Origin of the sequence: Polynucleobacter sp. es-EL-1, from assembly GCF_018687975.1 — a bacterium.
GTDB lineage: Bacteria > Pseudomonadota > Gammaproteobacteria > Burkholderiales > Burkholderiaceae > Polynucleobacter.
This window is the reverse complement of sequence record NZ_CP061310.1, coordinates 1607102-1837787: the sequence shown is the minus strand read 5'-3', so window position 1 is coordinate 1837787 and position 230686 is coordinate 1607102. Positions and strand designations below refer to the sequence as shown.

Below are 230686 nucleotides of genomic sequence, written 5' to 3'. Positions count from 1 at the left end.
AATTATCTGCCTGCTGTTAAAGCATATCGCGCAAAGTACGGGGTTTGATCTAAGGGGGTTGTATTGCTCTGAAGACAACAGAAAAATTCTTTAGATACTAGTTTCGCCTTCAAACACTGTTACTGCAGGGCCAGTCATGATGACTGGTTGGGCAACTTCATTAATCATCCCGCCCCAAGCAATTTGCAAATCGCCACCGCGGGTATGGACCTTCACTGGTGAATCTAGTAAGCCACGGCGAATTCCCGAAACTACCGCAGCACAGGCGCCCGTGCCACAGGCAAGCGTTTCGCCGGCGCCACGCTCGTAGACGCGCAGTTTGACTTCATTGCGATTGATGATTTGCATATAGCCTGCGTTGACCCTTTTGGGGAAAGCAGAATGATTTTCGACAGAAGGGCCTTCTTCTAAGACGGGAGCGCTATCTACATCACCGACTACTTGAACGGCATGGGGATTGCCCATCGATAAGACGCCAATCCAGCTATCGTGTGGAGCAGGCGTTGCAATCGGTAATGCGTAGAGCATTTCATGAAACTCTTGCTTAGTCGCCAAACCTTCAGCGTCAAAAGGAATCTGCTTGTGCTCAAAAATAGGGGCACCCATATCGACCTCAACTTGCCCATCTTCATGAGATTTGAGTGTAAGCACTGTATGTGCAACCTCAACCCGCAAAGGATTTTGATTGGATAAACCTTGGTCAAGCACAAAGCGCACAAAGCAGCGTGAGCCATTGCCACACTGTTCAACTTCTCCACCGTCGGCATTAAAAATGCGATAACGAAAATCTGCATCAGGACGAGTAGCTTTTTCCACTAAGAGAATTTGGTCTGCGCCAATACCAAATTGACGATGAGCTAGTTTTTGCCATTGCTCACGAGTAATCTCACTAAGGTCTTGATTAATTCCATTGAGCACAATGAAATCATTGCCCGCACCATGCATTTTGGTGAAGCGTAAAGTGCGCGCAGACTTGTTTAAATTCGTGCTCAAAAGATTTCCAATTAGTTATAAAGACTAGGCTCGCCAGCTGGCCGATGCTTAAAGCGTTTATGTACCCAATAGTACTCTGCGGGCCTTTCACGAACAAGGTCTTCGATATATTTATTCAGGCGTGCAGTATCTTCCTCAACGTCATCTGTTGGAAAATTGGGTAATGGTGGGCTGATATTGCACGTATATCCCATGCGATCGGGATTTAATGTGGTGGTCATGAGGCAAACTTCTGCGCCACTGAGCCTAGCAAGGCGTGAGACTGAAGTGATCGTATTAGTTTGGATTCCAAAAAAGGGAACAAAAATAGAGTCACGGGGGCCGAGATCAATATCTGGTGCAATAAAAATAAAGTTACCTGTTTGAATTTCGCGAATCAAATCACGTAAGCGACTTTGCCTCTCAATCGATTTACCCCCAAAACGATTGCGCCATTCAATCATCTTTTGATTGAAGAAGGGATTCTTCATATTTTGATAGAGCCCTGCACCACGTGGCCAGTCATGCTGACTTGCTAAAACAGACAGCGCCATGAAGCCGCCTTCAAGCCCTACAAAATGAGGATTAATTAAGAGTCGTGGCTTGCTATCGCCTAAAGTGATTGCAGAGTTGATGGTGACAATGTCAGTAATCTGTTTTCCGCTTCCAAGCCAGATTCGGCTTCTTTCAATCACGCTACGCCCAAATAGTTTCCAGTGCTCTAGTGCAAGTGAATCAATTTCATCTGCACTCAGATTAGGGAAGCACAAACGCAAGTTCGTTTTCACAACCTTGGCTCGTTCATTGGGAATATGGGCGGCTAGCCAGCCCAGCCCGTAGCCAATGTAAATGGTGAGGGTGTATGGCAAAAATGCAAAAAGGCGAAGTAAGTTCAGCGCCAGAAAATTAAAAACGTTTTGTAACCAGGTCATGTTGAATAAATTATAAATTTATTAACTAATTACTTGGTGGCAGTTCTGCTCCGCTAGGATGTTTGTAGCGGTTATATGCCCAGATAAATTGATTGGGTGCGACTAGGATCGCATTCTCAATAGCAGTGTTCAGTTCAGCAGCTGCAAGTGTCGAGTCTTCAGAAAGCCGCTCTAGTCTCTTAGCCTGCATGAGCCAGCCTTTGCCAAGATCTTTGCGTTTGGCAGTAAACATGACTACTGGTGTGTTGTTGCGATTAGCTAGTCTTGCGGGTAGCGGAGTTGTGTAGGCAGGGCGCCCAAAAAAGGGTACCCAAACGCCTTCACCGCCGCTAGGTACCTGATCTGGAAGAATGCCGATAGCTTCGCCACGAGTGAGTGCTCGCGTCATTTGACGTACGCCATTTAGATTGGTGGGTACGAAATGCATATTGGGGTACGCGCGACCTTCTTCAACTACTTCATTTAGCCACTCTTGGCGGGATGGGCGATAGAGGATGGTTGCTGGAAAATGCTGTGCTAATACCCTGGGAATGATTTCAAAACCACCGAGGTGCGGAGTCAGCATGACTAAGCCATGACCCTCATTGATTGCAGCCTCAACGACATCCCAGTCTTGCACTTCAACAAGGGAAAGGGCTTTTTTGGGATTTCGCCAAATCCACAGGCTGTCTGAGAAGAGTTGCCCTGATGCCGCCGCCGCATGCCAGATTTGCAGAGGTAAATGATGGCTTTTCACAACGGCCTCGTATTGAGGACGAAAAAGCGAGCGATATTGCTTGGACCCCACATAGGCCAGAATTCCCAAAATGCCGCCAATGACCTGAACTAGGAATAAGGGCAACACTGCAATTGCAGCGAGGGTTAGCTTGAGAAGGAGTTTGCGCACCCTCTAATGATATTCAATGCCAGCGCTAGGGCCAAATTTCCTATGCTGCTTGATGAATAAGTCGATTTTCGGATAGAATTCACCCATCGCTGAGTTAAGACAACTTGCAGGGCGATTCAAAAATTCTGCTAAAGCGTCGCCGTTGTGGTTCCTGGCACGTCGAGTTGTCCCATAGATCGTGTTAATTTTTAAAGGAATATGCAATGGCAAATGATTACTTCTTTACCTCAGAATCGGTTTCTGAAGGTCACCCCGATAAAGTAGCAGACCAAATCTCTGATGCCATCCTGGATTCAATCCTGGCTCAGGATCCAACTGCACGCGTTGCTGCGGAGACTTTGTGCAATACCGGCTTGGTAGTTTTGGCTGGAGAGATCACAACGAACGCCAATGTGGATTACATCCAAGTGGCTCGCAACACTTTGCGTGAAATTGGTTACGACAACACTGACTACGGTATTGATTACAAAGGTTGTGCCGTGTTAGTTGCTTATGACAAGCAAAGCCCCGATATCGCTCAGGGCGTAGATAAGGCGCATGACGACGGTTTAGATCAAGGCGCTGGTGACCAAGGCTTGATGTTTGGTTACGCTTGTGACGAAACTGCAGAGCTGATGCCTTTGCCAATTCATTTGTCACACCGCTTGGTAGAGCGTCAGTCTCAACTACGCCGTGATGGCCGTTTGAACTGGTTGCGTCCTGATGCAAAGTCTCAAGTGACCTTGCGCTATGTGGATGGCAAGCCTGACTCTATCGATACCGTGGTTCTTTCCACTCAACATGATGAAGAAATCTCTCTCGAGAAATTGCGTGAAGCAGTGATCGAAGAAATCATCAAACCAGTGTTGCCGAAGCATTTGATTAAAGGCGCAATTAATTTCTTGGTAAACCCAACAGGTCGATTTGTTATTGGCGGCCCGCAAGGCGATTGTGGTCTGACTGGTCGCAAAATCATTGTGGATACTTACGGCGGTGCAGCTCCTCACGGTGGTGGCGCGTTCTCTGGGAAGGATCCATCTAAGGTGGACCGTTCTGCAGCGTATGCTGGTCGTTATGTAGCAAAAAATATCGTTGCTGCTGGTTTAGCAAGTAAGTGCTTGATCCAAATCTCTTATGCAATTGGTGTGGCTAAACCAACCTCAGTGATGGTGAGCACCTTTGGTACTGGCAAGATTGCTGATGAAAAGATCGCTCAATTGGTATCTGAACACTTTGACTTGCGCCCAAAAGGTATCGTCAAGATGTTGAACCTCTTACGCCCGATCTATCGCAAGACCGCTGCTTATGGCCACTTTGGTCGTGAGGAGCCAGAATTTGCTTGGGAGCAGTGCGACAAGGCGCCTGCATTGCGTGCAGCAGCAGGTCTATAAGCTGCTTTCTAGGTAGTAAATTTGCAGTATGTAGCTGTATTGAGGCGAAATATGGCGAAATTGATTACAATTTCGCCATACCTTCAAGGAGCGTTGCAAGGATTGCTGAGACCCAGCACTTCCCCAGGCTTGAAGGGAGTGAGTTCTTAAACGGAATTTGCTAATTGCAACCGCGCTCGCTAACCCATGATTCAATGGCTAGCGAGTTCTTACTCCAGCATTGGATCGTATTTAGCTGGAGCATTCATGAGTACCGTTTCCGATTTAAACAACTTTGTAGCAACCCGTTGCGCGATTGCTGATATTTCTTTAGCTGACTTTGGCCGTAAAGAAATCGCTATTGCTGAAACTGAGATGCCTGGCTTGATCGCTATCCGCGATGAGTTTGCAGCACAACAACCTTTGCGTGGTGCCCGTATCACTGGCTCCTTGCACATGACTATTCAAACTGCAGTTTTGATCGAGACTTTAGAAGCTCTCGGCGCTGAAGTGCAGTGGGCATCTTGCAATATTTTCTCTACACAAGACCATGCTGCTGCTGCAATCGCTGCAAATGGCACGCCTGTTTTTGCGATCAAAGGTGAAACGCTTGAGCAATATTGGGACTTCACTCATCGTATTTTTGAGTGGGCAGATGGTGGCTATACCAATATGATCTTGGATGACGGTGGTGATGCTACTTTGCTATTACATCTTGGTGCACGCGCTGAAAAAGATCAGGCTTGCTTAAATCATCCAACTAGCGAAGAAGAAACTATTTTATTTGCTGCCATTAAAAATAAATTAGCTCAAGATCCAACTTGGTATTCCACACGCCTAGAAAAAGTAAAAGGCGTAACTGAAGAAACGACAACAGGCGTACACCGTTTGTATCAGATGTTTGCCAAAGGTGACTTAAAGTTCCCTGCAATTAACGTGAACGATTCTGTTACTAAGAGTAAGTTCGATAACCTCTATGGTTGCCGCGAATCCTTGGTTGATGCGATCAAGCGTGCTACTGACGTCATGGTTGCCGGTAAGGTTGCCGTGGTTTGTGGTTACGGCGATGTGGGTAAAGGTTCAGCTCAAGCTCTACGTGCTTTGTCTGCTCAAGTTTGGGTGACTGAAGTCGATCCAATCTGTGCATTGCAGGCGGCCATGGAAGGCTACCGTGTAGTAACAATGGATTACGCTGCTGATAAAGCAGATATCTTTGTTTCCGCAACTGGTAACTACCATGTGATTACACATGACCACATGGTGAAGATGAAGAATCAAGCCATCGTTTGTAACATCGGTCACTTTGATAATGAGATTGATGTTGCTGGTATTGAAAAATACAAGTGGGAAGAAATCAAGCCACAAGTAGATCATGTGATTTTCCCAGCAGCCAATGGCAATCCTGAGAAGCGCATCATCATCTTGGCTAAAGGCCGTTTGGTTAACCTTGGTTGCGGTACAGGTCACCCATCATATGTTATGAGCTCTTCATTTGCGAACCAAGTAATTGCACAGATCGAATTGTGGAATGCTGTTGGCACAGATAAATATCCGGTCGGTGTTTACACCTTGCCAAAGCATTTGGATGAGAAGGTTGCGCGTTTGCAGCTCAAGACACTCAATGCAGAGTTGACAGTGCTTTCTGATCAGCAAGCGTCTTACATTGGCGTAACGAAGGAAGGTCCATACAAGGCTGACCACTACCGTTATTAATCTGCACATTGCTAGATATTGTTCAATAGAGAAATAGAGATACAGGCCCAAAACCATGGAATTAAGCGTTGAATTCTTCCCTCCAAAAACACCTGAGGGTGAGAGTAAGCTGCATGTAGTGCGCGAGCGTTTTAGTGAAACGCTCAAGCCTGCTTTTTATTCCGTGACTTTTGGTGCCGGTGGTTCTACTCAATCTGGCACATTGAAAGTGGTGAGCGATATTCATGCTGCAGGTGCAGCGGTTGCTCCCCATTTATCTTGTGTTGGTAGCTCACGTGAAAGCGTGCGCGAAATGTTGAAGCAATATCAAGCTTTAGGTGTTAAACGGATTGTGGCTTTACGTGGTGACTTACCCTCTGGTATGGGCCAGTATGGTGAGTTTCATCACGCTAATGAATTGGTTGAATTTATCCGCACCGAAACAGGCGACTGGTTTCATATTGATGTAGCTGCCTATCCAGAAACGCATCCTCAGGCTAAATCACCCGCCACTGATGTGGATTTCTTTGTGCAGAAGATGAAAGCTGGAGCCAATTCGGCAGTCACTCAGTATTTTTACAACAGCGATGCTTACTTCCGCTTTGTTGATGAGGCCTATGACTTGGGTGTTACTCAGCCGGTGATTGCTGGGATTATGCCAATTACCAATAGCACTCAGCTACTACGTTTTTCCGATGCTTGTGGCGCAGAGATCCCACGTTGGATTCGTTTGCGTTTGCAGTCTTATGGCGATGACACTGCTTCGATTCGTGCATTTGGTGAAGAGGTAGTGACCGATCTTTGCGATCAGCTCTTAACTGCTGGTGCTCCAGGATTACATTTCTATTCGCTCAATCAAGCAGATGCTGTTTTAGCGATAGCAGACAATCTCAGTCTCAATAAGTAATCAATAAGCCTGACTCAGTCAGCATGGCATCCAGGGGCTCATCATGAGTTTGAGCCTGCCATTGAGCATCATCTAATTTTTGCCAATCAAAGCCAATACCTACGCACAGTAGGTTTGGTTTAGCCTTACGCAACTGAGCCAAGGTGCGGTCAAAGTAGCCTCCCCCATACCCCAGTCGCCAATAATGCGTTTTATTACCCACGCTGGATTCTGACCAGCCTACGCAGGGAATCAAAATACAGTCCGGAGTGATTTGAGGTCTACGGGGGTTGTTGGGCTCTGGTTCAGGTACCCCATGCTTGCTGGGGATCAAAAGGTCGCCCTGTTCCCAAAGATAAAAATCCAGATGCTTGTCTTGCCGAGCAAAGGGCAGGGAAAGAACTCTGATGGATTCTTCTTTAGACCACCTTAGGAGCGTGGGCCGCAAGTCAATTTCATCCTGAATGGGGCAATATAAGGCTATAGAGCTCACCCGGTCTCGATGCTCCGCAAGAAAATGCTCTAACCCAGTCAAGACAGCGTTTTTGCTGGCCGAATATGTCGAGCTAGCCGCAAATTGTTTTCTTTGGGCTAGCAAGTCTTGCCGTAGAGTTTTTGGAGAATTGCCGTGCATATCAGCCATTATCAGGCGAAAATTGGAGGATATAGTAAATCCATAGGATAAAACGGTGAAAAAGAAGGTTGATGCATTGTGCGGGCGGCAAAAAACTGTAGCGGGAATATTGTTTCTCGCACTGTGCATTGCTGCGCCAAGTTTTGCTGCAGAAAAATCTAAAAAAACTGGTCAACCTACGCAAGGCAGGATGTCTGCTTTTGAAATTACTGAGGGCGATCGAACTTTTATTGAATTGCGAGAAGCTGCCAAAAGAAATGATGTGGCTCGCGCACAAACCCTGGCCGCTAATTTAACCAACTATCCCTATGATGACTACGTAGCGTATTTTCGTATTAAGCCGCAACTATTTGATAGCGCTGGAATAGCTCGTGCTGATACAAATGCAGATTCTCAGGTAATCAAATTTCTAAATCAGTATCAAGGCACTGCTTTGGCTGATCGTATGCGTAACGATTGGTTACTGGTATTAGGTAAGCGCAAAGACTGGGCAAGATTTGATGCAGAGTACCCTAAATTTGTTTTGGATGATGACACTCAGGTGAAGTGTTATGCGCTTCAATCTCAGTTAGAGCAAGGGGTAAATCCCACGAAACTAGCTATAGATGCGCGTGCAGTGATGTTAGACCCTCGATATTTTGGTCAGGCTTGTCAGGAATTGGTTCCCGCATTGGTGGCTGCTGGCGGTATGACGCCAAATGAAGCTAAAGCGCTCGGTCGCGCTGCCGGTGAGATGGGCTTTGAAACTGTGTCACGTCGTATTGGCGGCGAAGATCCCATTGCCGATATTGTGAAGTCCGCCAGGTCAGATCCAGCAAAAGCCTATAGAGATTTTTCTCAAAACGCTTCACGTTATAGCAAGGAAAATCAAGCAGTAGCTTGGGGTGTCATCGGACAGTTTTTGGCCAAGAAACTAGATCCTAATGCTGATGAAGCTTATCGGTTACAGCAGGAGCTTGGATATAACGAGCTTTTATCTACTGAAGGCCAGGAGTGGAAGGTACGCGCAGGTTTGCGCGCTAAGGACTGGAGCTTAGTCAAGAATGCTATTGAAGGAATGCATCCAGTAGTGCGTAGAAAAGATCCTGCTTGGACGTATTGGTATGCGCGTGCACTAAAAGCTGAGGGTGATGATGACAAAGCCAGGGAGCATCTTGAATTTATTGCTGATCAATACAACTTTTATGGGCAGCTTGCTCGTGAAGATTTGGGAAGACCGAATCATGCGCCTCCAAAAACTAAAGTAAGCGATGAGGAGATTGAACTGATGGCTAGTCGCCAAGGCTTTATTCGTGGTGAGCGGTTTTATGCCATGAATTTACGTTTTGAGGGCAATCGTGATTGGAATTGGGAATTGCGCGGCATGAGTGATAAGCAGTTGTTGGCCGCTGCTGAGTATGCGAAGCGTATTGGTCTATATGACCGCGTGGTAAATACTGCCGATCGAACAAAACAAGAGCATGACTTTAGTTTGCGTTATCCAACGCCTTTTCGGGATGAACTTTCTCCGATCGCAAAACAAATTGATTTGAATCTAGCTTGGGCATATGGATTAATACGCCAAGAGTCGCGATTTATTATGAACGCCTCTTCTTCGGTAGGTGCCTCGGGTTTGATGCAGGTGATGCCAAAGACTGCTAAGTATGTAGCCAAGAAAATTGGCATGAATTCATATACCAATGATCAATTGAGTGATACCAATACCAATTTAACTTTGGGTAGCAATTACTTGAATATGGTGTTGATGGATCTTGATGGTTCTTGGGTGCTCGCTTCAGCAGCTTATAACGCTGGACCATCTCGCTCGAAGTCTTGGCGTGCAAAGCTGAGTAGCCCAACGGAGGGCGCTATTTTTGCCGAGACCATCCCATTTAATGAGACGCGCACTTATGTAAAAAATGTATTGGCTAATGCTACTTATTATTCATCGGTGATGCATGGCCAAACGCAGTCATTAAAGCAACGCCTAGGAGTAATTGCACCTAAAGCGGCAAATTCATCTGAATTGCCATAGTATTTCTAAATATTGGAGTCTTATGAAATATGACATTTTGCTCATTGGTGGTAACGGTTTTGTAGGCCGTGTTTTGGCCGCTCAGCTCCAAGCAGAGGGTTATTCTGTGTTGTTGCCAACTCGGCATCTAGCAGCTGCTCGTGAGTTACGTATGTTGCCAAAAGTGCATTTAGAAGATGCTGATATTCATGAATTTGATGCGTTGCAAGAGTTATGCTCACGAATTAAATCTAATGGCGCAGTGATCAATTTGGTAGGAGTGTTGCACGATAAGCCAGCCTCTCCATATGGTAAGGCTTTCAAAGCGGCGCACGTCGATCTTCCAAAGAATATTATTACTGCTATGCAAATGCATGGCCTTAAAAGATACTTACACATGAGCGCCTTGGGCGCTGATGCTCATGGTCCTTCTATGTATCAACGCAGTAAAGGGGATGGTGAGCAGGCCGTGAAAGCCAGTAATTTAGCTTGGACCATTTTTAGACCTTCAGTGATTTTTGGTGAGCAAGACCAATTCATTAATTTATTTGCTAAGTTAACAAAGTTATTTTCAGCAATGCCCTTGACAAACTCCAATGCTCGGTTTCAGCCAGTGAGCGTCGATGATGTAGCGACTGCTTTTACCAAGGCATTAAAGATGCCAAGCACTATTTATGAATCTTATGATTTAGTGGGTCCTACGGTTTACACCATGAGAGAAATTGTCGAGTTTGCTGCTCGCAAGGCAAATACTCAGTGCGCCATTATTCCTGTGCCTGATTTTGTGGGTTACTTGCAAGCGCTAGCATTTGAATTTTTGCCTGTACCAACACTCATGTCTCGCGACAATATTGCCTCAATGAGGTTACCTAATATCTTGCCATCTAATAGGGTGGATGCTTTGACCCAGGTTTTTGGCATTAGTCGTCGTACTTTAGAGGGCATGAAGTAAGTCAATGAAGATCTATGCAGTAGGAGGGGCTGTTCGGGACACTCTCATGGGTTTGCCGGTGCACGATATTGATTATGTCGTGGTGGGCTCTAGTGTGGATGAAATGATTGCACAAGGTTTTCGGCCAGTCGGAAAAGATTTTCCGGTGTTCTTGCATCCAGAGACTCAAGCTGAATACGCCTTGGCGCGCACAGAGCGTAAAACAGGCACGGGCTACAAAGGCTTTATGTTTTATGCTGACCCGACCGTTACGTTGGAGCAAGATTTAGAGCGACGGGATCTAACCATCAATGCCATGGCACAAGAGGTCGGCGCTGACGGTAAATGGGTGGGCCCTATTTTGGATCCCTACAACGGCCGGCAAGATTTAGCTGCTAAGGTATTTCGTCACGTGTCTGATGCTTTTGCGGAAGACCCTCTGCGCTTGTTACGCATTGCGCGTTTTGCAGCACGTTTTCCCGATTTCATAGTGGCACCAGAGACGATGCAAGCTTTGCAAGCGATTGTTCACTCTAATGAATTATCAGCACTCTCTCCCGAAAGAATCTGGCAAGAGCTAGCTAGGGGTTTAACAGCTGCTAAGCCAATGCATATGTTTCAAGTGCTCCTAGACTGCGGAGCAGCAAAACCATTACTCCCAAGCGCATTGGTCCTCAGCTTAGCGCAAGATGATTTCCGCAAGGATTTGATTGCCCATTTGCAAACCGCTGACGATCACTTAGAAAATCGCTGCGCCGTTGTCCTTATGCATTTGCCTAGTGCTGACATTCGTTCTTGGGCTGAATGCATACGCATGCCAAATGAGGTACGTGATTTCTGTGAAATATTTAGCGAGCTCAATCGATTAATTGAACAGTCCCAAGGACGTCCTGATTTTACTTTCCAGGCTGCTGATGTCTTAGCTTGGTTTAATCGAGCAGATGTTTGGCGAAAACCTGATCGTGGAAATGCTTTGTTGGATTTGGCAAAGCGTATTGGCTTGAATGTCGATACTTTAATTTCGGCAATGCAAAATACCCAATCGCTCAACACGGCTCAAATTATTGAAGGCGTTCCGCTAGAAGAGCGCTCCAATGGTGAAAATATTCGTAGTGCAGTGGATGCCGCTAGACTCTCCGCCATTAGTGCAGCCATAAACAACTAAAAGCTTACAGCCGGTTTCTGCCTCGAAGGCCGGGTAAGTCTTCTAAGACATGGTCTGGCAATACGTCAGATAGTTTCTTTGAGAACGCAAAGACTTTGAAGAGCTCACCCATTTCTGCCTCTGACAATAGCTTCTGCAGGGAATTAGAGATTGGTAAGAATATTTCTGGATTTCCTGGGTCACCAATCTCTAGCGCAATATCGCCGATACCAGCATCCAGCAAGTAACTTGCTTGATTGCTGAGATAGACATCATCAACTTTTTCTTCTAGCGCGCTACGTGCAATCTGTGACCACTCCACATGCGTTGTTAAATCACATAGTCCTGGAAGGTGAAATGGATCTTGAATAGCATGATGGCGATGATGCGCCATGAGTGTGCCTTCTAGGCGCTGAGCATGGTAATACTCGCCCTCCGGAAACCCGTAATCGAAGGTAAGGAAGAGTCCTGTATCGAGATGCTTGGCTACTTGGTGCATCCAATCATTTGCGGGCGCATGTAATTCGGTAACGTAGCCTTCAGAAAAGTTTCCGGTGAGTAAAGTCTCTGGAAGCAATGACTGCTCAACGGGTTGTCCTGCTGACCAAGCAAGCTTGCCATCAATTACAGCGACGCCTTGTTGATACCAAAACCCATTTTGAAAAATGATGGCATCACACGGAATAGCATCTATGACCTCATTTGCCAGAATGATGCCTTTGAAATTGCTGGGTAAAGAATTTAACCAATGGCATTGAGTAGAAAGGGCTAGTTTTTCTACAACTTGCTTGAGGCGCTCTTCTTGCCTTTGGGCTAGGTCGGGTGAGATCTCAATAATGTCGTAGTGATCCAGGTCAAAATCCAGATCGTGCAATCGGGTGAGAATAGATTCGGCTAACTTTCCGGTGCCAGCGCCAAACTCCAGAATTTGGGCGGGAAGCCCTTGGGCCTTCAGCCCTTCTAGAATGGGTAAAAGGGTTTCTACAATGGCGGCACCAAATAAGGGGGAGAGCTCTGGGGCTGTCGTGAAATCACCGCCAGCACCCAATTTATGGGCTCCAGCGCTGTAATAACCCATGCCGGGCTCATATAAAGCCATTTCCATATACCTTGAAAAGGGCATCCAGCCACCTTTGGAGGCGATTTCAGCCATTATTTTTTGGCTAAGAAGCTCTGTATGAGCCGTTTCTAGGCTGGTCAAGGTAATATCCATAGCTCGCTAGTCTAAGAGAATTTCCGTGAGCTTGAGTTCAAACCTTTCACCTTTGCAAAATAAAGCGGTTTTAGTGACCGGCGCAGCTAAGCGTCTCGGTCGTGAAATCGCCTTGGAATTTGCTCGTCAAGGCTGGGATGTGGCAATTCATTACGGACAATCTGAGTCTGAAGCTCTAGCCACTATTGCTGAAATTGAGAATCTAGGGCGCAGAGCAAAAGCCTTTCAAGCTGATCTTGCTCTTGAGGATGAATTAAAAGACTTATTCTCTGCCGTTACGGGTGAGTTTGAGAATCTGCAATGCTTGGTCAATAGCGCGTCTATCTTTGAATTTGACCGGGCTAATTCTGATAGCCCACTGACTGCTAAAACATTGCAAGATCATATGCAAGTCAATTTAGCGGCACCTATTTTGCTATCCCAGTTGATGTTTGAATATCATAAGCGTCAGACAAAGAAAGCAAGTGATAGCGATTTATCAATTCCATCGGTGGTTCAGTTGCTCGATCAAAAGCTGATCAATCTCAATCCAGATTTCTTGTCATACACCTTATCCAAGTCTGCACTTCTCACTTCCGTAGAGTTATTGGCAGTAGATTTTGCACCCTATATCAGGGTGGTAGGTTTAGCACCAGGAATTACTTTACTATCTGGCGATCAAACAAGCGAAGGTTTTTCAAGGGCGCATCAAATGACGCCATTAGGAAAATCTTCAACCCCAAGTGATATTTCAAAAGCCGCTGTATTTTTGGCCAGTTCGAATGCGATCACAGGCACTACCCTATATGTAGATGGTGGACAACATCTATCGCCATCTTCACGCGATGTGATGTTTAAAACGAATTAAGAATTTAATACAGAATAAAAATTAAAAAGAGTTGATAAAAATTATGCATGCCATTCTTTCTCATCCAGCACTTGCTGATTGCCGCCGCTTGTTTCTACGTGACTATGAAATCTATATCAATATTGGTGTGCATGATTTTGAGAAGAAGGCTGAGCAGCGTGTCATTCTGAATGTAGATCTCTATATTCCATTAAATATGAACACACCTTCTAAAGATTTATTAGAAGAGGTTGTGGATTATGACTTCATGCGTGAAACCATTAAGGCGCGGTCATCTCAGGGTCATATCCATTTGCAGGAAACGTTTTGTGATGACATCGTCAATGCGATGTTGCGACACCCTAAAGTCATTGCTGCGCGTGTGAGTACTGCCAAGCCAGATGTATATCCAGATTGCCATTCCGTTGGTGTCGAAGTATTTCGAATGAAGCAAGCTTAAAGAAATATATTGCGAAAAGAATTGAATTTTATGGGCGATATTCGTAAAGTTGTCTTTGAAGAGAATAAGCTAGAGAAGAAGCTCTGTCGTCTCGTTGGCCAAGCTATTGGTGACTTTGGCATGATCGAAGATGGCGACAAAGTGATGGTATGTTTATCGGGTGGTAAAGATAGTTATGCCATGCTTGACATTCTATTGAAGCTGCGTGAACGTGCTCCTATTGATTTTGAGATTGTGGCTGTAAATCTAGATCAAAAGCAACCAGGCTTTCCAGCTGACATACTGCCAAATTATTTAACTGCACTGGGCGTGCAATTTCATATTGAGAATCAAGATACCTACAGCATTGTTAAGCGCGTAGTGCCAGAAGGGAAAACCACCTGTGGCTTATGTTCCCGTTTGCGCCGTGGCATTTTGTATCGTGTTGCAGATGAGTTGGGTGCCACCAAGATTGCTTTAGGCCATCACCGTGATGACATCTTAGAAACATTGATGTTGAATATGTTCTTTGCTGGCAAGCTGAAAGGTATGCCGCCAAAGTTACGCTCGGACGATGGTAAGCACGTTGTGATTCGTCCGCTAGCTTACGTCCCAGAAAAATTACTAGAGCGCTATGCTGTAGACATGAACTTTCCGATCATTCCCTGTAATTTATGCGGAAGTCAGCCAAACTTACAACGGGGCGCCATGAAGGATATGCTGCGTGATTGGGAAAAGAAATTCCCTGGTCGTGTCGAGAATCTATTTCGATCAATGCACCATATCGTCCCCTCCCATTTAATGGATGGTGAAGCATTTGATTTTAAAAATCTGGAAATTGCATCTGAGTTATCCGGGATTGCCGCGAGATCTGCTGGAGATAAGGCCATTGATGAGACAGAAATTGATGAATTAGCCTGCGGAACCCTGATTCAGGGGACTTATAATTCCTCTTTATGAACATCGTTATTTTGGCTGCTGGGCAGGGAAAGCGGATGAAGTCCGCATTACCCAAGGTTCTTCAAACCTTGGCAGGAAAGCCGCTTTTGCAGCATGTTCTCTCTACAGCGCTGGATTTGCAGGGTAAAAATGTAAAAACAGGCCCAATCGTGGTCGTTGGCCATGGCGCTGCAGATGTAAAGGAATTTCTCATCTCTGCGATTGCGCAGGATTCCAGATTTAACAAGGTCACTACAGCGCTTCAAGCGGAACAAAAGGGAACAGGTCATGCATTGTTGCAAGCCCTCCCCAAATTGGATGTGAATGAGCCAACTTTAGTGCTCTACGGTGATGTGCCGCTTACAAGCAAGAAGACGCTCTTAAAGTTAGCAAAATTGGCGGATGGTATGCGTGGCCAAGATTCCGCTTTGGCGCTCCTGACTCAAAATCTCAGCAATCCAACAGGCTATGGCCGTATTGTGCGTGATATTGATGGGTCGGTTAAATCCATTGTTGAAGAAAAAGATACAAGCTCTGAGCAAAAACGTATTACTGAAATTAATACCGGCATGATGGTGTTGCCAACGAATTCGCTCAAGAAATGGTTAAAGGCTTTACGTGCTAGCAATGCTCAGGGTGAATATTATTTGACCGATGTGATTGCAATGGCAGTAAAAGATGGCGTGCCCATTCGTACCGCTCAGGCTGATGCTGAATATGAAACTGTTGGCGTCAATAGTCGTGATCAGCTGGCTGCTTTAGAGCGTGTTCATCAAATGAATCAAGCAGGCCTATTGATGGATGCTGGCGTGTCTTTAGCTGATCCTGCGCGCATTGATATACGCGGAACATTAGAGTGCGGTACCGACGTCTTTATAGACGTGGGATGTATCTTCGAAGGCTGCGTTACTCTAGCTGCTGGTACTAAAGTGGGCCCGTATTGCATTGTTCGAAACAGCATCATTGGTAAGAATGTCATCATTCATCCCTATAGCCACCTCGATGGCGCTAAGGTAGGTGCTGGTTCATTGATTGGACCTTACGCCCGTTTACGCCCAGGCGCAGACTTAGCAAACGATGTACATATTGGTAACTTTGTCGAAGTCAAAAATAGCAAGATTGCCGCCAACAGCAAAGCCAATCATTTGGCTTATGTAGGCGACTCCATTGTGGGTTCTAGAGTCAATATTGGTGCGGGTACGATTACTTGTAACTATGATGGTGTTAATAAGCATCAAACCATTATTGAAGACGACGTTTTCATTGGGTCGGATACGCAATTGGTTGCGCCGGTGCGTGTTGGTCGCGGAGCTACTTTAGGTGCAGGTACTACTTTGACTAAAGATGCCCCGCCTAATCAACTTACTGTGTCACGAGCCAAACAGATCTCTTTACAGTGGCAGCGCCCAGTTAAGCAAGAGAAAAAGCCGGCAATCAAGAAAGCTGCTGTAAAAAAAGTAGCTACTAAACAATCTAGTAAGGCAAAAAAATAATGTGCGGCATAGTGGGTGCAGCATCGCGCAATAATATTGTTGATGTACTCATCGAAGGTCTGCGTCGTCTTGAATACCGCGGTTATGATTCTTGTGGTTTTGCGGTCATTAATGGCGATGATGCAAAGCATCCAATCGAGCGCGCTCGTACTACAGCACGTGTCTCCGAATTGGCTGAGCAGGGTAAAGATTTTTATGGAACTCTAGGAATTGCCCATACTCGTTGGGCAACACATGGTAAGCCAGATACTCAAAATGCTCACCCCCATATCTCTGGTGGATTGATTGCAGTAGTACATAACGGCATTATTGAAAACTATGAATCTCTGCGTGCGGAGCTTCAGACTGCGGGATATGAATTTAGCTCTGAAACAGATACTGAGGTTATTGCCCACTTAATTCATCAGTCATATACGGCAAGTAAGCAGGCCGATTTAGTCGCTTCTGTTAGATCTGTGTTGCCGCGTTTGCATGGTGCCTATGCAATTGGCGTCATTGCACAAGATCGCCCTGATATCTTGGTAGGCGCCCGCGTGGGTTCACCTTTGGTTGTTGCCTTGGGTTCTGATGAAAACTTTCTTGCCTCTGATGCGCTAGCGCTCGCTGGCCGTGCGCACTCGATGATGTATTTGGAGGAAGGTGATGTTGCCGTCCTCAAGGCGGAGAGCGTTGAGATCATTGATCAAGAGGGCAAATCTGTCCAAAGAGAGCATAAGGCTATGCCTGCTCAGGCAGACTCAGTTGATCTTGGGCCTTATCAGCATTACATGCAAAAAGAGATCTTCGAGCAACCTAGAGCAATTGGGGATACCTTGGCCAATATTGCTAGCTTTGGGCCAGAGCTATTTAATGCTGATGCTGAAGGATGGAAGAAATTTGATCAGATTTTGATCTTGGCATGTGGCACGAGTTATTACTCAGCCTGTGTTGCTAAGTATTGGCTAGAAGACATTGCAGGCATTCCGACGCAAGTTGAGATTGCTAGTGAATATCGTTATCGCACTACAGTGCCCAATCCAAATGCATTAGTTGTTGTGGTATCTCAGTCTGGCGAGACGGCTGACACCTTGGCTGCTTTGCGTCATGCGCAAGCCCTGGGCCATCAATACACTTTGGCTATTTGCAATGTTGCTAGTAGTGCGATGGTTCGTGAAACCAAGTGGAATTTTTTAACTAAGGCAGGTACAGAGATTGGCGTTGCCTCCACCAAGGCTTTCACTACACAATTAGTGGCACTCTATCTGTTAGCAGTTTCCTTGGCTAAGCGTGCAGGCAGGATTGACGCTGAACGTGAAAAAGTTTTATTACGAGAGCTGCGCCATCTACCGAAAGCGTTGCAAGCAGTATTGGCGCTAGAGCCTCAAATTATTGCTTGGAGTGAAGCATTCTCTAAGTGTGAGAATGCCTTGTTCTTGGGTCGCGGTATGCATTATCCAATTGCACTTGAGGGCGCACTCAAGCTTAAAGAGATTTCGTATATTCATGCTGAAGCATATCCTGCTGGTGAGCTCAAACATGGTCCATTAGCGCTAGTGACTGAGAGGATGCCGGTGGTTACGATTGCTCCAAACGATGATTTATTGGAAAAGCTGAAGTCCAATATGCAAGAGGTTAAAGCCCGTGGTGGCAAGCTTTATGTCTTTGCTGATCAAGATGGCAACATCACTAGCAGCGAAGGGATTAATGTCATCCGTTTACCTGAGCATTATGGAAATCTTTCCCCTATATTGCATGTAGTTCCTCTGCAGCTGCTTTCTTATCACACGGCCTGTGCTCTTGGAACGGATGTAGACAAGCCACGCAATTTAGCCAAGAGCGTCACAGTAGAGTAATTTCGAGAATTTATCTGCCATGTACATCCCAAGTGCATTTTCAGAGACAGATGTTCAAACGCTTTTGGCGTTCATTAAGCGTTATCCACTGGGCCTGCTAATCTCGTTTGGCCAATCGGGGCTATTGGCTTCCCCAATTCCATTTCTATATCGAGAAAATAACGGCAGACCCATGCTTGTATCTCACTTAGCGAGAGCAAACCCGCACTGGAAAGATCTTTTGGATCTTAAGGAGTGTTTAGTAGTTTTTCAGGGTATTGATGGTTATGTCACTCCAAGTTGGTATCCATCAAAACAGACTACTCATAAAGTAGTTCCAACTTGGAACTATGAAATGGTTCAGATTAAGGGCGTTCCCAAAGTGGTTGAGTCAACAGACTGGCTAAGATGCCTGGTTGGTGATTTAACAGATTCAATGGAAGCCACGCGCAAGAGCCCGTGGAGGGTAGATGATGCCCCTCCCGACTTTATAGATAGTCAACTTAGGGCAATTGTTGGTCTTGAAATTGACATTACCGTAATTCAAGGTAAGTGGAAAATGAGTCAAAATCGGCCCACTGATGATGCAAAGGGTGTTGTGAGGGGATTGTCTGATCCTCATGATCCGCATGCCAATTTAGCGCTTGCACAAATTGTTTCTAAGAAAAATAAGCTATAAATTAACCTTAGATTTCGTCTGATATATAAAAGAATGCGTTACTTAATCCTTCGTTTGACGAGGGGTTTTTCATTTGGTACTAACTAGTACTAAAATAGTACGCATACAGACTAAATTAGGTAGTTAAATGGGTCATTTGTCATTGGTTAAGGAGTTAGTTCAAGGATATCAAGCCTTTGAGGCTTACTCTGCAGATCACATTAGGGGTATGGGTCTCACCATGACCCAGTTTGATATTGTTGCGACCCTTGGAAATCAACCGCCAATGACTTGTAAGGAGCTAGGTGAAAAGACGCTGGTTTCTAAGGGAACTATGACTGGAGTATTAGAGAGACTTATCGCTAAAGGTTTAATAAAAAAGTACGTCAATGTAGATGATGGAAGAAGCTACAAAATTGGATTGACTAAAGCAGGTGAGAAATTATTTAAAAAGATATTTCCCGATCATGTGAAGTATCTCGCCAAAGCAATGGATGGGCTCAGTAAAAAAGAATTGGAGCAAATAGTGCTTGTATTGAGAAATGTCAAAGCATTATTTAGTAAGTAAATTTGACAATAAAGGAGATGTGATGACTAAAGTAGCCGTGGTATTTCATAGTGGTTATGGGCATACGGTAAAGCAGGCAGAAGCAGTGGCTAAGGGCGCCAACGGCACATTGATCTCTATAGATGCTGAGGGCAATATCTCCGATGCGCATTGGGATCTACTAAACGCTGCTGATGCCATTGTGTTTGGTTCCCCAACCTATATGGGAACAGTCAGCTGGCAATTTAAGAAGTTTGCTGATGCAAGCTCGAAGATTTGGTATGGTCAGAAATGGAAAGACAAGATCTTTGGTGGATTCACAAACTCTGCCACGATGAATGGTGATAAGCACTCTACATTGCACTACTTTTTCACCTTGGCAATGCAGCATTCGGGTATTTGGGTTGGCACTGGTTTAATGCCTTCCAATGCTAAATCTGCCAAACGTGATGATGTGAATTATGTAGGCTCTTCCGCGGGGGCAATGATGCAGACGCCTTCAGATGCAAGTGCTGAAGAAGTGAATTTAGGTGATTTAGAAACGGCCCGCTTGTATGGTGAACGTATTGCAAAAATCACAAGTCAGTTTAAGGGGTCTTAATTTAGGATTGATGGGCCATTGGGTAAATGATGAAGAAATGTATTGGCATACAGGGAAATGATCAGGGGCATTGGGTAGGCGATGGCTTCCCAGTGCGAACCTTGTTTTTCTATCAGCATTTAGGAAAACAAATGAGTCCATTCCTGATGCTTGATTACGCCGGTCCAGCCCACTTTCCTGCCACCAGCGAGCGTAAGGGTATTGGATCGCATCCCCATCGTGGTTTTGAAACCGTCACTATTGTTTATGAAGGTGAAGTTGCACACAAGGACTCAACTGGCCAGGGCGGCACTATTGGTCCCGGGGATGTGCAATGGATGACTGCTGGTTCTGGCATCTTGCATGAAGAGTTTCATTCTGAAAGTTTTGCTAGTCGTGGAGGCACGCTAGAGATGGTGCAACTTTGGGTTAATCTGCCAGCAAAACAGAAGATGACAGCTCCAAGCTACCAAGCTATTTTGGACAAAGAAATTCCAGCCATTCATTTGAAGGGTGGTGCGGGAGTCGCCCGAATTATTGCTGGAAAGCTAGATGTCCATACAGGGCCCGCTCATACATTTACGCCCATGAATGTCATTGATCTGAAATTAAAGAAGGGTACTGTCTGTATTCCTGCGCCTAATGGTTGGAATACTTCTCTCGTAGTTCTCAAGGGCACTATTCAAGCGGGTGATGGTGGGGTAGCTAAGGATGCGCAGATGTTGATGTTTAGCAATCAAGGGCAAGATATTCAAGTGAATGTACTGGAGGATTCGATTGCCTTGCTGCTCAGTGGAGAGCCTATTCCTGAACCTATCGTCGGTTATGGACCTTTTGTGATGAACACCCAAGAGGAAATTGCTCAAGCGGTGCAGGACTTCAATGCTGGAGTGTTTGGCAGTATTGCCCATTAATAATGTGTGCTACAGAAAAAATTTGATTTGACTTCCTAGTTAAGCTGTGTACAAAAATTCACTATTGAAATCAAGGTGTTACACAGAGTAGTTTATAAAAGTGTGGTCAAATACTGTTGTAGAAAAGGATATTTGCTTCCCTTCATGTTTGACCCTAAAAAATTCTTCACTGCCCGACTGCATTTGCTCCTGCTTATTTTTGCGGGAATCCTGTCTGCATGTGCAGTGGGCCCCGATTTCAAACAACCTGAAGCGCCAAATACCTCTTCATATACTGAGACTAAGCTTAGTAAAGAGTTGGCTACTGCACCTGGAGTTCCCGGTGGTTCGGCTCAGGAGTTTGTAGAAGGAAAAGATATTGAGGCGCAGTGGTGGGAATTATTTAAATCCCCCGAGCTCGATGTGTTGATCAAAAAAGCTCTGCAACAAAATCCGAATTTAGGTGCTGCTGATGCTGCGCTTCGCGCCAGCCAAGAAAATGTCAATGCGCAAATTGGTGGACAGTATTTCCCAGCGATTGGTCTGAATGGTGGCGCTACTCGACAACTCCAACCCTCCGCCATATATGGCCTACCTTACGGCTCTGACACTTACAACTTATATAACGCTACCGTGAATGTGACTTATAAGTTAGATGTTTTTGGTGGGGCTCGTCGTGCAGTTGAGGGAGCTAGAGCGCAAGCAGAGATTGCACAGTTTCAACTGGAGGGTGCTTATCTTTCTTTGACAGCCAATATCGTTACTGGCGCAGTCCGTGAGGCAGCGCTACGGGCACAAATGCAAGCTACCGAAGAAATTCTGAAAGCGCAAACGAATTTAGCTGAAGTCACAGAAAGCCAGCTAGCGATTGGTACCGTTTCAAAAGTCGATGTGACCTCACAGCGAACTTTAGTCTCGAATTCTCAAGTCGATTTATTTAACTACGAACGCAATCTTTCATTTGCTCGCAATCAGTTAGCGGTGCTCGTAGGAGAGCTTCCAAGTAATGCCGCCATTACTCAATTTGATTTGAAGGCTTTACATTTGCCTGAGAAGTTGCCGATTTCTGTTCCTTCGAGCTTAGTGCGCCAGCGTCCTGATGTACGCGCTGCTGAAGCACAGCTCAAGGCAACGAATGCATTGGTTGGGGTGGCTACAGCAAATTTATTGCCCCAATTTAATATTACCGGCGCTATTGGTTCTGCTGCGCTCACTAGCAACGCTTTGTTTGGCCCCAATGCAGCTTTATGGTCGGTGGCTGGTGGTATTTTCCAGCCCCTCTTTCAAGGCGGTCAATTATTGGCGCAGCGCCGTGGTGCTATTGCTACTTATGAGCAGGCGGTTTTCCAGTACCAAGGAACAGTTCTAAAGGCCTTCCAAGAAGTTGCTGACGCATTACGTGCCTTAGAAACTGGAGCGCAAGCATTGAAGTCTGCATCAGATGCAGAACGTTATGCATATGAGACATTAGATTTAGTTCAGCAACAATATAAATTGGGAACCGCAAGTTACTTAGCAGTTCTCTACTATCAGAATCAATATCAAATTGCTAAAGTCAAGTCTGTCTCAGCCCAAGCAACTCGATTTGCTGATACCGCAGCATTATTTGCAGCATTAGGTGGTGGTTGGTGGAATCGCACCGGCCCTGCTTTTCAACCAAAAGCCATAGCGAACAAAGATCAAAATGAAACTTCTGCAAACAATTAAAGCAAAAGTAACTGCTATTGCAGTTGCAGTGTGGGCTTGGTCACTAGCCACTGCAGAAAAGTGGAAGCTGCGTGACAGGCTTACTGCTCTCTGGCAAAAGATTAAGTCTTTAGGGACTCGCTTGCGCGAGCGTTTCACTAAAACCAAGACCTATGCCAAATTAGAGGCCATGACGCCACTGCGTCGTCGCATGATCATCATGTTATGTGGCGTATTTCTTTTGTTGGGATTGATCTTTGGCTTTAATCAGCTCAAAACTTTCATGATCAAGCACTTTATTTCAGGCATGGGTCTGCCTCCTGCTACTGTCTCAACGATGGTGGTGGCCAATACCGAATGGCAGCCGAAATTATCAAGTGTAGGTAATGTGCGTGCCTTTAGAGGGGTGGAGCTAAGTACTGAACTGGGTGGACTGGTGCAGACAGTGCCCATCAAGTCAGGCATGGATGTCAAAGAAGGGGACTTGCTGATTAAGCTGAATGATTCCTCAGATGTGGCTCAGTTGAAATCGCTAAAAGCGCTGGCTGACTTAGCCAAAGTGATCAATGAACGAGACAGACAGCAATTAGCAATTCAGGCGATTAGCAAGAATGTCTTTGACACCAGTCTTGCAGATGCAGCATCTAAACAAGCTCAAGTAGAGCAACAAACCGCTTTAGTGGCTAAGAAGAATTTGAAGGCTCCATTTAGCGGGCGCGTGGGCATTGTGATGATCAACCCTGGCCAATACGTGAATCCAGGGGATAAGCTTCTAACCCTCCAAACGCTTGACCCTATTTTTGTAGACTTTAATTTGCCGCAAAGTAATGCATCACAAATTCAAGTTGGCCAAGAAATTGTGGTGACAACAGATGCTTTTAAGGATGCCAGTTTTACAGGCAAGATCACTGCAGTCAGCCCTAAGGTAGATACCAACACTCGTAATATTCAAATTGAGGCGCAATTAGCAAATCCAGATAAGAAGATCCTGCCCGGGATGTTTGCCAATGTGAACATCAAGTTGGGTGACGAAGTGAAATTATTGACCTTGCCCCAAACCGCTGTTACTTACAACCCTTATGGCTCAACCGTATTTATTGCCAAACCAACGGGTAAAAAAGATAAAAAAGGCAATCCTGGGCTAGAGGCTCAACAAGTCTTTGTCACTACAGGACCTACTCGTGGCGATCAAGTGGCTATTTTGAAAGGCATCGAGGAAGGTGCTACGGTTGTTACGAGCGGTCAATTGAAGCTAAAGAATGGTACGCCTCTGATTGTGAATAACAAGGTATTGCCTGCTAATTCACCAAACCCGCAGCCTCAGGAATAAGTCCTAGATGAATTGGACCGACCTATTTATTAGAAGACCAGTGCTCTCACTGGTGGTGAGTGCGCTTGTGCTGGTATTTGGTTTGAAGGCGGTAGGATCTTTGCCTGTAAATCAATATCCACAAACACAAAATGCGATTGTTACCATCACCACGGCCTACTATGGCGCTGATCCTGAAACGATTGCTGGATTTATTACACAACCTTTAGAGACAGCCATTGCCCAATCTCAGGGTATTGATTACCTGTCATCCATGAGTGTCAGTGGTTTATCTACGATTACTGCCACTTTAAAGTTGAACTACGACTCCAATGCTGCTTTGACGCAGATTCAGACGCAGATTAGCTCAGTGAAGAATCAATTGCCACCGCAAGCCCAGCAGCCAGTATTAACAGTGCAAATTGGTCAATCCACAGCCGCAATGTATATGGGCTTTTACAGTGATGACATTCCCAATAATGCCATCACTGATTATTTATTACGCGTCGTTAAGCCAAAGCTAGATGCAGTAGACGGTGTGCAAAATGCCGAGATTACGGGTGGTAGAAAATTTGCGCTGCGCGCTTGGCTTGATCGCGAGAAGATGGCTGGCCTAGGTATTGGGGCAGACGATGTCTATAGTGCGCTAGCTGCTAATAACTATCTCTCAGCCGTTGGAAGCACTAAGGGCGATATGGTCGCCGTCGACTTGGTGGCCGGCACTGATTTGCATACTTTGGATGAGTTCCGTCGCTTGGTGGTTAAAAAGGATGGCATCAATATCGTCTATTTAGATCAAGTGGCCACGGTCAGCATGGGCTCTGAGGACTACAACACCAATGTAGCCTTTAGTGGCAAAAGATCCGTATTTATTGCGATTAAGGTAGCCCCCCAGGCCAATCTTTTGGATGTAGCCGCTAGGGTAAGAGCGGTAGTACCTGATATTCAGAAGCAGCTTCCAACAGGTATGTCGGGCAAGATTGTTTATGACTCTACGAAGTTCATTACCACTTCAATTGATGAGGTTGTTGCCACACTCCTAGAGGCGCTCCTCATTGTGACGGCGGTGATTTACTTATTCCTTGGAAGTGCACGTGCGGTTGCAGTACCTGTCATTGCCATGCCTCTCTCATTAATTGGCACTTTCTTTCTCATGCAGGTTTTGGGATATTCAATTAACTTGTTAACCCTTCTCGCATTGGTGCTCGCCATCGGTTTGGTCGTTGATGATGCCATTATTGTGGTGGAGAACGTTGACCGTCATATGAAGGAAGGCAAGTCTCCCCTAGAGGCTTCCTTGATTGCTGCCCGAGAATTGGGCGGCCCAATTTTAGCGATGACCATCGTGCTGATTGCGGTATATATCCCCATTGGTTTTCAAGGTGGATTGACGGGGGCGCTCTTTACAGAGTTTGCCTTTACCTTGGCAAGTGCCGTCGCGGTATCAGGCTTGATTGCGCTGACGCTCTCGCCGATGATGTGTTCGCGCATCTTTACCGAAGAGCAAGAAGCGTCATCATTTGTCCAAAAAATTGATCGTATTTTTGAGAAAGTCCATCACAGCTATCAAAATACTTTGCGTGAGTTACTAAGCACTTGGCAGGTCATTATTGTGATGGGTGTAATTTTGCTCGGGGGCGTAGCTTATCTATACGCTACGGCGCGTGCTGAGCTGGCACCAACAGAAGATCAAGGGATTGTTTTGATGCAAGCTTCTGGTCCTCCCAATAGCACTGTCAATCAGATGCAGACCTATGCGGATCAGATTTTTCAGATTGCCAGTGCTGAGCCTGAATATGAGCAGATGTTCCAGATTACTAGCCCCACCAGTAGTTTTGGTGGCGTGTTGTTAAAAGACTGGGACCAACGTAGTCGAAATGCCACTAAGTTCCAAGAGGATATGCAGAGTAAGTGGAATTCGATTGCAGGAGCTCGGGTAGCTGCATTCCAGTTTCCCGCATTACCAGGCGCACAGGGCTTACCAGTCCAGGTGGTGATCAATACTACCGAGTCATACGAGCTTCTCAATGAAGTATCTCAGGCTGTTTTGGATAAGGCGCGCCGTAGTGGTAATTTCTTCTTTGTCGATTCTGATTTAAAGATTGATAAGCCACAGGATGTTCTCGAGATTGATCGTGAGAAAGTTGCGGCATTAGGAATGACGCAGCAGCAAGTCGGTAGTGCTCTATCTGCTGCATTAGGTGGTGGGTATGTCAATTACTTCTCTGTAGCTGGACGCTCTTACCGAGTGATTCCTCAGGTTAAGCAAGTGGATCGCCTTAACCCAGATCAGATTTTGGATTACTACATCAGAACCCCCAGTGGGCAAATGATTCAGGCTCGCACTATTGCCACAATTAAGCAAAGAGTAGTTCCTCAATCGATTAATCATTTTCAGCAGCTAAACTCCGCAACGATTTCTGGTGTGAGCACGCCCTTTATCTCGCAAGCCGATCTCTTGGAGTTTATGCGGCAGACCTTGAAAGAGGTTGCGCCAAACGGTTACACAATGGATTACGCAGGGCCATCACGTCAGTTTATGGCGGAGTCTGGCGGCTTCCTGGTGACGATGTTCTTCGCGATCTTGATTGTGTTTTTGGTGTTGGCAGCCCAGTTTGAAAGCTTCCGTGATCCGATTGTGATTTTGGTTTCAGTGCCCTTGGCTCTATTTGGCGCCTTGATCTTTATTAATCTAGGGTTCACTACACTCAATGTCTACACCCAGGTGGGATTAGTTACGCTCATGGGATTAATTAGTAAACACGGTATTTTGATTGTGGAGTTTGCTAATGAATTGCAAGAAGCGGGTCGTAGTAAGTTAGATGCCATCGTTGAGGCTAGTAGCGTGCGCTTACGCCCGATTTTGATGACAACTGCGGCGATGGTGCTCGGGGTTGTGCCGCTGGTCATAGCTTCTGGCGCAGGCGCTGCTGGTCGTCAGTCGATGGGTATAGTGATCTTCACTGGTTTATCGATTGGAACGCTATTTACTTTATTTGTTGTGCCGGCTATGTATCTATTTATTGGCGCAGACCACCAACAGAAGAAATTTAAGCAACAGTAGTTAAGCAGTGATGCTTTAAAAGTACAAAGGGTGAACAGTGTTCACCCTTTTTCATGAAGTGCGTTAAATGAACCAGTGCTTATTTAACAATATTGAGTGCTTTCTCTTCCACTAGCTTATATTGCGTACTTTCTTCTAAACGCTTCATCCAGGCGTCAATATTACTTAAGTGGGTGCGAGGCCCAGTTTGCTCTGGAAAAGTTTGGTTTAGCAATATCCACCGATTAACGCACAGTGCTAGTGGGATATCGCCGATTTGAAAGTGATCGCCTGCACAATATTGTTGAGTCGATAGCTGTTGATCAAATAATTTCAGTAATGAATCTGCCTCTTGATACGATTTTTGAATTAATGGGTAGTTGCGATCTGCTTCAGGCGTGCGTGTGAGTCCGAGTAGCGCTACGCGCAAAGGTGGCCACATTGTTCCCAGCTGCCAATCCATCCATTTTTCCGATTGATATTGGGTATTAATATCTACGGAGAATCGATTAGAGCGATCATATTTTCTTGCAAGGTAGCGCAAGATCGTATTAGATTCCCAGAGCACGACATCGCCATCTTCAAGAGTAGGGACGAGGCCATTTGGATTGAGTTTTAGAAATTCGGGCGTTCGATTTTGTCCAAAATGTAGACCAGCATCAATGCGTTCAAAATCTTTGCCTTCTACCAACCCTAGCTCGGCAAGGCACCACAATATTTTTTGTACGTTAATGGAAGATTTTCTTCCCCATAGTTTCATCATGGTGTTCTTTCTTTAAGTGAATCAATCATAGGGCTAGGAAAAATCTAGTCCACCAAATTTACTATGCGCGAATATAAGCGGCTGCTTATTTGGCTCATGTTTGAGATTGAGTACTTTGGCAACAATAATATTGTGATCTCCACCTGTGTGAACAGAGATAGTTTCGCATTCAAAGTAAGCGGCGCAGCCCTCAATCTGAGTAAGGCCACTGACTGCAATTTTGTGAGCAATATTCGTGAACTGATTTTCTTTAACGGTGGCGAAATGCATAGCCATAGACTCTTGGGAGCGTTCTAAGACATGAATCAACTGCTTATGACCGACTTCGAAATGAGGCATTAAGCGAGAATGTTTTTTCAGGCTCCACAGAATAAGCGGTGGCTCTAAAGAAACAGTATTAAAAGAGCTAATGGTGATGCCATGAGAATTTTGAGAGGCATCAAGGCAGGTAATGATAGTGACCCCGGTGGCAAAGGACGAAAATCCTTTACGCAGCTCTTGGGAGGTAAATGGGGTCATAATTTGAGAATTATTTAGTTGTGGTCGGGGTTTGAGGATTGATAGTGGTTCCCGGAATTGGAATCAGAATTTCATTTTCTTCGGCTTTTACGCATTTAAAGCGATATTCTTTGCCTGCCTTAGATAGAAAGCTAGCGCCCTGGTAAAAATCGTTCTTACAAGTTGTAGTGGCAAAGTCCATGACTTCTTGTGGCGACGCGCTAGAGTCAATTAAGCGCATATTACCCATAGACATATGAATTTGAGTTGAAGAGCAACCCACAAGAGTTAAGCTGGAAAGTGCAGTTAAGAGTAGAATTTTTTTCATGGAAACCTCCATAATCACCAATGCTCGTTAGGATAAACCTATTACGCATTTGCCGTGGAGAAGAAGCTGCTTTTAAAAGGAAGAGACATGTTTAAAGCGATTTTGGTAAATAAAGATGATCAGGGCTATCGCGCTGAAGTTTCCCATATAGAGGAGGCAAGCCTTCCGGCGGGGGATGTGACAGTTAAGGTCCTGTACTCAACGCTCAATTACAAGGATGGCTTGGCTATTACTGGCAAGGGCCCGGTTGTGCGCAGCTTCCCAATGGTCCCTGGAATCGATTTTGCTGGCGAGGTATTGAAGAGCAGCAGCCCTGACTTCAAGGTAGGCGATATGGTTTTGCTGAATGGTTGGGGAGTGGGTGAAGGTCACTGGGGAGGTTTATCTCAAATGGCCCGTGTAAAAGCAGATTGGCTGATTCCCTTGCCTAAAGGGTTTACTGCTAAACAGGCATTGGCCATTGGTACTGCTGGTTATACGGCAATGCTGTGTGTGATGGCCTTGCAAAAACACGGCCTAAAGCCTAGTGATGGTGAGGTTTTGGTAACGGGCGCAGCAGGCGGGGTCGGTAGTTTTGCTATTACGCTATTGAGTAAATTGGGATTTTCTGTGGTGGCCAGCACAGGTCGTATATCTGAGGCAGATTATCTGAAAAAATTAGGAGCAGCGGAGATCATTGATCGCGCTGGTTTATCAGCTCCAGGTAAGCCATTAGCTAAAGAGCGTTGGGCTGCCGTAGTTGATAGCGTTGGAAGTTACACGCTCGCTAATGCTTGTGCTCAAACTAAGAGTGATGGTGCTGTCGCAGCTTGTGGTCTTGCGCAGGGCATGGATTTCCCGGCAACAGTCGCACCCTTTATTTTGCGTGGAATTACCTTATATGGCATTAATAGTGTGACTGTGCCACGTGCAAAAAGAATTGCTGCTTATGAGCAATTAAGTAAGCTGGTTGATCTCAATACTTTGGATGCAATCTCGCATGAGATTAATTTAAAGGAGTCGATTCAGTATGCTGCAGAATTAATGGCAGGAAATGTTCGTGGTCGTTTAATTGTGAACGTCAATCAATAAGTCAGTATTTATTGAGAAGTTTGGGGTTTACGCATCTCTAGTTCGGACCAAACTGCAAGCTTCTCTTGATCAGATAATTCAGACCAGCTGGCAATTTCATTGAGCGTACGAAAACAACCGCGACAGTAGGTATTTTCAGGATTGATATCACACCAATTAATGCAAGGCGATGGAACGGTTGTCAAAGTAAACCTAAAAAATAAATGAACACGAAAAGCCAAGTGACTATTGAGAACTCCATCCATTATCCCCTAGCAGACCAGATGCCAGAAGTCGGTAGCTCTATTGAGGTTGCGCCAGGTGTGCGTTGGCTGCGGATGCGCCTACCCTTTGCCTTAGATCACATTAATTTGTGGCTCTTGCGTGATCAATTAAATGGGGTTGAAGGCTGGACGATAGTGGATTGTGGCATTGCCAATGATGAAACCAAGGCTACATGGGAGCAAATCTTTGCCACTCAATTAGAAGGTTTGCCTGTTCTGAGGGTAATTGTGACCCATATGCATCCTGATCATGTGGGACTCTCACAGTGGCTCTGTGAGAAATGGAAAGCCCCCTTATGGATTTCAATGACAGATTATTTAACGGCCCAATGGCTCAGTCATAAAGAGGGTGGTGCAGCAATCGGTGCGCGAGCTGGCGGTGGAGGATCTGCAGATCATTTTCAGCGCCACGGTTTAGTTGCACCAGAAGATTTAGAAAAAATAAGAGCGCGCTCAAATTACTATAGCAATATGGTGCCAGGTGTGCCACGCCAATATCGTCGCATCATGGATGGCGAAATGATTCTGATTGGTGGGCACGAGTGGAAAGTGATTATGGGTTTTGGGCACGCACCCGAGCATGCGTCTTTGTACTGCCAAGCACTGGGTGTATTGATTTCAGGCGATATGTTGTTGCCACGCATTTCAACGAATGTCAGCGTCTATGATGCTGATCCAGACGCTGATCCTTTGGGTTTGTATCTAAGCTCATTGGAGCGATATTTACCCTTGCCTGATGACACCTTGGTGTTGCCCTCTCATGGCAAGCCATTCACCGGTATGAAACCACGCATTGCTCAACTTAAGGCACACCATGATGCGCGTTTGGCAGAGACGCTGGGGGCATGTAAAAAACCGGCAACTGCTCGTGAGGTAGTGCCGGTTCTATTTAAACGTGAGTTAGATATTCACCAATTAACCTTTGCCATGGGCGAGGCTATTGCGCATCTGAATTACCTACTTCGTCGAGGAAAGTTGCATCGCCAGCTTTGCGACGACGGCGTGTTGCGGTTTTCCGTGGTTTAGCTGCTTTGGTGCTCGACTCCTCTGAGCCCGTTCCGCTAGCTGCGGCAGCTGTAGCAGACACGGCATCCCCAAAGGACTTGAGTGCCATCATGGTGGCGTGCTGCACCTCTAGACCTTGAATAGTAGATTTAAGGATATTGAGGTTCAGATTGAGCCAATTCTCAACACTTTTCAGGTCCTTAATACGCTTCTCAAGCTCATCGGTATCTAGGCCTGGGAACGCATTTGCAAATCCCCCTGCAGCCTTGTTGGCGTCGGCTGTGAAGGGGAATTGACCGGGCGCCTGGCCAGCAGCTGCTTGACCCCACATTGTTTTCATCATTTCAAGGCTTTGATTGAATTCTGGGATAGTTCCAAACATAAGAGCTCCGAGTGAGATAAAAGTGGCGTTTACCAATAGAATAAGGGATTCTAGAGATTATTCCCGGTAAAGCAATGCAATCTAATGGTTTATCCCAGCCTTACACTCGCGGTCAGGCATTACCTGAGCTACTGAAACAGCGTATTCTGATTTTGGATGGCGCCATGGGCACCATGATTCAGCAGTACAAGCTATCGGAAGCTGATTACCGAGGATTGCCAGGCAACACCCGTTTTGCAGATCATCCGGGTGATATCAAGGGCAATAACGAATTATTAGTCCTAACCCAGCCTCAAATTATTAGCAAAATTCATGAGCAGTACCTTGATGCTGGCGCTGACATTATCGAGACCAATACATTTGGCGCCACCTCGGTAGCTCAGGAAGACTACAAGATGGCTGAGCTTGCTTATGAGATGAATGAAGTCTCAGCAAAATTAGCACGCGCGGCATGCGACAAATACAGCACCCCAGATAAACCCCGTTTCGCTGCAGGCGCAATTGGACCTACCCCCAAAACGGCGAGTATTTCTCCGGATGTAAATGATCCCGGTGCGCGCAATGTCACATTTGATGCCTTACGCGCAGCTTACCGCGAACAGATTGAAGGACTGTTTGCTGGTGGTGTGGATTTATTTTTAGTGGAAACCATTTTCGATACTCTCAATGCCAAAGCAGCACTCTTTGCTTTGGATGAATTCTTTGAAGAAACGGGTGAGCGTTTACCAGTCATGATTTCAGGAACGGTGACTGATGCATCTGGCCGAATCCTATCTGGCCAAACCGTCGAAGCATTTTGGAATAGCTTACGTCATATCAAGCCGCTCACTTTTGGTTTGAACTGCGCTCTCGGTGCGGCGCTGATGCGTCCATATATTGCCGAGCTAGCCCGTATTTGTGATGCTGCAGTGTCGTGTTATCCAAACGCTGGTTTGCCAAACCCCATGAGTGATACCGGATTTGATGAGACCCCAGAAATTACCTCAAGCTTGGTAGATGGATTTGCAAAAGATGGTCTTGTAAACCTCGTTGGTGGTTGCTGTGGCACTACACCTGATCATATTCGTGCGATTGCCAAGGCTGTTTCCAAACGCAAACCACGCGCCTTCTATCGCGACAGTGCGGAGGTATCAGCATGAGTCAAGTGAAGAACGCCAGTGTGATGCCAGCAATGAAGCTTTCTGGTTTAGAGCCTTTTAACGTTACTGGTGCGGTTGGCTTTGTGAACATTGGTGAGCGTACTAACGTCACGGGTTCAAAAGCATTTGCTCGCATGATTCTGAACAACCAATTTGATGAAGCGCTTGCAGTAGCAAGACAGCAAGTTGAGAATGGTGCTCAGGTGATCGATATCAATATGGATGAGGCGATGTTAGATTCTGAGGCGGCAATGACACGCTTCTTAAATCTCATTGCTTCCGAGCCAGATATTGCTCGTGTGCCCATCATGATTGACTCCTCTAAATGGAGTGTGATTGAGGCTGGACTTAAGTGTATTCAAGGTAAGCCGATTGTTAATTCAATTTCCTTGAAGGAGGGTGAAGAGCCCTTCAGAAAACAGGCACGCTTAATTCGACGTTATGGCGCTGCTTCTGTAGTGATGGCGTTTGATGAAGTGGGTCAGGCAGACACTTTTAAGCGCAAAACAGAAATTTGCCAACGTTGTTATGACATTCTTGTAAATGAAATTGGTTTTCCTGCAGAAGACATCATTTTCGATCCTAATATTTTCGCAATTGCCACTGGTATTGAGGAGCATGACAACTACGCAGTAGATTTTATTAATGCTACCCGTTGGATTAAAGAGAATCTTCCAGGCGCAAAAGTTAGTGGCGGTGTATCCAATGTCAGCTTCTCATTTCGCGGTAACGATCGCGTGCGTGAGGCCATTCACACGGTATTTTTGTATCACGCTATTCAGGCTGGCATGGATATGGGCATTGTTAATGCCGGTCAACTTGGCGTTTACGCAGATCTTGATCCTGAACTGCGTGAACGCGTAGAAGATGTTGTTCTCAATCGCTTCAAAGAAAAAGATGGCAAAACACCTACTGAGCGTTTACTTGATATTGCCGACCAATTTAAAGGTGGTGGTGCAAAGCAAGTAGAAAACTTAGTATGGCGTGAAGGCCCTGTCCGCGAGCGTTTAACGCATGCTTTAGTGCATGGCATTACGACATTTATTGAGGAAGATACTGAAGAGTTGCGCGCCCAGATTATGGGTGATGGTGGCAGACCGATTGAGGTGATTGAAGGTCCCCTCATGGATGGCATGAATGTTGTTGGCGATTTGTTTGGTGCTGGAAAAATGTTCTTGCCACAAGTAGTAAAGAGTGCACGAGTAATGAAGCAGGCTGTGGCCATCTTGATTCCGTATATTGAGGAGGAGAAGCGTCTTCATATTGCTTCGGGCGGTGAGGCTAAGGCCAAGGGCAAGATCGTCATGGCTACCGTTAAGGGCGATGTTCACGATATCGGTAAAAATATTGTGACCGTCGTCTTGCAATGTAATAACTTTGAAGTAGCCAATATGGGTGTCATGGTTCCTTGCGCGGAAATTCTGAAACGCGCTAAAGAGGAAAAAGCAGACATTGTGGGCTTGTCAGGCTTGATTACTCCCTCGCTTGAAGAGATGACCTATGTTGCGCAAGAAATGCAGCGTGACGACTATTTCCGTGAACGTCAGATTCCGCTAATGATTGGTGGAGCTACAACTTCGCGTGTTCATACGGCAGTAAAGATTGCACCTCATTACGATGGTCCTGTCGTCTATGTACCAGATGCCTCTCGTTCTGTATCTGTAGCATCGAGCCTGCTGTCAGATGAAAGTGCCAAGAAATTCATTCAGGACTTGCGTGATGATTATGTACGTATTCGTGAACAGCACGCAAATAAGAAAGCGGCACCAACGATCTCATTGGTAGCTGCACGTAAGAATCGTGAGCTCATTGATTGGTCAACTTATGTTCCTGAAAAGCCAAAGTTTATTGGCCGTCGCGTGTTTAAGAATTTTGCTCTGAGTGATATTGCTAAGTACATCGATTGGACCCCGTTCTTTCAAACTTGGGATTTAGCAGGTAAGTTTCCGGCAATCTTAGATGATGAGATCGTGGGAGTGGAGGCTCGCAAAGTCTATGCTGATGCACAGGCACTACTAGATAAATTGATTAAAGGCCAATGGCTCCAAGCCGATGCTGTAGTCGCTTTCTATCCCGCCAATACGGTGGATGACGATATTGTTTTATATAGCGATGAAGCAAGACAACACCCGCTTTTTGTTTGGCATAACTTACGCCAACAATCTGAGCGGCCAGTAGTCGATGGTGTCCGTCGGCCAAATCGCTGCCTTGCCGATTACGTCGCTCCTAAAGACTCTGCGGTAGCAGATTACTTGGGTTGCTTTGCTGTTACTACAGGCCATGGCGTTGATAAAAAAGTAGCAGAGTTTCAAGCTAAGCATGATGACTACAGTGCCATTATGTTAAAAGCCTTAGCTGATCGTCTAGCCGAAGCATTTGCAGAGCTTATGCACCATCGCGTACGTACTGATTTATGGGGCTACGCTACTGATGAGATTCTGACTAATGAGCAGATGATTAATGAGGAGTATCGAGGAATACGCCCGGCACCTGGCTATCCAGCCTGTCCTGCGCATGAGGTGAAAAAGGATCTATTGCGCGTTATTGGCTCAGAAGATATTGGCATGACGTTAACGGAGTCAATGGCTATGAACCCAGCATCTAGCGTTAGTGGATTTTATTTAGCCCATCCAGACGCGCGTTACTTTAATGTGGGCAAAATCTCAGCTGATCAGGCAGAGGATCTTGCTAAGCGCCGAGGTGAGACTGTTGAGGATGTACGTCGACAACTATCTAGTTCAATCGATTAATTTCATGCCCCAGTGATTAGGGGCTGGGCTTCAGTTATTCAGACGCCCCACAGAACGGGTTCTTCCTTGGATTTGGCCTGCTTCATGAGCTCTAAAAATGGATAGGCGCGCTGCCCAAGCCTATCAGCTAATTTCGGTTTTTCTTGATCATCGGCATTGCTCTTAGCGCGCTCCTCTAAGTCTTTAAGAATGGCATTCTCAAGGTTTGTAATGAGGGTTGGTAATTGTTCGACCGTTAAAATGCCCCTAGGCTCGAGAGGGCGGCCCAAAATATCAAATATCCGTTGGGTGAGGTCTGCCAACATAATGACATCCGGACCCGCTTTAGAGCGAAATTGATAGATCATTTCCGTAGCTTACCACCTGATAAACTCACTTATCTATGTTGTTAACTAATAAAAATCGATTAATTCACATGCTGAGTTCTGCTTTGCAGGCTCTGGCTCAAGAGCGTGATCTTGGGGAGGCTCCCGTACCGCGCTTGGAGCGCCCTAAAGCTGTAGATCATGGAGATGTCGCATGCAATATCGCCCTCCAGCTCTCAAAGGCTTGGAAGCTGAATCCAAGAGAATTGGCTCAGTCATTGGTAGAGCGTTTACAGCAAGAAGCAGGGTATAGCGAGTTAATCTCTTCATGTGAAATCGCTGGCCCAGGTTTTATTAATTTTCGCTTAAGCAATGCAGCTAAAACCGCAGTAGTTCAAGAAGTTCTTGCTACGGGAGCTGATTTTGGTAAAGCTGGCAAAGACAGTGCTTCGGTAGCTAACGCCATGATTGAGTTTGTTTCAGCCAATCCAACCGGGCCTCTACATGTTGGTCATGGGCGTCAAGCTGCGCTTGGTGATGCGTTGGCCAATTTATTGGCCACACAAGGTATACAAGTACATCGTGAGTTCTATTACAACGATGCTGGGGTGCAGATCGCCAACTTGGCGCTCTCAGTACAGGCGCGCTTAAATGGCCTAAAGCCTGGTGATGCTTCCTGGCCAGAAAGTGCTTATAACGGTGAATACATTGCAGAGATTGCGACAGCTTTTAAGGCTTCACCCCAATACAAAGATGATCTTGAAGCAATTCGGCAATTTGCAGTTGCCTATTTACGTAATGAGCAAGATATTGACTTAAAAACTTTTGGTGTGAAATTCGATTGCTATTACTTAGAATCCTCTTTGTATACCGATGGTAGCGTTGCCCAAATTGTTCAAGATTTGCAGAGCATTGGAAAGACTTATGAAGCAGAGGGCGCGCTGTGGTTAAAGACTACGGATGATGGTGACGATAAAGATCGAGTCATGCGTAAGTCCGATGGTAGCTTTACCTATTTTGTTCCAGATGTTGCGTATCACACTAGTAAATGGAACCGTGGCTTTGAGAAGGTCATTAATGTGCAAGGCAGTGACCACCACGGTACGATCGCGCGAGTGCGCTCTGGGCTACAAGGGGTGGCACAAAAGCGGGGCTGGGATATCCCTAAAACCTATCCTGAATATGTTCTACACAAGATGGTGACAGTGATGCGCCATGGTGAAGAAGTCAAGATTTCTAAACGTGCGGGCTCTTATGTGACTGTGCGCGATTTGGTTGAATGGTCTGGCGGCGTAACTCCAGAGATGACTGCTGATGAGCGAGAGTTGGCCTTACAGCGTGGACGTGATGCCGTGCGATTCTTTTTGATCTCTCGTAAAGCGGATACCGAATTTGTATTTGATATTGATTTGGCTTTGCAGCAAAACGATGAAAATCCTGTTTTCTATGTACAGTATGCGCATGCCCGAATTTGCTCTATATTGAGTCAGTGGAACGGTGAATCGAGCGCACTAAAAGACGCCGACCTTTCCTTATTACAAAGCAAGGCTTCTGATCATTTATTACGTCGCTTGGCAGAGTATCCTGAGGTCTTGAGTGATGCAGCAGCAGATTTAGCGCCACATGCTCTAGCCTTCTATTTGCGTGATTTAGCAGGGGATTTCCATACCTTCTATAACGCAGATCGTGTTTTGGTAGATGACCCTGCGCTGAAGTTAGCACGTCTTGCCTTGTTATCTGCAACGCGCCAAGTGTTGGAAAATGGCTTAAAAGTATTGGGCGTTTCAGCACCCGCTAAGATGTAGTGTGGTTTTGGAAATGCTGCAGTAGTACAAAAAAGTGGGGATAGGATGAATCAAAGAAATCAACAGACTGACTTAGTCTTACAAGACAGATCGTCTAATGCAGAATATGGCGGTACTATTCTGGGCTTTATTTTGGGTCTCGGGGTCGGGCTGGGAATCGCATTCATCATTGCGTTCTATCTCTCTAAAAATACCCCCCAAGAGCGCCCAGGTGTTCGGGCCCCCAATCTACCATTGACCATTAAGCCTAGCCCTGCTCCAGCAGAGGGAGAGGCAGCCCAAGCGGTTGAACCGCTAGATTTAAATAAGCCTTTGCAGAGTAAGGTTGCTACCCCAACAATAAGCTCGGCAGATCCCATTGCGGATTTGGCGGCCGGCAAGAAGCCTGCTGAAGCACCTTCAAGCCCAGTGATGCCAGTGGCTAAGTCAGATGCCATTTATTATTTGCAGGTAGGCGCATTTAATAAGCGTGCAGATGCAGATGCGCAAAAAGCGAGTTTAGCTATTCAAGGAATTCAGTCACAATTAAGCGAGCTCTCAAGCGAAGGCAGTACTTTGTGGCGTGTTCGGGTTGGTCCATACAATAGTGTTGAAGAAAGTAACCCTGTGCGGGAAAAATTAACCGGCATGGGCATTAAATCAACTGTTATTAAATCAAGCAAATCATGATTTCATTCTCTAAACGATTATTTTTATCTTGCGCCAGCATTGCTTTAGCGATTTCACTCTCTGGCATTGCGAAGGCTCAAGGCCCGAAAATTGAAGAGGGATTTGACTATCGAGTCATGCCCGTCCCGCAGCCAGTTGAGACTAAGGGTAAGGTCGAGGTCATAGAGTTTTTCTGGTACGGGTGTCCCCATTGTTATGACTTTGAGCCTGAGTTAAAAGCTTGGCTCAAGCGTCAGCCTAAAGATGTGAGCTTCCGTAAGGTGCCCGTTGCTTTCCGTGATGACTTTATGCCCCATAGCCAGTTGTTTTATGCGCTTGAGGCCATCGGTAAAGGCGATGCTCTGAATGACAAGGTGATGTACGCCATGCATAAAGAAAATAAACGCCTGATGACTGAGAATGAGATTGCAGATTGGGTCGCCTCACAAGGGGTTGATCGCAATACTTTCTTGGCAGCCTATCGTTCATTTGCTGTGATTTCAAAAGCCCGTGCAGCACGACAAATGGCCGATGCTTATCGCATTGATGGTGTTCCAACGATTGTGATGCAAGGTCGCTATGTCACTTCACCATCAATTGCTGGTACTAAAGCAAAATCGATTGTGGCGATGGATTTCTTGGAAGAAAAAATCCGCAAAAACAACTACAAGCAATAATTAAATTTTGACGAAGCGACGCACAATCCAAAAGTAAAGAGGATAGGGCAGGATTCGTAAGAATTTCAGAAAACCGGAGAAACGTTTAGGAAAGTGAATATCAAATTCACCAGCCTGTATTCCTTTGAGAATTTCTGAGGCTGCCTCTTCTGCAGTAATTAAGGCAGGCATCTCAAAATCATTTTGGGCGGTAGCTTCGGTCGCTACAAATCCCGGTGAAATCATATGGACGCTTACCCCTTGCGGGAGCAGGTCGTAATATAAAGTTTCACAGAAATTAATAATTCCTGCTTTGCTAGGCCCATATGCCAAAGCCTTTGGGAGTCCACTGTAGCCGGCGACGCTACCAACAATAGCGATATGCCCAGTATGTTGCTTTAGCATCTCTGGCAAGACGGTGGCCACAGCCCGCATTGGTCCTAGCAAATTGGCATCAATGGTTTTTTGGGCAACTTCAAAGTCAAAGTTATCCGCTCGCAGTGGGGTATACACACCAGAGACAAAGAGCATCAGGTCTAAGCCGCCCCAGTTTTGCAAAAGCGTTTGATATGCACTAGCTAACTGTTCTTGATGCGTGACATCTAGGGGAAGAACTAAAGCATCTTGCTTATCAGCTAAGGCTGTAAGGCGCTCAGCACGGCGACTTGATAATGCCACTTTTGCCCCAGCTTGGAAGAGTGCCTTTGCACAGGCTTCACCAATTCCGCTCGATGCACCAATAATCCAAATCCGTTGGCCAGAAAAGTTACTAATCCCTTTTTGTTTCATGAGCTCAATCTATCGACCGACAATGCAGGGGCTTGATGTTTTAGGGTAAATTGCACGACATCAATACTCTTTTGAGTAAAGCCAGCCGCGCAATACATGAGGTAGAAATTCCAGAGACGAACAAAGGCTTCATCAAAGCCAAGGCGATATACCTCTTCAATTTTTTGATTAAAACTATCGCGCCAAATACATAGAGTTTTTGCATAGTCCAAACCAAAGGCGAACTCAGATTCAACTTCAAGGCCAGCCTTTGCTGCTGCTGCTTTAAATTTAGCGGGAGATGGCAGCATGCCACCTGGAAAGACATATTGCTGAATGAAGTCCGTACTGTGACGATAGCGCTCAAACAATTCCTCGGCGATCACAATAGTTTGAATGCAAGCCCTGCCACCAGCTTTTAAGCGAGCAGCAATCATCTGGAAATATTCACCCCAGTGTTTTTCGCCCACCGCCTCAAACATCTCAATAGAAGCAATGCCATCAAACTGCTCTTGGCAATCTCGATAGTCCTGTAGACGAACCTCATAGGTTTGATTCTGTTCCAAGGACGCATTTACTTTCTCAAGACGTAAGCTAGCAAATGCTTTCTGTTCGGTAGATAGGGTGAGACCAGTTATATGGTTCCCATTTTTTAAGGCTTCTTCCATAAATCCACCCCAACCACAACCTACCTCTAGGAGCTGATCTCCTGGTTTAGCTTGAATGGATTGCAGGATGCGGGAAATCTTGGCACGCTGAGCATCTGCTAGAGCTTGTTGATCGTTATTGGCAAACCAGGCGCTTGAATAGCTCATCGTGGGGTCAAGCCAAAGAGTATAAAAAGCATTACCTAAGTCATAGTGCGCATGAATATTTTTGCGACTTCCAGACTTACTATTGTCTCTTAGCCAATGTCTGAGCCGGTAGGCAATAGAGCCAAGCCAACTGCCATAGATTGCTTTCTCAAGGATTGCACGATTGTGTATGGCAAGTTCAAGTAAAGATTTCAAATCCGGCGTATTCCATTGGCCACGAATATAACTTTCAGCAAAACCAATATCTCCATGGGAGAGCACTTGTTTAAAGACGGACCAATCATGAATATGGAGCTCTGCATGTAATGATTCAGCACTATTACCAAATGACCGAAGCTCATTATTGGGCAAGGTCATCGTTAAATATCCGCCACGCAATTGTTCGAGCATGGCTAGGATCGTATTGGTGCTGAGCCGATACTGATCAGATTTCGTTTCTCTTTTTTGTGGACGAGAAAAACTTAAGCGGGAAAGTAGGGAGTGACCAGGGCGATTCATCGAGTGACCTCAAGTGCAGGAGGTTTAGGCTTTGAATGAAAGGGTACACCTTTTATCCATAATTTCAATGCCTGCCAATGAATTCTGCCAATCACTCCAAGACTCATGAGCGGGTATCGCAGAAATGCTAGGTAAAGCGCCCTTCTACTTAAAGGCTGAGATAGACCGCTAATACTGGTATTGATTAAAGGTTTGTCACCTTCGTGTAATTCAATACGGCAGACAGAATTTCTCTTCGATTTGCTATCTTGAGGAAATAAGAAGCGAAAGTGATATTCACCGCTGACATCACAAAACGGAGAAACATGAAATACTTTTTGACTGACGAATGTTTTCCCAGATTGCAGGGGGCTTCCGTCGTTCTCATGTAGGAGATAGCAATGGCGCTCACCAAATGTATTGTTGACTTCAGCTAAGACAGCCTGCACTTGACCATTAGCGCGAGTGCAGATCCAAAAACTAACGGGGTTAAATACATAGCCCAGGACGCGTGGAAATGTTTGTAGCCAAATTTCTCCATCAACATGGTCAATGTGATTTTCAGTAAGTATGCGCTCAATCCACTGAAGGCTGTCTGCATCGCCATGACCATGATCTTTATCAAAAAAAGAAAATAATTTGAATTGGTTGTCGCCCAAACCGTGCTGTGTCAGGAGCGTCTTCTGCTTAGCTCTAGAGCGCATCGGAATAGACACTGTAAAAACGCCGTATCCAAAAGCATTTTTTGCTGGACGAAAGCGTTTGTGTTTGACCGTTCCAAAATTGATAGTTGCTACATTCATCTACTGAGTATCTTTAATGGAGTTGACTTGTAGTGGTTGACGAATACTTTCTATTAAATCTTTGGCAACCAGCTCTCCGGAACGCAAGCCATCCTCATGAAAGCCAAAACCAGTCCATGCGCCGCAATACCAAATGGAAGAATTTCCCTGAATCAGGGGTAAGGCTTTTTGTGCTGCAATAGCCTTCATATCAAAGACAGGATGGGCGTAATGAATTTCATTATGTACAAGCAGGGGATCAGGTTCTGTCAGCGGATTCAAGCTCACAATAATTGGTGTATCCCTCAGGCCTTCGGGCAGGGGTTGTAAGCGATTAATTAAATAGTTCACGCTCACGTGCTGTTGAGCAGTGGGCGTTGCACCAGACTTGGCGGTGTAATTCCAGGCTGCCCAGCACCTTTTGCTGCTTGGCAGAAAGCGTTGATCTGTATGCAAAATAGCCCGATTTTTTTGATAAGGAATGGCAGCCAAAATATTTCGGGAATCTTGATTAATGCCGTGCACTAATTCAAGGGTTTGATCGCTATGACATGCCATAACAACCTCATCAAACCATTGAGATCCTGATGCGCTGATGAGCTCCACTAAGCCATTCTCTTCCTTGCTGGCATTCACCCTCAAAACAGGCTCACGCATGACTTTGACATGAGATTGCTCTAGAGCTGCAAGCAAGAGTTTGACGTACTCGCGAGATCCGCCTTTGATGGTGAGCCACTGCGGGCGATTCTGAATTTGCAATAGACCATGGTTATGGCAAAAGCGAACCATCGTTTGAATGGGAAACTCCAGCATTTGCTCGACTGAGCATGACCAAATAGCGCCAATCATCGGCAAGAAATAATTTTCTCTAAAGCTAGGGCTAAAACGATTGCGATCTAAAAAATCCTTGATACGTTCATCCGGCTCGGAATACTCGAGTTTGTCTGAGATTTGCTCTTCTGCTAATTTTGTCGCTAAACGATTAAAGCGGAGAATGTCATACGCCATCCGCCAAAATGAGGGCGATAGCAGATTAGAGCGCTGTCCAAAAAAGGAATTGAGATCATTGCCAGCCCATTCAATTTTTTGATTTCTGCCTGATTTTTGGGAGGCATCAATCGATACTGAAAAAGACATTTCAGAGGGTGCAATGGGCACACCAATTTCTTCAAAAAGCCTCACTAAGCGAGGATAGGTCTTGCGATTAAATACCAGAAAACCAGTATCTACACCATAAGTCATTTGACCATTGCTAGTATTTAGCGTGATATCAACTGTATTGCTATGACCACCAATATGTTTGCCAGCCTCAAAGATAGTGATCTCTAAATCTGGGTTTTGTCGTAATGCATATGCACAACCTAGGCCAGAAATACCGGCGCCAACAATGGCAACTTTTTTCTTAGCCACTAATTTTTTCTCCAAGCAGTTTTTCAATTTCACCAGTAATACTATTGCTATTTGGTTGCGTTAGGCTGCCAAATGAGTCAACAACCTTACCATTTCTATCAATTAGATACTTATAAAAGTTCCATTTTGGAGTGGTACCAGTCTTCGCAATGAGCATCTTAAATAAAGGATTTGGATTGGGTCCGCTGACAGAACTTTTAGCGAACATCGGAAACTTCACGTCATAGGTATTTTTGCAGAAATCTGCAATTTCTTTATTGCTACCAGGTTCTTGTTGCCCAAAGTCATTCGATGGAAAGCCTAAGACGACTAGGCCACGATCTTTATATTTTGCATACAGTTTTTCTAAGCCATCATATTGGCTGGTAAAACCGCAATAGCTGGCAGTATTAACAACCAAGACGACTTTTCCTTGGTACTGGCATAGATTTTGGGGTGCCTCATCCTGCAGCCTTAGAAAGGTGTGTGATAGCAGGGGGCTGCAACTTGCTGGGGCTGCATTAACCAGTGTTATGGGGGGCACCAGCAATAAAAGTGCTAGAGACCATCGTGCCAAGTGGCAAATCATGTTGAACCTTTAAAGATTGGGGTATGTCTAAGTCTAAGACATTCTGACAAATATCGTTGGCACTGGCTCATTACTATTAATATGACGTTATGAGCTCACTTCCCTTACCTTCATTCGAGTCCAAAGTATGCCCCTTGGGGGACTTAGAGACTCGGATTGCTTCACTTCCTAGGCCGTTGGTATTTACTAACGGGGTATTTGATATTTTGCATCGTGGACACGCTAGCTATTTGGCGCAGGCCAGAGAGTTGGGCGCGAGTCTGGTGGTTGGCGTGAATTCCGATGCTTCCGTAAAAATGCTTGGTAAAGGAGATGATAGGCCGATTAATACTGAGGCTGATCGCCAAGCCCTGCTCGCGGCGCTTGCTAGCGTTGATATGACGGTTTTATTTACTGAGCAGACTCCAGTGAACTTGATTGCCCAAATTCGTCCGGATATCTACGTTAAGGGCGGCGATTATGAAATCGATACTTTGGATGAAACACGCTTGGTAAAAACATGGGGTGGAAAAGCCATTGCAATCCCATTTTTATATGAGCGTTCCACCACTACTTTGCTCGGAAAAATTCGCAAGCAATAGTCTTTTATTGGGCAATAATTTACGAGAGATTTTGAGTCAACCAAGCCCATAGACCGCGAAGCACTAAGCCTTCAATAGGCTCAATTGGGAGGGTCATCAGGGCTCGATTTTTTTTGATCTCGTTTACCAAGATCTTGGCGTTACCGCCATCAAGCCAAATACGTTGAACGGGGTGATTCATCTCTTTTGCCAGTTGATACGCATAAAGAATGGCGCCAATTTGAGCGGCATCACATCCGCCAATAATCGCATCATTAGTACTAGTGCCGAATTCAACTTCTGTTGTGTGAGTATTCAGACGTTCCGCTAGGGGTAGCCCTGCAGTTTTATTTTGCAAACTTTCTTGCATTAATCCTAGGCCAGGCAAAATCCATCCACCGTAATGCACGCCGTTAGCGCCTAGTAGATCAATGGTGGTTGCTGTGCCAGTATTAATCAGTAAGGAGTTAGTTTTAGAGAGTGCTCTCGCGCCAATGAGGGCGGCCCATCGGTCAGGGCCCAGCTTGGCTGGCTCTGCGTAGAGAGAGCGCATACCCTCATATGGACTATCCCCTTTTAGCTGTTTCCAAGTAATGTCGTGCCACTGCGGAAAGAGACTTTGAATATTTGCAAGGGCTGCATCACCAGCAACGCAGCAAAATCCAATCGCATCTGGCTTAGGTATTGTTTTGGAAATGTAATCGGATAACTCTGTACGCAACTCGAGTGAATCTAAAGATCGCGTATTGATTGATCCAGAGTAGGCCCACAGCTTTTTTTGACGATCCGCAATATTTTGGGCGGAATCAACCGCAGCCCATTTGAGGCGAGTGTTACCAATATCGAATAATAAATATAGACTCATAATTGGGCTCTTAAGGAGACATCGCCAGCATGTATCCCCAGCGTGTGACCATCTTGATTCAGTAGCAAGGCGCCATTATCGTCTACGCCTGTACTAATCCCATGAATCTCTTCCTTGCCTGCCCCCGAAATAGTTACAGCCTGATTAGCAAAAGCATCCCAGTGCAGCCACTCATTTTTAAAATACTGAAAGCCATGCTTGCTAAATTTAGTGAGGTGTATTTCAAATGACTCAATCAGCTTAAGCCAAATATATTCATTTTCAGGTAGTGCATTGGTCTCAGCAATCAGTTGATCAAGAGCTGCTACGCCAAGTGAGGATGGACTTGAAATATTTTTAGCTATTTGGTGTGCATTTCGAAGATTAAGTCCAAGCCCAATAATCATCCAACTTGGCGAATGAGGGGATGTTTGGCCACCCTCAATCAAAACCCCGCCGAGTTTGGCATTATTTAGCAAGAGATCATTGGGCCATTTGAGTCTTAAACCTAATTGGTGGAGCCTCGTTTGATTGATACCAAGTGCTTGGGAGATGCCTGTAATGACGGCAAGGCCGATGACAAGACTCAGGCCACTAAGCTCGTTTGGGCGGCAGTGAAATGGATAGGCCAAAGAAAAGCAAAGTGTGTCTTCGGGTTTGGCATGCCAGATTCGGCCAGCTCTGCCCTTACCAGCAGTTTGCTCCTGGGCAATTCTAGCTACAGGGTCAATAAGTTCGCCAGCACGCCAGCGCTCCAACAAATCATCATTGGTTGATTTGGTGGTGGCGACGCGCTCTAGGATGCAATTCCAATTCATTTCCACATTGTAGAAAGGTCTGACCTAGAATTGGGGGATGCATCAGGAAGACCAGCGTCCTCGCAAGTTTGTTTGGCCTCTACAGGCCATGCCCTTAGCTCGAGCCATCAGTTTGAGCTATGCCTTATTAATCATTTATGTCAGTCTCACCCCCTTTGATTTCAATATTCACAATGGCATCTCAGGATGGGCCTGGCTAAACGCGCCCTTACCCCGATTTATCACCCTATTTGATGTATCTGTGAATATATTGGCTTATATCCCCTTGGGATTCTTGCTGGTATTTGCATGCTACCCACGATGGCGTAATTTTGTTGCTTTGGGGGTAGCCTTGGGATGTAGTGCTCTTTTGGCTTTCAGTGTCGAATCGCTACAAACTTGGTTGCCAACCCGCATTCCAAGCCAGATGGATTGGTGGGCCAATGTATCGGGAGGCTTACTAGGGGCTTTGCTAGCCATCCCTTTGGGTCCCCAGTGGCTTTCTGGCAGCATCATTCGCAAACGCTTTGACCAGTGGTTTGGCATCCATTGGGCGGCATGTGCTTTATTTCTGCTATTTCCTTGGTCGCAAATCTACCCGCAAAGTTCATGGTTAGGGACTGGTGTTTGGGGTCATGCCATCTTTGCATCCGTTGATTGGGGGACTATGGTTATTAACCATGTTGTCCAAGAGGCTGTTATCACAGCACTCTGTTGGTTGGGTGTGGGACTTTTGCTCTCCTTAGGTATGCGCCCTAAAGCGCCCCAATGGAAAATCCTCATTAGCCTTCTGTTACTAACAGTGATGATTAAGATTGTTTTTACTGCTTTGCAATTTGGTTCCGAGTTCAGTTTGCTGTGGTTGACTGCCGGTGCACTCTGGGGAATGGTATTTGGCAGTATTTTGTTGAAATGGACCTTATCACTCACGGGAATCACCAAGTTTTGGCTTGCCATCATTTTCCTGCTCAGTGCTACCTTGGCAATTAATCTTTTGCCGGATAATCCTTACTTTCTGCTGACATTAAGACATTGGAACCAAGGGCGACTTTTGCACTTTAATGAATTAATGCAATGGGTTTCAGTGGTATGGTTGCCATTGGCTTTATTTTGGGCTGTTCGTAATAGGGCGGCATTAAATTTAACTTCCTAATGAATATTATTTATGAGCTTTAAGAACCATTTATTTTTCTGCCTGAATAAACGCAACAATGGCTCAGATTGTTGTGATCAACACAATGCATTTGCGCTATTTGAGTATGCAAAAAATCGTGTGAAAGAATTGGGTTTAAGTGGCCCTGGAAAAGTGCGAGTGAATAAAGCGGGATGTTTAGATCGCTGTGCTGATGGCCCCGTTATGGTGGTATATCCAGAAGGTATTTGGTATACCTTTGTAGATACTGAAGATGTCGAAGAAATTATTCAATCCCATTTAATTTTGGGGCGTCCAGTAGAGCGTCTTCAGTTGGTTTAAATTGCTGCGAAAGTTTTATTCATGAATAGCCGTACAAAAATTATTCACATTGAAGGCGTCGTTGGACAAATTGAGATGTCCATCGATTTACCTGACGAATTAAAAACGAATCCAGATTTCCCATTAAGAGGCTTGGCGCTGGTGGCACACCCACACCCTCTCATGGGTGGGACAATGGATAACAAAGTTGCTCAAACCATGGCAAGAGCCTTTAATCAGTTGGGCTATGTCAGTGTGCGACCGAATTTTCGGGGTGTAGGTGCAACTGCTGGCGTGCATGATGATGGTATTGGCGAAGTCGATGATTTACTCCATGTGACCGATTGGATGAGGACACCATCAAGCTGGGCACAATTTGAGGCGGCGACAGGCCAAGCGTGGATTCATTCAGTCAATACGCTGCCCCTCGTGGTCTCCGGTTTTTCATTTGGCAGTTATGTAGGAACGCACTTGGTACAAAGATTGGCTGAGCTTGGCCGTCCAGCAGAGCGTTTTGTGATGGTAGGTAGCGCGGCAGGAAAGTGGGAGTTGGCTCTGGTACCAGCGGATACCATTTTGATTCATGGTGAGCTAGATGAAACGATTCCGTTAATCGATGTACTCAATTGGGCGCGACCACAGGAGTTAACGGTTCAAGTGGTGCCGGGCGCAGACCATTTTTTTCATCGCCGCTTGCATTGCATTCGTAACATTATCACTGGCGCTTGGTTAGGTATGCCTGATCATCGCAATGGCTAAGCTTGAAATAGATTGATTAAAAAAATAGTTAGAGAAAAGAATGACTGAAGATAGAAAATCCCTCATTGAATACCCCTCCGAGTTTCCAATTAAAGTAATGGGAAAGTCTAACCCTGAATACCTTCCTGCGATTTTGCATATTGCCCATCAATTTGATCCCACGTTTGATGAGAGCAAAGTTGAGCAAAGACCATCAAAAGACGGTAATTACTTGGGTATTACGCTGCCGATTACCGCCACGAGTCGCGAGCAATTAGATGAGCTCTACCGCACGCTCTCTACGCACCCATTGGTGAGTATTGTTCTCTAATTCACTTGCATGACTTTGCTAGTTAAGCGCTTAGGACTGGTTGACTATGAATCAACTTACCAAGCAATGCGTGAATTTACGCAAGGGCGTAATGCTGATACGCCCGATGAAATTTGGCTACTCGAGCATCCGCCCGTTTTTACTTTAGGCTTGGCAGGCGATCCCAGTAATTTGCATTCTCCGAGCAATCAAATTCCCCTGGTACAGGTTGATCGAGGTGGAGAGATTACCTATCACGGCCCAGGCCAGGTTGTGGTCTATCTGCTGCTAGATTTGAGAAGGTTGGGTATCTTTGTAAAAGAGTTGGTTTTCAAAATCGAGCAAGCCTTGGTTGATACGCTTGCTGATTATGGGATAACCGCAGAAAGGCATTCTGGGGCCCCTGGTATCTACATTACCCAGACTCAAGGTATAGCGCCAGAGTACTGGGGGTCCAAAATTGCCGCTTTGGGGCTTAAAGTCTCCAAAGGCTGTTCTTATCATGGCCTTGCGCTTAACGTAGATACTGATCTCGATGCTTTTGCCCGCATCCACCCTTGTGGCTATGAGGGCTTAAGAACGATTGATATGCAATCCCTTGGGATCAAGGACAATATGGACATTATTAGTCAAACCCTCTTAGGGCATTTGCAAAAGCAACTGATTACATCATGACCACCAACAAGCCCGATATTGAATCAACTGCCCACGCTCGTCAGGATGTGACGTACGACGCTTCTCGCAAGCAAAAGTCTAGCGAAAAGACTGCGCGTATTCCCATCAAGATTATTCCTATGCAAGAGGTGCTCAAGAAGCCTGACTGGATTCGGGTAAAGGCCGCTTCAGGTAATTCACGCTTTACGGAGATCAAAAAAATCTTGCGCGAGAATGAGTTGGTCACCGTTTGCGAAGAAGCTAGCTGCCCTAATATTGGTGAGTGCTTTGGTAAAGGCACTGCGACCTTCATGATCATGGGTGATAAATGTACCCGTCGTTGCCCATTCTGCGATGTTGGCCACGGTAGGCCGGATCCCTTGGATGTTAAAGAGCCTGCAAACTTGGCTCGCACGATTGCCGCACTCAAATTAAATTACGTTGTCATTACTAGTGTTGATCGTGATGATCTGCGTGATGGCGGCGCAATGCATTATGTCGATTGCATCTCTCAATCTAGAGACCTTTCCCCTAATACCTGCATTGAGGTTTTGGTTCCCGATTTTCGTGGGCGCTTAGATAAAGCGTTAGATATTTTTTCAGAGCATGCGCCAGCCGGCCTGCCTGATGTGATGAATCACAATTTAGAAACTGTTCCCCGGCTTTATAAAGAGGCGCGACCTGGTGCTGACTATGCACATTCTTTGAAGTTATTGAAGGACTTTAAAGAGCGTTTTCCCCACATCCCCACTAAGAGTGGATTGATGGTGGGTTTGGGTGAGACAGATGAGGAAATTTTAGAAGTCATGCGGGATATGCGTGATCACAATATTGATATGCTCACTATTGGTCAGTATCTCGCGCCTTCGGGGCATCACTTGCCTGTGCGCCGTTATGTGCATCCAGATACCTTCAAGCGCTTTGAAGAAGAGGCTTATGCCATGGGCTTTTCGCATGCAGCAGTCGGTGCAATGGTGCGGTCGAGCTACCATGCGGATCAGCAGGCACATGGGGCAGGCATTGTCTAAGCTATTTATACAAAGGCTGGGAGTATTGTTGACGGCAGTATTGATGCTTGTCGCTTGTAGCCCCAAGTTGGATTGGCGCACAGTGCAATCTCCGCAAGAGGGTTACAACGCTTTGTTTCCTGGTAAACCTGAGAAGATGGATCGACGTTTGCCGTATGAGGGCCAAGAGATTCCTCAATCACTCGAGGCTGTCAAAATTGATGATGATATTTACTCAGTGAGTACCGTTACCTTAAGTAAAGATCAAATTCCATTACAAGCAAAGTTGCTTGAGCAAATGCAGGACAATATTTTTAAGAGAGCTAATGTAGACTCACAAGATGACGTCAGTGCGGATGCGTTTTATCAAACCATTGGTCGCCAGAAATTACCGACTAAAGATTATTTTTTAGAGTTTGCCTCTACGGGAGCCTCTGAGCAGTCTATGCGTGTTCGCTGGATCACTAGAGCAGCTGCTGATGGCGGAATTCATATTTACCAAGTATCGGTTTTGCATACTGCACCAGCGCGTGTGGATGCAAAAAAGTTTTTCTTAGAAGAGATGTACGCTAACTTCTTTGATGAATTTCATCCTGAGTAAGCTAAATATTTAGCTTAGGATTTTTCTAGTGCAGCAACTTTAGCTTCTAGGGCCTCTAATTTTTCTCTAGTCTTGGCTAGTACTTTAGATTGCAACTCAAACTCTTCGCGAGTCACCAAATCCATTTTCTGAAATCCCTGATTCATCATGGCGAGGACATTTTTTTCAATCTCTTGTGCCGGTGAATTGCGAATCGCGTCACCAACCTTGTTTTGCATGTCGCTAGCAATCCGCTGGATTTGCTCTAGGATTTCACCTGGTTTTTGCATTGTGCTGCCCGCCGTTCTGAATTAGTTGCATAAAAGATACAAGTCCTATTTTAAGTTGTAGGGCCAAAAAGATGCAAAAACACCCAAAAATGCTGCAATTGCAGCAAAAAGTACTGAAATGGTGCAAATTAATGCACTTATTTGGGGCATAAGCCTTATTTCGGTGAATCACCAGAAATTACGAGATATCCCGAGATTCATGATCACTCCATGCAATAAGCATTTATCCCTTTTTCATTACATACAGCAAGGAGTAACACATGAAAACTATTCAAAAGACAGCCATCGCTCTAGCAGCTTCTGGCTTATTTGCAACAGCAGCATTTGCAGCAGATACCCCAACTAACCCTGAAGATGCAGGTAGTCCGATTTCTGCGAACGTTACTGTTGTAAATGATTACCGCTACCGTGGTATTACCCAATCCAACTATCAGCCAGCAATTCAAGGTGGCTTTGATTACGCCCATGAGAGTGGTTTCTATATTGGAAACTGGAACAGCTCAATTAGTTGGATTGGCGACCAAAACAGTACTGCTTCTGGGGCTGGTAACAATGTGAGCAGCAACATTGAGATGGATTTCTACGGCGGCTTTAAGAAAGAGCTAATTGCTCCAGGCTTTGCTTCAGATTTTGGTGTATTGCAATACTACTATCCAACTAAAGGTTTTAACTCAACCTTTATGCAGAATCCAAATTCAACTGAATTGTATGCAGCCCAAAACTTTACGCTTGGGCCATTGACTGGTTTTGTAAAACTTTCATATGCTGTAACAACTCTCTTCGGAATTCCTAATAGCGCAGGTTCTATGTACCCTGATTTGACATTGAACTATGACACTGGATTTTGGGGCTTGAGTGCTAACGGACATATTGGTTACCAATATGTTGCTGGCCAACCATTTACAACAACGGGTTATTCAGGCGCTCAAAATAATATTAGCTACACTGATTGGAAATTGGGCATGACTAAAGATTTTGGCGGCGGTTTATCTGCTCAGGTTTCCTATATCAGCACGAATGCAAACCCTGTCTGGTATAGCACTGGTGGAAATCAATCCACTTGGTCAGGTCGTGGTGGCGCAAACTTCTCGCTCACAAAAACTTTCTAATTCCTTCCTCTAAACGGAGAAACGTATGAAATTAATTACCGCAATCATCAAGCCATTCAAGCTTGACGAAGTGCGCGAAGCTCTCTCGGAAGTGGGAGTTTCGGGCATTACCGTCACTGAGGTGAAGGGCTTTGGCCGTCAAAAAGGGCACACTGAGTTATATCGTGGCGCTGAATATGTAGTCGACTTTTTGCCGAAAGTAAAAATTGAAGCTGCTGTTGAAGATGGCATCTTGGAGCGAGCGATTGAAGCAATTGAAAAATCAGCTCGTACTGGAAAGATTGGCGATGGCAAGATTTTTGTCTCACCAGTTGAACACGTCATTCGCATTCGTACCGGTGAAACCGGTGCGTCAGCACTTTAAAGAGAGGTTCAAAATGTTAACTCGGATGAAAAAATTCCTAGCTGGAAGCGCAATGGCCTTGGCTATTGGTGCAACTGGCGTCATGGCAACTTCAGTCGCTTATGCAGCCACTGAAGAGCCAGTAGCTGCGGCGGCTGCCAGTGTTGCTGGTGCAGCTGCTGCTGTCGTAGCAACCGTTGATAAGGCTGATACTGCTTGGATGATGCTGAGCACTATTTTGGTCATTTTGATGGTGCTACCAGGATTAGCGCTGTTCTACGGTGGATTAGTCAGAAGTAAAAATATGCTGTCTGTCTTGATGCAAGTAATGACCGTATTTTCTTTAATGGTCTTGTTATGGGTTATCTATGGCTATTCTTTGGCATTCGGTGCCGAAGGTCTAGTGATTGGTGACTTTAGTAAAGCATTCCTCTCTGGGGTCACTACGGCCTCACAAGCAGATACCTTTACGCCTACATCAAAGATCCCTGAATTTATTTTCATTGCATTCCAAGCAACATTCGCTGGTATCACTGCATGTTTGATTGTGGGTTCATTTGCTGAGCGTGTGAAGTTCTCTGCTGTGTTGCTCTTTTGCGCACTGTGGTTAACATTCTGCTACCTCCCAATCGCTCATATGGTTTGGGGTGCTGGCGGTTACTTGCTTGACAAGGGCGCACTCGATTTTGCTGGTGGAACAGTGGTGCATATTAATGCTGGTATTGCTGGCTTGGTAGGTGCATACATGATCGGCAAACGTCTTGGTTACGGCAAAGATGCTATGACTCCTCATAGCCTAACTCTGACAATGGTTGGTGCTGCATTGTTATGGGTGGGTTGGTTTGGTTTCAATGCGGGCTCTAACCTCGAAGCAAATGAAGGTGCTGCATTGCCATTCATTAACACTTTGCTTGCTCCAGCTGCTGCAGTATTGGCATGGAATTTGGGTGAGACTTTATTCAAAGGTAAGGCCTCTATGTTGGGTGCTGCTTCTGGTGCAGTAGCTGGTTTGGTTGGCATTACTCCAGCTTGCGGTACTGTTGGTCCAATGGGTGCTATTGCTATCGGCTTTATTTCTGGTTTGATTTGTTTATGGGCTGTGAGTGGTCTCAAGAGAATGCTGGGCGCAGATGACACCCTCGACGTCTTTGGTATCCATGGTGTTGGCGGTATTGTTGGTGCCATCTTGACTGGAGTATTTACTGCTCCTAGCTTGGGTGGAACTGGCGGCGCTGCTCCTGCTGACTTCTCGATTCTTGCTCAAACCATTATTCAGGCTGAAGGCGTCATCATTACCATCGTCTGGTGTGCAATCGTTTCAGTAATTGCATACAAAGTGGTTGACATCGTCATTGGTCTCCGTGTTCCTGAAGATCAAGAGCGTGAAGGCTTGGATGTGACATCTCATGGTGAAACAGCGTATTCAAACTAATTGACTAAATAGGGGGTGCTTAATTGGTCCCCATAGGTAATTTTTAGTGAATTTAGTGGGTAAAAAGGGCGGTATCTTCGGATACCGCCCTTTGTCTTTTAAAAATCTTACAATGGTGAGATGGTTCCACATCTAATTACTGCCCTTAGCGGACCTTTACTCGAACTCGAGTCAAAGGTCTTGGAAGCAACCCCAACGATTGAGCGCTGGTTTAGGCTGGAATGGCAGGAGCATACTCCGCCCTTTTATTGCTCTGTCGATTTGAGAAATGCTGGGTTCAAGCTCGCTCCCGTTGACACCAATCTTTTCCCGGGTGGATTTAATAATCTCTCGCCACAAATGTTGCCTCTCGCAGTTCAGGCGGCCATGGCAGCGATTGAGAAAATTTGCCCAGAAGCCAAAAATTTATTGCTGATTCCTGAGCGCCACACTCGTAACACTTTCTATTTGCAAAATATTGCTCGCTTAGCATCTATCTTGCGACAGTCGGGTTTAAATGTGCGCTTAGGCACATTATCTGATGAGATCAAGAAGCCAACTTGGATTGAATTGCCGGACGGCAATCGTTTATTGATGGAACCTTTATCCCGTTTGGGTTTAAAGAAGCAGCGTTTAGGTCTCAAAGATTTTGATCCTTGCTCAATCTTGCTCAATAACGATTTGTCAGCAGGCATTCCGCCGATCTTAGAAAATTTGCACGAACAGTATCTATTGCCAGGTTTGCATGCAGGTTGGCATGTGCGTCGCAAGTCAAATCATTTTGCTGCCTATGATGAAGTTGCCAAGCGTTTTTCAAAGGTGGTCGATATTGATCCGTGGATGATTAATCCCTACTTTACTAGTTGCTCGAATGTGAATTTTCATGAGCGCAAAGGTGAAGAGGAGTTACAAACAGCAGTAGAGCAAGTGCTGAAAAAGACTGCTAAAAAGTACCGTGAATACGGCATCAAAGAAAAGCCCTATGTTGTTGTTAAGGCGGATGCTGGGACCTATGGAATGGGCGTGATGGTAGTCAATGACCCCGCTCAGCTCAAAGGCTTAAATCGTAAAGACCGCAATAAGATGAGTATCGTTAAAGAAGGTCTTGAAGTGAGCGATGTATTAATTCAGGAAGGCGTATACACCTTTGAGAAGGTCAATGAGGCCGTAGCTGAGCCTGTGGTCTATATGATCGATCGTTATGTGATTGGTGGATTTTATAGAGTGCATACTGACCGTGGTCCAGATGAAAATCTCAATGCACCTGGTATGCATTTTGTACCCTTGGCATTCGAGCAATACTCTATGCCAGATTTAGGAGCTAAGCCTGGAAGTGCTCCACCAAATCGTTTCTATCTCTATGGCGTAGTAGCGCGCTTAGCCTTGCTAGCCTCATCGCTTGAGCTAGAGAGATCCGACCCAAATGCTGAAGTAGCATAATTTATTTTTCAATATTCGAACATAAAGATGGACTTACTATTTATTGCCGATCCTTTGGATACTTTTAAAGTAAGCAAGGATTCCACATTGGCAATGATGCGTGTTGCACAAGCAGCGGGTCATCGACTCTGGTTCTGTCAAAGTTGCCATGTATTGTGGCGCAGTAATGCAGTGGTGGCAGATTGTCAGCCGCTAGTAATTAAACCAAGTAGTAGTACTGCTTGGTACGAGCTAGGAGCCATTCAAGATCGCGCCTTAAATTCTTTTTCTGCGGTATTGATGCGAACAGACCCGCCGTTTGATATTGAATATCTGAATACCACATGGATGCTTTCTGCTGCAGTAAGGCAGGGTGCTAAGGTATTTAATAATCCTGCGGCCATTCGGGATCACTCTGAAAAGTTATCGATAACTGAGTTTCCGGAGCTAATTCCACCCACTCTAGTAACTCGTGAATTGGGTGCGATTGAGCAATTTCATAAAGAACATCAAGATATTGTGATCAAGCCGCTAGATGGTATGGGTGGCATGGGAGTCTTTCGGGTGGGTAAAGACGGCTTGAATCTTGCCAGTATTGTCGAGACCTTAGGTGAAAACGGCGCGAGGACTTTAATGGCCCAACGTTTTTTGCCTGAGATTACGCAAGGGGATAAGCGAGTTTTGTTAATCGGTGGCGAAGTCGTACCATTTGCATTAGCTCGGATTCCGCAGGGCAGTGAAATTCGGGGAAATTTAGCTGCTGGTGGTAAGGGTGTAGCTATGCCGCTCAGTGACGCAGAGCGCAAAGTGGCTCAATATTTAGCTCCACTTTTAAATCAACGGGGCTTGTTCTTGGTAGGATTAGATCTTATTGGGTCTTACGTTACGGAAATTAACGTCACTAGCCCAACGTGTTTTGTGGAGATTACCGAGCAAAGCGGGTTTGATGTCCCGCAATTTTGGTTAACAGCGCTTGAGAAGGCATTGGCATAAAAATGGTTGGAATCGTTATTGTTGCCCATACTCCTGTGGCTAGCGCCATGTTGGGTTTTGCTGAGCATACGTTTGGGGTTTTACCTGAAAGAGTGAGGGCTGTGGATATTCCTCCATATGAAGATACCAAGGCCAGTTTTGATCGTGTTTTAAAAGCTGCTTATGGCGTAAATTCTGGGCATGGTATTTTAATTTTGACGGATGTGATGGGGGCAACACCAGCCAATGTCGCATCTAAATTAGAGGCGCTTGGCCCTCTGTCTGGTTTGAATTCCCCAGTGATTGTGTTGGCGGGATTGAATTTGCCAATGTTGATGCGCTGCATTTCTCATCGTGGTGAAAGTTTGGAAGAGTTGGCGCAGAAAGCGCTTGCTGGTGGCCAAAATGGGATCTTGCGTTTGGGCTCTAAGGCTTTGCAGGAAACTACTGAGAAATAGAGATCAATATGCCAATTGCTGAAATTGAAATTATTAATAAGCTGGGTTTGCATGCCCGTGCCTCAGCAAAGTTATCGCAACTTGCTGCTGAGTTTCCCTGTGAAATTTTGTTGTCACGAAATGGTCGTCAAATTAATGCCAAGAGCATTATGGGTGTCATGATGTTGGCTGCTGGCATTGGGAGCACCGTGACCTTAGAGACGGTAGGTGATCAGGCAGATGAAGCCATGAAAGCTATTACTGAGCTCATTAATAATCGATTTGGTGAGGGCGAGTAAGCATATGACCTTTGCTTTGCACGGAATTCCAGTATCCAAGGGTATTGCCATTGGTAAAGCCGTACTGATTTCGCGCGCTGCACTTGAGGTGAGTCATTATTTAATCGAGGCTGGCAAAGAAGAGGCAGAAGCTCAAAAATTAATGGATGCATTTGAGCAGGTACGCCTTGAGTTAGCACAATTGCGACAAGGTTTGCCCAAGGATGCGCCACAAGAAATGGCAGCCTTCTTAGATGTGCACGGCATGATTCTGGCTGACCCTGCTTTAGCTCAGAAGCCTTTGAAACTTATTCGCACTCAGAGACTAAATGCTGCGTGGGCTTTGACTACCGAACTTAATGATCTGTTGGAGCAGTTTGCTGAGATTGAGGATGCCTATCTTAAAGAGCGGGCAAACGATATTCGACAAGTTGCTGAGCGAGTGCTGAAGGCTCTTAATTCGCAGAAAAAAGATGGCATAGACGATTCTGACTTATTGTCACCCAGCGATGTTGGAGCTGATGCAATTATTGTGGCTCATGATATTGCTCCTCACGACATGTTGCGTTTTAAAGAGCGTGCATTTACGGGTTTTGTGACAGATTTAGGAGGTAAAACCTCACATACCGCCATCGTAGCGCGAAGTATGGAAATACCGGCGGTAGTTGGTGTTCGGCATGCGAGTGAAATGATTCGTCATGGCGATTGGTTGGTCATTGATGGTGAACATGGTGTGGTCGTAGTTGCTCCAGATGAACAATTACTCTCCGAGTATCGATTGCTTCAAATTAAGGCGATTGAAGAAACCCGTAAGTTGCAAGAGCTTAAGCACTCTCGTACCGCGACGGCAGACAATGTGGCAATTGAGCTCTTGGCCAATATTGAATTGCCTGAAGATGCTACGCAAGCAGTGGAATTGGGCGCAATTGGAGTTGGCTTATTTCGATCTGAATTTTTATTCATGGATCGTCACCAAGCAATGCCTGACGAAGAAAAGCAGTATCAAGAATATCGACGTGTTGTTGATTTAATGCATGGCCTGCCTGTCAACATTCGGACTATTGATGTGGGTGCCGATAAAGCGCTCGGTTCCGGTTCTGATCTGTCGCAAACAGGTACATCACCATTGGGCTTAAGGGCGATCCGCTGGTCACTGACCGAGCCGGAAATTTTTCTCACCCAATTACGGGCAATTTTGCGAGCCTCAGCTCATGGACAAGCACGCATTATGATTCCGATGCTCGCCCACGTAAGAGAAATTGATGAAACATTGCGCTTGATTGAAAAAGCAAAGCAACAACTTCATCAGCGAGGACAGGCATTTAATCCCAATATTCAAGTAGGTGCCATGATAGAGATTCCGGCAGCTGCTTTAGTTCTACCTTTATTTATTAACCGCTTTGATTTTTTATCTATCGGTACGAATGATTTGATTCAGTACACGCTTGCAATTGATCGTGCAGATCATGCAGTCGCCCATTTGTATGACCCGTTTCATCCAGCAATTCTCAATTTACTTTTCAATATTATTGATCAAGCAAAGCGTGCCAATATTCCTGTTGCAGTCTGCGGGGAGATGGCCGGAGACCCGTCCATGACTAAGCTGCTACTTGGTTTGGGTTTGACCGATTTTTCAATGCACTTTAGTCAATTGTTGCTAGTCAAGCGCGAGATATTGAAGGCGGATGTTGGCCAATTGCGAACACGCATTCCAGCAGTACTGCAGGCAATTGAGCCCGAGGAGCAAGCCCAAGCGCTTGAGAAATTACTTGCTTAAGTAGTTTTGGTATTTAGTGGGGTTTGCCGCAAACCACGCACTCTGGATTTCTGGCAATACGAATTTCATTAATCTCTGTATTGAGCGCATTCCATAGCAACATTCTGCCGACAAGCGGTTGACCAAAGCCGATTAAAACCTGTAAAGCTTGAGCTGCTTGCATTGCGCCAATGATGCCTACTAGAGGCGAAAAAATTCCCATGCTGGCACAACTGACTTCCTCAAGCTCTTCTTCGGGAGAAAAGAGGCAGGCATAGCAGGGTGATTTCTCCTTACGTGAATCAAACACACTGAGCTGACCGTCAAATTTAAGGGCAGATCCAGAGACAAGCGGTTTGTGGTGTTTGAAACAGGCGGCATTAATTAAATGGCGGGTTGTAAAGTTATCCGTGCAATCTAAAACCAGATCAACTTTCGGCAAGAGCAAGTCTAGGAGTGGCCCAGATGCCCTATCTTGAACAGCATGAATCTTTAGAGTGGGGTTAATGCTCTCCAAGAACGCTTTGCCTGACTCCACTTTGCTCTGACCAAGCGATTTTTGGGAATGCATGATTTGACGTTGCAGATTAGTCAACTCAACACTATCGTGATCTAGTAAGGTGATTTCACCTACGCCAGCGGCTGCAAGATAAGGGGCAGCTGCACTCCCTAGGCCGCCAGCACCAATAATGAGGACATGAGAGCCAAGGAGTTCTTCTTGGCCAGCAATATCAATTTCTTCGAGCAGCAAATGCCTAGAGTAGCGAAGTAACTGCTCATCATTCATAAGCTACTAGCCTAGAACTTCTTACTCGAGCTTGGAAGATGAGCGCTTTACAGGCTCGCCGTTAATGAATGCTACTGCCTGAGAAAGCATGAAGTCATCGGCACTGCCAAGTTCAACAGGCTTTTTAGCCTTATCTTTTTCTTTCTCTTCAGGCGTTTTCTTGGCATTTTTTTCTTCAATGCGTTGTAGCTCTTCAAGGCGACGCTTTTCGCGATCAGCAATCAATTTTTCTTCTGAAGATTGCTTATTGCGCAAATGTTTTTCGCTGTCAATTTCACGTGTGATGAGTACATCATCAGGATCGCCATCTTTGTTTTGATCGACTGCAATATCAGGCTTAATGCCATATGCCTGAATGGATCTGCCATTGGGTGTGTAGTAGTAAGCAGTCGTGATCTTTAAAGCAGAATCACTTGTAAGGGGTCGAACAGTTTGAACGGAGCCCTTACCAAAGGTGGTTTTGCCAATAATGGTTGCGCGTTTGTAGTCTTGCAATGCTCCAGCAACAATTTCAGATGCAGAGGCAGAGTAGGCATTAACCAACACCACCATGGGTAACTTCTTGAATAGTGGCGGAATGCCAGCCAAGGGATCACCGGGCTCGCTCAAACGATACATTGCAGGCGTAGCGTTAAAGACCTGCTTGGAATCAGGTGTTTGACCTTTAGTGGAAACAATCACTGAATCTTCTGGCAAAAAGGCTGCTGCAACACCGACAGCCCCTTGTAACAAGCCGCCACCGTTATTGCGCAAATCCAGGATGATGCCTTTGAGATTAGGATTTTGATTGGCCAATTCAGTGAGTTTTTTAGCCAGGTCTGGGACAGTTCTTTCTTGAAAGCTCGTCACTCTGACCCAAGCAATATCTTTATCCAAAATTTTGGCTTTGACTGATTGAACTTTGATTTCTGCGCGCGTAATGGTTACCGGAAAGCTTCGCTCTTCACTTTTGCGAAAAACTGTGAGGGTAATTTTTGTACCAGGCGTACCGCGCATTGTGCGCACTGCTTTATCCAATGACATGCCCCGTACAGGCTTGTCATCGAGGCGAGTGATGAGGTCGCCTGCTTGTAAGCCAGCGCGTGCAGCCGGACTATCTTCAATAGGGTTCAGTACTTTGACAACACCATCTTCAGAGGTAATCTCGATGCCAAGACCAGCAAACTTGCCGCTGGTTTGTTCTTGCATTTCAGAAAAATCTTTTTTGTCTAAATAGGTTGAATGCGGATCCAGACTGCTTACCATGCCTTTGACGGCATCAGTCAGTAATTGCTTGTCTTCAATGGGTTCGACGTACTCGCGTTTAATTTGAGCAAACACATTCGATAGAGTGCGAAGCTCGTCTAAAGGCAGAGTGCTACCCTGTTGAGCGGTTGCTGATAGCTGGATGGTTGCTGCAACTCCAGCAATGAGACCTACAGCGACAAGGGCAAAGTTCTTAAAAAATACGCGCATGCTTCTTTTTACCCTAATCCAAATAAAAATGTTGAATTGGTTTGAGGTTGTCGTCTAGTTCGTAAACGAGCGGGATCCCATTGGGGACATTAATTTCCATAATGTCTTCATCGGAAACCTGATCCAAATACTTGATGAGCGAGCGAATGCTATTGCCATGGGCGACCAGGAGAACCCGTTTGCCAGCCTTCAGAGCAGGGGCGATAGACTCATTCCACAGGGGCAAAACCCGCTCAACGTTATCCTTTAAGCATTCTCCCAGAGGAATATCGGAGGGCTGTAGTTTTTCATAGCGTCGGTCATTTTTGGGGTTACGCTCATCATCCGCTTCGAGCAAAGGTGGCCGAACATCATATGAGCGACGCCAAATATGCACTTGCTGGTCGCCATATTGAGCAGCAGTCTCTGCCTTATTAAGACCGGTAAGCGCCCCATAGTGACGTTCATTCAGTCTCCAGCTGTGAACTACTGGCAGCCACATCAAGTCCATGGTGTCCTGTACGTGCCAAAGTGTGCGGATAGCCCTCCTCAAAACGGAGGTATAGGCCACATCAAACTCATATCCTGCTTTACGTAGGTTTTCACCTGCAGCTAGGGCTTGTTCGGTACCTTTGGGGGTTAAGTCAACATCAGCCCAGCCTGTAAAGCGGTTTTCAAGGTTCCAGGCGGATTCGCCATGACGAATAAGGACAAGTTGTTTCATAGAGCCATTCTATAATCCAGTGATGAACTTTCTCACACAATTTGACAATTTAGCGCTCATTGCCCTGATGTTTGTATCGGGTTTGGCGCTTTTCTTCCCTACATTATCTACGCTTATTGGCGGCAAAGGCTTGTCTCCGACTGAGGCGACAATCTGGATGAATCGTCGCAAGGCCGCTGTTTTGGACTTGCGTCCAGAGGCAGACTTCAAAGCGGGGCACTTGCCCGGCTCAAAACATATTCTTGCTTCCCAAATTTCTTCGGGGCTCGATAAGCTAAAGTTAGATCGCAAAAACCCCGTAATTTTGGTCTGCCACTCTGGCATTAGTGCACGCAAAGTGGTGCCCGAACTGCAGAAAATGGGCTTTGCTGAAGTGGTTGTCTTGGATGGTGGAGTTCAAGCATGGCAGGCTTCAGCCTTGCCCTTGGTTAAATAATTCATAGGTCATTCCATGCCACCAGTCACGATGTACAGTACTCAAGTCTGCCCATATTGCGTTATGGCGGAAAAACTCTTGCAAAAGAAGGGTGTTGCCAATTTAGAGAAGATTTTGATTGATCGAGATCCTTCGCAACGGGAGATCATGATGACTCGCACTGGACGTCGCACGGTTCCCCAAATTTATATCGGCGAAACACATGTTGGCGGATATGACGATTTGGTTGCCCTAGATCGTGCCGGCAAACTTGATCCACTTTTAGCTTAAAAAATTTATTAGAAAGCCTGATATGACTGAACAAACTACTCCAACTCCAGATGGCTCTGATAGCTCTAAAGAGCCAGGTTTTCGTATTCAACGTATTTATCTGAAAGATTTATCGCTCGAGCAACCGCATGCACCGCAAATTTTGCTGGTCTCTGCAGAGCCAACAGTTGAGGTCGAGGTAGATGTAGCTGTTACTCGTCTAGGTGAAGAAATTTTCGAGGTAGCGCTGATTGCTACTGTAACTGCTAAGGTAGATAGCAAGGTACTGTTCCTTGTCGAAGCTAAGCAAGCAGGTATTTTTGAATTCAGCAACATCCCACCTGAGCAGATTGATCCAATGCTTGGAATTGCCTGCCCCACTATTTTGTATCCGTACCTGCGATCCAATATTGCTGACACCATTAGCCGTGCTGGCTTCCAGCCGATTCATTTGAATGAAATCAATTTCCACGGCATGTATGAACATCGCATGATGCAAGCGCAGCAAGCTGCTCAGAATGAGAGTAATTCTTCTGAAGAAAGCAAAATCATTCTTCCCCACTGAAGTGTTTCATTAAAAGCCCACAGATCATGAGAGTGACACTGCTTGGAGCTGGATCCTGGGGTACTGCTATGGCCGCGCAAGCAGCCCGCTATCTTAATGATGGGGCTGTTTGTTTGTGGTCGCGCGATCCTGATCAGTTAGACCAGATTAGAAATACCGGCCAAAATGCTGCCTACTTATCGGGTGTAGCGTTATCCAAGAATCTCGATCTTGAATCCAGTCTTGAGCGTGCAGTTACCCGTCTTTCGCAAGAGGATTTATTGGTAATTGCCACGCCAATGTCGGGTTTATCAGAAACCGTTGCAAAGGTATTGCAGCTAGCCAAACACCCGCTCAATATTATTTGGTTGTGCAAAGGTTTAGAACCTAATACCGCACTGCTGCCCCATCAGGTGGTCGCTCGTGAAGATCAATTGCATAGCCATGGTTTGCAACATGCATACGGTGCACTATCTGGCCCGAGTTTTGCCCAAGAGGTTGGCAAAGGTATGCCATGTGCATTAACTGTAGCGAGTCAGTCAAAAAGTTTATGCGAGATCGTTCAAGGCGCTTTTCATCATGGCAATATGCGCATTTATGCCAGCGATGATTTGATTGGAGTTGAATTAGGTGGTGCGATCAAAAATGTCTTAGCTATAGCTGCGGGTATTGGCGATGGCTTAGATCTCGGTCTGAATGCGCGAGCTGCGGTCCTCACACGTGGTTTGGCCGAGATGATGCGTTTGGTTAAAGCTGCTGGCGGTAGGTCAGAGACTTGTATGGGACTTACCGGTGTTGGTGATTTGATTTTGACGGCAACAGGAGATTTATCTCGCAATCGTCGGGTTGGTTTAGCTCTGGCTGCGGGTAAGCCTTTGTCAGAGGTATTAAGTAATTTGGGTCATGTAGCAGAAGGAGTGCTGTGCGCGTCTGCGGTAAATAGCTTGGCTAATCGTCTCGATGTTGAGATGCCCATTACTGCGATGATGGTTCAGGTCCTATCAGGCACTTTAGATCCAAAAGAGGCTGTGAAAAAATTAATGGGGCGCGACCCAAAGATAGAGGCGTAATTTTTTCTTAATTGCCACCAGCAAGGCCATTCTGACGCCATGCTTCGTAAACAATAATGGCAACCGTATTTGATAGGTTCAAGCTTCTACTACTGTCTTGCATAGCTAAGCGCATGCGATTGTGAGGAAGAATGGCATTTCTCACTTCATCGGTGATCCCTTTAGTCTCAGAGCCAAATACAAAATAATCATTAGGCAGGTACTGGCCCTCATGAAATTTTCCTGAGCCTTTGGTAGTGAGGGCAAAAATACGATCTACCGGAGGCTGTTCGTTTTCTAGAAATGCTGACCAGTTTGCATGAACTTTGACTTTAGCAAACTCGTGGTAATCCAAGCCTGCGCGGCGAAGCTTGGCATCCTCCATTGGAAAACCCAGCGGCTCAATCAAATGTAACTTTGCGCCCGTATTGGCGCATAAGCGAATGATGTTGCCGGTATTGGGTGGAATTTCTGGTTCAAATAAAACGATGTTAAACATGGTCCGCTCTTCTTTATGCTTCGCTTCTTACGCTTGGATACAGTGTTCTTAATAGAACCCAGTTAATGACTCGGGAAACTCCATTGTCCTTCAGAATGCGGGCGATTTCATTTAAGGTTGCGCCACTGGTCATCACATCATCAAAGACAACGATTGTTTGACCTTCCAATGTTTTTTGATAAAGCGGGTTGATAAAAAATGCATCTTTAATCATACGTTGACGATTGGCTTTTGTTTCCGTGGCTTGATTATGCGCATGATGGTGTCGCATCAATATATGGGGATTTTTCTGCAGAAATTTTCCACAGTCAATTTTTCTCGCAATTTCCCAGCTTTGATTAAAGCCTCGTAGGCAGAGCTTTGTTTGGCTTAATGGGACAGGCAAAAGATAGCCCCTTAAATCCATATTCTGGTTTGCTGAAGCGAGTGTATTCCAAGCAAGAGCAAGACCACTTGCATAAAATAAGCGCCCTTGATATTTGAGTTGATGTAAGCATTTTTGTAGGCGTCCTTCATATCGGTCTAGACAATAGGTTTCATCAAAGTAAGGGGGATTTTTGGCGCACTCGCAACACCGATGATCTGTCAGCTCAAAATGATTTAGCATGCTTGCGCATTGACGACAGCATTCATAGTTTGAGAGTTGTTCATTAGCCAATAGTTTGATGCACTCAACGCAAATCTGTTGATCTTGAAATGCTCCGCAAACAATGCAAGCAGTGGGTAAAGCGTGGGCATGAATTGTTTGGAAAATATTCTGGAAGATAGACATGGGGCGCTGAGTATACTGAGCGAATGACCCAACCAATCAGATGGCTTCAGAACGAAATTGCAGACCGTATGTTGCAAAAGCTAGAGATCGTTAAGCTCGATACCAAGGATATTTTGCTTGTCCCTGATTTTCCTGGCACGCATGTTCAAGCGATACCTAAACGCTTTTCAAAAACCCGTTTACATGGTCTGCATGAAATTGGTTTATCCAATTTGGCATTATGGAAATTGAGGGTATCGCGTTTATGGCACTCTCGATTCATGGCAAGTCACTTAAGCTCTTTTGAGGCCTATAAAAATACGGGTCGTCTACCATTGCGTGATAACTCCGTGGATTTGATATTTAGTGTTTTATTGATTCAAGATTTATCTGATCCCAAGCACTTCTTGCAAGAATGCCGTCGCGTTCTTAGGGAGGGTGGATTGCTGGCATTTAGTTATCTGGGTCCAGATACCGCAAAAGAATTAAGGTCTGAAGCGTTCTCACAAAGACTTTCTCTAAGAGCCCTACCAAGTCCTTGGGACATGCACGACATGGGTGATGCCTTATTGGGTGAGGGGTTTTCTGACCCAGTCATGGATATGGAATTTTTGAACCTTGACTATGAGAGCAACGCTGTTCTTCTGCAGGATGTCAAAGCATTGAATTTGGTGGATGCAATAGGCATTGAGGGTGGCCAGATTGAGGATTTACCTAAAAAACTCACCCTAGAGGTAGTTTATGGACATGCTTGGGTCATCGGTAAGCACCTATCTAAAGCACAAGATCATGTGGCCTATATTGATCCAAATCAAATCGGACGCATTACTAGGAGTGATTCTGCTTAAGTGTAAGTGCTCACTATCTTTTAAACCTTTATCAAGGTTGAGCTGGTCAAGGTTTACCCGGTTTGTTGTTGAGCTCAAATAACCCTATAATCCCCCTAGAAGTTTTGGCTTGATACCGCTTTTTTGGGCTATCTGGGGCTATATAGCTGCAGAAGTTCATGACAATAAACAGAGAATAAGATGAATTTATTTGGAAAAGTCACTAGGGCTTCGCTCTACATAGCAGCTGCTTTTGGCACAGCATTGGCTCATGCCGCTGAAAATATGCCGGGTGGCCCAGCTGTCAATCAGCTTAATTTCACAGCTCCAGCAACCAAAATCATGCAAGAAATCCATTGGTTACATTGGATGATGTTGATTATTTGTGCAGTGATTTTTATTGGTGTCTTTGGGGTGATGTTCTATTCCATTCTGAAGCATCGCAAGTCTCTCGGCGCTAAGTCTGCTTCATTTCATGAGAGCACGACAGTAGAAATCATTTGGACTGTTATTCCTTTGCTCATCGTTATTGGTATGGCATTGCCAGCTACAAAAACTGTTGTTGCGATGAAAGACACTACGAATTCAGATATCACCATTAAGACTACTGGTTACCAGTGGAAGTGGGGATACGACTACATTAAAGGTGAGGGCGAAGGTATTAGCTTTTTGTCCACCATGTCTACTTCCCGTGAGGCAATCAATAACTTAGCTCCTAAATCAAATACGTATTTGATGGAAGTTGATAATGAGATGGTTGTTCCAGTTGGTAAAAAGATTCGCATGATTACTACTGCTAATGACGTGATCCATTCATGGACTATCCCAGCCTTTGGCGTTAAGCAGGATGCAATTCCGGGTTTTGTACGAGACACTTGGTTCCGTGCTGAAAATATTGGAACCTATCGTGGCCAATGTTCTGAATTGTGTGGTGCTGAGCACGCCTTTATGCCAATCGTTGTTAAGGTGGTTTCTCAAGAGGATTACACCAAGTGGGTTGAGCAAAAGCAAAAAGAAATGGCTGCAGCTTCAGATGATCCTTCCAAGGTTTATTCCCTTGACGAGCAAAAAGAGCGCGGTGCAAAAGTGTATGCCGCTAACTGCGCAGCTTGCCATCAGCCAAACGGCAAGGGCGCTGGTACATTCCCAGCGCTAGATGGCAGCAAAAATGTACTAGGACCAAAAGAAGCGCAATACAACATCTTGATTAATGGTAAGGGCGCGATGCCGAAGTGGGCAGGCGTTATTTCTGATGGTGATATTGCTGCTGTGATGACATACACCCGTAATGCATGGGGTAACAAAACAGGCGAAGTCATCCAGACCCAAGATATTGTTTCTGCTCGCGCAGGCAAGTAATTTAATTTATACAGATAAAAACTAAACCGGAGTAATCCATGAGCACTGTTTCCACTACACACGATCACGCGCACGATCACGCACACGACGATCACATGCCACATGGTTGGCGTCGTTGGTTGTTTGCGACTAACCATAAAGATATCGGTACGATGTACCTCATCTTCTCATTTGTGAGTTTGATGGCTGGTGGCGTAATGGCCCTCGGAATTCGTTTGGAATTATTCCAGCCTGGCCTGCAATATCTGCGTCCTGAGTTCTTCAACCAGCTCACAACAATGCATGGCTTGGTCATGGTGTTTGGTGCGATCATGCCGGCATTCGTTGGCTTTGCAAACTACATGATTCCTTTGCAAATTGGCGCATCGGATATGGCTTTTGCCCGCATGAATAACTTTAGCTTCTGGATTCTGCCAGTAGCTGCTTGCTTATTATTTGGTTCCTTTTTAGCTCCTGGTGGTGCTCCTGCCGGTGGTTGGACTTTGTATGCGCCATTGACAGCACAAATGGGCCCTGGCTTGGATATGGCCATTTTTGCTCTGCATTTATTAGGTGCGTCTTCCATCATGGGCTCGATTAACATCATCGTGACCATTTTGAATATGCGTGCCCCTGGCTTGACATTGATGAAGATGCCAATGTTCTGCTGGACATGGTTAATTACTGCCTATCTGCTGATTGCTGTAATGCCTGTTTTGGCTGGCGCGATCACGATGGTTCTGACAGACCGCCATTTCGGTACTTCATTCTTCTCCGCAGTTGGTGGTGGTGATCCAATCATGTTCCAGCACATTTTCTGGTTCTTCGGTCACCCAGAGGTTTACATCATGATTCTTCCTGCTTTTGGAATCATTAGTGAAATCGTTCCTGCATTCTCCAGAAAAACATTGTTTGGCTACAGCTCGATGGTTTATGCAACAGCATCGATCGCGATCTTGTCATTCATCGTTTGGGCACACCATATGTTTGCTACTGGTATGCCAGTAACAGGCCAACTGTTCTTCATGTACGCCACGATGTTGATTGCTGTTCCAACTGGCGTGAAGATTTTCAACTGGGTTGCAACAATGTGGAAAGGTTCGATGACTTTCGAAACTCCAATGTTGTGGTCTGTCGGCTTTATTTTCGTATTTACGATGGGTGGCTTTACTGGCTTGATCTTAGCGATGGCTCCAATTGATATTGGTGTGCAAGATACTTACTACGTTGTTGCACACTTCCACTATGTATTGGTAGCAGGCTCATTGTTTGCGATGTTTGCTGGCTTCTACTACTGGTGTCCAAAGTGGACTGGCTACATGGCCAACGAAACTCGCGGCAAGATCCATTTCTGGACTTCCATGATTTTCTTCAACATTACCTTCTTCCCAATGCACTTCTTGGGCTTAGCAGGTATGCCACGCCGTTACGCTGACTACCCAACTCAATTCGCTGACTTCAACATGATTGCTTCGATTGGTGCGCTTGGTTTTGGTTTATCCCAGGTGTATTTCTTGCTTTTCGTTGTCTTGCCTGCTTATAACGGCAAAGGTGAAAAAGCATCCATGAAGCCATGGGATGGTGCCAAAGGTTTAGAGTGGACAGTGCCTTCACCAGCACCACACCATACTTTTGAAACTCCTCCAGATGCTAAAGAGTTGCATGCAGCCGGTATCTAAAACAGCACATCAAAAATCTCAATCTGCGAATAATCGTAGATTGGGTTTTATCCTTTTAAGCATTGCCGCAGTTTTCTTTATTGGCATCGTGATTAAGCGGAGCATGTTGGGCTAAGCCTAGACAAAATATGTCAACTACTGCATCTATTAACCGTCAAATACTGCTCAAGTTACTGATTGCTTCAGTGATGATGTTTGGTTTTGGTTATGCTTTGGTGCCAATGTATAAAGCCTTGTGTGAAGTAACCGGCATTAACGTGGTCACCAGCAAAAATGACTACGGAATTCGTGCATACAGTGCAAACAAGGTTGGAAATTCTCAAGTTGATTACTCGAGAACAGTGACTATTGAGTTTGATTCCAATAGTCGTGGTCCATTTACTTTTAAGCCGGTGAAAAACTTTTTAGAAGTCCATCCAGGCGAGATGACTGAAATTGTTTATGAAGTCACTAACAATATGAATCGCTCGGTGGAGGCTCAAGCTATTCCGAGTTATGCACCTAAAAGTGCATCCGAGTTCTTTACAAAGTTAGAGTGCTTTTGTTTTCAGCAACAAACTTTGACTGCGCATGAAGTGAAAAAGATGCCTGTTTTATTTGTAATTGATGCAGGTTTACCTGCCGATGTAAAAACAATTACCTTGTCTTATACGTTTTTTGAGTTAGGTGTTGGTCAGCAGCCTGCGGGCTCCACCACTCCAAAAACTAAGGTAGCTTCATGAAAAAGAAAAGTAGCTTTTTGCAATCCATGGTCGCTGTGCTGTGGGCTTTTCTGGGCGTACGTAAGAAGTCAGGATTACAAGAAGATGTTGCTTCATTGAGTTTTGTTCACATTATTATTGCGGGGGTAATTGGGGCCATGATTTTTATGGGTGTCCTACTCCTCATAGTGAAAGCAGTGGTTTCCCTTTGATTATTTTTTGATTGAATAGAGAGAATAAGATGTCATCCAATTCAACCCCTTACTATTTCGTCCCTGGACTATCTAGTCATCCAGTGATGGCGGCAATTGGTTTGCTAGCCTTTGGTGCCGGTATGTCTGGCTGGGTTAATCATGAGGCTTGGGGCGCTCCCGTTACTGCTGTGGGCGTACTTTGGGTTTTATATGTTCTTTACCAATGGTTTGGTGATGCCATCTCTGAGGCGAATACCGGTCAAAACGGAATTAACGTTGATATTTCTTATCGCTGGTCCATGGCCTGGTTCATTTTCTCGGAGATTATGTTCTTTGGCGCATTCTTTGCGGCCTTGTTCTATGCCCGTAGCATTGCAATGCCGTGGATGGGTGATGTAGAAAGTAAATTAATTTGGCCTAATTTCACGGCTGTTTGGCCTAATGATGGCCCTGCGGGATTGGTAGAAAAATTTACCACTATGGGTCCATGGCCTATTCCGACAATTAATACTTTATTGCTATTGAGCTCCGGTATCACCGTTACTTATGCTCACCATGCATTACGTGAAAATCATATGAAGCAGGCCATTAGAGGCTTGGCTGCTACAGTGATCTTAGGTTTAATCTTCTTGGGATTCCAAGTCTATGAGTACTACCATGCCTATCATGACCTGAACTTAAAGCTCACCTCTGGTATCTATGGTTCAACTTTCTTCATGTTGACTGGCTTTCATGGCTTCCACGTATTTTTAGGTGGATTGATGTTGGCCATTGTTTTGCGTCGCATGATTCGTGGCGACTTCACTGCCGACAATCACTTTGCGTTTGAGGGTGCTGCCTGGTATTGGCACTTTGTTGACGTAGTTTGGTTGGGTCTTTATATCGCAGTGTATTGGATGTAACTCCAATCAAAAACGGGGCCTAGAGCCCCGTTCTTTTTTAGATGGCGCTTATCCATCTTGAGATACTTAGTTGCTACCGACCCTGACTCCAGTTGCTTCGATTAAGCCAAAGTAGTGCGCAACTAAAATACCTAAAAAGAGTAGTATTGATAGTCCGATGCGCAACATCAATGAATGGACCATTCTGGAGCTGCCACCCTTATCTTTCATCATGAAATACAGGGCGGAGCCAAGACTCCCTACAATCATGATTAACGCAATTGGAATAACCCACTTCATTTCTATTAACTCCCTTGAATATATTTTCTAGCCTGATTACTGGTCGTATTGTTGCTACTTTATCAGCCTTGGCGGTAATTGGGATTGGTTGTGGTGCGGGTGTATGGCAACTGAACCGTGCGCAGCAGAAAATTCAATTAAGCGACTCTTTGGCTGCCCGTTTTGCCTTGCCTGTGCTCAATGCCAATACTGAGAATTTAAGCTTAGAAGTTGCTACTGAGCGTCGAATTGTCGCGCAAGGACGTTTCTTGCCTGATCAAGCGGTGTGGCTGGAAAATCGGCCGCGCCCAATTCCTGCATCGGGCAGCAATACTGCTCAAGCCGGTTTTTATCTAATGATGCCCTTGAGTTTGGATGATCAAAATAGAGTCCTTTGGGTCAATCGTGGCTGGGCGCCTCGCAATAATGAGAATAGGGTGCAGTTGCCACCGATTAGCACCCCAGAGACAGCTGTAGTCATTGAAGGGGTGGGTTTCCCTCATCCTGGTAGGGTGTATGCATTAGGTGAGCAGGATGGCCCTATAACGCAGCCTAGAATTGAACAAAATTTTGATTTAGCCAAAGAGGCGACCAGACATAACTGGGTTCAATTGCCTTTTATATTGCGAGAGTCCAAGGCGGATAGTAGTGATGGTTTAGTGAGAAATTGGCCCTCCCCAACAAATGGAGTGGATCGCCATTATGCTTATGCTTTTCAGTGGTTTGCGCTGGCTTTATGCGGATTTTTATTTTGGCTCATCAGCGGCTTAATACAGTACAAACGTCAACGTAAAGATTTTGGAGATGAGGTTGAGCGATAAAGAATTATTAATTCCAGCATCACAGGCAGAATCATCAAGGATCAATGCGCAGACTAGACGTGGCCGCATCCAAATGCTTTTTCTTTTGCTTGCCTGCGCCTCGCCGGTGATTGCATCGTACTTTGCCTATTACGTTTACAAGCCAGAGGGTGCAAAAACGAACTTTGGCACTTTGGTGCAACCAGCGCAAGATCTCAATCCCGCATGGTTTGATATCCCGTTTAAGGGTAAGTGGACTTTATTGGTGGCAAGACCAGCAGGCGAATGTACGGTTAAAAATGAAGCATGTTTAGAGGCACTATTTTTAATGCGTCAATTGCGTATTGCTGTGGGTCGCGAAAGTAGTCGAGTGCAATTGGTCTGGGTTAATACAGATGGCAAGCCAGTAGACCCAGAAATATTATTGGCCTACGATGAGAAAACAGCGGGGTTCAAAATCCTTACTCTCCCCAAAGATCCCAAGCTCAGTGCTGAGTTTTATACTTGGCTAGATCGCGAAGGTGCGGGTCAGAAGATTCAGTTGATTGATCCAAGCCCTGCAAAGATGATGTATTTCCCGGTGACAAATTCTCCTAAAGAATTTGGGAGCATCAAGAAGGATCTGGAGAAATTATTGCGACTCAATCGTAAGGGTGAAAATCTGCAATGAGTGGCATCGTGCTATTTGGCGAGTTAGCCGCCATTGCCATTATTTTTGCCATTTTGCCATTGGCATATTTATGGAAGAAAGCGAGCTTTAACTTTTTTCAAAAACTCAATTGGGTCTTAGTCTTTATGACTTTTGATTTGATTGTGTTTGGTGCGTTTACACGACTGACTGATTCTGGTTTAGGTTGTCCGGATTGGCCTGGTTGCTATGGCACATCAAATCCGTGGCGCGCGATTGGAGAAATACAGCAGGCAGAAGCGGCTATGCCAACAGGGCCTGTCACCGTCATTAAGGCCTGGATTGAAATGATTCATCGCTATTTAGCCATGATGGTGGGGGCTTTGATCATCATTCAGGTGGGTGTAGCCTGGTCTAAAGTGAAGAGTCTTGGTAATACTCCCTTGCTGGGTAGCATTGGCCTTTTAGTGTTGGTATGCATTCAAGGTGCTTTTGGCGCCTTGACCGTTACTCTGAAATTGCAGCCTATCATTGTGACCATTCATCTGATGTTGGCCTTAGTTTTGTTGGCATGTTTAACCGCTTATGCGCAGAAACACTGGCAAGAGAAAAATTCTTCTATACGACGTTTGTCGCAAACACCTCTTTCTGTCAAGTTGATTATGACTGCAGCAGTTGTTTTGACTATTCAGGTATTTTTAGGTGCATGGGTAAGCACTAATTATGCTGTGTTGGCCTGTCCTGATTTTCCGACTTGTGTTGGCGCTATGTGGCCAGAGACTGCTTGGCATGAGGGATTCACACTCTGGCGTGAGTTAGGCTTAAACGCTAAAGGGGAAATGATTTCTCCAGCGGCATTACAGACGATTCATTGGGCGCATCGCGTTTTTGCAATTTTTGTAGTTTTAATATTGGGTCTTTTAGGATGGAATGCTCTGCAAGCGAGCAATCCTGCCTTACCAGAGATTGGGCGCATTGCTAAGCTACTCTTGGCATTAATTGTTCTTCAGGTAGTTACTGGTATCTCTAATGTGATTTTTCAGTGGCCGCTGGCTGCAGCATTGCTGCACACCGCGGGGTCTGCTGCTTTAGTGTTCTGCTTAGTGAGATTAAGTCAGTGGGCATCCTGGAGTTCGCCACTTCATATTAAGATGGACAAATCATTATGAGCAGTCCAACACCTTCCCTACCTAGCCCAATGCCGCGTTGGCGTCAGTACTGGGTTTTAACGAAGCCCAGGGTGACTCAGTTAGCTGTTTTCTGTGCCGTCATCGGCATGTTCCTGGCTACCCCTGGAATGGTGCCATACCCCGTTTTGATTGGCGGCATTGTTGGTATTTGGTTATTAGCAGGTGCAGCGTTCGCAATGAACTGCTTGATTGAGCAAGCGGTTGATGCCAAGATGAAGAGAACGTCTTGGAGACCTTCAGCTACTGGTGAAGTAACGCCCTTTCACATCACGATCTTCTCAATTGTGCTTGGCTCCTTAGGCATGATTATTTTATGGAATTTCTGCAACCCTCTAACGATGTGGTTAACGGTCGCCACCTTTGTGGGCTATGCGGTGATCTATACCTGGCTTCTCAAGCCAGCAACCCCTCAAAATATCGTGATTGGCGGTCTTTCTGGAGCAATGCCTCCTGCGCTTGGTTGGGCAGCGGTAACGAATACACTGTCTGCAGAGGCATGGTTGCTAGTGCTGATTATTTTTGTATGGACTCCACCGCATTTTTGGGCTTTGGCTTTGTATCGCCGTGATGATTATGTGCAAAGTGGTTTACCAATGCTGCCAGTGACTCATGGCGAGCGATTTACGCTACTCAATATTTTGCTCTACACATTAATTCTGATAGCTGCTACCTTGCTTCCTTATATCTATGGCATGAGCGGTATGATTTATTTGATTTCCGCAATTATTCTAGGCCTGATGTTCTTGGCATATGTCGTGGCTTTATTTATTTCCTATAGCGATGATTTGGCTAAGCGAACCTTTAGATTTTCGATTACCTATCTCTCGCTTTTGTTCGCCGCACTTTTAGTTGATCACTATTTCATTTGAGATGTATATGAATTTATCTAATTTTTTGAGAAATTCGATTCGAGTTTTGTTCTTATCTTTTTTTGCCCTGACAATTTTGGCATGCAGTCCTAAGCAGAGTTTCAAAAACGTGGACATCACCGGTAGCAAGGCTTTTGGTAATGACTTTAGTCTTGTGGATCCCGATGGAAAAGTGCGGACATTAGCCGACTTTAAGGGCAAGGTAGTGGTGATGTTCTTCGGCTATACACAGTGCCCTGATATTTGTCCCACAACCCTAACTGAAATGCAGCAAGCTATGGCGCTGTTAGGGCCACAGGCAGACAGGGTGCAGGTATTGTTTGTTACTGTTGATCCACAAAGAGATACGGCTGAAATTTTGAAGCAGTATGTACCTGCATTTGATTCACGTTTCATGGGCTTGCGCCCAGCAGATGAAGCTGCTCTTAAAAAAGTAACGAAAGACTTTAAGATTTACTACAAGCAAGTTCCTGGCCTAAGTCCGGGTTCTTACACGATGGATCATACGGCAGGTAGTTACGCATTTGATCCAGAAGGCCATTTACGTCTATACATCAAGCATGCGCAAGGTCCAGAGACCTTGGCACAAGACTTGAAAGAATTACTGAAGTAAGTGTGTATTTAAGCGGCTTGTGTTTCAAGCAGGCCGCGCATTTTTTTGAGTGCGGCAGTTTCAATTTGACGTACTCGCTCTGCTGAGATGCCATATTCATTGGCAAGATCATGCAAAGTTTTAGTGCCATTACCATCAGCATCCATTGCTAGCCAGCGTGATTGCACAATATTTCGACTGCGCTCATCTAAAGCCATGAGTGCTTGATCTAATTGAGGACCACGCAAAGCGTCGGTAGCTGCAGCTGCCATCATCTCTGTCGGCTCTTGACTGCTATCAGCCAGCCACTGAATAGGCGCATAAGCTGACTCATCATCAGAGTCATCACCTTCTAGGGCAACATCACCACCAGCTAGGCGCATCTCCATTTCTTTAACATCGGAGCCTTTAACATCGAGTGCCTTGGCTAGTGCCTCAACTTCATTTGGAGTAAGCGACGCCAGTGTTGGCTTATTACTGCGTAAATTAAAGAATAGTTTGCGCTGCGCTTTTGTAGTTGCAACCTTAACTAAGCGCCAGTTTTTGAGAATGTACTCATGAATCTCTGCTTTAATCCAATGGATTGCATAAGAGACCAGGCGTGCACCTTGACTAGGGTCATAGCGCTTTACGGCCTTCATGAGACCAACATTACCCTCTTGTATTAAATCTGCATGAGGAATGCCATACCCCAAATATTGACGCGCTACTGAGACCACCAAGCGTAGGTGTGACAACACCAATGTTTTAGCGGCATCTACATTTTCTGTGCGACGAAACTCTTGCGCCAAATGAAGTTCTTCGGCAGCGCTGAGCATCGGCACGCGATTAACGTAGGCGATGTATGAGTCGAGTGTCCCAACCCCAAGGGATGGCAACATCGGAAAGGCAAGCGAAGCCGCAGCAGTCTGCGCTGCTGGCAGAGTTTGCCGTGCTTGCAATTGCGGTTTGTATGCTTTCTTTTGAACCATTTTCTTTTTATATATTTCTGGTGTTAATAGAGGTCTATTTTAGCACTCTTGTCAAGAGAGTGCTAATGGTTTTTTATTATTCTAAGTATCTGATTTAATTGAAAAATTCAGCTGAATATTGCTCAGCTGTAAAAGGGGCTAGGTCTTCAATTCCCTCGCCTTTTCCAAGTGCTAAAACGGCCGGTTTATCCCCCTCATTGAGAGTTTGGGCGAGGGCGCAAATGACCCCTCCTTTAGCAGTCCCATCTAGCTTGGTCACAATGAGTGCGGTTAAATCTAAGGCTGCATGAAAGGCCTTCACTTGGCTTAAACCGTTTTGACCGGTATTGCCATCCAGAACCAGCAAAGTCTGGTGAGGAGCCCCAGGAAGGGCTTTGCCGATGACTCGCTTGACCTTTTTTAACTCTTCCATGAGATTGCCTTGAGTCGCTAGTCTGCCCGCGGTATCAATGATCAAAATATCGGTTTTACGAGAAATCGCCGCATGAATGGCATCGTGGGCCACCGCAGCGGCATCTCCACTTTCTTGAGTGATCACATCCACCTGATTGCGGCCACCCCATTCCAGCAATTGGTTGCGGGCAGCAGCACGAAAGGTGTCTCCGGCCGCTAGTAAGACTGATTTGCCCTGAGATTGAAAAAGTCTGCAGAGCTTGCCAATGGTGGTTGTCTTGCCAGCACCATTTACCCCAATCACTAGCCATACCTGTGGCAGGGTCTTTTGATCATGCTCATACAAGGGATTTGGGTTTGCCTCTAAAGGCTTGAGTAGCTTGGAAACCTCTTGAATCAACAGTTGCTGAAGATCTTCAGGGCTACTTGCCCGCTCTGACTTGGCGGCTTTACGCAGCTTGTTCATGAGCTGCTCGGTAGTAGGAAGCCCTACATCACTCAGGATGAGAGATTCTTCTAGGGAATCAAACCAGGCTTCGTCAGTCTGATTGGATTTAAAGAGGGAGCCGAGGGTTTTACGTAATCCGAACATAGTCGATACAATTTAATTCTTGCATCTTATCAATTTAATTTTAAGGATATGGTGATCTTACAGATGCGCTCGACTTTCATACGAATTTTCTGGATTTTGCTGGTATCAAGCCAATCGCTCATGGCTGCCCCCGATACGACCTCGGCTAATACCCATGAGTTTCAACTCGCCAATGGATTAAAGCTGATTGTTCGAGAGGACCATCGCGCTCCTACTGTTGCCCATATGGTTTGGTATCGGGCGGGATCAATGGATGAAGTGAACGGACGCACTGGTGTGGCTCATGTACTTGAGCACATGATGTTTAAGGGCACTCGCACCGTGAAATCGGGGGATTTCTCCCGATTGGTTGCTGCAGTCGGTGGTCGTGAAAATGCGTTTACTTCTCGTGACTATACGGCCTACTTTCAGCAGGTTGAAAAGTCCAAGTTAGATGAGGTGATGAAACTTGAAGCGGATCGGATGACGAATCTTTCTTTTCAGGATGCCGAATTCTTTAAGGAAATTCAGGTGGTGATGGAAGAGCGTCGCCTACGCACTGAAGATAATCCTAGTAGTCTTTTATATGAATCGTTGATGGCTACAGCATTTATGACATCACCTTATCGTCATCCAGTCATTGGCTGGATGAATGATCTAGAAAACATGAAGCCATCTGATGCACGTGATTGGTATCAAAGTTGGTATGCGCCAAATAATGCAACTGTCATCATTAGTGGCGATGTAGATCCTCAAGTCATACTGAAGTCAGTTGAAAAATATTATGGCGTAGCCCCTGCCCGTGAGTTACCGGTGCGCAAGCCCCAATTAGAGCCAGTACAAAAAGGAATTAAACAGGTGCAGGTCAAAGCGCCAGCAGATAACGCACAGCTAGCAATGGCGTGGAAGGTGCCTAAGCTTCAACCAGGAAAGCTTGACGATGCAGAGCCTTACGCTTTGGAATTGTTGGCCGCTGTCTTGGATGGCTATGACAACGCCCGCTTAAATCGAATTTTGGTTAAGCAGGAGCGTGTAGTGAATGATGTGGGTGTCGGCTATGAAATGGTCTCACGTGGCCCAGAATTATTCCTCATCAATGTCAGTATGGCCAAAGGAAAAACTGTTGCACAGGCAGAGCTCAGTATTCGCAAGGCTCTAGAAGAGATAGTTCGTAATGGTGTGCAGGAGTCTGAGCTGAAGCGAATTAAAGTTCGGATTTTGTCCAATCAAATTTTTAAGCGTGATTCTATATTTGGTCAGGCAATGGAAATCGGCAATACTGAAATGTCTGGTTTCTCTTGGCGAGACATTGATGTGATGTTAGAAAAAATGCAGACTATTACGCCTGCTCAAGTTCAAGCGGTTGCGAAAAAATATTTGGTGGATGAAGGCTTAACTATTGCGGTTTTAGATCCACAAGCCCGCAAGAATGCTCAAGTCAAACAAGGGGGCCAATAATGCGAGTAATTCGTATAAGCAAACATAGCGTAATTGCTGGCTTTTTGAGCTTAGGTTTGCTGGCATCGGCGCACGCGATATTACCTATTGAGCAGCTGGAGTCCGTTAAGGGAGCTAAGGCATATTTAGTACAAACTAAATCTCTGCCGATGGTTGATATTGAAATTAGCATCGATGCTGGAGATCGCTATGATCCAGCCGATAAAAGTGGGCTAGCAACCGTGGCTGGACAATTAATGAACTATGGAGCTAAGTCCCCTAATGGTTTGTTAACTGAAGCGCAGATTGCTGATGAGATTGCAGATTTGGGTGCCAATCTGAGTATTTCAGTCGGTGGTGAGCGCGCCATTATGCGAATTCGCAGTCTTAGCAGAAAAGATCTGCGTGAACGTGCAGTGCAATTGGCATCCTCATTGCTTGCGTCTCCTACTTATGATCCCAAGATTTTGGCGCGAGAAAAGCAGCGCATGACCACTGCATTGCTCGAATCCGAAACTAAACCAGAGGCAGTGCTAGAACGCCGTTTTAGAAAAACTGTATACGGAAATTACCCTTTAGGAAATTCCCCCTCAGTACAAACGATTGCCAATATCACGGCTGCTGATTTACAGCAGTTTCATAAGCAGTTTTACCGCGGCGATAGAATGATTGTGAGTATGGTGGGGGATGTGAGTCAGTCAGAGGCTGCTCAAATGGTTCAGGATTTACTAAAAGGTATCCCGCAATCAGGTGCGGCTATCCCAGCGCTACCGCAGTTAGCTCGCTCGCCAGTAGAGTCGCTCAATCAGCGTGAAATCAATATCCCTTTTAATACTCAGCAAGCACATATCGCGATGGGGATGACGGCAATCACTCGCAATAATCCCGATTACTTCCCATTGCTAGTTGGAAACTATGTCCTGGGTGGCGGAGGTTTTGTTTCGCAGCTGGTTTCAGAGGTGCGTGAGAAGCGAGGTCTAGCCTATAGCGTTTATAGTTATTTCGCTCCGGGTAAAGATACTGGTATTTTTCAGGCAGGCGTCCAGACTAAAAATGATCAGGCGGCTTTGGCGGTTGAGGTAATGAGCGCAACTATTGAAAAATTTATTGCCAATGGCCCAACTCAACAAGAGCTTGATGCGGCTAAAGCAAACTTAATAAATGGCTATCCACTAAGAATTGATAACAATCGAAAATTATTGGATAACGTGTCTGCAATCGCCTGGAATAATTTGCCACTCAATACGATGGAAGTTTGGACCAAGCAAGTTGAAGGTGTGACTTTAGAGCAAGTCAAAGCGGCGTTTCAGAAGTACTTGGCAATGGACCGCATGAAGATTGTTATCTTAGGGGCTCAAAATAAATAAGCGGGTTAAGTCAGTTGCACCCTCTGAGCTACCAAAGAAGATACGCATCATCGGTGGCATTTGGCGCAGCCGACTCTTAAACGTTTTGGATTTACCTGGACTGCGGCCAACTACGGATCGCGTTCGCGAAACGCTATTTAATTGGTTGGGCCAAGATTTAACCGGTCTAAACTGCATCGACCTATTTGCTGGTACTGGCGCTTTGGGTTTTGAAGCGGCATCACGAAGTGCCCAGTCTGTGACTTTACTGGAACGGGATAAAAAAGCGCACGCACGTTTAGCTGAAAATTTTTTGGCATTGCAGTCTTCTCCAGTCCCGGGATCAGTACAAATTTTGCATAGAGATTGTGTGGAGTACTTAAAACAGCAAGCAAACCTTTCGAGCAATTTGATTTTTATTGACCCGCCATTTCAGGAAGAGGGTTTATTAGATCAGGCGCTTATTCAAGCGGGGCGTATTTGTGACGATAGTCCTGGGGGCGGTATCTATGCAGAGTTTCCGGCTTCACGCTCGCGAGAATCGGTTGAAGCCCTTCTACCGGAGTGGCATTGTGGAAAATACTTAGAGGCTGGACAAGTAAAAGCCTGTCTATTTCGCTCTAGAAGAGGCTAAACTCTTGCCTGTAGCCGATAAAGCCATAGGAATGTTATGACGATTGCTGTTTATCCTGGAACCTTTGATCCATTTACCCGTGGCCATGAAGATTTAGTGCGTCGCGCCTCTAGTATTTTTAGTGAGGTTATTGTTGGTGTAGCCGACAGCCGTAGCAAGCGCCCATTTTTTACTCTCAATGAGCGGATTGAGATTGCAACAGAAGTTCTAGGTCATTATCCCAATGTGAAAATTGCTGGATTTTCTGGTCTTTTGAAAGATTTTGCTCGTGAGCACAATGCACGGGTGATTGTTCGTGGTTTGCGAGCAGTGTCTGATTTCGAATACGAATTTCAGATGGCTGGAATGAACCGATATTTATTGCCAGATGTGGAGACTCTCTTCTTAACGCCATCTGATCAATACCAATTTATTTCAGGAACGTTTGTTCGTGAAATTGCCATCATGGGTGGCGATGTGAGTAAATTTGTTTTCCCTTCAGTTGAAAAATGGCTTCTCAAAAAGGTTGCCGAAACGAATCAACTCAAAGAGTAGGGTTAGTCGACAAATAATATGGCCTTAATGATTACGGACGAATGCATCAATTGTGATGTGTGTGAGCCAGAATGTCCTAATGATGCTATTTACATGGGTCTTGAGATTTATGAGATTGACCCAAACAAATGTACGGAGTGTGTTGGTCACTACGATGCACCACAGTGTCAGCAAGTATGCCCAGTCGACTGCATACCTTTGAACCCTGCTTTTAAAGAAAATCAAACGCAGTTGATGGCTAAGTATCAGGCACTAACTGCTGCCAAAAAGGCGCTTGCCAAATAAACTTTAAAAACGGATTTGAATGTCTGCGACTAGTGCGTTTTAGAGTGCAAGTCCAGCATAGCTGCCTGAGTATCCCCTTTAAAAAACAAAGGCAGAATTTTTAAACCATCCTCAATGCTGGCATCAATTTGTTTTTGTTCAATTTGCAGCGGTCTTCTCAGAACATAATCAGCCACATCCATCGGGCGCGCACCTTCAGCCGCAAGGTCTCTGGGGTGGCCAATACCTAGTCGTAAGCGCCAGTAATTGGCAGTGCCAAGATGTGCTTGAATGTCTTTTAAGCCATTATGTCCGCCAGTGCCGCCTCCCAGTTTGAGTCGTGCTGTGCCAGGCTTGAGATCCAGCTCATCTTGAACTACCAAAACCTGTTCGGGGGTCAGTTTATGAAAACGACATAGCGCGCCTACTGCTTGACCACTGAGGTTCATATAGGTGCTTGGCTTGAGCAAGAAAAGATCTTCACCTTCCCACTTAGTCTTTGCTACTTTGCCATGAAAGCGCTTTTCACTTTCAAAGCGGGTGCTCAATTGTTTAGCGAGGGCGTCCACAAACCAGAAGCCAGCATTGTGCCGATCTTCTTCATGTTCTTCGCCTGGATTGCCAAGGCCCACAATTAATTTAGTCATGATTCTTGCTAAAGGATAAAAGCATTTCTACAAAAAAGAAAACCCGCTTTTAAGCGGGCCTTCTCTGTCGCAAAGATAAAAGAAAAACGATTACGCTTTATCTTTTGGAGCTTCAGCAGCAGGTGCCGCAGCAGCTGCAGGAGCAGCTTCAGTATCAGCAGATTTGACTGCTGGGATACGTGCGTTGGCCAATACTGGATTTTCTTGCTCAACATGCAATACCAGGCTAACGCCTTTTGGTAGGGCGATGTCTTTTGCATGGATACCATGACCAACTTCAATCTTGCCCAAGTCCACTTCAAGGAACTCTGGCAAGTCAGCTGGCAAGCAGGAAACTTCTAATTCAGTTGCGATGTGACTAATCACAGCGCCTTGCAATTTCACTGCAGCTGATGTTTCAGCATTGATGAAGTGCAATGGAACGCGCATATGAACTTTTTCAGACGCTGAAACGCGCTGGAAGTCGATGTGCAGAACCAAAGGCTTAAATGGATGCATCTGATAATCGCGCAACAATACTTTTTGTGCTTTGCCGCCGATTTCAAGATCAAGGATGGATGAGTGGAATGCTTCCTTGCGGAGAGCATGGAACAGTGCGTTGTGATCCAACTCAATAACAGTTGCGGCGTCTTTGCCGCCATAGATGATTCCCGGAGTTTTACCGGCATTGCGCAGACGGCGGCTCGCACCCGTTCCCTGTACGCTTCTTTCAAAGGCTACTACTTTCATATTCAATTCCCAAAATTAAGGTTAATTTCCGTTCGCGACCAAACAGAAAAGCCTTTGATTATATCGTGGGAATTGAGATTTTTGCCTAGAAAAGCCTCAAAACTACTAAAAACAGGGTCAGAAACGCTATTTTTGCTTTATTCAGCAAACATTGACATGACCGAATCACCCTTGCTAATCCGAGCCAGGGTCTCAGCCAGGATGGGGGCAACGCTCAATTGGCGTATTTTGGCCACTTTCATGGCTTCAGGGGTCAGTGGAATAGTGTCTGTAACAACCAATTCATCTAATTGAGAGGCTGCGATACGGGCTATAGCACCGCCAGAGAGCACGGCATGGGTGCAATAGGCGGTAACGCCCTTGGCACCACGCTCTTTGAGCGCCTCAGCCGCCTTACAGAGCGTTCCGCCAGTATCGATGATGTCATCCATGATGACGCAGTGACGTCCTTCTACTTCACCGATCAGGTGCATTACTTCGGATACATTTGCTTTAGGGCGACGCTTATCAATAATCGCCAAATCTGTGCCCAATTGCTTGGCCATCGCACGGGCGCGTACAACACCGCCAATGTCTGGGGAAACAATAATCAGGTCTTTTTGAGTCTTCTGGGCCTGAAGATCGGCCAGTAAGACGGGGGAGGCGTAAATATTGTCTACGGGAATATCAAAAAAGCCCTGGATCTGGTCAGCGTGTAAATCCATGGTTAAAACCCGCTCAATCCCAGCAACCGATTGCAGCATATTGGCTACGATTCTGGCGGAGATGGCAACGCGGGCTGATCGTGGACGTCGATCTTGTCTAGCGTAACCGAAGTAAGGGATCACTGCGGTTATGCGGCTTGCAGATGCTCGCTTAAGGGCATCAATCATGATCATGAGCTCCATCAAACTATCGTTTGTAGGCGCGCAGGTAGATTGAATCACAACGACATTTTTACCGCGGACGTTCTCTTGAATTTCTACCTGAATTTCACCATCAGAAAATCGACCTACAAAAGCCTTTCCCATCGGAAGACTCAGTTCTTTGGCAACAGCATGAGCTAAAACGGGATTTGCATTACCTGTAAAAAGAGTCAGTAAATCAGCGTTCATAGGAGCGGACATAGGCGGTTTGGGAATTTGGTAGAGGTCGAATGGATGTCTTTGTGTCGTATCTACAGTATTTGGCAGGGGAAGAAGGATTCGAACCTTCGCATGCTGGAATCAAAATCCAGTGCCTTAACCAGCTTGGCGATTCCCCTACAGGTCATTCTGAAGAAACCAAATTGTAAGCGGGATTTTTATTTAGCCCTCTAACAATTCGACCTATCCATCCTTTTGGAAGATTTTGCAGTAGATTTTTGAGTTTCGCGTGATCTTGGCTGGGATCTAAAACACCAAAAACGCTACTTCCAGAGCCGGACATCCGCGGTGCCGAGTTCGGCGCCACATCGGCAATCCAATCTAATGCTAGCTTCACTTCAGGACAATTTCGCACCGCTACTGCCTGACAATCATTGGATTGAAATGACTTTGGCGATGCAATAAAGCCATCTATTGTAATCGGAGCATGATCCCGGGTCAATTGAGGGTCTTGAAAAATCTGAGAGGTAGCGATCCCTTGATTGGGAAAAATGACCAAAAATTCTGAGGTTTCAGAAGGAAGGGCCTGTATTTGCTCCCCGATACCTTCCACAAAAGCATTTTGACCAAAAAGGAAAAAAGGCACATCGGCCCCTAGTTTGAGGCCAATTTGACATAAGGTTTTGGTGTCTAGCTGCAGCCCCCACAGGTGGTTAAGGCCGATAAGAGTCGAGGCAGCATCTGAGGATCCTCCGCCTAGGCCCGCACCCATCGGAATTTCCTTCATTAAATCAATTTCAACCCCATGCCCCACATTGCAGAACTCTTTTAAAAGTTGTGCAGCTCGAACTACCAAGTCTTGTTCAGGCGCAACACCCGGAATGGGATTAATACGACGCACTGTATTTTCAGAGATTGCAGTGAGTCTTAGCGTGTCGCACCAATCAATGAGTTGAAAGGCAGATTGCAGTAGGTGGTAGCCATCTGTTCGACGACCAATAATATGTAAAAACAGGTTGAGCTTAGCGGGGCAGCGAAGCTCTAAAGTGGCACCATCAATCTTCAATTCACTCATTCGGCGTATCAAAAACTAAGCGAATATCAATGGACCCAATATTCGAAGTGCGAGTCATTGTGAGCTTTTCTAAACGTTGAGCGCTTCCCCAGTGATAGCTTAAGGTCCAGCCATCCTGCGATATTTTGCTCACTTGCCCTTCATCATTGCGCTCAACACTGGCATTGCTACCAGGTCTGGTTTGACCCCGTAACCAATCCGAAAGTCCCCGAGCAGGCAATGGAAGTCCCAACGCATTTTGAATGAGGGTATCTGCATCAATTGCAGTCGTTAGCTGACCATCACGCTCCAAAATTGCTTCACCAGGCTTGATGGTGATTTTTGCAATGGATCCACCCATTGGATTGCGAATCTCTAATACATCTGTCTGGGCATCTTGAGTCAGCGTAAAGCCACCTGAGCCACCTTCATTTCTGCTTTCTGTGAGGCCTGTAACCTTCACTGCGAAACGGCCATCCCATGTACCTTTAAGGTTACTGGCAGCTACAGACCAATCTGGTTTTAAACGTTTTAAAGTTTCCTTAAGAGTAGGATTGTTTGCATCGAGCTGTTGCCCTTTACGCCAGATATCTTCAGCTTCTGCGGGCCGATTCATTACCCATAAAACCTCACCAATATGTGCAGCAATATCAGCCTCAGGTTTCATATTGAAAGCCTGCTGGAGTTGCTCTAGGGCTAAAGCATTTTTGCCCATCCTAAAGTTTACCCAGCCAAGACTATCCAAAATAAAGCCATCGCTAGGCGATAGTTGATGGGCTTTACTAATGAGCTTAAATGCTTCCGGTAATTTTATATTTCGATCTGCCAGCGAATATCCTAAAGCGTTCAAGCTATTTACATCATCAGGGTTTTTGCGCAATATTTCGCGCAAAGTTTTTTCCATAACATCCATGTACCCCATCTTTTCTGCAGACATGGCATAGGTATACAAAATGCCTGGATTGGTAGGAGCAGGCTTGACTGCTGAAACAATCTCATAAAAAGCTCTTAAGGCGTCAGACTCATCTTTAGCTCTTGCCAGAAGCCCCTGAATTTGTTGCAAGGTTTGTTCTTGTTGTGCAGGCGTTTGTTGATTGAGTAGAGAAATAGCAGGTTTGACAGCATCAGACCAGTGTTGATTCAAAATCAGTAAAGTAATCAGCACTTCTTTGGGTTTAGTTTGGCTTGGGCCGGCCAAGTCATCCCAAGTCTGGGCTGCTTGGAGTGCTAAGTCTGGTGCGCCTGCAGTAATAGCAATTTCCATTGCTCTTTGGGCTAGACGGGGGTCATCTAGTGTGCGAGCAAGCTCTAAGTAGGTGTTGTAAGCAAGCCCTGCTTCACCGCGTTGCAAGGCTATTTCTGATGCCAAGACTTCAAACATGGCTTGCCCAGTCTCAACGCTATCGGCGCGCGCAAGAGCTTGCTTGGCAGGAAGACACAAACCCAAGCCAATTGGGAACAAAATACTGAGGAAAAGTGACTTTAGTGAAAAAGTGGTCATAAGCACATTCTAATCCGCGAATCTACAATCCATTTATGCCAGAACTCCCAGAAGTCGAAGTTACCCGCTTGGGTATCCAGCCTCACATAGAGGGGCGAACGGTTAGTGCGGTCAAGATTATTGATGGTCGTCTGCGCTGGCCTGTTCCAACATCCTTAATCAAATCGCTTCCAGGCCAGAAAATTGTAGGGATCAAGCGCCGGGGTAAATATCTTTTATTAGAGTTAGACCAAGGACATCTCCTGATCCATTTGGGAATGACAGGCACTTTACGGATTCTCCCTAGCAGCGAAGCTTTGAAGACGCATGATCGTGTCACTATCGAATTTGGCAAGCTGAGTTTGCGTTTGCATGACCCACGTAAATTTGGGGCGGTACTTTGGCATCCCAAATCCAAAGGACCGATTGATAAAAATGCACTATTGCAAAAGCTGGGCGTTGAGCCTTTTTCACTAGAATTTGCTGGCGAGCTTGGCGCTGATGTTTTGTATCAACATTCGCGCAAACGCAGCATTGCCGTGAAGCAATTTTTGCTGGCTGGGCAGGCGGTTGTTGGAGTTGGCAATATCTACTGCTCTGAAAGCCTTTTTGAGGCTGCCATCCATCCATCTAAAGCTGCAGGTAAGTTAACGCGCCCGCAATGTATCCGGTTAGCAAATGCGGTCAGATCAATTTTGGAAAAAGCGATTGCTGCGGGTGGTAGCTCCCTCAAAGATTTTGTAAATAGTCAGGGTGATCCAGGGCACTTTATGATGCAAACTAAAGTCTACGATCGAAAAGATCAGCCTTGCAAGGTTTGTAAGACGCCCATTAAGCAAATAGTGCAAGGCCAACGCTCTACTTATTTTTGCCCTCAATGTCAAAAGCGCTAACTGCCAGCTTTGCTAAAAAGCTCATTGATTGGCACGGGCGGGATGGGCGTCAAGGCCTGCCCTGGCAAGGCATACGCGATCCTTATGCGGTATGGGTCTCTGAAATTATGTTGCAGCAAACCCAAGTAGCTACTGTTTTAGAGCGTTACCCGCGCTTTATGAAACGTTTTCCAAATGTTCAAAAATTAGCAGCTGCACCACTTGATGATGTTTTGGCTGAGTGGGCTGGTTTGGGGTACTACTCACGTGCACGCAATCTTCATGCCTGTGCAAATCAAGTCGTGACACAGTTCGGTGGAAAATTTCCTAGTGACCCACTATTGCTTGAGCAACTGAAGGGGATTGGTAGATCTACTGCGGGTGCAATTGCTGCATTTGCATTTCATGTGCGTGCGCCAATATTGGACGCCAACGTAAAACGAATTTTGGCAAGATTATTTGGCATAGAAGGGGCACTGCAAGACAAGGCTGTGAATGATCAACTCTGGCTCTTGGCGCAAGACTTACTACCTCAAGATTCACAAGAGATGCCGGTGTATACGCAAGCACTGATGGACTTTGGTGCAACGTGGTGCACCTCTCGTAAGCCAGTATGTTTGTCGACAGAGCGAAAATGTCCTTTTGAAAAACAATGTCAAGCTAATTTGAGTAATCAAGTTTTAGAGTTACCTCATAAAGTCATCAAAACAAAGTCTCCAGAATTTAATTGCGATATGTTGCTGCTCAGACATGGCAATTCAGTTTTATTGGAAAGAAGGCCAGATAAGGCTATTTGGGGCGGCTTATGGTCTTTGCCAGAATCACCCTGGCGTCCCAAAGAGACAAAAGATCAAGAATCTCAAAGGGATGGGGCTCTCCCGGAACCCCATATCAATGCAGCTCAATTATTTGAGATGATGCTGTCACGAGAGGATGTTTCTGCACTATTGAAATCTTGCCAGTCATTTGAGCGTGGCGAGAAAATCAAACATATCTTTACCCATAGACGCTTATGGATGCAAATCTGGAACGTATCCATTGCCGATAGTGTGCAATTGACTGGAGATGGATTGAAGTGGGTTTCCCTCCGTCAGCTTGGGAAATACGGCTTACCGCAGCCGATTAAAGTGCTGCTGCAGGGAGCGAGTCTAGTTCGCGGTGACGATCTAAGAAATTAATTTGCAGCGCTGCTAAATTGGCTTGTGCTTGAAAGTGTTGGATAAGACGAGTGACCAAATATACGGAGCGGTGTTGACCGCCCGTGCAGCCAATCGCAACGGTAAGATAGCTTCTACCATCAGCGATGTAGTGGGGAAGCCATTTTTCAACGAATTGGACAATGTCATTCTCCATGCTCACGACTTCAGGAATCTTCTCGAGAAATTCTCTTACTGGCTGGTCTTTGCCGGACAGGGGGCGCAGCGCTTTGTCATAGTGAGGATTAGGTAAGCAGCGCACATCAAATACTAGATCCGCCTCACTGGGCAAACCTTTTTTAAAACCAAAGGATTCAAATACAACGGTTAAACCAACCGGTTTATCTTTGAGTAAATCTTGCATCCAGGAGCGCAATGCATGTGCTGGAAGATTGCTGGTGTCGATCGAATGTGCTTGTGCGCGTAAGGGTTCAAGTAAGTTTCGCTCTTTATCAATTGCCTCAATGAGGGTGCTTTCTTGGGCGGCATCTCTTTTTACAGACAGCGGGTGACGCCTGCGGGTCTCTGAGAATCGTTGAATCAGGGTATTGGTATCGGCGTTCAAGAAGATCACTCGCACCTGATGATCACGTCGTAAGTTCTCTAATATCTGGGGCAGCTGTGCAATGGTTTGACCACGGCGGGCATCAATTGCCACAGCCACTCGCTCACAGTTCTCGCTCTGAAGTGTCTGGATGAGATTTTCTAAAAGGGTAACTGGGAGATTGTCTACGCAGTCATAGCCTGCGTCTTCAAAGGCTCTTAGTGCAACGGATTTACCTGAACCTGAAATTCCGGTAATCAGATTAATTTGCATATTTAGATCAAGCGACCTTGAGACTTCACGGCATCAGCTTCAGCGTTCATTTGCAAGCGCTGGCGTTCAATAAATTCTTTGAGAGTGTCAATGCCGCGTAATTGCAAAATAGTATTTCGAACCGCAGCCTCAACTAGTACCGCTAAGTTACGACCGGCTGCCACTTGGATCTTCACAGTGCGAATAGGAATTCCTAAAACATCAATGTGCTGCGCTTCTAAGGGGAGTCGTTCAAATTCACCATCATTGCGGCGAACTAGCTGCACAATGAGGCGTAGCTTGAGTTTGCGACGCACGGCGGTTTCGCCAAAGATCGTGCGGATGTCAAGCAATCCCAAGCCACGTACCTCTAAGAGGTTGCGCAAAATAACGGGGCAACGACCTTCGATATAGTCAGGTCCAAGTCGCGCAAAATCAACAGCATCGTCTGCTACTAATCCATGCCCGCGTGAAATTAATTCAAGACCTAGTTCGCTTTTGCCTAGACCAGACTCTCCCATAATCAAAACACCTAAACCCAGAATGTCCATAAACACGCCGTGCATCGTGATTTGGGGGGCGCCTATTTTGGTCAGATAGGTGCGTAAATGATCGATAACTTCAGCAGCCGAGATCGTCGTTGTAAACAGCGGCGTAGAGGATCGTTGACAGAAAAGCTGAAGATCAGGATCGGCTGCCTTACCATCAGCCACAATCACACAAGGTGGAGTTTTGGAGATAAGACTTGAGATTTGTTCTTGACGCTGCTTAGGCTCAAGCTCAGCGTGATAGTCAACTTCTTGAATCCCAAAAATCTGAATGCGACTAGGGTGAATGAGGTTTAAGTGGCCAACTAAGTCAGAACTGGCCGCCGCTGCTTTAACTGCTTCAAGCGGGAAGGTACGGTCTGCTCCTTCAAGGCCACCAATCCAGGAGAGCTTTAGTTCTGAAACGTTGTCATCAAAAATCTGCTGTGCGGTGACGCCCTCAAGGAGCAAGGGTTGGGTCATGACTGAGAGCCCCAATGCTGCAGGAGATGGTATACCTGTTCAGGCCCAGCCTCGTTCGCAAGAGCTTTTCGAGCATCTGGGTCTGACAGTAGTTGGGCAATTGACGACAAAATCTCGAGATGCTGTTGAGTGGCTTTTTCTGGGACAAGCAGGAAAATCAAAATAGAAACCGCTTCTCCGTCGGGAGCGGCAAACTCGATAGGCTCTTTTAATTTAATAAATGCTGCGATTGGTTGCTTTAAGCCTTTGACTCGGCCATGGGGAATTGCAACACCAGCACCTAGGGCAGTAGAGCCCAAATCTTCCCGAGCATTGAGAAAACCAACTACTGAGTCAGCCTCTAAGCCGGCTTCTTTGGCAAAAAGTGCGCCAGCTGCCGCAAATGCCTCAGCCCTACTCTTAGAAGGGTTATCTAAGGCAATGCGGTCTAGCGTGAATAAATCGGTCAGGGCATTCATGTCAATTGATTATAGGTGTCCTGACGGCCAAGATTACTCAAAATGCTTTTCGTGATGATGATCTTGGATTTTTTCTTTGTGTTTAACAACTTGACGCTCCAGTTTGTCCACTACTGCATCCATCGCATGGTAAAGATCGGCATTATGGGCTTGGGCAAATAATTCCTTACCCTTTAAGTGAATGGTGATCTCAGCGGATTGACGAAGATCTTTCTCTTTGGCGTTATCAACAATCAAAAATGCAGAGGCATCTAGTACGTGATCAAAGTGCTTACGAATTTTGGCTAACCCAGTTTCAAGGTGAGTACGCATGGCGGGGGTAACTTCGACATGACGGCTATTAATTTTTAAATTCATCAGCAGCTCCTATTCAAAGCAAAATGCATGCGCAAATAATTACCCGGGGTGCGCAGCAAGCCCCTGTAATGTTTCTATTTGTTCTATCTGGAATTGAATTTCATGAACCTCCAGCGTATCAGCGATTTTGCTGAAAACCAAGGGGGCAGATCATATTTATTAAATAAATATTGAAAAAACCAAAAAATTACATGCGGAAGTTTTCGCCCAAATAGACTCTTCTGACAGCATCATTTTGAATAATCTGGTCTGGCTTTCCTTCGGCAAGAACGCTACCTTCGCTGATGATGTAAGCGTGGTCGCAGATGCCCAAGGTTTCTCGAACATTGTGGTCGGTGATGAGCACCCCAATTTGACGATCTCTTAAAAACCGAACAATTCTTTGAATCTCACCAACGGCAATTGGATCTACGCCTGCAAAAGGTTCATCGAGGAGAATAAATTTTGGCTGGGAAGCGAGGGCTCGCGCAATTTCAACACGCCGCCGCTCTCCACCGGAAAGTGATAGCGCTGGATTGTTGCGTAGGTGGCTTATTTGGAGCTCTCCAAGAAGCTCATCTAGTCTTTCGGCAATCTGTGACTTGGTGAGCGGTTTACCACCTTGCACTTGAAGTTCTAGAACCGCTTGGATATTTTCGGCAACATTCAGTTTTCTAAATACTGAAGCTTCTTGCGGAAGATAGGATAGACCCATGCGGGCGCGTTCGTGGATGGGTAAGCGAGTGATATCGGCGCCATCTAAAACAATATTGCCACCGTCAAGAGGCACCAGACCAACAATCATATAAAAGGAGGTGGTCTTACCAGCCCCATTTGGCCCTAACAATCCCACAACCTCTCCGCACTTAACCTCTACGGAAACATCGCGAACTACTGTGCGAGAACCGTAGCGCTTTTGCAAGTGATGGGCACTTAAGGTCGGAGTAGTTGGCTGGCTATTCAAATCCGCATTCATTTTTGTAGTGTAGCTTTTCTTCTTGGTGACAGGATGGCTCTAGCTTGTGGTAAGTCATCTGGCTTTGCATTGGCTTGAGGGCTTACTTGATAGTATTGTGTGACATCGTCATAGTCAATTTTCCAGCCACGCAATTGATCAATCATTTGCATGTTGTCTAGACGTTTTAGGCTGGCATCGCCAGTTAAGGTAAGCAGTTCGGTTTTGGCGTTATAGACCACTGTTTGCCCACGTCCTTGCATAAATTCATCTGCGGGACCTTCACGTTTTTGTCTAAAGCTGGCAGTGGTATTGGCATTACCTTTGACATCGACATACTCATAACCTTCAGGATCAACTTTAATGTTGCCTTTTTCGCCGGTAATCAAAATGCTGCCCTTGATCAAAATGAGTTCACCCTCAAGATCATAGACTTGTTGCACATCGTTAATAGATACTTTTTCAGCTTCTAAAATGATGGGTTTATCTTGATCTGCTTTTTCAGCATAAGCTACTTGCATGCAGAAAATGATGCAGCTGCAACTTAGTAGAGTTGCAACAGAAAAGCTTCTTGAGCCATGAAATCTCATGGCTGCGTCCCTGATGGAGCTCGCTCAATACGCCCCTTTACTTTTCCTGCTAAAGCCATGCTTTGTTCAATATTATTGAAGATGCCACCATCAGTTGATTGCATGATGGAAAGTCCTTGTTCAAGCGTAACAGGCTTATCTGTCTCAATCACATCATCATTAATCAGAACCTTGAAATACGAAGAGCGTGCCAGCATTCGAGGTTTTGCAGGCTCAGCGCTGGTTGCCGCTTGGGGCGGGCGATAAATTTCAGCGTTATTGATTAAATCCAAAATTGTTAGGTCACCATCAAGATGGCCAGTATCGGCTTTTACGGTGATGGGTGTTTTTTCTGGTGGGAATAAACGCATACGGGGAACATCAATATCAATGGAGGCATCATCATCGTAATGAATCACCTTTTTGCCTAAGACCCGATATTTTGTGTATCCAAATTCATTGAGTGCAGACAGCGCACCATTGGTGATGGTGTAATCAGGTTCATGCAGTCGTACTCGCTCAATTGCAGATTTTTCTGCGGGCGTATTTTTTTTAACGAGCCAGAAGGTGCTGAGGGTCAAACCTCCCATCAAAATTAAAGGCATCAAGCGTAGGATGCCACGCCATAAGCCTAATTTAATTTGTTGAGAATTGATATGCATTACTTAAAGCCTTATGAGCGGGCTTGCGCGAGCAGCTCGTCATATCGATTTTGTGCTTTGAGAATCAAATCACATACTTCGCGAACCGCTCCACAGCCACCAGCTTTGCTAGTAACAAAATGAGCGATTTCTTTTACGGCCTCATGTCCTTGTGCTGGACAAACTTTTAAACCAGCCGACTTCATCATTTGGAAATCGGGCCAATCATCTCCCATCACGGCGCAATCAGAGGGTTTTAGTTTCAGCGCTTGCAAAGTGTTTTCCAAAGCCAAAGCTTTGTTCTCAACACCCATATGCACCTGTTTAATGCCTAGCTCTTCGCAGCGCGCTAGAACCATTTTGGAAGTGCGACCGGTGATGATGGCGGTTGGGATTCCCACCTTTTCTAATAGCTTGATGCCAAGACCATCTTGTATGTCAAATGCTTTGAGAGATTCTTTGCCGTTATCACCAATAAATACCTGGCCATTGGTCAGCACGCCATCTACATCCAATACCAGTAGTTTTACTGTACCTGCCCGCTCCCAAGCCTGTGGATGCTGACTTAAGGGATTGGTGTTGTGAGTATTGAAGGCGCTAGGCATATGGAAAGACCAAGGGGTTTGAGGTTTACTTAAATGACTTTTGCGGCAAACAAGTCATGCAGATTCAAGGCGCCAAGTAGGACACCAGAAGCGTCGGTGACCACTAAATGGTTGATGCGATGTTTTTCCATCATTTCAATTGCTTCTTCAGCAAGCAAATCAGGAGGAATGGTGCGAGGCGCAGAGGTAATGGCATTTTTGAGAATTAAGCCATCTAAATTAGTGCTCTTTTCTAGCAAGCGACGTAAATCACCATCGGTAAAAATACCGACAACTTGATTTTTTTCATCAAGCGTAACAACCATACCCATTCGTTTGGCCGTCATTTCCAGTAAGGCATCTTGGAGCGAGGATGAAATAGAAATCTTTGGGGTTTCCTCAAAGCTACGCATCACTTCGCTGACATGCATTAATTGTTTACGCCCTAAACGTCCGCCAGGATGTGAGCGTTGGAAATCTTCCGCTTGAAAACCACGCGCATCGAGAAGAGCAACTGCAAGAGCATCTCCCATTGCAAGAGCCGCTGTGGTGCTAGTGGTAGGGGCAAGATTAAGAGGGCAAGCCTCTTTCTCAACGCTAGTGTCTAAATGTGCATCAGCCAATTTAGCTAGTGAAGAATGAGGAGCGCCAGTGAGGGCAATGAGCTTTGCGCCAGTGCGCTTCACAATCGGGACGATGGTGAGAAGTTCATCTGTTTCGCCCGAATTGGATAGAGCAACAAAAACGTCATCCCGTGTCACCATGCCTAAATCACCATGACTAGCTTCGGCTGGATGGACAAAAAAAGCAGGAGATCCCGTAGAGGCAAAGGTGGCAGCAATCTTGCGTGCAATATGGCCAGATTTACCGATGCCAGAGACAACGATACGACCTTTGCAGTCATGCAAGAGGTCTACAGCCCGTACTAGGGCATCAGCGTTAGAGCCTTCTAGGCGATCACGCATTGTGTGCAGTGCAGCAGCCTCAATGGTGAGGGTGTCACGCGCAAGCTTTAGGGTTCGGTCACGAGTCTTCGCTATCATGGGGTGAGTATATGCCGTCAGTCCTTCAGTTAACTCTCATCTTGCTGGCCTCTGGTGTGGCCGGGGTAGTTATTTTCCGCTATTTTGGGCTACCCCCTATTTTGGGCTATTTAGCGATTGGTGTCCTCATTGGGCCTCATGCCTTTGGCTTGGCGAGTGATTCAGCCACAGTGAAGTATTTGGCCGAATTTGGGGTGGTTTTCCTGATGTTCTCGATTGGCTTGGAATTTAACCTCCACAAGCTCAGGGCTATGCGCTCCATCGTATTTGGCTTGGGTGGCAGCCAGGTCATTTTGACAATGCTTTTGGCAGTTCCAGCCAGTCTTTTGCTCAATTGGGCCTATCCCATTTCGTGGCAGGCAGCTATCGCACTGGGAGGTGCTTTAGCGATGTCTTCTACGGCTATTGTTACTAAACTCATTTCAGACCGCTCAGAGCTAGAAACTGAGCATGGCCGCAACATCATTGGCATTTTGTTATTCCAGGACTTGGCAGTAGTTTTTCTACTGATTTTGATACCCTCCCTGGGAAGTAACCCAAGCGATTTATTTCTTGCCCTCTCTACCGCATCGATCAAGATTGCGGTAGCGCTGATTCTCATTTTCTTTATTGGCCAGACCTTAATGAGTCGGTGGTTTAGTGTGGTTGCAAAGCTAAGATCACAAGAGCTGTTCATGCTCAATTTGTTACTGGTAGTTTTGGGGATGTCTGCGCTGACAGAGCATTTTGGATTATCGCTAGCTCTGGGAGCATTTTTGGCCGGTATGTTGATTGCAGAAACTCCTTATCGCCATCAAGTTGAGGAGGACGTCAAGCCATTTAGAGATGTATTACTTGGCCTATTTTTTATCACTATCGGCATGCTATTAGATTTTCAAGTGATCTATGAGCAATGGTTACTTGTCTTACTTCTTCTGATTGGCCCATTAATCTTTAAATTTGGCCTCATTGCACTGTTGTCACGTGCTTTTGGATCTAGCCCTGGTGTTTCTATTCGAACTGGTTTATGTCTTGCGCAAGCAGGTGAATTTGGATTTGTATTACTTAATCAGATCGATGGCCTGAATTTAATTGATCCGGAGTTAAGTCAAGCAGTTTTGGCAGCAATGCTGCTGTCGATGTTTGGTGCACCTTTCCTGATTCAATACAGCGACCGGATTGCAATGCGCTTCTCTAGTAATGAATGGTTATTGCAGTCTTTAGCGCTGACTCGAGTGGCTGCAAAAACAGTTCGTACTGAAAATCATGTGGTGATCTGCGGCTTTGGGCGATCAGGTCAAAGTCTTGCGCGGATGCTTGATCAAGAAAAGATTCCTTACATTGCTTTGGATATGGATCCAGACCGAGTCAAGGAGGCAGCAGCAGCTGGTGATAACGTGGTGTATGGCGATGCTAGTCGCGAAAATTATCTCGTTGCCGCCGGCCTAGTAAGGGCAAAGGCTGTGGTGATTACTTATGCAGATACACCAGCTACCTTAAAAGTATTGCATCAAGTGGAGCATCTTCGTCCCGGCATGACTGTATTGGTTCGCACTAAAGATGATGCTGATTTAGCAAAGCTTCAGGCTGCTGGTGCAACTGAAGTGGTACCAGAGTTAATTGAAGGAAGTTTGATGATGGCTTCCCATGTATTACTCATGATGGGTGTTCCAATGCGTAAAGTGGTGCGTCGCATTACGAGTGCGCGCGAAGCACGTTATAGCTTACTGCGTGGTTATTTTAGAGGTGTAGAGGATGATCCAGACTCTAAGGAATCATGGCGTTTGCACTCGGTGACCTTATTGCCTGAATCGGCTAGCATTGGTAAAACGCTAGAAGAATTGCACCTTGAAAACGAGGGCGTCAGCGTTCAGGCTGTGCGTCGTAAGGTTGGTAATGCTGACTATATCAAGCTTGAACTCGCGCCTAATTTACGATTACAGGCAAATGATATTTTGGTTTTATCAGGCAATTCAGAAGCGACTGATTTAGCCGAATCTAAATTGCTCTGATAAAGCGCGTCTAATACGACATTATTTCTTTTTCGTACTCGCGGCTAGCTTCCGCTTTAACAGCGGCGCTAAATAGTGGCCGGTGAAACTCGCTGAATTTTGCGCTACCTCTTCAGGTGTTCCTGTGGCAATAATTTGTCCGCCACCAGCACCACCCATTGGTCCCAGATCGATAATCCAATCCGCAGTTTTAATCACATCGAGATTGTGCTCAATGATGACGATAGTGTTGCCTTGTTTCTTAAGAGTTTGTAGGACTGTTAGCAGCAATTGAATATCATGAAAATGCAGGCCAGTAGTTGGCTCATCTAATATGTACAGCGTTCTACCAGTATCCCGTTTGGAAAGTTCAAGCGAGAGTTTGACGCGCTGCGCCTCTCCTCCAGAAAGTGTCGTCGCGCTTTGACCCAGTTTGACGTAGCCCAAACCAACATCTAGCAAGGTTTTGAGTTTGCGCTTAACAATGGGTACTGCTTCAAAGAACTCATGGGCTTGCTCAATGGTCATTGAAAGCACTTCATGAATGTTCTTGCCTTTGTAGCGGATATCGAGTGTTTCACGGTTATAGCGTTTCCCGTGGCAAATATCACAAGGCACATATACATCTGGCAAAAAGTGCATCTCGACTTTAATGACGCCATCACCCTCGCAGGCATCACAACGGCCTCCCTTGACGTTGAAGGAGAAGCGACCGGCTTCATAGCCGCGCTCACGCGCCGCAGGAACACCGCAAAAGAGTTCGCGAATCGGTGTGAATACGCCGGTATAGGTTGCAGGGTTCGATCGAGGGGTACGACCTATCGGCGATTGATCGACGCTAATGACTTTGTCGAAATACTCTAAGCCCTTAATAGCATCATGCGCTGCTGGTTCAGCATTGGAACCATAAATATGCTGCGCAACTGCGTGATGCAGCGTGTCATTAATGAGAGTGGATTTTCCTGACCCAGAGACTCCCGTGACACAAGTCAGTAGCCCCACTGGAATCTTCGCATGGACAGATTGCAGATTATTGCCTCGTGCCCCAATAATTTCGAGGAACTTATCATTTACAGGGACGCGCTTTTCTGGGACGGCAATGCACTCGCGCCCAGATAAATAGGCACCGGTTAAAGACTTGGGATTGGCTTCTACTTGGGCAGGTGTGCCCTCAGCAACGACCTCACCACCATGAATACCAGCCCCTGGGCCAATATCAATCACATAATCAGAGGCGCGAATCATGTCTTCATCATGCTCAACTACTAAAACACTATTGCCTAGATCACGTAAGTGTTTGAGGGTACCAATGAGGCGATCATTGTCGCGTTGATGAAGTCCAATTGAAGGCTCATCTAATACATACATCACGCCCGTAAGACCAGAGCCAATCTGGGATGCCAAGCGAATACGCTGCGCTTCCCCACCAGAAAGAGTGTCAGCGCTGCGCTCAAGCGAAAGGTAATCCAAACCCACATCGTTCAAGAAGCGTAAGCGCGAACCAATCTCTTTCACAATCTTGTCGGCGATTTCACGTTTCGCACCTTTGAGTTCTAGTGACTCAAAATACTCTTTTGCTGCTTTAAGGGGAAGTGCACTGATTTCATAAATAGCGCGGGATTGTTTACCTTCACCCACTTTGACAAAGCGTGCTTCTTTGCGCAAACGACTGCCGTTACATGATGGACAGGTTTGCACGTTTTGGTAGCGTGATAATTCTTCACGTACGGTTGCAGAATCCGTCTCGCGATAGCGGCGCTCAAAGTTGGCAACAATACCCTCGAAAGCATGCTCACGAATACTATTCTTACCGCGCTCATTGATGTATTCAAATGGAATGGTGACATCGCCAGAGCCAAGCAAAATGAGATCTTGCTGTTTCTTATTCAGAGTTTCAAAGGGTTTCTCGACATCAAAGCCACCATGCTTGGCGAGTGTCTGCAAGAGTTTGAAATAAAACTGATTGCGACGATCCCAACCCTTGATGGCGCCTGAAGCTAGCGATAGATCTGGATGGGCAACGATGCGCTTGGGATCAAAAAAGGATTGATGCCCAAGGCCATCGCAAGAGGGACATGCACCCATCGGGTTATTAAAAGAGAAGAGGCGTGGCTCGAGTTCTTGCAAAGAGTAAGAGCAAATGGGGCAGGCAAACTTGCTGGAGAAAATCATCTCTTTGCCAGTATCCATATTGACGATCATGGCTTTGCCATCAGCTAGGCGTAATGCAGTCTCAAAGGATTCCGCTAAGCGTTGGGTAATATCAGGGCGCACTTTAATGCGATCTACCACTACTTCAATGGAATGCTTGTCATTTTTCTTGAGGGTTGGTAACTGGTCTACCTCAAAGATCTCAGCTTTAGCCGTGTTGGTCGTACCACCGCCAGAGCGAACCCGAAAACGGACAAAACCTTGTGCTTGCAGGTCTTGGAATAAATCAACAAATTCCCCTTTACGCTCACTGACTACGGGAGCCAGAATCATGAGCTTAGTATCTTCTGGCATCGCTAAAACGGTATCGACCATTTGAGAAACGCTTTGAGCTTCCAGGGGGAGATCGTGATCTGGGCAGTGTGGGGTGCCGGCGCGAGCAAATAACAAGCGCAAGTAATCGTGGATCTCAGTCACAGTACCCACAGTTGAGCGTGGATTGTGGCTAGTAGCCTTTTGTTCAATCGAGATTGCCGGCGAGAGGCCTTCAATGGTGTCGACATCGGGCTTTTCCATCATTTGCAAGAACTGACGGGCATAGGCAGACAAGGATTCCACATAACGACGTTGGCCCTCGGCATACAGGGTGTCAAAGGCGAGTGAACTCTTGCCAGAGCCAGAAAGGCCTGTAAGGACGACCAATTTCTCTCTAGGGATGTCTAGATTGATATTTTTGAGGTTGTGCGTGCGTGCGCCGCGGATCTTAATTTCGTTATTCATGATTTTTTAGCGTAACTTGTTAATATAGCTCTTTCCCATGAATCCTTCTGAACTTCGCTCCACTCTGGCCTTAGCAGGCATCTTCGGTCTCCGTATGCTGGGCCTCTTTCTGCTTTTGCCGGTTTTTAGCATCCACGCACATGGTTTGCCGGGAGGGGAGCATGCATTATGGGTGGGCCTGGCCCTGGGCATTTTCAATATTGTGCAGGCCTGTTTTTATATACCTTTGGGAAGGCTTTCTGACCGCATTGGCCGTAAACCAGTAGTTTTATGGGGGCTTTCTCTTTTTGTAGCGGGTGCTTTAATTTGCGCCGCAAAAGATGATCTGCTTTGGATTGCGATTGGTAGGGGTGTCATGGGGGCTGGCGCAGTTTCTGCGGCGATTTCTGCTTGGGTAGCTGATTTGACGCGTGAACAAGTGCGCACGCGTGCAATGGCCCTGGTGGGGGGCAGCATTGCACTTTCTTTTGCGCTTTCACTGGTAATCGCTGCGCCGATATATCGCGTCATTAGCCTGAGCGGAATTTTCATGGTGCTGGCAGTCTTGGGTGTGATTGCCATGTTCGTGACCTACTACGTTCTGCCAAGTTCAAAGCCCGAAGCAAAAGTTCAACAAGCAAGCCTCAAGGAAGTGTTTTTTCGGCCTGAACTCATGCGTTTAAATGCGGGTGTATTTGTTTTACACGCTACACAAGTGGCAATGTTCTTAGTAGTGCCACGCTTATTGGTGCAAGCGGGACTACCGCTCGCATCCCATTGGCAGGTATATCTCCCCGTCGTTTTACTTTCTTTTTTCTTGATGGCGCCGATTCTCATTTTTGGTGAGAAGAAGCAGCAATTACGCACGATTCTTTTGTTTGCGATTGTGTTGCTATTGATTGCGGAAGTGCTTTTTACTAATACTGTTTCAGTCTTATCTATCGCAGTTGCTTTATTGATTTACTTTGTAGGATTTAATTTATTGGAGGCTTTACAACCTTCATTGGTATCCCGCTTTGCCAAAGAATCTAAGGGCACAGCATTAGGGGTTTACAACACCACCCAGTCAATTGGGCTGTTCTCAGGGGCTGTTATTGGGGGTTATCTCATGGATAGCCACGGCGATTTATCAGTCTTTGCAATGGGGGCAGCGCTCTTAATTTGCTGGCTTATAATTGCTTGGTCGATGCGTGAATTACCTGCAAAAACAGTGGCAAGCAATGATTCGGAAGCAAAGACATCACCTTAGCTTTACATTTAATTAACTGCATTATTTTCTTCGGGAGACAACATGGCTTCGGTAAATAAAGTCATCATCGTAGGTAACGTAGGGCGCGACCCAGAAACACGTTATATGCCAAGCGGCGATGCCGTAACTAATATTTCAGTAGCAACATCAGATCGCTATAAAGATAAGCAAACTGGTGAAATGAAAGAAACCACAGAATGGCACCGCGTTGCATTCTTTGGCAAGCTGGCTGAGATCGCTGGTCAGTACCTCAAAAAAGGTTCACAAGTGTATGTCGAAGGTCGTTTGCGTACTCGCAAATGGACTGATGCTAGTGGTCAAGAAAAATACTCTACCGAGATCGTTGCAGAAACAATGCAGATGCTTGGTGGTAAGCCAGTGGGTGGCAGTGGTGATGGTGGTGAAAGTTATAGCCGCTCAAAGCCGGCTGAACAATCTGCACCAGCATCTTCAAATGCTGCATCACTTGGTGCAATGGACGACGATATTCCGTTTTAATCCATAGCCTGTTGCTGGTGAAATATAAAAAGCCCTTGAAGAAGGGCTTTTTATTTATCTATTCAATGTTTACTGCCTTGCATGGCGCGTGTTATCTGGCCATGGGGCATTGTGATCGGTGCGAAAAGGGTTGATATCTAATCCACCCCTGCGGGTATAGCGCGCATAGACTGAGAGCTTTTCGGGCTTGCACTGACGCTTAATATCGCAAAAGATCGTTTCCACGCAATGTTCATGAAATTCACCTAAGTGTCTAAAGCCAATTAAGTAACGTAGTAAACCTTCTTCCAGAATGGGTCTGCCTTGGTAACGGATTTGTACACTAGCCCAATCTGGTTGACCGGTCACCGGGCAGTTTGATTTGAGGAGATGAGAAACCAAACATTGTTCAATGGGTCCAAAAGATTCATTGACTTGAAGAAGGCTGGGGTCTGCCCTCAGGCTTGGATCGATTTCAATATCCAATCGATCCATTAGTACGCCACTCATTTCTTGCATACCCTTTTTCGCAATAGCATCGCTTGGGCTAATGCGCGTTGCTACTTTGCTACCAGCTACTTCTGACAAATCAGTAATTAATCTTTCTCGCACAGCGTTCTCATCTTCAAAACGTGCGCTATTCAAGCTATTAAGGTAAAGCTTAAAAGATTTAGACTCAATCATGTTTGGAGAATCTGCTGGCACCTGAAACTCTGCTAAGGCAATTTGTGGCTTACCTTTTTGATTGAGCCAACTTAATTCGAAGGCATTCCAAATGTCGACACCAACAAACGGTAAGGCCTGATTAGGTTGGATGCCGAGCTTGAGGCGATTCTCAGAGCGCGGAATAGGAAAAAGCAGGCTCGGATCATATTGATCTGGGTATTGCGTTGCCTGACCAAGTGGAAGTGTGGACATTAGTTTTTGGGTTTATTGGATACGCCAGAGACGACATGACCTGTAGGCGCCACTGAAGCAGCAGATTGGCAGTGACCAGTCTGATCATCAAAGAAAAAGTCAGGTTCAAACTCGCGAAGGAATTCACTTTTAGAAAGGCCGCCTAAGAACATTGCCTCATCAACATCCACACCCCACGCCATCAGCGTACGAATAGCGCGTTCATGTGCTGGTGCAGAGCGAGCGGTCACTAGGGCAGTGCGAATGCGCATACCTGTTTCACTGGTGGTGCGTTGTAGGCGATGAAGTGCTTCTAGTAGCGGTTTAAAAGGTCCAGGTGGCAAGGGAATGCCCGCCTTCTTACTCTCATGGTCTACAAATGCAACTAAACCTTCACTTTGAAATACTTGTTCGGCTTCATCGGAAAATAAAACAGCATCTCCGTCAAAGGCAATGCGGATTTCATTAGGGTGAGACTCGGCAGTCTTGCTGGATTCAGGATAGACACGTGCAGCAGGAAAACCTGCATCAATGGTTGCACGCACATCATCTTCATTAGCAGATAAAAAGAGATTGGCATGTAAAGAGCGTAGATAGTGATAGGGCGGACGTCCACGCGTAAATACACCACGCTCTAAGTGAAGACCATGGTGCTCAGCAGAACGGAAAACCCGCAGGCCGCTAACAGGATCATTGCGTGACAAGATCACCACTTCAACGCGCTGCTCACCCTCTTCATTAAAAGCTAATAATTTCTTCACCAAAGGAAAAGCAACACCAGTCTGGGCAGCTTTAGATAAGCGCTCTAATTGCAGCTTCATGTACGCGCTGTCATCGGTAGATTCGAAGATGCGATTTTCTTCTTCGAAGTCAAACAGTGCGCGCGATGAAATCGCAACGACCAGTTTTCCAGTGAGTGTGTATGACATTTATGAACCAAGTCTCATTTGAGGAATAGCTGATAAGCTGGGTTATCGGTTTCATTCCAATGCGGATAACCTAGTGATGCCAAGAAACTTTGAAATTTCTTCTGCTCATTTTTAGGTACTTGGATGCCAACCAGAATGCGACCATAGTCAGCGCCGTGATTACGGTAATGAAATAGGCTGATATTCCAATTGGGCGCCATGCTGGTCAGGAATTTCATCAGAGCCCCTGGACGCTCTGGAAACTCAAAGCGATAGAGCAACTCATCTTGGGCAAGCGCAGAGCGGCCACCCACCATATGCCGTAAGTGTGACTTGGCGAGTTCGTCGTGCGTTAGGTCGATGGTGGCAAATTTCGCCTTACGGAAATGCTTGGCAATCGTCTCGCTGTCAGAGGCCTTTTGCGTGCCGATACCCACAAAAATATGCGCTTCACTTTGATCGGCGATCCGGTAGTTAAACTCCGTGACATTGCGGTTGCCCAGCAATTCACAGAAGCGTTTGAAAGAGCCTCGCTCCTCTGGAATGGTGACCGCAAAAACGGCTTCACGAAATTCACCAACATCAGCACGCTCTGCCACAAAGCGTAGGCGACTAAAGTTCATATTCGCGCCACAGGCAATGGCTACCAAAGTTTTCTTCTTCAGGCGATGTTTTTCAACATACTTTTTCATGCCTGCAATCGCTAAGGCGCCGGCCGGCTCAAGGATGCTGCGAGTATCCGTAAAGACATCATTAATCGCTGCGCAGATTTCATCGGTATCGACAGTGATGATGTCATCGACCACGCGTTTACAAATGCGGAAGGTTTCTTTACCAACAAGCTTGACAGCCGTGCCATCAGAAAAGAGGCCCACATCCTTCATTTCAATACGCTTGTTCGCTTCAAGCGATCTTCTCATCGCATCTGAATCTACTGACTGAACACCAATCACCTTAGTCTTGGGGCTTACTGCTTTGACGTATTCCCCAATACCAGCAATCAGCCCACCACCACCAATGGCGACAAAAATGGCATCAATTGGTTCTGGATGCTGCTGAAAAATTTCCTGGGCAATCGTGCCTTGTCCAGCAATAACATCTGGATCGTCAAATGGATGAACAAAGGTGAGACCCCGTTTTTTCTCCAAAAGCTCGGAATGCTTAAAAGCATCGCTATAGGATTCACCGTGCAAGATGACCTCAACCCAGGAGCCCCCCCGAGCCTTAACAGCATCGATTTTGAGGCTTGGGGTGGTTAGCGGCATCACGATGACAGCTTTGCACTTCATTTTTGCAGCAGCGAGGGCTACGCCCTGGGCGTGGTTGCCAGCAGATGCGGCAATAACCCCGCGTTTGAGGGCTTCAGGTGGCAAATGGGCCATTTTGTTATAGGCGCCACGTAGTTTGAAGGAGAAAACCGGCTGGTTATCCTCTCTTTTGAGTAAAACTTGGTTACCTAAGCGTTTTGTGAGTTCGGGGGCTAGTTGTAGCTCAGTTTCCCTGGCCACATCGTAGACTCGGGCCGATAAAATTTTCTTTAAATAGTTCGTTGCCATGCGATGAGCGTACCATGAATGGGCTCTAAGCCCTTAGATTTGCAAGGTTTTATCCCGCCGGCGAACAAGTTTCTGCGATTCCTGCCAATATCAAGATCACTCAATTAAAATGCTTATTTATCAAATATGACGCTATGAACGCACCAATAGCATTGAATCTGTTGCAAGATGCGCAAGCGGGCTCACCCCGTCTTCGCGAGATTCCTTACAACTACACCTCATTTTCCGATCGTGAGATCGTCATTCGCCTCTTGGGCGAGGAATCCTGGCACGTCTTAAACGATTTACGAGGGGTTCGTCGCACTGGCCGTTCAGCGCGGATGTTGTTTGAAGTTTTGGGTGATATTTGGGTCGTGCAACGTAACCCCTTCTTGCAAGATGACTTGCTAGACAACGCTAATCGTCGTCAGTTACTAATTGGTGCACTGTGGCATCGGCTTGGCGAAGTAAAAAAACGCGCTAGTGGTGAATCTGTCGAACAAGTGCAAGTGTTATTGAATGCGGCACATCATGCGGTTGAAAGTTTTGAACAGGGCTTTAAAGAGGTTGCAGAGATTCGTAAACGCGCGGTCAAATCTCTTGGCCGACATACAGCTGCTGACAATATTTGCTTTGACGGTGTTTCTCGTGCTGCTCATGTAACCGATGCAACTGACTGGCGCGTTGAGTTTCCACTGGTGGTTTTAAAGCCTGACTATGAATCTGAGATTCCCGGTTTAGTCAAAGCATGTGTTGAGTTAGGTTTGACCATCATCCCCCGTGGAGGTGGTACTGGCTATACCGGTGGCGCTATTCCGCTCTATGCGATGTCAGCCGTAATCAACACGGAAAAGTTACAAGATATTGATGGCGTCAAGAGCAAAAAATTACCAGGCGTAGATCATGAAGTGTCTACGATATTTACGGGTGCAGGCGTTGTAACTCGTAGGGTATCAGACGCTGCAGAGCATGCTGGGCTTGTGTTTGCAGTCGATCCAACTTCAGCAGATGCGAGTTGCATCGGTGGCAATATTGCTATGAATGCTGGCGGTAAGAAGGCAGTACTTTGGGGTACTGCACTAGACAATTTGGCCAGTTGGCGCATGGTTGATCCAGAGGGTAATTGGTTAGATGTTGAGCGTCTGGATCACAATCTTGGAAAAATTCACGTAGTTGAAAAAGTTCGTTTTCAGCTGACTTGGTCTGATGGCTTAAGTGAACCAGGCGAGCGTATTCTCAAAACAGAGATTCTTGAAGTAGAGGGTAAGCGTTTTCGCAAAGAAGGTCTTGGTAAAGATGTGACTGATAAGTTTTTATCGGGCTTACCAGGCGTTCAAAAAGAAGGTTGCGATGGTTTAATTACTAGCGCAACTTGGATATTGCATCGCATGCCAAAGTTTATGAGAACGGTATGTCTTGAGTTTTTTGGACAAGCGCAAGAAGCGATCCCGAGCATTGTAGAAATTAAGGCTTATCTTGATGGCCTCAGTAAAGCTGGCGGACCTATTCTGGCTGGTTTAGAGCATCTCGATGATCGCTACCTCAGAGCCGTTGGTTATTCCACTAAGTCAAAGCGAAATAGCTTGCCTAAGATGGTGCTGATTGGTGATATTGCCGGAGATGATGAAGAGGCAGTAGCAGCAGCGACTAGTGAAGTCGTGCGGATGGCTAATAACCGTGTTGGCGAGGGTTTTGTGGCAGTAAGTGCCGAGGCGCGTAAGAAGTTTTGGCTAGATCGCGCCAGAACCGCGGCAATTGCAAGACATACCAATGCCTTCAAGATCAATGAAGATGTGGTGATTCCGTTGCCTCGCATGGGTGAGTACACCGAAGGTATTGAGCGTATCAATATCGAACTCTCTCTGAAAAATAAATTGCAGGTATTAGATGGCCTTGAGAGTTTCTTAAAGAAGAGTTCTCTTCCCTTGGGTAAAGGCGATGAAGACTACGACATCCCAACTGCTGAAATCTTGGGTGATCGTGTTCATCAAGCTTTAGATCTTATTGGGCGGGTAAGAGTTCGTTGGGCGGAGTGGTTGGCCAACATGGATACCCACTTCCCACGGCTGCAAGACTACAGTTTGCGAGCTTCATGGAAGACGGAGGTTCGTGCTGAGCTGCGGATTATTTTTGGCGGCCTAGCATTTGAACCTATTCTGAATGAGTTAGAGGCTATCCATAAAAATATTCTGCGTAAACGTGTTTTCGTAGCCCTACACATGCATGCGGGTGATGGCAATGTTCACACGAATATTCCTGTGAACTCGGATGACTATGAGATGTTGCAAGACGCCCATCGCGCAGTCGATCGCATTATGAAATTAGCGCGCTCATTAGATGGCGTGATTTCTGGTGAGCATGGCATTGGTATTACCAAATTAGAGTATTTAACTGAGGACGAGTTAAAAGATTTCCGTGCATACAAGAAGCGCGTAGATCCAGAAGGTCGCTTCAATAAAGGCAAATTAATGCCACATGCTGATCTGAGCATGGCCTATACACCGAGCTTTGGTTTGATGGGTCATGAATCTCTCATCATGCAGCAAAGTGATATTGGTGCGATTGCCGACAGTGTGAAAGATTGCCTACGTTGTGGGAAGTGCAAGCCAGTTTGCTCAACTCATGTACCTCGCGCTAATTTGCTATACAGCCCGCGTGACAAAATTTTGGCAACCTCCTTATTAATCGAAGCATTTTTGTATGAAGAGCAGACACGACGTGGCGTCTCGATTCGTCATTGGGAAATGTTTGATGATGTCGCAGCCCACTGCACGGTTTGCCATAAGTGTTTAACGCCTTGCCCAGTCAAAATTGACTTTGGCGATGTCACGATGAATATGCGTAATTTATTGCGCAAAATGGGCAAGCAACGTTTTAATCCTGGAACTGCCGCATCCATGCTCTTCTTGAATGCTACCGATCCAGACACTATCAAGCTGGCTCGTAAAACCATGATTGGTTGGGGTTATAAGCTTCAGCGTTTAGGGAACGATGTTTTCCGTAAGTTGGCACGTAAGCAAACTGCTCACCCTCCTGCTACTGTTAATAAGCCGACCGTAAAAGAGCAGGTCATCTTCTTTGTGAATAAGAAGATGCCTGGTAACTTGCCGAAGAAAACTGCACGCGCTTTATTGGATATCGAAGATGCCAATTACGTGCCCATTATTCGTGATCCCAAAACAACTTCTGCGGATACTGAAGCGGTGTTTTATTTCCCTGGTTGTGGATCAGAGCGCTTGTTCTCTCAAGTGGGTTTGGCTACGCAAGCAATGTTGTGGAATGTGGGTGTGCAAACAGTATTACCCCCAGGCTACCTTTGTTGTGGCTACCCTCAGCGCGGCAATGGCGACTTCGATAAAGCTGAAAAGATGATTACTGACAATCGTGTGCTTTTCCATCGCGTTGCCAATACCCTGAATTATTTGGATATCAAAACTGTCGTTGTATCGTGCGGAACCTGCTATGACCAATTAGCAGGCTATCAGTTCGAGCAGATTTTCCCGGGATGTCGGATTATTGATATTCACGAATATTTGCTTGAAAAAGGTGTAAAGCTCAGCAATGTCACTGGTGTGAAATACATGTATCACGATCCTTGCCACTCCCCGATGAAGTTGCAGGATCCATTGAAAACAGTGAACGAACTCATTTCCCAGGAAGATGGCAAAGCAATTTTGAAGAATGATCGTTGCTGTGGTGAGTCTGGAACTCTTGCTGTTACACGTCCTGACATTTCTACGCAAGTGCGTTTTCGTAAACAAATCGAAATGGAAAAAGCAGCCAATGATTTGCGTAAGGGCGACTTTACTGGCGATGTTAAAGTGCTCACCAGTTGCCCATCTTGCTTGCAAGGCTTAACCCGTTTTGATGCTGATAGCAACACAACAGCTGACTACATCGTTGTTGAGATGGCTCAAAAATTACTAGGTAAAGATTGGATGCAAGATTATGTTGCAAAAGCCAATCAGGGTGGTATTGAAAGGGTGTTGGTTTAATGATTCCTACAAACGTAGTGGTGCATCAACAATCGAAGGTGCTGGAGTTGGGTTATGAGAATGGCAAAACATACCGCTTACCATTTGAGTTTTTAAGGGTAGTTTCCCCTTCTGCCGAGGTTCAAGGTCATGGCCCTGGCCAGGAAACCTTGCAGACAGGCAAGCGGGAAGTCCTGATTGCCAATATTGAACCCGTGGGACATTACGCTATCAAACCCTCTTTTTCAGATGGTCATGATTCTGGTTTGTATTCATGGGATTACTTACAGTTCTTATGTGAAAACCATGAGCAATTATGGAAAGAGCATTTAGATAAATTGGCTGCTGCTGGTTTGGATCGTGATGCCCCTATGAATGTTGCTGGCGGCAAATCTTGCGGCTCACATTAAGCAATATCGCGTAAGGCAAAGAAGATATGAGTAAGACCCATTTTGGATACCAAAGTGTTGATGAGGCTGAAAAAGCAGGTAAGGTAGCTGAAGTATTTCATTCGGTTGCAAGTAAATATGATGTGATGAACGACTTCATGTCATTTGGTCTGCATCGCTTGTGGAAGAAGGTGACTATTGCGCGCGCGAATGTGCGCCCTGGCCAAAAGGTTTTGGATATTGCCGGTGGAACGGGTGATTTAGCTGCAGCTTTTGCACGTGCGGCTGATTGGGGGCGCAATCAAGATGCTCAGGTTTGGCTTAGCGATATCAATGCTTCTATGCTCGGGGTTGGCCGAGATCGTTTGTTAGATCAAGGATTAGCTTTGCCTTGTGTGCAATTTGATGCTGAGCAGATCCCTTTCCCAAATAATCATTTTGATGTAGTTACCGTAGCCTTTGGTTTACGAAATATGACCCATAAGGAAGTTGCTTTAGGTGAGATGCTGCGGGTGATCAAAGCGGGTGGACGGGTCTTGGTGTTGGAATTCTCAAAACCGGATGCTTTTTTACAGCCTGTTTACGATGCCTACTCGTTTAAGGTGCTGCCGTGGTTGGGTGAAAAGATCGCGCAAGACGCAGATAGTTATCGTTATTTGGCCGAGTCTATTCGAATGCACCCAGATGCCCAAACCCTCAAGGAGATGATGCTGGGGGTGGGTTTTGATGAGGTTCAAACCCACAGAATGACTGGGGGTATCGTAGCCCTACATATTGGTATTAAATACTAGTAATCTGCACAATCAGCAGTTCAGAATTTAGAGCAGTTTCATAGGAGATGAATAGATGAATAAGCATTTTTTCAAAGCGGTACTCGTAAGCGCGAGTTTGATATTTGCTTCCATTGGCCATGCTGATGCTAAGCGCCTTGGTGGCGCTAGAAGCTTTGGTAAAGCGCCAAGCGCCCCAATGCAAAAACAAGCAGCACCGGTTCAAAAGCCTGCGCAGCCTGCAGCTGCACCCGCGCCTGCAGCTGCTAAACCGGCGACTCCAAATCGTTTTGGCGGAATCCTGGGTGGTCTGGCAGCGGGTCTAGGGATCGGCTACTTGCTATCCCATTTTGGCCTAGGTGAAGCAGCAGCTTCAATGGTCACTGGTTTGTTAATTGCTCTATTGGTTGGTTTTGCAATTATGTTTGTGATGAGAAGAATGTTGCCTGCCTTGTCTGGTGCCGGTAAAGGCAACCCAATGGCTCAAGCTGGAATGCAACGCGCTAACTTAGATCAAAACCAGAGACAGGAGCCGGCCTTTACCCCTGCAGCGAATGCTTTTGGTGGAATTGCGGCTGAGCCCGCTCCCTTTCAGTCAACCTTGCCGCCAGGATTTGATGAATATGCATTCTTAGATAATGCAAAGCAATACTTTGTCAGCCTGCAAAAAGCATGGGATCAGGGTGATATGGCTGCTTTGCGTGAATACACTACGCCCGAGATGTTCAATACCATTGAGCAAGACCTCTCTGGCCGTGCTGATAGCGCTAACCAAACCGACGTTGTTACCCTCAACGCCCAACTATTAGGCATAGAGACTGCGGATAATACTTACTTCTGCAGCGTTCAGTTCAGCGGTATGATTCGCGAGCAAGTCGGCGCTCAAGCCAATAATTTCTCGGAAATTTGGAATTTAAGTAAGCCAGTATCTGGCCCAGGCGGTTGGGTACTAGCGGGTATCCAGCAGTTGGTTTAAGCTTAAGGTACTTTCCATTGAAAGCCCGCACTTGTGCGGGTTTTTTACACTTATGAACGTCGTTTCACAATCTACCCATCATTTTGCGGCAGCCGCTGCCTGCCAAGGCATTAACCATGTCCTCAAGTCTGAGCCTTGGGCGATGCGTGAGTTAGCAGCCCATGCAGGTAAAACGGTTTTGCTTCAATTGCCACTTGGCAATCTTTGCGTTGAGATAAGCCCCGAGGGTTTATTGGCACCCTTAACTGAATTTGAGCAAATCTCTCTTGAGTTAAATATTTCTTCGGCTGCTTTAAATAACCTATTGAGCCAGGTCGGAAACATCAAGGAGCAGGCAATCAAGTCGGTCAAAATTACTGGTGATGCTGATTTGGCGCAACTGATTGGTCGCTTGGCTGGTCAATTACGCTGGGAGTATGAGGAAGATTTGGCTCGTATTGTGGGCGATGTGCCCGCCAGTTTTGCCGTGCGCCAGGGGAAGAAATTCCTTTCTGCGGGGCGCTTGGCAGTTTCCGATCTTGTAGAGAACGCTGTTGAGTACGTTACCGAAGAGAGAAAAGTGCTTTTGAATGTGCGAGATTTTACGATTCACAAACATGAATTAAATGAATTGCGTGATGCGGTAGATCGCATGGAGAAACGCATTCAACTTCTAGAGAAAAAAGGTTAATTCATCGTGCGTCGACTTGCTCGTCTTTCGTTTATTTTTTTCACTGCTTGGCGATACGGCATGTTGCCCTTGCTGCGCGATATTCTCAAGCCTGGCATTAAAAAAGGTCTAGTAACGATTCTATGTTGGATATCCCCCGGTCAAGATTTACCTCGGGGGGAGCGGATCCGTTTGACGCTAGAGGCGCTTGGCCCCATCTTTGTCAAGTTTGGACAGGTGCTCTCTACCCGACGTGATTTATTGCCAGAAGATATTGCTAATGAATTGGCGAAGTTGCAAGACCAGGTTCCGCCATTCTCCAATGAAGAATCTTGTCGTTTAATTGAAGTAGCACTTGGTCAATCCATTGAAGAAATATTTATTAGCTTTGATGCCACTCCTGTTGCCAGCGCTTCTGTTGCTCAAGTGCATTTCGGTTTGTTGCGTGGCACCCTGAAACACCCTGAGTGGGAGGGTCGTGCTGTAGCAGTCAAGGTATTGCGCCCAGGCATCTTGCCAGTGATTGATGGAGATCTTGCTTTGTTATATGACTTAGCAAAAATCATTGAGCGCAGTTCAGAAGATGGTCGTCGCTTAAAGCCTCGCGAGAATGTAAAGGAGTTTGATACTTATTTACATGATGAATTAGATCTGATGCGAGAAGCAGCAAATGCCAGCCAGCTTCGCAGATATTTTGTTGACTCTACCAAGTTGATGATTCCAGAAATGTATTGGGATTTATGTCACACCAATGTCATCGTCATGGAAAGAATGCATGGTATCTCTATTGGGAGAACAGCAGAGTTGCACGCTGCAGGCGTTGATTTTAAAAAGTTGGCTGCTGATGGTGTGGAGATCTTTTTTACCCAGGTATTTCAGTATGGCTTCTTTCATGCAGACATGCATCCAGGAAACATCATGATCAGTCTAGAGCCACAAACATTTGGCCGCTTCATATCTTTGGACTTTGGAATTGTTGGAGCGCTCAGTCAATCTGATAAAAGTTATCTTGCTCTAAATTTCTTGGCATTTTTCAATCGTGATTACCGACGCGTGGCGGAATTGCATATTGAATCTGGTTGGGTTCCGGCAGATACTCGCGTGGAGGAGCTCGAGGGCGCCGTCCGTTCCGTTTGCGAGCCTTACTTTGACCGCCCCTTAAAAGAGATTTCTTTGGGCATCGTATTGATGCGGTTATTTCAAACGTCACGTCGTTTTAAGGTGGAGATTCAGCCTCAGTTAACCCTGCTCCAAAAGACCTTGTTAAATGTTGAAGGGCTGGCTCGGCAGCTTGACCCTGATTTGGATTTATGGAAAACCGCTAAGCCGATCTTAGAGAAATGGGTCAGTCAGCAGCTTGGGTGGCGCGCCCTAGTCGATGGGGTCAAGGCTGAGGCGCCTACTTGGGCGCAGATTTTGCCCACCTTACCGCGCCTGATAGCCGAAAGCTTAGCCCGTGACCGTGGGGCACAAAAAGAGCAAAATCTTGAATTAGAGGTCCTAAAAGGTCTTTTGCAGCAAGAAAGGCGAACCCATCGCCTATTGGTGGGCGCCCTGCTCTTTGCAGGTGGTTTTTTGCTCGGAATATTGATTATTGGCCTTGGGCTGCATTAGTCTGTCGCCGGTCCTCGCTTAAACCGCTAAAATGCCAGGTTAGGCAAAGCTTAAGCATAGGCACATGAAAAAATACTTTATCGCAGGCATCTTGGTGTGGGCACCAATGTCAATCACTATTTGGGTGATTGCAGGGGGCCTGGGTCTGCTCGACAGTGTTTTTGGCTCTGTCATGCAAGCCCTCATCACTATTTTCCCCAATCAGTTTGCTGGAGATTTACGCCATTTCCGTGAGTTACCTGGAGTGGGTATTTTGATTGTGGTGTCAGTGATCATGCTGACAGGTGTACTGGCCATTAGTTTTGCTGGGCAATGGTGGATGAAGATATGGCACCAGCTCATGAATCGCATTCCAATTGTTCGCTCCATTTACTCTAGCGTTCAACAAGTTTCCTCCACTTTATTTTCCGGTAGTGGCCAAGCTTTTAGTAAAGCTTTATTGATTCGCTACCCCCATTCTGAATCTTGGGCTATTGCATTTCAGACTGGCATTCCAGCTAAAGAGGTTGCCTCAAAGTTGGGTGAGGACTACGTGAATGTATTTTTACCCACCACTCCAAACCCCACATCAGGATTTTTTATGATCGTGCCGCGCGCCAACACTATTGAGTTAGAGATGAGTGTTGAGGAAGCGTTAAAGCACATTGTGTCCATGGGATCCGTCCCCCCCACCAGTTCAAGTGGTTTGACTGTAGCGAAGTCACCACGTCATTTTTGATTTATAGGAAATTGTTATGTCGATGCGAAGCCATACCTGCGGTCAGGTAACTGAATCACTCATTGGAAAAGAAGTTACCCTCTCTGGTTGGGTCAATCGCCGCCGCGATCATGGTGGTGTGATCTTCATTGACTTGCGTGATCATCAAGGTTTTGTTCAGGTGGTATGTGATCCTGATCGCCCTGAAATGTTTGCCTTAGCTGAGCAAGTGCGCAATGAGTTCTGTATTCAGATTAAAGGTCTGGTGCGTGCACGTCCTGCTGGCACTGAAAACGCTGATCTAGTAAGCGGTAAGGTTGAAGTGCTCTGTCATAGTTTAGTGATTTTGAATGCTTCGATCACGCCTCCATTTCAGTTAGAAGATGACAATCTTTCTGAGACCACACGCCTTACCCATCGCGTCTTAGATTTGCGTCGTCCACAGATGCAAAAGAATTTGCGTTTGCGTTATAACGTTGCAATGGAGTGCCGTCGCTATCTCGATGCTGCTGGCTTTATTGATATTGAAACACCGATGTTGACAAAGAGTACTCCAGAGGGCGCACGAGATTACTTAGTGCCATCACGCGTACATGATGGTCAGTTCTTTGCTTTGCCGCAGTCCCCACAGTTATTCAAACAATTATTGATGGTGGCTGGTTTTGATCGTTACTACCAAATTACCAAGTGTTTCCGTGATGAAGATTTACGTGCAGATCGCCAGCCTGAATTTACCCAGATCGATTGTGAAACTGCATTCTTAGATGAATTAGAAATTCGTGAGCTATTTGAAAATATGATTCGTCATATCTTCAAGGTCACCATGAATGTGGAGTTGCCCAATCCGTTCCCAACCATGCCTTATTCAGAGGGTATGGCGCGCTTTGGTTCTGATAAGCCCGATTTACGAGTCAATTTTGAGTTTACCGAACTCACAGACTTAATGAAGGATGTGGATTTCAAAGTCTTCTCTGGTGCGGCCAATCAAGCAGGCGGACGTGTAGTTGGTTTATGCGTTCCTGGTGGCGCTGAGATTAGCCGTAGTGAAATTGATGACTACACTCAATTTGTCAGCATCTATGGCGCCAAAGGTTTGGCATGGATCAAAGTGAACTCTGTTGCTGAAGGCCGCAATGGCTTGCAGTCTCCCATCGTGAAGAATTTACACGATGCTGCCATCGAAGGTATCTTGAAGCGCACTGGCGCGAAAGATGGCGACATTATTTTCTTTGGTGCAGATAAAGAAAAAGTCGTTAATGATGCTATCGGTAATTTACGTTTGAAAATTGGACATTCCCCTTGGGGCAAAGAGCATGGCCTCTCCACTGAGGGTTGGAAGCCATTGTGGGTAGTGGATTTCCCGATGTTTGATTATGACGAAGGCGAAGCTCGTTGGGTTGCTTGTCATCATCCATTCACCAGTCCTAAAGATGAGCATATGCAGTATCTAGAGTCTGATCCAGGCAAGTGTTTAGCCAAGGCATACGATATGGTGCTCAATGGAAGTGAGATCGGTGGTGGTTCTGTACGTATTCATCAAGAGGCAGTACAGAGTCAAGTATTCCGCGCTTTAAAGATTGGCGCTGAAGAAGCGCAAGCCAAGTTTGGTTTCTTGCTAGATGCTTTGCAGTACGGCGCTCCTCCACATGGTGGTATTGCTTTTGGTTTGGATCGTATTGTGACGATGATGACTGGTGCAGAATCTATTCGTGATGTGATTGCTTTCCCTAAAACGCAACGTGCACAGTGTTTGTTAACACAAGCCCCTAGTCCTGTTGACGAGCGTCAGTTACGCGAGTTGCATATTCGTTTGCGTCAAGCAGCACCAGCAGCTTAAGTTAGAGCGTACTTAAAGTATCTTGAAAATCCCCATTTCGGTTTTAGTAGTCATCTACAAATCGAATGGGGGGGTCTTGCTAATTGAGCGGGCTGATAAGGCTAATTTTTGGCAATCGGTCACCGGTAGTCTCGATTCTCCCGATGAAGATTTGGCTATAGCTGCTGCCCGGGAAGTTCATGAGGAAACGGGTATTGATGTTCGGTCACTACCTTCTGGCGCACTCCTGAATATGAATCATCAGATCGAATATGAGATCTATCCTCAATGGCGATATCGCTATGCCCCTGGCGTTACAAGCAATACAGAGCATTGGTTTTCTTTATTGGTTCCTGATAGCACTCCGATTTCCTTAGCCCCAAGAGAGCATGTTGCTTTCCAATGGCTGCCTTACAAAGAGGCTGCTAAAAGATGTTTTTCACCAAGTAATCGGGATGCTATTTTGCAGCTCTTCGCTGCACCCAGAGTAGGAAATGACTAAGATAGATTAATGAGACACTTATCAGGGCACCATCAAACTGCAGCAAACACCAAATCCTCAATGGGAAGTGATTGGCGGGTCATTCGAGATCTATTGCCCTATCTGTTGGAATATAAGTTTCGGGTTGCTATTGCTCTGACTTGCCTAGTAGCTGCCAAGGTTGCCAATCTTGGCATTCCAATATTGATGAAGCGCTTAATAGATGCGTTAAATATTAGAGCTGATTCTCCTCAAGCATTGCTAGTCGTACCGGCCGGACTCATTTTGGCTTATGGTTTACTCAGAATCTCTGCATCCCTATTTACTGAACTACGTGAGTCCCTTTTTGCCAGGGTGACTCAAAATGCAGTTCGCAAAGTGGCCTTGCAAGTATTTGAGCATCTACATGCTTTAGCGTTAAGTTTTCATTTGGCGCGTCAGACTGGTGGGGTAAGTCGCGATATTGAGCGTGGCACACGTGGTATTCAGTCGCTGATTTCTTACTCGCTCTATAGCATTCTGCCTACCTTAATCGAGTTTTGTTTGGTGCTTGGCTACTTAGCCTATGCATACGATATTTGGTTTGCTGCTATTACCTTTACTGCATTAGTGCTCTACATTGGGTTTACAGTAGTTGTCACTGAGTGGCGTACTCATTTTCGTCGCACGATGAATGATATGGATTCAAAGGCCAATCAAAAGGCCATTGACTCCTTGCTCAATTTTGAGACTGTTAAATATTTTGGTAACGAGGCTTTTGAAGCAAGCCGTTACGATCAAAACCTCATGCGCTATCAAGCGGCGGCAGTGAAGTCACAAAAATCTTTAGCTGTATTGAACTTTGGACAGCAAACGATTATTGCGGTTGGCTTGGTGTTAATTTTGTGGCGTGCAACGCTGGGAGTGATTGACGGTTCGATGACTTTAGGTGATTTGGTATTGGTCAACACCTTAATGATTCAGCTCTATATCCCGTTGAACTTTTTAGGCGTGATTTATCGGGAGATTAAGCAGGCTCTCACCGATATGGATCGTATGTTTTCGCTACTCAATACTGAAAAAGAAATTGCAGACTCCCCGCATGCAAAGCCGCTGCATATTGATAACTACAGCCGTGGCCCGGATGTACGTTTTGATCATGTTTCTTTTCATTACGATGCTAAGCGAGAGATCTTGCGCGATGTCAGCTTTCATATCCCTGCTGGGACTATTACAGCCGTAGTTGGTCAAAGCGGTGCAGGTAAAAGTACTTTAGCTCGCCTCCTGTTTCGTTTTTATGATGTGCAGTCTGGAAAAATTTTAATTGATGGTCAGAATATTCAAGATGTCACTCAAGCGAGTTTGCGTAAAGCGATTGGCATTGTTCCACAAGATACAGTCTTATTTAATGACACCATTGGCTATAACATTGCTTATGGAGATCCAGGTGCCTCAATCGAGGAGGTGCATGAAGCTGCCAGAGCGGCGCAAATTGACCGGTTTATCGAACGCCTTCCAGAGGGTTACGATACGCAGGTAGGTGAACGTGGACTCAAGCTTTCCGGTGGCGAAAAGCAGCGTGTCGCCATAGCGCGAACGCTTCTCAAAAAACCAGCTATGCTCATTTTTGATGAAGCCACATCCGCTTTAGACTCCAAAACAGAGCGCGCTTTTCAGGAAGAGTTATTGAGTTTGGCAAAAAACCGTACCACTTTAATCATTGCTCACCGACTGTCTACTATTGTGCATGCCGATCAAATATTGGTGATGGAGCATGGGCAGATAGTAGAGCGGGGCACCCATACTGATTTACTGGCGGCAAAAGGGCCTTATGCTGAAATGTGGCAAATGCAAGAACGCGCTACTCTTGATTAGAATAGTCACATGAGCCAAGCAGAATCAATCCTAAAGAATGCCTTCGCAGCCGCATTAGCAGTTGCAGATCCTAAAAAGATTGTTCCTCAGTATTTGCATCAAATATTTCCCGCGGGGCAAGAGCCTAAAGGTCGTTGTCTCGTGGTGGGTGCTGGCAAGGCGAGTGCCTCTATGGCTAGCGCAATGGAGGACTTTGCAAACCAGTGTTGGCCACAGGTGGATTTATCTGGCCTTGTGCTGACCCGTTATGGCCACGGTTCTCCTACTCAAAAGATTCAAATAGTGGAAGCTGGTCACCCGGTGCCTGATCAAGCAGGTATGGATGGGGCTAAAGAGATATTTCGTTTGGTGGGTCAATTGCAGCAAGGGGATGTGTTGATCGCTTTAATCTCTGGCGGAGGTTCGAGTTTGCTCACGCTTCCCCAGCCTGGGATCAGCATTGATGATATGCGCCAGACTACTGAAGCACTTCTGCGCTCTGGAGCTCCTATTGAGGAAATGAATGTTGTACGCAAGCACTTGTCCGCTATTCAGGGTGGAAATTTAGCCAGGCTGGCTATTGCTCGAGGCGCACGCGTAGAGGCTTTGATTATTTCGGATGTGACGGGTGATTCCCCAGCAGATATTGCCAGTGGACCATGTGCTCCTGATTACTCGACTTATCAAGATGCTCTTGATATTTTGGCTAAATACCATTTGGGAGCAGGAGCTATTCCGACTTCAGTTCCAAATCATCTGAGCCGTGGCAATGCTGGCGAAATTCCGGAGACTTTAAAAGAAGCAGATCTCAAGAATGTACAGGTCAACAATCATGTGATTGCTACCGCTTACAAGAGTCTTGAGGCGGCCGCACAATATGTGCGCGATCATGGTTATGAGCCCATCATTTTGGGAGATACGATTACGGGAGAGGCGCAAGCGGTTGGCATTGAACAAGCGGCTGCCGTTCGAGAATTATTGCAAGGCAAGCAATCAGACAAGCGTGCTGTAGCGCTGATATCTGGCGGCGAATGTACGGTGACCCTACCCGTTGGAATTAAAGGGCGTGGCGGTCGTTGCAGTGAGTATCTCTTGTCTTTACTCAATGCTAGTGAGGATATGCACAATATTGCTGCACTAGCGGCTGATACTGATGGTATCGACGGAAGTGAAAAAAATGCAGGAGCATGGTTTACGCCCCAGATTCGGAAGGCTGCTCAAGCAGAAGGATTGGTTCCCACAGAATTTTTGGCACAGCATGATTGCTATGGTTTTTTTGCACAATTGAATGCTTTGGTGGAAACTGGCCCTACACTAACTAACGTTAATGACTTTCGCATCATCCTCATCGATTGATACCCTAACTATGTCTACCAGCCCAAGCAAAATTGAATTAATTCAACCTGACGATTGGCATTTACATATTCGTGATGGGGATGTCATGAAGGATGTATTGGCAGATACAGCAAGACAGTTTGCCCGTGCCATCATCATGCCCAATCTCAAGCCTCCAGTCACTACGGTAGATTTAGCCAAGGCTTATCGTGCGCGTATTCAATTGAATCTCAAGGCCATGGGTATCAGCAGTTTTACACCCTTGATGACTTTGTATTTGACGGACAACACCTCGGCTGATGAGGTAAGAAAAGCAAAGTCTGAGGGCATTACTGCTTTCAAGTTATACCCGGCAGGCGCTACCACCAATAGTGATGCTGGCGTGAGTGACATCAAGCATTGCTATGGCGCTCTGGAAGCAATGCAAGCAGTTGGGATGCCATTACTGGTGCATGGCGAAGTGACTACTGCGGACATTGATATTTTTGATCGGGAAGCGGTGTTCATTGATCGCGTGCTAATTCCACTGCGAAAAGATTTTCCTGAACTCAAGATTGTGTTTGAGCACATCACTACTAAGCAGGCAGCTCACTATGTGCGCGATGCACAGGACTCAGTTAACCATCCCAATACGATTGCAGCAACCATTACACCTCAACATTTACTGATGAACCGTAATGCTATTTTTGCTGGTGGTATTCGTCCGCATAACTACTGTTTGCCAGTACTCAAGCGTGAAGAGCATCGCCTAGCTTTGCTTGAGGTAGCTACGAGTGGTAACCCCCGTTTTTTCTTGGGTACTGATAGTGCCCCTCATGCTAAGGGTGCCAAAGAGACGTCTTGTGGTTGCGCAGGATGCTACAGCGCCTTTAATGCCTTAGGTTTATATGCCGAGGCTTTTGAAAGTGTTGGCAAGTTAGATCGCCTAGAGGGTTTTGCTAGCTTCTTTGGTCCGGATTTTTATTCTTTGCCGCGCAATAGCAAAAAAATTACCTTGGTAAAGCAAAGTCAAGCTATCCCCGTTGAGCTTCCTTTAGGGGATGCCACAATAGTTCCACTCAGAGCGGGCGAGACCATTGCCTGGTCTTTAGCTTAAGTAACTTCTTCCTCACCGTATTCATTTTCTGACTAAATTTCTACGACTGCGTTAGACTGCAGGCGCAGAGTCAATTGGGCAATCGCCGCCTCTTTATTGAGGGGGAGGAAAGTCCGGACTCCATAGGGTAGGGTGATGGCTAACGGCCATCCACGGCAACGTGAGGAATAGGGCCACAGAGACGAGCGTATTTAGTTACGGTGAAACGCGGTAACCTCCACCTGGAGCAATCCCAAGTAAGCAGACGATGAGGCGACCCGCTGAGTCTGCGGGTAGGGAGCTTGAGCCGTCAGGTAACTGCCGGCCTAGAGGAATGATTGCCCCTAGATGCAAATCTGGGCGACAGAATCCGGCTTATCGATTGACTCTGCACTTATTCTGAAACGATATCAATGCTGTAAGTGATTTCCGCGGTTTTTGCCAACATAGTGGTGGCAGAACAGTACTTTTCATGAGAAAGCTTTATAGCCCGCTCTACTTTAGGGCGCTCTAAATCTTTGCCGGTGACCGTAAAGTGAAGATTAATTTTGGTAAAGACTTTTGGTTCTGTCTCTGCCCGCTCAGCCGTGAGTTTGACGTCGCAAGCGCTAACCGCCTGTTTTGCACGCTGTAGGATTAACACCACATCAAATGCGGAGCAACCGCCAGTTCCAGCCAGAATAAGCTCCATAGGCCTTGGGGCGCTGTTTTGGCCGCCAGCATCAGGCGGCCCGTCCATTTTAAGTTGGTGACCGCTACCAGTTTTGGCAGAAAAAGCCATTCCGCCACTACCCAACCAAGAAACTTGACATTCCATATCAGCAGCCTTATTTGTGCAAATTAATGAAGATTATCAATAGTTTACCAATTTAATTGGGTATTAAAAACCGCATTTTTGGGCCCAAAAACCACAAAAAATTGATTTTGATCAAGATTCTTGCATTGCACCATTAATCTTATGTAGAATAACCATATTGGCTCTCAGTCTTCTATAAGAGATTGTTCTGCCTCCAAGTGTCTCCTCCACTTAAACATAGGTGGATTCCAACCCAGGACTCGTTCCTGGGTTTTTTTTAGGTTACAATTCAAGGCTTTACTGAATTACCGAACCAGTCAGCGGTAATTTGTTGTACCAGTTAGATTGCAGAATCTGCGAGCTTGCAAACATAAGCAGGGCCAAGGTGGACGTAGTTTGATTGGAGTAATTTTTTTGACTATAACAATTTGAGAAATCATGAAAACTTTTTCTGCAAAATCCCATGAGGTAGTGCATGATTGGTTCGTGATTGACGCTACGGACAAAGTCCTCGGTCGTGTCGCCAGTGAAGTGGCACTCCGTCTACGCGGCAAGCACAAGCCTGAATACACCCCACACGTTGATACTGGCGACTTTATTGTTGTCATCAACTCTTCTAAGCTGCGTGTCACAGGCACTAAAGGCTTGAACAAAATTTATTACCGTCACAGCGGATACCCAGGTGGTATTAGCTCGACTAACTTCGACAAGATGCAAGATCGTTTCCCAGGTCGCGCTTTAGAGAAGGCTGTGAAGGGTATGTTGCCAAAAGGCCCACTAGGCTATGCCATGATCAAGAAATTGAAAGTCTACGGCGACGCCAATCATCCGCATGCGGCTCAACAGCCAAAAGCGTTAGAGATTTAAGGAAACCAAATGGCTATTAATTACGGAAATTGGAATTACGGTACAGGTCGTCGCAAGAGCTCTGTAGCACGTGTATTCATTAAATCTGGCAAAGGTGAGATTACTGTTAACGGTAAGCCTATCGATGCTTATTTTGCTCGCGAAACATCACGCATGATTGCTCGTCAGCCTTTGGCTCTCACAGCCCACTTAACGACCTTTGATATCAAAGTAAACGTGAGTGGCGGCGGTGAAACTGGCCAAGCTGGTGCAGTTCGTCACGGTGTTACTCGTGCATTGATCGACTACGACAACGCATTGAAACCAGCCCTGTCTAAAGCAGGCTTGGTGACTCGCGATGCTCGTGAAGTTGAGCGTAAAAAAGTTGGTCTGCATGGCGCGCGTCGTCGTAAGCAGTTCAGCAAGCGCTAATTCTTTCAGTCGCTTTAGTTTTATCAAAAGGGTCGCACAAGCGGCCCTTTTTGTTTCTACAATCTAGGTATTAAAGAAATACAATTCATCAGTCGGTATTTTGGAGAATGACATGATTAAAGTGGGCATCGTCGGCGGAACTGGATATACCGGAGTGGAATTACTGCGTTTGTTGGCGCAGCATCCCGAGGTCAAAATTCAGGCCATTACTTCTCGCACAGAAGCGGGTATGGCAGTTGCGGATATGTTCCCTTCTTTGCGTGGTCGCATTGATCTTAAATTTACGACTCCTGACGAAGCGAAGTTGACCGAGTGCGATGTGGTGTTTTTCGCCACTCCACACGGTGTTGCGATGGCACAAGCTCAAGAATTATTGGCTGCAAATGTGAAGATTTTGGATTTGGCTGCTGACTTTCGCTTAAAAGATATTGCTGAATTTTCTAAGTGGTATGGCATGGAGCATGGCTGCCCAGATATCTTGACTGAGGCTGTTTATGGATTGCCAGAAATCAATCGTGAAGAAATTAAAAAAGCACGCGTAGTGGGTTTAGCGGGCTGTTACCCAACTTCTGTACAGCTTGGCTTAGCTCCCTTGCTCTCACCAAAGTCGACTGGCGGCAAGCAGTTGATTGATGGCACCCATATTATTTCGGACTCTAAGTCAGGCACATCGGGCGCGGGACGTAAGGCAGAAATTGGCACCTTGTTATCTGAGGCTGGAGATAATTTCAAGGCTTATGGTGTTAAAGGGCATCGCCATTTGCCGGAGATCGTGCAAGGCTTAAAGGCCATTGCAGGCCATGATCAAATTGGCCTAACCTTTGTGCCTCATTTAACCCCAATGATTAGGGGCATTCATTCGACTCTTTATGTGCGCTTGACTGATGCTGGCAAGGATGTGGATTTCCAAAAGCTGTATGAAGATTTCTATAAAGGCGAGCCTTTTGTAGATGTGATGCCGGCAGGCAGTCACCCAGAAACCCGTTCAGTAAGGGGGAGTAATGGCCTACGGATAGCGATTCATCGTCCTGGTGGCGGGGATACCCTAGTCATTTTGGTGGTGGAAGACAATCTGGTGAAGGGAGCTTCGGGCCAAGGGGTTCAGTGCATGAATTTGATGTTTGGTTTGCCTGAGACAACTGGATTGACACAGATAGCTGTTTCTCCATAATGGAGAGGGGTATAAAGACCCTTCAGCAAGCTGGGCATTAAAAGCCTAAAATAAGACATCGCCTTTTGAATTGGGAGTAAATCATGACCGAATTAGCCACACAAACTACTGCAGATTTAGCTGAGCCACCAGTGCCTTTGGTGTTTACAGATAGTGCTGCTGCAAAAGTAGCTGACTTGATTGCTGAAGAAGGCAATCCAGAATTAAAGTTGCGTGTCTTTGTTCAAGGTGGTGGTTGCTCTGGATTTCAGTATGGCTTCACATTTGATGATGCCGTCAATGAGGATGACACTCAGTTTGAAAAGAATGGCGTTACTCTCTTAGTAGATTCAATGAGCTTCCAATATTTAGTGGGCGCTGAGATTGATTACAAAGAAGATATCAATGGCTCTCAGTTTGTGATTAAGAATCCAAATGCGCAAACTACTTGTGGTTGCGGATCTTCTTTCTCTGCTTAAATAAATTTAATTACTTAAGCAGGATAACAAGCGCCTAGAATTCTAGGACTCTTCGCTCCCGTAACGGCTGGCAAATTTGCTGGCCGTTTTTCTTTATGGGCCCAAGCAAGCCATGCAAAGGCAAGACCTTCCACTAGCTGTGGATCAATGCCTAGCGCATCACTAGTCATGATCTCCAGTGTGTTTTTAAATAAGAGTTCAGCTCGGACTTTAAATAAATTGAGTAGGGAAATGTTGCGCACACCACCACCGCAGATAATCAGAATCTGGGTTTGCGGGGCATAGCCCTTTAAGGCATGCAAGGCTGAATCTACTGTTAATTGCAGCAGTGTGGCTTGAATATCTTCGGCGTTGATATTGTCCGAGCCAACTTGCTTTTGCAACCACTCTAGATGAAAGTCATCACGGCCCGTGCTCTTTGGCGGTACTTTTGAAAAAAATGAATCCTCCAACATTCTTGATAACAGTGCTTGATTGACATTGCCTTGGGATGCCCAAGTACCGTTCTCATCAAAGGCATGTCCTTGTTGATCCGCAATCCACGCATCCATCAACATATTGGCTGGGCCACAATCAAATCCAGTGACATTGCCATCTTTGGGAAGAAGTGTCAGATTGGCAATCCCACCAAGGTTGAGAACAGCAACATTCTCCTTGGAGGAAAATTGCTGCGCATGAAAGGCTGGCACTAGAGGCGCACCATGACCACCTGCTGCTAAATCACGACTTCTAAAGTCCGCGATGACATCAATTCCAGTGAGTTCCGCTAATAGGGCTGGATTGAGAGTTTGATGGGTATAGGCCAGGTGACGAGCAAGATCAGCTTGGTGACGAATAGTCTGACCATGGGCGCCAATGGCGCTGATATCTGCAGGAGAAAGCTTGGCTTGGGTGAGTAATTGCTTGACTGCATCCGCATAGGCTAGTGCTAAGGCGTTACTGGCTTGGTTTTCTCGATGAATCTCGTTTGGCCCGGGGGTCTGGAGATCCAGTAGAGCTTTACGTAATTCAGGGCTAAAGGCAACACTTACGGAGTCCAGAAGGGATGTCTCCCCGGAGACTTCAATCTTTGCCAGCACGGCATCTATCCCATCTAGGCTAGTGCCAGACATCAGGCCAATATAGAGAGATTGAGGCTTATTCATGCAGTATCAGGGCTTTATTCTCAGGAATGCGACAATTATGCTTTAGCAATCTAAATACTAATTTAACCGAATCAGTTACTCAATTTCGCATGACGGCTAAACCAGAACAAAAATACCCACTGACCCCTGAAGTTTTTGCGGCCCTTGAAGTCACTAAACGGGGTTGTGATGAGCTATTGGTTGAGGCGGACTGGATTCAGAAGTTGGCTAAGAGCCAGGCTACAGGTACGCCTTTGCGTATTAAGTTGGGGTTAGATCCAACAGCGCCTGATATCCATTTGGGCCATACCGTTGTTTTAAATAAATTACGTCAGTTACAAGATTTAGGGCACACCGTGATTTTCTTGATTGGTGACTTTACCAGCATGATTGGTGATCCCTCTGGACGCAATGCAACCCGTCCCCCACTGACTGCTGAAGAAATCGCTGTCAATGCGCAGACCTACTATCGTCAGGCTAGTTTGGTGCTCGATCCTGCTAAAACTGAGGTGCGCTACAACAGCGAGTGGTGCGACCCTCTAGGTGCACGCGGCATGATTCAGTTGGCAGCACGCTATACCGTTGCCCAAATGTTGGAGCGTGATGACTTTACCAAGCGCTACCGTAGTGGCGTACCGATCTCTGTGCATGAGTTTTTGTATCCATTAATGCAAGGTTATGACTCTGTTGCCTTGAAGAGTGACCTAGAGCTCGGTGGTACGGATCAGAAATTTAATCTCTTAGTTGGGCGCGAGCTCCAGCGTGAGTATGGCCAAGAGCCGCAATGTATTTTGACTATGCCACTGCTGGTTGGCTTGGACGGCGTGGACAAGATGAGTAAGTCCAAAGGCAATTACATTGGTATCAGCGAGCCTTCTAGCGAGATGTTTGGCAAGATATTAAGCATCTCCGATGAATTAATGTGGGATTACTTCACATTACTGTCATTCCGCCCGATGACTGAAATTGACTTAATGAAACAAGAAGTTGCTGCTGGCAGAAATCCTAAAGATTGCAAAGTACTGCTTGCACAAGAAATCGTTGCGCGCTTTCATTCTCAAGCTGCGGCAGAAAAAGCGTTGGAAGACTTTAATCACCGTGCTAAAGGTGGAATCCCAGATGACATCCCAGAAGTAACGTTGTCTGGATCGCCAATGCAGATCGCCAATCTTCTGAAAGCTGCTGGCTTAGCACCATCTACTTCAGAGGCCAATCGCAACATCGAACAAAACGGTGTGAAGATTGATAGCGTAACAGTTGCTGATAAGCAATTGAAAGTTGAAGCTGGTACTTATGTGGTTCAGGTTGGCAAGCGTAAGTTTGCTAAGGTAACTCTGAGCTAAGCCTTAGATCTCAAGGCTGGCTGAACTGCTCGGTGGCGTTAAGCCAAAGTGCTCATAGGCTAGCCGAGTAGCCATTCGGCCGCGCGAGGTTCTTTGTAAGTAACCTTGCTGAATGAGGTATGGCTCTAGAACATCTTCAATGGTGTCGCGCTCTTCACCAATCGCTGCAGCCAAGTTATCAATACCTACAGGGCCACCATCAAACTTATGCAAGATGGCTTCGAGTAGTTTTCTATCCATCACATCAAAACCACTTGGATCCACATCGAGCATCTTGAGTGCAGCGTCTGCCATTTCTTTGGTAATGGTGCCAGTGCCTTTGACTTCAGCATAGTCACGTACCCGACGTAATAGGCGATTGGCGATACGAGGGGTACCGCGCGCACGCTTGGCAATTTCTACCGAACCATCTGGATCAATACTTGCCTTCAGTAAGCTGGCTGAACGATTGATGATTTTGGTGAGCTCTTCAGTGGTGTAGAACTCAAGCCTTGCGACAATGCCAAAGCGATCACGCAAGGGATTGGTGAGCATGCCAGCACGAGTTGTTGCGCCGATTAGGGTAAAGGGCTTAAGGTCAATCTTGACGCTACGTGCTGCAGGACCTTCGCCAATCATGATGTCTAGGCTGTAGTCCTCAAGTGCCGGGTACAAAATCTCTTCAACTACTGGAGAGAGACGATGAATCTCATCAATAAAGAGCACATCGTTTGCTTCTAAATTGGTTAGCAAAGCAGCGAGGTCACCAGGTCTATCAAGAACAGGGCCGCTAGTCTGGCGTAAGTTCACGCCAAGCTCTCTGGCAATAATGTGGGCTAGGGTAGTTTTACCAAGTCCTGGAGGGCCAAAGAGTAGAACGTGATCAAGCGCTTCTTGACGAGCTCGAGTCGCAGTAATAAAGATTTCTAATTGGGCTCGAGCCTTAGTTTGGCCAACATACTCATCAAGCTGTTTTGGGCGTAGGGCTCTTTCGAAGACGGCTTCCGAGTTTCCGGCTGCACCGCTAACGATGCGGTCATTGCCTTCTGGTAAATCTTCTGGAATTGAGCTGAGGTCTTCGGTGTGGATTGCCATGCTACAAGTGTAGTGCCTATTAAGGAATGCTTCTATTGAGAATTAAGCTTTAGACAAATACTTTAAACCCATACGAATACCATCTGAAACACTCGTATCTGGCGGAATTTGTTTGAGGGCTAGTAAGGCCTCTTTTTCTGAATAGCCTAGCGCAAGCAGGGCTTGTAAGATTTCACTGCTCGCCTCAATCGCTTGTGGCTTGCCACCAGCTATACCCAGATCAGGAGCCAATTTACCTTTGAGCTCCAAACAAAGCCGTTCAGCCGTTTTTTTGCCGATGCCGGGAACTTGAGTCAGACGACCCGCCTCTTGCATAGCAATGGCTTGAGAAAGTTCATTAACGCTCATGCCCGAGAGTACTGCTAGGGCTGTACGAGAGCCAACGCCGCTAATTTTGATGAGTTGCCTAAATGCCTCGCGTTCAGTTTCTGTGGCAAAGCCAAACAGTTGTTGCGCATCTTCACGAACCTGAAAATGTGTCAAAAGTGTAATTTTTTGATTAGCTTCTGGTAGTTGATACAGGGTACTCATTGGCACATCGATTTCATAGCCAACGCCTTGGCAATCGACCAAGAGGCGGGGTGGATGAACTGAAACGAGAATGCCTTGTATGCGACCAATCATGTAAAGATCTTAACCTGTTTATCTTGTTATTTCTTACTAGTCTTTTTGGGCGCAAGAGCAGTAGTAATTGCTTTCGGAATCTGGGCATGATGCGCAGCGCAAATGGCTACTCCCAAAGCATCGGCCGCATCGGTTCCAGGGGCACGGCTGAGACGCAGTAAGCGCTTCACCATTTCTTGAACTTGAGGCTTAGTAGCTCTCCCGGTTCCCACGATGGACTGCTTCACCCGGAGTGCGCTGAACTCCGCAACGGGAAGTTTGTCTGATACCAGGGCTGCAATCACTGCGCCTCGTGCCTGGCCTAGCATCAAGGTAGAACGAGGATTGACGTTCAGGAATACCTCTTCAATGGCAGCAGATTCTGGATGATAGGTTTCCAAAACTTCTTTGATGCCGGCATACAGGGTGCCTAAACGCTCTGGCAAGCCTTTAGCAGGATCACCACTCTCAATCGTTCCAGAAGCAACGTAGCTCAGTTTTTGGCCATCAACATCAATGACGCCAAAACCTGTTGTTCGGAGACCTGGGTCGATTCCTATCCAGCGCATGGGTGCTTAGTGACGGAAATGACGTGTGCCGGTGAAGATCATGGCAATTCCATGTTCATTAGCCGCTGCAATGATTTCATCATCACGCATACTGCCGCCGGGCTGAATGGCGCAACTTGCTCCCCCATTAACCACGACGTCTAAGCCATCCCGAAACGGGAAGAAGGCATCACTTGCTACCGCAGAGCCTTTGAGGCTTAAGCCTGCATTCTCCGCCTTAATGCTTGCCATGCGCGCAGAATCTACGCGGCTCATTTGGCCAGCACCAATACCCAGAGTCATGCCGTTTGCGCAATACACAATCGCATTGGATTTGACGAACTTGGCAACACGCCATGCAAACATCATGTCGTGCATTTCACTTGGGGTTGGGAGACGCTTGCTGACAACACGCATTTCATTTTCAAGAATGTTCTTCGCATCAGGAGATTGAACTAATAAACCACCGCCAACACGTTTAAAGTCAAAAGTATTAAATGCAGTGCCCAAAGGAATTTCTAAGAGACGTACATTTTGTTTGGCAGCAAAGATAGCCTTTGCTTCATCGCTAAAACTAGGTGCAATCAATACTTCTACAAACTGCTTGGAAATGGCTTCAGCTGCAGCACTATCACAGGGAACATTGAGAGCAATGATGCCTCCAAAGGCTGAGCTAGGATCAGTCTTAAATGCCTTTTGATAAGCCTCAAGTCCATTGCTGCCTACGGCTACCCCGCAAGGGTTTGCATGCTTAATAATGACGCACGCTGCAGCCCCGCCAGCATTACCAGTGAAGCTTTTGACGCACTCCCAGGCAGAGTCAGCATCGGCGATGTTGTTATAAGAAAGTTCTTTACCTTGCAATTGTTTGTAATTGGCAAGTGCGCCATCAACTGGGTAAATATCTTTGTAGAAGGCAGCTGATTGGTGTGGATTTTCGCCATAACGCATCTCCTGGACTTTTTCAAAGGCCAGGTGCAAGGTTTCGGGAAATGCAGAGCGTGACTTGTGATCAAGATCAGTACCTAAGGCGGAGAGATAGTTTGCAATAGCACCATCATATTGAGCGGTATGAGCAAATACCTTTTTAGCTAGACCCAAATTGGTCTTATAAGAAACTAGGTTCTTATTAGCTTTCATTTCTTCAAGTACGGGCGCGTAATCTTCTGGAGAAATGAGTACCGTCACATCTTGATGGTTCTTGGCGGCAGCACGCAACATCGCTGGGCCGCCAATATCAATATTCTCCACCGCATCTTCAAATGAGCAATCTGTTTTAGCAACGGTTTCATTAAATGGATAGAGGTTAATCACGAGCATGTCGATCGTATCGATGCCATGTTCTTTCAGGGCAGCCATATGCTCAGGGAAGTCCCGGCGAGCTAATAAGCCACCATGAACCATGGGATGCAATGTTTTTACACGGCCGTCTAACATCTCTGGGAACTTAGTGAGTGAAGACACTTCCACTACAGGTAAATTATTTTCAGCTAAGAGCTTTGCAGTACCGCCAGTAGAAATCAGTTTGACGCCTTGCTCATGAAGGGCTTTAGCGAACGGCACAATGCCATTTTTATCGGAAACAGAGAGTAGGGCTGTACGGATCATATTTGTCAGAAGGATTAATTAATAAGGAATTTACGTATGGGGTCTGCTTACTTCAAAAGCTGGTGTTCAACTAACTTCTTGTGCAGCGTATTGCGGTTGATACCAAGGTACTGGGCAGCCAAGGATTGATTCTGCTTCGCGTGCTGCATCACTAGTTCGAGCATCGGCTTCTCAACTACTGCAAGAACCATTTGGTACAAGTCAGATGGGGGCGTTCCTTTGAGATCATCCAAATAACCTTGGAGTTGGGTCTCAATACATTCGGTGATGGGGTGTTTATTGGTCATGGATCTAAATTCACTAAAAACTAAAATTAAGCTGCTTCTAAAAAGAGTAGGCGGTCTGAATGGGATTTCATTTCATCAAAGTAATCATTGACCATCTGCAATTGGGTTTTGCAATCATCAGCAGTGTTCATGCGTTGGCGAAAAGCATGAGAGTCCCGTAAACCTTTGCAATACCAGCCAATGTGCTTACGGGCAGTACGTAAGCCAATATGCTCGCCATAAAACTCGTAATGATCTAAGAGGTGAGCATTCATGATGTTCTGAATCTCATTGATCTGCGGTGTAGGTAACTTAGCGCCAGTTTCCAAGTAGTGATGAATCTCACGAAAAATCCAGGGGCGCCCTTGAGCGGCACGGCCAATCATGATGGCATCAGCACCAGTTTCTTTTAAGACAAATTGGGCTTTTTCTGGAGTGGTGATATCGCCATTGGCAACTACCGGAATGGCAACGCTATTCTTCACGGCGGTAATGGTTTCGTACTCGGCCTCACCGTGATACAGGTCAGCTCTCGTGCGGCCGTGAACAGTCAACATGGAGATACCGGATTTCTCGGCAAGACGTGCAATATCAATTGCATTTTTATTTTCTCGGTCCCAGCCTGTCCTAATCTTTAAGGTCACGGGAACCGCATCAGGACCTACGCCCACAGCCTGAACTACAGCTTCCAAAATTTGCTGCACTAAAGGCTCATCTCTTAACAGTGCAGAGCCGGCTGCAACATTGCAAACCTTTTTGGCTGGACAACCCATATTGATATCGATAATCTGGGCGCCATGATCGACATTGAGTTTGGCTGCTGCAGCCATCATCTTGGGATCAGCGCCAGCGATTTGGACTGCAATTGGCTTAAATTCACCTTGGTGATTAGCGCGACGCTGGGTTTTTTCGCTCCTCCAAAGCAATGCATTTGAGGCAATCATTTCAGAGACGGCATAGCCGGCACCAAGCTTTTTGCAAAGCTGACGAAATGGTCGATCCGTTACTCCAGCCATTGGGGCAACAAATAATCTATTTGCGAGAAGGTGTTGGCCAATCTTCATGGGTTACGGGCTGATTTCTGGAGAGCTTCTGGTGCTTAGGAAAGGGTGTCACTTTAGCACAAGTCGACCTAAATATGCCTAAAAAATAGGCAGATTCTGTGATTTAGATCAAATGAAGGATGCTTGTATTTTGAGGGCTGTTTCAGACTCTTAGCGCCTACCAAACATCATCTGGCGAGCTAAGGCTGTTTTGACTGGTGGGAGCCACTGGAGGGCCGATAAAGCCAATCCGCGACCCATCACAATGGGAAATAGATTGGAGGTGAAGATTCTAGCCATGAAGTCAGTTAAGCCTATGGTGGCTGACCGATCTGCCTTCCGGCTTTGGGCATAGTCCTGCAATGTTGCCTCAATCGCTGTGGCAGTTTTTTGATTCTCAGACTTAGAAAACAGGATACTGAGTTTTTCAGCTAGGAGGTAGGCATCCCTTAATCCAAGGTTGAGGCCTTGCCCTGCAACGGGATGCAAAGTTTGGGCGGCATTGCCAATCCAAACTTCATTACCCTGAGTAGTCTCTTTACGATAGTTGAGACCTAGCTCATAAAGGCGGCGATCTTGGATTTTGAGGAACCGACCAATTCGTGAGCCAAACTCGGTCTGTAGACTTTTCAGAAATTCAGCATCACTTAAAGCAAGACGCGCTTGTGAGGAGCTTGGCGTTCCACACCAAACTAAATTGAGAATATTGCGGCCATAGTGACTTGGCAAAACTGCCAAAGGTCCTTCAGAAGTAAAACGCTCCCATGCTTGATGGGGCGATGCATTCTCAACTTCGACTAAGCCAACTAAGGCAGATTGCTCATAGTCTCTGCCGGATTCCACCCAATCCTGGGTTTTAAATAAACCACCTTCAGCATGCACTACGCATTTGGCTTGAATATGTGAAGTATCGGTATCGGCGCCATTGTTGGTATTGATGTGCTCCCAAACAAAATTGGGACTCTTTGTTTGAATGACTCTTAAAGCCTGACGCAGTGTGATATGAATATCGCGATAGCGAATGATGTGACCAAGCGCATCTTGTTTTAATTCTTCTCGAGTCATGAGAGCACGACCAAAACGACCTGCTTGTGATACGTGCACTCGATGAATATCGGCGCATTCAGTAGGCCACGCATCGATGGTATCGAGCAATAACTTGCTGCCATGCGATAAGGCAATTCCTCGACTATCAGCAGCAGTTAAGTTAGCATCATCTGCAGGGTTGCGATCGAGTAAGACAATCTTAGATTCTGGAAATTTTTGCAAGCACCACGCTGCGCAGGCTAGGCCAACTGGCCCACCCCCCTGAATCAAAATATCGCAGTGCTGTTCTTTCATTGACAATAAAGTGATTAAGTATTCTTCATTAAAGCTTCAATCTCATCTGCTTTGACTGGCACGCCGCGAGAAATTAATTCACATCCAGCATCATTCACTACCGCATCATCCTCAATACGGATGCCAATATTCCAGAAGCGCTCATCTACATCATCTGCTGGACGAATATATAAACCTGGCTCAATGGTGAGGACCATGCCAGGCTTAAGGTAGCGCCATGGTTTCTCTGAAGAGTCGGTTGCTGCACTAAGTGGTTCGCGGTAAGAGCCGACATCATGCACATCCATGCCCAGCCAGTGTGAGGTGCGGTGCATATAGAAGCGACGATAGGCCCCAGTCTCAATCGCATTATCGAGGGAGCCTAATTCTGCAAGCTTGAGAAGCTTCTCATCAAGTAGGCCTTGAGTGAGCACCTTTAATGCTGCCTCATGCGGCTGCATAAATGTATTGCCAGGCTTAGTTGATGTAATTGCTGCTTCTTGTGCGGCTAGCGTGATGTCATACAGCGCGCTTTGCGGCCCAGTGAATTTACCGTTCACTGGGAATGTACGGGTAATATCCGATGCGTAGCCATCCAGCTCGCAACCGGCATCTATCAAACAGAGTTCACCGCTTCGCAGTTCAGCATCACCAGCACGGTAGTGCAGAATGCATGAGTTGGCACCGCCAGCAACGATGCTGTTGTACGCAACGCTTTGTGCACCGCTATAGCGGAACTCATGAAGCAGTTCTGCTTCGAGATGGTATTCACGCATTCCAGGTTTGCAAACTTGCATGGCGCGAATGTGGGCGCGTGCAGAAATTTGGGCAGCGCGACGCATGATGTCGATTTCATGAACATCTTTAAAGAGGCGCATTTCATGAAGCAAACTCTCTACATCATGAAACTCAGATGGTGGGTTGATACCAGCGCGTGCCTGAGCCCGTACTTGTTTCATCCAATGACGTAAGCGACGATCTGTTTCAGCGCTTTCTGAAAGACGAATATAGACAGCATCTTGATCAGCTAATAACTCACCCAGTTTTTTATCGAGCTCATGATTGCTATGGGCGTATTCCACTCCCAAGATCGATGGTGCAGCTTCTGGACCCAATCGAATGCCATCCCAAATTTCACGCTCCGCATCTTTAGGTCTGCAAAAAAGATGCGATTCCAGTTGTGGTTGTGATGTTGATCCAGCAATCTTTAAGACGAGCGTTGCGCCCGGCTCTTCAAAACCAGTGAGGTAGAAAAAATCACTGTCGTGACGATAGGGAAACTCGCTATCGCGATTGCGTGCAGTCTCAGGCGCTGTAGTGATGATGGCAATGCCACCGCTAGTTTTGGCGCAGATCAGCTTTGCAAGTTCAACTCGGCGTTGTTGGTAAATATTAGACTTATTCATGCGCTGCATTGAGCTCTTGTAATCGTTGAGGCGTACCTACATCGTGCCACGGACCGGCATATTTTTCACCGGACACTCGATTTTTGGCCATAGCCACTCTAAGAAGTGGGGCTAACTTGCTTGGCACATTGAGCTCTAAATCTTTGAAGAGTTCTTGGTGGTAAAGCCCAATACCCGAAAACGTGAGTTTTTCAGCTCCATCTAGTGGTTCGTTAGTCACTTTGGAGTCTTTCAGATAAAAGTCCCCCTCAGGATGCTGATTTGGATTTGGAACCATTAAAAGATGGGCCAAAGGCTGATTTGGCATGCTGCGTAAGGCAGAAACTTGATCCAAAAGTCCCTGAAGTGGCAGGTTTGGGCTAAAAACATCCCCATTAATTACCAGGAAATAGTCGCTGGGGTTCAGCAAGGGGAGTGCTTTGCGAATGCCCCCAGCAGTCTCAAGAGCGCTAATTTCTGGGGAGTAGGTGATATTTAGATCAAATTGACTGCCGTTTCCTAGAGCTTCCTCAATCTTGTTACCAAGCCAAGCATGATTAATCACCACATTTTCAACGTCTGCTGCACTAAGTGCCTCTAAATGCCAGGCAAGCAAGGACTTATTTTTGATGGTGAGCAGCGGTTTAGGTAATTCATCCGTTAGCGGACGCATACGCTCACCCCGACCAGCAGCAAGCAAAAGGCAAGGTATAGAGTTAGGGCTATTAGATACGCTCATGTTTGACGAATCATTCTTACTCAGATTTGCTGTTGCGGGTAGATTCCAGAATACGGGCCAAGGGTTTTAATTCAATATATCGATTGGCTGTAGCAATAGCGTATTCCAATACCAAAGGAATATCTTTGAGGTAATTCTCTTTGCCATCGCGATGAAATAGTCTGGCAAAAATACCCAAGACTTTGAGATGCCTCTGTAAGCCCATCCACTCAAAGTCACGATAGAACTGGCCAAAATCATCTGGCATTGGCAATCCTGCTTTGCGGCCAGCTTCCCAAAATTTAATCACCCAATCAATCACGCGCTCTTCAGGCCAGGCAATGTAAGCATCGCGCCAGAGTGATGCGGCATCGTAAGTAATGGGACCATAAACTGCATCTTGAAAATCGATTACACCGGGATTATTTTTTTCGGTCACCATCAGATTGCGTGAGTGATAGTCGCGATGAACGTAGACTTTTGCTTGCGCAAGATTATTTTGAATGATGAGGTTAAATGCTTGATTGATCTGAGAAGTCTGAACTTCATTTAATTCAATATGTAAATGTTTATGCAGATACCACTCTGGAAATAAATTTAATTCACGTTGTAAGAGTGCTTCATCATAGTTCGGTAGCACGTCAGGTTTGCTTGCTAATTGCATTTGAACTAGCGCATGAGTGGCGTCTTTGTAAAGCGAGTCTGCTGTCTCATTATTCAGTTCTGCAAGATAAGTTTTATTGCCTAAATCATTAAGTAGCAAGAAACCATCATCGATATTTTTTTCGAGGATCTTGGGAACATTTAAACCCGCATTTTCGAGTAGTAAATCGACCTTTAAAAAGGCATCTAGAGGCTCGTGTTGGGGTGGGGCATCCATCACGATCAGAGTCTGAAAATCCGGGTTTTGGGACTCAATCCGGAAATACCGTCTAAAGCTGGCATCTGCCGAGGCGGGGGATAAGGTGGCGAGATCTAATTGCCAGCGTGCTTCAAGGCCTTTTAGCCAATTTTGGAGGGTGATTAAGCGAGAGTCAGTCATGGTCGATTCGTATAATAAGGCGGGTCTGGATCCATGAGTCATTATCGCCGTTGCGCCGGCTTTTGCGCCCCTCTTTTTTTAGCCTTTTCCCTGCGCGTGATGATGGGGGTTGCCTTACTGCAATTTACATTGCCAAGTATGGCTCAAGCGCCTGCGCCACTGCCTCCTTCAGCGCAGTCATTAAGTAATTCCGCTAACTCAGTTTTAATCCCCGATCGGGGTGGCGTGACTGTTTTAAAGTTAGATGATCAGTTACGTGTTGGCAAGCCGATTGACGATGGTCAGGCGCTCACTTTTACTTCAAGTGATTCGATCGACGGCATTGTTGACCGGGAAATGCGTTTGAAGGGGCGAGCACAAATTCGTCGAAATGGTGCAGTGATCAAAGCCGATGAAATTAAATATGATCCAGATTCAGATGTAGCTAACTTAATCGGCAATACTGAATTCTCAAAAGGGAATGCCACATTTCGAGGTCCTAAAGCGCGATTCAGAGTGGATGCTCGCGAAGGTGAAATGGAGTCGCCTGATTACGAGTTGCGTGATAATCGTGCAAGTGGTAAAGCAGACAAGTTAACTATCGAAACAGCTGACGTTTTTGTATTTGATAAAGCTACTTACACCACCTGTACTCCAGAAAATCTCGATTGGTATTTCACAGCAAGTAAGCTAGAAATTGACAACGAGCAAAAAGAGATGGTTGGCACTCATGGTGTGATGAGATTTTTTGATGTGCCGATTGCTTACATTCCCTATTTCTCGGCACCGACTTCTAAAGAACGTCGTTCTGGAATATTGGCACCCGTAGCGGGCTATAACTCGAACAATGGTATTGATGTGACTGCCCCTTATTACGTCAATATTGCCCCTAATCGAGATTTGCTATTACTACCCCGTGTTATGGGTCAGCGCGGTGTTCAATTGGGTGCGAAGTATCAATTTCTCGATCAGCAATATGCTGGCAGCTTAGGTGGAGATTATTTGCCTTACGATCGTAAAACGGGTACAGATCGTTGGCGCTACGATTGGCAGCAGCGACAAAACTTTAGTGGCGCTTTGTTGGGCATGGGCGGTATTCCAATTGCGGGAGCTTGGACTGGGTATGCCAATATGGCTCGGGTATCGGATAACTTATACCCTACAGACTTTTCTCAAAGTATTGCTGGTGCTGTCACGAGTCAATTTCGTCAAGAGGTGGGCACTGTTAAGAACCTGACTGGTAGTTTGAGTAATTGGAATGTATCTGCCAGGGCGATGACCTTTCAAACCCTCCAGCCTGATCCAACGGTGACTGTGCAAGCCCCTTACAACATCTTGCCAAATATCAATGCTACTTATAACAATCGCCTGACACCAACGGTTGCGGATGCTAGCGGGAAGTACATCTCACTCCCATCAGGCCCAGTAACGACTTTCTCGACCGATTTCACCCGCTTTGCCTATAACATCGGCGGAAACCTGGCGGCAACTGCGCCGGGTGTCTATAGTCAAGCGGATCGAACCGTGATTAAGGGGGCAATGGCTTTGCCTCAAATTACGCCGGGGTATTTCATTACCCCAAAGGTAAGCTTTCAGTCAAACACCTATAACGCCACCCCATATAGCTCAGTGGGTGCACCAGCAGCGCAAGGCTTTACCATTCCAACCTTTAGTTTGGATTCAGGGCTTGCTTTTGAGAGGGATGCCGCAGAATTAAAAGGCTTTTTTGGGCGCGATATGTTGCTCACTATGGAGCCGAGAGCATTCTATGTATACACCCCATATCAAAGCCAAGCGCAGACGCCATTATTCGATACAGCAGATGCCGGTTTTGGGGTTACCCAAATCTTCAGTGAAAACACCTTTATTGGTAATGACCGGGTTGCGGATAACAATAAATTAACGGGTGGTTTAACCAGTCGGATGATTGAAGCCAATACTGGTGCTGAAAGAGCAAATGTCACGCTTGCACAAAGACAGGCTTTTACGGCTCAGAAAGTGGGCTTAAATGGCAATATTCTCAATCCCACAACCTATTCGGATACTCTGGGCTCTGCTTCTGTTCGCCTGCTAGGTAACTTTAGTGCAGATATGTTTGGTCAATACAACACGCAGCTCAACAAGTTTGTGCAAACGACAGTGGGCGGCAGTTGGAGGCCTACACCTGGCAGAAGTTTAAATTTTGGATACCGTAACGTTTGGTCTCCGCCTACGCAACCCTCGATTCAGAACAATACTCCTGGTACTTTGGCTCAAACGACAACTGATCAATACAACGTCTCGGGTCAGTGGCCATTGACCCGAGAGGTCTCAGTTTTAGGTAGATGGGGTTACGACGCCTTAACTACTAAAACATTAAATACCTTAGTGGCACTTGAGTGGATGAAAGACTGTTGGACTTTGCGAGGAGCTTACTCTCAGGTGCTCAATACCTCCCAAATCACGACGACTCAAGTCCTTTTTCAGCTCGAATTTAGGGGCTTTGGTAGCGCAGGTAGCAGTCCAGTTGATATCATGAAGCTGAATGTTCCTGGATATATGCCAACTTCTAAGCCTATACCACCTTCAATATATGAGAACTATCAATGATGCGTAGGAATCGATTTAAACATGTGCTAGCTACCTTGGTGTTTGGGTTTGCCATGCTTTCTCAATTAGCATTTGCTCAGGATGCATCTAAAGCTACTCCAAGCGCCGATAGTAAGATTCGCAATATTGATGGCGTTGCTGCAGTGGTGAATACTGGATATGTCACTCGCAAAGAAATTGACGATCGTATTCTGGCCTTACAAAAGCAAGGCGGGAAGTTACCTGACCCCGCTACATTACGTAAGACCGTTCTTGAGCGATTGATTATTGAAAAGATTCAGTTGCAAAATGCTGAGCAAGAAGGTGTCACTGTTACCAATAAAGAGCTCGATAAAATTATTGCTGATATCGCAGACAAAAATAAACTAACGCTCGCAGAGCTTAAGGTCAAAATTGCGGCTACTGGCAGCAGTTATGAGCGCTATCGCCAAATGTTACGAGACGATGTCATTCTGAGTCGTTATCGTGAGCGTGAGGTTGAGGGCAAGATCAAAATTTCAGATGCCGAGATTGATAACTTCATTATTGAGCGTAATCGTGCAGTAGCTGGAGGGGGCGTAAGCAGATCTGCTCCAGCTGCCAATGGCGAGCCAGAAGAAATTGATGTGGCACAAATTTTTATCCCAGCAGATGCAAGTGCTGGCGCAGGCGCTCAGGCGCAAGCCAAGAAAAAAGCTGAAGTGCTATTGCGCGAAGCGCGTGGCGATGTAGATTTCTTACAACTTGGTGCAATGGCCGCAAAAGACAATCCAAAAATTAAATTTCAAGAGCTTGGCTATCGAACGCCAGATCGTCTTCCGCAGTTATTCTACGAAGCCATTAGAAATACTGGCAGTGGCCAAGTTGCCAATGCGGTAGTAAAAAGTCCAGCGGGTTACCATGTCCTCAAAGTCTTAGATCGCCGTGCTCTCACAGTAGCTGCCCCTCCAGCGCAACAAGCCGCGCCGCAAGATGAGACATCTTCAGTGCCAAAGAATATTAAAGTGACACAGACTTTATCTCGCCATATTTTGTTGCGTAGTCGGGCAGGCCTTTCAGATCAAGATGCAGAAAGACGATTGGCTGGTTACCGTGATCAAGTGCGCGCCAAGACGGCTGATTTTGGTGATTTAGCCAAGAAGTATTCAGAAGATGGCTCTGCTGCAAATGGCGGAAATCTGGGATGGATGGGCCCCGGTGACTTAGTCCCAGAGTTTGACCAAGCGATGAATCGTTTGCAAATTGGTGAAGTCAGTAACCCAGTAAAAACCGAATTTGGTTGGCATTTAATTCAAGTGCTAGAGCGTCGTGAAGCGGAATTAACTGTTGAAAAGCAGCGTCAATTTGCGCGAGCAGCTATCCGTGAGCGTAAGTTTGAGCAGGCTTATCAAGACTGGCTGCGCGAGATTCGCGATACCGCAACGGTGAAGATCATTAACGCAGATGATCCAGCAAGTAGCCCCCGTTAATCTCGTTATTTGCTCTGGTGAGCCAGCAGGCATTGGCCCAGAGATTTCTCTTATGGCTGCACTTGCTTTTTTGGAGCGGCAGCCTGCTGCAAATATCACAATATTAGGTGATCCAGGTCTCTTTGTGGGACTTCAAAGTCTAAGCTCGCCCAACCCTCGCCTCAGCATAAGTCCGGTGAGCTTAGCGGCGCCAGTAAAACTAGGTCATTTAGATCCAAGCAATGCACAATATGTTTTAGATATTCTCAATATCGCCACGAAGGGATGTTTGGAGGGTCGCTTTGATGCCATGGTAACGGCACCCTTGCAAAAAAGTGTCATCAATGATGGCACTCAAGCTCAACAAGGCCTTTTCACTGGACATACTGAATACTTAGCAAAGCTCTGCCATCAAGATCATGTAGTGATGATGTTGTGTGCCAATATTCCCGCTGGCTTTTTGAATCTTCCAAAAGTATCCGATCTTCGAGTAGCCTTGGCTACAACACACTTACCTTTAAAAGAAGTAGCCAGCGCGCTTCATAGCGAGCATATTGTGGAAACAATCAAGATTGTTCACGACGATCTTCAGCACAAGTTTGGCATTACTAAGCCGGTTATTCGGGTGGCAGGGCTAAATCCGCATGCTGGTGAATCTGGTTACCTAGGGCGTGAAGAGATTGAGATCATTGCGCCTGCGATTGAGGATGCCAAGGCCTTGGGTATGGATGTGAGCGGCCCCTATCCGGGCGACACGATGTTTGATGCCCATGTTTTAGACAAAGTAGATGCATTTATTGCCATGTATCACGACCAAGGTTTAGCACCTTTCAAGTTTGTTAGTTTTGGGGGCGGAGTCAATGTGACATTGGGTTTACCTATTATTCGCACCTCAGTGGACCATGGAACTGCGCTAGAGATTGCGGGCAAGGGCATTGCCGATTTTGGCAGCATGCTTGAGGCCCTAGAATTGGCTTATCAGTTAGCGCTCAGCTCGAGGAATACCAATACATGATGCACCGTGCCCGTAAGCGATTTGGCCAAAATTTTTTGCAAGACTCGGGCGTAATTTATTCCATTGTTGCTGCGATTAACCCCAATCCTGAGATGCATGTGATTGAGATTGGCCCTGGTCTTGGAGCGCTGACCAGACCTTTATTAGGCGGTCTTGAGCAGCTTGATCTTTTGGAGATTGATCGAGATTTAGTTGCTTACTGGAAAGCAGAAAATTTACCTGGCTTGAATGTCATTGAAGGTGATGCACTCAAATTTGATTTTTTTGAATGGGCAAAATCACACGCATCCTCAGGGGGTGTATGCAAAGTGGTAGGAAACTTGCCTTACAACATTTCTTCACCCCTCTTGTTTCATTTGGTCAGCGCTGCTAATTTGATAGATGAGCAAGTCTTCATGCTCCAAGCAGAGGTGGTAGAGCGCATGGTTTCTAAAGCTGGAGGTTCGGAGTTCAGTAGGCTTTCAGTCATGTTGCAAGCTCGCTATGACATGGAGCTCATATTAGAAGTGCCTCCAGAAGCATTTGATCCTCAGCCAAAGGTGAACTCAGCAGTGGTGCGGATGATCCCGCGCCCAGACTTTAGCTTAAATAATGCCCAGTGGCATGCTTTAGAGAAAGTGGTTGCAGCTGCCTTTTCTCAGCGTAGGAAAATGCTGCGTACTAATTTATCGGCTTATTCAGAAAGATTGTGCTTATCTGAAACTGAGCTAAAAGCCCGTGCACAAGATATTTCAGTTGACCGCTATATTGAGTGGGCTAAAGAATTGGCCAATTAAAAGGGCTAGCTTTTTTCAGATTGATAAGCGGCAGGATCAATCACTCGCATTTCTGCTTCAATCCACTTTTCAACTTCTTGATGTAGCTGCCCGCTCGTTTTTCCAGCAGAGGCAATTGCTGGACCGATTGAGAAAATCACGGTTCCTGGTGTTTTGATAAAGCTATTTTTAGGCCAACAGCGACCGGCATTGTGGGCAATAGGAATGACTAATGCTTCAGTTGCGCTGGCTAGCCTAGCGCCACCCTTACTGTACGGTTTGTGAGAACCAGTTGGTGTTCTAGTTCCTTCTGGAAAGAGCAAAATCCATTTACCCTCCGCCAACCTCTTGCGACCTTGGCCGACTACGGAGAGAGCAGCCGTTTCTTTCTTGTTACGATTAATGTGGATCATCTTGAGTAGAGCAAGCGCCCAACCAAAAAATGGAATCCATAAAAGCTCACGCTTAAAGACAAAGCATAACTGTTTTGGCAATAGCGCAATGTAAGCAATCGTTTCGTAAGCAGATTGATGTTTACTTAAGACCACTACGGGTTGATCAAGCACAGCAGTCATATTTTCCATGCCACGAATCTCATAGCGAATACCGCATAGTGGCTGCAAAATCCAGATAACGATCTTGTTCCAAAGACCAATAAAGCGGTAGCGGTTTTCTGGATTGAGAAATGGGAATAACAAAATACACAGTACTGACCAAATGGGGGTAAAGATCAGTAAAAACAGCGCAAAAAGTATGGAGCGTATCAAGGTCATTTGCTTTAAATTCTATCTTCCAAGAGCGCATTAGCAAAGGCCATTAAATCCGCATGAATTTGCGTGCCCTCGGGAAGATTTCCTTTGTCTACTGTTTTTCTGCCCTTGCCGGTTAATACTAAATGTGGGCTTGCACCCAAAGCTATTCCTGCTTCAAGATCTCTTAGAGAGTCGCCGACGATGGGGGTACCAGTTAAAGGGAGGGTGCTATCTGTTTTTTTATAACGCAGGGCAATTTCTTTCATCATCCCCGGAAGCGGCTTGCGGCAATCGCATCCATTGGCATCCACATGTGGGCAAAAGAAGATGCTATCGATATGACCACCCAAGGGTTTGAGGAGCCTATCCATCTTGCTATGCATAGCATGTAGATCATTAATATTAAATAATCCGCGAGCTAGACCAGACTGATTGGTAGCAACTGCAATGTGATAGCCCGCTTGATTTAGTAGTGCAATTGCCTCCAAACTTCCAGGCAGTGGAATCCACTCATCACTCGACTTAACATAGTCATCGCGATCCTCATTGATCACGCCATCGCGATCAAGAATGATCAGCTTAGTAGAGCCAATGCTCATGCTAACTTGCCGAGATCGGCAATGAGATTCATTTTCTGGTGAAGTTGTTGCAAGAGTGCTAAACGGTTGTCGCGTAACTCTGGATTGGGATCCATCACCATAACGTCGGCAAAGAATTGATCAATCGGCGCACTCAACGCTACCAGCGCTTTTAAGAGATCTACAAATTGACGGTTTTCATAGGCTGCATTCAGTGCTGGTGAAACTGCTTCCAGCGCCTGATGCAGGGCAATCTCAGCCGGAAGTTGCAACAATTTACTAGAGCAGGTCGCAGGAATAGCAGTTGTAGTCTTTTTCAGAATATTACTAATGCGTTTGTTCGCTGCTGCCAGTTGGGCTGCCTGGGGTAGAGCATTAAATTCTCGTAAGGCTGTTAAGCGTGCAATTAAGTCATTAATCTGTGCAGGGGTTTGACTTAATACCGCATCAATTTCTTCAGTAGTAAACGGCTTACCAGCAACGGATTGATCTCGTAAATAGGCGCGTAAGCGATCATTGATGAAAGCATAGATATCTTCTAACTTTGCCTTATCTTGCACCTCTTTTTGTGGGAACTGTTTGCGGGCCAACTCGATTAGATCAGGCAGACTTAAGGAAAGATTTTTTTCGAGAAGAAGGCGGCAAACCCCCAAAGCATGGCGACGTAAGGCGTACGGGTCTTTATCACCCGTTGGTGCAAGGCCCACTCCCCAAATGCCTACTAGTGTCTCAAGCTTATCTGCAATAGCAAGCACAGTGCCTGTCTGCGTTTGTGGCAAAGCATCTCCAGCAAAGCGGGGCATGTAATGCTCACTGCAAGCTGAAGCCACTTCTTTATTCTCACCATCATGCGTTGCATAGTAGCGACCCATGATGCCTTGGAGCTCTGGAAATTCGCCAACCATATCAGTTAACAAATCAGTCTTAGCAATCTCTGCAGCGCGACTCGCCAAAGCGCTATCTGCAGACAATGCATTAGCGATACCAACCGCAATAGCTTGCACGCGCTTCATGCGATCGAGTTGATTGCCTAGTTGATTGTGATAAACCACTTTTCCTAGATCGGCCACGCGAGAGGCCAAAGGACGTTTTTGATCTTGCTGAAAGAAGAAGCGCGCATCAGAGAGGCGGGGGCGCACTACACGCTCATTACCAGAAACAATAGCCGCAGGCTTATCTGTTTCGATATTCGATACGATTAAGAAGCGATTACGTAATTTGCCTTGCTGATCTGTGAGTGCAAAATATTTCTGATTAGTTTGCATTGTCAGGATCAAGCATTCCTGGGGTACCTCTAAGAACTCTTGATCAAAGTGACATTCATAAATTGCTGGCCACTCTACTAGCGCAGTCACTTCATCTAATAGGCTATCGGGCATCAATACTAAGTCGCCAGCAGCGGCCTTAAGTAGGGACGCCTCAATAAACTCGCGACGCTTAGTAAAGCTTGGTAAAACCTTGCCTTTGTTACTGAGCTCGGATTCGTATTGAGCTGCTGAGTCAATCTGGATAGTTCCTGGAGCTAAAAAGCGATGTCCTTCAGTATGATTGCTGGCGTCAATACCAAGTGCACTAATATTGAGAATGTTCTTGCCATGCAATGCAGTGATGCGATGCGCTGGTCGTGCAAATTCAACATCAGCCAACTCACCATTTTTTTGTAGCACTTGGTAGTGCATCATTTTGGCGATCGGTAACTTGCTTAGTGTGCTGATAAGGGCTTGTAGGGCAGTCTCCTCAAGAGCGGCACCTTTAGCGATGACATTGAGGTAGAGAGCTTCGTTCTTCCCTTCACCAGACTTTTCAAGTGAAGTGATATCGATATCCGCATAACCTAGTGATCCTAGTTTCTTTAATAGCGGTGGCGTTGGTTTTCCTTGGGCATCAAAGGCAATGCTCGTTGGCAACAGTTTTTCTCGAACAGGATGATCTGGCGCTTGACTGAGAACATGGCTGATCTCCACAGCTAAACGACGTGGCGTGGCATATCCAGTGGCTATGGAGTTTTCGCTGGTAAGGCCATTTGCTTTCAGAACAGAAAAGATGCCTTCACTAAAAGCATCACCTAAACGACGCAGAGATTTAGGAGGAAGCTCTTCCGTAAATACTTCGATAAGCAAAGTCTCTGTTGTAGAGGCGAAATTAGATGTGCTCATAATAGTTTGCGTTGCTTAAGCTTTGACTTGACGTTGGCACATAGGGAATCCCAGTTTTTCTCGGGATTCAAAGTAGGCTTGAGCCACTGCACGAGAAAGATTGCGAATACGGCCAATATAAGCCGCACGCTCAGTCACCGAAATAGCACCACGGGCATCTAAAAGATTAAAGGTGTGAGCAGCCTTGAGCACCATCTCATACGCTGGCAATGCCAAAGGCACTTCCATTAAGCGTTTTGCTTCACTTTCATAATTGGTAAAGTTAGCAAAGAGTAAATCCGTATTGGAATGCTCAAAGTTGTAGCAAGATTGTTCTACTTCGTTTTGGTGATACACGTCACCGTAAGAAATTCCATCAGCCCAAACGAGATCGTAGACATTCGAGCAATTTTGGATATACATCGCTAAACGTTCGATTCCATAGGTGATCTCACCCAAAACCGGTTTGCAATCGAGACCGCCCACTTGTTGGAAGTAAGTAAATTGCGTCACTTCCATGCCGTTGAGCCAAACTTCCCAGCCAAGGCCCCATGCGCCTAGAGTGGGGTTTTCCCAGTCATCCTCCACAAAACGCACATCATTTTGTTTGAGATCTAGACCCAGGGCTGCAAGAGATCCCAAATACAGCTCAAGAATATTTTCGGGAGCTGGCTTAAGGACTACTTGATATTGGTAATAGTGCTGCAGGCGGTTGGGATTTTCGCCATAACGACCATCTTTGGGTCGCCGTGAAGGCTGTACATACGCAGCTTTCCAGGGTTCTGGGCCAATGGCCCGCAGAAAAGTGGCTGTGTGAGAGGTACCTGCACCAACCTCAAGGTCAATAGGTTGCAATAGGGCACAACCTTGTTGGTCCCAGTAATCTTGGAGTTTGAGAATGATTTGCTGAAAAGTAAGCATGATTAACCTAGCTAAGCCTTTGATTTTACATGGCTAAGCAGGCAAACCATCAAATAGCAATTAAATTCGTTTTTGACGCAGAAGGCCAAAGATCAAGAGAAGCCCAGAAAGCGTCAAAATAGGCATATTTCCCCAAATAACATAAGGGGTTAGACCCGAGTAAGCCTGAATCTTGGCGCTCAAAGTATCCTGGGTAAATTGAGGTAGCTGGGCCAGGATTTCTCCCTTTGATCCCAGTACAGCAGTAATGCCAGTATTGGTGGCCCTAAGTGCTGGCAGGCCGGTTTCTAGAGAGCGTAATTGAGACAGTCTTAATTGCTGCTCGGGTGCTTGTGATTTACCAAACCAAGCAAGGTTAGTCATGTTGATCAGTAGATTGACTGGTTGAGTGCTACTGCGCAGTCTTGCGGCTAACTCTCCTCCGAAGACATCTTCATAGCAAATGGTAATGGCGGCATTGACAATCTCTTGCTGCGGGCGGGCAATACTTAAGGGGGCTTGATCCAATTTACCGCGAGCAAAGTCACTCAGTGGTACATGAAAAGCATCTACAAACCAACGAAACCCAGGCGGGACGAATTCACCAAAAGGGACTAAATGGGATTTATCGTATTGATACTGTGGCAGGTCTGGCGAAAACCCCAGTGCACGATTGGAGTATTGCACACCTGTAGTTTGAGCTACTTCACCAATTAGACCCACGAGCACAGTGCTAGATGTAGCAGTAGAAAACTGTTGAATGGAGTGCAAAAGGCCTGCGGGTAGATTGCTTTGCGGCCAGGGATAAGCGGTTTCAGGTGTGATGATGAGATCGGCAGCTTGATTCGTGATGGCGTTGGTATAAAAAGCAAATTGCTCTTGCATCGCTTGCGGATTGAATTTCAGGCTTTGCTCAAAATTACCCTGAATTAAGCGCACCGTCAGTGGCTCACTAGTTGGGTGCGTAAAAGTGAACACGCTGGCAAGCTGAGAGAGTGTGATGGTCAAGACAATGCAGATGCCACTAAACACGCTAGTATTTTTGAGTCGAAAGATTTCCCAGGAAATCCACACCACTAAAAATGTGCACGCTAGCCCACCCAAGATTGGCGCTACTGGCGCAAATGGGCCATTGACTTGTGTTTCAGCAAATCCCATCCACGGAAAGCCGGTAAAGATTATTCCGCGTAGAAATTCCAGTAGCACCCAACTGGCTGCAAGCATAAGCCCTGTCAATTTGGATGTCTTAAACCATTTCAGGGATAGTGTGGCTAGCGAAAAGAAGCAAGCCATATAGCTTGAGAGCATCAGTACCGCGGCAGCTGAGAGCAACATATTCATACCGCCTACATCATGTAGGCTGATATAGATCCACCAAAGACCAATGACAAAATACCCCACTCCAAAAGCAAGGCCTAGCAGAAACTGGTTTTTTAAATGGAGGTCTTGATGTTTGCTCATTTGCCACCACAAGAGGGCTAAGAGCGGTAGTTGAATCCACCCGCCGTAAGAGAGTTCAGCGGTAATTGCTAATAGTGCTCCCAGAGCAAAAAGAGTCAGCAAGCCAATACCTCTGGAGAGTTTTTGCATCTGCTGGTCAATCAAAGTAATGTTTAGTCTGATTGTTTGGGGAGTTGTCGTGCAAGCAAAATATGAATCTGTCTTGGGTCAGCACGTTGAACTTCAAATTCAATGCCATCAATTTCAATGCGTTCACCAATTTTAGGTACCCGACCCAGATGTTGAATGACTAGACCTGCCACAGTGTCAATGTCCTCAACATCAAATTGTGTGCCTAGCATTTCATTGAACTGCTCAAGCTCTGTAATACCTTTGACACGAATATCACCGTTATCTAGGGAGATGAGGTTATCAGCCTCATCATCAACATCATGCTCATCTTCAATATCGCCCACAATTTGTTCGAGCACGTCTTCAATCGTAATGATGCCTGCAATGCTGCTGTATTCATCTACGACCATGGCCAGGTGGTTACGGTTATCTTTGAAGTCTCGCAACAAAACGCTTAATCGTTTGGATTCTGGGATAAAGACGGCAGGGCGGAGCCAGTCTCGAACCTGAAAATCTTTTTCGCTAGAGTGACGCAATAAGTCTTTAGCCAAAAGGATGCCAATCACATTGTCTCGATTACCTTCAAATACCGGAAAGCGAGAATGGGCTGCTTCAATAACGGTTTTAATGATTTCAGTGAGGGGCAGATTGATATCGATCCAGTCAATTTGCGCTCGGGGAACCAAAATATCGCGAGCAGATAGTTCTCCAACCTGAAAGACGCCTTCAATCATGGATAAGGCGTCTGCATCAATTAAGCCATCCGTCTGGGCTTCCCTGAGTGTTTCAATTAACTCTTGACGGCGTTCTGTGGGACTGGTGGGTTGCGGCGTTAAAAAATCCGCCAGGCGTTCTAAAAGGGATTTATTGGGGTCAGGCATGTAGTAAGAATATCGTAGAAATAGGTCAATTCAGTGAAAGTCACCGTAAGGGCAACTTAAATATGGGCGTAAGGGTCTGAAAATCCTAGAGATTTAAGAAGTGCTACTTCGCAAGCTTCCATTTTTTGAGCTTCTTTTTCATGCTCGTGATCCAGTCCTTGAGCATGTAGGCAGCCATGAATAATCAGATGGGCTAAATGTGCTTTGGGGGCTTTACCCTGCTCTTTCGCTTCTTGCTTGATGATTGGCCAGCAAAAAATGATGTCTGCGACCACATGATTTTTGCTCAGCTCATAAGGAAAGGTCAGTACATTGGTTGCCTTATCTTTATTTCGAAAGTGGCTATTGAGCTCTTTGCCTTCTTTCGGATTGACAAAGCGCAAGGTAATTAAGCCATCGTAGCCAATCGCACTTCGCACCCATTTTTTAATTAGCGCTGTAGAGGCAATTGTCGAAACAGCTGTTTCAAGTGCAGGGCTTGCAAATTGAATTTCAATACTTGGCTTAGGCATGAGCGTGAATCATTTCGCCTCTAAGGGTGTAGTTCAAGACTTCGGTAATCCGAATATCCACTATCTCGCCAATCAAAGATTCATCAAAAGTCTCTGGTTTTGCAAAATGGATAACGCGATTGTTGGCTGAGCGACCTTGTAGATTGACTCCATCTTTTGCCAAGCCTTCTATAAGCACTTGCTCTGTATTGCCCAGCATTTGCCGGCTAATGGCATCGCCCTGGGACTCAATTAAGGCAAGCAAGGTTTGCAAACGTTTTAATTTCACTTCATAAGGAGTGTCGTCTTGCAAATTGGCGGCTGGCGTTCCAGGGCGTGCGCTAAAGATAAAGCAAAAGCTATTATCAAAGTTGAGCTCTTCAACCATGTTGAGCAGTTTGGTAAAGTCCTCATCAGTCTCACCAGGAAATCCAACAATGAAGTCGCTAGAAAGCGTGAGGTCTGGGCGGACAGCGCGCATTTTGCGAATGATGCTTTTGTATTCCAAGGCAGTGTACCCACGCTTCATTGCTGATAAGACTGAGTCGGAAGCATGCTGCACAGGAAGATGCAGGTGACTAACCAGTTTAGGAACTTTGGCATATACATCGATAAGGCGCTGGGTAAATTCTTTAGGGTGGCTCGTGGTAAAGCGAATTCGCTCAACACCAGGAATTTCAGCAATGTATTCAATAAGCAAAGCAAAATCAGCAATCTCTTTGGTATTGCCCATTTTGCCAAGGTAGGCGTTGACATTTTGACCAAGCAGCACAATCTCTTTGACGCCTTGAGAGGCCAACTGAGCAACTTCAGTCAGTACATCATCAAAGGGGCGTGATACTTCCTCGCCACGGGTATAGGGCACCACGCAGTAACTGCAATATTTAGAGCAGCCTTCCATGATCGACACATAAGCTGATCCACGTGTTTGACGTGATGATGGAAGATGGTCAAACTTCTCAATTTCTGGAAAAGAAATGTCCACTTGAGATTTGCCAGTAAGACGTCGTTGTGCAATGAGATCGCTGAGACGATGGAGTGTTTGCGGTCCAAAGACGACATCTACATACGGTGCCCTGCTGATAATTTGTTGACCTTCTTGACTGGCAACACAACCACCAACACCAATTAATAGATTGGGCTTATTTTTTTTGAGCTCACGTAAGCGACCTAAATCAGATAAGACTTTATCTTCAGCCTTTTCCCGAATCGAGCAGGTGTTTAAAAGAACCACGTCAGCATCTTCTGGAGTGCTCGTGAGAGTCATGCCTTCATTGGCATGCAGTAGGTCGGCCATCTTACCCGAGTCATACTCGTTCATTTGACAGCCGAAGGTTTTGATGTAGAGCTTTTTCATATGCCGTTCTCAGGTTTATAACTGGGGGCCAAGCTCAAATTTTACAAAAAACAAATTACAGCAAACGCAGAGCCAAAATAGCAACAATCGTTGGAGGTAATGCGCCTAGGAAGAGGTAAAGTGCTGACACCGCACCATTCGGAAAATGGCTACGCAAAATAGCCAGACCTGCTGGATTTGGTGCATTGGCGATAACGGTTAAGCCTCCACCAGCTACTGCTCCACCAACGAGCGCTAATTTAAATTCATCCGAGGTGCCAGTGACTAGGGAGCCTAAGTAGGTCAGTGCAGCGTTATCTGTAATTGCAGTAAGCGCTGTTGCCCCATAGAAGACCGCTGTTGGGCTCATCTGCTCGAGGAGGGGTTGCAGCCACCAGCCTTGCAAAGCGCCTAAGACTACTAAGCCAGCAAGGAAGAAGCCAACGAGCAAGGCCTCACGCAAAATCAATGGACTTTGGTGTTTTGGATAAGCAGTGGTGTAGCCAATAAAGAACAACAAGAGCCACATAAAGATGACTGGGTCATGAGCGAAATACACGATACCCGCTAAAAACAGCAAATGAACTGAAGTTACTGTGAAAGGAATTTTTTCAGGAATCTTCTTCTCTTCTGGCTCAACAAGTTGATTGCGGAACAATAAGGTCACTGTGAGAGAGTTGACGAAGATCGCTATTGCAGCTTCATACCCAAAATGGGTGAACATAAAGGCAGTTGACCAGCCCCAAGTAGAAGCCACCATTAGTACAGGGGGTGCCGCAAAATTGGTGAGTGTGCCTCCAATGGAGATGTTTACAAATAATGCCCCTAGTGTGCCAAATAGCATTGGGGTAGAGCATTTGTGTTTATAAACCAGATCGCGCAATAAGAAAGCTGCAAGCGTCATCGCTGCTGGTTCGGTAATAAATGAACCGAGTAATGGGGTAAGGGATAAGGTGAGGAAATACAGCATCGGCGCTTCGCGTGTTCGCAAGGCGACATGTAAAAACTTGCCCAAGCTATACAGAAGGTGGGTGGCAAATGTGAGGATTGGTTTGCTGCCTGCCGCCACCATGATCGCAAATACAAATAATGGTTCTGTGAAATTGCGCTTACTAGCGTACTCTCTAGCGCTATCAAGACCAGTTGTGAGTCCAATGTAAATCAATAACACTGCCGCCCAAAAACCAAAAACAATTTCAACTTCCCCTAGCAAGTGCCATAAGCCAGAATGGAGGCGAGATTTTTTGGCTAGAGTTTCAAAATAGGAAGTGCTGAAGGTGTGCAGTACCGCAATCGCGAAAATAATGCTTGCACCGAGTTCTGTAGGCGTAAAGTTCATGGGAAGATATTATCAGAGTGTCGTTTTGGGTAATTCGATTTTTACTATATCTCTATTTATTTCGATTGCTAAGGGGCAAAAATGGCTTTAATTCTGGGTTATGAAGATCTCATCGCTAATGCTATGGCTCAGATTGAAACGGTGCCCTTGGATCAGGCTAAAACCTTGCTAGATGATGAAAATACTGTTTTTGTCGACATTCGGGACGTTCGAGAATTAGAGCGGGAAGGGATGATCCCCGGCGCCTTTCATGCGCCACGGGGCATGCTGGAGTTTTGGGTAGATCCTAAAAGCCCTTATTTCAAGCCTATCTTTGGCGAGGGTAAGCGCCTCGTGCTGTACTGTGCCTCAGCTTGGAGATCCTCCTTGGCTACAGAAACCCTGCAAAAAATGGGGGTTCCCCGTGTTTGCCACTTAGAGGGCGGTTTTAGCGCCTGGAAAAAGGCAGGGCTTGCTGTAGCTGAAAAGCACACAAAACCCTAGTCTGCCTAGCCCTCCCCATTTTTTAGTCTTGAAATGCCAGATTTTGACCCCATCTAGGGTCAATTGAGTTAATTGGTATTTATTAAGGGGGTAAGCACATGACTGTTGCCAGTAAAGAGACTTTAGGCTTTCAGGCCGAAGTAAAGCAACTATTGCAGTTGATGATTCATTCCTTGTATTCCAACAAGGAAATTTTTCTTCGTGAGTTAATTTCAAACGCGTCTGATGCTTCAGACAAGCTCCGCTTTGAGGGGATTGAGCATCCAGATTGGTATGGCGATGATCCTGATTTAAAGATTAAAGTGAGTTTTGATAAAGCTGCCAGAACGGTCACTATTTCGGATAATGGTATTGGCATGAGTCGAGATGAAGTGATTGCCAATTTGGGAACGATTGCGCGTTCTGGAACTAAAGAGTTTTTCTCAAAGCTGTCAGGTGATCAGCAAAAAGATGCGGCTTTGATTGGTCAATTTGGTGTTGGTTTCTATTCAGCATTTATTGTTGCCGATCGCATTACTGTAGAAACTCGTCGAGCTGGTTTGCCAGCTGCTGACGGTGTGCGTTGGGAGTCTGATGGCTCAGGTGAGTTCACTGTAGAAAATATCGATCGCCCGCAGCGCGGCACTTCCATCACCATGCATTTGCGTGAAGGCGAGGATGACTTCCTGTCTTCGCATCAGCTCAAGTCGATTATTCGCAAATATTCTGATCACATCTCGCTTCCTATTCAGATGAATAAAGAAGAGTGGGATGCTGATAAGAAAGAGTCTGTTATCAAAGACGAGTTAGAGAGCATTAATCAATCCAGTGCTTTATGGGCGCGCTCCAAAGCAGAGATTACTGAAGAGCAATACAACGAGTTCTATAAGCACTTATCCCATGATTATGAGAACCCACTCTGCTATTCATTGAATCGAGTAGAGGGTCGTAGTGAATTTACGCAACTACTGTATGTTCCAGCACGTGCACCATTTGATTTATGGGATCGCAATAAACGTGGTGGTATTAAGTTGTACGTAAAGCGAGTATTCATCATGGATGATGCAGAGCAATTGATGCCTATGTATCTCCGTTTTGTCACTGGCGTGATTGATTCAACCGATTTGCCATTGAATGTGTCCCGTGAGATTTTGCAAGAGTCGCGTGACGTAAAGGTTATTCGGGAGAGCTCTACTAAGCGTGTGCTGAGCATGTTAGAGGACTTGGCTAATAGCGATGATGAGGCCAAAAAAGAAAAGTACCGCACATTCTGGACCCAATTTGGACAGGTCCTCAAGGAAGGTGTTGGCGAAGATCAGGCTAATCAAGAGCGCATTTTGAAACTCTTGCGTTTTGCCAGTACGTACACCGACTCTGCTGAGCAAACGGTGTCCCTGGCTGACTATATCTCGAGAATGAAAGAAGGTCAGGACAAAATTTATTATGTCACTGGTGATTCATTTAATGCCGCTAAGAACAGCCCCCATTTAGAAATCTTCCGCAAGAAGGGCGTTGAGGTTTTGCTCCTCTCAGATCGTGTAGATGAATGGATGCTTTCCTTCTTTACAGAGTTTGATGGCAAGCAGATGACTTCAGTTGCCAAAGGAGGTCTGGATTTAGGTAGCTTGACGGACGAAAAGGAAAAGAAAGAGCACGAAGAAACCGAAAAGGGTTTTAAAGATCTGCTCGACCGCATGAAGGAAGTGCTCAAAGAGAAAGTGAAAGATGTTCGTGTTACTTTCCGTTTGACGGATTCTCCGGCTTGTTTAATTTCTGATGAGAATGAACTCTCCGGAAATTTATTGCGGATGCTCAAGGCTGCAGGCCAACAAGCGCCCGATATGAAACCGATTTTGGAAATTAATCCTGAGCATCCACTGCTATTGAAACTCAAGTCAGATGACAAACAGTTTGATGAGTGGACTGAGGTGCTTTTTGATCAAGCACTCTTGGCGGAAGGTGGTCAATTGAATGATCCTGCTGCTTATGTAAAACGGATTAATCAATTGCTGTTAAGTTAAGACTGCAACTGAACCTCCAAAAGAAAAACCCGACTTGCGAATAACAAGTCGGGTTTTTTGTTGACTACTTTAAATCTACAGCACTACCGATACAGGTGATGGCAGATTAGTTTGGTGCTTTAGCTGGTTGATTATTTTTACCAGCGTTGTAACCAGAGTTGTACTCAGAAGCCTGCTCTTTTTTGTAGGCATCGTATACATAACCAGATGCTGCACCAACTGCTGCACCACCAACCGCGCCCCAGATTGGGTTGCCGTGAAAAATGGCGGTACCAACTGCACCAGCCGCAGCACCAATGGAGGCGCCTGACAAAGTGCGTTGCTCAGTATTGCTCATGTTAGAGCAACCAACGATAGCTAAAGATGCTGCAGTAATCGCGATAATTTTTTTCATATCAACTGATCCTTTTTATAAGTTGAATTGCCTAGATATAGTCTGAATTATTTTTTGGCGCAAGGAAAGCGTGAGGCCAAGAATCCGAGAAAAACACCTGCTGCAGGTTTGCTAGCAGTCTGTTGATTGGCGTCAGCAAACTTTACAAACTCACCAATAACTTCATCACGAGCCGGAGCAGGTTGCTTAACGCAAATGTATGGCTTGGCACGTTGTGGGTGACGTGTGGCTAAATAGGTATCGTAAATAGCTGTGGTGTAACCAATACAGAAACTACGGGATTCTGGGCTAGCGGGCAGTTTGCAGACCTTGGTCAGTTCTTGCGTACTGAGGACAGGAATTTTTTCCTGCGCTTGTGCCAAGCCAGAAAAAGCAGCCAAAATAGCCAAAATTGATAAAACTTTTTTCATGGGTTCTCCCTCGGGTGTATATATTTCGATCATAAACCATATTGGGGGCCTTAAATTGCACTAAATGAGTGCAATATCAGAAAAATGTGTCCAATATATTCCCCATAATGATGCACAAAATATGAGGGGGGTACTTCAATGGAAGTCTTGAAATCTGGCAGTGATGTCCTATTTATATTGCTCGGCGCCATTATGGTTTTGGCAATGCACGCGGGGTTTGCTTTTTTAGAGCTGGGCACGGTTCGTAAAAAGAACCAAGTCAATGCCTTGGTCAAAATTTTGGTCGACTTTGCTGTTTCGACAATCGCCTATTTCTTTATTGGCTACAGCATTGCTTATGGCGTGAACTTTTTCTCCGGGGCAGAATTATTGGCCGAGAAAAATGGCTATGAGCTAGTTAAGTTTTTCTTTTTACTGACTTTTGCTGCAGCTATTCCAGCCATTATTTCTGGTGGTATTGCAGAGCGTGCGAAATTTAATCCTCAATTAATTGCCACTTTTGTCTTGGTAGGCTTTGTATATCCATTCTTTGAGGGTATTGCCTGGAATCAACACTATGGCATTCAGGCCTGGATTAAGGGGCTGACTGGCGAAGAGTTTCATGACTTTGCTGGTTCAATCGTTGTCCATGCAGTAGGCGGATGGATTGCGTTACCAGCGATTATTTTGTTAGGCGCTCGTCGTGGCCGTTACACCAAAGAAGGTCATATTGCTGCGCACCCACCATCAAGCATTCCTTTTTTGGCTTTGGGTGCTTGGATTTTGGCGGTAGGTTGGTTTGGATTTAATGTGATGAGTGCACAAACCATTGATAAGGTCAGTGGTTTAGTCGCTATGAATTCTTTAATGGCCATGGTTGGCGGTACTTTGGCGGCATGGGTGATTGGTCGCAATGATCCTGGCTTTACTTACAACGGTCCTTTGGCTGGTTTAGTGGCTGTATGCGCTGGATCAGACTTAATGCATCCATTGGGCGCATTAGTCGTAGGCTTAATTGCCGGCGGTCTATTTGTCTATATGTTTACCTTAGTGCAAAACCGCTGGAAGATAGACGATGTATTAGGCGTTTGGCCACTACACGGCTTATGTGGATTGTGGGGCGGTTTAGCGGCTGGTATTTTTGGTAGCAAAGCGCTTGGTGGTATGGGTGGCGTTAGCTTCATGGGGCAGTTTATTGGCAGCTTCATCGGAGTGGGGATTGCTTTGGTAGGGGGCATCGTCGTTTACGGTCTTCTGAAAGCATTCTTGGGCATTCGTATGTCGCATGAAGAAGAGTATGACGGCGCCGATTTGAGCATTCACCGCATTTCTGCGACCCCAGACCGCGAGCCTAACTGGTAGGCTTTCATAAATATAGCCATTACCTATAATGAGTCATGGCTATATTTGAACTAGATGGAAAGTCCCCACAGTTAGCTGCTGGGGCATGGGTTGCCGAGAGCGCTGAAGTGATCGGCATGGTTGAGCTCCACAAAAATGCGAGCGTTTGGCCCCAAGTAGTAGTGCGTGGGGATAACGACCATATTCAAATTGGTGAGGGTAGTAATGTGCAAGATGCTTCTGTCTTGCATACTGACCCAGGCTTTCCCTTAGTCATTGGCAAACACGTGACTGTTGGCCACAAAGTGATGCTGCATGGTTGCCAGATTGGTGACGGCAGTTTGATTGGTATTGGTGCGGTTATTTTAAATGGTGCCAAGATTGGTAAAAACTGTCTTGTAGGCGCAGGCGCTTTAATCACAGAAGGAAAAGAGTTTCCAGATGGCTCCATGATTTTGGGTACGCCTGCAAAAGTGGTGAAGTCACTTAGCCCAGAGCAAATTTCGGGCATTAACGATATCGCGGGGCGTTATGTTCAGAATGCTTTGCGTTATCAAGCGACGCTGCGCAAGATTGCGTAATTAAGACTTACCCGTGATCTACGTCTTTAACGTTCTCTTTCCAGTATTTGCACTGATCTTATTAGGCTACTTAAGTGGCAAAAGCGGTAAGTTGGGTGCCAATGCATCGATTGAACTCAATCGATTTGTGATCTGGCTTGCGTTGCCCGCCCAACTCTTTAACTTTGCAGCCAACAGTGGTTGGGAGACACTCTGGCAGCCTGGCTTTATCGCAGCCTTTTTAATTAGCGCCTTAATTGTCTTTGTTCTCGTTCTGATCTTTTATTGGTATCAGGGACGTGACTTAGCGGCAGCAAGCTTTGCGGGCCTCAGTGCCTCTTATTCAAATACCGGCTACATGGGCATTCCCTTATGCCTACTAGCGCTGGGTCAAGATGGCCTAGCACCAGCCATCATTGCTACTTTTCTAGTATTTATTCTATTTGCGCTGGCAACGATTTTGATTGAGATCGACATGTTGTCGCATAAAAAGTCGCATGAAATAGTTTGGAGTGTGCTGAAATCTTTAGCCTCCAATCCACTCTTAGTGTCACCTGTATTAGGTCTAGCATGGTCTGCCTCTGGTTGGGTGATTTACGACCCATTGGCGCAAGTGATTTCATTTTTGGCTGCAGCTGCAACACCCTGCGCACTCGTATCCATCGGATTGTTTCTGATTCGCAAAGATGAAAATGCTTCGAGCAAGGTGTGGGGCATTAGCTTTGGCAAACTGATTATTCAACCAATTATTGCCTGGTTGATTGCTGGTCCTCTTTTGGGTTTACCTACCTTATGGGTCAATGCCGCAGTGATCTTAGCGGCTATGCCCACTGGCACAGGGCCATACATGCTCGCTCAGTACTATATGGCAGATGGCAGAGTGATTTCTCGAGTAGTGCTGGTAACTACGGTGGGGTCACTACTGACGCTCTCACTATTCCTTTGGTGGAATAGAGGGGTTTAGTCCTTCCGCATCTATTTGTTTTTCCCAAGAGGCATTGATGAAGGCTGGAAGAGTCATGCATTCATCAAAGATTCTCATCAGAGTGGGATAGGCTGCAGTGTCCATCTTTGCACTTAGTGCATTAAATATTTGTGGGACAAGGCAAATATCAATCAAACCAGGTTGATCTCCATATGCAAAGCGACCTACTCTCGTGTCATTGCCTAATTGGTTTTCCAAACTCTCTAAGCCCAGCATTATCCAATGTTGACTCCAGGCATCTTTGTTCTCTGCACTAACGCCCAAGTTTTTCATTAAGTAGCGCAGCACTCGCAAATTACCAATGGGATGAACGTCGATAGCAATATCCATTGCTAAGGCGCGCACCCAAGCCCGATCGATTGCAGTTTTGGGCAACAGTGGGGGATTTGGATATGTTTCCTCGAGGTATTCAATGATGGCTAGTGATTGATGAATAGCATGATCACCTTCAATTAAAAGAGGTACTAGTCGATTAGGATTTTTATTGGCATAGTGCGCGCTAGTCTGTTCACCACCATTCTTGAGAAGATGAACCGGAATGATTTGATGATCAACCCCTTTTAAGTTGAGGGCAATGCGCACCCTAAAAGCTGCTGAGCTACGCCAAAAACTATAAAGCTGGGTTTTCATAAGCATTTCCTATGTCTGTAGGTATCAGTATATTCAGGACTTGATTGCTCGTCTTAACTAGGTGCTTTAGACTCAGACCTATGGATCAAATTAATTTCTGGATTGGCATGATCGCCACGGTAGCCTTTGCTGTCACAGGGGTATTAGCCATTTCCGATCGTGGCGTCGATTTATTTGGCGTTTTAGTTTTAGGCGTGATCACCGCAATTGGTGGCGGTACGATCCGCGACATGATTTTGGATGTCCCAGCTTTTTGGTCAATTTCGCAAATTTATATCTGGGTTGCTCTTGGTGCTTGTGTGTTGACGTTTGTAGCGGAGTCGTTTTTTACTCAACCGCAGATCTATCGGACGATGCTTTATATAGATGGTCTAGGCGCAGCTTTGTTTGGGATTCAAGGAGCAGATAAAGTCTGGAATCTAGGGTTCGGCTTACCGGTAGCACCTGTTATCTTGGGTGTGGTTACTGCTATTGGGGGTGGTCTGATACGAGATGTCTTGGCAGGTAGAAAAACCTTGCTGATGTCCCATGAGCTATACGCAATCCCCGTGACTATCGGATGTACGCTCTATGTATTGGCACTGAATTATTTGCCCCAGTACACCTTAGAAGCTTCAGTAGTTTGTATGCTCGCCATATTTGGATTACGCGTAGCCGCCATTCATTGGGATCTACGCGTACCCAAATTATTTATTACTAATAAGCGCTAACTGCCCCATCGCTACGAGGGTCCCAGCCGCCGCGCAAGGTGCCGGAGGGCTCTCGAATAATGCAGCCTGCATGCCCCACCGTTTCATCAAAGGCATCTAGCATCTCAATCTCATGTCCAAGCGCATGAAGTTCTTTAGCGACCCATGGGCTAAAACGGGATTCGAGTTTTAAGCTATCACTGGTTTGCCCCCAGGTACGTCCCAATAGCCAGCGAGGACGACTAATTGCATCTTGAGGATCTAATCCGTAGGTGGCTGTTCGCGTAAAGACTGCACATTGTGTTTGGGGTTGTCCATCGCCCCCCATGGTTCCGTAAACCATAGAACGTCCATCTTTAAATAAAGCCATAGCTGGATTTAACGTATGAAAGGGTTTGCGGTAGGGCTCCAAGTGATTGAGTGTTTTGGGATCCAGGGAAAAACTGCAGCCACGATTTTGCCAATTGACACCGGATTTGGGCAGCACAATTCCTGCACCAAATTCATGATAAATACTTTGAATGAAAGAAACACAGTTGCCTTCACCATCGACAACGCCCATCCAAATGGTGTCAGCAGGGCCCTTACCTTGACCCCAAGGTAATGCTCTTTCAGGATCGATATTTTTAGCTAGTTTTTTGAGGAATGCTGGTGCCAAGAAAGACTGTGCGTGTTTAGTCATATAGGCCGGATCGGTGACATATTGATCTCTGACCTTAAAGGCTTGTTTAGTTGCTTCTACACAGTGGTGCACATACTCGGCACTATCTACTTTGAAGCGCTTTAGATTGAGTTGATCTAAGATTCCCAAAATCATCAACGACACGACACCCTGAGTTGGTGGAGTCATGTTGTAGACATTTCCTAGGCTGTGTTTTAGCTCCAATGGATCTATTAATTTTGCGCGATGACGATGCAGGTCACTCAGTCTGAGTGGGCTACCGAGCTCAGTCAGTTCTTTTGCTAGTAACTCCGCTAAATCTCCGCGGTAATAATCTTCAGTGCCTTTGCGGGCAATTTGGCGCAAGGTCTTAGCAAGGCGATCTTGTTTGAAGATGCTACCAACGGCGGGTGCTTGGCCGTTTACCAAAAAGGTATTTGCAAAACCTGGAATATCAATAAGCTCTGCACGTTTTTTGGCAGTTAAGCTCGATTGACTATAGGTAACTGGCACGCCAGCTTCTGCATAGTAGATGGCATCGCCCAAGAGGCGGGAAAGTGGAAGCTTGCCGCGAAGACCTTGTTGAGAAAGTTTCTGAGCAGCGCCCCAACCAGAAATAGTGCCTGCAACAGTATTGGCCGCAACAGCGCCTCTAAATGGAATTGCTTCAGTGATGCCGCGCTCTGCGTACCAGTTTTTAGTAGCCAATCCTGCTGCAGCTCCACAGGCGTCAATGCCTCCCATTGCCTTTCCGGGTGAATGCACTACCCAGAATGAGTCTCCACCAATGGAATTCATGTGGGGATAGACCACCGCAATGGTTGCTGCAGCAGCAATCATTGCTTCTAAAGCGTTACCACCCTCTTTAAGAACCCCTAAGGCTGACTCAGATGCCAGTGAGTGTGGCGCTACCGCCATTCCACGAATACCCCATTTTGGTTGCATTATTTGTATTTCTCCTATTGCAGTTATGAGTAATTAATTTAATAAAGGTAGTTTAGATTCTTGCAGACACCAAATTGAAGCATGAAGTTCCATGATCCCAAAAAAAGTGCGCTTTATGCACTGCATTAGGGAATGTACTGACCTTGTCTCGATGAAGATGCTCTACATTGACTCAGCAGGAAAAAACATTATTTGTTGCGTTGCAATGCTGATAAGTCATTTCAGAAATCTTGATGTTCATCAACTTTTAACCATTTGTGTGTAGTTAGTATTTTTTCAGGAGGAGTCAATTATGAAAACAAACCGTCGTAAGTTTCTCAGTGCAGGAATTGGTGCAGGTGTTGTTGGGGCTACCTTAGGCGCTCCAGCCATCGTGCGAGCGCAATCATCGCAAACTTTTAACTGGAAGATGACCAGTGCTTACCCAAAGGGTGCGCCGTTTTATATGGAAGGTCCAGGCAGTGCAACTGATTTGGCTAAACGCATCGGCGAGATGTCTAATGGCCGTTTAAAGATTCAAGTATTTGGAGCGGGCGAGTTGATCCCGGCATTCGAAGGTTTTGATGCGGTACGTTCTGGCACAGTAGAGATGAACCATGCCAATAGTTATTTTTGGACTGGTAAAACTTTTGCAGCTCAGTACTTTACTGCGGTGCCATTTGGCCTGAACTTCCAGGGTATGAATGGCTGGCTGTATGACGGCGGTGGTATCGATCTTTGGAATGAAACCTATGCCCCTTTTGGCATGATTGCAATGCCATGCGGTAATACCGGCGTGCAAATGACTGGCTGGTTCAAAAAGAAAATTAATAGCGTAGCCGACCTCAAGGGTCTAAAAATGCGTATCCCAGGACTTGCTGGCAAGGTCTACGCTAAGTTAGGCGTTGATGTGAAGGTGCTACCAGGTGGCGAGATTTTCCCTGCACTAGAGCGTGGCGTGATTGATGCAGCTGAATTTGTTGGACCATATCAAGACCGCCGACTTGGTTTACAAAAAGCAGCTAAGTTCTACTACACCACTGGCTGGCATGAGCCTGCAACTACCTCTGAGCTTTTGATTAATAAAGCCGCTTGGGAGAAATTACCTAAGGATCTACAAGCAGTTGTTCAAAATGCATCCGCAGCTTGTAATGTGATTGGTGAGGCATGGTGTCAACGAAACAATGCTGAAGCAATGAAGGATTTGGTTGAAAAGCAGGGTGTTACTGCGCTTCAGTTGCCAGACCCAGTTGTAGCAGCGATGCGCGCTGAAACCAAGAAGATTCTGGACGAGTCTGCCGCAGCTGATCCGATGACTAAAAAAGTACATGATTCTTATTTTGCTTTTAAGCGCAATTACGATTCCTGGGCTTCTTACAGCGAGGCAACGTATCACAGCAAAGTTCGCAGTTGATTTTCGTTCTCATCATTTAAGTTAGGAATATCAGTGCATCCTTTGTTACTAAAAATCGCATTGCGTATCGAAGGCTTAATTGATTTCACTGGCAAGGCCACGTCTTACGTGGCCTTGGCCATTGTGGGATTAATAACAGTCAACGTTTTTTTACGCTACACCATGAGCATTGGTTCGGTGTGGGCACAAGAGCTTGAGTGGCATCTTTTGGCAGCATTAATTTTGTTCGGCATGAGTTATGCCTTGTTACGTGGGGACAATGTTCGGGTAGATTTGTTCTACGCCAATTACTCGCCTAAGACAAAATATCGAGTAGATATTCTTTCGGCAGTCCTCACAATCATTGTGGCACTTCTTTATATCTATTTATCCTCCTCATATGTGGCGCAGTCATTTTCGATTGGGGAAATGTCGCCCGATCCGGGAGGTATTCCCTATCGCTGGATAGTGAAGGGATTGATTCCAATCGGCTTTATTTTGCTGGCATTGCAAGGTATCGGTGAGTTATGCCGCGTCATCCTGAATGGCTACAGTAGCAAAGGAGGTCAGCATGTTTGATATGCATGTAATGGCCATCTTCATGCTCATTGGTTTTTTCATCTTATTGATGATTGGTGTTCCGGTTGCAATTACTTTGGCAACGGTCGGTTTTGTATTTGGATTTTTAGGATTTGGAACCTCTCTCTTTAACTTGTTACCTGCCAGAGTGTTTGGAATTGTGGCGGGCTATCAATGGCTTGCAATCCCCTTGTTTATCTTTATGGGAATCATGCTGGAAAAATCCCGGCTAGCAGATGATTTGCTAGATGTGATCGGACATATTGCTGGTGGTGTTAAGGGTGGTATGGCTGTAGGGATTATTTTGTTCGGAGCTTTAATGGGTGCCACCACGGGTATTGTTGGTGCTACTGTCATTACCTTGGGTTTATTAACACTTCCAACCTTAATACGGCGCGGCTATAACAAGAGTATTGCTTGCGGTGCAATTTGCGCTTCAGGTACTTTAGGTCAAATCATTCCGCCTAGCTTAATTTTGATTTTGCTTTCCGACATCATGCAACTCTCGGTTGGCACACTATTTGCTGCTGCAGTTGGTCCAGGACTGATTCTTGTAGTGGTCTACATAGTATTTATTTTGGTTTTAGGTTGGCTTAAGCCTGACTTAATGCCGCCCATTCCAAAAGAAGAGCGTAGTCGCGTTTCCGGAAAAGAGCTTTGGGTTCGTTTTTGGAAAGTCGTGGTTCCGCCAATCATGCTGGTAGTCGCTGTATTGGGCTCTATTGTTGGTGGTGTTGCTGCGCCAACTGAAGCTGCTGCTATGGGTGCAGTCGGCTCTATCTTGGTAACTTTCTTATCTGGACGCTTTAAATGGGAAATTTTGAAACAGGTCGCCATAGATACCACGAAGATTAGCGCCTTAATGATGTTCATTCTGATTTGTGCACAAGTCTTTGCCTTATCTTTTAGGGGGCTCAATGGTGAAGAATTAATCTCTGGCATGTTCGAGGTGATACCAGGCGGCATTAATAGCGACATCTGGTTCATGCTGCTTCTCATCTTTGTCCTTGGATTTTTTATTGAGTGGATTGAAATTAGCTACATTGCCGTACCTTTGTTCCTCCCTGTTCTTTTGGCGCAAGGTGCAGATCCCGTTTGGATAGCAATGATGATTACGGTTTGTTTGCAATCATCATTCTTAACGCCACCATTTGGTTGGGCACTCTTTTATCTCAAAGGAGTTGCACCACCTGAAGTCAAAATTAGAGACTTATATATTGGGGTGTTGCCTTTCTTATTCATGCAAGGGGTGGCCTTATTCCTCGTATTTTATTACCCACAAATTTCACTGTGGTTGCCCAAGGCAATTGGTTGGTAGCGATGATTAAGAAAAAGAAAAGAAGAGGCCAGGCCTCTTCTTTTTTTGCCTAGAATTTATTTTTTCTTGATGGGGAGTTACCCTAATTCTCTGATTCTTATGCGAATTTTCCAGAGATAATCTGCACCTCATATTTAAAAAAATCATTAGGAATTAGGAGATGTCACGATCAGCCAAGGTCACGCCGATGACCGCCGAAGAACGCAAAGTGATTTTTGCTTCATCTTTAGGAACGGTTTTTGAGTGGTATGACTTTTATCTTTATGGTTCATTAGCTGCGATCATTGCTAAGCAGTTTTTTTCTGGACTAGATGATGGTTCGGCATTTATCTTTGCCTTGTTAGCTTTTGCTGCAGGCTTTATCGTAAGACCATTTGGCGCCCTAGTATTTGGCCGACTGGGTGATCTCATTGGCCGTAAGTACACCTTCTTAGTCACCATTATGTTGATGGGTGTTTCAACCTTTGTTGTTGGTATCTTGCCAAATTACGCCTCGATTGGTGTTGCTGCCCCAGTAATCTTGATTGCCCTGAGGATGCTGCAAGGCTTAGCGTTGGGTGGCGAATATGGTGGCGCAGCAACCTATGTGGCAGAACATGCACCACATGGTCGTCGTGGCGCATACACCTCTTGGATTCAGACTACCGCTACCTTAGGTTTGTTTCTATCTCTATTGGTCATCTTGGTTACGCGTGAGCTAACTGGCTCCAACTTTGAAGTTTGGGGATGGCGTATTCCATTCGTGCTATCCATTGCATTGCTTGGTATTTCTGTTTGGATTCGTTTATCCATGAATGAGTCCCCGGCTTTCAAGAAGATGAAACAAGAGGGTCGCTTATCCAAGGCGCCTTTGACTGAGTCTTTTGCGCAGTGGAAAAATTTGAAAATTGTCCTCTTAGCATTGTTTGGTTTGGTAGCTGGTCAGGCAGTTGTTTGGTATACCGGCCAGTTTTATGCCTTGTTCTACCTTACCCAGGTGCTCAAAGTCGACGCCATGAATGCCAATCTTTTGATCGCTGCCGCTCTAGTGATTGGCACCCCATTCTTTGTGATCTTTGGAACTTTATCGGACAAGATTGGTCGCAAGGTCATCATTATGGGTGGTCTGTTATTGGCTGTGGTTACTTATATTCCCAATACCCCAGTATCGGTATTTAATGCCTTAACCCATTTTGCAAATCCGGCTTTAGAAAAAGCCATGATTACCTCACCAGCAACCATTACTGCTGATTTAAATGAGTGCAGCTTTCAATTTAATCCTACGGGCACCGCTAAATTTACAAGCTCATGCGATATAGCCAAACAGGTGATGGCATCAAACTCAGCGAGTTACACCACGATTCCTGGAGCAGCAGGAAGTGCGGCGATTGTCAAAATTGGGGATACAGAGATTGCGGCCTATTCTGCAAAAGGATTGACTGCAGATGAGATTAAGGTAAGGGATGCTGAATTTAGAAGTGCAATTCGTAATGCCCTAAATGAAGCGGGGTATCCGGTAAAAGCTAATTCTGAGGAAATTAGTTATCTCCCAGTACTGTTGTTGTTGGTTTACTTGGTGATTTTGGTGACCATGGTGTATGGACCAATTGCAGCTATGCTTGTGGAGATGTTCCCCACCCGTATTAGATACACCTCGATGTCTTTGCCCTACCACATAGGTAATGGTTGGTTTGGCGGTTTATTGCCAACGATTTCATTTGCCTTGGTAGCGCAGAATGGAAATATTTACTATGGCCTTTGGTACCCAATCGTCATCGCTGCAATTACATTAGTGATTGGTACCTTGTTTATTCGCGAGACAAGAGATGTTGATATTTATGCAAACGATTAGATTATTTTTCGCCTGATAAAGAACAGCCCGATCACCGAGTGGTCGGGTTTTTTATTGCCAACATTAATCCCAAAGATCTTGTTGATTACCGCGATTAAAGAGAGCCTTATTTTGACTGGCTATTGAGGTAATTCTTTGGCCTGGTGTGATGGTAATAGAGGCGCCAGCTATTAATGTTCCGGGTTGGGTGACACGTAAGTACCAACCACTTTTACCTGATTGCAGCATAGCCTTGGCTGCGCCCTTGTATTTCATCTTGGCATTGAACTTAAAGCAAGGCTCTCTGAGTTTGACAACTGTAAATTCAAGATCGCCAATGCTCATCTTGTCACCTACAAATACTTCATGCTCAAGAAGTCCTTCGATAGTGAAGTTCTCGCCCATAGAGCCATGTTGGAGATTGACTACTTGTTTAGTTTCTCTGGTAAGGAGTTCATTCCAAAAAGCATAGTGCTCCATGGGATAAACATAAATCGCTTTCTCAAGACCACCATGCACCGATAAATCCGCTTGCTCGTCACCCACAACCCCTAAGGGTTTAATTTCCACTGGACTTGCTTGGCTGGGCGTACTCACCGGCTTTTTATGAATTGCAGAAGCTACGCTTGAGTAGTCGGGATGATTTAATCCAAACAAGGGGCCTGCTTTGCCAAGGGAGATGGATAGTAGTCGCATATGAAATGGCTGATAAGATAAAGCAATCTCTTAAAGAAGGTCAATGATGCAACTGTATAGGATCGTAGCGCTAGCCACCCTGAGTATTTTGATGAGTCAACCCGCAATAGCAAAGTGGGATGAAGAGCGTGATGTCACTAAAAATGGCAAAGAGGAGCTCGTTTACTACTATAAGACGAATGAGCAAGGTCAAAAACTGGTACTCGATAAATACATTAAGCGGCTCATCTTTATTCAATCGGACCGTTTACATAAGCGCACTATTCGATTGATTAAGGTCGATGGTCAGCCTATTGAAGTAATGAGTGATCCATTTTCTCGATACCCAGAGCAAACTGCCATTATTTTTGAAAATAAGGATGAGGTTCTGAAAAAACTCTTTCTAGCAAAGAACATTGAGGTTTTTGTCCGCTACAACCGGGATGAAGGGGTGAGTAGCTTTCAAATCAAGTAGTTTGCAGAAAGTAATATCTAGTGACTGGATATGGCTTTCTTTAGAATAGAGCCCTAAGGCTTGTGCCAAGCGTTATTTCAATTGCATTTCCCAAACAACTTGGAGTCCCTTTGGATTTTTCCTATCTCATCGATTTGTTTTTGCACCTCGATAAAAATCTGGCCTTAGTTGCCAACCAATGGGGCGTTTGGATTTATGCCCTGTTGTTTGCGATTATTTTTGTAGAAACTGGTCTAGTAGTCATGCCTTTTTTACCGGGCGACTCATTGTTATTTGTTGCTGGAGCCATTGCCGCAGTGGGTGGTTTGGATTTGGTAGCGCTGATGGCATTGCTTACCGCCGCTGCCGTGATGGGGGACGCGCTCAATTACTCCATTGGCCGAACGATTGGCAATCGAGTTTTTTCATGGGAAAACTCACGCTGGTTTAATCGCAATGCCTTTGATAAAGCACATGCCTTTTATGAGAAATATGGCCCAATCACCATCGTTTTAGGGCGTTTTATGCCATTTATTCGCACTTTTGCTCCATTTGTGGCGGGGGTGGCGCACATGCGGTATTCCGTCTTTGTTTTCTATAACGTTATTGGCGGTATTGTTTGGGTTTGCAGTCTGACAAGTCTTGGCTTCTTGATTGGTGACCACCCTTGGGTGAAGAGCAATTTCTCCTTGGTAGCCCTAGCGATGATTGTGATTCCAGGTCTGCCAGCCCTCTGGATTTTCGTGAAAGAGGTCTATAAAAAGCTCTTCTCACGCGCTAAATAAAATTGATCGACTTAGCCAAATAAGCTAGAATCCCAACTTCGGCGAATTAGCTCAGCTGGTTAGAGCGACGGAATCATAATCCGCAGGTCCGGGGTTCAAATCCCTGATTCGCCACCACATTATTAGGCCATTGCCCAGCGGCAGTGGCCTTTTTCTTGGGTAACTTGCTTGGGTTTAAGCGATGGCTAAATTTTGGAACTTTGTACTTTTCCAGTTGGGTTGGTTTGCCTGTGTCATTGGGGCTGCTAATCAGCAGGTGTTTTGGCCTGTAGTAGTCACCTTACTCTATCTTGCTATTCATATTTGGCGCTCTGATCAAGCAGCATTGGAGATGAACCTCCTATTGAAGGCTGCTATATACGGAGTGTGCGCTGACTCACTTATTTCCTTATCAGGATTTTTGGTCTTTGAAGATGCGTGGCCAAGCCAGTATTTATCGCCAATTTGGATGTGGACGCTCTGGGCTTTAGTCGCGAGCACTATAAATGGGTCACTAACTTGGTTGCGCGGCAGACCCATCTTGGGTGCGGTACTAGGCGCTATTGCAGGCCCCATGTCTTATGAGGCAGGTATCAGGATGGGCGCGGGTGGATGGGGACCAAACGGACAGGTTGGCGGTCTCATATTGCTGGCCATTGTTTGGGGAGCCGCTATTCCACTATTTTTCTACTGGGATCGCGTCAGAACGGCCCCAAGCAAAAATCAGCCATAAGGCTTAAAAAGTTCCTTGCAAATAGTACTGTTTTTATATACAGTAACTTCTAAGTTGTTAAAAAGTACAGAATCTTCGGGAAAAAGCCCAATACATAGCGAAAAGGAATTAAAAAATGGCCTTGGATGATAAGAAAAAATCAGCCTCATCAGAGTTTGACGGCATGAGTGGGGACAAGCAAAAGGCCTTAACTGCGGCCTTGGCACAAATTGAAAAGCAATTCGGTAAAGGCTCAATCATGCGATTGGGCGACGCAGAGATACATCAAGATATTCAAGTCGTTTCCAGTGGTTCATTAGGTTTAGATATTGCGCTAGGAGTAGGTGGGTTGGCGCGCGGCCGTGTCATTGAAATTTATGGGCCAGAGTCATCAGGAAAAACAACACTGACTTTGCACGCGATTGCAGAAATGCAAAAGATCGGCGGCACCTGTGCATTTATTGATGCTGAGCATGCGCTGGATGTGCAATACGCGTCACGCCTAGGTGTTGATGTGAATAATCTGTTGATTTCACAACCAGATACTGGCGAGCAAGCATTGGAAATTGCCGATGCATTAGTGCGGTCAGGTTCAATTGACTTAATCGTGATTGACTCAGTAGCAGCCTTGGTACCAAGAGCGGAGATTGAGGGCGACATGGGCGATTCATTGCCTGGCTTGCAGGCTCGCTTGATGAGTCAGGCCTTACGTAAATTGACTGGTGCAATTAAGCGTACTAATACAACAGTGATCTTTATTAACCAGATTCGAATGAAGATTGGTGTGATGTTCGGTTCCCCTGAAACCACGACTGGCGGTAATGCATTGAAGTTCTATGCCTCGATGCGTTTAGATATTCGTCGCATTGGTAGCATCAAGAAGGGCGATGAGGTAGTGGGTAATGAGACTCGCGTGAAGGTAGTCAAGAACAAGGTTTCTCCTCCGTTCCGTGAAGCAATCTTTGACATCATGTATGGCGCTGGAATCTCAAGAGAGGGTGAAATCATTGATATGGGCGTAGAGGCGGATATCGTTGAAAAGTCAGGTTCTTGGTATAGCTATAACGGTGATCGCATCGGTCAGGGCAAAGATAATGTGCGTGAATTCTTGAAAGAAAACCCAGCCATTGCTCAAGATATCGAAGCCAAGATTCGTGAGAAGTTAGGCGTTAAGGCAGGCACAGCAGTAATTAGTGATGTTGTGAGCGAAGAAGAGGAAGCATAATTTTTCGATGTCGGAATCAGATCTCGACGTAAAACAAGGTAAAAAACAAAGCCCGAGTTTGAAAGCTCGGGCTTTGCGCCTTTTATCGATGCGTGAATATAGTCGCAAGGGCTTAGAAGCCAAGTTGACAGAATCTGCAGCAAAGATCTTGAAGGGTAGTTCTGAATTGCTAGAGGGGGAAGGCATTCCTGCGGCAAAACCTTTGAGTATTCAAATCGAGGAAGTTTTGGATGATTTTGAGGCCAGAGGATGGCTGTCAGACCAGCGTTTTGCACAGTCCTTGGTGCGCAGAAGAAGTGAGCGTTTTGGTGCACGAAAAATTCAAGATGAGTTAGAGCGAGCAGGGGTGGATGCTCAGGAGTCTGCTGAGCTCATCAAGTCATTAAAAGAGACTGAATTTCAAAGGGCGCAAGACCTTTGGCAGAGAAAATTTGGTGTCGTGGCGCAAGAGCAAAAAGAGCGAGCAAGACAATATCGTTTTTTAGCATCTAAGGGCTTTAGCTCTGACGTGGTCTCCAGGGTGGTTGCTGGGCGATCTGCCTAGGGCAATTACGGAGCCAATAACTCCTAGTTGATGCATTGCAGCATGATAGACTTATGAAATCGGGTAAACCGCTGGCTATTTTTTAGTTTTATTCAGCAAAAGTAGGGCTAAAAAAGAAGCTGACTGGTTTTATAAATTCTCATCGCTAGCTAAAAAAAGACACCGTTTCGGAGTAATTATGAAAATTCACGAGTACCAAGGCAAAGAACTATTGCGCCAATTTAATGTGCCTGTTCCAAATGGCATTCCTGCATTCAGTGTGGATGAAGCAATTAAGGCAGCTGAAAAACTAGGTGGTCCAGTGTGGGTTGTGAAAGCACAAATTCATGCAGGTGGTCGCGGTAAAGGTGGCGGCGTGAAATTAGCTCGCAGCATGGACGAAGTGAAAAAGTACGCTTCCGAAATTTTGGGCATGCAGTTGAAGACCCACCAAACTGGGCCAGAAGGTCAGAAAGTGAATCGTCTTTTAATTGAAGATGGCGCTGACATTAAAAAAGAGTATTACTTCAGTATCGTTACTGATCGCGGTACGCAAAAAAATGTGATCATGGCATCTAGTGAAGGTGGCATGGATATCGAAGAGGTTGCTGAATCTCACCCAGAAAAAATTATCAAAGTATTTGTTGATCCAATGGTTGGCTTAACAGATGCTGATTGCGATGTCATTGCAAAGGGAATTGGTGTTCCGGATGCCTCTATTCCGATGGCTCGCGATGTATTTAAAAACCTATACAAAACTTACTGGGATACCGATGCATCATTGGTTGAAATTAACCCATTGATTTTGGAAGGTAATGGCAAGATCAAGGCATTGGATGCCAAGTTCAATTTTGATCCGAATGCTTTATATCGTCATCCTGAAATTGTTGCTTACCGTGACATCGATGAAGAAGATGCAGCTGAAATCGAAGCCTCTAAATTTGATCTGGCCTACATCTCACTTGATGGCAACATTGGTTGTTTAGTTAATGGCGCTGGCTTGGCAATGGCCACCATGGACACGATTAAGTTATTTGGCGGCGAGCCAGCCAACTTCTTGGATGTAGGCGGTGGTGCAACAGCAGAAAAGGTAACTGAGGCATTCAAGATCATGCTCAAGAACAAGAGCGTTGAAGCCATTTTGGTGAACATTTTCGGCGGCATTATGCGCTGTGACGTGATTGCTGATGGTGTCGTTACGGCATGTAAAGCAGTCAATCTCACAGTACCTTTGGTTGTGCGTATGAAGGGAACCAATGAAGACTTAGGCAAGAAGATTCTTGCTGACTCTGGTTTACCAATCATTAGTGCCGATTCAATGGCTGAAGCAGCTACCAAAGTAGTTGCCGCTGTTGCAAAAAACAAATAATCAAGGAATTTCAATATGTCTATTTTGGTAAATAAAAATACACGAGTTATTACTCAAGGTATTACTGGTAAGACTGGCCAGTTCCATACAGAAAAATGTCAAGAATACGCAAACGGTAAAAATTGTTTTGTAGCGGGTGTGAACCCAAAGAAGGCTGGCGAATCTATTTTTAATATTCCTATTTTTGGAACAGTTAAAGAAGCTGCTCAGCAAACTGGCGCTACTACTTCAGTGATTTATGTTCCGCCTCCAGGCGCTGCTGCTGCAATTTGGGAAGCGGTTGAAGCCGACCTCGATTTTGTTATCTGTATTACTGAAGGCATTCCAGTACGCGACATGTTAGAAGTCCGTAACAAGATGCATGCAAAAGAAGCTGCTGGTGGCAAGAAAACATTATTGCTAGGGCCAAATTGCCCTGGAATCATTACCCCTGATGAAATCAAAATCGGCATCATGCCTGGCCATATTCATAAGAAGGGTCGCATTGGCGTTGTTAGCCGTTCCGGTACTCTGACTTATGAGGCTGTAGGCCAGCTCACAGCAATTGGTCTTGGTCAATCGACTGCAGTTGGTATTGGTGGCGACCCTATTAATGGTTTAAAGCACATTGATGTAATGAAGATGTTCAATGAAGATCCAGAAACAGATGCGGTCATCATGATTGGTGAGATCGGTGGTCCAGATGAGGCTGAAGCTGCTCGTTGGTGCAAAGAGAATATGAAAAAGCCAGTAGTTGGTTTTATCGCTGGCGTTACAGCGCCTCCAGGAAAGCGTATGGGCCATGCAGGCGCATTGATTTCAGGTGGAGCTGATACTGCCGATGCTAAGCTAGCCGTTATGGAAGAGTGTGGCTTTAAAGTAACAAAAAATCCATCAGAAATGGCGGCCTTACTGAAAGCCATGTTGTAATTAGGTTTAAGGAAAAGGATGCTCTCCAGCATCCTTTTTTGCAGTACTTAGTAGTTAAAACATAAAAATATAAGAGGATGACATGGAGTTTTTAACAATGCTTGATTGGTCTGTCGTCGCGCAGATCATCTTGATCGATATTCTTTTGGGTGGCGACAATGCAGTAGTGATCGCATTGGCTTGCCGTAATCTACACCCCAATCAGCGTCGTAAAGGTATTTTGTGGGGCACTGCTGGCGCAATTATTCTCCGTATTGTGTTGGTTGCATTTGCCGTCACGCTATTGCAGATCCCATTCTTGAAGTTCGTTGGTGGCCTCTTGCTTCTGTGGATTGGCTACAAGCTAATGGTCGATTCTGGTGGTGAAGAGGAGCATGATCTCCAAGCTCCAGATAAATTATTTGCTGCGATTAAAACCATCATCGTTGCCGATATTGTGATGAGCTTAGATAACGTCTTAGCAATTGCGGGTGCTGCTGGTCAGGTAGATGATCAAGCGCATCAGCTAGGTTATATCGTCTTCGGCTTGTTGGTTTCTGTACCGCTCATCATTGGCGGCAGTCGCATCGTACTGTTCTTAATTGACCGTTTTCCGATTATTGTTACCGCGGGTGCAGGCTTATTGGGCTGGATTGCGGGTGGCATGATCATGTCCGACCCAGGGGTGATGAAGTTCTTCGGCCCTGGAGTAGAGTCATATGGCTTAGTAGCAGGTGCTATTGGTGCGATTGCAGTGATGGGTGCAGGTGAACTGGTTAAGCGTAAACATAAAAAGGCTTAAGCAGCATTTACTAAGTAGCGCATCAAAAATCAGACCAATCTGATAGCAGCATGCCCCTAGAAGAATGGCTCTATGTAGGATCATAGGGTGATTTAACTAGGGGTTTTTACATGGAAAATACTGTTTCAATTAGTCGCGTGGTTCAAGCAAGAGATGCTGGCTTTACCCTGATAGAGGTGATGGTGGTGGTTGCCATCATTGGTATCTTGGTCGCAGTAGCAGTTCCAAAGTATCAGGACTACATCGCCCGCAGCCGGATTGTGGAGGGTTTAAATCTTGCCTCAGCAGCTAAGCTTGCTGTAACAGAGACATTTTCTAGTCGAGGCACAGTAGCGATGGACGAGGCAACTCAAGGATCTTTCGTTTTTGCTCCTACCCGTAGTGTGAAGTTAATTGAAATTGATCCTTCAGGAGCGATTGCGATTGACTATCAAGCTAACGTGGCCCCTGCTGGGAAAAATACTTTGTATCTCATTCCCACTAATGAACCAGATGCCATTATTCCCAGGGCAATCGATTTATCAAAGCCTGAGGGATCATCGTGGGCCGGGGGGTGGTCCTGTAGAAGTGCTGAGACTAACTTAGCCTCCCAATTGCTACCCGCTGAGTGTCGTTTAAGTAAGTAGTCATCACTAGGGCTTAAATAAAGCCCCCAGTTGAGGTTTGGGTATGAAGGGCCCACTTATTTGATTAGAGTCAAATAAGTGGGCCCATTGCTATAGACAGCGCCCATGTGACACGCTAAATTGAATGATTAAAGAGAAGTTAAAGACCGAGGATGCCTTGAAGAAAACTAGCCCATCACGTAGTTTGATTGTGAACCTGACCCAGCAGATGATGCAGGTTCTGCCGTTTTCTGAAATGAAGCCTGAGCATGTCGATTTTTTCATTGAAAACTCGCAAGAAGAGTATTTCGCGCCAGATGAAGTCTTTCTGTCTCCTCAAAGCCCCCCTGTAAACCGTTTATTTTTTATTCGTAAGGGCGGCGTAGTGTCACGTCGGGGTCTTTCTAATGAGGCGGGAGAGGCGCATGAGATTGAAGCGGGAGAGCTTTTTCCAGTGAGTGCTGCAATGGCGGGGCGCTCTCCAACTGCAACCTATGCGGCGATTGGAGATTGCTTCTGTTTAAGTATTTCTACAGACGTCATGAGGCGCTTGGCAGAAATGTCGCCGCAGTTTGCCGACTTTTTAAGTCAAAGCATTATGAGATTTTTAGAGCGCTCATGGCAGGTATTGCAAAGAACCTATACCTCTCAAATCTTTTCTGAACAATCTTTAGAAACACCACTTGGTGAGCTGCCTCGTAAAAAGCCATTGTGTGTCTCGCCCGATACGAGCATTAAAGAAGCTTTGACGATGATGCATGAGCGCAGAGTTGGATCTATCTTGGTAAGTAATGCAGAGGAAGGTTTAGTGGGCATCCTGACTCGATACGACATTTTGGGAAGGGTCACCATTCCCCAGATTGATGTGAACCTGCCGATTAAAGAGGTGATGACCAAAGGGGTGAAGTCTTTAACGATTCGGGATAGCGCTCAGGATGCCGCATTAATATTTTTACAGCTGGGCATACGTCATATTCCAGTGATGGATGGTAATGAGGTGGTGAACATTCTCTCGGAGAGAGATTTGTTTGCGATGCAGCGACTCTCGCTTAAACATATCAGCATGTCGATTCGTTCTGCGCCTGATTTAGCAAGCGTAGCGCTCTGTGCAAAAGATATTCGTCGTTTTGCTAAGAACTTGATTGGTCAGGGAGTCCAAGCGAAGCAATTAACTCGATTGATTAGCGATTTGAATGATCTAGTGTGTGACAGATTGATTGAGCTCTATGCACATCAACACAATATTGATATGAAGAGTTTTGCTTGGATTGCACTGGGCTCTGAGGGTCGCTCTGAGCAAACGATTGCAACCGATCAAGACAATGCTTTGGTGTTTTCTGGAGAAGCTAGTGACGCAGTACGCGAGAAGTATGTTGCTTTTGCTTTGGATGTGAATAAGGCCTTAGACGTTTGTGGCTACCCATTGTGCAAAGGCAATGTGATGGCAAGTAATCCCAAAATTTGTTTGAGTGAGGCCGAGTGGAATCGTAAATTTGCGCACTGGATTGATGAGGGTTCGGGAGAAAATTTATTAAATGCCAGCATTTACTTTGACTTTAGGCGCATTGCAGGCAATCCCGACTTACTTCTCAAGATGAAGGAAATCATTCTGACGCATGCTCCTCGCAATCTGCGTTTTCTGAAGCAGTTGGCAGACAATTCATTACGCATGAAGGTACCTATCACTTGGCATGGCGGTTTAGATACGATTAAGCTCGATGGTAAGCAATGTATTGATTTGAAAAAACATGGCACTGCAATCTTGGTAGATGCTGCACGTATCTATGCATTAGCAAATGCTATTCCGGAAACCAATACGAGAGAGCGTCTCATTGCTGTGGGTCAAACTTTAAAAGTTCCGGAAGCAGAGTACATGTCTTGGGTTACTGCATTTGAGTATCTGCAGATGCTGCGTTTATCCATTCAAATTGATGGACATGAAATTGATGGCAATCCAAATGCTATTGAACTTAATAGCTTGAACAATATTGATCGACGTATTTTGAAAGAATCACTGAGCGTTACCAGAAACTTCCAGCAGCGCCTTGAGCGTTCGTTTGGGCAATAAGGTATGAAGATTGATTGGATTAAGGGCTTATGGGGCAGGGCGCCCATGGATCCCTACCGCTGGGTGGTTTTGGATGTTGAGACGACGGGTTTAAATACCCGCAAAGCTAGCTTGATAGAAATTGCTGCTGTTTCTCTTCACTTAGATCCCATTACGCAGAATCTCAAAATTGATTTAGCCGATAGCTTTGAGGTGGTTCTCAAGCAACAAACTACTAAAACTTCGAACAAAGAAAACATCCTGCTCCACGGAATTGGAGTGGATGCTCAAAAGAGCGGAGAGGATCCAGTAGCGGCCTTGCTGAAGTTTGAGGAGTGGATCGGCACTTCCCCCCTATTTGCCTTTCATGCCGTGTTTGATGAGGCCATGATTCAAAAAACCTTCAAGCAATATCTGGGACGTAAGCTCAACAATGCTTGGATTGATATTGAGCCATTGGTAGCCAAGTGCCATCCTGAGGTCAAGGCGAAATATATGGACGACTGGATGCAGTTTTTAGGAATTGAGTGTGCAGTACGTCATCAAGCTGCTGCAGATACTTTCGCCACTGCTGAAATCATGATGCAGATTTGGCCATTATTAAGAGCGCATGCCCATTCAATTGAAGAAATTGAGGAATTGGAGAAGCGCCTCAGAAAGTTGCCGCGTCACTAATAAATCATGCGCTATCCCTGAAGGGCTGGGGTTTAACTCAATTAAGTGCTTGTTTTTTATAAAGAAATCAGGGGTTTATACCTAGTATTTTTTAGGGTTAATACTAGTTATTTCTTTTGGCAATTCCCACGATATTAGCGATTAATGATAAATGGCTGCGTATTTTTGTAGTCATTGATCGGATAGGACTCTGGGGAAACCTGGAATTATGGTTATAACTAAAGCGATTCTCTGGAGGGAATATGCAACATTCTCATGACGCTCACGGCTACTGGAAAGCTACCCTGAGTTTATTGACTAAGATCCTGATTGTTTGGTTCCTAGTTTCTTTCGGCGCCGGCATTTTATTTGTCGAACAAATGAATGCAATCAGTCTTGGTGGATACCCACTTGGATTTTGGTTTGCTCAACAAGGTTCCTTAGTGATCTTTATCGCCTTAATTTGGTGGTACAAGGGCAGTATGGGCAAGATTGATCGTCAGTTCGACGTTCACGAAGACTAACAGGAGATTTTCATGGAATTACAAACAACTATATATCTCATGGTTGGTCTGAGCTTTGCGCTCTATATCGGTATTGCGATATGGGCACGTGCAGGCTCTACTAGCGAGTTCTACGTTGCCGGTGGTGACGTTAATCCCGTAATGAATGGTATGGCGACAGCTGCTGACTGGATGTCTGCTGCTTCCTTCATCTCCATGGCTGGCTTGATTTCCAATATGGGCTACGGTGGCGGTCTCTTCCTCATGGGTTGGACTGGCGGCTACGTTCTGTTGGCACTTTTGCTTGCTCCTTACCTGCGTAAGTTCGGTAAGTTCACAGTTCCACAGTTCATTGGCGATCGCTTCTACTCGAAGACAGCGTCTACAGTGGCAGTTCTGTGCTTACTCGTAGCTTCTTTAACTTACATTATTGGTCAGATGACTGGTGTAGGTATCGCATTTGCCCGCTTTCTGGAAGTTTCTAAGGAAACTGGTATTTATGTCGGTATGGCGATCGTGTTTGCGTACGCTGTGTTCGGTGGTATGAAAGGTATTACTTATACCCAAGTTGCACAGTATTGCGTATTGATCGTTGCTTACATCGTTCCAGCTGTCTACATTTCTTTGGCGTTGACTGGTGTAGCAATTCCACAAATTGGTTTAGGTTCTAACTTAACTGGCCAAGACGTTTCTTTGTTAGCGCGTCTTGACCAAGTGGTAACCGAGATTGGTTTTGGTCAGTACACCACCGCTGTGGCTGGTAGCAAACTCAATATGTTTGTGTACACACTCTCATTGATGATTGGTACTGCTGGTTTGCCACACGTAATCATGCGCTTCTTTACTGTGAAAACAGTTGCTGATGCACGTTCATCTGCTGGTTGGGCATTGATCTTTATTGCTGCTTTGTACACAACAGCTCCTGCTGTTGCTGCAATGGCAAAGTACAACTTGATTGCAACAGTGAATACTGCTGTAGCAAGCAAGGGTGATATGTTTGCTCCTGAGGCAAGTATCAAAGCTGATGATCGTCCAGCATGGATGGCTCGTTGGGAAAAAACTGGCTTGTTGAAGTGGCAAGATAAAAATGGTGACGGTCGTGTTCAGTACTACAACGACAAAACCAAGAATCAAGCTGTTCTTGACAAAGCAAATGCTGCAGGCTGGAAAGGCAACGAGTTGACAGTGAATGCTGACATCATCGTGTTGGCTAATCCTGAAATTGCGATGTTGCCAAACTGGGTTATTGGTTTGGTTGCAGCGGGTGGTTTGGCTGCGGCGCTTTCTACAGCGGCTGGTTTGTTGATGGCGATTTCTGCTGCGATTTCTCATGACTTGGTGAAGAACGTATTTATGCCAGAGATCAGTGAGAAGGGTGAGTTGATGACCGGTAAGATTGCAATGGCGGTATCTATCGTAGTAGCGGGTTACTTGGGTCTTAATCCACCAGGATTCGCGGCGGGTACTGTGGCGTTAGCGTTCGGTATTGCTGCTAGCTCATTGTTCCCTGCAATCATGATGGGTATTTTCTCTAAGAAGATGAATAAAGAAGGTGCTATTGCCGGTATGCTTGCTGGTCTTGGCATTACTTTGTTCTATGTGTTCGCACACAAAGGTATCTTCTTCATCAAGGGCACTGAGTATCTTGGTCTCATTGGTGGTGCGAATAGCTTCTTTGGCATTACTCCAGAAGCCTTCGGTGCAGTTGGTGCAGGCGTGAACTTTATCGTAGCGTTCTTAGTTGATAAATTCACTGCAGAGCCACCAGCACACATCCAGGCAATGGTTGAAGCTGTACGTATTCCACGTGGTTCAAAAGCAGTAGATGGCGCACACTAATTAGCGTGCATGTCATTGTCGGTACTAGCTCGCTAGTGCCGGCTAATAAAAAAGGCCCCCGTAAGAGGGCCTTTTTTATTAGTCTAAAATGAATCGACTTTAATTAAAGAGGTATTCAATGGTTTTTGATATCAGTACAGCTCTGACATGGATTCTGTTTCTCGCCATGTTCCCTATCGCGTTTTACTGGTATCGCCATGCTTGGAGAGTCTTCATTAAGAAGGACTATTCAGATGTGGCAGTGAAGGGTGGTAAGTCACCTCAGAACCCCAGAAAATTCGCTCCATTTGTCGGTATTCTGAATTTGCTGGGTGGCCTGATTTTGACCTATGACATTATTGGGGTCGTTTTTATGGGTCTACCCTATGAGACCTGGTCAGCCATTGCCGGTTCTACTATTTGGATGAAGATTATTTTTGACTTTATTATTCGTCGCCATGCTCATATGGAGCCTTGGGGAAGAAAGAAAAAATAAGCTTGCAATCCAGGGGTCGAGGTACCCCTATTTTTTCTTAGTAATTTGATATTTGCTTTTAAAAGCTTCTTTACCAAGAATGAGGTAATTTAAGGCCGTGCTGAGGATTAAGGCAAGCACAATGGCCGCAAACAAACTAATGGCATCTATAAAGTACAGAATTGTCATGCTGATGCCAACACCAATACTAGCTAAGATTGAAATACCGTTTGTGCTGAGTTTGCCTGCCATATTTTTCTCCAAAATTATTGAGTAATTTTCTATTCACCACTTTTAGCGCAAGACTTCTCTAAGAGCTTTATATTACCCAACACCATATCAAAACTAAGAGCTTAAGGCATTTATTTTTGAAGTAGAACAGTTTAGGTGACGGAAATACTCTAGTTAAGCAAACTCAAATATATGTATAAAGAGTCAACCTAGGAAATCTCTTGGGCAATACTAACCTTGGAAAGAATGGTATGCAAGTTAGAGATAGCACATTCTCTCAGCGGCCTCTTGCCTAGCTCTTTAGAGTGCGCCAACAAAGCAGTTTAACTTTTATATAAGTTATGAATTTTATAGAGTTATCTCGGTATATTTGCTAGCTTAAGGGCTTATTAATTTATAGGAACAACATTATTTCGAACAATAAAGTCAAGAAGATTGCTGTTAGGATTTCTTTTCTTATCCCATAAAAGAGCCTTGTACAAATTATCATTCTTTGAAAAATTGATTAAGCAGCTACGAAATAGATCAATCATTCCCTGTTGGATGCAGTTAGCAAAGAATTCAATAATAAATTGGGGGTGAGCTGCTCGTAAAAAAATTTCTCGATTAACAGAAAGCAATACATCTTCGCTCAAGAAAAAAGGGAAATTATGGACACCATGAAACCCAAATGAAATATTCCTTTGTGGGGCATTTTGATAGGAAAATTGAGCAGCAGTATCAATGGGAGCAAAAATAGTCCCATGATTTTCTAGAATTTTTTTAGCATGCGTGCAAATTATCTGGTCTTCAGCAGGCTCATCAGCGCTGATTTCTAGGATTTCAGATTTTAATTTTAATGTTAGCTCTAGTAGGCGACGTGAGCGAAGGCTAAAGCCGCCATTTCCAATCCATATCTCTCCATTAGGAAGATAAATTGGAGCTCCAACATAGTCATAGTTGAGAAAATTAGCAATCCAGGATTCGGGGTGCGTAGAAAAACCATCCCATTGAAATATTAAAATGTAATCTTCCCTGATGTATTCCATCAAACCAAAAAGCACAATATCACTATATTCTTTTGCCGAATTTATCTTTGGAATTTTGATATTCGTAGCCTGGGAATCGATTGCGCTATCTGATAGAAAGTAAATTTGATTTATAAAATCAAGTTTTGAAATATGCTCAATTGCTAGTAAGGGCATTTTTTTATCTTGATAAGTATCAATGATTACAGCACCAATATTTCTTTTCATAATTTCTCTATAGCGCGAGATGAATTTTTAATGGTTCAAATTACTTAATATATTAAAAAAAGCAATAATTTTAAGGATTTATGGAGATTAGGTAATTGCCAAAAATTACAAGATCGGAAATTTTTCCACATATTTTTTGCAGCAGATGTTTATTTTAGTTGCTAATTTGATCCTTTCTGGCAATAGCTAGAATTAATTGCATTAAAAATTCTATAAATGCTCTTTTGCGATATTTTCGTGCACAGAAAAAAATGTTTCTTAGCCCTCATTTAATCGGAACTTGGCCATTTAGAGTATCACCAATACTTTTTCGAGATCCATGTCGATTATTTCTTTATGCATTTTTTGAAAACAAAAAAGACCATATTTCTGCTGACTTTATTAATTGATCGCACTCATTTTATTGTAGATATGAGACGAGCTATGTAGGGGTGTCATATGTGGGTGCGGTCGAATTGGGCGATAAAATAACTCCAGTGGAGATAATGAATTCAAAAAATTACTAGCGCAAAAATTATTTCTTTTCTACCCACCTTATGGTTTGGAGGGAATGGAAAAATGATCGAAATTGAATGAATTGCCATGTATTATCTAAGTTCAATTTATTGCTAAGGACCTTTATTCAAGAGAGTTACTTTTTGAGAATTAGCAGAATTTAAACTTGTTTGATTAACCTTTACTTGTAACCACGTATCAGAGTCGGCCAACGAAAAGGATTTCAGAATTCTTTCCTCCTTGGTCTGTTAAGGATAAAACATTAGAGCTATGACCAACTTTGAGCTAGCAAAAAAGTTTTTTTTAGATGGCTGTGTTTTTTTAGAGCAAGAAGATTTTTCTCAAGCAGAGCTTATGTTCATAAAGTCGCTTGAGCTAATTCCTGATAGAGCTTCAACTCTAACAAATCTATCGGTTGCGCAGTTAAAACTAAAGAAATACTCAGAAGCTAGAGTTACTGCGCAAAAAGCAATCTCAGTAGAAGTTGATAACAGTGAAGCATATCTAAATTTAGGTCTAATAGAGAAGGAATTAAATAATTTTGAGGGCGCCCTTAGACTTTTTGATAAAGCCATAGATCTAAGATCCAATTATCATGAGGCATTTTCCAATAAGGGCAATGTATTAAATGAGCTCAAACGCTATTCTGAGGCGATTGCTCAATTTGATAGAGCGATTAGCTTAAAGCCTGACTATGCTGAAGCTTGGTCTAACAAAGGAGCGACTCTTTATGAGCTCAAACGCTATTCTGAGGCCATTAGCCACTTTAATAGGGCTCTGAGCTTAAATCCCAATATCAATTGGGTGCCTGGTGATTTGCTGTATGCTAAAACCAAAATATGTAGCTGGTCAGGGCTATTAGACTCTTTCGAGTCCGCATCTAAAAAGGTGTTGGAAAATGAAAAAGTTTCTCAACCATTTACCCTGCTTGCTTTAAGTGATAATCCTGAGTTGCAAAAAAAATCTGCTGAAATTTATTTTCAAAATAAATACCCAGTTAACCCTATTTTAGGTCCAATCATTAAGCGTCCACGGAATAAAAAAATTCGAGTTGCTTACTTTTCAGCAGATTTTCATGATCATGCTACTGGACATTTAATAGCAGAGCTCTTTGAGCTACATGATAGGTGTCAATTCGAATTAGTCGGATTTTCATTTGGTCCGATATCAAATGATGGTATGCGTCTGCGACTAAAAAAGGCATTTGATAATTTTATTGAGGTGGGCAATAAATCAGACATTGAAATTGCTCGATTAAGTAGAGACTTAGAGGTCGATATAGCCATTGATTTGAAGGGCTTCACTAAAGACTCAAGAACCGGAGTATTTTCATATCGGGCAGCACCCATTCAAGTGAATTATCTTGGTTACCCTGGCACAATGGGGGCCGAGTACATTGATTACATTATTGCTGATAAAACGCTCATTCCTACAGAGTTTCAGTCAGGTTATTCTGAGAAAGTAATTTATTTGCCTAATAGTTATCAGGTTAACGATAGAAGGCGTTCGATTTCGAATAAAAAATTTTCAAGACAGGATCTTGGGTTGCCTGAAAATAATTTTGTTTTCTGTTGCTTCAATAATAATTACAAAATATTGCCCCCAACATTTGCGAGTTGGATGCGTTTATTAAAAGCTATTCCTCGAAGTGTTTTATGGCTATTCCAAGACAATCCAAGGGCATCTGAAAATCTTTTGGAAGAAGCTACGCAACATGGAGTTGATGCAAGTAGACTGATTTTTGCTGAACGCATGCCGCTAGCAGAGCACTTGGCTCGCCATCGTCATGCTGATATATTTCTAGATACATTTCCTTGTAATGCCCACACTACTGCTAGCGATGCTCTATGGGCTGGGTTGCCAGTACTAACTTTGATGGGGGAGTCTTTCGCTAGTCGTGTTGCGGCAAGTCTGTTGCATGCAATTGGGTTACCAGAGCTTATTACTTCCACCCAAGGTGAGTATGAGGCCTTAGCGATTGAGTTAGCTAAGAACCCAAAGAGACTTGCAGACATTAAAGCAAAGTTAGCAAATAATCGCATGAGCTCTCCCTTATTCAATACCCCACTTTTTACTAGAAATCTTGAAACTGCTTACATAAAAATGTATGAACGATATCAAGCGGATTTACAGCCAGACCATATAACTATTGAAGGCGGCCTCTAGGATATCTTCCACTCTCCAGACTTTCCACCATTCTTCTCTAAAAGCTTCACATCGCCCATGACCATGCCACGGTCTACTGCTTTGCACATGTCATAAATAGTGAGGAGGGCGACTTGGACTGCAGTGAGGGCTTCCATTTCAACCCCAGTGGGGCCAGTGGTTTCAGCTCTGACTTGGCAGTGAATACTGCTGGTTTTCTCATCTAAAGCAAATTGAAGGCTGACGTGAGTCAGGGCAAGCGGGTGACATAGGGGAATGAGATCGGAAGTCTTTTTGGAGGCCTGGATGCCCGCTATTCTGGCAATACCCAGCACATCCCCCTTTTTATGGCTACCTTCTTCAACCATTTTGAAGGTGCTGGGAAGCATCGTAATCTTGCCGGCGGCAATGGCAATACGGTGGGTATGGGCTTTATCGCCTACATCAACCATATGGGCTTGGCCGGCGCTATCAAAATGAGTTAGTTTGTTCATGGGATAAGTTTTACCATATAGGGATGAGGGAAAGAAAGACATCTAATAAATTGCCTATTTTTAGGCGAATATTGGCTTGCCAATTGATTCTAGCAATGGGCTGTCAAAGTGTAGTGGCTGCTGGCACGGCCAGCGTAACGCCTGCTGGGGATGTCTCGGTTCAGGGCGAGTCTGCCGCTTTGCAAAATTTAGGTAGGGCTGTTCAATCGCCAGATGCACGCTCAGCTAATTTACCCACTCGCAATGCGCCCCCGATTCAGCCTACTTTTATCTTGCCCGATATGGGGGACCCTGGTGGCGACACATTAAGTCGTATGGATGAGAAAAAGTATGGCGAGATGATCATGCGCCAGATACGTCCAGATCCTGATTATTCCAATGATTTGCCCATCTATGATTTTTTAAATCAAATGGAGCGACGTCTTTTGCAAGCTGCCAAGAAGTTGCAGCTCGGTGGCGCCAATGAGCAGGGTAGCGGTGCCTATAACTTTGAAGTATTTGCCGTCAAAGACAGCAGTATTAATGCGTTTGCTCTGCCTGGAGGATTTATTGGCTTTCATACTGGCTTATTAGTCAGTGCTGAATCTGACTCGGAAGTCGCATCAGTAATGGGGCATGAGACTGGCCATGTACTACAACGCCATCTAGCTCGTCAGATGGATAAGCAAACCACCAATACGATGATTGCTTTGGCTGGTATTTTGTTGGGAGCCTTGGCTGCCTCCCGCAATCCTGGAGCTGCATCAGGCCTGATGCAGGGTGGGCAAGCAGTAGCTGTGAATAATCAACTCTCTTACTCTAGAGATGCAGAGCGTGAGGCCGATCGTATTGGCTTTCAGATTTTGGCTGCTAGTGGTTATGACGTCAACGGCGCGCCGGGGTTTTTTCAGCGCTTACAAAAAGCCACTGGCATTATGGACAACGGCGTTCCTGCTTATGTTCGCACTCACCCATTAACCACAGACCGGATTGCAGATATGCAAGATCGGGCGCGCAATGAGCCAAATCGGAATGTCTCTACAGCGGTAGAGTTTTATTTCATTAAGGCACGCGCTCGCATGGAGCAGTCTGGCAGTTCAAGTGGCATGTACGACCTTAAAAATACTTTTGAGAGTCTGAGCAAGCAAGCCAATCCTGGTAAGCAGATGGAGGGCTATTACGGTTTAGCACTCATTGCACAAAAGCAAGGGCGCATTGATCAGGCTGTTGGCTATCTTGCGCAAGCCCGTAATCTTGCTAATAGTGCCAGTGCGCCTGGATCACCCATTATTAGACAAAGTCTGTCTTTAGACATCACTTCTTCTGAGTTGGCTCTGGCTAAGGGCAAGAATGAAGAGGCGCTCCAGATTGCCCAAGCCACTCTGAAGGCTTTTCCTCAGTCGTATGCTGCTGGAGCCGCCATGATGAATGCCTATCTGAAGTTGGGGCGCACCAAGGATGCGATTACTTGGTTAAAAGCCCGCACAAGAGCGCAGCCCAATGAGGTCGTTTGGTGGACGCTGTTATCGAATGCTTATGACCAATCTAAAAATGTAGCAATGCGGCATTACGCCTTAGGTGAGAAATATGCGCTTGAAGGTGCTTGGCCTGCGGCAATTGAGCAGTTAAAAATTGCCAGAGCCTCTGGTGCTGCCGATTTCTATCAAGGTTCAAGTATCGACGCGCGTCTACGAGAAATGCAAAAACAATATCGGGAAGAGCTCAAAGAGCAGGGCAAAGATATTCCTAGCTAATCAATTAGCTAGGAGTCTTGACGAAATGATAGCAACTACTTAATTGAGATGAGGTGATGGGATCAATTGGTAACTTTTTGTCGCCCCACTTCCAGCCACCTCTATAGCTACAGGCATCCTCCTCTATAGCTGATTGCTCTGAAAAAGGTGTCAAGTCATGATCATGCAATAAAGCCACTGAAATAGCTTGATCATCTGCAACTGTCCCAACAATATAAATATTGCCTGCTTCATCGCTCAGAGCGCCATGGGGATCCAGCAAGCTGCCACACTGCGTTACCAGAGTAAAAGCGTTTGGGTAATTCGAAGTGGGCTGCATGCGGACAACCCAAGGACAACTATCTAAAGTGACAAACACTTTTTGCGGACCATTTTGAAAATAATATCTGCCCAAAGCGTCATGAGTGTAATTTCGAGAAATATATTCTTTGAGGCCAGTGTGCTCAATCGGCGTCCCGGGTAAGTGATGTAATTGCGCGTATTCATTTCTCATGCGCCATTGGCCCCGTCGATCTAATACTAACCAGCCAAAACAATCAGGGACATCTGGCCACTTCAGTATTGAGCGAATTACTTGCTCATCCATGATCAGATATCTTTGCTATTGTTTTTAATGAAGGCCGTGGGGTGTAGATGGCGCGTCAAACGTATCTTCAGTGGAATGACTGGCATGTAAGTGCGCGATACGCCAACCTTGGTTATCTTGTAATAAAACCAGGGTGATATTGAGAAAGAATTCGGCTTCAATCTGATCGGCCCGCAGATGCACTGCTTCAGTTGTGTCATAGATTGCAGCACCCAAAACGGAATGGCTAATACAGGCAATGGGTTCTAAAAATAGAGCCTGTTTGGCTAGTAGGCGCTCTAATCCTGCCCGAATTTCTGCATGGCCGCTCAGGCGTTGGCCTTCAGGAAGCACACAAGTAATCGAGTCATCATCAAGCCAGATAGCTAGCGCACCTTTGACATCACGATGCCTAAGAGCATCTCGCCAAGCATCCACTACATCATCTGCATTTTGAAAAAGTCTGGCAAGTTTGGTCATGGCGTACTTTCTGATGAATAACAATGCGACAAATTTAATGGAGTGCTTGTACTGAATCTAACACCATCTTTGGTGAGATATCGTTTAGACATTTGAGGTGCCCTAATGGGCATTCTCTTTTATGGCAGGGACTGCAGGGTAAATTGAGGTAAAGCACTTTGGCTTTGTTCGATAGAGGTGGGGTGTGCTGCGGATCGCTTGAGCCAAATATGGCCACTTGTGGAATCTTGAGCGCAGCAGCAATATGCATCAGACCAGAGTCATTACTGATTAATGCTTTACAAATGCCGATGAGGGCAATGGCCTCATCCAAAGAGGTATCACCACACCAGTTATGAATCTGAGACAGATTGCCCGCTTCAAGCGAGATATTCTGAGCAAGCGCATGGTCACTCTTGCTGCCCAGCAGAATAATCTGTGCTGATGGTTCGGTGCTCAGTAATGATTGCGCAAGCTTGGCAAAATGATGGGGAGGCCAGCGTTTAGTGACGCCATACTCTGCACCAGGACAAAATATATACATGGATGCTGGATCAATCGACACCTGCTTTAATTTATTGCTTACAAGCGTACTTGCTTGGGGAGAAATATGCAGTCTTGGCTCGATCGGTGTATGGGTATTGGGTATTGCTTTGCGATCAAGCGCCGTACTTAAGGCGAGATAGTGCTCAGCCATGGGAGGTCGATTGACTTTGCTAGGATTATCAAGAGCACAATTAATGAGGCCGTAGCGCATTTCACCGCGATAAGCAATTCTGACGGGGATGTTGGCAAGCCAAGGAATGAGTGCAGACTTGAGGCTATTGGGTAGCACAAAGCAGGCGTCGTACTGTTTGGCCTGTAGTTGCTTTGCTAGATGTTTACGTAAACTCCATTGCAACTGTTTGTGTACTAGATTTGCCTCAATCACTTCACCAACTTCTGTGCAAGCTCGATAGATAGGCGCTACCCAAGGCGTTGCTAGAACATCGATATCGGATTGGGGGTAGAGCGTTTTGAGTTTGGCTAACAACGGCTCAGACATGACAGCATCGCCAATCCAATTCGGTGCGATGATCAGAATACGGTTCATGTGCGGTATCCCGATTCAGCACCTCCTCTCAGAGGTGCTGATTGGTTTAATGCCCGTGAGGTTCAGTACCGGGGATCAGCTTGTATTCTGTGCCGCAATAGGGGCATTTAGCTTCCCCTGTTTTAGCAACATCTAAAAATACGCGCGGATGTGAGTTCCAGTTGGGGGTGTTGTTGGTTGGACAATGCAAAGGAAGATCCTTGCCATCGATCATCACCACTTGAGCTTCACTCATTCTCTGATTTCCTGTTACTTAACGTAGGTCAGCCAAGACTTGTACTTATCACTTCTGCCATAGACGGCATCAAAGTAGGTCTTTTGAATCTTCTCGGTAATGGGGCCACGTTTACCGTCACCAATGGTGCGGTCATCTAATTCCCGAATAGGGGTGACTTCAGCTGCCGTACCGGTAAAAAATGCTTCATCCGCAGAGTAGATCTCATCACGGGTTATGCGCTTCTCACGTAACTCATAGCCAAGATCTTTGGCGATTTGTATGATCGAGTTTCGGGTAATGCCATCCAAGCAAGATGCCAGATCTGGCGTGTAAATAATTCCGTTGTTAACAATGAAAATATTTTCGCCAGAACCCTCGGAAACATAACCTTCTGTATCGAGGAGTAAAGCCTCATCGTAACCATTGGCAGTAACCTCTTGGTTGGCCAAAATGGAGTTGATGTAGTAGCCAGAGGCTTTAGCGCGCACCAACGAAGAATTAACAAAATGACGGGTAAATGAGGAGGTTTTAACCCGAATTCCCTTATTAATGCCATCTTCCCCTAAATAAGCACCCCATTCCCATGCAGCGATAGCGGTATGGATGCTGTTGCCCTTGGGGGAGATACCCAGTTTTTGGGAGCCAATAAAGATAATGGGGCGGATGTAGCAAGATTCGAGCTTATTGCTATTAACTACCTCAATAATCCCCTGGGTGATTTGCTCGGGGCTATACGGCATATTCATTTGGAATATCTTGGTGCCGTTAAAAAGGCGCTTTACGTGCTCAGGAAGGCGGAAAATCGCGGTGCCTTGGGGTGTTTTATAGGCTCGGATGCCCTCAAAAACGCCCATTCCGTAGTGCAGACTGTGGGTTAGCACATGAATATTGGCCTCGCGCCAGGGAATCAGCTTCCCATCGGACCAAATAAAGCCATCGCGGTCAGACATCGACATTTTCTCTACCTTTTATTTCTGATAAATCCAGTTAATCGGGGCGCTAGGTCATCGGCTATAGCCGATGAGCCAAAATTGCGTCAAGGCCTTTATTGTAGAGCAGGCTGGGCAATTTGAGGCTCTCATTCCTTGGGTGTAGGCAGCCCAGAGGATTTAGAATGGAGCATTCCCTATAAACCACCAAATTTACCTATTGCCATGCCGGAATCTCTATTTAAAGTTAAGCGTCTTAGTGAGTTAGCTGCCGCAGGTCTATTGAAGGGAAAGCGAGTATTGATTCGCGCTGACCTGAATGTTCCCCAAGATGATGTGGGCAATATTACTGAGGACACCCGCATTAGAGCTTCTATGCCGGCAGTGCAAATGTGTTTAGATGCGGGTGCGGCAGTGATGGTGACCTCCCATTTAGGGAGACCTACCGAAGGCGAGTTTAAGCCTGAAGATAGTTTGGCTCCGGTAGCCGATCGCATTGCTAGTCTTCTCAATCGCAAGGTGCCCTTGATTAGTGATTGGGTTGATGGTGGCTTTGAAGTCAATCCTGGCGAGTTGGTACTTCTGGAGAACTGCCGTCTAAATGTGGGCGAGAAAAAGAACAATGATGAGCTGGCCAAGAAAATTGCTGCTTTGTGCGATGTCTATGTCAACGATGCTTTTGGAACAGCGCATCGCGCCGAAGCCACCACTCATGGCGTAGCAAAATTCGCACCCATTGCTTGCGCTGGTCCTTTGATGGCGGCAGAGTTAGATGCCTTAAGTCGTGCTCTAGCAAGCCCAAAACGCCCATTAGTTGCGATCGTGGCGGGATCAAAAGTGTCATCCAAGTTGACTATCCTGAAGGCTTTATCTGAAAAGGTGGATGAACTCATTGTGGGTGGCGGCATCGCCAATACTTTTATGTTGGCAAAGGGTTTGCCAATTGGTAAATCGTTAGCAGAGCCTGATTTAGTCAATGAGGCTAAAGAAATTATGGACCTCATGGAAAAGCGCGGTGCGCATGTTCCGATTCCTGAGGATGTGGTCGTAGCCAATGAGTTGTCGCCATTGGCGCGTGCCAATCGCGTGCCCGCTGACCAAGTTGCAGAAGATGACATGATTTTAGATATCGGGCCTAAGACTGCGGCGCGCTTATCGATCATGTTGGCTCATGCGGGAACCATTGTTTGGAATGGCCCGTTGGGTGTTTTTGAGATTGATCAGTTTGGTGGTGGTACAAAAATGTTAGCCGCTGCAATTGCACACTCTCCTGCTTTCTCGATTGCAGGTGGTGGCGACACTTTAGCGGCGATTGCTAAATACGGTATTGAAAATCAAGTGGATTACATATCAACTGGCGGTGGCGCCTTCTTAGAATTTTTAGAAGGCAAAACTTTGCCAGCCTTTGCTGTACTTGCTGAGAGAGCGAAAGACTAAACATGTTAAGAGCGACTAAGATTATTGCCACACTGGGACCTGCTTCTGAGAAGCCAGAAGTATTGCGGGACATGATTCGTGCAGGTGTGGATGTAGTGAGGATGAACTTCTCTCATGGCACCGTGGCAGATCACAAAGCTCGACACGATTTAGTGCGCGCTATTTCAGCGGAATTGGGTAAAGAGGTTGGCATCATGGCCGACTTACAAGGTCCCAAAATCCGCGTGGGTAAATTTGCAGATAGCAAAATTTTGCTTAAAGAAGGTGAGTCATTTATTTTGGATGTGGCCTGTGAGTTAGGCAACCAAGAGCGAGTGGGCCTAGATTACAAAGAGTTGCCACAGGATGTCAAGCCAGGTGACCGCCTTTTACTCAATGATGGTTTGGTAGTGCTGCGCGTGGAAAGCGTTAAGGGTGGTGAGATTTTTACTCGCGTTGATCAAGGTGGGCCTCTATCAAATAATAAGGGCATCAATCGTGCTGGTGGTGGCTTAACTGCCCCCGCGCTCACTGAAAAAGATATTGCTGATTTGGATGCGGCAATTGCGATGGGTGTGGATTTCTTGGCGATTAGCTTTCCAAAAGATGGCGCAGATATGGCTTATGCGCGTAAGCTTGCTGATGCTGCTAGCGCTAAATATGGTGTTGGTAAGGTGCGCACTATCGCCAAGGTAGAGCGTGCTGAAGCCATTGAGAATGAGGCTTTAAGAAGCATCATTGCTGAGAGTGACGGCATTATGGTTGCTCGTGGCGACCTAGCAATTGAAGTTGGTAATGCCGCTGTTCCTGCAATGCAAAAGCGCATGATCAAGTGGGCATTAGAGGCTGATAAATTTACTATCACCGCCACTCAAATGATGGAGTCAATGATCAATGCTCCGGTACCTACGCGTGCTGAAGTGAGTGACGTGGCTAATGCGGTGTTAGATGGAACAGATGCGGTAATGCTCTCTGCCGAATCTGCGGCAGGTATGTACCCAGTTCAAACCATTAAAGCAATGGCTGAGATTTGTGTTGAAGCGGAAAAATCAGATCGAGTCAAACTGGATACAGATTTCTTGGATCAAACTTTTGCCCGGATTGATCAGACGATTGCCTTGGGTGCTTTATTTACAGCGCATCATCTCAATGCCAATGCTATTGCAGCCTTGACAGATTCTGGTTCAACTCCCATTTGGATGAGCCGCCATAATATTCATCTGCCTATTTTTGCCCTGACCTCGAAGATTTCGACGCAACGCGCTCTGAGCACCTATCGCAATGTGTTCCCAATTGGCCTGAATTACACCAAAGAGCGCGATACCGCTTTGCAAGAAGTAGAGGATTGCTTGAAAAAAATAGGCGCCGTGAAAAAAGGGGATGTTGTTGTCCTGACTTCGGGTGAGCCTATGGGCGAGCCTGGTGGCACCAATTCACTCAAGATTATTCAGGTGAAGTAATTCATCCCTATTTAAAACTATCTACTATCAAATTTATTAAGAGATCAATATGGCTTTAGTATCTTTACGACAACTTTTAGATCATGCCGCAGAAAACGGTTATGGTTTGCCAGCATTTAATGTGAATAACTTAGAGCAAGTTACTGCCATCATGGAAGCTGCTAATGAAGCAGATTCTCCAGTCATCATGCAGGCATCTGCAGGGGCGCGCAAGTATGCTGGTGAAGCATTCTTACGCCATTTAATTTCTGCTGCAGTTGAGGCTTATCCCCATATCCCAGTCGTGATGCACCAAGACCATGGTCAAAGTCCTGCGGTTTGTATGGCCGCTATCAAGAGTGGCTTTACGAGCGTCATGATGGATGGGTCTTTGGAGGCTGATGGTAAATCGGTTGCCAGCTATGAATACAACGTTGATGTTTCACGAGAGGTGGTGAAGTTCTCCCACTCAATCGGAGTGACTGTTGAGGCTGAATTGGGTGTTTTAGGTTCGCTCGAAACAATGCAAGGCGACAAGGAAGATGGTCATGGTGCTGATGGCAAGATGACACGTGAGCAGTTGTTAACCGATGTGGAGCAAGCAGCCGATTTTGTTAAGGCAACGCAATGTGATGCTTTGGCAATTGCTATTGGCACAAGTCATGGCGCTTACAAGTTCACCAAGAAGCCGACGGGCGATATTTTGGCCATTGATCGTATTAAAGAAATTCATGCGCGCATTCCAAATACCCATTTAGTGATGCATGGCTCCTCTAGCGTTCCCCAGGAATTGCTCGCAGAGATTCGGGAGTTTGGCGGCGATATGAAAGAAACTTATGGTGTACCTGTTGAAGAAATTCAGGAAGGCATTAAAAATGGGGTGCGCAAGATTAATATTGATACGGATATCCGTCTTGCTATGACTGGTGCTATTCGCCGTTATCTGTTTGAGAACCCTAGTAAATTTGATCCGCGTGATTATTTAAAGCCAGCGCGTGAAGCCGCTAAAAAAGTTTGCATTGCACGTTTCCAAGCTTTTGGTAGCGCAGGTCAAGCATCCAAAATTAAACCGATTCCATTAGAGAAGATGGCAGAGTTATACAAGAGCGGTAAATTAGCTCAGATTGTGAAGTGAGATAAAAATGCCTGCTTTGTATGCCACTTCTATTAAGTCACTCCCTTTGCTATCAAAGGGAAAAGTGCGTGATGTCTATGCCTTGGGCGATGACAAGCTCTTGATGGTGACTACTGATCGCTTGTCTGCTTTTGATGTGGTGATGGGTCAACCAATTCCAGAAAAGGGAATCGTCCTTAATCAAATGGCTAATTTTTGGTTTGATAAGTTGGCAGGCGTTATCCCAAATCACTTAACGGGAATTGACCCGGCATCGGTTGTTCCTGCTGACGAGCTTGATCAAGTTAAGGGACGTGCAGTTGTTGCTAAACGCCTGAAGCCTATCTTGGTCGAAGCGGTTGTGCGTGGCTATTTGGCGGGTAGTGGTTGGAAAGACTACAAAGAAACGGGCAAGGTTTGTGGTATTGCTTTGCCTGAGGGTCTTGAAAATGCACAAAAGTTGCCTGAGCCTATTTTTACCCCCGCTGCTAAGGCGGAGGTTGGTGAGCATGACGAGAATATCTCTTTTGAAAAAGTGATCGATATGATTGGTGAGAAATTAGCCAATCAAATTCGTGAGGTGAGTATTCGTTTATATAAAGAGGCCTCCGAATATGCTGCTACCCGTGGAATCATTATTGCGGATACCAAGTTTGAGTTTGGCCTTGATGATGCCGGTCAATTGGTATTGATGGATGAGATTTTGACGGCTGACTCTTCCCGTTTTTGGCCTGCAGAAACCTATTATGTAGGCTCCAATCCACCTTCCTATGACAAGCAGTTTGTCCGTGATTGGCTAGAAACGGCGATGGTGGATGGCAAGTTGTGGCCAAAAACTGCGCCAGCACCTGCTTTGCCAGCCGATGTGATTGATAAGACTGCCCAGAAGTACCGTGAGGCCTTAGCTCGCCTTACTAAGGCCTAATTTCCAAGGCCCTTAAAAAGGCTGGGATAATAGGGCCTTAGAGGTTAAATCTAAGATTAACCACACCTAGGGTATTTGGAGAGCTAGATGAGTAAGAAGCCTATAGTCGGAATAGTGATGGGTTCCAATTCAGATTGGGACACCATGCAGCATGCCGCTCAAATGTTGGAGCAGTTTGGCATTGCACATGAGGCTAAGGTGCTATCAGCACATCGCATGCCTGACGATATGTTTGCTTATGCAGAAAAAGCACAGGCTAATGGCTTGCAAGCGATTATTGCGGGTGCTGGTGGCGCAGCCCATTTGCCAGGCATGCTTGCCTCCAAGACAATTGTCCCTGTCTTTGGTGTACCAGTTGCTAGTAAGTATTTGCGTGGCGAAGATTCTTTGCATTCGATTGTCCAGATGCCCAAGGGCATTCCAGTGGCAACATTTGCGATTGGTGAGGCAGGTGCAGCAAACGCTGCCTTACATGTGATTGCAAACTTAGCAGTCAATAATCCTGCCTTAGCAAAGCAATTGGAAGAGTTTCGTACGAAACAATCTGATGCTGCGCGCTCTATGAATTTGCCGGGATATTAAATCGATGTCAGATTACTTAGGGCCTGTATTGCCTGGCTCGTATTTAGGAATTTTAGGTGGCGGTCAATTGGGGCGTATGTTTACTCAAGCTGCGCAAGCAATGGGATACAAGGTCTGTGTTTTGGATCCTGCCAGCGATAGTCCAGCAGGATCAATCGCAGAAAAGTTTATACAGGCTGACTATACCGATTCAGCGGCTTTAAAAGAGATGGCTGCTCTATGTCAATCCGTGAGTACCGAGTTTGAAAATGTCCCAGCGCAAGCCCTAGACGAGCTCGAGTCCTTGGGTGCATTTGTGGCACCAAGAAGTAGTTGTGTTTCTTTAGCGCAAAACCGCGTTGCTGAAAAAAACTTTTTAGCAACCTGGAAAGCGGAAACCAATATCGGCCCAGCCCCATATTGTGTGATTGAGCGGGAGGCTGATGTTCCCCATGCGCCAAGCGATCTCTTCCCGGGAATACTGAAGACTGCTCGAATGGGTTATGACGGCAAAGGGCAGATTACTGTTTACGAGATAGCTGATTTAGCTGCAGCATGGGCTGAATTGGGTAAGGTACCTTGCGTCCTTGAAAAACGCATGGACTTAGATTTTGAAGTATCTGCTTTGGTAGTTCGTGGCTATGATGATGCCGTGGTGGCTTATCCTGTTTCTCAAAATATCCATCGCGATGGAATTTTGCATACCTCTACAGTGCCTGCCCCTTCATTGAAGCCGCCTCAGGAGAAGAAAATCATTGAAGCAGCCAAAGCGCTGATTCGTAAGATTGATTATGTCGGTGTTTTATGTGTTGAATTTTTTGTCCTTAAGAGTGGCGATATTGTGGCAAATGAGATTGCCCCTCGTCCGCACAATTCTGGGCACTACACCATGGATGCCTGTGTAAGCAGTCAATTTGAGCAGCAGGTCAGAAGCATGGCACGTTTGCCTTTAGGTGACACGCGTTTACTAGCCCCGGTATCCATGTTGAATTTATTGGGTGATTTATGGTTTGAAGGAAGTGAAGATCAGGCTAGAGAGCCAGCATGGAATCAAGTGCTATCTCACCCGGATGCTAAATTGCATCTATACGGTAAATCTGATCCACGCATTGGTCGCAAGATGGGTCATATCAATTGTCTGGGTGAATCACTGAATCAGGCGCGCCAAAATTGTGCTGCTGTAGCCGTTGAATTAGGGATCGAGCCCTAGAAATGTCCAGCGATAGTAGCTCACTCCAATCAGCAGCAGTTATTCAAGAGGCAGTGCAATCTTTGCGTAGTGGTGGCTTAGTCGCCTTTCCGACGGAAACAGTCTATGGGCTGGGCGCTGATGCTAAAAATCCCGAGGCCATTAAAAAAGTGTTTGCTGCTAAAGGCCGACCTTCTAACCATCCGCTGATAGTTCATATTGCTGCCCCAGATAAATTTGATCAATCTCAAGTTGATTGGGTCCCAGTGCTTGCCCCCTGGGTCAGAGATCTTTCTGAAGATGCGCTCAAGCTGATACATGCATTTTGGCCCGGACCACTTACCTTGGTTTTTAAAAAAGATAAATCCGTGCCGCTTGAAGCAACCGGCGGTCAAGATACCGTGGCAATTCGTGCGCCAGCACATCCACTGACCCAAGAGCTATTGCGTAAATTTAAAGGCGGTATTGTTGGACCCTCGGCCAATCGGTTTGGCAAAGTTTCTCCAACCAGTGCTGCGGATGTTCGCTATGAATTTGAGGAAATGCTTGATCTGATGATTTTGGATGGCGGTGATTGTGATGTTGGAATTGAATCGACCATAATCGATTTATCCAGAGATCACCCAGTATTGCTGCGCCCCGGATTAATTACTCCCGGAGATATCCTGGCTAAAACAGGTATCAAAGTTTATCTACCTCATGAGTATGCTGTGCTTGCGGGTCAATCTGAGACTCCAGTAGTGTCCGGAAGTTTGCGTGCCCATTACGCACCCACTACACCATTGCGTTTGTATGCGTCCGGAAGAGTATTGGATGCTTTAAGTGAATTTCCTGACATTAAGTCACGGGTAGCAGTTGCAGTTTGGGATTCTGATTCGAGCCTAGGGGAAGATGGTCATCCCTCGGTGCATTTTGAAGAGGTTTTAGTACCGAGTGATAGCGTCAGTTTTGCTAGTAAGCTGTATCGCACTCTGCGCGATCTAGATCAGCAGGGCTGGGATTTAATTTTATTGCCCGAGCCTCCAGTAGGCGAAGAGTGGGATGGAGTGCGAGATCGCCTTCAGCGCGCTTGTTTTGGGTCTGGTCCATCCTCTAGTAGCCACGCCAATAATTGATCGTGTGCCTCCAAGCCTTTGCGAGCATTGGGGTGATTGATAAAGGAAGTTACTGCATACATCTTGCCGGACTTGCTCATCACATATCCAGAGATTGCTCTGACATCTGCAAGTGAGCCCGTTTTAATTCTGGCCTCAGGTTTTTTCTTGAGATGGAGGAATTTGCGAAGATGGCTCATGAGTCGATTTCTCATCGTGCCATCCGTACCGGCTATTGGTAGGCTGTTATAAAAAATATCTCCAACCGATAAATTTCTAGCTGTAACTAAAACTTGATTTAAGTTCTCCGCTGATATGGATTCCGTGCGAGAGAGGCCAGAACCATTTTCAATGACAAGCTCTGGAAATTCTAGCCCCTGTTCCTTTAGCCAACTCTGAATCACAGTATTGCCATTTTCAGTCGTGGCCGGCTTGCCCATTTTTTCAAGGGCTAGGGTCAGTAGCAACTGGCGAGCCATGACATTATTTGAGAATTTATTGATATCAAGCACATCATCCGCTAGTTTGATACCCTCAAATTGAAGAAGAAGACGGGCTGCTAAGGGGACGCTTTCAGATCTTCCGATAGGTGCTTGGGCCCATGAGCCACCAGCTAACTCCCAGGCTGCTGCAAAACCCTGCGTGAGAAAGGTATTAGCATCCATAGCGACTACGTTGTAATTTACCCCTTTGCAAGCACTCGGAAACCCCCCGGAAAATACCGCAGTGAGTGTTTGATTGGTGCTATCAGTTCCGCCATCAGAATCTAAATTAAAGCGTAGATTACTCTTCCAGTTGTCACATGCTCGATCAATCAACTGCATTTGATTGATTACCTTAAGCTGCGATAGTTTAGGCGTGTAATCAATATCGATAAAGTCGGCTGTGCGAGATTTGCCCAGTTGAAAGGAAAGGGTTCTGAATGCATATAAAAGAGGATCTGGAGGAACGTTGTAAGCGCGCAAGGATTCGCCATCGATGGTGTTGTGCTCCATAACGCTCGGTGCATAGGCACTCCGATCAAAATAAAGATCCCCATCAATTTTCTGAATACCTAGATTCTGAATAGCCTTCATCATCTTGGCTAACTCCTCTGGAATGAGCTTGGGATCACCGGTGCCCTGTAAATAGATGTTGCCTTTAAGGGTGCCCTGTTTAATGGCGCCATCAGTAAAAAGTTTGGTGCGCCAGCGATACTCGGGCCCCAAGACATCTAAGCCGGTTAAGGTTGTAAGTAGCTTCATGGTTGAAGCTGGATTCATGGGCTCTTTGGCACGCCAATCTAATTCAGTCTTACTAATTGCCTTGCTGGGACGTCCCCCTTGGATTTCTGTTACTGAAATGCTAATGGCATCTTTGGGAATCTGATTTTTTTCTAAACTTGCAGCAACACTTTTGGGGAGGTATTGGAGAGTATTTTCGGGCACTTTAGGCTCTGCCTCAGCAGCTCCAATACTCCATAAGCAGTAGATGACGAGGGCTGCCAGGAAATAATAGCGTCGAGTAATTGGGGCTTGCGTATACATTACCCATAGGATAAACCTTACTTCGTAAATGCCTAATATCTTGCTTTATAAATTTGAATAATTTTGTTTTGTTCCTGTAGCAATCTGATGAATTGCTCCACACGTTTAGCTAGTGGACCCTGAGCCTCCAGGGCTTTACAGGCTTGAATAAACTCAACCGCTTGTAATAGCTGCGCCCCACCCTTAACCCGATGGACAAGACTTTGAAAACGAGACTCGTCAATTTCAATTGCTTTTCCGTTTCGAGATAGCTCTTGCAGAGCTTCGTCATGAACTTTTTGGATCTCATCCAGAATAATGATGATTTGCCTTTGGTCATTCTGAATGAGGTTTTGGAATGAAGCGAATGAATACGATTCGGGAAAATCTTGGGCACAATTGCTAGAGTCAAAATAGCGCATAAGCTCATTTTCAAGAGCTCCTAAGCTTAAGGGTTTGATAAGAACACCATTCATGCCTGATGACAGAAATTGATTACGAGATTCCAGTGCATATATATCAGCAGTGACACCAATGATGATCAACTCCCGATTGCCTAGTGAACGAATATGCTTTGCCAAATCGGATCCCTGTATACCTGGCATAGATTGATCTGTCAGCATTAAATCAAAACGGTGAACTTTCATGAGCTCAATAGCGGCCTGAGCATTCTCACAAACTTGGGTTTTGATGCCTAAGGCTTCAAGCTGTAGAGAGAGGATTTGCCGGCTAGCGGGGTGATCTTCTACCACGAGGGCATGAAGCGATCGATTGGCTTGTCCTCGCCTCTTAGCAACAAGCTTCCCATGGCTATGCGAAAGCGAATCAAAAAATGATGTGTTGGCAGCTGCAATACTACTTCTCGGAAACGCAACAGAAAAATGAACATTGCTCCCAAATCCTGGCTCGCTCTCAAAATAGAGATGGCTATTCATTGAATTGACTAGATGATTGGTAATAGTTAGCCCAAGACCAGTTCCTTCTTTTGTTGTCGAGGGGCGATGATCTTGGCTGGTGGGTATTTGCTCAAATGCCTGAAGAGCCAATTCAATTTGATCGGAACCCATGCCAACCCCAGTATCAATGACCCGAAATTCAATTAGTTGACCCGCATGATCATCAGCAAGAACGGTGATTGCAAAGTAAATCTCACCTTGATTAGTAAATTTAATCGCATTACTCAGTAAATTTTGCAGTACCTGCCTTAATCGCAAAGAGTCGATCATCAGAACTTCAGCGATTCTTGGGTCGGTAGATGTGTGAAGAATGAGGTTTTGTCGCTTAGCTACAGTGTCAAATGCCGCATGAATATCGTTCAGGAGTTGATTTAAGTTGCAGGGCTCTAGATTAAGCGTGAGTTTGCCAGCTTCTATTTTTGAAATATCCAATACCTGATTCAGCATTCCGAGCAATGATTCAGCTGAAGCCTGTGCACTCTTAAGTAGGGGTTTATCTTTTTTCGGAAATTGCTCGCTACCCAAAAGTAGCTCTTGAACACCCAAAATCGCATTCATAGGGGTGCGTATTTCATGGCTCATCGTCGCTAGAAACGCAGACTTCGCGGCATTTGCTTTTTCAGCCAATTCTTTTGATTGTCTTAATGCGCTGGCAGTCCGTTTTTCATGAAAATATTTTCTTTGCAAAAGATAAATGACTAGTACGCCAATAAGCAAGAAAGCTACGAAGCTTATCCAGGGAAGTATTTTTCGGACACCCTCATTGCTCTTGATAAGGGGGTTGATTGCAAATAGCTTGCGAGACTCTATGGGATCTAAGTCATCTAGAAAATGATCCAGTACGTTGTGTAATGGATTATTTTGATGTGAGATGAGCCAGCGGTATGCAAAGGGTTCTCGGCTATAAAGGCCATCAAGGTGTAAATCTTGATGTTTTGAATTTGATATGAGGTGCAGCGCTAGACGAGCTGGCATAACCAATGCCTCAATATCATTTTTTACAAGCGCATCTATTAGATGGGCTGCCTGATGAGATTGAATTGCCTGCTCACCATGAGTGGATGGTGGATTTTCTAAGCCACGATCAAAGTAAGCGAGCTTTACATGATTGCTTGGGTTTTTTAAGGTGTTGGAGGTTTTGGTAACAATCGCATCATGCCCCCAAAAAATAGAATTCGATAAGGCGCCAAATTGCAAGACATCATTGCTAATTTTGGGAGGGTCGATGATGAAGTCGACATCTCCTGCGGCTAGTTGTTGGAGACCCTCTTGATCTGAACTTCTCCAGACTGGAATGAACTCTTGGCGGGTACATTCCTGCATTTTTACCAATAAGGATTTAAATACACCCGCATCTGAAGGATGGGGTGATTCATGAAGATAGGGGGCATATTTTTCATGAATGCTAAATTTCACAACGGGGTGTGCATCGATCCAAGATTTCTCTGCCTCGTTAAAGGGGCCTGCAAATCCAGAAGCTCCGTAAATATAAAGGGGTAGAGCGAGAATTTTGAACATGAATCGATGCATCTGTGTATTAGCTCTCGATGATGTTATTCATGCGGCAGAACAAGATGAGATCAGCAATATTATTAATGCCTAACTTATCAAAGACGCGTGTCTTATAGGTGGCAACAGTTTTATTGCTGATATGCAGTAAGTCTGAGATCTGCTGATTGGTGTTTCCCTTACCTAGATACTTCATGACTTGTAATTCACGATCAGAGATCAACGCTAATTTATCGGTATCGCTCAAAGAAGTATTGCCATTTTTGCCGTGGGAGAAAAAGGTATAGCCTTGTGAAATGGCAACACACCCTGCCAGAATCACATCTGCGCCTGCAGTCTTATTAACAAAGCCATGGGCGCCTAGCGATCTCACCCTTCCCCCATACACTGCTTCGTCTAGACTGGAGAGCACCAGAATTCTGACTTCAGGATGCATCAAACCAATCCGACGAATAACGTCAAAGCCATCGGTTTTAGGCATATCAATATCCAATATCACCATATTGGGATTCACTTCCTTCATGGAGCGAAGGCATTCTTCGCCATTCTGAGCTTGTCCTGCGATTTCAAAAAGCAATTGATCTTGCAGCATACTTTTTAATGCCATCAACATGGCTGGATGATCATCTACCAACATCACGCGTTTTCTCATTACATATCTCCATTTTGGTTTTTATGAGGGTGCAGCGAAAAAATGGCTTTAGCAATACGACTATCGCTAATGTGGAGCATTTGATGGCGACTGACTGGCGGCATCATTAGGCCGCCGTAACTATGACTTGCACCAATCGCAATTGCATTCTCAATATCCTTGACGAGTGTGATATTGCAGGCATAGATTTCACTCTTAATCTGTTTCGAAAGTGTGTTCAGTTCAATCAAATTATGTGTATTGCGAAGCTGGCTAATATCTATATGCACTCCATCTGGCTCAATTTCTGTGAAGACATGCATTTGTGCCGTACTGCCAGAAAAGTTCAGTAGGTGAACCAATATTCCTAAGCGGCGAAGACGGAGTAAGCCTTCTTTGGAGGAGTTAATACATTCAGGCTTGTCATATTGATGAACTCCAATGCTAACTAAGCCAACTGGGAGTCGTGAGTTCAAAACGAGGTCGGATAAGCCATCTACAAATTTGCTAGAGGCAATAGCATGAGCTGGGAGCGGTAAGATTCCTGGAATAAACCGTCCACTGCGATACCAGTAGCTAATATTGTCCAGGCCCTCCATAAACATTCTGAGAAGCTGGGTATCGTCACTGCTTAATAGCGGTCTAAATAATGCACCCGACAGTTTTGTCCCCTGCTGGTTAAAAATAGGTTCGTTGCTAATCGCTTGTCTTTTAGACCAGGATTGGTGTTCTTCAAGTGCTGCGCTGCTCAGGCCAAGCCAGGGCTCTCCAGAGACATCGCGCACTTCATGGAAGGGTTTGTTCTTCCAGGCCTTTACAAGCGTGTACAGCCGGGATTTCGGGCTCATCAGCATTCTCCAATCGGTGATAAGCCAGTCTAGGCATGACAGATCGGAGTGTTAAGGGCTTAAAGCTTATTTATATGTAGGAATTTACCTACCAGCCTGCTCGCATTATAGGGAGGCAAAACCCAGGAGATGAAATTAAAGGCTTCCTGCCCTTGAAATCTTCAGAAACAGACCTATATAATCAGCACTCCCTACATGCGAGTGCTAAAACGGGTCTTTTGAATGTTAAAAGCCTATGAGCTCCGTGTTGAGATATTGCAAGTTATTGATTTATATTGGTTTTTTAATTAGTTAACACTTACTAACATAGGAGAAGGAATGAATCTGCGTCCTTTACATGATCGCGTAATCATTAAACGTTTAGATCAAGAATCAAAAACTGCCTCTGGAATCATTATTCCTGATGCTGCTGCTGAAAAGCCTGACCAAGGTGAAGTATTGGCAGTTGGCCCAGGCAAGCGTGATGACAGCGGTAAGTTGAATGCACCAGACGTCAAAGTTGGCGACCGCGTGTTATTTGGCAAATATGCAGGTCAAACAGTTAAGGTCGGCAGCGACGAGCTTCTCGTAATGCGCGAAGAAGACATCATGGCTGTTGTACAGAAGTAATTAGTACCTAAGAAAGGAATTCAATCATGGCAGCAAAAGACGTCGTATTTGGAGATAATGCCCGCACCAAGATGGTGGAAGGCGTAAACATTCTTGCTAACGCAGTAAAAACAACTTTGGGACCTAAAGGTCGCAATGTGGTGATTGAGCGCTCATTTGGCGGTCCGACCATCACTAAGGATGGTGTATCCGTAGCAAAAGAAATCGAACTCAAAGACAAGCTCCAGAACATGGGTGCTCAGATGGTTAAAGAAGTTGCTTCTAAAACCAATGACATCGCTGGTGACGGTACCACTACCGCTACTGTGTTGGCTCAGTCTATCGTTCGCGAAGGTATGAAATACGTTGTTTCAGGCCATAACCCAATGGACCTCAAGCGCGGTATTGATAAGGCTGTTACAGCTGCAATCGAAGAACTCAAGAAAATCAGCAAGCCTTGCACAACTACTAAAGAAATCGCTCAAGTTGGCTCTATCTCTGCAAACAGCGATCAAAGCATTGGTCAGCGTATTGCAGAAGCAATGGAAAAAGTAGGTAAAGAGGGTGTTATTACCGTTGAAGATGGTAAGTCTTTAGAGGACGAGCTAGAAGTTGTAGAAGGTATGCAGTTTGATCGTGGTTACCTATCTCCATACTTCATCAACCAGCCTGAAAAGCAAGTTGCCGTATTGGAAAGTCCATACGTTCTCTTGTTTGACAAGAAAGTTAGCAACATTCGTGATTTGCTCCCAGTACTCGAGCAAGTAGCGAAGTCTGGCCGCCCATTGTTAATCATTGCAGAAGATGTTGAAGGCGAAGCCTTGGCAACTTTGGTTGTGAATAACATTCGCGGCATCATCAAGACTTGCGCTGTTAAGGCTCCAGGCTTTGGTGATCGTCGTAAAGCAATGTTGGAAGACATCGCGATTTTGACTGGCGGTACAGTGATTGCTGAAGAAATCGGCCTCACACTCGAGAAAACCACTCTTGAGCACTTGGGTCAAGCGAAGCGTATCGAAGTAGGCAAAGAAAACACCATCATTATTGACGGTGCTGGCGATGCTAAAGCAATCGAAGCGCGCGTGAAGAACATTCGTGTTCAGATAGACGAAGCGACTAGCGACTACGACAAAGAGAAGTTGCAAGAGCGTGTGGCTAAGTTAGCAGGCGGTGTTGCAGTGATTCGTGTTGGTGCGGCAACTGAAGTCGAAATGAAAGAGAAGAAAGACCGTGTTGATGATGCATTGCATGCAACTCGTGCTGCAGTTGAAGAAGGTATTGTTCCTGGCGGTGGCGTAGCATTGTTACGCGCGATGCAAGGTATCAAGGGCTTGAAGGGTGATAATCCTGACCAAGACGCTGGTATCAACATCGTATTACGTGCTATGGAAGAGCCAATTCGTATCATCGTGTCTAACGCAGGTGATGAAGCCAGCGTAGTTGTTAATGCGGTATTGGCTAGCAAGGGCAATAACGGTTACAACGCTGCAACCGGTGAATATGGCGACTTAGTAGCACAAGGCGTAATCGATCCAACTAAGGTAACAAAAACTGCATTGGTTAATGCAGCTTCTGTAGCAGCCTTATTGTTGACTACCGATTGCGCGATCTGCGAAGCACCAAAGGATGAGTCTTCCGGCGGCGGTATGCCTGATATGAGTGGTATGGGCGGTATGGGTGGCATGGGCGGCATGATGTAATAGCCCTAGCTCTCCAGCGCATCAGCTGTAGAAATAAAACGCCTGGTTCAAAAGACCAGGCGTTTTTATTTGTTACAGTGAACTGAGTATGAATAGTTATCAGCGGTGTTATTAATGTAGTAAAGCTGATATTGCAGTAATTAAAGGCATTAAAAAACCGCCCGGAGGCGGTCTTTTAATCAAGGGCTAAGTCTTACTCCACAGCCTTAACCATGTCTTCTACAACCTTCTTCGCATCACCGAAGACCATCATGGTTTTATCCATGTAGAACAGTTCGTTATCAAGACCAGCATAACCAGCAGCCATAGAGCGCTTGTTCACAATAATGGTTTTCGCTTTGAATGCTTCCAAAATTGGCATACCAAAGATTGGACTACCTGGCGTACGAGCTGCAGGGTTAACAACGTCATTTGCACCGAGTACCAGAACAACGTCGGCTTGACCAAAGTCGCTATTAATATCTTCCATCTCAAAGACTTGGTCATAAGGCACTTCTGCTTCAGCCAAGAGCACGTTCATATGACCAGGCATACGACCTGCCACTGGGTGGATCGCATACTTCACAGTAACGCCATGATGGGTCAACTTTTCAGTGAGTTCTTTTAAAGCATGCTGAGCACGGGCAACAGCTAATCCATAACCTGGAACAATGATGACAGTGTCAGCATTTTCCATTAAGAAAGCAGCATCTTCAGGTGAACCAGTTTTGTAGTTCTTAGGGGCGCCATCATCAGCGCCGCCTGCTGCTGCCTCGGCACCAAAGCCGCCAAGCAACACCGCCACAATGGAGCGATTCATAGCCTTACACATAATGTAGGACAGAATTGCACCAGATGAACCTACACAAGCACCAGCAATAATTAATACTGGGTTGTTGAGTGTGAAACCGATACCCGCGGCAGCCCAACCAGAGTAACTGTTGAGCATGGATACCACTACTGGCATGTCTGCACCACCGATTGGGATGATAAGAGTTACACCCAACACTAAAGCGATAGCACACATGACTAAGAAGGCTGCGTGGCTACCAGTCATGAAGTACATAACACCGCCACCAACCATACCGATTGCTAGGACAAGGTTGAGCAAATGTTGACCGGTAAATGTTACTGGCTTGCCGCTAACCTTGCCTGATAGTTTGCCAAAAGCAATCACTGAGGCGGTAAAGGTAATTGCACCAATGAATGCGCCAATAAAGAGTTCAATCTTTTGTGCACCGGTGTGAGCTTGAGCTGGATTAAATACTGCAGCAATCGCAATTAAGACAGCAGATAAACCCACAAAGGAGTGCATGAGCGCTACGAGCTCAGGCATCTTCGTCATTTGCACACGCTTAGCAGCAATGATTCCAATGATTGCACCGCCAACGATGGCAGCAATGATTAATGAAAAGACTGGCTTGAAGTCAGGGATCATGAAAGTCGTGATCACTGCAAGCAACATGCCGACCATGCCGAAGGTATTACCTTGGCGTGAAGTGGTTGGTGAAGACAATCCTCGCAAAGCAAGGATGAATAGCACCGATGAAATGAGATATGAAATCGCGGTTATGTTTGACATTTTTTTAGGTCTCTATGTAGATCTTGTTCTAGTTTTATTTAGTTCCAGCAGCATCAGCTTTAGGAGCTTTTTTCTTGAACATCTCAAGCATGCGGCGGGTGACCATAAAGCCACCAAAAATATTGATCGATGCCAAAAAGACGGCTACTGCACCAATGATGCTAGTGAGCGTAATCTCATCGCCACCAATCACTTCAGTTTGCAAAAGAGCGCCAACAATAATGATCCCGGAAATGGCGTTAGTTACCGCCATTAGGGGGGTGTGAAGCGCTGGTGTGACATTCCAAACAACGTGGTAGCCAACAAAAATAGCCAGCACGAATACAGTGATGTTTTGGACTGTAAGGATGCTTTGAAAAGCAGCGAGATCCATGATATTTCCTTAGATTGATTTTTATTGGTTTTTGCGGATGGCTTGGCCATCACGGCACATTAAGCAGGCAGTCACAATGTCATCATCACTTGGGATGACTAACTTTGCTTCTTTGTCCACAATGAGCTTCATAAAGTCGAGCAAGTTGCGCGCATATAAGGCAGAAGCATCAGCTGCAACCATGCTAGCAAGATTGGTGTAGCCAATAATCTTCACACCATTTTTCTCAACAATCTTGTCTGCTTCAGTCAGTGGGCAGTTACCTGAGCCATTGTCACCACGACCAGCTGCTAAGTCGATCACAATTGAACCCGGCTTCATTTGCTCTACGGTAGCTGTATGCAGGAGGACTGGTGGTTTGCGACCCGGAATCAAAGCCGTAGCGATCACGATATCGGCTTGCTGTGCACGCTCGGCAACCAATGCGGCTTGGCGTTTCATCCAGGCTTCTGGCATTGGGCGGGCATAGCCACCAACACCTTTGGCAATTTCACGTTCTTCGTCTGTTTCGTAAGGCACATCAACAAACTTGGCACCAAGTGACTCAATTTGTTCTTTGGCAGCAGGGCGAACATCAGAAGCTTCAATGACTGCACCTAAACGCTTTGCAGTAGCGATCGCTTGGAGGCCAGCAACACCGGCACCCAAAATCAATACACGCGCTGCTTTAACGGTACCTGCAGCGGTCATGAGCATTGGCATAAAACGCTGATACTCATTGGCGGCAACCATGACGGCTTTGTAGCCAGCAATATTGGCTTGCGAAGACAGTACGTCCATGCTTTGTGCGCGGGTGGTGCGTGGCGCAGCTTCTAAGGAGAACGCTGTAATACCTTGGGCAGCCATCGCGGCAATATTGTCATTATCAAATGGATCGAGCATGCCAATGAGCACGCTGCCAGATTTAATTTGTTTAAGCTCTGCAGATTCTGGCGCGCGCACTTTCAGAACGATTTCAGCGCCAAATGCATCGGCTGCGCTACCAACGGAGGCACCAACAGCCTCATAAGCAGAGTCTGGTTGGCTGGCTCGGACGCCAGCATCTTTTTGAATAACAACCGTATGACCTTGACCGATCAGTTTTTTGACGGTTTCGGGGGTGGCGGCAACGCGGGTTTCCCCGGGCCTAATTTCCAGCGGTACTCCTATGCGCATGGCATGTCTCCAGATGCAAATTTTTCAAAAAATCTATTTTAGGTATATATACGCGACTACGCATATATAGGCATACCCTTACGTCTACGGCGCTTAACCGGGTTCTTTTAGTTAAGTTTCGTTAAGCCTTTTACAATGAGGTTTTCAGCTTATAGCGAATTCTCGCATTTTTTGATGATCCAGCCCAATTCTTCAGCAATTCCAGCCTCAAATCCATCTAAAGTGGTGATTGGGATGTCTGGTGGGGTAGATTCGTCTGTTGCCGCCTGGATGCTCAAGGAGCAGGGCTATGAGGTTATCGGCCTTTTCATGAAAAACTGGGAAGACGACGATAACGATGAATACTGTTCTGCACGCCAAGATTGGCTAGATGTCGTATCGGTGGCTGATCTAATCGGGATTGATGTGGAGGCGGTCAATTTTGCTGCCGAGTATCGGGAGCGGGTATTTGCTGATTTCTTGCGGGAGTACGCTGCAGGGAGAACGCCCAACCCGGATGTATTGTGCAATGCAGAAATTAAGTTCAAGGCATTTTTAGATCATGCGATGAGTTTGGGTGCTGATGCGATTGCGACAGGGCACTATGCACGCGTTCGCCATGAGGGCGGTCGAGTCCAACTGTTAAAAGCAGTCGACGCCAGCAAGGATCAAAGTTATTTCTTGCATCGCCTGACGCAAGCTCAATTGGCAAATGTTCTTTTCCCTTTGGGGGAAATCCCCAAAACCGAAGTGCGCAAAATTGCTGAGCATATTGGCTTACATAATGCGCGCAAGAAAGACTCAACCGGCATTTGTTTTATTGGGGAGCGCCCCTTTCGGGAGTTCTTAAACCGCTATTTGCCGCGGACTCCTGGGCCGATTAAAACCCCAGAAGGTAAGACGGTTGGAGAGCATATGGGGCTAGCATTCTTCACCCTGGGGCAACGCAAAGGAATCGGCTTAGGAGGCAGCCAGGATGGCAATGGGGATGCCTGGTACGTGGCCCGTAAAGATGTTGCCAATAACACTTTATATGTTGTGCAGGGGCATGAACACCCTTGGTTATTGGCCAATCAACTTTTGGCGATGGATGCCAGTTGGGTTGCTGGCAACCCACCCGAATCAGGGCAATACTCAGCTAAGACACGTTATCGGCAGTCAGATGCGCCATGCAGCATGTCTTTTGGGGGGCAAGAGCCCTTGGGTTTTGAGCTGACATTTCCAGAGGCTCAATGGGCGGTGACACCAGGTCAATCCGCTGTTTTATATGACGGAGACGTCTGCTTAGGCGGCGGGATTATTGCTGTTTAAGCTGGATTTATGCCGCAGGCGGTAGAGTTTGTGCAAAAGAAGGTCTTTGCATTAACTTTTGATAAAGCCTATCTAAGTTGGAATATTGAGCTTGCCAAGCAATATCAGGGAAGCGAAATAACAAATAACCCAATGAGCAACCTACCGCAATGTCTGCCAAAGACATTTGGTTGCCGTGACACCACTCGTTCTCACCCAGTTGCTGCGACATTTGCGCAAGCCCATGCTTCATTTTGCCCATTTGACGCTCAATCCACACTGGGCTCTGCTGCTCGGGAGGGCGTAGGGTTGCCTCAAGACGCGCCAGGATGCCGGCATCCTCAACGCCATCAGCTAAGGCCTCCCAGGTTTTAACACTAGCGCGCTCACGACTGTCTGCCGGGATGAGTTTGCCGACGGGGCTCAGGCTGTCAGCATATTCTGCGATTACACGCGAGTCATAAATAGCTTCCCCATCATCCAATAAAAGACAAGGAATCTTACCTAAGGGGTTATTTTGGGCAATTTTTGTGTCTGCAGCCCAGACATTTTCCAGTTCGAGGTCTACCTCGACCTTCTTTTCGATCAGAACAATGCGTACCTTACGTACATAGGGGCTGGTGAGGGATCCGATGAGTTTCATGGCATCAAGTATAGCCATCCTGTAGCAATTCGGTTGGACCCCTAAGAGCGATTAAAATCAGGTTTTATCAGCTCAATCCAAATAAAGGCAATATCTGTGAGTCAGCCGCTTTCAACCCTCAATGCACTCTCCCCATTAGACGGCCGCTATGCCGGAAAGTTGGATGCTTTAAGACCTTGGTTATCTGAGGCAGCATTCATGCGTCAGCGGGTATTTGTGGAAATACATTGGCTTTTGGCTTTGGCTTCAGCCGGGCTTCCGGATGTCCCGAAAATTAGCGCAGCAGACGAGGCATTTTTACTGTCTTTGCCAGAAAATTTTTCAGATGCCGATGCGCAGCGTATTAAAGATATCGAAGCGGTAACCAATCATGATGTCAAGGCGGTGGAGTATTTCTTAAAGGAAAAAGTTTCTGGTCGTCCAGATCTCCTCAAGGCAAGTGAGTTTATTCATTTTGCTTGTACCTCTGAAGACATTAACAACACCTCACATGGTTTGATGTTGCGTGGGGCGCGTGATGAAGTCTTATTGCCGCAACTCAGAAAAGTGCTCTCTGTATTAACTGACCTCGCTATTGAAAATGCCAAGGTACCATTGTTGTCACGCACCCATGGTCAGCCAGCCTCACCCAGCACTTTAGGCAAGGAGTTGGCCAATATTGCTAAACGTTTGGAACGTGCTATTGCCGCAATCGCTGCAGTTCCGTTGTTAGGAAAAATGAATGGTGCAGTTGGTAACTACAACGCTCATTTATCTGCCTATCCTGATTTTGATTGGGAAAACTTTTCTAAGGGTGTTGTTGAGAAACGCCTAGGTCTTACCTTTAATCCCTATACCATTCAGATTGAGCCGCATGATGGCATGGCTGAACTATTTGATGCTATTGCACGCGCCAACACGATCTTGTTGGATATGGACCGTGATTTTTGGGCCTATATTTCGATTGGGTACTTTAAGCAGCGTACTAAGGCGGGTGAGATTGGCTCCTCAACTATGCCGCATAAGGTCAATCCGATTGATTTTGAAAACTCCGAAGGTAACTTGGGCGTCGCTAATGCATTATTGCGCCACCTCGCTGAGAAGTTGCCCATTTCGCGTTGGCAACGTGACTTAACTGACTCTACAGTCCTGCGTAATTTAGGCCCAGCATTTGGTCATAGTGTTTTAGCTTATGACAGCGCCTTACGTGGCTTAGGAAAATTAGAAGTGAACCACGCAGCTATTGCGGCTGATCTTGACGAGTGCTGGGAGGTACTCGCTGAGCCAGTGCAGACGGTAATGCGTCGCTATGGCATCGAGAACCCTTATGAGCAACTCAAAGAGTTAACCCGTGGCAAGGGAATTAACAAGGAGGATTTGCAAACATTTATTCGTGGTCTCAAGATTCCGGATGATGCTAAAAAGTTACTCCTGGAAATGACCCCCTCCTCCTATTTAGGCAAGGCGGTCGAACTGACCGAACGTCTAAAAAAGTGAGTGTGACCCCAAGCCTTGAGGGTGCACCAAATGATTCTCAATATGGTGCCCGCCCCAAGTTCTGGTTTGCTGTCTATCAATTACTATGGCATTTGCTTTTGCCATTTGCTTTTATTCGTCTTGCTTGGCGCGCTCGCCACAGCGCCCAATATTTAAGCCATCTACCTGAACGTTTAGCATTTGGCTATAAGAAACCCATTAAACAGGGTGCCATCTGGATTCATGCGGTATCAGTTGGCGAGACAAGGGCTGCTCAACCTTTAATTGATGTCTATCTTGAGCGTGGCGAATCAATACTGCTAACGCATATGACGCTCAATGGTCGGCGAACTGGCGCTTCATTATTTGGGAAAGCAATTGCTTCGGGCCAGATACGCCAGGTATATTTGCCGTATGACCTTTGCTGGGCAGTAGCTAAATTTATTCGCATCTTCAAGCCTAAATTTGGCTTATTTATGGAAACGGAGGCTTGGCCAACAGTCGTTTTTGATTGTGCTGAAAAAGGCCTACCTTTATTTTTAGTCAATGCCCGCTTGTCCGAGCGAAGTGCTCGGCGAGTAAACCGATTTGGTAAAGCGGGCAGAGCATTATTTCAGGCTTTTGCTGGAATATTGGCTCAGACTGAGTTCGATGCGCAGCGTTACCGAAGTCTTGGCGTAAGACAGGTTGAGATTGTTGGGAATCTCAAGTTTGATGTTCCTTTGGATCCAAATTTAGTAGTGCAAGGGCAATCCTGGAAACATGAGATTCATCAGGGTGGTCGACTCATGGTCTGTGCTGCCAGTACGCGAGATGGTGAAGAGGAGGTGATTCTCAAGGCTTGGAGGGATTTATTGCTCAGCAATACATTCAAAGTGTCGCCGGTCTTATGTTTGGTGCCACGTCATCCAGAGCGTTTTTCTGAAGTGGCCAATCAAATTCATGACATGGGGTTCCGATTTCAGCGTCGTTCGGAATGGAATGTCAGTCCTCAGTACGGCGCGGATATTCAAGTCATCTTAGGCGACTCCATGGGTGAAATGCCGATGTATTACAGCGCAGCCGACTTAGTGGTGATGGGAGGAAGTCTCTTGCCGTTTGGCGGTCAAAATCTGATTGAAGCTTGTGCTGCAGGATGCCCAGTATTGTTAGGTGAGCATACATACAATTTCCAACAAGCGGCTATAGATGCAATCCAGATTGGCGCTGCCAAACGGATATCCGGAGAATTGCTATTAACTGAGCCGATCGCTTTAATGGAAGCGTTGAAGGAATTGCTATCTCACCCGGAAGAATTAGAGAGGATGGCTACTGCTGCAAAAATCTATACAAGCGCGCATCAAGGAGCGACCCAAAAAATCTTGGCCGCTCTTGAGCATCAGAACTTTACACTCAATTAGTTTTAAGTAAGAAACTTAAACTTGCGCCCCAAAGTTGGGGTCATCACTGCGCGCTGCATCATCTGGCTTACGCTCACCCTTGACTAAATCTTCACGTGTTACGCCTAGCCACATTGCTAAGGCAGCGGCTACGAATACAGAAGAATAGATACCAAAGAGAATACCGATCGTCAGCGCTAGAGCAAAGTAAAAGAGAGTCGGGCCGCCAAAAAACAGCATTGCTAGCACCATCATCTCTGTACTGCCGTGAGTAATCACGGTGCGGCTGATAGTGCTCGTAATCGCGTTATCGATCACTTCACGGGTATTCATCTTGCGATACTTGCGGAAGTTTTCACGAATGCGGTCAAAGATCACAACGGATTCATTGACAGAGTAGCCGAGGACTGCAAGCACCGCTGCCAATACGGAGAGGGAGAATTCCCATTGAAAGAATGCAAAAAAGCCCAGAATAATCACAATGTCATGCAGGTTGGCAATGATGCCGGCAACTGCAAATTTCCACTCAAAGCGGAATGATAGATACACCATGATGCCGATGATCACAAAGACGAGTGCCTTTAAACCATCAAGTGCCAATTCTTTGCCTACCTGTGGGCCAACAAATTCCACGCGCTGAAGTTTGGCTCCCGTGCCCTGTGGATCTAAAGCTTGCATGACTGCAGCGCTTTGATCGGCAGAAGAAATCATCTTTCCTTCAGCATCTTTTTGCAAAGGCAGGCGGATCATGACATCACGTGAGCTGCCAAAGTTCTGAATCTGAGTATCGGTATACCCGAGCTTTTCTACTTTAGAGCGAATTGAATCTAATGGCGCTGTTTGGGGGTAGGTAACCTCCATGACAGTACCGCCAGTAAATTCAATAGATAAATGTAAACCGTTATGCCAAAGGAAGAAAACTGCGGCAATAAAAGTAATGAGGGAAACAGCATTGAGCACCAGAGCATGGCGCATAAAGGGAATATCTTTTTTGATGCGGAAGAATTCCATGGCTTATTTCTCCTTGGGGCGCCAAACTTGGCCGATAGCGAGTTTCTGAACCTTCTTATGTCTGCCATACCAAAGGTTGACCAGGCCGCGTGAGAAGAAGACAGCTGAGAACATTGAAGTGAGGATGCCAAGGCAATGGACCACTGCAAAGCCCTTGATGGGGCCAGAGCCGAAAGCAAGCAAAGCAAGACCAGCAATCAGGGTTGTGACGTTAGAGTCCAAAATAGTGCCCCATGCTTTATCAAAGCCAATGGCGATTGCAGTCTGTGGTGAAGCCCCCGCGCGCAGCTCTTCACGGATACGCTCATTGATTAGAACGTTGGAGTCAATTGCCATACCTAGGGCCAATGCCATTGCCGCAATACCGGGAAGCGTCAATGTTGCTTGCAGCATCGAGAGAATCGAAATCAGTAGCAACAAGTTCACTGCGAGAGCAAGTACCGAGAAAGTTCCAAACAACATGTAATAGGCGATCATGAAAATCGCTATGGCAGCAAAACCAATGATCAGAGATTTGAAACCTTTCTCAATATTTTCTGCACCTAAGCTTGGTCCAATAGTGCGCTCTTCAATGATTTCCATTGGTGCCGCAAGTGAACCTGCTCGCAATAAAAGCGCTAAGTCATTGGCGCTTTCAGTAGTTGGCTGGCCAGTAATTTGAAACTTGGAGCCGAACTCACTTTGAATGGTGGCAATCGTCAGTACTTCACCTTTGCCTTTTTCAAACAAGATCATTCCCATTGGCTTGCCAATATTCTCGCGGGTCACCTCTTGCATCACACGACCACCAGCCGCATCAAGTGAGATGTTGACTGCAGGCCGTTGGTTTTGGTCAAAGCCAGCACTTGCATCGGTAATACGATCACCGCTGAAGATGACCGATTTTTTGAATACCCCTTGGCGATTTTCACCAAAGCGGAATACATCCATACCTGGAGGAGGTGTTTCACCAATCGCAATGGTTGAAACAATCGGATCAGCTAGTCGAGACTCCAATGTGGCAGTGCGACCAATAATATCTTTAGCGCGCGCAGTATCTTGTACGCCAGGTAATTGCACTACGATGCGCTCCGCACCTTGCTGCTGAATAACGGGCTCTTTCACAGCTAACTCATTAACGCGCTTATTCAGGGTAATGATGTTTTGCTTTACAGCGCTGTCTTGAATTTCTTTTAAAGCTGTAGGCTTAAATTCACCGACTAACTTTGGTGTAAGACCGGTAGGCAAAATCTGCCAATTGAGTTCTGGCTGGCTAGTTTGCAATACTGAGCGTGCTTTTTCAGCCTCTTCCATGCCGCCAAAAGAGATGGTGATAGTTTCTTGGCCACGCTCAATACCTTGATGGCGTATTGACTTCTCGCGCAGTTGACTGCGAATATCCGTCGCTAAGGAAGTGACTTTCTTTTGAACTGCACCTTTCATATCGACTTGTAGCAAGAAGTACACGCCACCACGCAAGTCAAGGCCCAATGGCATTGGCAATGCATTCATAGCATTTAGCCAGCTGGGAGTATTTGAAAGTAGATTTAATGCAACGGTGAAATTAGGATCGTTTTGATCAATATTTAATTTTTGTTGCAATAGATCGCGAGCACGCAATTGAATATCGGTGTTGTTAAAACGAATCTTGATGGAGCCAACATTACCAACAGACTCAAAGAAGATGCCGGTATTTTCAATGCTGGCATCCGTCAGAATTTTTTCAACACGAGATTGGGTTGCCAAATCCACTTTGATAGTGGGTTTGGCAGATGAAACCTGAACTGCTGGCGCCTCTCCGTAAATATTGGGTAGTGAATATAGTCCCCCAATTAATAATGCAACCAGGATGACTATGTATTTCCAGAGAGGGTAACGATTCATATTGAGATACTTGTGAGTAAGCCTGTTAAGCGGACTTCAATGTGCCTTTAGGCAATACTGTAGTGATAGCTGCCTTTTGCATTTGGACTTCAGTGCCAGAAGCAATCTCAACAGTTACTACCTGATCTTTTAGGGCAGTTACTTTGCCCATGATGCCGCCAACCGTTACCACTTCATCACCAACGCCTAATGCTTCAAGCATGGCCTTAGTTTCTTTTTGACGCTTCATCTGTGGGCGAATCATGATGAAGTACAGCACTACAAACATCAGTATTAGGGGTAGGAAGCTCATTAAGCCACCAGAGTCTGCGCCCGCAGCAGGAGCCTGGGCAAAAGCGTTACTAATCCACATATAAAACCTCCATTAATCACCAATTGGAAACAGCTTCATTTTTAGGCCAATAAAGCAAAGCCATAAACCCACGATTCTAAACTGTATGGGCTTTGGAGGGCTGATTTAGGGCGCACACTCCCGCTGCAGGGCTATTAATCCTGCCCAGGCTCGACACCTCGTTGGCGATCACGATGAAATTGCTCGCGATAGGCGCTAAAGCGATCCTTGGACAGCGCCTCACGAACCTCCTCCATTAATTGCAGGTAGTAGGAGAGGTTATGGATGGTATTGAGCTGAGACCCCAGAATCTCATTAGCTTTCTGTAGGTGGTTTAAGTAGGATCTAGTGAAGTTTTGGCAGGTGTAGCAGGCGCAGGTAGGATCTAAGGGCCTATCATCGTCTTTATACCCAGAATTGCGCAATTTAAGGTCCCCGAAGCGGGTAAATAGCCAGCCATTACGTGCATTACGGGTTGGCATGACGCAGTCAAACATATCAATTCCGAGGCTCACGCCAAGCATTAGATCCTCTGGTGTTCCAACCCCCATCAAATAATGCGGCATGTGTTCAGGAAGTTTAGGGGCCGTGAAGTTCAAAATACGCTCAAATTCTGGTTTTGGCTCACCAACGGATAAGCCGCCAATGGCAATCCCATCAAAACCTTGCTGACGGACTGCCTCAAGCGAAAACTCTCGAAGATTTTCAAACATCCCGCCTTGAACGATGCCAAAGAGGCCATTACCGGTTTCAAGTTCCCGAAAGCGCTTGAGTGAGCGATCACCCCAACGTAAAGACATTTCGAGAGATGCGCGAGCCGTTTTTTCGCTAGTGGGCTGCCCCTTCACCTCATACGGAGTGCATTCATCAAACTGCATGGCAATGTCACTATTGAGCACTGCCTGAATTTCCATTGATACTTCTGGCGACATAAATAATTTATCGCCATTAATGGGGGAGGCAAAAGTGACGCCTTCCTCTGAAATCTTTCGCAATGCCCCCAAGCTAAATACCTGAAATCCACCAGAGTCAGTCAGGATAGGCTTATCCCATCCCATAAAGCGATGCAGTCCACCATGCTTTTTAATGACATCTAGACCAGGTCGTAACCAGAGATGAAAAGTATTGCCCAAAATAATTTGGGCTTTCGCCTCGTTTAGATCTCGGGGTGTCATGGCCTTTACGGTGCCATAGGTGCCTACGGGCATAAAGATCGGGGTTTGCACACTGCCATGTGGAAGATCTAGTTGCCCTAAGCGAGCTGGACTCTGGGAGTCGCGAGCCAAAATATTGAAGTGAACAGGTTTAGTCATGGGTTTGAAAGGTGGGGGCGGCTGAGGAACATCGCATCGCCGTAGCTAAAAAAGCGATATTCATTTTGGATGGCATGTTGATAAGCATTGCGGATGTTGTCGACCCCCGCAAAAGCACTTACTAGCATGAGCAGTGTCGATTTAGGTAAATGAAAATTGGTGATCAAGCAATCGACTGCTTTAAAAGAAAAGCCAGGGGTAATAAAGAGATTCGTTTCGCCGCTGCTCTGTTGGGTCAGGGTCTGACTCTCTAGGGCTCGTAGACTGGTTGTGCCCACCGCAATGACTCGATTACCATTGCGATGCGTTTGGGCGATGGCTTCTAAGGTCTGAGTTGGAATTGAATACCACTCATAGTGCATGCGGTGTTTACTCAGATCTTCTTCACGGACTGGTGTAAAAGTGCCCGCTCCAACATGAAGCGTAACCGTCGCATGACGAACGCCATTTTGAGAGAGTCTTTCCAGAATATCTTCATCAAAATGTAAGCCAGCAGTAGGCGCTGCTACTGCCCCCGGATTTTTGGCGACAACGGTTTGATAGCGTGTGGCATCCTGTGCATCAGGTTGATGCTCGATATACGGTGGCAATGGCAGCTCTCCAAAACGTTCTAGCAGAGAAAATACGTTTTCCGGAAAGCGAACTTCATAAAACCGGCCGTCATAGCCAATCATTTCTACAGGAAAACTTTCGCCTGCTGGGTTTTGGATATGAACAATCGAACCAGTTTTAGGAACCTTCGAGGCTCTGATTTGAACCCAAGCTTGATTTTCAGCGCTGATACGTTCAATCAGGAGTTCTACATTACCCCCAGTCTCTTTTTTGCCATGCAGGCGCGCAGGTATGACTTTGGTGTCGTTAAAGACCAGTAAATCCCCTGGATTAATAAGGGTAAGAATGTCACGAAACTGACGGTCTATTAACTGGGCGGACTTATCCCCGTCAACTCTAAGCTCTAAGAGTCGGCTATCTGTCCTATTTGCCAGGGGGTGCTGGGCAATTAGTTGTGAGGGGAGGTCGTAATTGAAGTCAGAGAGTTGCATAGCATTACCATCAGGTATTGGATTTTAACGATGACTACTAAGCGACCGCCAACTGCACTAGAAAAAATGGGATTAAAGACCCCTATGGCCCTTGCTTTGCACCTGCCATCGCGCTACGAGGATGAAACTGAGCTTTTCACTGTAGAGGAGGCGGTAGGGCTTGGTCGGTCCCATTCGATTCAAACTCAAGGGGTCGTGGTTCGAAATCAGGTCATGTTTCGCCCTAGAAGACAGTTGTTGGTGACTATTGAGGATGACACTGCCTCACTGCAACTCCGTTTTCTGAACTTCTACCCTAGTCAGCAAAAACAAATGGCAGTTGGGACTCATGTACGGGTTCGAGGAGAGGTACGAGAGGGCTATCAGGGGCCGGAAATGGTTCATCCTACCGTGCGCGCCGTCTCCTCAGATGCACCTTTGCCGCAAAGTCTGACCCCAGTTTACCCAGCGAGTGCAGGCATTTCACAGACGGTGATTCGTAAGGCGGTTATTCAGGCCTTACGCGATCCGAGCTTGACTGACAGTTTGGCAGAATTCTTACCAGCTGTATTGATGAAGCAAATTTTGCCGAGTCATGATTGGCCGCCCTTGCAAGAAGCCATTACCTATCTTCATCAACCACCCGCTGATGCCAATACTCAAGCGCTGTTAGAGCGCACACATCCTGCATGGCGACGAGTGCAATTTGAAGAATTATTAGCACAGCAAATTTCTTTGAAACGAGCCCATGCAATCCGCCGCGAAAGACGAGCGCCCACTTTTGCAAAATTAAAGGATTCACAGAGTGGTCGTGCCTGTATTGAAGATGGTTTGCTCAAAGCTTTGCCATTTCAGTTAACGGGTGCGCAAGCACGAGTTTGGTCAGACATTGGCTCAGATCTATCCAACGCCTTTCCCATGAATCGCTTGCTACAGGGGGATGTGGGCAGCGGTAAGACAGTGATAGCTGCATTAGCAGCTGCGCGTGCGATAGATCATGGCTATCAGGCCGCCATCATGGCCCCCACAGAAATTCTTGCTGAGCAACACTATCTCAAAATGCAAGAATGGTTTGAGCCTTTGGGCGTGAAGATTGTTTGGCTTTCTGGGAGCTTGAAGGCAAAGGACAAGAGGCTTGCACAAGAAATGATTGAGAGTGGCGATGCGCAACTCATTATTGGGACGCATGCACTGATTCAAGACAAAGTGAGCTTTTCAAAGCTGGGTTTAGCAGTGATCGATGAACAGCACCGCTTTGGTGTACGTCAGCGTTTAGAGATTGGGCAGCGCGTCGGCTCAGAATTATTTTATTGCCATCAATTGATGATGTCGGCTACCCCCATTCCGCGCACACTAGCGATGACTTACTATGCCGATTTAGATGTTTCAGTGATTGATGAACTGCCGCCAGGTCGCAAGCCGATAGCAACTAAAGTAGTTAAGGCCGCGCGACGCGACGAGGTGATTGGCGGTCTTCAGTCTTGGCTATCAAAAGGATTGCAAGCCTATTGGGTTTGCCCTTTAATCGAAGAGTCAGAGGCCTTGCAACTTCAAACTGCGGTTGAGAGTTTTGAGCAGCTCACTCAGGCTTTGCCCAACTTTAAGGTTGGGCTTGTTCACGGGCGTTTAAAAAGCGAGGAGAAGGCTGCGGTGATGGCAGCCTTCAAGGCAAATGAAATTCAATTATTAGTAGCAACTACCGTGATTGAGGTGGGGGTAGATGTACCCAATGCCGCCTTAATGGTGATTGAGCACGCAGAGCGTTTTGGATATGCGCAGATTCACCAATTGAGGGGGCGCGTTGGTCGAGGTTCGGCAGATTCGGTCTGCATCTTGATGTATGCTGAACCTTTATCTTTGGCGGCAAAAGAGCGTTTGCAAACTTTGCGCGAGACCTCTGATGGATTTGTGATTGCAGAGCGAGATCTATCTTTGCGAGGTCCCGGTGAATTATTGGGAGCAAAGCAATCAGGCGATGCCATGTTGCGTTTTGTGGACTTACAGCGAGATGCTTGGTTGATTGAGTTGGCGCAACAAGCAGCCGAAAGACTGCTGGCAGAACATGGCGATATAGTGGAGAGACATTTAGAGCGCTGGCTAGGCTCTCGCACTGAGTTTCTAAAAGCTTGATAATCAGTTCATGATTACGAACAAATCACTTTTCATATGTATGCCCGTTTAATTGCTTATGCCCAGTTAATTCGTTTCGATAAGCCGATCGGAACTTTGCTGTTGTTGTGGCCTACTTTATGGGCCCTTTGGCTAGCAAGCAGTGGTTTTCCAGAATGGCATCTACTACTGATTTTTTCGCTGGGCACTTTTTTGATGCGTAGTGCAGGTTGCGCTGTGAATGACTTTGCTGATCGTGACTTTGATCGATATGTCTTGCGCACTAAAGATCGCCCCATTACGAGCGGCAAAATTTCCGGCAGGGAAGCGCTTGCAGTAGCTGCCTGTTTGGCGCTACTTGCCTTTTTGCTGATTCAACCTTTAAACACCTTGACTAAAGAGCTGTCAGTATTTGCTTTGCTAGTGGCGATTGTTTATCCATTTACCAAACGTTTCTTTGCTATTCCACAAGCTGTGCTGGGAATTGCTTTTGGTTTTGGCATTCCCATGGCTTATGCAGCAGTTTTGGGTTTTATTCCCCTAGAAGCTTGGATCTTGTTTATTGGCAACATCTTCTGGGCGATTGCATATGACACTGCTTATGCCATGGTGGATCGAGATGATGATCTACGTTTAGGCTTGCGTACCTCTGCCATTACATTTGGACGCTTTGATGTAATTGCTATCGCAATAAGTTATGGCGTATTGTTTGTTACACAGATCGCCGTTGCCAATCTCTCAAACCTGGGTGATTGGCATTGGCTGGGCTGGGTATTGGCATTAGCTTGCGCTCTGTACCACCTCAAACTTGTTTCCACCAGAAAGCGGGAAGACTGTTTTAAAGCCTTTCGTCACAATAACTGGTTAGGCGGCTTTCTATTTTTAGGAATCGTACTGGGTTTGGCATTCCAATAAATAGCAGCCTAATTCTTGCCCAGTTCATCACCCATGGTTTTGCCACGCTGGCTTGCAGCATCAATAGCTTTTTCAAGAGTGCCATGCCAATCGAGCTGTTTGAGAACGTCCAGTGCCGCAGCAGTAGTACCGCCTTTTGAAGTAACACGTTCACGCAAGATTCCTGCATGCTCATCAGAATTGTGAGCTAGCTGGGTAGCGCCTTCCAAGGTGGCATAAGCAAGCTTGCGAGCAGTTGCGGAATCTAAGCCTAGCTTTTCTCCACTGGCTTGCATTGCCTCTAAGAATGCAAATACATAAGCTGGTCCACTTCCAGAGACGGCGGTCACGGCATCCATTAATTTTTCTTCTTGCACCCAGACTGTTTGGCCAACAGCATTACAAATAGTTTGGGCTAACGTACGATCAGCATCATTGACAGCAGAGTCTGCAAATAAGCCGGTAATGCCTTTGCCGATTAAAGCTGGGGTGTTGGGCATAGCACGAACACAACGCTCATGATCGAGCCAACGACTCATATCCTTAAGGCGTATGCCAGCAGCAATACTCAAAATCAATGGCCCTGGTGCGCTGGCGTGTTTTAGTTTGTTGCTTAAATTTTTTGCGACAGCATTGAAGTCTTGTGGTTTTATAGCCATCACCACAACATTATTCTTGGAAAAATCAAATGCAATTTGCTCTAAAGCACCGATGATTTGCACGCCAAAATCTTCATGTAATTTAAGGCCTGTAGCAGCACTTGCTTCAACTACTGAGAGTTGATTTGCTTCAAAGCCATTGGCTAATAATCCGCTAATTAAGGCGCGACCCATATTGCCACCCCCGATAAAGGTGATGTGGGCATTTTTATTGATTGCTGTATTCATACTTTTATCTTATCGCGCTTTCCGAAAATAGCACTTCCTATTCTGACCATGGTGCTACCCTCGGCGATTGCGGCCTCCATATCATCAGACATTCCCATGGAAAGGGTGTCAAAAAAATCATAATGATGATCATGAGAGTGCTTTGTCTTGATGCTGATAAAGCAATTACGAATCGCCTCAAATGCTTGATGCTGCTCTTGAACATTTGTAGTTGGAGCAGGGATAGCCATTAGTCCCCTGAGCACAATATTGGGTAGCTTGGAGACAGCATCACATAAGGTGTCTACTTCTTCAAGAGAAATGCCACTTTTACTTTCTTCTTGACTGACATTAATTTGGACGCACACTTGAAGGGCTTCAAGTTCTGCAAATTCAGCCCGTTGACTAGAAAGCCGTTCGGCAATTTTGAGGCGATCTATGCTGTGAACCCAGTCGAAATGGGCGGCCACCTCTCTGGTTTTATTGCTTTGCAAAGGCCCTATGAAATGCCATTCAAGCCAGGGACGTAATTTAGCAAGTTGCTCAATCTTCTCAACACCCTCTTGAACGTAGTTTTCACCAAAAGCAGTTTGCCCAGCATGCATTGCCTCTTCAATATCTCTAGCAGGGAAAGTTTTGCTAACGGCAAGCAAGCGAATATCTTCTGGCTCACGCTTAGCTGCAAGGGCAGCGAGTTCTAGTCGCTGCTTTACCAACATCAGGTTGGTGGTAATTTGGGTCATTGTTTAGTGTTGTGTTGCTCAGCAATCAGTTGATCCACAATTTCAATCCAATGCATGACGGGGGTGTCATCCTGCTGAAGATGGGTAATACAACCAATATTTCCAGACACAATGACTTTTGCGCCAGATTCTTCACAAGCAGCATTGAGGTGGCTCAGTTTATTTTTCCGTAGTTGTTCGGAGAGTTCTGGTTGGGTGACCGAATAGGTTCCTGCAGAGCCACAGCATAAATGACTATCTGCGCAGAGACGCACTCCAATGCCCATAGCTGTTAGAAGACCTTCTACCTTGCCTCTAATCTGTTGGCCATGTTGCAAAGTGCAGGGTGGGTGATAGACTACGCCTGGTTTTGGATCTGAGCCAACTAGCTCAAGTAATTGCTCTTCAAGGCTTGGCAGAATTTCCGAGATATCTTTAGTGAGCTCGGAAATCTTTTTTGCTTTGCTTGCATATATAGGGTCGTTGGCAAAGAGGTGACCATAATCTTTGACCATCACACCACAGCCTGATGCCGTCATCACAATAGCCTCAACGCCTTGCTCAACGAGTGGCCACCAAGCATCCATATTTTGCTTAGCGTTATCGAGCCCACCAGCTTGATCATTCAAGTGGTAGCGCAATGCACCACAGCAAGTGGCATTGGGTGCGCTTATGAGTTGAATTTTGAGTGCATCCAATACACGGGCAGTGGCGGAGTTGATATTTGGAAGCATGCCCGGTTGGACACAGCCCTCTAGGATTAGCATCTTGCGAGCATGTTGAGTGCTAGGCCTTGCATAAGGCTTGGTATCGCTAGATAAGGCTTTATTTTTAACTTCCGGGATCTTGCGCGCAATACCAGCTGGCATGAGTGGTCGAACGAGACGTCCAAGTGCCATTGCCGTATTGAATAGTTTTGGACTAGTGAGTCCTTCTGTAAGAGCCCAGCGGGTCAGGCGCTGACCAAGAGGGCGTTCGGGCGTATTTTCTTCTGCCCATTTACGACCAATATCAACCAGGTTGCCGTATTGCACTCCACTAGGGCAGGTGCTTTCACAATTACGGCAAGTGAGGCAGCGGTCTAAATGTAAGCGCGTTTTCTCGGTAGGAGCTTGGCCTTCGGCCATTTGCTTGATGAGATAGATGCGTCCACGGGGGCCATCCAGTTCATCACCAAGGAGCTGATATGTAGGGCAGGTGGCTGTGCAAAAACCACAGTGAACACATTTGCCAAGAATTTTGGCGGCTTCAATACCTTCAGCGGTATTGGCGTATTGGGGGGCGAGTTGAGTTTGCATGTATAGATTTACGGTAGACGTTTAGTGGCAAATACGCCTGCCGGATCAAAGGAGGCTCTTAGACGCGCCTGAACTGCTTCAAGTGCAGCAGAGTGAGCTTGCTCACCAAGTAAAGTAAAGCGTTGATTACTTTGGTCTACTGTTAAGCCTTGCTTAAAGCGAGTAGCGTGTCCGCCATGGGTGTGGGCAATTTGCTTGAGGATCGTAAAGCTTGCTTCATCACCAGATGCCTTAATCCATCTCTGTTGACCATGCCATTCCAGCACAATCTCACCAACCGTATTTTTAATTATGAGTGGTCCACAAGCGGCTGGGAGAGCCAAGCGGTAGAGTGTGTCAGTACTTTGTAGATTGTTGAAAACGGCTAGGCGCTGTTCACGTAAATCATTCCAAAAGTTTTGTGCAGTGACGGCGTCTAATTCTGTGGCATCAATAGCAGCATTCATGAGGGGGATGGCTGCATTGACAGCTGCAATCGCGCCAGCAAGTCGCAGGGTGAGCTCACCATCTTGACCTGGTTTTCCAATCCAGCAACTGGCTGACAATGGAAGGGGTTGACCAGCCCATTCATTTAAAACACGCAGAGCTTTTTCTTGCGAAATTTGGCAACGAAGAGTTGCGCTTGCGGCAGGTCGTGGCAAGACTTTAACGGAAGCCTCTAGCAAGAGCGATAAGGTTCCTAGTGAACCAGGCAATAAGCGAGAGACATCATATCCAGCGACGTTCTTCATGACCTTGCCGCCAAAGGACAAGTCTTGACCTTTGCCATCCATGATGCGAGTGCCTAAAACATAGTCGCGTAAATTTCCGGCGCTAATACGTCCAGGCCCTGCCAAACCAGCTGCAATGACACCACCAAAAGTAGCATGCTCACCAAAGTGGGGTGGCTCAAACGCAAGAACTTGATTTTTTTCTGCAAGCGCTGCTTCAATTTCTTTGAGAGGGGTGCCGGCACAAGCAGTAATCACTAACTCTTCAGGCTGGTATTCCAAGATGCCAGAGTAAGTGCAGGTATTGAGCTTGGTAAATGCATTCGGATTGCCGTACCACGCTTTAGTGCCGCCACCCTCAATCGATAGTGGGGTTTGGGTTTTAGCTGCCGTAAGAATCGCTTCTCGAAACAGATCAATCTGCAAATTGGAGTGTGTAGTATTGCTACTCATTAAAAACGCTCCAATTCTGGGTGAGGTAACTTGCCACCACTAATGCGCATACGACCATATTCTGCACAACGATTGAGTGTTGGAATAGCCTTGTCAGGGTTCAGTAGTTTTTCAGGATCAAAAGCACTCTTAACCCCCCAGAATGATTCACGCTCCCCTTCGCCAAATTGCACACACATAGAATTAATTTTTTCGATACCAACCCCGTGCTCACCCGTAATAGTGCCGTCTAGCTCAACACAAGCTTCCAAAATTTCCGTACCAAAATCTTCTGCACGATGCCACTCATCTTGGTCTGCACCGTTAAATAAAATTAAGGGATGCATATTGCCATCACCCGCATGAAACACATTCAAGCAGGTGAGTCCATATTTCTGTTCCATCCCTTGGATACGCTTGAGTAAGGTGGCTATGTTTCTTCGGGGGATCGTGCCGTCCATGCAGTAATAATCAGGCGCTAAGCGTCCTGCTGCTGGGAAGGCATTTTTGCGACCACTCCAAAACTTCAGGCGCTCAGACTCATTTTGAGAAATCTGAATACCGCTGGCTCCCGCAAGCTCCAATACCTTGGTCATGCGCTCAATCTCTTCAGCCACTTCTTCAGGAGTGCCATCTGATTCACAGAGCAAGATTGCCTCAGCATTAAGGTCATAGCCTGCATGAACAAACTCTTCAACTGCACGAGTGGTTGCCTTATCCATCATCTCAAGACCGGCGGGAATAATCCCCGCAGCGATAATGGCGGCAACGGCATTGCCACCTTTTTCAATATCGTCAAAGCTGGCCATAATCACTCGTGCCAGTTTTGGCTTGGCGACTAATTTCACAGTCACTTCGGTAATGACAGCCAGCATGCCTTCGCTGCCCATCACGATGGCGAGTAAATCTAAGCCAGGGGAGTCTGGCGCTAAGCTGCCAAACTCCACAATCTCACCATTCATCAAAATACCGCGCACCCGTAAAACGTTATGAAGGGTCAGGCCATATTTAAGACAATGCACACCACCAGAGTTTTCATTCACGTTGCCACCAATGGAGCAGGCAATTTGTGAAGAGGGGTCTGGTGCGTAATACAAACCCAAATGGGCAACAGCTTCAGAGATGGCTAAATTACGAACACCTGGTTGAACTACTGCCGTACGGGTAAATGGATCAATACTCACAATCTTTTTGAGCTTAGCTAGAGAGAGGACTAAGCCTTGAGAAATGGGCATAGCGCCGCCCGATAAACCTGTACCAGATCCTCTGGGGACAACCGGGATTTGCATGGCAAAGCAAACCTTCAGGATTTGGGCAGCTTGGTCTTCAGTTTCTGGCAAAGCCACCGCTAATGGCATGCGTCGATAGGCTGCGAGACCATCACATTCGTAGGGAATCGTATCTTCTGGCTCCCAAAGCAGGGCGTGCTCCGGAAGAATGGGGCGCAGGGCCGAGACCAATTTGGATTGGAGGGCGGCTATTGCCGCAATATCTGGGGGTGGGGTCACCATATTCATAAGAATCATTTTAGCCATTTACCTATAATTAGTTCATGGGAAATCGACTTTCAAAAATAGCCACCAGAACTGGCGATGCAGGTATGACCGGACTTGGCGATGGCAGTCGCGTAGAAAAGGATCATTTGCGCATCTGCGCCATGGGCGATGTGGACGAATTGAACTCTGAAATCGGGGTTTTGATGACTGAATCGATGCCGCAGGCTATTGCTGAGGAGTTACAAACCCTTTTTTTGCAAGTGCAGCATGATTTATTTGATCTGGGTGGGGAGTTGTGTATTCCGAACTACACCTTGCTTAAGCCTGAGCATGTGGCCCAGCTTGATCTTTGGCTGGAGAAGTACAACGCTACTTTGCCGCCATTGACCGAATTCATCCTTCCTGGCGGTACTCGGGCCGCAGCACAGGCACATGTGTGTCGCACTGTGTGCCGACGCGCTGAACGTTCAATCGTTCGCTTAGGCTGGGATGAGCCATTGTATGACGCACCTCGTCAGTATGTGAATCGTTTATCCGATTTACTTTTCGTGATTGCACGTGTACTGAATCGTGCTGCTGGTGGCCAAGATGTATTGTGGAAGCACGAAAAAAAAGAGACTAAATAATTTAGTCTCTTTCGTAACAATAAAACTGCAGTAGTTTCGCTGTAGTTATTTCTTGGATTTTCTACGGTTCTTAACGGCCAGTGCTAGACGTTGCAATACATTGACTGAGTCTTCCCAGTTGATGCAAGCATCAGTAATACTTTTTCCGTATTCTAATTTTGTTGGATCATCTTTTCCTGGTGAGAATTTTTGCGCACCATCATTGAGGTGGCTTTCGATCATCACACCAAAAATTTGACGTGAGCCAGATTCAATTTGCTCAGCAACATTTTCAGCAACCACAATTTGACGCTCATGTTTCTTGCTGGAATTAGCATGCGATAGGTCCACCATCAGGCTGGCTGGAAGCTTTGCCGCATCGAGCTCAGAGCATGCTGCTTGTACATATTGGGCTTCATAGTTCGGCTCTTTACCACCACGCAAAATCACATGACAGTCTTTGTTGCCTTTAGTCTCAACAATGGAGACTTGACCATTTTTGTGAACGGATAAGAAATGATGTGGTCGGCTAGCTGCTTGAATTGCATCCGTTGCAATTTTGATATTGCCATCAGTGCCATTTTTAAAACCAATCGGTGCAGACAACCCGGAGGCAAGCTCGCGATGAACTTGACTCTCAGTTGTGCGCGCACCAATAGCACCCCAAGAAATCAGGTCCGCAATGTATTGCGGAGAAATGACATCCAGGAACTCACTACCAGCAGGCATGCCTAGGCGATTAATTTCCATTAAGACTTGACGTGCAATGCGTAAGCCTTCTTCAATGCGATAGCTCTCATCTAAGTAAGGGTCATTAATCAATCCTTTCCAACCAACGGTCGTACGAGGCTTTTCAAAATACACACGCATGACGATTTCAAGTTCGCCTGAGAAGCGCTCACGTTCAGCAAGTAATCGCTGGCAGTATTCAACTGCGGCACGGGGATCATGAATCGAGCATGGTCCAATAATGACCAAAAGACGATCATCTTTGCCATGAATAATGTCGCGAATTTTCTTACGCGTTTTGCTGATTAAGGCCTCTGTTGGGGTTCCAGAAATTGGAAAGAAGCGGATTAAATGTTCTGGGGGTGGCAGAACAGTAATATTGTGAATGCGTTGATCATCTGTATCCGACGTTTTATCAACGGCGGCATACCAGTTAGCGGAATTAGTGTTTTGTTGGCTCATACGGCTATTTTAAGCCGTATTAAGCGGTTCCGCCGACAGTTAGGCTATCAATCCGAAGAGTTGGCTGTCCAACGCCGACCGGAACGCTTTGCCCCTCCTTGCCACAAACCCCAACCCCACCGTCTAATTTGAGGTCATTTCCGATCATAGAAACCTGTTTTAGGGATTCTGGACCGCTGCCGATAATCGTAGCGCCCTTCACGGGGTACTGGATTTTGCCGTTTTCGACCCAGTAAGCCTCTGAGGCTGAAAAGACAAATTTACCGCTAGTTATGTCGACCTGGCCACCCCCAAAGTTGACGGCATAAAGACCCCGCTTAATGCTGGCCACGATTTCTTGTGGATCATCTTTTCCAGCCAGCATGTAGGTGTTAGTCATCCGCGGCATGGGTAATGAAGCAAAGCTCTCGCGACGACCGTTCCCGGTTAAGGGCATATTCATGAGTCGGGCATTCAGACTATCCTGAATATAGCCTTTGAGAATGCCGTCTTCAATCAGGGTAGTGCATTGCGTTGGAGTTCCTTCGTCATCAATATTCAAAGATCCTCGGCGACCAGAAAGGGTGCCGTCATCAACAACAGTGACTCCTTTAGCTGCAACACGCTGACCAATGCAGCCAGCAAATGCAGAGGAGCCTTTGCGGTTAAAGTCGCCCTCCAACCCATGACCTACGGCCTCATGCAATAAAACGCCTGGCCATCCTGGCCCCATCACTACGGTCATAGGCCCAGCTGGTGCCGGGCGCGATTCTAGGTTGATGAGCGCACCATCAACGGCATCATCTACATATTGATTAATGACATCTGTGCTGAAGTAGTGATAATCATGGCGCGCACCACCGCCTGAGGAGCCAGACTCTCTGCGACCATTTTGCTCGGCAATTACATGCACGGATACGCGAACTAGGGGGCGTATATCTGCAGCCAATAGGCCGTCAGCTCTCACTACCAAAACAACATCGAATTCTCCTGCCAAGCTCGCCATGACTTGAATGATGCGCGGATCACGTGCCTTTGCGCGACGCTCAATACTTTCTAGAAGGGCAATTTTTTCCTGTGGAGCCAGGGAATCAAGCGGGTTTAAGTCTGAGTACAGTTGTTTTGATCTTGGGTGAAAAACTTTGCTGGCAATTGCCTGCTTGCCACCACGTGGGCCAATCACTCGAGTTGATTGCGCTGCTTTGTTGAGCGCTTCTGCATTGATTTCATCTGAATAGGCAAATGCTGTTTTGTCGCCATAGATTGCGCGGACACCAACACCTTGGTCAATATTGAAGCTTCCAGACTTCACAATACCTTCTTCAAGACTCCAACTTTCGCTGCGTGTGTGTTGAAAATACAGATCGGCATCATCCAATTGATGAGTAAACATATTGCCAAACGTACGATGCAAATCTTGTTCAGATAATCCAGTTGGCTCAAGCAGGATGGATTTAGCGAGCTTCAGTAGGTCTGCTTGTTTCTTGGACTTAGTCCAATTGCTTGGAAATAATGCTTCTGGTGCTTTCATTGTGATCGAGGTGCACTTTCTGTATTAAAGCTTGCGGTGTTTTAATGCGGGTAGCTTAGAGCGTACCTCTTTTAATTTATCTTTGCTTAAAGTGCCGCTGATGAACCCTTCGCCCTCTGGGAGATTAGCCAAAATCACACCCCAGGGATCAATCAACATGCTATTTCCCCAAGTACGTCGTTGGTTGAGATGCTTGCCGCCTTGCGCAGAAGATAGTACATAGCATTGGTTTTCAATCGCGCGGGCACGCAATAGAACTTCCCAATGGTCTTTGCCGGTTGTATAAGTAAAGGCTGCCGGAATAATGTGGCAGTCGACTTCACCTAGTGCTCTGTAAAGCTCAGGAAAGCGCAGATCGTAACAAATAGTTAAACCAAAATTCCACTCAGTGCCATCAACGGTAATGCGTAATCTACCCAGCTGATTGCCGGCTTCAATCGTTTCTGATTCTGCATAGCGTTCAGTATCCGTCTGAAATCCGAACAAGTGGATTTTGTCGTAGCGTGCAATAGACTGGCCTGCAGGATTGAACGCAAGGCTAGTGTTTAAAACTTGATGAGATTCCTGAGCTACAAGAGGAATGGTGCCAGCAATTAAATAAATCTGGTTTTCTTGCGCAATCCCTGCCAATTTCTCTTGAATTGGTCCAGCCCCTGCTGGCTCTCGGGCGCTAACCTTATCAGTATCTTTTAGCCCCATTAAACAAAAATACTCTGGTAGAACCACAAGCTGAGCGCCTTGCTGAGAAGCCGCCTGCACCAAGCGTGAGGCAGTATCAAGGTTCTCCATCAAACTAGGGGTCGATACCATTTGTATCGAAGCAACCTGCAACTCCGAGGTCCTGTTATTAGTACTCATGATTAATTTGAAGGTTTATTGGGCGTAAGAGTGCCATTGGAATTGCTTGGTTGTGCATTGGGCAGATTTGGTTTGCTTTGCTCTTTTAATAAATTTTTGGTGCGAATGTTACTCATCGTATTGGCATCTAGTGGTTGCCCCTTTTGATCGAGCGGAATTACTTCGGGGTTATTCCAGGAACCTTGTACTAAATAGTCAGATTGCATCGTACGATTAATTTGATTGGTAATGAGATATTGACCTACTACCGCCCCCAACCCCACTATTGGATTAATAAGAAAGGCAGCTAAAGATCCTCCTGTGGCATCAATCGTAGGGAAGATGGTGATGCGAAGATCTTGCGTCTCTTGGGGAATATTAATTTGGCCGCTCATGGCAACACGCGCCTGATCCAAAATCATCGAAAACTGTTTAGCTTGGGCAATGCCTTGAGAAACTTCAAATTCACTAGAGATAGAGGTGAAGGCCGTTCCCTGTGAGGCTAGGTTTCCAAGGCTGCCTTTTAGATCTAAGGTG

At 45.9% G+C, this 230686-nt stretch carries 231 protein-coding genes, 2 tRNA genes, 1 other RNA gene, 1 pseudogene and 1 riboswitch (2 of these 236 cut by a window edge); of the genes and pseudogenes, 133 read left to right on the top strand and 102 right to left on the bottom strand.

Features of this window, described 5'->3' with window-relative positions:
- Positions 1-48: the final stretch of an orotate phosphoribosyltransferase gene (gene pyrE / locus FD974_RS09380; protein WP_215364511.1), read on the top strand. Its footprint begins 621 nt before the window's first position; the window shows 48 of its 669 coding nt (coding positions 622-669); the start codon falls outside the window, past its left edge; it ends in the stop codon at positions 46-48.
- A gap of 42 nt (positions 49-90) precedes the next feature.
- Here the strand turns inward: pyrE and dapF are convergent, their stop codons facing one another.
- Genes dapF through FD974_RS09365 form a run of 3 tightly spaced genes read right to left on the bottom strand, consistent with a single transcriptional unit; the run spans position 91 to position 2790 of the window.
- On the bottom strand, positions 91-945 hold the full coding sequence (gene dapF / locus FD974_RS09375) for a diaminopimelate epimerase (RefSeq protein ID WP_215366870.1): 855 nt from the start codon (positions 943-945) through the stop codon (positions 91-93).
- A gap of 59 nt (positions 946-1004) precedes the next feature.
- Positions 1005-1904 (bottom strand): lipid A biosynthesis acyltransferase, encoded by a 900-nt coding sequence (locus FD974_RS09370; protein WP_215364509.1) that lies wholly within the window; start codon positions 1902-1904, stop codon positions 1005-1007.
- A gap of 25 nt (positions 1905-1929) precedes the next feature.
- Positions 1930-2790 carry a lysophospholipid acyltransferase family protein gene (locus FD974_RS09365; RefSeq protein ID WP_215364506.1) on the bottom strand — a complete coding sequence of 287 codons (861 nt, stop codon included), beginning with the start codon at positions 2788-2790 and terminating at the stop codon, positions 1930-1932.
- A gap of 203 nt (positions 2791-2993) precedes the next feature.
- Between FD974_RS09365 and metK the strand changes: the two genes are divergently transcribed.
- The 3 genes from metK to metF all read left to right on the top strand — a co-directional run bounded on the left by metK (position 2994) and on the right by metF (position 6738).
- The gene (gene metK, locus FD974_RS09360) at positions 2994-4160 is read left to right on the top strand and encodes a methionine adenosyltransferase (RefSeq protein ID WP_215364504.1); all 1167 of its coding nucleotides are present in this window, start codon (positions 2994-2996) and stop codon (positions 4158-4160) included.
- A gap of 79 nt (positions 4161-4239) precedes the next feature.
- Positions 4240-4345, top strand: a riboswitch (S-adenosyl-L-homocysteine riboswitch).
- Between the two features lie 61 nt (positions 4346-4406).
- Positions 4407-5852 (top strand): adenosylhomocysteinase, encoded by a 1446-nt coding sequence (gene ahcY, locus FD974_RS09355; protein ID WP_215364501.1) that lies wholly within the window; start codon positions 4407-4409, stop codon positions 5850-5852.
- A gap of 55 nt (positions 5853-5907) precedes the next feature.
- Positions 5908-6738 (top strand): methylenetetrahydrofolate reductase [NAD(P)H], encoded by an 831-nt coding sequence (metF, locus tag FD974_RS09350; protein WP_215364498.1) that lies wholly within the window; start codon positions 5908-5910, stop codon positions 6736-6738.
- Here metF and FD974_RS09345 read toward each other — a convergent pair.
- A complete protein-coding gene (locus tag FD974_RS09345) occupies positions 6728-7360 on the bottom strand; it encodes a 5-formyltetrahydrofolate cyclo-ligase (RefSeq protein ID WP_215364495.1) in 633 nt (210 codons plus the stop codon). The two genes, metF and FD974_RS09345, sit on opposite strands and share 11 nt — an antisense overlap.
- Positions 7361-7457: 97 nt before the next feature.
- Between FD974_RS09345 and FD974_RS09340 the strand changes: the two genes are divergently transcribed.
- Genes FD974_RS09340 through FD974_RS09330 form a run of 3 tightly spaced genes read left to right on the top strand, consistent with a single transcriptional unit; the run spans position 7458 to position 11440 of the window.
- Entirely contained in the window at positions 7458-9365 is a 1908-nt protein-coding gene (locus tag FD974_RS09340) for a transglycosylase SLT domain-containing protein (RefSeq protein ID WP_371817140.1), read from the top strand.
- Positions 9366-9387: 22 nt separating this feature from the next.
- Positions 9388-10296 (top strand): complex I NDUFA9 subunit family protein, encoded by a 909-nt coding sequence (locus FD974_RS09335; protein ID WP_215364491.1) that lies wholly within the window; start codon positions 9388-9390, stop codon positions 10294-10296.
- 4 nt (positions 10297-10300) lie between these two features.
- On the top strand, positions 10301-11440 hold the full coding sequence (locus FD974_RS09330) for a polynucleotide adenylyltransferase (protein WP_215364487.1): 1140 nt from the start codon (positions 10301-10303) through the stop codon (positions 11438-11440).
- Positions 11441-11444: 4 nt separating this feature from the next.
- Here FD974_RS09330 and FD974_RS09325 read toward each other — a convergent pair whose 3' ends face one another.
- Positions 11445-12632, bottom strand: coding sequence for a class I SAM-dependent methyltransferase (locus tag FD974_RS09325; protein WP_215364484.1), 1188 nt, complete (start codon positions 12630-12632; stop codon positions 11445-11447).
- Positions 12633-12663: 31 nt separating this feature from the next.
- Here FD974_RS09325 and FD974_RS09320 point away from each other — a divergent pair, with 31 nt between their 5' ends.
- From FD974_RS09320 to FD974_RS09265, 12 genes are all read left to right on the top strand, one after another.
- Positions 12664-13479, top strand: a complete 816-nt coding sequence (locus tag FD974_RS09320) for an SDR family oxidoreductase (RefSeq protein ID WP_215366864.1) — start codon at positions 12664-12666, stop codon at positions 13477-13479.
- Between the two features lie 43 nt (positions 13480-13522).
- Positions 13523-13918 (top strand): dihydroneopterin aldolase, encoded by a 396-nt coding sequence (locus tag FD974_RS09315; RefSeq protein ID WP_215364481.1) that lies wholly within the window; start codon positions 13523-13525, stop codon positions 13916-13918.
- Between the two features lie 30 nt (positions 13919-13948).
- On the top strand, positions 13949-14857 hold the full coding sequence (gene ttcA, locus FD974_RS09310; RefSeq protein WP_215364478.1) for a tRNA 2-thiocytidine(32) synthetase TtcA: 909 nt from the start codon (positions 13949-13951) through the stop codon (positions 14855-14857).
- Positions 14854-16329, top strand: a complete 1476-nt coding sequence (glmU, locus tag FD974_RS09305; protein WP_215364475.1) for a bifunctional UDP-N-acetylglucosamine diphosphorylase/glucosamine-1-phosphate N-acetyltransferase GlmU — start codon at positions 14854-14856, stop codon at positions 16327-16329. The genes ttcA and glmU overlap by 4 nt, the downstream gene beginning before the upstream one ends.
- Positions 16329-18161 (top strand): glutamine--fructose-6-phosphate transaminase (isomerizing), encoded by a 1833-nt coding sequence (glmS, locus tag FD974_RS09300; RefSeq protein WP_215364471.1) that lies wholly within the window; start codon positions 16329-16331, stop codon positions 18159-18161. Before glmU ends, glmS begins: the two co-directional genes overlap by 1 nt.
- A 19-nt stretch (positions 18162-18180) precedes the next feature.
- Positions 18181-18819, top strand: a complete 639-nt coding sequence (locus FD974_RS09295; RefSeq protein WP_215364468.1) for an FMN-binding negative transcriptional regulator — start codon at positions 18181-18183, stop codon at positions 18817-18819.
- Between the two features lie 127 nt (positions 18820-18946).
- Positions 18947-19366, top strand: coding sequence for a MarR family winged helix-turn-helix transcriptional regulator (locus FD974_RS09290; protein ID WP_215364466.1), 420 nt, complete (start codon positions 18947-18949; stop codon positions 19364-19366).
- A gap of 22 nt (positions 19367-19388) precedes the next feature.
- Positions 19389-19946 carry a flavodoxin family protein gene (locus FD974_RS09285; protein ID WP_215364464.1) on the top strand — a complete coding sequence of 186 codons (558 nt, stop codon included), beginning with the start codon at positions 19389-19391 and terminating at the stop codon, positions 19944-19946.
- Between the two features lie 29 nt (positions 19947-19975).
- Positions 19976-20839 carry a pirin family protein gene (locus FD974_RS09280; protein ID WP_215366861.1) on the top strand — a complete coding sequence of 288 codons (864 nt, stop codon included), beginning with the start codon at positions 19976-19978 and terminating at the stop codon, positions 20837-20839.
- Positions 20840-20983: 144 nt separating this feature from the next.
- Positions 20984-22525, top strand: a complete 1542-nt coding sequence (locus FD974_RS09275; RefSeq protein WP_215364462.1) for an efflux transporter outer membrane subunit — start codon at positions 20984-20986, stop codon at positions 22523-22525.
- A gap of 169 nt (positions 22526-22694) precedes the next feature.
- A complete protein-coding gene (locus FD974_RS09270; RefSeq protein ID WP_215366857.1) occupies positions 22695-23834 on the top strand; it encodes an efflux RND transporter periplasmic adaptor subunit in 1140 nt (379 codons plus the stop codon).
- Between the two features lie 7 nt (positions 23835-23841).
- Complete coding sequence (locus tag FD974_RS09265; RefSeq protein WP_215364460.1) at positions 23842-26877, top strand: efflux RND transporter permease subunit; 3036 nt, start codon at positions 23842-23844, stop codon at positions 26875-26877.
- Positions 26878-26956: 79 nt separating this feature from the next.
- On the opposite strand, the gene FD974_RS09260 is transcribed toward FD974_RS09265, so the two are convergent.
- The 3 genes from FD974_RS09260 to FD974_RS09250 are packed head-to-tail and all read right to left on the bottom strand — an operon-like array spanning position 26957 to position 28445.
- Positions 26957-27619, bottom strand: a complete 663-nt coding sequence (locus FD974_RS09260; RefSeq protein WP_215364457.1) for a glutathione S-transferase family protein — start codon at positions 27617-27619, stop codon at positions 26957-26959.
- Positions 27620-27652: 33 nt separating this feature from the next.
- Positions 27653-28138 (bottom strand): flavin reductase family protein, encoded by a 486-nt coding sequence (locus FD974_RS09255; protein ID WP_215364455.1) that lies wholly within the window; start codon positions 28136-28138, stop codon positions 27653-27655.
- Between the two features lie 10 nt (positions 28139-28148).
- Complete coding sequence (locus tag FD974_RS09250; protein WP_215364453.1) at positions 28149-28445, bottom strand: hypothetical protein; 297 nt, start codon at positions 28443-28445, stop codon at positions 28149-28151.
- A gap of 87 nt (positions 28446-28532) precedes the next feature.
- On the opposite strand from FD974_RS09250, the gene FD974_RS09245 reads away from it, so the two are divergent.
- Positions 28533-29516 carry an MDR family oxidoreductase gene (locus FD974_RS09245; RefSeq protein ID WP_215364451.1) on the top strand — a complete coding sequence of 328 codons (984 nt, stop codon included), beginning with the start codon at positions 28533-28535 and terminating at the stop codon, positions 29514-29516.
- Between the two features lie 8 nt (positions 29517-29524).
- On the opposite strand, the gene FD974_RS09240 is transcribed toward FD974_RS09245, so the two are convergent.
- Positions 29525-29701 carry a DUF1289 domain-containing protein gene (locus FD974_RS09240; RefSeq protein WP_251374597.1) on the bottom strand — a complete coding sequence of 59 codons (177 nt, stop codon included), beginning with the start codon at positions 29699-29701 and terminating at the stop codon, positions 29525-29527.
- A gap of 18 nt (positions 29702-29719) precedes the next feature.
- Here FD974_RS09240 and FD974_RS09235 point away from each other — a divergent pair, with 18 nt between their 5' ends.
- Positions 29720-30805 (top strand): MBL fold metallo-hydrolase, encoded by a 1086-nt coding sequence (locus FD974_RS09235; protein ID WP_215364446.1) that lies wholly within the window; start codon positions 29720-29722, stop codon positions 30803-30805.
- Here the strand turns inward: FD974_RS09235 and FD974_RS09230 are convergent.
- Positions 30717-31166: a PhaM family polyhydroxyalkanoate granule multifunctional regulatory protein gene (locus tag FD974_RS09230; RefSeq protein ID WP_215364442.1), complete on the bottom strand. Its 450-nt coding sequence runs from the start codon at positions 31164-31166 to the stop codon at positions 30717-30719. The two genes, FD974_RS09235 and FD974_RS09230, sit on opposite strands and share 89 nt — an antisense overlap.
- A 74-nt stretch (positions 31167-31240) precedes the next feature.
- Here FD974_RS09230 and FD974_RS09225 point away from each other — a divergent pair, with 74 nt between their 5' ends.
- Together FD974_RS09225 and metH are read left to right on the top strand one after the other, a co-directional pair.
- The gene (locus tag FD974_RS09225; protein ID WP_215364439.1) at positions 31241-32305 is read left to right on the top strand and encodes a homocysteine S-methyltransferase family protein; all 1065 of its coding nucleotides are present in this window, start codon (positions 31241-31243) and stop codon (positions 32303-32305) included.
- Positions 32302-35055, top strand: a complete 2754-nt coding sequence (metH, locus tag FD974_RS09220; protein WP_215364436.1) for a methionine synthase — start codon at positions 32302-32304, stop codon at positions 35053-35055. Before FD974_RS09225 ends, metH begins: the two co-directional genes overlap by 4 nt.
- Positions 35056-35093: 38 nt before the next feature.
- Here metH and FD974_RS09215 read toward each other — a convergent pair whose 3' ends face one another.
- Positions 35094-35402 (bottom strand): DUF1840 domain-containing protein, encoded by a 309-nt coding sequence (locus FD974_RS09215; protein ID WP_215364434.1) that lies wholly within the window; start codon positions 35400-35402, stop codon positions 35094-35096.
- Positions 35403-35437: 35 nt separating this feature from the next.
- Here FD974_RS09215 and argS point away from each other — a divergent pair, with 35 nt between their 5' ends.
- The 3 genes from argS to FD974_RS09200 are packed head-to-tail and all read left to right on the top strand — an operon-like array spanning position 35438 to position 38490.
- Positions 35438-37165: an arginine--tRNA ligase gene (gene argS, locus FD974_RS09210; RefSeq protein WP_215364431.1), complete on the top strand. Its 1728-nt coding sequence runs from the start codon at positions 35438-35440 to the stop codon at positions 37163-37165.
- Positions 37166-37210: 45 nt separating this feature from the next.
- Entirely contained in the window at positions 37211-37834 is a 624-nt protein-coding gene (locus tag FD974_RS09205) for an SPOR domain-containing protein (RefSeq protein ID WP_215364426.1), read from the top strand.
- On the top strand, positions 37831-38490 hold the full coding sequence (locus tag FD974_RS09200; protein WP_215364423.1) for a thiol:disulfide interchange protein DsbA/DsbL: 660 nt from the start codon (positions 37831-37833) through the stop codon (positions 38488-38490). The genes FD974_RS09205 and FD974_RS09200 overlap by 4 nt, the downstream gene beginning before the upstream one ends.
- Here the strand turns inward: FD974_RS09200 and FD974_RS09195 are convergent, their stop codons facing one another.
- Genes FD974_RS09195 through FD974_RS09175 form a run of 5 tightly spaced genes read right to left on the bottom strand, consistent with a single transcriptional unit; the run spans position 38491 to position 43289 of the window.
- Positions 38491-39258: an SDR family oxidoreductase gene (locus FD974_RS09195; protein ID WP_215364420.1), complete on the bottom strand. Its 768-nt coding sequence runs from the start codon at positions 39256-39258 to the stop codon at positions 38491-38493.
- Complete coding sequence (locus FD974_RS09190; protein ID WP_215364418.1) at positions 39255-40550, bottom strand: cyclopropane-fatty-acyl-phospholipid synthase family protein; 1296 nt, start codon at positions 40548-40550, stop codon at positions 39255-39257. Before FD974_RS09190 ends, FD974_RS09195 begins: the two co-directional genes overlap by 4 nt.
- Positions 40547-41332: a DUF1365 domain-containing protein gene (locus FD974_RS09185; RefSeq protein ID WP_215364415.1), complete on the bottom strand. Its 786-nt coding sequence runs from the start codon at positions 41330-41332 to the stop codon at positions 40547-40549. Before FD974_RS09185 ends, FD974_RS09190 begins: the two co-directional genes overlap by 4 nt.
- A complete protein-coding gene (locus tag FD974_RS09180; protein WP_215364413.1) occupies positions 41333-42721 on the bottom strand; it encodes an NAD(P)/FAD-dependent oxidoreductase in 1389 nt (462 codons plus the stop codon).
- Positions 42714-43289, bottom strand: a complete 576-nt coding sequence (locus FD974_RS09175) for a glutathione peroxidase (RefSeq protein ID WP_251374596.1) — start codon at positions 43287-43289, stop codon at positions 42714-42716. The genes FD974_RS09180 and FD974_RS09175 overlap by 8 nt, the downstream gene beginning before the upstream one ends.
- An 89-nt stretch (positions 43290-43378) precedes the next feature.
- Between FD974_RS09175 and rfaE2 the strand changes: the two genes are divergently transcribed.
- The gene (rfaE2, locus tag FD974_RS09170; RefSeq protein WP_215364411.1) at positions 43379-43870 is read left to right on the top strand and encodes a D-glycero-beta-D-manno-heptose 1-phosphate adenylyltransferase; all 492 of its coding nucleotides are present in this window, start codon (positions 43379-43381) and stop codon (positions 43868-43870) included.
- Between the two features lie 19 nt (positions 43871-43889).
- Here the strand turns inward: rfaE2 and FD974_RS09165 are convergent, their stop codons facing one another.
- Entirely contained in the window at positions 43890-44714 is an 825-nt protein-coding gene (locus FD974_RS09165; protein ID WP_215364409.1) for a type III pantothenate kinase, read from the bottom strand.
- Entirely contained in the window at positions 44711-45511 is an 801-nt protein-coding gene (locus FD974_RS09160; protein WP_215364407.1) for a biotin--[acetyl-CoA-carboxylase] ligase, read from the bottom strand. The genes FD974_RS09165 and FD974_RS09160 overlap by 4 nt, the downstream gene beginning before the upstream one ends.
- 37 nt (positions 45512-45548) lie before the next feature.
- Between FD974_RS09160 and FD974_RS09155 the strand changes: the two genes are divergently transcribed.
- Genes FD974_RS09155 through FD974_RS09125 form a run of 7 tightly spaced genes read left to right on the top strand, consistent with a single transcriptional unit; the run spans position 45549 to position 50253 of the window.
- The gene (locus tag FD974_RS09155) at positions 45549-46643 is read left to right on the top strand and encodes a VanZ family protein (RefSeq protein WP_215364405.1); all 1095 of its coding nucleotides are present in this window, start codon (positions 45549-45551) and stop codon (positions 46641-46643) included.
- Positions 46644-46655: 12 nt separating this feature from the next.
- Positions 46656-46964 (top strand): ferredoxin, encoded by a 309-nt coding sequence (locus tag FD974_RS09150; RefSeq protein WP_215364401.1) that lies wholly within the window; start codon positions 46656-46658, stop codon positions 46962-46964.
- Between the two features lie 21 nt (positions 46965-46985).
- Positions 46986-47702, top strand: a complete 717-nt coding sequence (locus FD974_RS09145) for an alpha/beta hydrolase (protein ID WP_215364399.1) — start codon at positions 46986-46988, stop codon at positions 47700-47702.
- Positions 47703-47742: 40 nt separating this feature from the next.
- Complete coding sequence (locus tag FD974_RS09140; RefSeq protein WP_215364397.1) at positions 47743-48012, top strand: DUF493 family protein; 270 nt, start codon at positions 47743-47745, stop codon at positions 48010-48012.
- 9 nt (positions 48013-48021) lie between these two features.
- On the top strand, positions 48022-48666 hold the full coding sequence (gene lipB / locus FD974_RS09135) for a lipoyl(octanoyl) transferase LipB (protein ID WP_215364395.1): 645 nt from the start codon (positions 48022-48024) through the stop codon (positions 48664-48666).
- A complete protein-coding gene (gene lipA / locus FD974_RS09130; RefSeq protein ID WP_215364393.1) occupies positions 48663-49673 on the top strand; it encodes a lipoyl synthase in 1011 nt (336 codons plus the stop codon). The genes lipB and lipA overlap by 4 nt, the downstream gene beginning before the upstream one ends.
- Positions 49666-50253, top strand: a complete 588-nt coding sequence (locus FD974_RS09125) for a hypothetical protein (RefSeq protein ID WP_215364391.1) — start codon at positions 49666-49668, stop codon at positions 50251-50253. The genes lipA and FD974_RS09125 overlap by 8 nt, the downstream gene beginning before the upstream one ends.
- A gap of 14 nt (positions 50254-50267) precedes the next feature.
- Here FD974_RS09125 and FD974_RS09120 read toward each other — a convergent pair whose 3' ends face one another.
- A complete protein-coding gene (locus FD974_RS09120; protein WP_215364389.1) occupies positions 50268-50522 on the bottom strand; it encodes an accessory factor UbiK family protein in 255 nt (84 codons plus the stop codon).
- 260 nt (positions 50523-50782) lie between these two features.
- On the opposite strand from FD974_RS09120, the gene FD974_RS09115 reads away from it, so the two are divergent.
- From FD974_RS09115 to ptsP, 8 genes are all read left to right on the top strand, one after another.
- A complete protein-coding gene (locus FD974_RS09115; protein WP_215364388.1) occupies positions 50783-51631 on the top strand; it encodes a TorF family putative porin in 849 nt (282 codons plus the stop codon).
- A 25-nt stretch (positions 51632-51656) separates the two neighbouring features.
- Positions 51657-51995, top strand: a complete 339-nt coding sequence (locus FD974_RS09110; RefSeq protein WP_011903792.1) for a P-II family nitrogen regulator — start codon at positions 51657-51659, stop codon at positions 51993-51995.
- Between the two features lie 25 nt (positions 51996-52020).
- A complete protein-coding gene (locus FD974_RS09105; RefSeq protein ID WP_215364387.1) occupies positions 52021-53406 on the top strand; it encodes an ammonium transporter in 1386 nt (461 codons plus the stop codon).
- A gap of 120 nt (positions 53407-53526) precedes the next feature.
- Complete coding sequence (gshA, locus tag FD974_RS09100) at positions 53527-54825, top strand: glutamate--cysteine ligase (RefSeq protein ID WP_215364386.1); 1299 nt, start codon at positions 53527-53529, stop codon at positions 54823-54825.
- Positions 54826-54852: 27 nt separating this feature from the next.
- Complete coding sequence (gene gshB, locus FD974_RS09095; protein WP_215364385.1) at positions 54853-55797, top strand: glutathione synthase; 945 nt, start codon at positions 54853-54855, stop codon at positions 55795-55797.
- 2 nt (positions 55798-55799) lie between these two features.
- Positions 55800-56234 carry a PTS sugar transporter subunit IIA gene (locus tag FD974_RS09090; RefSeq protein WP_215364384.1) on the top strand — a complete coding sequence of 145 codons (435 nt, stop codon included), beginning with the start codon at positions 55800-55802 and terminating at the stop codon, positions 56232-56234.
- Positions 56235-56242: 8 nt separating this feature from the next.
- A complete protein-coding gene (locus tag FD974_RS09085; protein WP_215364383.1) occupies positions 56243-56512 on the top strand; it encodes an HPr family phosphocarrier protein in 270 nt (89 codons plus the stop codon).
- Positions 56513-56516: 4 nt separating this feature from the next.
- The gene (ptsP, locus tag FD974_RS09080; protein ID WP_215364380.1) at positions 56517-58268 is read left to right on the top strand and encodes a phosphoenolpyruvate--protein phosphotransferase; all 1752 of its coding nucleotides are present in this window, start codon (positions 56517-56519) and stop codon (positions 58266-58268) included.
- Between the two features lie 13 nt (positions 58269-58281).
- Here ptsP and FD974_RS09075 read toward each other — a convergent pair whose 3' ends face one another.
- Genes FD974_RS09075 through gpmA form a run of 3 tightly spaced genes read right to left on the bottom strand, consistent with a single transcriptional unit; the run spans position 58282 to position 61192 of the window.
- On the bottom strand, positions 58282-59034 hold the full coding sequence (locus FD974_RS09075; protein ID WP_215364379.1) for a molybdopterin-synthase adenylyltransferase MoeB: 753 nt from the start codon (positions 59032-59034) through the stop codon (positions 58282-58284).
- Positions 59035-59055: 21 nt separating this feature from the next.
- The gene (locus FD974_RS09070) at positions 59056-60489 is read right to left on the bottom strand and encodes a S41 family peptidase (RefSeq protein WP_215364378.1); all 1434 of its coding nucleotides are present in this window, start codon (positions 60487-60489) and stop codon (positions 59056-59058) included.
- Positions 60490-60502: 13 nt separating this feature from the next.
- The gene (gene gpmA / locus FD974_RS09065; RefSeq protein ID WP_215364377.1) at positions 60503-61192 is read right to left on the bottom strand and encodes a 2,3-diphosphoglycerate-dependent phosphoglycerate mutase; all 690 of its coding nucleotides are present in this window, start codon (positions 61190-61192) and stop codon (positions 60503-60505) included.
- Between the two features lie 22 nt (positions 61193-61214).
- Between gpmA and FD974_RS09060 the strand changes: the two genes are divergently transcribed.
- From FD974_RS09060 to FD974_RS09045, 4 genes are read left to right on the top strand one after another with little or no spacing between them, the layout of a single operon-like run.
- Positions 61215-61628: a rhodanese-like domain-containing protein gene (locus FD974_RS09060; protein WP_215364376.1), complete on the top strand. Its 414-nt coding sequence runs from the start codon at positions 61215-61217 to the stop codon at positions 61626-61628.
- 15 nt (positions 61629-61643) lie between these two features.
- Positions 61644-61898, top strand: a complete 255-nt coding sequence (grxC, locus tag FD974_RS09055; RefSeq protein ID WP_215364375.1) for a glutaredoxin 3 — start codon at positions 61644-61646, stop codon at positions 61896-61898.
- Positions 61899-61920: 22 nt separating this feature from the next.
- Positions 61921-62442, top strand: a complete 522-nt coding sequence (gene secB, locus FD974_RS09050) for a protein-export chaperone SecB (protein ID WP_215364374.1) — start codon at positions 61921-61923, stop codon at positions 62440-62442.
- A gap of 26 nt (positions 62443-62468) precedes the next feature.
- A complete protein-coding gene (locus tag FD974_RS09045; RefSeq protein ID WP_215364373.1) occupies positions 62469-63491 on the top strand; it encodes an NAD(P)H-dependent glycerol-3-phosphate dehydrogenase in 1023 nt (340 codons plus the stop codon).
- Positions 63492-63498: 7 nt separating this feature from the next.
- Here FD974_RS09045 and trmL read toward each other — a convergent pair whose 3' ends face one another.
- Both trmL and FD974_RS09035 read right to left on the bottom strand, forming a co-directional pair.
- Positions 63499-63969 (bottom strand): tRNA (uridine(34)/cytosine(34)/5-carboxymethylaminomethyluridine(34)-2'-O)-methyltransferase TrmL, encoded by a 471-nt coding sequence (trmL, locus tag FD974_RS09040; protein ID WP_215364372.1) that lies wholly within the window; start codon positions 63967-63969, stop codon positions 63499-63501.
- A 13-nt stretch (positions 63970-63982) separates the two neighbouring features.
- Complete coding sequence (locus FD974_RS09035; RefSeq protein ID WP_215364371.1) at positions 63983-64741, bottom strand: ComF family protein; 759 nt, start codon at positions 64739-64741, stop codon at positions 63983-63985.
- Positions 64742-64764: 23 nt separating this feature from the next.
- Here FD974_RS09035 and FD974_RS09030 point away from each other — a divergent pair, with 23 nt between their 5' ends.
- The 7 genes from FD974_RS09030 to FD974_RS09000 all read left to right on the top strand — a co-directional run bounded on the left by FD974_RS09030 (position 64765) and on the right by FD974_RS09000 (position 70361).
- Positions 64765-65568, top strand: coding sequence for a methyltransferase domain-containing protein (locus tag FD974_RS09030; RefSeq protein WP_251374594.1), 804 nt, complete (start codon positions 64765-64767; stop codon positions 65566-65568).
- Positions 65569-65748: 180 nt separating this feature from the next.
- Positions 65749-66906: a cytochrome c oxidase subunit II gene (gene coxB, locus FD974_RS09025; protein ID WP_215364370.1), complete on the top strand. Its 1158-nt coding sequence runs from the start codon at positions 65749-65751 to the stop codon at positions 66904-66906.
- A 38-nt stretch (positions 66907-66944) separates the two neighbouring features.
- The gene (ctaD, locus tag FD974_RS09020) at positions 66945-68564 is read left to right on the top strand and encodes a cytochrome c oxidase subunit I (protein WP_215364369.1); all 1620 of its coding nucleotides are present in this window, start codon (positions 66945-66947) and stop codon (positions 68562-68564) included.
- Positions 68533-68679 (top strand): cytochrome oxidase small assembly protein, encoded by a 147-nt coding sequence (locus FD974_RS09015; protein ID WP_371817112.1) that lies wholly within the window; start codon positions 68533-68535, stop codon positions 68677-68679. Before ctaD ends, FD974_RS09015 begins: the two co-directional genes overlap by 32 nt.
- 13 nt (positions 68680-68692) lie before the next feature.
- On the top strand, positions 68693-69286 hold the full coding sequence (locus tag FD974_RS09010; protein ID WP_215364367.1) for a cytochrome c oxidase assembly protein: 594 nt from the start codon (positions 68693-68695) through the stop codon (positions 69284-69286).
- Positions 69283-69477 carry a DUF2970 domain-containing protein gene (locus FD974_RS09005; protein ID WP_215364365.1) on the top strand — a complete coding sequence of 65 codons (195 nt, stop codon included), beginning with the start codon at positions 69283-69285 and terminating at the stop codon, positions 69475-69477. The genes FD974_RS09010 and FD974_RS09005 overlap by 4 nt, the downstream gene beginning before the upstream one ends.
- A gap of 29 nt (positions 69478-69506) precedes the next feature.
- Complete coding sequence (locus FD974_RS09000) at positions 69507-70361, top strand: cytochrome c oxidase subunit 3 (protein WP_215364364.1); 855 nt, start codon at positions 69507-69509, stop codon at positions 70359-70361.
- A 66-nt stretch (positions 70362-70427) separates the two neighbouring features.
- On the opposite strand, the gene FD974_RS08995 is transcribed toward FD974_RS09000, so the two are convergent.
- Positions 70428-70640: a twin transmembrane helix small protein gene (locus FD974_RS08995; RefSeq protein WP_215364363.1), complete on the bottom strand. Its 213-nt coding sequence runs from the start codon at positions 70638-70640 to the stop codon at positions 70428-70430.
- 14 nt (positions 70641-70654) lie between these two features.
- Here FD974_RS08995 and FD974_RS08990 point away from each other — a divergent pair, with 14 nt between their 5' ends.
- From FD974_RS08990 to FD974_RS08970, 5 genes are read left to right on the top strand one after another with little or no spacing between them, the layout of a single operon-like run.
- Complete coding sequence (locus FD974_RS08990) at positions 70655-71440, top strand: SURF1 family protein (protein ID WP_251374593.1); 786 nt, start codon at positions 70655-70657, stop codon at positions 71438-71440.
- Positions 71424-72089, top strand: coding sequence for a hypothetical protein (locus FD974_RS08985; protein WP_251374591.1), 666 nt, complete (start codon positions 71424-71426; stop codon positions 72087-72089). Before FD974_RS08990 ends, FD974_RS08985 begins: the two co-directional genes overlap by 17 nt.
- Positions 72086-73216: a heme A synthase gene (locus tag FD974_RS08980; RefSeq protein WP_215364362.1), complete on the top strand. Its 1131-nt coding sequence runs from the start codon at positions 72086-72088 to the stop codon at positions 73214-73216. The genes FD974_RS08985 and FD974_RS08980 overlap by 4 nt, the downstream gene beginning before the upstream one ends.
- Positions 73213-74106 (top strand): heme o synthase, encoded by an 894-nt coding sequence (gene cyoE / locus FD974_RS08975; protein WP_215364361.1) that lies wholly within the window; start codon positions 73213-73215, stop codon positions 74104-74106. The genes FD974_RS08980 and cyoE overlap by 4 nt, the downstream gene beginning before the upstream one ends.
- A gap of 1 nt (position 74107) precedes the next feature.
- Positions 74108-74719: an SCO family protein gene (locus tag FD974_RS08970; RefSeq protein ID WP_371817111.1), complete on the top strand. Its 612-nt coding sequence runs from the start codon at positions 74108-74110 to the stop codon at positions 74717-74719.
- 8 nt (positions 74720-74727) lie between these two features.
- Here the strand turns inward: FD974_RS08970 and rpoH are convergent, their stop codons facing one another.
- Complete coding sequence (rpoH, locus tag FD974_RS08965) at positions 74728-75669, bottom strand: RNA polymerase sigma factor RpoH (RefSeq protein ID WP_215364357.1); 942 nt, start codon at positions 75667-75669, stop codon at positions 74728-74730.
- A 94-nt stretch (positions 75670-75763) separates the two neighbouring features.
- A complete protein-coding gene (gene ftsY / locus FD974_RS08960) occupies positions 75764-76654 on the bottom strand; it encodes a signal recognition particle-docking protein FtsY (protein WP_215364355.1) in 891 nt (296 codons plus the stop codon).
- 48 nt (positions 76655-76702) lie between these two features.
- On the opposite strand from ftsY, the gene FD974_RS08955 reads away from it, so the two are divergent.
- Genes FD974_RS08955 through FD974_RS08935 form a run of 5 tightly spaced genes read left to right on the top strand, consistent with a single transcriptional unit; the run spans position 76703 to position 80869 of the window.
- Complete coding sequence (locus FD974_RS08955; protein ID WP_251374589.1) at positions 76703-78091, top strand: pitrilysin family protein; 1389 nt, start codon at positions 76703-76705, stop codon at positions 78089-78091.
- Positions 78091-79437: a pitrilysin family protein gene (locus FD974_RS08950; protein ID WP_215364353.1), complete on the top strand. Its 1347-nt coding sequence runs from the start codon at positions 78091-78093 to the stop codon at positions 79435-79437. The genes FD974_RS08955 and FD974_RS08950 overlap by 1 nt, the downstream gene beginning before the upstream one ends.
- The gene (gene rsmD, locus FD974_RS08945) at positions 79430-80050 is read left to right on the top strand and encodes a 16S rRNA (guanine(966)-N(2))-methyltransferase RsmD (RefSeq protein ID WP_215366837.1); all 621 of its coding nucleotides are present in this window, start codon (positions 79430-79432) and stop codon (positions 80048-80050) included. Before FD974_RS08950 ends, rsmD begins: the two co-directional genes overlap by 8 nt.
- Positions 80051-80086: 36 nt before the next feature.
- Positions 80087-80584, top strand: a complete 498-nt coding sequence (coaD, locus tag FD974_RS08940) for a pantetheine-phosphate adenylyltransferase (protein ID WP_215364351.1) — start codon at positions 80087-80089, stop codon at positions 80582-80584.
- A gap of 18 nt (positions 80585-80602) precedes the next feature.
- Positions 80603-80869: a YfhL family 4Fe-4S dicluster ferredoxin gene (locus FD974_RS08935; RefSeq protein ID WP_215364349.1), complete on the top strand. Its 267-nt coding sequence runs from the start codon at positions 80603-80605 to the stop codon at positions 80867-80869.
- Positions 80870-80898: 29 nt separating this feature from the next.
- On the opposite strand, the gene pth is transcribed toward FD974_RS08935, so the two are convergent.
- The 6 genes from pth to FD974_RS08905 all read right to left on the bottom strand — a co-directional run bounded on the left by pth (position 80899) and on the right by FD974_RS08905 (position 85843).
- The gene (gene pth, locus FD974_RS08930; RefSeq protein ID WP_215364347.1) at positions 80899-81495 is read right to left on the bottom strand and encodes an aminoacyl-tRNA hydrolase; all 597 of its coding nucleotides are present in this window, start codon (positions 81493-81495) and stop codon (positions 80899-80901) included.
- 90 nt (positions 81496-81585) lie between these two features.
- Positions 81586-82224, bottom strand: coding sequence for a 50S ribosomal protein L25/general stress protein Ctc (locus FD974_RS08925; RefSeq protein ID WP_215364346.1), 639 nt, complete (start codon positions 82222-82224; stop codon positions 81586-81588).
- 137 nt (positions 82225-82361) lie between these two features.
- Positions 82362-83318: a ribose-phosphate pyrophosphokinase gene (locus FD974_RS08920; RefSeq protein ID WP_215366834.1), complete on the bottom strand. Its 957-nt coding sequence runs from the start codon at positions 83316-83318 to the stop codon at positions 82362-82364.
- Between the two features lie 72 nt (positions 83319-83390).
- Positions 83391-83467, bottom strand: a tRNA-Gln gene (locus FD974_RS08915).
- 5 nt (positions 83468-83472) lie between these two features.
- Positions 83473-84363 (bottom strand): 4-(cytidine 5'-diphospho)-2-C-methyl-D-erythritol kinase, encoded by an 891-nt coding sequence (ispE, locus tag FD974_RS08910; RefSeq protein WP_215364345.1) that lies wholly within the window; start codon positions 84361-84363, stop codon positions 83473-83475.
- A complete protein-coding gene (locus tag FD974_RS08905; protein ID WP_215364344.1) occupies positions 84356-85843 on the bottom strand; it encodes an outer membrane lipoprotein LolB in 1488 nt (495 codons plus the stop codon). Before FD974_RS08905 ends, ispE begins: the two co-directional genes overlap by 8 nt.
- 35 nt (positions 85844-85878) lie before the next feature.
- Here FD974_RS08905 and mutM point away from each other — a divergent pair, with 35 nt between their 5' ends.
- Positions 85879-86715 carry a bifunctional DNA-formamidopyrimidine glycosylase/DNA-(apurinic or apyrimidinic site) lyase gene (gene mutM, locus FD974_RS08900; RefSeq protein WP_215364343.1) on the top strand — a complete coding sequence of 279 codons (837 nt, stop codon included), beginning with the start codon at positions 85879-85881 and terminating at the stop codon, positions 86713-86715.
- Positions 86700-87872 carry an A/G-specific adenine glycosylase gene (gene mutY, locus FD974_RS08895; protein WP_215364342.1) on the top strand — a complete coding sequence of 391 codons (1173 nt, stop codon included), beginning with the start codon at positions 86700-86702 and terminating at the stop codon, positions 87870-87872. Before mutM ends, mutY begins: the two co-directional genes overlap by 16 nt.
- On the opposite strand, the gene rapZ is transcribed toward mutY, so the two are convergent.
- The 9 genes from rapZ to FD974_RS08850 all read right to left on the bottom strand — a co-directional run bounded on the left by rapZ (position 87817) and on the right by FD974_RS08850 (position 94282).
- The gene (gene rapZ, locus FD974_RS08890) at positions 87817-88707 is read right to left on the bottom strand and encodes an RNase adapter RapZ (protein WP_215364340.1); all 891 of its coding nucleotides are present in this window, start codon (positions 88705-88707) and stop codon (positions 87817-87819) included. The genes mutY and rapZ overlap by 56 nt on opposite strands.
- A gap of 2 nt (positions 88708-88709) precedes the next feature.
- Positions 88710-89684, bottom strand: a complete 975-nt coding sequence (gene hprK, locus FD974_RS08885; RefSeq protein ID WP_215366831.1) for an HPr(Ser) kinase/phosphatase — start codon at positions 89682-89684, stop codon at positions 88710-88712.
- Between the two features lie 8 nt (positions 89685-89692).
- Positions 89693-90154 carry a PTS sugar transporter subunit IIA gene (locus tag FD974_RS08880; RefSeq protein ID WP_215364339.1) on the bottom strand — a complete coding sequence of 154 codons (462 nt, stop codon included), beginning with the start codon at positions 90152-90154 and terminating at the stop codon, positions 89693-89695.
- Between the two features lie 33 nt (positions 90155-90187).
- A complete protein-coding gene (gene hpf / locus FD974_RS08875; protein WP_215364338.1) occupies positions 90188-90511 on the bottom strand; it encodes a ribosome hibernation-promoting factor, HPF/YfiA family in 324 nt (107 codons plus the stop codon).
- 187 nt (positions 90512-90698) lie between these two features.
- Entirely contained in the window at positions 90699-91466 is a 768-nt protein-coding gene (gene lptB / locus FD974_RS08870) for an LPS export ABC transporter ATP-binding protein (protein ID WP_215364337.1), read from the bottom strand.
- Entirely contained in the window at positions 91463-91966 is a 504-nt protein-coding gene (gene lptA, locus FD974_RS08865) for a lipopolysaccharide transport periplasmic protein LptA (protein ID WP_251374585.1), read from the bottom strand. The genes lptB and lptA overlap by 4 nt, the downstream gene beginning before the upstream one ends.
- 65 nt (positions 91967-92031) lie before the next feature.
- The gene (gene lptC / locus FD974_RS08860; RefSeq protein ID WP_215364335.1) at positions 92032-92676 is read right to left on the bottom strand and encodes an LPS export ABC transporter periplasmic protein LptC; all 645 of its coding nucleotides are present in this window, start codon (positions 92674-92676) and stop codon (positions 92032-92034) included.
- Positions 92677-92687: 11 nt separating this feature from the next.
- Positions 92688-93260, bottom strand: a complete 573-nt coding sequence (locus FD974_RS08855; RefSeq protein ID WP_215364334.1) for an HAD family hydrolase — start codon at positions 93258-93260, stop codon at positions 92688-92690.
- Positions 93261-93289: 29 nt separating this feature from the next.
- Positions 93290-94282: an SIS domain-containing protein gene (locus FD974_RS08850; RefSeq protein WP_215364333.1), complete on the bottom strand. Its 993-nt coding sequence runs from the start codon at positions 94280-94282 to the stop codon at positions 93290-93292.
- A gap of 11 nt (positions 94283-94293) precedes the next feature.
- On the opposite strand from FD974_RS08850, the gene FD974_RS08845 reads away from it, so the two are divergent.
- Positions 94294-96273, top strand: coding sequence for a monovalent cation:proton antiporter family protein (locus FD974_RS08845; protein WP_215364332.1), 1980 nt, complete (start codon positions 94294-94296; stop codon positions 96271-96273).
- Positions 96274-96294: 21 nt separating this feature from the next.
- Here the strand turns inward: FD974_RS08845 and uvrA are convergent, their stop codons facing one another.
- Positions 96295-99183, bottom strand: coding sequence for an excinuclease ABC subunit UvrA (uvrA, locus tag FD974_RS08840; RefSeq protein WP_215364331.1), 2889 nt, complete (start codon positions 99181-99183; stop codon positions 96295-96297).
- 37 nt (positions 99184-99220) lie between these two features.
- Here uvrA and FD974_RS08835 point away from each other — a divergent pair, with 37 nt between their 5' ends.
- Both FD974_RS08835 and ssb read left to right on the top strand, forming a co-directional pair.
- Positions 99221-100411 (top strand): MFS transporter, encoded by a 1191-nt coding sequence (locus FD974_RS08835; RefSeq protein WP_215364330.1) that lies wholly within the window; start codon positions 99221-99223, stop codon positions 100409-100411.
- A 42-nt stretch (positions 100412-100453) separates the two neighbouring features.
- On the top strand, positions 100454-100909 hold the full coding sequence (gene ssb / locus FD974_RS08830) for a single-stranded DNA-binding protein (protein ID WP_215357521.1): 456 nt from the start codon (positions 100454-100456) through the stop codon (positions 100907-100909).
- Between the two features lie 69 nt (positions 100910-100978).
- Here the strand turns inward: ssb and queF are convergent, their stop codons facing one another.
- From queF to ilvA, 3 genes are read right to left on the bottom strand one after another with little or no spacing between them, the layout of a single operon-like run.
- Complete coding sequence (gene queF, locus FD974_RS08825) at positions 100979-101806, bottom strand: NADPH-dependent 7-cyano-7-deazaguanine reductase QueF (protein WP_215364329.1); 828 nt, start codon at positions 101804-101806, stop codon at positions 100979-100981.
- Positions 101806-102714: a 5'-nucleotidase gene (locus tag FD974_RS08820; protein ID WP_215364328.1), complete on the bottom strand. Its 909-nt coding sequence runs from the start codon at positions 102712-102714 to the stop codon at positions 101806-101808. The genes queF and FD974_RS08820 overlap by 1 nt, the downstream gene beginning before the upstream one ends.
- A gap of 14 nt (positions 102715-102728) precedes the next feature.
- Entirely contained in the window at positions 102729-104249 is a 1521-nt protein-coding gene (gene ilvA / locus FD974_RS08815; protein ID WP_215364327.1) for a threonine ammonia-lyase, biosynthetic, read from the bottom strand.
- A 134-nt stretch (positions 104250-104383) separates the two neighbouring features.
- On the opposite strand from ilvA, the gene FD974_RS08810 reads away from it, so the two are divergent.
- The 13 genes from FD974_RS08810 (at position 104384) to rnpB (ending at position 120231) form a co-directional block, all read left to right on the top strand.
- Entirely contained in the window at positions 104384-108223 is a 3840-nt protein-coding gene (locus tag FD974_RS08810) for an FAD/FMN-binding oxidoreductase (RefSeq protein ID WP_215364326.1), read from the top strand.
- Positions 108223-108612: a gamma-butyrobetaine hydroxylase-like domain-containing protein gene (locus tag FD974_RS08805; protein WP_215364325.1), complete on the top strand. Its 390-nt coding sequence runs from the start codon at positions 108223-108225 to the stop codon at positions 108610-108612. The genes FD974_RS08810 and FD974_RS08805 overlap by 1 nt, the downstream gene beginning before the upstream one ends.
- Before the next feature lie 26 nt (positions 108613-108638).
- On the top strand, positions 108639-109382 hold the full coding sequence (gene ubiE / locus FD974_RS08800) for a bifunctional demethylmenaquinone methyltransferase/2-methoxy-6-polyprenyl-1,4-benzoquinol methylase UbiE (RefSeq protein ID WP_215364321.1): 744 nt from the start codon (positions 108639-108641) through the stop codon (positions 109380-109382).
- Between the two features lie 55 nt (positions 109383-109437).
- Positions 109438-110337, top strand: coding sequence for a Tim44 domain-containing protein (locus tag FD974_RS08795; RefSeq protein ID WP_215364319.1), 900 nt, complete (start codon positions 109438-109440; stop codon positions 110335-110337).
- A 52-nt stretch (positions 110338-110389) separates the two neighbouring features.
- On the top strand, positions 110390-111007 hold the full coding sequence (locus FD974_RS08790) for an SCP2 domain-containing protein (protein WP_215364318.1): 618 nt from the start codon (positions 110390-110392) through the stop codon (positions 111005-111007).
- Positions 111008-111013: 6 nt separating this feature from the next.
- A complete protein-coding gene (gene ubiB, locus FD974_RS08785) occupies positions 111014-112600 on the top strand; it encodes a ubiquinone biosynthesis regulatory protein kinase UbiB (protein WP_215364317.1) in 1587 nt (528 codons plus the stop codon).
- A 64-nt stretch (positions 112601-112664) separates the two neighbouring features.
- Positions 112665-113318, top strand: a complete 654-nt coding sequence (locus FD974_RS08780; RefSeq protein ID WP_215364316.1) for a DUF502 domain-containing protein — start codon at positions 112665-112667, stop codon at positions 113316-113318.
- 16 nt (positions 113319-113334) lie between these two features.
- On the top strand, positions 113335-115134 hold the full coding sequence (aspS, locus tag FD974_RS08775) for an aspartate--tRNA ligase (RefSeq protein ID WP_215364315.1): 1800 nt from the start codon (positions 113335-113337) through the stop codon (positions 115132-115134).
- Between the two features lie 22 nt (positions 115135-115156).
- Positions 115157-115615 (top strand): dihydroneopterin triphosphate diphosphatase, encoded by a 459-nt coding sequence (gene nudB / locus FD974_RS08770; protein ID WP_215364314.1) that lies wholly within the window; start codon positions 115157-115159, stop codon positions 115613-115615.
- Between the two features lie 9 nt (positions 115616-115624).
- Entirely contained in the window at positions 115625-117448 is a 1824-nt protein-coding gene (locus tag FD974_RS08765; RefSeq protein ID WP_215364313.1) for an ABC transporter ATP-binding protein/permease, read from the top strand.
- 9 nt (positions 117449-117457) lie between these two features.
- Positions 117458-118783, top strand: a complete 1326-nt coding sequence (locus tag FD974_RS08760) for a glycerate kinase (protein ID WP_215364311.1) — start codon at positions 117458-117460, stop codon at positions 118781-118783.
- A gap of 10 nt (positions 118784-118793) precedes the next feature.
- Positions 118794-119858: a dihydroorotase gene (gene pyrC / locus FD974_RS08755; protein WP_215366828.1), complete on the top strand. Its 1065-nt coding sequence runs from the start codon at positions 118794-118796 to the stop codon at positions 119856-119858.
- Positions 119859-119924: 66 nt separating this feature from the next.
- Positions 119925-120231, top strand: an RNA gene (gene rnpB / locus FD974_RS08750) — RNase P RNA component class A.
- On the opposite strand, the gene FD974_RS08745 is transcribed toward rnpB, so the two are convergent.
- Positions 120232-120654, bottom strand: coding sequence for an OsmC family protein (locus FD974_RS08745; protein WP_215364309.1), 423 nt, complete (start codon positions 120652-120654; stop codon positions 120232-120234). It lies immediately after the preceding RNA gene.
- A 417-nt stretch (positions 120655-121071) separates the two neighbouring features.
- Here FD974_RS08745 and rplM point away from each other — a divergent pair, with 417 nt between their 5' ends.
- From rplM to erpA, 4 genes are all read left to right on the top strand, one after another.
- A complete protein-coding gene (gene rplM, locus FD974_RS08740; RefSeq protein WP_215364307.1) occupies positions 121072-121500 on the top strand; it encodes a 50S ribosomal protein L13 in 429 nt (142 codons plus the stop codon).
- A 9-nt stretch (positions 121501-121509) separates the two neighbouring features.
- The gene (gene rpsI, locus FD974_RS08735) at positions 121510-121911 is read left to right on the top strand and encodes a 30S ribosomal protein S9 (protein WP_076023685.1); all 402 of its coding nucleotides are present in this window, start codon (positions 121510-121512) and stop codon (positions 121909-121911) included.
- A 112-nt stretch (positions 121912-122023) separates the two neighbouring features.
- Positions 122024-123082 carry an N-acetyl-gamma-glutamyl-phosphate reductase gene (gene argC, locus FD974_RS08730; RefSeq protein ID WP_215364306.1) on the top strand — a complete coding sequence of 353 codons (1059 nt, stop codon included), beginning with the start codon at positions 122024-122026 and terminating at the stop codon, positions 123080-123082.
- 83 nt (positions 123083-123165) lie between these two features.
- Entirely contained in the window at positions 123166-123540 is a 375-nt protein-coding gene (gene erpA, locus FD974_RS08725) for an iron-sulfur cluster insertion protein ErpA (RefSeq protein ID WP_215364305.1), read from the top strand.
- 14 nt (positions 123541-123554) lie between these two features.
- On the opposite strand, the gene FD974_RS08720 is transcribed toward erpA, so the two are convergent.
- On the bottom strand, positions 123555-124685 hold the full coding sequence (locus tag FD974_RS08720) for an anhydro-N-acetylmuramic acid kinase (protein WP_215364304.1): 1131 nt from the start codon (positions 124683-124685) through the stop codon (positions 123555-123557).
- 89 nt (positions 124686-124774) lie between these two features.
- On the opposite strand from FD974_RS08720, the gene tyrS reads away from it, so the two are divergent.
- Positions 124775-126007, top strand: coding sequence for a tyrosine--tRNA ligase (tyrS, locus tag FD974_RS08715; protein WP_215364303.1), 1233 nt, complete (start codon positions 124775-124777; stop codon positions 126005-126007).
- Positions 126008-126010: 3 nt separating this feature from the next.
- Here the strand turns inward: tyrS and ruvB are convergent, their stop codons facing one another.
- The 10 genes from ruvB to FD974_RS08665 form a co-directional block, all read right to left on the bottom strand.
- A complete protein-coding gene (gene ruvB, locus FD974_RS08710) occupies positions 126011-127081 on the bottom strand; it encodes a Holliday junction branch migration DNA helicase RuvB (RefSeq protein WP_215364302.1) in 1071 nt (356 codons plus the stop codon).
- Between the two features lie 42 nt (positions 127082-127123).
- Positions 127124-127705, bottom strand: a complete 582-nt coding sequence (ruvA, locus tag FD974_RS08705; protein ID WP_215364301.1) for a Holliday junction branch migration protein RuvA — start codon at positions 127703-127705, stop codon at positions 127124-127126.
- 26 nt (positions 127706-127731) lie between these two features.
- Positions 127732-128253, bottom strand: coding sequence for a crossover junction endodeoxyribonuclease RuvC (ruvC, locus tag FD974_RS08700; protein ID WP_215364300.1), 522 nt, complete (start codon positions 128251-128253; stop codon positions 127732-127734).
- Between the two features lie 6 nt (positions 128254-128259).
- Positions 128260-129840: a bifunctional phosphoribosylaminoimidazolecarboxamide formyltransferase/IMP cyclohydrolase gene (gene purH / locus FD974_RS08695; protein WP_215364299.1), complete on the bottom strand. Its 1581-nt coding sequence runs from the start codon at positions 129838-129840 to the stop codon at positions 128260-128262.
- Between the two features lie 47 nt (positions 129841-129887).
- Positions 129888-130127, bottom strand: a complete 240-nt coding sequence (locus FD974_RS08690) for a helix-turn-helix domain-containing protein (protein WP_046330848.1) — start codon at positions 130125-130127, stop codon at positions 129888-129890.
- Positions 130128-130153: 26 nt separating this feature from the next.
- Positions 130154-131170, bottom strand: a complete 1017-nt coding sequence (gene dusB / locus FD974_RS08685) for a tRNA dihydrouridine synthase DusB (protein WP_215364298.1) — start codon at positions 131168-131170, stop codon at positions 130154-130156.
- A 150-nt stretch (positions 131171-131320) separates the two neighbouring features.
- Positions 131321-132490 carry an FAD-dependent monooxygenase gene (locus FD974_RS08680; RefSeq protein ID WP_215364297.1) on the bottom strand — a complete coding sequence of 390 codons (1170 nt, stop codon included), beginning with the start codon at positions 132488-132490 and terminating at the stop codon, positions 131321-131323.
- Positions 132491-132504: 14 nt separating this feature from the next.
- Positions 132505-133875 carry an aminopeptidase P N-terminal domain-containing protein gene (locus FD974_RS08675; RefSeq protein WP_371817110.1) on the bottom strand — a complete coding sequence of 457 codons (1371 nt, stop codon included), beginning with the start codon at positions 133873-133875 and terminating at the stop codon, positions 132505-132507.
- Entirely contained in the window at positions 133868-134593 is a 726-nt protein-coding gene (gene murU, locus FD974_RS08670; RefSeq protein ID WP_251374581.1) for an N-acetylmuramate alpha-1-phosphate uridylyltransferase MurU, read from the bottom strand. Before murU ends, FD974_RS08675 begins: the two co-directional genes overlap by 8 nt.
- Positions 134594-134609: 16 nt before the next feature.
- On the bottom strand, positions 134610-135614 hold the full coding sequence (locus FD974_RS08665; protein ID WP_215364295.1) for an aminoglycoside phosphotransferase family protein: 1005 nt from the start codon (positions 135612-135614) through the stop codon (positions 134610-134612).
- A gap of 33 nt (positions 135615-135647) precedes the next feature.
- Between FD974_RS08665 and FD974_RS08660 the strand changes: the two genes are divergently transcribed.
- From FD974_RS08660 to rsmA, 4 genes are read left to right on the top strand one after another with little or no spacing between them, the layout of a single operon-like run.
- Positions 135648-138182, top strand: a complete 2535-nt coding sequence (locus FD974_RS08660) for an LPS-assembly protein LptD (RefSeq protein ID WP_215364294.1) — start codon at positions 135648-135650, stop codon at positions 138180-138182.
- Entirely contained in the window at positions 138179-139630 is a 1452-nt protein-coding gene (locus FD974_RS08655) for a peptidylprolyl isomerase (RefSeq protein WP_215364293.1), read from the top strand. The genes FD974_RS08660 and FD974_RS08655 overlap by 4 nt, the downstream gene beginning before the upstream one ends.
- A complete protein-coding gene (pdxA, locus tag FD974_RS08650) occupies positions 139605-140624 on the top strand; it encodes a 4-hydroxythreonine-4-phosphate dehydrogenase PdxA (RefSeq protein WP_215364292.1) in 1020 nt (339 codons plus the stop codon). The genes FD974_RS08655 and pdxA overlap by 26 nt, the downstream gene beginning before the upstream one ends.
- Complete coding sequence (gene rsmA, locus FD974_RS08645) at positions 140624-141400, top strand: 16S rRNA (adenine(1518)-N(6)/adenine(1519)-N(6))-dimethyltransferase RsmA (RefSeq protein ID WP_215366822.1); 777 nt, start codon at positions 140624-140626, stop codon at positions 141398-141400. The genes pdxA and rsmA overlap by 1 nt, the downstream gene beginning before the upstream one ends.
- A 5-nt stretch (positions 141401-141405) precedes the next feature.
- Here the strand turns inward: rsmA and FD974_RS08640 are convergent, their stop codons facing one another.
- The 9 genes from FD974_RS08640 to FD974_RS08600 are packed head-to-tail and all read right to left on the bottom strand — an operon-like array spanning position 141406 to position 151363.
- Positions 141406-142152: a 1-acyl-sn-glycerol-3-phosphate acyltransferase gene (locus tag FD974_RS08640; RefSeq protein WP_215364291.1), complete on the bottom strand. Its 747-nt coding sequence runs from the start codon at positions 142150-142152 to the stop codon at positions 141406-141408.
- A gap of 5 nt (positions 142153-142157) precedes the next feature.
- Positions 142158-142730 carry a D-glycero-beta-D-manno-heptose 1,7-bisphosphate 7-phosphatase gene (gmhB, locus tag FD974_RS08635; protein WP_215364290.1) on the bottom strand — a complete coding sequence of 191 codons (573 nt, stop codon included), beginning with the start codon at positions 142728-142730 and terminating at the stop codon, positions 142158-142160.
- A complete protein-coding gene (glyS, locus tag FD974_RS08630; RefSeq protein WP_215364289.1) occupies positions 142727-144865 on the bottom strand; it encodes a glycine--tRNA ligase subunit beta in 2139 nt (712 codons plus the stop codon). The genes gmhB and glyS overlap by 4 nt, the downstream gene beginning before the upstream one ends.
- A 15-nt stretch (positions 144866-144880) precedes the next feature.
- Complete coding sequence (glyQ, locus tag FD974_RS08625; RefSeq protein ID WP_215364288.1) at positions 144881-145765, bottom strand: glycine--tRNA ligase subunit alpha; 885 nt, start codon at positions 145763-145765, stop codon at positions 144881-144883.
- Between the two features lie 60 nt (positions 145766-145825).
- On the bottom strand, positions 145826-147334 hold the full coding sequence (gene lnt / locus FD974_RS08620) for an apolipoprotein N-acyltransferase (RefSeq protein ID WP_215364286.1): 1509 nt from the start codon (positions 147332-147334) through the stop codon (positions 145826-145828).
- A gap of 23 nt (positions 147335-147357) precedes the next feature.
- Positions 147358-148197 (bottom strand): HlyC/CorC family transporter, encoded by an 840-nt coding sequence (locus FD974_RS08615; protein ID WP_215364284.1) that lies wholly within the window; start codon positions 148195-148197, stop codon positions 147358-147360.
- 56 nt (positions 148198-148253) lie between these two features.
- Positions 148254-148709: an rRNA maturation RNase YbeY gene (gene ybeY / locus FD974_RS08610; RefSeq protein ID WP_215364282.1), complete on the bottom strand. Its 456-nt coding sequence runs from the start codon at positions 148707-148709 to the stop codon at positions 148254-148256.
- Positions 148702-150045 carry a tRNA (N6-isopentenyl adenosine(37)-C2)-methylthiotransferase MiaB gene (gene miaB / locus FD974_RS08605; RefSeq protein WP_215364280.1) on the bottom strand — a complete coding sequence of 448 codons (1344 nt, stop codon included), beginning with the start codon at positions 150043-150045 and terminating at the stop codon, positions 148702-148704. The genes ybeY and miaB overlap by 8 nt, the downstream gene beginning before the upstream one ends.
- A 55-nt stretch (positions 150046-150100) precedes the next feature.
- Complete coding sequence (locus FD974_RS08600) at positions 150101-151363, bottom strand: putative Na+/H+ antiporter (RefSeq protein ID WP_215364278.1); 1263 nt, start codon at positions 151361-151363, stop codon at positions 150101-150103.
- An 81-nt stretch (positions 151364-151444) separates the two neighbouring features.
- Here FD974_RS08600 and FD974_RS08595 point away from each other — a divergent pair, with 81 nt between their 5' ends.
- Both FD974_RS08595 and htpG read left to right on the top strand, forming a co-directional pair.
- Positions 151445-151846, top strand: a complete 402-nt coding sequence (locus FD974_RS08595) for a rhodanese-like domain-containing protein (RefSeq protein ID WP_215364276.1) — start codon at positions 151445-151447, stop codon at positions 151844-151846.
- 98 nt (positions 151847-151944) lie between these two features.
- Positions 151945-153846 carry a molecular chaperone HtpG gene (gene htpG, locus FD974_RS08590; RefSeq protein WP_215364273.1) on the top strand — a complete coding sequence of 634 codons (1902 nt, stop codon included), beginning with the start codon at positions 151945-151947 and terminating at the stop codon, positions 153844-153846.
- Positions 153847-153952: 106 nt separating this feature from the next.
- On the opposite strand, the gene FD974_RS08585 is transcribed toward htpG, so the two are convergent.
- Positions 153953-154240: a glycine zipper domain-containing protein gene (locus FD974_RS08585; protein ID WP_215364270.1), complete on the bottom strand. Its 288-nt coding sequence runs from the start codon at positions 154238-154240 to the stop codon at positions 153953-153955.
- A 47-nt stretch (positions 154241-154287) separates the two neighbouring features.
- Positions 154288-154650 (bottom strand): Rap1a/Tai family immunity protein, encoded by a 363-nt coding sequence (locus FD974_RS08580; RefSeq protein WP_215364267.1) that lies wholly within the window; start codon positions 154648-154650, stop codon positions 154288-154290.
- Positions 154651-154788: 138 nt separating this feature from the next.
- On the opposite strand from FD974_RS08580, the gene FD974_RS08575 reads away from it, so the two are divergent.
- From FD974_RS08575 to FD974_RS08565, 3 genes are read left to right on the top strand one after another with little or no spacing between them, the layout of a single operon-like run.
- On the top strand, positions 154789-155991 hold the full coding sequence (locus FD974_RS08575; protein ID WP_215364265.1) for an ammonium transporter: 1203 nt from the start codon (positions 154789-154791) through the stop codon (positions 155989-155991).
- A gap of 35 nt (positions 155992-156026) precedes the next feature.
- Positions 156027-156551 (top strand): gamma carbonic anhydrase family protein, encoded by a 525-nt coding sequence (locus FD974_RS08570; RefSeq protein ID WP_215364262.1) that lies wholly within the window; start codon positions 156027-156029, stop codon positions 156549-156551.
- Positions 156552-156564: 13 nt separating this feature from the next.
- A complete protein-coding gene (locus tag FD974_RS08565) occupies positions 156565-157494 on the top strand; it encodes an AEC family transporter (protein ID WP_215364260.1) in 930 nt (309 codons plus the stop codon).
- Here the strand turns inward: FD974_RS08565 and maiA are convergent.
- Positions 157465-158145 (bottom strand): maleylacetoacetate isomerase, encoded by a 681-nt coding sequence (maiA, locus tag FD974_RS08560; protein WP_215364259.1) that lies wholly within the window; start codon positions 158143-158145, stop codon positions 157465-157467. The two genes, FD974_RS08565 and maiA, sit on opposite strands and share 30 nt — an antisense overlap.
- Before the next feature lie 80 nt (positions 158146-158225).
- On the opposite strand from maiA, the gene FD974_RS08555 reads away from it, so the two are divergent.
- Positions 158226-158855 (top strand): trimeric intracellular cation channel family protein, encoded by a 630-nt coding sequence (locus FD974_RS08555; protein ID WP_215364258.1) that lies wholly within the window; start codon positions 158226-158228, stop codon positions 158853-158855.
- Here FD974_RS08555 and FD974_RS08550 read toward each other — a convergent pair.
- Positions 158842-160440, bottom strand: a complete 1599-nt coding sequence (locus FD974_RS08550) for a gamma-glutamyltransferase family protein (RefSeq protein WP_215364257.1) — start codon at positions 160438-160440, stop codon at positions 158842-158844. The two genes, FD974_RS08555 and FD974_RS08550, sit on opposite strands and share 14 nt — an antisense overlap.
- Positions 160441-160732: 292 nt before the next feature.
- Between FD974_RS08550 and FD974_RS08545 the strand changes: the two genes are divergently transcribed.
- From FD974_RS08545 to FD974_RS08530, 4 genes are all read left to right on the top strand, one after another.
- Positions 160733-161833, top strand: a complete 1101-nt coding sequence (locus tag FD974_RS08545) for a TRAP transporter substrate-binding protein (RefSeq protein ID WP_215364256.1) — start codon at positions 160733-160735, stop codon at positions 161831-161833.
- A 33-nt stretch (positions 161834-161866) separates the two neighbouring features.
- A complete protein-coding gene (locus FD974_RS08540) occupies positions 161867-162391 on the top strand; it encodes a TRAP transporter small permease subunit (protein ID WP_251374579.1) in 525 nt (174 codons plus the stop codon).
- Positions 162384-163709, top strand: a complete 1326-nt coding sequence (locus tag FD974_RS08535) for a TRAP transporter large permease subunit (protein WP_215364255.1) — start codon at positions 162384-162386, stop codon at positions 163707-163709. Before FD974_RS08540 ends, FD974_RS08535 begins: the two co-directional genes overlap by 8 nt.
- Positions 163710-163869: 160 nt before the next feature.
- Positions 163870-165540 carry an MFS transporter gene (locus FD974_RS08530; RefSeq protein WP_215364254.1) on the top strand — a complete coding sequence of 557 codons (1671 nt, stop codon included), beginning with the start codon at positions 163870-163872 and terminating at the stop codon, positions 165538-165540.
- A gap of 63 nt (positions 165541-165603) precedes the next feature.
- Here the strand turns inward: FD974_RS08530 and FD974_RS08525 are convergent, their stop codons facing one another.
- The gene (locus FD974_RS08525) at positions 165604-166215 is read right to left on the bottom strand and encodes an MOSC domain-containing protein (RefSeq protein WP_215364253.1); all 612 of its coding nucleotides are present in this window, start codon (positions 166213-166215) and stop codon (positions 165604-165606) included.
- A gap of 43 nt (positions 166216-166258) precedes the next feature.
- Here FD974_RS08525 and FD974_RS08520 point away from each other — a divergent pair, with 43 nt between their 5' ends.
- From FD974_RS08520 to FD974_RS08450, 15 genes are all read left to right on the top strand, one after another.
- On the top strand, positions 166259-166669 hold the full coding sequence (locus FD974_RS08520) for a hypothetical protein (RefSeq protein WP_215364251.1): 411 nt from the start codon (positions 166259-166261) through the stop codon (positions 166667-166669).
- A gap of 110 nt (positions 166670-166779) precedes the next feature.
- Positions 166780-167433, top strand: coding sequence for a VTT domain-containing protein (locus tag FD974_RS08515; RefSeq protein WP_215364249.1), 654 nt, complete (start codon positions 166780-166782; stop codon positions 167431-167433).
- A 40-nt stretch (positions 167434-167473) separates the two neighbouring features.
- Positions 167474-167550: transfer RNA gene (locus FD974_RS08510), tRNA-Met, on the top strand.
- A 64-nt stretch (positions 167551-167614) separates the two neighbouring features.
- Positions 167615-168145: a DUF2878 domain-containing protein gene (locus FD974_RS08505; protein WP_215364248.1), complete on the top strand. Its 531-nt coding sequence runs from the start codon at positions 167615-167617 to the stop codon at positions 168143-168145.
- A 121-nt stretch (positions 168146-168266) separates the two neighbouring features.
- Complete coding sequence (gene recA / locus FD974_RS08500) at positions 168267-169349, top strand: recombinase RecA (RefSeq protein WP_371817139.1); 1083 nt, start codon at positions 168267-168269, stop codon at positions 169347-169349.
- A 7-nt stretch (positions 169350-169356) separates the two neighbouring features.
- Positions 169357-169893, top strand: coding sequence for a RecX family transcriptional regulator (locus FD974_RS08495; protein ID WP_215364244.1), 537 nt, complete (start codon positions 169357-169359; stop codon positions 169891-169893).
- Between the two features lie 178 nt (positions 169894-170071).
- Entirely contained in the window at positions 170072-171241 is a 1170-nt protein-coding gene (gene sucC, locus FD974_RS08490; protein ID WP_215364242.1) for an ADP-forming succinate--CoA ligase subunit beta, read from the top strand.
- A gap of 15 nt (positions 171242-171256) precedes the next feature.
- On the top strand, positions 171257-172150 hold the full coding sequence (sucD, locus tag FD974_RS08485; protein WP_215364240.1) for a succinate--CoA ligase subunit alpha: 894 nt from the start codon (positions 171257-171259) through the stop codon (positions 172148-172150).
- An 82-nt stretch (positions 172151-172232) separates the two neighbouring features.
- Entirely contained in the window at positions 172233-172931 is a 699-nt protein-coding gene (locus FD974_RS08480; protein ID WP_215364239.1) for a TerC family protein, read from the top strand.
- 110 nt (positions 172932-173041) lie between these two features.
- Complete coding sequence (locus FD974_RS08475; RefSeq protein ID WP_215364238.1) at positions 173042-173557, top strand: pilin; 516 nt, start codon at positions 173042-173044, stop codon at positions 173555-173557.
- Positions 173558-173681: 124 nt separating this feature from the next.
- Positions 173682-175604, top strand: a complete 1923-nt coding sequence (locus FD974_RS08470; RefSeq protein ID WP_215364237.1) for a DUF294 nucleotidyltransferase-like domain-containing protein — start codon at positions 173682-173684, stop codon at positions 175602-175604.
- 3 nt (positions 175605-175607) lie between these two features.
- Positions 175608-176258: a 3'-5' exonuclease gene (locus tag FD974_RS08465; RefSeq protein ID WP_215364236.1), complete on the top strand. Its 651-nt coding sequence runs from the start codon at positions 175608-175610 to the stop codon at positions 176256-176258.
- 242 nt (positions 176259-176500) lie between these two features.
- Positions 176501-176761 (top strand): DUF4212 domain-containing protein, encoded by a 261-nt coding sequence (locus tag FD974_RS08460; protein ID WP_215364235.1) that lies wholly within the window; start codon positions 176501-176503, stop codon positions 176759-176761.
- 12 nt (positions 176762-176773) lie between these two features.
- Positions 176774-178579 carry a sodium:solute symporter family protein gene (locus tag FD974_RS08455; RefSeq protein ID WP_215364232.1) on the top strand — a complete coding sequence of 602 codons (1806 nt, stop codon included), beginning with the start codon at positions 176774-176776 and terminating at the stop codon, positions 178577-178579.
- Between the two features lie 118 nt (positions 178580-178697).
- Positions 178698-179054 carry a hypothetical protein gene (locus FD974_RS08450; protein WP_215364231.1) on the top strand — a complete coding sequence of 119 codons (357 nt, stop codon included), beginning with the start codon at positions 178698-178700 and terminating at the stop codon, positions 179052-179054.
- 27 nt (positions 179055-179081) lie between these two features.
- Here the strand turns inward: FD974_RS08450 and FD974_RS08445 are convergent, their stop codons facing one another.
- Positions 179082-179285: a hypothetical protein gene (locus tag FD974_RS08445; RefSeq protein WP_215364230.1), complete on the bottom strand. Its 204-nt coding sequence runs from the start codon at positions 179283-179285 to the stop codon at positions 179082-179084.
- Positions 179286-179653: 368 nt separating this feature from the next.
- Positions 179654-180499: a DUF5672 family protein gene (locus FD974_RS08440; protein WP_215364229.1), complete on the bottom strand. Its 846-nt coding sequence runs from the start codon at positions 180497-180499 to the stop codon at positions 179654-179656.
- Positions 180500-181264: 765 nt separating this feature from the next.
- Between FD974_RS08440 and FD974_RS09835 the strand changes: the two are divergent.
- Positions 181265-181777: pseudogene (locus FD974_RS09835) on the top strand (tetratricopeptide repeat protein); the annotation flags it as partial.
- Positions 181778-181885: 108 nt separating this feature from the next.
- Positions 181886-183160, top strand: coding sequence for a hypothetical protein (locus FD974_RS08435; protein WP_251374578.1), 1275 nt, complete (start codon positions 181886-181888; stop codon positions 183158-183160).
- Here the strand turns inward: FD974_RS08435 and moaC are convergent.
- Positions 183157-183633, bottom strand: a complete 477-nt coding sequence (moaC, locus tag FD974_RS08430; protein ID WP_215364227.1) for a cyclic pyranopterin monophosphate synthase MoaC — start codon at positions 183631-183633, stop codon at positions 183157-183159. The genes FD974_RS08435 and moaC overlap by 4 nt on opposite strands.
- A 95-nt stretch (positions 183634-183728) precedes the next feature.
- On the opposite strand from moaC, the gene FD974_RS08425 reads away from it, so the two are divergent.
- Positions 183729-185366: a M48 family metalloprotease gene (locus tag FD974_RS08425; RefSeq protein WP_215364224.1), complete on the top strand. Its 1638-nt coding sequence runs from the start codon at positions 183729-183731 to the stop codon at positions 185364-185366.
- A 4-nt stretch (positions 185367-185370) separates the two neighbouring features.
- Here the strand turns inward: FD974_RS08425 and FD974_RS08420 are convergent, their stop codons facing one another.
- The 5 genes from FD974_RS08420 to FD974_RS08400 are packed head-to-tail and all read right to left on the bottom strand — an operon-like array spanning position 185371 to position 188656.
- Positions 185371-185952: a DUF2946 family protein gene (locus FD974_RS08420; RefSeq protein WP_215364223.1), complete on the bottom strand. Its 582-nt coding sequence runs from the start codon at positions 185950-185952 to the stop codon at positions 185371-185373.
- A gap of 24 nt (positions 185953-185976) precedes the next feature.
- Positions 185977-186411, bottom strand: coding sequence for a nuclear transport factor 2 family protein (locus FD974_RS08415; RefSeq protein WP_215364222.1), 435 nt, complete (start codon positions 186409-186411; stop codon positions 185977-185979).
- A gap of 34 nt (positions 186412-186445) precedes the next feature.
- A complete protein-coding gene (gene waaF, locus FD974_RS08410; protein ID WP_215364221.1) occupies positions 186446-187483 on the bottom strand; it encodes a lipopolysaccharide heptosyltransferase II in 1038 nt (345 codons plus the stop codon).
- Positions 187484-187529: 46 nt separating this feature from the next.
- A complete protein-coding gene (locus FD974_RS08405; RefSeq protein WP_215364220.1) occupies positions 187530-187718 on the bottom strand; it encodes a zinc-finger domain-containing protein in 189 nt (62 codons plus the stop codon).
- A gap of 14 nt (positions 187719-187732) precedes the next feature.
- Positions 187733-188656 (bottom strand): branched-chain amino acid transaminase, encoded by a 924-nt coding sequence (locus tag FD974_RS08400; protein ID WP_215364219.1) that lies wholly within the window; start codon positions 188654-188656, stop codon positions 187733-187735.
- Between the two features lie 198 nt (positions 188657-188854).
- Between FD974_RS08400 and FD974_RS08395 the strand changes: the two genes are divergently transcribed.
- From FD974_RS08395 to FD974_RS08365, 7 genes are all read left to right on the top strand, one after another.
- On the top strand, positions 188855-190066 hold the full coding sequence (locus tag FD974_RS08395; protein ID WP_215364218.1) for a phosphoglycerate kinase: 1212 nt from the start codon (positions 188855-188857) through the stop codon (positions 190064-190066).
- Between the two features lie 2 nt (positions 190067-190068).
- Positions 190069-191505 carry a pyruvate kinase gene (pyk, locus tag FD974_RS08390; protein WP_215364217.1) on the top strand — a complete coding sequence of 479 codons (1437 nt, stop codon included), beginning with the start codon at positions 190069-190071 and terminating at the stop codon, positions 191503-191505.
- Between the two features lie 49 nt (positions 191506-191554).
- Positions 191555-192619, top strand: coding sequence for a class II fructose-bisphosphate aldolase (gene fba, locus FD974_RS08385; RefSeq protein ID WP_215295790.1), 1065 nt, complete (start codon positions 191555-191557; stop codon positions 192617-192619).
- Positions 192620-192626: 7 nt separating this feature from the next.
- Positions 192627-193523, top strand: coding sequence for a phosphoribosylaminoimidazolesuccinocarboxamide synthase (locus FD974_RS08380; RefSeq protein WP_215364216.1), 897 nt, complete (start codon positions 192627-192629; stop codon positions 193521-193523).
- An 87-nt stretch (positions 193524-193610) separates the two neighbouring features.
- Positions 193611-194105, top strand: a complete 495-nt coding sequence (gene purE / locus FD974_RS08375) for a 5-(carboxyamino)imidazole ribonucleotide mutase (protein ID WP_215364214.1) — start codon at positions 193611-193613, stop codon at positions 194103-194105.
- 4 nt (positions 194106-194109) lie between these two features.
- On the top strand, positions 194110-195294 hold the full coding sequence (locus FD974_RS08370; protein WP_215364213.1) for a 5-(carboxyamino)imidazole ribonucleotide synthase: 1185 nt from the start codon (positions 194110-194112) through the stop codon (positions 195292-195294).
- 2 nt (positions 195295-195296) lie between these two features.
- Positions 195297-196388 (top strand): L-threonylcarbamoyladenylate synthase, encoded by a 1092-nt coding sequence (locus FD974_RS08365; RefSeq protein ID WP_215364212.1) that lies wholly within the window; start codon positions 195297-195299, stop codon positions 196386-196388.
- Here the strand turns inward: FD974_RS08365 and dacB are convergent.
- From dacB to FD974_RS08345, 4 genes are read right to left on the bottom strand one after another with little or no spacing between them, the layout of a single operon-like run.
- Complete coding sequence (gene dacB, locus FD974_RS08360) at positions 196334-197893, bottom strand: D-alanyl-D-alanine carboxypeptidase/D-alanyl-D-alanine-endopeptidase (RefSeq protein WP_215364211.1); 1560 nt, start codon at positions 197891-197893, stop codon at positions 196334-196336. The two genes, FD974_RS08365 and dacB, sit on opposite strands and share 55 nt — an antisense overlap.
- Positions 197894-197925: 32 nt before the next feature.
- Positions 197926-200346, bottom strand: a complete 2421-nt coding sequence (locus FD974_RS08355; RefSeq protein ID WP_251374577.1) for an ATP-binding protein — start codon at positions 200344-200346, stop codon at positions 197926-197928.
- A 19-nt stretch (positions 200347-200365) separates the two neighbouring features.
- Positions 200366-200989 carry a response regulator transcription factor gene (locus tag FD974_RS08350; RefSeq protein ID WP_215364209.1) on the bottom strand — a complete coding sequence of 208 codons (624 nt, stop codon included), beginning with the start codon at positions 200987-200989 and terminating at the stop codon, positions 200366-200368.
- Complete coding sequence (locus FD974_RS08345) at positions 200989-201816, bottom strand: diguanylate phosphodiesterase (protein WP_215364207.1); 828 nt, start codon at positions 201814-201816, stop codon at positions 200989-200991. Before FD974_RS08345 ends, FD974_RS08350 begins: the two co-directional genes overlap by 1 nt.
- 318 nt (positions 201817-202134) lie before the next feature.
- Between FD974_RS08345 and FD974_RS08340 the strand changes: the two genes are divergently transcribed.
- Both FD974_RS08340 and groL read left to right on the top strand, forming a co-directional pair.
- Complete coding sequence (locus FD974_RS08340) at positions 202135-202425, top strand: co-chaperone GroES (RefSeq protein ID WP_015421939.1); 291 nt, start codon at positions 202135-202137, stop codon at positions 202423-202425.
- Positions 202426-202451: 26 nt separating this feature from the next.
- Positions 202452-204104 (top strand): chaperonin GroEL, encoded by a 1653-nt coding sequence (groL, locus tag FD974_RS08335; protein WP_215364205.1) that lies wholly within the window; start codon positions 202452-202454, stop codon positions 204102-204104.
- A 193-nt stretch (positions 204105-204297) separates the two neighbouring features.
- Here groL and FD974_RS08330 read toward each other — a convergent pair whose 3' ends face one another.
- The 3 genes from FD974_RS08330 to FD974_RS08320 are packed head-to-tail and all read right to left on the bottom strand — an operon-like array spanning position 204298 to position 207193.
- Positions 204298-205665: an NAD(P)(+) transhydrogenase (Re/Si-specific) subunit beta gene (locus tag FD974_RS08330; protein ID WP_215364203.1), complete on the bottom strand. Its 1368-nt coding sequence runs from the start codon at positions 205663-205665 to the stop codon at positions 204298-204300.
- Positions 205666-205699: 34 nt separating this feature from the next.
- Positions 205700-206038 (bottom strand): proton-translocating transhydrogenase family protein, encoded by a 339-nt coding sequence (locus FD974_RS08325; protein WP_011903634.1) that lies wholly within the window; start codon positions 206036-206038, stop codon positions 205700-205702.
- Between the two features lie 21 nt (positions 206039-206059).
- Positions 206060-207193: a Re/Si-specific NAD(P)(+) transhydrogenase subunit alpha gene (locus tag FD974_RS08320; protein WP_215364202.1), complete on the bottom strand. Its 1134-nt coding sequence runs from the start codon at positions 207191-207193 to the stop codon at positions 206060-206062.
- A 174-nt stretch (positions 207194-207367) separates the two neighbouring features.
- Here FD974_RS08320 and mnmA point away from each other — a divergent pair, with 174 nt between their 5' ends.
- Positions 207368-208483, top strand: a complete 1116-nt coding sequence (mnmA, locus tag FD974_RS08315; RefSeq protein WP_215364201.1) for a tRNA 2-thiouridine(34) synthase MnmA — start codon at positions 207368-207370, stop codon at positions 208481-208483.
- A 7-nt stretch (positions 208484-208490) separates the two neighbouring features.
- Here mnmA and FD974_RS08310 read toward each other — a convergent pair whose 3' ends face one another.
- Positions 208491-209105 carry a glutathione S-transferase N-terminal domain-containing protein gene (locus FD974_RS08310; protein ID WP_215364200.1) on the bottom strand — a complete coding sequence of 205 codons (615 nt, stop codon included), beginning with the start codon at positions 209103-209105 and terminating at the stop codon, positions 208491-208493.
- A gap of 96 nt (positions 209106-209201) precedes the next feature.
- On the opposite strand from FD974_RS08310, the gene purB reads away from it, so the two are divergent.
- Both purB and FD974_RS08300 read left to right on the top strand, forming a co-directional pair.
- Positions 209202-210581 carry an adenylosuccinate lyase gene (purB, locus tag FD974_RS08305; protein ID WP_371817109.1) on the top strand — a complete coding sequence of 460 codons (1380 nt, stop codon included), beginning with the start codon at positions 209202-209204 and terminating at the stop codon, positions 210579-210581.
- Positions 210582-210583: 2 nt separating this feature from the next.
- Positions 210584-211960, top strand: coding sequence for a 3-deoxy-D-manno-octulosonic acid transferase (locus FD974_RS08300; RefSeq protein WP_215364199.1), 1377 nt, complete (start codon positions 210584-210586; stop codon positions 211958-211960).
- A gap of 15 nt (positions 211961-211975) precedes the next feature.
- On the opposite strand, the gene secF is transcribed toward FD974_RS08300, so the two are convergent.
- The 5 genes from secF to queA form a co-directional block, all read right to left on the bottom strand.
- On the bottom strand, positions 211976-212950 hold the full coding sequence (secF, locus tag FD974_RS08295; protein ID WP_215364198.1) for a protein translocase subunit SecF: 975 nt from the start codon (positions 212948-212950) through the stop codon (positions 211976-211978).
- Positions 212951-212953: 3 nt separating this feature from the next.
- Positions 212954-214813: a protein translocase subunit SecD gene (secD, locus tag FD974_RS08290; protein WP_215364196.1), complete on the bottom strand. Its 1860-nt coding sequence runs from the start codon at positions 214811-214813 to the stop codon at positions 212954-212956.
- 25 nt (positions 214814-214838) lie between these two features.
- Positions 214839-215165 carry a preprotein translocase subunit YajC gene (gene yajC, locus FD974_RS08285; RefSeq protein ID WP_215364194.1) on the bottom strand — a complete coding sequence of 109 codons (327 nt, stop codon included), beginning with the start codon at positions 215163-215165 and terminating at the stop codon, positions 214839-214841.
- A 134-nt stretch (positions 215166-215299) separates the two neighbouring features.
- A complete protein-coding gene (gene tgt, locus FD974_RS08280; protein WP_215364192.1) occupies positions 215300-216457 on the bottom strand; it encodes a tRNA guanosine(34) transglycosylase Tgt in 1158 nt (385 codons plus the stop codon).
- A complete protein-coding gene (gene queA, locus FD974_RS08275) occupies positions 216454-217500 on the bottom strand; it encodes a tRNA preQ1(34) S-adenosylmethionine ribosyltransferase-isomerase QueA (RefSeq protein WP_215364190.1) in 1047 nt (348 codons plus the stop codon). Before queA ends, tgt begins: the two co-directional genes overlap by 4 nt.
- A gap of 30 nt (positions 217501-217530) precedes the next feature.
- Here queA and recG point away from each other — a divergent pair, with 30 nt between their 5' ends.
- A complete protein-coding gene (gene recG / locus FD974_RS08270) occupies positions 217531-219609 on the top strand; it encodes an ATP-dependent DNA helicase RecG (protein ID WP_215364188.1) in 2079 nt (692 codons plus the stop codon).
- A gap of 36 nt (positions 219610-219645) precedes the next feature.
- Positions 219646-220503 carry a 4-hydroxybenzoate octaprenyltransferase gene (gene ubiA / locus FD974_RS08265; RefSeq protein WP_215364186.1) on the top strand — a complete coding sequence of 286 codons (858 nt, stop codon included), beginning with the start codon at positions 219646-219648 and terminating at the stop codon, positions 220501-220503.
- 8 nt (positions 220504-220511) lie between these two features.
- Here the strand turns inward: ubiA and proC are convergent, their stop codons facing one another.
- The 5 genes from proC to FD974_RS08240 are packed head-to-tail and all read right to left on the bottom strand — an operon-like array spanning position 220512 to position 226036.
- Positions 220512-221369 carry a pyrroline-5-carboxylate reductase gene (proC, locus tag FD974_RS08260; RefSeq protein ID WP_215364185.1) on the bottom strand — a complete coding sequence of 286 codons (858 nt, stop codon included), beginning with the start codon at positions 221367-221369 and terminating at the stop codon, positions 220512-220514.
- Positions 221366-222091 carry a YggS family pyridoxal phosphate-dependent enzyme gene (locus FD974_RS08255; RefSeq protein WP_215364184.1) on the bottom strand — a complete coding sequence of 242 codons (726 nt, stop codon included), beginning with the start codon at positions 222089-222091 and terminating at the stop codon, positions 221366-221368. Before FD974_RS08255 ends, proC begins: the two co-directional genes overlap by 4 nt.
- Entirely contained in the window at positions 222088-223368 is a 1281-nt protein-coding gene (gene glcF, locus FD974_RS08250; protein WP_215364183.1) for a glycolate oxidase subunit GlcF, read from the bottom strand. Before glcF ends, FD974_RS08255 begins: the two co-directional genes overlap by 4 nt.
- 8 nt (positions 223369-223376) lie before the next feature.
- Positions 223377-224531, bottom strand: a complete 1155-nt coding sequence (glcE, locus tag FD974_RS08245; protein WP_215364182.1) for a glycolate oxidase subunit GlcE — start codon at positions 224529-224531, stop codon at positions 223377-223379.
- Positions 224531-226036 (bottom strand): FAD-linked oxidase C-terminal domain-containing protein, encoded by a 1506-nt coding sequence (locus FD974_RS08240; RefSeq protein WP_215366813.1) that lies wholly within the window; start codon positions 226034-226036, stop codon positions 224531-224533. Before FD974_RS08240 ends, glcE begins: the two co-directional genes overlap by 1 nt.
- Before the next feature lie 26 nt (positions 226037-226062).
- On the opposite strand from FD974_RS08240, the gene FD974_RS08235 reads away from it, so the two are divergent.
- Positions 226063-226632, top strand: coding sequence for a cob(I)yrinic acid a,c-diamide adenosyltransferase (locus FD974_RS08235; RefSeq protein ID WP_215364181.1), 570 nt, complete (start codon positions 226063-226065; stop codon positions 226630-226632).
- Between the two features lie 45 nt (positions 226633-226677).
- Here the strand turns inward: FD974_RS08235 and FD974_RS08230 are convergent, their stop codons facing one another.
- The 4 genes in view from FD974_RS08230 to FD974_RS08215 are tightly spaced (at most 24 nt apart) and all read right to left on the bottom strand, a layout consistent with a single transcriptional unit that may run on beyond the window.
- Positions 226678-227802: a 3-deoxy-7-phosphoheptulonate synthase gene (locus FD974_RS08230; protein WP_215364180.1), complete on the bottom strand. Its 1125-nt coding sequence runs from the start codon at positions 227800-227802 to the stop codon at positions 226678-226680.
- Between the two features lie 19 nt (positions 227803-227821).
- Complete coding sequence (tldD, locus tag FD974_RS08225; protein WP_251374575.1) at positions 227822-229312, bottom strand: metalloprotease TldD; 1491 nt, start codon at positions 229310-229312, stop codon at positions 227822-227824.
- A gap of 24 nt (positions 229313-229336) precedes the next feature.
- Positions 229337-230170 carry a carbon-nitrogen hydrolase family protein gene (locus tag FD974_RS08220; protein WP_215364179.1) on the bottom strand — a complete coding sequence of 278 codons (834 nt, stop codon included), beginning with the start codon at positions 230168-230170 and terminating at the stop codon, positions 229337-229339.
- 2 nt (positions 230171-230172) lie between these two features.
- A protein-coding gene (locus tag FD974_RS08215; RefSeq protein WP_215364177.1) for a YhdP family protein crosses the window boundary here: on the bottom strand, positions 230173-230686 show its final stretch. Its footprint extends 3677 nt past the window's final position; the window shows 514 of its 4191 coding nt (coding positions 3678-4191); the start codon falls outside the window, past its right edge — the gene reads right to left on this strand; its stop codon occupies positions 230173-230175.

Coding starts and splice junctions, on each gene's coding strand:
- dapF (WP_215366870.1), bottom strand. CDS start 945: ATGCATGGTGCGGGCAATGATTTCATTGTGCTCAATGGAATTAATCAA.
- FD974_RS09370 (WP_215364509.1), bottom strand. CDS start 1,904: ATGACCTGGTTACAAAACGTTTTTAATTTTCTGGCGCTGAACTTACTT.
- metK (WP_215364504.1), top strand. CDS start 2,994: ATGGCAAATGATTACTTCTTTACCTCAGAATCGGTTTCTGAAGGTCAC.
- ahcY (WP_215364501.1), top strand. CDS start 4,407: ATGAGTACCGTTTCCGATTTAAACAACTTTGTAGCAACCCGTTGCGCG.
- metF (WP_215364498.1), top strand. CDS start 5,908: ATGGAATTAAGCGTTGAATTCTTCCCTCCAAAAACACCTGAGGGTGAG.
- FD974_RS09345 (WP_215364495.1), bottom strand. CDS start 7,360: ATGGCTGATATGCACGGCAATTCTCCAAAAACTCTACGGCAAGACTTG.
- FD974_RS09335 (WP_215364491.1), top strand. CDS start 9,388: ATGAAATATGACATTTTGCTCATTGGTGGTAACGGTTTTGTAGGCCGT.
- FD974_RS09330 (WP_215364487.1), top strand. CDS start 10,301: ATGAAGATCTATGCAGTAGGAGGGGCTGTTCGGGACACTCTCATGGGT.
- FD974_RS09325 (WP_215364484.1), bottom strand. CDS start 12,632: ATGGATATTACCTTGACCAGCCTAGAAACGGCTCATACAGAGCTTCTT.
- FD974_RS09315 (WP_215364481.1), top strand. CDS start 13,523: ATGCATGCCATTCTTTCTCATCCAGCACTTGCTGATTGCCGCCGCTTG.
- ttcA (WP_215364478.1), top strand. CDS start 13,949: ATGGGCGATATTCGTAAAGTTGTCTTTGAAGAGAATAAGCTAGAGAAG.
- glmU (WP_215364475.1), top strand. CDS start 14,854: ATGAACATCGTTATTTTGGCTGCTGGGCAGGGAAAGCGGATGAAGTCC.
- glmS (WP_215364471.1), top strand. CDS start 16,329: ATGTGCGGCATAGTGGGTGCAGCATCGCGCAATAATATTGTTGATGTA.
- FD974_RS09295 (WP_215364468.1), top strand. CDS start 18,181: ATGTACATCCCAAGTGCATTTTCAGAGACAGATGTTCAAACGCTTTTG.
- FD974_RS09290 (WP_215364466.1), top strand. CDS start 18,947: ATGGGTCATTTGTCATTGGTTAAGGAGTTAGTTCAAGGATATCAAGCC.
- FD974_RS09285 (WP_215364464.1), top strand. CDS start 19,389: ATGACTAAAGTAGCCGTGGTATTTCATAGTGGTTATGGGCATACGGTA.
- FD974_RS09280 (WP_215366861.1), top strand. CDS start 19,976: ATGAAGAAATGTATTGGCATACAGGGAAATGATCAGGGGCATTGGGTA.
- FD974_RS09275 (WP_215364462.1), top strand. CDS start 20,984: ATGTTTGACCCTAAAAAATTCTTCACTGCCCGACTGCATTTGCTCCTG.
- FD974_RS09270 (WP_215366857.1), top strand. CDS start 22,695: ATGACGCCACTGCGTCGTCGCATGATCATCATGTTATGTGGCGTATTT.
- FD974_RS09265 (WP_215364460.1), top strand. CDS start 23,842: ATGAATTGGACCGACCTATTTATTAGAAGACCAGTGCTCTCACTGGTG.
- FD974_RS09260 (WP_215364457.1), bottom strand. CDS start 27,619: ATGATGAAACTATGGGGAAGAAAATCTTCCATTAACGTACAAAAAATA.
- FD974_RS09255 (WP_215364455.1), bottom strand. CDS start 28,138: ATGACCCCATTTACCTCCCAAGAGCTGCGTAAAGGATTTTCGTCCTTT.
- FD974_RS09250 (WP_215364453.1), bottom strand. CDS start 28,445: ATGAAAAAAATTCTACTCTTAACTGCACTTTCCAGCTTAACTCTTGTG.
- FD974_RS09245 (WP_215364451.1), top strand. CDS start 28,533: ATGTTTAAAGCGATTTTGGTAAATAAAGATGATCAGGGCTATCGCGCT.
- FD974_RS09235 (WP_215364446.1), top strand. CDS start 29,720: ATGAACACGAAAAGCCAAGTGACTATTGAGAACTCCATCCATTATCCC.
- FD974_RS09230 (WP_215364442.1), bottom strand. CDS start 31,166: ATGTTTGGAACTATCCCAGAATTCAATCAAAGCCTTGAAATGATGAAA.
- FD974_RS09225 (WP_215364439.1), top strand. CDS start 31,241: ATGCAATCTAATGGTTTATCCCAGCCTTACACTCGCGGTCAGGCATTA.
- metH (WP_215364436.1), top strand. CDS start 32,302: ATGAGTCAAGTGAAGAACGCCAGTGTGATGCCAGCAATGAAGCTTTCT.
- FD974_RS09215 (WP_215364434.1), bottom strand. CDS start 35,402: ATGATCTATCAATTTCGCTCTAAAGCGGGTCCGGATGTCATTATGTTG.
- argS (WP_215364431.1), top strand. CDS start 35,438: ATGTTGTTAACTAATAAAAATCGATTAATTCACATGCTGAGTTCTGCT.
- FD974_RS09205 (WP_215364426.1), top strand. CDS start 37,211: ATGAATCAAAGAAATCAACAGACTGACTTAGTCTTACAAGACAGATCG.
- FD974_RS09200 (WP_215364423.1), top strand. CDS start 37,831: ATGATTTCATTCTCTAAACGATTATTTTTATCTTGCGCCAGCATTGCT.
- FD974_RS09195 (WP_215364420.1), bottom strand. CDS start 39,258: ATGAAACAAAAAGGGATTAGTAACTTTTCTGGCCAACGGATTTGGATT.
- FD974_RS09190 (WP_215364418.1), bottom strand. CDS start 40,550: ATGAATCGCCCTGGTCACTCCCTACTTTCCCGCTTAAGTTTTTCTCGT.
- FD974_RS09185 (WP_215364415.1), bottom strand. CDS start 41,332: ATGAATGTAGCAACTATCAATTTTGGAACGGTCAAACACAAACGCTTT.
- FD974_RS09175 (WP_251374596.1), bottom strand. CDS start 43,289: ATGATTTGCCACTTGGCACGATGGTCTCTAGCACTTTTATTGCTGGTG.
- rfaE2 (WP_215364411.1), top strand. CDS start 43,379: ATGAGCTCACTTCCCTTACCTTCATTCGAGTCCAAAGTATGCCCCTTG.
- FD974_RS09165 (WP_215364409.1), bottom strand. CDS start 44,714: ATGAGTCTATATTTATTATTCGATATTGGTAACACTCGCCTCAAATGG.
- FD974_RS09160 (WP_215364407.1), bottom strand. CDS start 45,511: ATGAATTGGAATTGCATCCTAGAGCGCGTCGCCACCACCAAATCAACC.
- FD974_RS09155 (WP_215364405.1), top strand. CDS start 45,549: ATGCATCAGGAAGACCAGCGTCCTCGCAAGTTTGTTTGGCCTCTACAG.
- FD974_RS09150 (WP_215364401.1), top strand. CDS start 46,656: ATGAGCTTTAAGAACCATTTATTTTTCTGCCTGAATAAACGCAACAAT.
- FD974_RS09145 (WP_215364399.1), top strand. CDS start 46,986: ATGAATAGCCGTACAAAAATTATTCACATTGAAGGCGTCGTTGGACAA.
- FD974_RS09140 (WP_215364397.1), top strand. CDS start 47,743: ATGACTGAAGATAGAAAATCCCTCATTGAATACCCCTCCGAGTTTCCA.
- lipB (WP_215364395.1), top strand. CDS start 48,022: ATGACTTTGCTAGTTAAGCGCTTAGGACTGGTTGACTATGAATCAACT.
- lipA (WP_215364393.1), top strand. CDS start 48,663: ATGACCACCAACAAGCCCGATATTGAATCAACTGCCCACGCTCGTCAG.
- FD974_RS09120 (WP_215364389.1), bottom strand. CDS start 50,522: ATGCAAAAACCAGGTGAAATCCTAGAGCAAATCCAGCGGATTGCTAGC.
- FD974_RS09115 (WP_215364388.1), top strand. CDS start 50,783: ATGAAAACTATTCAAAAGACAGCCATCGCTCTAGCAGCTTCTGGCTTA.
- FD974_RS09110 (WP_011903792.1), top strand. CDS start 51,657: ATGAAATTAATTACCGCAATCATCAAGCCATTCAAGCTTGACGAAGTG.
- FD974_RS09105 (WP_215364387.1), top strand. CDS start 52,021: ATGAAAAAATTCCTAGCTGGAAGCGCAATGGCCTTGGCTATTGGTGCA.
- gshA (WP_215364386.1), top strand. CDS start 53,527: ATGGTTCCACATCTAATTACTGCCCTTAGCGGACCTTTACTCGAACTC.
- gshB (WP_215364385.1), top strand. CDS start 54,853: ATGGACTTACTATTTATTGCCGATCCTTTGGATACTTTTAAAGTAAGC.
- FD974_RS09090 (WP_215364384.1), top strand. CDS start 55,800: ATGGTTGGAATCGTTATTGTTGCCCATACTCCTGTGGCTAGCGCCATG.
- FD974_RS09085 (WP_215364383.1), top strand. CDS start 56,243: ATGCCAATTGCTGAAATTGAAATTATTAATAAGCTGGGTTTGCATGCC.
- ptsP (WP_215364380.1), top strand. CDS start 56,517: ATGACCTTTGCTTTGCACGGAATTCCAGTATCCAAGGGTATTGCCATT.
- FD974_RS09075 (WP_215364379.1), bottom strand. CDS start 59,034: ATGAATGATGAGCAGTTACTTCGCTACTCTAGGCATTTGCTGCTCGAA.
- FD974_RS09070 (WP_215364378.1), bottom strand. CDS start 60,489: ATGCGCGTATTTTTTAAGAACTTTGCCCTTGTCGCTGTAGGTCTCATT.
- gpmA (WP_215364377.1), bottom strand. CDS start 61,192: ATGAAACAACTTGTCCTTATTCGTCATGGCGAATCCGCCTGGAACCTT.
- FD974_RS09060 (WP_215364376.1), top strand. CDS start 61,215: ATGAACTTTCTCACACAATTTGACAATTTAGCGCTCATTGCCCTGATG.
- grxC (WP_215364375.1), top strand. CDS start 61,644: ATGCCACCAGTCACGATGTACAGTACTCAAGTCTGCCCATATTGCGTT.
- secB (WP_215364374.1), top strand. CDS start 61,921: ATGACTGAACAAACTACTCCAACTCCAGATGGCTCTGATAGCTCTAAA.
- FD974_RS09045 (WP_215364373.1), top strand. CDS start 62,469: ATGAGAGTGACACTGCTTGGAGCTGGATCCTGGGGTACTGCTATGGCC.
- trmL (WP_215364372.1), bottom strand. CDS start 63,969: ATGTTTAACATCGTTTTATTTGAACCAGAAATTCCACCCAATACCGGC.
- FD974_RS09035 (WP_215364371.1), bottom strand. CDS start 64,741: ATGTCTATCTTCCAGAATATTTTCCAAACAATTCATGCCCACGCTTTA.
- FD974_RS09030 (WP_251374594.1), top strand. CDS start 64,765: ATGACCCAACCAATCAGATGGCTTCAGAACGAAATTGCAGACCGTATG.
- coxB (WP_215364370.1), top strand. CDS start 65,749: ATGAATTTATTTGGAAAAGTCACTAGGGCTTCGCTCTACATAGCAGCT.
- ctaD (WP_215364369.1), top strand. CDS start 66,945: ATGAGCACTGTTTCCACTACACACGATCACGCGCACGATCACGCACAC.
- FD974_RS09015 (WP_371817112.1), top strand. CDS start 68,533: ATGCTAAAGAGTTGCATGCAGCCGGTATCTAAAACAGCACATCAAAAA.
- FD974_RS09010 (WP_215364367.1), top strand. CDS start 68,693: ATGTCAACTACTGCATCTATTAACCGTCAAATACTGCTCAAGTTACTG.
- FD974_RS09005 (WP_215364365.1), top strand. CDS start 69,283: ATGAAAAAGAAAAGTAGCTTTTTGCAATCCATGGTCGCTGTGCTGTGG.
- FD974_RS09000 (WP_215364364.1), top strand. CDS start 69,507: ATGTCATCCAATTCAACCCCTTACTATTTCGTCCCTGGACTATCTAGT.
- FD974_RS08995 (WP_215364363.1), bottom strand. CDS start 70,640: ATGAAGTGGGTTATTCCAATTGCGTTAATCATGATTGTAGGGAGTCTT.
- FD974_RS08985 (WP_251374591.1), top strand. CDS start 71,424: ATGAGGTTGAGCGATAAAGAATTATTAATTCCAGCATCACAGGCAGAA.
- FD974_RS08980 (WP_215364362.1), top strand. CDS start 72,086: ATGAGTGGCATCGTGCTATTTGGCGAGTTAGCCGCCATTGCCATTATT.
- cyoE (WP_215364361.1), top strand. CDS start 73,213: ATGAGCAGTCCAACACCTTCCCTACCTAGCCCAATGCCGCGTTGGCGT.
- FD974_RS08970 (WP_371817111.1), top strand. CDS start 74,108: ATGTATATGAATTTATCTAATTTTTTGAGAAATTCGATTCGAGTTTTG.
- rpoH (WP_215364357.1), bottom strand. CDS start 75,669: ATGGTTCAAAAGAAAGCATACAAACCGCAATTGCAAGCACGGCAAACT.
- ftsY (WP_215364355.1), bottom strand. CDS start 76,654: ATGTTCGGATTACGTAAAACCCTCGGCTCCCTCTTTAAATCCAATCAG.
- FD974_RS08955 (WP_251374589.1), top strand. CDS start 76,703: ATGGTGATCTTACAGATGCGCTCGACTTTCATACGAATTTTCTGGATT.
- FD974_RS08950 (WP_215364353.1), top strand. CDS start 78,091: ATGCGAGTAATTCGTATAAGCAAACATAGCGTAATTGCTGGCTTTTTG.
- coaD (WP_215364351.1), top strand. CDS start 80,087: ATGACGATTGCTGTTTATCCTGGAACCTTTGATCCATTTACCCGTGGC.
- FD974_RS08935 (WP_215364349.1), top strand. CDS start 80,603: ATGGCCTTAATGATTACGGACGAATGCATCAATTGTGATGTGTGTGAG.
- pth (WP_215364347.1), bottom strand. CDS start 81,495: ATGACTAAATTAATTGTGGGCCTTGGCAATCCAGGCGAAGAACATGAA.
- FD974_RS08925 (WP_215364346.1), bottom strand. CDS start 82,224: ATGAAAGTAGTAGCCTTTGAAAGAAGCGTACAGGGAACGGGTGCGAGC.
- FD974_RS08920 (WP_215366834.1), bottom strand. CDS start 83,318: ATGAACGCTGATTTACTGACTCTTTTTACAGGTAATGCAAATCCCGTT.
- ispE (WP_215364345.1), bottom strand. CDS start 84,363: ATGAGTGAATTGAAGATTGATGGTGCCACTTTAGAGCTTCGCTGCCCC.
- FD974_RS08905 (WP_215364344.1), bottom strand. CDS start 85,843: ATGACCACTTTTTCACTAAAGTCACTTTTCCTCAGTATTTTGTTCCCA.
- mutM (WP_215364343.1), top strand. CDS start 85,879: ATGCCAGAACTCCCAGAAGTCGAAGTTACCCGCTTGGGTATCCAGCCT.
- mutY (WP_215364342.1), top strand. CDS start 86,700: ATGTCAAAAGCGCTAACTGCCAGCTTTGCTAAAAAGCTCATTGATTGG.
- rapZ (WP_215364340.1), bottom strand. CDS start 88,707: ATGCAAATTAATCTGATTACCGGAATTTCAGGTTCAGGTAAATCCGTT.
- FD974_RS08880 (WP_215364339.1), bottom strand. CDS start 90,154: ATGAATGCCCTGACCGATTTATTCACGCTAGACCGCATTGCCTTAGAT.
- hpf (WP_215364338.1), bottom strand. CDS start 90,511: ATGAATTTAAAAATTAATAGCCGTCATGTCGAAGTTACCCCCGCCATG.
- lptB (WP_215364337.1), bottom strand. CDS start 91,466: ATGAATGCGGATTTGAATAGCCAGCCAACTACTCCGACCTTAAGTGCC.
- lptA (WP_251374585.1), bottom strand. CDS start 91,966: ATGCAAGTAGCTTATGCTGAAAAAGCAGATCAAGATAAACCCATCATT.
- lptC (WP_215364335.1), bottom strand. CDS start 92,676: ATGCATATCAATTCTCAACAAATTAAATTAGGCTTATGGCGTGGCATC.
- FD974_RS08855 (WP_215364334.1), bottom strand. CDS start 93,260: ATGCCTAGCGCCTTCAATACTCACAACACCAATCCCTTAAGTCAGCAT.
- FD974_RS08850 (WP_215364333.1), bottom strand. CDS start 94,282: ATGATAGCGAAGACTCGTGACCGAACCCTAAAGCTTGCGCGTGACACC.
- FD974_RS08845 (WP_215364332.1), top strand. CDS start 94,294: ATGCCGTCAGTCCTTCAGTTAACTCTCATCTTGCTGGCCTCTGGTGTG.
- uvrA (WP_215364331.1), bottom strand. CDS start 99,183: ATGAATAACGAAATTAAGATCCGCGGCGCACGCACGCACAACCTCAAA.
- FD974_RS08835 (WP_215364330.1), top strand. CDS start 99,221: ATGAATCCTTCTGAACTTCGCTCCACTCTGGCCTTAGCAGGCATCTTC.
- ssb (WP_215357521.1), top strand. CDS start 100,454: ATGGCTTCGGTAAATAAAGTCATCATCGTAGGTAACGTAGGGCGCGAC.
- queF (WP_215364329.1), bottom strand. CDS start 101,806: ATGTCCACACTTCCACTTGGTCAGGCAACGCAATACCCAGATCAATAT.
- FD974_RS08820 (WP_215364328.1), bottom strand. CDS start 102,714: ATGTCATACACACTCACTGGAAAACTGGTCGTTGCGATTTCATCGCGC.
- ilvA (WP_215364327.1), bottom strand. CDS start 104,249: ATGGCAACGAACTATTTAAAGAAAATTTTATCGGCCCGAGTCTACGAT.
- FD974_RS08810 (WP_215364326.1), top strand. CDS start 104,384: ATGAACGCACCAATAGCATTGAATCTGTTGCAAGATGCGCAAGCGGGC.
- FD974_RS08805 (WP_215364325.1), top strand. CDS start 108,223: ATGATTCCTACAAACGTAGTGGTGCATCAACAATCGAAGGTGCTGGAG.
- ubiE (WP_215364321.1), top strand. CDS start 108,639: ATGAGTAAGACCCATTTTGGATACCAAAGTGTTGATGAGGCTGAAAAA.
- FD974_RS08795 (WP_215364319.1), top strand. CDS start 109,438: ATGAATAAGCATTTTTTCAAAGCGGTACTCGTAAGCGCGAGTTTGATA.
- FD974_RS08790 (WP_215364318.1), top strand. CDS start 110,390: ATGAACGTCGTTTCACAATCTACCCATCATTTTGCGGCAGCCGCTGCC.
- FD974_RS08780 (WP_215364316.1), top strand. CDS start 112,665: ATGAAAAAATACTTTATCGCAGGCATCTTGGTGTGGGCACCAATGTCA.
- aspS (WP_215364315.1), top strand. CDS start 113,335: ATGTCGATGCGAAGCCATACCTGCGGTCAGGTAACTGAATCACTCATT.
- FD974_RS08765 (WP_215364313.1), top strand. CDS start 115,625: ATGAGACACTTATCAGGGCACCATCAAACTGCAGCAAACACCAAATCC.
- FD974_RS08760 (WP_215364311.1), top strand. CDS start 117,458: ATGAGCCAAGCAGAATCAATCCTAAAGAATGCCTTCGCAGCCGCATTA.
- pyrC (WP_215366828.1), top strand. CDS start 118,794: ATGTCTACCAGCCCAAGCAAAATTGAATTAATTCAACCTGACGATTGG.
- FD974_RS08745 (WP_215364309.1), bottom strand. CDS start 120,654: ATGGAATGTCAAGTTTCTTGGTTGGGTAGTGGCGGAATGGCTTTTTCT.
- rplM (WP_215364307.1), top strand. CDS start 121,072: ATGAAAACTTTTTCTGCAAAATCCCATGAGGTAGTGCATGATTGGTTC.
- rpsI (WP_076023685.1), top strand. CDS start 121,510: ATGGCTATTAATTACGGAAATTGGAATTACGGTACAGGTCGTCGCAAG.
- argC (WP_215364306.1), top strand. CDS start 122,024: ATGATTAAAGTGGGCATCGTCGGCGGAACTGGATATACCGGAGTGGAA.
- erpA (WP_215364305.1), top strand. CDS start 123,166: ATGACCGAATTAGCCACACAAACTACTGCAGATTTAGCTGAGCCACCA.
- FD974_RS08720 (WP_215364304.1), bottom strand. CDS start 124,685: ATGAATAAGCCTCAATCTCTCTATATTGGCCTGATGTCTGGCACTAGC.
- tyrS (WP_215364303.1), top strand. CDS start 124,775: ATGACGGCTAAACCAGAACAAAAATACCCACTGACCCCTGAAGTTTTT.
- ruvB (WP_215364302.1), bottom strand. CDS start 127,081: ATGGCAATCCACACCGAAGACCTCAGCTCAATTCCAGAAGATTTACCA.
- ruvA (WP_215364301.1), bottom strand. CDS start 127,705: ATGATTGGTCGCATACAAGGCATTCTCGTTTCAGTTCATCCACCCCGC.
- ruvC (WP_215364300.1), bottom strand. CDS start 128,253: ATGCGCTGGATAGGAATCGACCCAGGTCTCCGAACAACAGGTTTTGGC.
- purH (WP_215364299.1), bottom strand. CDS start 129,840: ATGATCCGTACAGCCCTACTCTCTGTTTCCGATAAAAATGGCATTGTG.
- FD974_RS08690 (WP_046330848.1), bottom strand. CDS start 130,127: ATGACCAATAAACACCCCATCACCGAATGTATTGAGACCCAACTCCAA.
- dusB (WP_215364298.1), bottom strand. CDS start 131,170: ATGAAGATTGGCCAACACCTTCTCGCAAATAGATTATTTGTTGCCCCA.
- FD974_RS08680 (WP_215364297.1), bottom strand. CDS start 132,490: ATGAAAGAACAGCACTGCGATATTTTGATTCAGGGGGGTGGGCCAGTT.
- FD974_RS08675 (WP_371817110.1), bottom strand. CDS start 133,875: ATGAATAAGTCTAATATTTACCAACAACGCCGAGTTGAACTTGCAAAG.
- murU (WP_251374581.1), bottom strand. CDS start 134,593: ATGAGCGTATCTAATAGCCCTAACTCTATACCTTGCCTTTTGCTTGCT.
- FD974_RS08665 (WP_215364295.1), bottom strand. CDS start 135,614: ATGACTGACTCTCGCTTAATCACCCTCCAAAATTGGCTAAAAGGCCTT.
- FD974_RS08660 (WP_215364294.1), top strand. CDS start 135,648: ATGAGTCATTATCGCCGTTGCGCCGGCTTTTGCGCCCCTCTTTTTTTA.
- FD974_RS08655 (WP_215364293.1), top strand. CDS start 138,179: ATGATGCGTAGGAATCGATTTAAACATGTGCTAGCTACCTTGGTGTTT.
- pdxA (WP_215364292.1), top strand. CDS start 139,605: ATGATCCAGCAAGTAGCCCCCGTTAATCTCGTTATTTGCTCTGGTGAG.
- rsmA (WP_215366822.1), top strand. CDS start 140,624: ATGCACCGTGCCCGTAAGCGATTTGGCCAAAATTTTTTGCAAGACTCG.
- FD974_RS08640 (WP_215364291.1), bottom strand. CDS start 142,152: ATGACCTTGATACGCTCCATACTTTTTGCGCTGTTTTTACTGATCTTT.
- gmhB (WP_215364290.1), bottom strand. CDS start 142,730: ATGAGCATTGGCTCTACTAAGCTGATCATTCTTGATCGCGATGGCGTG.
- glyS (WP_215364289.1), bottom strand. CDS start 144,865: ATGAGCACATCTAATTTCGCCTCTACAACAGAGACTTTGCTTATCGAA.
- glyQ (WP_215364288.1), bottom strand. CDS start 145,765: ATGCTTACTTTTCAGCAAATCATTCTCAAACTCCAAGATTACTGGGAC.
- lnt (WP_215364286.1), bottom strand. CDS start 147,334: ATGCAAAAACTCTCCAGAGGTATTGGCTTGCTGACTCTTTTTGCTCTG.
- FD974_RS08615 (WP_215364284.1), bottom strand. CDS start 148,197: ATGCCTGACCCCAATAAATCCCTTTTAGAACGCCTGGCGGATTTTTTA.
- ybeY (WP_215364282.1), bottom strand. CDS start 148,709: ATGCCTAAGCCAAGTATTGAAATTCAATTTGCAAGCCCTGCACTTGAA.
- miaB (WP_215364280.1), bottom strand. CDS start 150,045: ATGAAAAAGCTCTACATCAAAACCTTCGGCTGTCAAATGAACGAGTAT.
- FD974_RS08600 (WP_215364278.1), bottom strand. CDS start 151,363: ATGAACTTTACGCCTACAGAACTCGGTGCAAGCATTATTTTCGCGATT.
- FD974_RS08595 (WP_215364276.1), top strand. CDS start 151,445: ATGGCTTTAATTCTGGGTTATGAAGATCTCATCGCTAATGCTATGGCT.
- htpG (WP_215364273.1), top strand. CDS start 151,945: ATGACTGTTGCCAGTAAAGAGACTTTAGGCTTTCAGGCCGAAGTAAAG.
- FD974_RS08585 (WP_215364270.1), bottom strand. CDS start 154,240: ATGAAAAAAATTATCGCGATTACTGCAGCATCTTTAGCTATCGTTGGT.
- FD974_RS08580 (WP_215364267.1), bottom strand. CDS start 154,650: ATGAAAAAAGTTTTATCAATTTTGGCTATTTTGGCTGCTTTTTCTGGC.
- FD974_RS08575 (WP_215364265.1), top strand. CDS start 154,789: ATGGAAGTCTTGAAATCTGGCAGTGATGTCCTATTTATATTGCTCGGC.
- FD974_RS08570 (WP_215364262.1), top strand. CDS start 156,027: ATGGCTATATTTGAACTAGATGGAAAGTCCCCACAGTTAGCTGCTGGG.
- maiA (WP_215364259.1), bottom strand. CDS start 158,145: ATGAAAACCCAGCTTTATAGTTTTTGGCGTAGCTCAGCAGCTTTTAGG.
- FD974_RS08555 (WP_215364258.1), top strand. CDS start 158,226: ATGGATCAAATTAATTTCTGGATTGGCATGATCGCCACGGTAGCCTTT.
- FD974_RS08550 (WP_215364257.1), bottom strand. CDS start 160,440: ATGCAACCAAAATGGGGTATTCGTGGAATGGCGGTAGCGCCACACTCA.
- FD974_RS08545 (WP_215364256.1), top strand. CDS start 160,733: ATGAAAACAAACCGTCGTAAGTTTCTCAGTGCAGGAATTGGTGCAGGT.
- FD974_RS08535 (WP_215364255.1), top strand. CDS start 162,384: ATGTTTGATATGCATGTAATGGCCATCTTCATGCTCATTGGTTTTTTC.
- FD974_RS08530 (WP_215364254.1), top strand. CDS start 163,870: ATGTCACGATCAGCCAAGGTCACGCCGATGACCGCCGAAGAACGCAAA.
- FD974_RS08525 (WP_215364253.1), bottom strand. CDS start 166,215: ATGCGACTACTATCCATCTCCCTTGGCAAAGCAGGCCCCTTGTTTGGA.
- FD974_RS08520 (WP_215364251.1), top strand. CDS start 166,259: ATGATGCAACTGTATAGGATCGTAGCGCTAGCCACCCTGAGTATTTTG.
- FD974_RS08505 (WP_215364248.1), top strand. CDS start 167,615: ATGGCTAAATTTTGGAACTTTGTACTTTTCCAGTTGGGTTGGTTTGCC.
- FD974_RS08495 (WP_215364244.1), top strand. CDS start 169,357: ATGTCGGAATCAGATCTCGACGTAAAACAAGGTAAAAAACAAAGCCCG.
- sucC (WP_215364242.1), top strand. CDS start 170,072: ATGAAAATTCACGAGTACCAAGGCAAAGAACTATTGCGCCAATTTAAT.
- sucD (WP_215364240.1), top strand. CDS start 171,257: ATGTCTATTTTGGTAAATAAAAATACACGAGTTATTACTCAAGGTATT.
- FD974_RS08480 (WP_215364239.1), top strand. CDS start 172,233: ATGGAGTTTTTAACAATGCTTGATTGGTCTGTCGTCGCGCAGATCATC.
- FD974_RS08475 (WP_215364238.1), top strand. CDS start 173,042: ATGGAAAATACTGTTTCAATTAGTCGCGTGGTTCAAGCAAGAGATGCT.
- FD974_RS08470 (WP_215364237.1), top strand. CDS start 173,682: ATGATTAAAGAGAAGTTAAAGACCGAGGATGCCTTGAAGAAAACTAGC.
- FD974_RS08465 (WP_215364236.1), top strand. CDS start 175,608: ATGAAGATTGATTGGATTAAGGGCTTATGGGGCAGGGCGCCCATGGAT.
- FD974_RS08460 (WP_215364235.1), top strand. CDS start 176,501: ATGCAACATTCTCATGACGCTCACGGCTACTGGAAAGCTACCCTGAGT.
- FD974_RS08455 (WP_215364232.1), top strand. CDS start 176,774: ATGGAATTACAAACAACTATATATCTCATGGTTGGTCTGAGCTTTGCG.
- FD974_RS08450 (WP_215364231.1), top strand. CDS start 178,698: ATGGTTTTTGATATCAGTACAGCTCTGACATGGATTCTGTTTCTCGCC.
- FD974_RS08445 (WP_215364230.1), bottom strand. CDS start 179,285: ATGGCAGGCAAACTCAGCACAAACGGTATTTCAATCTTAGCTAGTATT.
- FD974_RS08440 (WP_215364229.1), bottom strand. CDS start 180,499: ATGAAAAGAAATATTGGTGCTGTAATCATTGATACTTATCAAGATAAA.
- moaC (WP_215364227.1), bottom strand. CDS start 183,633: ATGAACAAACTAACTCATTTTGATAGCGCCGGCCAAGCCCATATGGTT.
- FD974_RS08425 (WP_215364224.1), top strand. CDS start 183,729: ATGGGCTGTCAAAGTGTAGTGGCTGCTGGCACGGCCAGCGTAACGCCT.
- FD974_RS08420 (WP_215364223.1), bottom strand. CDS start 185,952: ATGGATGAGCAAGTAATTCGCTCAATACTGAAGTGGCCAGATGTCCCT.
- FD974_RS08415 (WP_215364222.1), bottom strand. CDS start 186,411: ATGACCAAACTTGCCAGACTTTTTCAAAATGCAGATGATGTAGTGGAT.
- waaF (WP_215364221.1), bottom strand. CDS start 187,483: ATGAACCGTATTCTGATCATCGCACCGAATTGGATTGGCGATGCTGTC.
- FD974_RS08405 (WP_215364220.1), bottom strand. CDS start 187,718: ATGAGTGAAGCTCAAGTGGTGATGATCGATGGCAAGGATCTTCCTTTG.
- FD974_RS08400 (WP_215364219.1), bottom strand. CDS start 188,656: ATGTCGATGTCTGACCGCGATGGCTTTATTTGGTCCGATGGGAAGCTG.
- FD974_RS08395 (WP_215364218.1), top strand. CDS start 188,855: ATGCCGGAATCTCTATTTAAAGTTAAGCGTCTTAGTGAGTTAGCTGCC.
- pyk (WP_215364217.1), top strand. CDS start 190,069: ATGTTAAGAGCGACTAAGATTATTGCCACACTGGGACCTGCTTCTGAG.
- fba (WP_215295790.1), top strand. CDS start 191,555: ATGGCTTTAGTATCTTTACGACAACTTTTAGATCATGCCGCAGAAAAC.
- FD974_RS08380 (WP_215364216.1), top strand. CDS start 192,627: ATGCCTGCTTTGTATGCCACTTCTATTAAGTCACTCCCTTTGCTATCA.
- purE (WP_215364214.1), top strand. CDS start 193,611: ATGAGTAAGAAGCCTATAGTCGGAATAGTGATGGGTTCCAATTCAGAT.
- FD974_RS08370 (WP_215364213.1), top strand. CDS start 194,110: ATGTCAGATTACTTAGGGCCTGTATTGCCTGGCTCGTATTTAGGAATT.
- FD974_RS08365 (WP_215364212.1), top strand. CDS start 195,297: ATGTCCAGCGATAGTAGCTCACTCCAATCAGCAGCAGTTATTCAAGAG.
- dacB (WP_215364211.1), bottom strand. CDS start 197,893: ATGTATACGCAAGCCCCAATTACTCGACGCTATTATTTCCTGGCAGCC.
- FD974_RS08355 (WP_251374577.1), bottom strand. CDS start 200,346: ATGTTCAAAATTCTCGCTCTACCCCTTTATATTTACGGAGCTTCTGGA.
- FD974_RS08350 (WP_215364209.1), bottom strand. CDS start 200,989: ATGAGAAAACGCGTGATGTTGGTAGATGATCATCCAGCCATGTTGATG.
- FD974_RS08345 (WP_215364207.1), bottom strand. CDS start 201,816: ATGAGCCCGAAATCCCGGCTGTACACGCTTGTAAAGGCCTGGAAGAAC.
- FD974_RS08340 (WP_015421939.1), top strand. CDS start 202,135: ATGAATCTGCGTCCTTTACATGATCGCGTAATCATTAAACGTTTAGAT.
- groL (WP_215364205.1), top strand. CDS start 202,452: ATGGCAGCAAAAGACGTCGTATTTGGAGATAATGCCCGCACCAAGATG.
- FD974_RS08330 (WP_215364203.1), bottom strand. CDS start 205,665: ATGTCAAACATAACCGCGATTTCATATCTCATTTCATCGGTGCTATTC.
- FD974_RS08325 (WP_011903634.1), bottom strand. CDS start 206,038: ATGGATCTCGCTGCTTTTCAAAGCATCCTTACAGTCCAAAACATCACT.
- FD974_RS08320 (WP_215364202.1), bottom strand. CDS start 207,193: ATGCGCATAGGAGTACCGCTGGAAATTAGGCCCGGGGAAACCCGCGTT.
- mnmA (WP_215364201.1), top strand. CDS start 207,368: ATGATCCAGCCCAATTCTTCAGCAATTCCAGCCTCAAATCCATCTAAA.
- FD974_RS08310 (WP_215364200.1), bottom strand. CDS start 209,105: ATGAAACTCATCGGATCCCTCACCAGCCCCTATGTACGTAAGGTACGC.
- secF (WP_215364198.1), bottom strand. CDS start 212,950: ATGGAATTCTTCCGCATCAAAAAAGATATTCCCTTTATGCGCCATGCT.
- secD (WP_215364196.1), bottom strand. CDS start 214,813: ATGAATCGTTACCCTCTCTGGAAATACATAGTCATCCTGGTTGCATTA.
- yajC (WP_215364194.1), bottom strand. CDS start 215,165: ATGTGGATTAGTAACGCTTTTGCCCAGGCTCCTGCTGCGGGCGCAGAC.
- tgt (WP_215364192.1), bottom strand. CDS start 216,457: ATGACTAAACCTGTTCACTTCAATATTTTGGCTCGCGACTCCCAGAGT.
- queA (WP_215364190.1), bottom strand. CDS start 217,500: ATGCAACTCTCTGACTTCAATTACGACCTCCCCTCACAACTAATTGCC.
- recG (WP_215364188.1), top strand. CDS start 217,531: ATGACTACTAAGCGACCGCCAACTGCACTAGAAAAAATGGGATTAAAG.
- ubiA (WP_215364186.1), top strand. CDS start 219,646: ATGTATGCCCGTTTAATTGCTTATGCCCAGTTAATTCGTTTCGATAAG.
- proC (WP_215364185.1), bottom strand. CDS start 221,369: ATGAATACAGCAATCAATAAAAATGCCCACATCACCTTTATCGGGGGT.
- FD974_RS08255 (WP_215364184.1), bottom strand. CDS start 222,091: ATGACCCAAATTACCACCAACCTGATGTTGGTAAAGCAGCGACTAGAA.
- glcF (WP_215364183.1), bottom strand. CDS start 223,368: ATGCAAACTCAACTCGCCCCCCAATACGCCAATACCGCTGAAGGTATT.
- glcE (WP_215364182.1), bottom strand. CDS start 224,531: ATGAGTAGCAATACTACACACTCCAATTTGCAGATTGATCTGTTTCGA.
- FD974_RS08240 (WP_215366813.1), bottom strand. CDS start 226,036: ATGATTCTTATGAATATGGTGACCCCACCCCCAGATATTGCGGCAATA.
- FD974_RS08235 (WP_215364181.1), top strand. CDS start 226,063: ATGGGAAATCGACTTTCAAAAATAGCCACCAGAACTGGCGATGCAGGT.
- FD974_RS08230 (WP_215364180.1), bottom strand. CDS start 227,802: ATGAGCCAACAAAACACTAATTCCGCTAACTGGTATGCCGCCGTTGAT.
- tldD (WP_251374575.1), bottom strand. CDS start 229,312: ATGAAAGCACCAGAAGCATTATTTCCAAGCAATTGGACTAAGTCCAAG.
- FD974_RS08220 (WP_215364179.1), bottom strand. CDS start 230,170: ATGAGTACTAATAACAGGACCTCGGAGTTGCAGGTTGCTTCGATACAA.